This window comes from Antricoccus suffuscus (assembly GCF_003003235.1).
GTDB classification, from domain to species: domain Bacteria; phylum Actinomycetota; class Actinomycetes; order Mycobacteriales; family Antricoccaceae; genus Antricoccus; species Antricoccus suffuscus.
The window spans coordinates 57,672-235,207 of sequence record NZ_PVUE01000006.1; the positions used below are offsets into that span (position 1 = coordinate 57,672).

Below are 177,536 nucleotides of genomic sequence, written 5' to 3' on the forward strand. Positions count from 1 at the left end.
GCAGCTCTTCTGAGGAGGTCGGAGCTTCGACGAAGACCAGATCGGCGCCGGCCGCCGCGTAATCGTTTGCGCGAAGTATCGCGGACGAGATGCCTTCCACTGCAATCGCATCGGTGCGAGCCACGATCACCAGGTCAGGATCGCGGCGGGCCTCGACAGCGGCGAAGACACGTTCCAGCATCTCCTGACGCGAGACGATCGCCTTATCGTCGAAATGTCCACACCGCTTGGGATTGACCTGGTCTTCGATTTGTACGCCGGCGACGCCGTGATTCTCGAACTCGCGGACGGTGCGAGTCACGTTGAGCGCATTGCCGTATCCAGTGTCGATATCAGCGAGCACCGGCAACGGCGTGGCTTCGGCAATCCGGCCGCTCACAGCGGCGAGCTCGCTCATACCCATGAGCCCCAGATCCGGTAGCCCGAGAGTCATATTGCTGATTCCGGCGCCGGTCGCGTACAACGCCTCGAAGCCCGCGTCGTAAGCGAGCCGCGCAAAGAGCGGGCTTACGACGCCGGGAAGCAGTAATGGTTCTGCCCTGCCGAGAAATTCGCGCAGCAATCGTCCGGGACTTCGGTCCATCGCTCTCGCCTCCCTATCGAATAGGTCCTGCCATTAGTCGATACCGAACCGCGAGTGCACCTTCCGCTCCGCCCACGTGATCAACAGCGTCGGGATCAGCGCGATAACAGCAATCAGGATGACTTCCCCCATGATGTTTGCCATCCGCACCTGGGTGACATTGCGTAGAAGCTCGAAGCCGAGACCAGATGCGCCCGAGAACATCTCGGCCAACAGCAGCCCGAGAAACGCGAGTCCGAAGGAGATCCGCATTCCGGTGACGATCGTCGGCACGAGCGTCGGTAGCAAAATCCGCCGAAACAGGTTTGGGAAGGTCATACGCAGGCTCGCACCTAGTTTCAGGTGCAATACCGATACAGAGATCGTCCCCTCTACCATCAGCAGAAACATCGGCAAGAAGCCTGACATGAAGGCAAATGCGAATCGGCTCAGGTCCCCGATCCCCAGAAGAAGGAGGAAGATCGGGTACAGCACAATCTTCGGGACACTATTCGCGGCGTAACACACGGGCAACAGCGCTTGTGTCCAAAACTGGCTCAGGCCAAGCCCGATGCCGAGGACGGTGCCTACTACGACACAGGTAACGAAGCTCAGTGCCAGCATCTGAACGGTGGCACCAATACTGCCGATGAAGCTCGACCTCGACAAGTCCTCGCCGAGCTTCTGAATCGATTCCAGCGGATTGGGAAATACCCGCGACTGAAGTATTGTCGCCGTGATCCACCAGATAGCAATCAGCCCAATTGCAAGCGCCACTGGCTCGACAATCCCGCGCCTGCGCGCCGACGCACTCATCGGCGCCGCCAATCGAGCTTGGACAGCAATCGGGTGAGTCCGATGTTGGCCACAAGCGCGAGCATCGCGACGATCAGGACGGCGCCGTACATATCCTTGGTCGCGAAGCTGTCATACGAATATGAGATGAAGTGCCCTAAACCTTGCGTCGAAAGGATGAACTCCATCGCAAGTGCTGCAATCACCGAGTAGGCCATACATAGCTTCAATCCGGCCGCGATATCTGGCATCGCCGCTGGAAGCAGGATCTTCTTGAAGTACTGAGTTCGACCCATTCCGAGGGTGCTCGCCAACTTGCGTACGACTTCGGGTACGGCGTTGAAACCGTTGAGCGAGTTGAGGATCACCACCACCACGCCGAACGCCGTCGTCAGCGCGATGATCGGCAGGCTCCCGGTCCCAAACAGCACGACCATGATCGGGTACATCGCGAACGTCGGCACCGCATAAAACACGTTGAGGTACGGCGACAGTGATCGCCTGCAGGCGCCCCAGCGCCACATCGCGTACGCGACAAGGACTCCTAGAACCGATGCGGCCACAAAACTCACCACAATGATGATCACCGAGCGCAGTAGGTCGTTGACCAGAAACGCTGAATCGCCGAGCAGATCGAACGCAGTTGTTGCCATCGTGCTGACGGGTACGAGTTTGAACGAGCTCACAGCTCCGGACTGAACGATCAACTCGACGATGACGAAGAAACCGACGACCACGACCACAGACCACATAGGGGGCGATAGCAGCGCGATGCGCCGCGGCTTTGGACGTAAGTATCGAGGTACCACCGAGCGCCGACTCGTCATTGCGTCGCCTTCATCGCTTCAACGGCCTCAGACTTCAGCATCGACCAAATCCGGTCGATCGCGTACGCCGCCTCGGGAGTCCCGAGCACATGCTCGCCTCTTGGACGCGGCAGCTCGATGACGACCTCATCCAGAATGCGGCCCGGCCGCGCACTCATCACCAGAACGCGGTCTGACAACAGCACCGCCTCTTGGATGCTGTGCGTAATGAATAGCACCCCGCAGGTCAAGTCGTCGACTACCTTCAGCAACTCGAAAGCCATCAGCAGTCTGGTTTGCTCGTCCAGAGCGCCAAACGGCTCGTCTGCGAGGATTAGATCCGGGTCCATCGACAGGCAGCGCGCGATCGCCACTCGTTGCCGCATCCCACCGGACAACTGGGTCGGGAAGTGCTTCTCAAATCCGGTCAGACCAACCTTGGTGATCAGACTCTCGGCAGTCTCGCGCCGCTCGATCTTCGGCACGCCACGCACTTCGAGTGCAAACGCGACATTGTCGATCACCGTGCGCCACGGTAGCGTCGCCGACTCCTGGAAAATGATCGCCGTCTCGTTACGCGGTCCGGTGAGCGGCCGCTCGGCCACCGAGATGGTGCCGCCATCTGGATCCTGCAGACCCGCAATCAGTTCAAGCAGGGTCGACTTGCCGCAACCGCTGGGACCGACCACCGAGACGAACTCGCCACGGTCGATGCACAGATCGAGCGGACCGAGCGCGTGTAACTCGCCGAACTGTCGTGTAACCGCCTCGATATCCACAATCCGGCTTCGAGCAGGCATGGGGCTCCCTTCAGCATCCGCGGCTACTTGCACTTGTCAGCGGCCTGTTTGGACTCGCCCTTCGGCAAGTACTGGCTGTCGAAGAGATCGCACAGGTTCGTCTTGCTCGGGTCCTTGCCGGAGAACTTCATGCCCTCGAGAGCCCCAGCGATAGCGTCCTTGTTGAATCCGACCCCCCAGTAGTCACTGGCGACCGTGAGCTTGACGATCTCTTTTGCGATTTGCGTATCGACGTTGGCGTACTTCGCATATACGGCGGCCGCCTTATCGGGGTGCTCGTGCGTGTATTTCACGGCCTTGGCATAGCCGGCAGTAATCGCCTTGAGGACTTTCGGATGCTCGGCGGCGTACTCTTTAGTCGTCGTGATCACGGTCTGCTGGAAATGTGGAATGAGCTTCGATGAGTTCGCGACGAGCTTGTAGGTGTCCTTGTGCCCTAAATATTCGCTGAGGGGTAGTACGGCGGCGTCGACGTCGCCAGACTCCATCAGCGCGATTCCTTCTCCGAGACCGCCGGCGGCAGTCCGCTCGGACGACGCCGGATCCAGACCCTCCGCCTTGGGAAGCATGAATGTCAGCGCCTGGGTCACTGAGCCTTCGTTGGTATACGCCCATTTCTTGACATCGACGACTTTATTGATATCGGTGTTCTTGGCGAGCGTGTAGAACTCGGTGCCCGTCAATGCTTGCACCGCGCCCCCGATGATCGTCAACGGCGCGCCACTCTGACTCGCCTCCACCACCGCCGGGAACGCCGTGTCAGCAATGGGCAGGTCGCCGTTCAACTGGTTAGTAAGTGTCGTCGCGCCGCCTTTGCCGGGCACGATCTTGTCAACCTTGACACCGCCATCCTCAAAAAATCCTTGGTCCATGCCTACGAGCCACGGAATCGAGTACGGATCGGTGTCGTGCGTGACGGTAATGCTGATTGCCACTGGCTTATCGGGATTCGCGTCGCTCGATGAGCCTGAACAGGCGACGAGCGTGACTGCCATCGAGAGCGCCGCACCAGAGGCGGCGATTGACCGTGCGGTTGTGGTGAGCATTGTGGAGTCTCCTAGTCTGGGGTGCTCGCTGAAAGAAAGCCGTCCTCCTCCAACTGTTTCAATAGCCCCCCACGCTGCAAGATCTCTAAGATGAAGTCGGGATACACGGCACCCTTGAGCATCCGACCTGACTCGAGATCCGTGATGGTCGCGCCAGCCACGTCGACGTCGACCTGTCCGCCCTCCTTGACCAGGTCAAGGATGCCGGGCACCGCTAGCGCCGGTAGCCCGTAGTTGATGCAATTACGCAGAAATAACGAGTTGAACCGCTCGGCGACCAGCCCAGCTATCCCCAGTTCCCGCAGCAACAGTGGCACCGGACGGCTCGAGCCGAGTCCGAAGTTTGTATCGCCGACGAGAATGTCACCGGTACGCACACTCTGTGCCCAACCCGGACGCAGATCCGACATCACATGCGCGGCAGCCTCCGGGATAGGCAATTTCATTGCGAATCCGGGAAACATGTCGTCGGTGGTGACCTGCCCTCGAAAGACCCACGCACGCCCCGTGGCGTGAAGTGGCAGTGTCTCCGGCGTACTCATACCACCACCTCATCGACCTCGCGCTGGTCCACAATCGTCCCCGCGATCGCGGATGCGACAACCGTCGCGGGCGACGCCATGTAGATCTGCGCCTCAGCGCTTCCCATACGGCCCTTGAAGTTTCTGGTACTCGCCGTTATGCATACCTCGCCGGGGCCCACAACGCCCATGTGATAGCCAAAACACGCGCCACAGGTCGAGTTCGTGACGACGGCGCCCGCCTCGATCAGCGTGGCGACGTAGCCTGCCTTGACCGCTTCGAGGTAGACCCGTTGCGACGCAGGCGTCACGATCATCCGCACACCGGGAGCAACCCGATGACCTCGAATCATCCGCGCCGCGGTCTCCAGATCAGCAAGTTGCCCATTCGCACACGAGCCCACAAATGCCTGGTCGATGCGCGTGCCCGCGAGCTCCGACACCGGCACGGCGTTGTCAATGACGGTCCCCGGGCGGCCCACCATCGGTTCGATCGCTCCGAGGTCGATCTGGTGGATTTGCTCATAACTCGCGTCATCGTCGGCAAGACAAGGCTCATACTCGGCGCCAGGTGCCACCGCGTCGATCATCTCGATGCACAACCCATCCGCAGGAAATAGTGAGAAGTCGGCACCGATCTCGGCGCCTTGCGTTGCGATCGTCCGGCGATCGGACATTGGCAGCGATGCCAGCCCCGGACCGCCGTACTCGACGGCGTGGTCGGTCGCTTCGCCATAGGTGCCGGCAATGTGCAGGAAGATGTCTTTGCCATTGATGACCGGATCCTTGCTGCCGACGAGCTCGTACTTGATGGTGGGGGGAACCAGATGCCAAGTTTTCCCGCTGCAGACGATTTGCAGCACCTCCGCGGGGCCGAGTCCCCGGGCGGCCACATTAAGCGCACCTGCCGCGCACGTGTGCGAGTCGGTGCACGCGAGGTTTTGGCCCGGTAGCGCGAGTCCTTGCTCGGCCACAACCTGATGCACGATTCCATGATCGCCGACGTCGAACAGCCGCGATACGTGGTGCCGTTTCGCGAACGCACGGGCCATCCCTCCGGACTGCGCATCACGGATTGTCGGAGCTGGGACCGCGTGGTCGAGGATGACCGCGAGCCTGTCCGGGTCATCGACTTTGATCACATCGTGGAGTCGATCGTGACCGAATTGCAAGTCGATCAGCACCGTCATGTCGACTTCGACGACAGTAATATCGCCTGGTTTGACCGCTTCGGCGCGTGCGCCCCGCGCGAGCAACTTTTCGATAATCGTCGAGCCCATGACTACGCCCCTGATTCTTCGAGTGCATACCTCGCGCCGATACCATCCCAGTACTCGAGTCCCACGGCGTTGAATAGCGCCGTCGGTGACCACTGCGTGCCGGTGTCGGCATTCCCTGAGGCCAGAACTTTCAGCGCTTCGTTGATCGCCTCGGCGGCCGCACCAAAAGCAAGCCCGGGAGCGATGACGAGACCGTAACCAGCCGCCTTGAGGTCATCGAGGTCCATGTCAGGTGTCTTGCCCCGAGGCACCAGGTTGAACAGCGCCGGCACGCCCACTCTGGTTGGCACATCTAGAACCTCATCGACGGTTTGCGCGGCCTCGAGGAAAATCATGTCTGCACCCGCATCGGCGTAGGCGTTGACTCGGTCCACTGCTTCCTCGTATCCCAACGATGCGCGCGAGTCAGTCCGCGCGATAATCACCAGGTCCGAGTCCGATCGGGCTTCGACCGCCGCTTCGATTTTCTTGCAGAAGGCCGCGGTCGAGATGACCCGCTTCGAGTCCAGATGCCCACATTTCTTGGGCATCTCTTGGTCCTCGATCTGAATTGCGCTGACACCGGCACGCTCGTAGAGTTGGACGGTGCGCACGACGTTGATGATGTCGCCGAACCCGGTGTCGGCATCTGCGATGAGCGGGATATCGCCAAGAACTCCGGTCAGCAGTTGCACTCGTGAGGCCAGTTCAGTCTGCGTCGCGAGACCGAGATCGGGCAACCCCAGCGATGAGGCAACCGCAGCGCCAGACATATATGCCGCGGGAAAGCCGTTACTCGCAGTCAACGCTGCAGTCAAACCGTCATAGACGCCGGGTGCGACTGGCATTTCCTTCTCGGCAAAGGCTTCTCGTAGTCTCTTGCGGGCAATCATTCTCGGTACTCCATTTCCAATAGTTCGGTAGCTCTAAGGTGCGGCGGCCCGGGAACGACCAAGCAGTTCAGATAGCTCATCGGCACTCTCCCGAACCATCGCGCCAAACACTTGCGCTTTCTGTTTCGGCATCCGGAATGACGGGCCCCCTATTGTGACAACGGCGAGCAGGTCGCCGCGTGCGTCGAAAACCGGCGCTGATGCCGAGTTGAGACCTTCCTCCCGCTCTTGTACAGCGAAGGCCCAACCCCGCTCACGTATACGATCGAGCTCAGCGATGAATGCCTTGCGGTCGGTGATAGTTGCCGCGGTCAGTTTTACAAGTTCGACGACTTCCAGATCGGCACGATCGAACGCAAGAAGTGTTTTACCCCCTGAACCGGCGTGCAGCGGGAGCACCTGCCCAATGTGCGGGCGGTAGATCAACGATTTGTCGGACTGACAGTCCGCAATGACCGTGCGCTTCGAGCCGATTCGAACACCTACCGTGATCGTCTCGCCGGACTTGTCTTTCAACCGCTCGATCACGGGGCCGGCAATGGCCAGCAAACTGGACGCGGCCTTCGCGGATTCGGACCAGCCCAGGATCCTTAGGCCCAACTTGAAATTCTCGCCGTCGCGTTGCACAAGCCCGTGAGCCACCAAATTCCGCAGCAGCCTATTCGCGGTCGTCACGGGCAAAGCCGTCAATTCTCGGACCCGTGCGGCAGAAACAACGGGCTCGCGAACCGAGAAGCAGTCCAGGACGCTAATTACCCGGCCCAACAACTGCGCCGAATCAGGAGGGGGTTGCGATCGAGCAGGAGACAAAGGTTGACCATTCTATGGTTTCTGAAACCGTCTAGTGGTTTGCACTCAATCACGCGACTCAAAGCGTGTCAACCAGGAATTCCTTGGCCGGGGTACGCGAATTGATTGATCGGCGGCAGAGCATGATGAATTCATGAGATATGTGAAGCTTGGTAATACCGGTCTGGATGTTTCGGAAATCGCGCTCGGCTGCATGACCTACGGCGCACCCGATCGCGGAACGCACCCCTGGTCGCTTCCTGAGGAACAGAGTCGACCGCTGCTCAAACAAGCAGTCGAGGCGGGAATCAACTTCTTCGATACCGCCAATGTCTATTCGTTGGGTTCGTCCGAAGAAATCGTTGGTCGCGCACTTAAGGACTTCACGAACCGCGACGAGGTGGTCATCGCGACGAAGGTCTTCAACAAGATGCACGACGGGCCGAATGGATTCGGGCTCTCGCGCAAAGCAATCTTCGCCCAGGCCGACGCATCCCTACGACGCCTCGGCACCGACTTCATCGATCTGTACCAAATCCATCGGTGGGACCGACGTACTCCGATCGAAGAGACGATGGAGGCCCTGCACGACCTCGTCAAGTCCGGCAAGGTCCGCTACCTCGGCGCCAGCTCGATGTACACCTGGCAGTTCGCAAAAGCTCAGCACGTCGCCGTCGTGGGCGGCTGGACCCCATTCATCAGTATGCAAAATCACTACAATCTGCTCGCCCGCGAAGAGGAACGCGAGATGCTTCCCTACTGCCAGGACCAAGGCATCGGCGTCATCCCGTGGAGCCCGCTTGCCCGCGGTCGTCTCACCAGGCCGTGGGACGCCACATCCAACCGCCTTGAGACCGATACGTTCGGCAAGACGCTTTACAAGGATGAAGACTCGCAGATCGTGTCTGCCGTGGGCAAGGTCGCCGAGACCCGCGGGGTGTCAATGGCACAGGTAGCGCTCGCGTGGGTCCGCAGCAGGCAGGCGGTTACGGCCCCGATCATCGGTGCGTCCAAGCAATCCCAACTTGCCGAAGCAGTTGCCGCACTGGAGGTCGAACTGTCTGAGGACGAGGTGCAGAGTCTAGAGGCGGCATATACGCCACGCGAGAATGCTGGATTCCGGTAACCTCCACATTCAGCCCAGCACAACGTCGAAGGGGTAGCAGACGCCATGGCAAGTAAAGCGACAGATGCATTCAGAGCAGCGCGAGATCAGCTCATTTCGCTCCGAGAGGATTACGACACCGCCGTTCGGGAGTTCACCTGGCCGGACGTAGGCGACCGATTCAACTGGGCAATCGACTGGTTTGATGCGATAGCTCGCGGCAATGACCAACCTGCGTTGATCATCATTGAAGAGGACGGGGCCAGGACCTCGATCAGCTTCGACGACATGGCGACCAGATCCGATCAGGTCGCCGCCTGGCTCATGCATAACGGCGTGGCCAAAGGCGACTCGGTCGTCGTCATGCTCGGCAACCAGGTCGAGCTCTGGGAGACGATGCTCGCCATCATCAAGATCGGCGCGGTCATCATGCCGACGACGACCGCAATCGGCGCCAGCGACTTGACCGACCGAATCGCCCGCGGCGGCGCCAAAGCGGTCGTGTGCAATATCGCCGACACTGACAAGTTCGACGACGTGCCAGGCGACTACATTCGGATCGCGGCGGGCGAACACGAGGGTTGGCTCGACCTGCACCGCGCCTTGGACATCGATGGCGTGACAATCGATCATCCAGGCACCGCGCCAGGCGATCGTGTCCTGCTCTACTTCACGTCTGGTACGACGAGTCGCCCCAAACTAGTCGAGCACACACAGATCTCTTACCCGGTGGGGCATCTGTCGACGATGTACTGGATAGGGCTCAAACCCGGCGATGTCCATCTCAATATTTCCTCCCCCGGATGGGGCAAGCATGCGTGGTCGTCGTTCTTCGCACCATGGATCGCGGAGGCGACAATTCTGCTCTACAACTACGTCCGTTTCGACGCGGCGGCGCTACTGGGACAGCTGCGCGAGGAGCACGTCACCTCGTTCTGTGCGCCGCCGACCGTCTGGCGCATGCTGATCAACGCCGATTTGTCCGGTGGTCCCGGCACACTGCGCGAGGTAATCGGTGCAGGTGAACCGCTCAACCCCGAAGTGATCAATCAGGTCCAGAAGCACTGGGGTCTGACGATCCGCGATGGATACGGACAAACAGAGACCACCGCGATGATCGGCAATACGCCTGGCACCAAGGTGATCCCGGGCTCGATGGGCCGGCCACTCCCTGGCGTGCCGGTCATTTTGACCGACCCCATCACATCAGCGCCGATCGAGTCGGGTGAAGGTGAGATCTCCCTAGACCTGACGCAGTCTCCGCTGGCGCTGATGACGTGCTACGTCGGTGACGAGGCCAAGACCGCGCAGGCTATGGCCGACGGTGTGTACCACACCGGCGATGTCGCGACGATCGACGCAGACGGCTACATCACCTACGTCGGCCGTACCGACGATGTCTTCAAGGCATCGGACTACAAGATCAGCCCGTTTGAGCTCGAGTCCGTGCTTATCGAACATCCGGCTGTAGCCGAGGCCGCCGTCGTTCCAGCACCCGACGAAGTGCGGCTAGCCGTGCCTAAGGCCTACATTGCCCTGGCGCCAGGCCACGAAGCCAGCGAGGAGACGGCGCACAGCATCCTCCAGTACGCCCGTGAGCACCTTGCTCCATATCAACGAGTACGCCGGGTCGAATTCTACGAACTACCGAAGACCATATCCGGCAAGATTCGCCGCATCGAACTCCGAAATCGGGAGGTGGAAAATCCACCGACCTCAGGCGAGTGGCGAGATGACCAGTTCCCCGATTTACGCGGAAGCAAGTAACCCGCTACGCGTCGGCCCGGGTGGCCAGGTCGTCGATCGCATCGACGATCTGAGGCCACGCGCCTTGCGGCAAGTCGTGGCTCATTCCATCGATGAGCAATAGCTTTGATCCCTGGATAGCCTCGGCTGTCGCCTTCCCGCCACTGACATCGACGAGCGCATCGGCCGCACCGTGCACAACCAGCGTCGGTATCTTCACCGACCTGAGCTTCTCGGTACGATCTCCACTGGCCTGAATCGCAACTAACTGCCGCGCGCCGCCGACAGGGTCGAAAGCCCGGTCGAATGCGAGCGCTGCCCGCTCCTTAATGACGTCGTCGTCGCGGTCGAATCCTGGTGACCCAATGACCTTCGCCGACTCGACGGCTCGCGCGATGGCGCCTTCACGATCGGTGGCCGGCGGAGCGAGAAGCACGGTCATGGCCGCCTGGCTCGGGCGGCCCACGGATCGATCGCCCGTCGTCGACATGATCGAGGTCATGCTTCGCAGTCGGTTGGGGTACTCGATAGCCATGCACTGCACGATCATTCCGCCCATCGATGCACCGACCACATGGGCAGTGCGAATATCGAGGGCGTTGAGTAGACCCACGGCGTCCCCGGCCATGTCGGACAACGTGTAAGCCGCACTCGAGTAATCACCACCCATTGCCTTCGCGACGTTCGGCGCCGTACCGCCCACCAAATGGGTCGACAGGCCTACGTCACGGTTGTCGAATCGGATGACACGGTATCCCCGTGCCGCGAGTTGCACGCAGAACTGGTCGGGCCAGGCAATCATCTGAGCGCCGAGCCCCATTACCAGCAACAAGGGCGGATCTGCTTCGTCTCCAATCGACTCGTAGGCGATCTCGATTGACTCACTGACCATGACGCGCTGGACCTCGTTGCTCATGCGGCGTGACCTTTCACGTTAACTGCCCCAACGGTTAAGACGCCGGCGTCGAGACCGGCACGATGTGCGATCGCCCCACCATAACGGCTATGCCGCTGGGATCGGTACCGATGACGTAGGACTTGGCGTCCCTGCAGACGCGCTCGATGGGGTCGCAGTGGATGGCTCAGTGGTACTCGCGCTAGTAGTCGGACTTGGCGGGCTCGCGGAAGAAGCGCTCGGTAGCGGCGGATCGGAGCCGGTCGGTGACGCAGTCGGACTAGTTGTTGGCGCCGGCGTAGATGTGGACGTCGCAGGTGTGGGTGGCGTTGTCGCCGAGGTAGTGAACGGCGATCCCGGCGACGCGCCGCTCCCCTGCGGTGTCGCCACCGGGGCCGCAGGGACCGGACTCGCGCCCTGTCCGATCGTTGCGTTTGCCGCGGGATCGGCGCCAGGTGGCGGCGTCTCGGGCCGCGAGAGGCCCGGCTTTTCTGCGACGTAGTCGGCGTAGATTGCCAGGACATTTGCGGCGTACCAGTCGGCGTGGTTGTAAGAAAGCGCCGCCGCATAGCGTCCTGCTTCGGTCCCGAGGTCGCGCCCATCGGCGCACTCGTAGTTGGCAGCGGCCAACGCCGCATCATCGATATCCTGCGGGTTGCTTCCATTGCCGTACACGGCCCAGGTGCTTGGAATGAACTGCATCGGACCCATCGCTCGGGCAGGTTGTCCACCCGAGTCCGCGATAGAGCCGACGACACCGGCCACGCTTCCGTCGAGCGCCGGCCCGTAGATGGAAGGTGACACGACCCCGTCGGCGCCGACACTACTTCCATGTACGCGTCCATGGTGCGATTCGATCTCGCCCAGTGCGGCCAGAAATTGCCATTGCAGATGGCATCCGGGATGGGTTGAGTTCACCGCGTCTGCGGCGTTCATGTAGGCGGTCAGCACTCGAATCGGGATATCGATGTTGGAGGCAACCGCCGCGGAAGGCGCATCATCGCTCCGCTGCACTGGGCTCGGGACCGGGGTCGGCGGGACCTGCGTAGCGGCAGGGACCACTGGTGCGGCGACGGTGATCGGCGTCTTCGAGGCCGCCGTCGGATCTGTCGAGGAGCGCGCGGCTGTCGTCATGATTGACGCCGCACTGGCCGGTGCAGCCCGTGTTGCGACAGCTTGGGGCTCGGCGGTTTGCTGCCACCAATCGGCCGCCGCGCCGACCATCGGAATTACCAGCACGACCAGGGACACCGCGCACACCGTTGGTGCGCGGAATGGATGGTGGGTTTCTTCAGCGTGCTGAGGACAGTAGAAGTAGCCCACGGGAACAACCTTCTACAGCAAAGCGGTTATCCACGTTTCCCCAATCTGGACGTCGTACGCCACAGGATGAGCCCCCCGGCCTGTGGCCAGTGTAGATCGGGACGGGCCGACTATCTAGGTGGTAGGAACGGGTTAAGGGTTCGGCACTAAGTTGAGACGAAAAGGAGTTGATCTAGCGTGTCCGAGCAAGCACAGCATCACCGCCCACTCACCGACCGCACCGTTGCCACGGTCCTGCAGGAGGTCACCGCACATACTCCAGACAAACTCGCGGTTCGCGATGAGAGCGAGACCTACACGTACGCCGAACTGGTCGCCGCCGCCACGCGGGCTGGCGGTGGATTTCGGCGGCTCGGGGTCGGCCGTCAAGACCGCGTGCTGCTCATGCTCGACAACCACTGCGACTACGTCGTCTCCTGGCTCGGCCTCAGCCTCATGGCGGCAGTCGAGGTACCAATCAATACCGCCTATAAGGAGAGTTTGCTCAGCTACTTGATCAACGACTCTGGGGCCTCGACGATCGTGATTGAGGACGTCTACCTAGAGCGGCTCAGGTCCGTCGTCGCCGATCTGGATAACGTGACCACCGTCGTCGTACGCGGCGACCGCACCAAAGCCGATCTTCCCGGCCTCACGGTCGTTGGCTTCGAACAGCTGCGCACCGCCGAGCCTATCGAAATCGAGCAAACCGATCCGTGGGATCTCATCGCGGTCATGTACACCTCCGGCACGACCGGGCCTTCGAAGGGCGTCCTGGTCACGCACGGACACGCCTACAGCTATTGCACGCCCCATTTCTGGAACGCCGCCGCACCAGACGACGTCGCTCTCGTCGCTCTCCCGCTGTTCCACGTCGGCGGCCAGTGGGCCGGCGTCTACAACGCCTTGATAGCGGGTGCCTCCGCGGCCATCGTGCCGCGGTTCAGTGCGACGACGTACTGGGACGATGTGCGTCGATTCGGCTGCACTTTCACCTTGATCCTGGGCGCGATGGCGACGTTCCTTTACGGTCAACCACCCGATCCGTCGGACAAGGACAATCCGATGACGCGGGCCATCGTCGTACCGGTGCTGCCGGAAGTTCGCGAGTTCGAAGAGCGGTTCGGCATGCTCGTCGGTACGGCGTACGGCATGACTGAGACCGCCAGCGTGATCCTCGCGCCGTACGGCGAGGCCATCCCGGCCGGCTGCGGCTGGGTCCGTGAGGACTATGAGGCACGGATCGTCGACGAAAACGACATGGAGGTCGAGCGCGGCACGGTCGGCGAGCTGGTGCTGCGGCCGCGCGAACAGTGGTCGATTATGGCCGGCTACCTCAACAAGCCGGAGGCGACCACGCACACTTGGCGCAACCTGTGGTTCCACACCGGTGATGCGTTCCGTCAGGACGAAAATGACCAATACTACTTCGTCGATCGCACCAAAGACGCGATCCGGCGACGCGGCGAAAACGTGTCGTCGTTCGAAGTTGAGTCCCAGATCGTTGCTATGGATGAAGTTTTCGAGTGTGCAGTCATCGGCGTGGCCAGCGAACACACTGAGCAAGAAATCAAGGTCGTCATCGTCCCCCAGCCAGGCGCGACGATCGACCCGAAGCAACTAGTCACCGACCTTGCCGCGAAGCTACCGTACTTCATGGTTCCGAGGTACGTAGAGATCGTCGACGAGCTACCCAAAACACCCACCCAGAAGATCCGCAAACAAGTGCTCCGGGACGAGGGCGTCACGCAGACGACCTGGGACCGGGTCACTGCGGGAATCGAGATCACACGTGACAGTTAGCGACAACAACGAAGCGCCGGGCCGATCGATGTACGAGACCGTTGAACAAGCCCGAGCGCGTGTCATGGATACTCATCGCGTCGGTGCCGTCGAGCGTCAGCATGCGTTGGGGAAATTGACTGCGCGCGAGCGGATCGCCGCGCTAGCCGATCCGGGCACATTCCGTGAGATCGGCGCACTGGTGCGGCCCGACCGTCGCCTCCCCGACGCCCGATCCGACGATGCGCACGCCGATGGAGTCGTGGTCGGCACGGCGGCCGTCAACGGACGCACGATTGGGATACTTTCCTTTGACTTCACGGTTCTTGGTGGCAGCAATGGCACAGTGGGCGGCGCGAAGGTCGACCGTCAGGCGCGGCTGTGCCTCGAGCACGGCTATCCCCTGGTCATGATGCTCGATGGCGGCGGTCACCGCATCCAGGAGGGGTTGGACAGTCGACACTTCGCGCACGGTTTTCAGTTCTTCCAGTTGCAATCGCAGTTGTCCGGCTGGGTGCCCACGATCGCGCTGATGATGGGACCGGGGTTTGCCGGGCCGTCCAACTTCGCGGCCATGGCGGACCTCGTCGTGATGGTCGACAAGACTTCCACGATGGGTATCGCTGGACCGGCACTCGTGAAGGCCGGCACCGGAGAGGACGCGACGAAGGACGAGTTGGGCGGGCCGGCGATCCAGGCCGACCGCGAAGGAATCGCCGATATCGTGGCCGAAGACGACGAATCGGCATTGCAGATCACGCGGGATTTTCTCGGCTACTTCCCCAACAACTCCTCGGAGCCGGTCCCGGTCACGGACTGCACCGATCCCGCGGATCGGCGCGCCGAACAGCTCACACGACTCGTGCCACCCAACCCGCGGCGCGCGTACGACGTCCGCAAGATTATCGGCGCGGTCGCGGACGCAGGCAGCGTAATGACACTCAAGCCTCGGTTCGCCCGCAACGTGTTCACGGGACTTGCGCGGCTCGACGGACGTCCCGTCGGGCTCATCGCCAACCAACCGAATCACATGGGCGGCACACTCGACTCCGACGCGTGCGACAAGATGGCGCACTTGATCTCGTTATGCGACGCATTCGGTCTGCCGTTGATCTACTTCATCGACGTACCAGGGTTTCTGGTAGGTCCGAGCGCAGAGCGCACCGGGCTCGCGCGCCGCAGTGGCAAACTCCTGTTTGAGCTCGGCCGGGCTACCGTGCCGCGGTTCTCCGTCGTACTGCGCAAGGGCTACGGACTGGCTTACATTGCGATGAACGGCGGCCGCAGCTTCGAGGCAGACCTGTGCGTTGCCTGGCCGACCGCCGAGATCTGCGCCATGTCGATCGAGGGCGCGGTTGATGTAGCTTACGCCAAGAAGGTCGCCGCGGCCGACGATCCCGAACTCGCGCGCAAGACAATGATCGCGCAGTTTCGCACACAACTCGGCCCGGTTTACGCCGCAGAGGGATTCGGCATCGACGACGTGATCGACCCGCCGGATACTCGCGGTGTGCTCATTGACGCGCTACGCCGCTCACCGCGGCGGCATCGCGATGTCTCGCCGCCGCGGGTCCACCCGGTCACGCCAATCTGACGCGCCGTCGTTAGGGGGTGAAACCGTCCAGCTTGGATAGAACTTGAAGCATCACTTCGTCGGCGCCGCCGCCGATGGAGGTGAGCCGGCCGTCGCGGAAGAAGCGGGAGGTCCAGTTCTCTTCCATGTAACCCATGCCGCCGTGGTACTGCAGGCACAAGTCGGCGACTTCGCGCGACAGCCGTCCGACTTGGAGCTTGCCGATCGTCGCCTGTCGCGTGGTGTCCTTGCCGGCCATGTAGTCCTCGGCCATCTTCAAGTTGTAGACCCGGAGCATGTCAACCTGAGCGCTCAGCTCGGTCAGTTTGAATGCGATGTACTGGTTGGCGATGAGCGGCTTACCGTTGACGACCCGGATCCGGAGGTAATCGCGGGTGCGGTCGAGGGCGTCCTGCATCGATCCGACCTTGCCGTAGCACGCGAACATCCGCTCGACGATGAACTGGCCCATCTGCTGCTGAAACCCGCGGCCCTCTTCGCCGATCGTGTTGCTGATCGGCACCCGCATATCGTCGAACCGAAGCTCGGCGGTGTCGGACGAACGCATGCCGAGCTTGTCGAGCTTGCGCGCCACTGAGAATCCCTCCGCCTTCGTGTCAATCACAATCTGTGACATGCCGCGGTAGCCGCCCTCATCGGATGTGCGTGCCAGCAGGCACATCCAGTCGGCCTGTGTTCCATTGGTGATAAAGATCTTGCTGCCGTTGATGACCCAGTCGTCGCCGTCTTTGACGGCCTTGGTCTTCAACGATGCGACGTCCGAGCCGGCTCCTGGCTCGGTGACCGCGATGGACGTGACTACGTCGCCGCGGAGCGCCGGCTCAAGGTATTTCTTCTTCAACTCGTGTGTGCCGTACTTCTGCAGTGAGGGCGTCGCCATCATCATTTGTACGCCGATGGCCATCGATACGCCGCCAGAGGCGCACCGGCCAAGCTCCTCGGCCGCGATCATCATGTAAAGGTGGTCGGCGCCCTGTCCGCCGTACGCCGGGTCGAACTCCACGCCGAGCACCCCGAGATCTCCGAGCTTCTTGAACAACTCGTGCAGGGGTATGTCGCCGTCGGCTTCCCACTTGTCGACGTGTGGATTGATCTCGTGCGCCACGAACTCCCGCAACATCGCGCGGAAGGCGTCGTGTTCCTTGCTGAATTGCATGGAGTCTCATTTCGATCGGCGGGTTGTTATCAGGTGGTGCTCTGTCAACATATCCCGCCGCTGACGACGCCGGACACTGCCCCGACGCGCGCCCGTTAGTCGAAGGTGATGACCACCTTGACGTCGTCCGGTTGGGCGGTGAATGCGTCCTGGAACTTCTCCACTGGCACCCGCCGAGAAACCAGTCTGGCGAGCCATTCTGGGTCGGCCTTGGCCAGGTCGCGAGCGGCGTCGGCGTAATGCTTGAGGTTGGCGTTGACCGAGCCGACGATGACGTCGTTCTCCAGAACGATCGACCTGTTGACCGAACCAGCGTCGATCTTGAGCGACCGGCCAGTGGAAGAAACGCCGGTAAGGCAGACGATCCCGTACGACGCCGTACCGGACATCGCGCCGAAGACGAGTTCACCGACACCGGTCGCCTCGATCACCACATCGGGTTTGACCTTTGAGGTGACATCGTCGATCGAGCCGTGGTGGTACGTCGCACCGAGGTCGCGTACGAGCTGCGGTTTGGGTCCGTCGGTAACCCTGTCCAGCACGTGTACGTCCAGGCCACGCTGCGCCCCGAGCATGGCCGCGAGCAGACCGATCGGGCCGGCGCCGGTGACCAGCACGGACTTCGGCTCGAACCAGGCCCGCGCGCCGATCTGTTCGACTTGGTCCCAGGCCTTGGCCACGACGGTCGTCGGCTCCATCAGCATGCCTACATCGGAAAGCTTAGGGTCGAGCCGCACGGCGTAATCGACCTCGACTGGCCACACTTCCCTGGCATAGCCGTCAATTTGTTTGATTCCGCGTTCGGTGTACTCGCCATTTCGACACATGTCGAACTGACCGTGCGCGCAGGCGCCGCAGGGCACGGGGTCCGGGCGTCGTACGACCCCCACCACGAGATCGCCCTTGCTAAATTCACTGCCCTCGGGCGCGGTGCGCACGCGGCCCAGCGACTCGTGACCGATGACCAGTCGCTCGTGGCCTGACGGTGCCCAGCCGTACTCACCGGAAGCGATTTCTTTGTCGGTGCCACACACGCCAACCGCAATTGCGTCGACGAGGAGCTCTCCCTCGCCCGCTTCTGGTTCGTCGACGTCGATGAGCTTCATCGAGTCCGCTTTACCCGGTACGACGGTGAGAGCGCGCATTATTTGCTCCTCGGAGAGTTGGTAGGTCGTTTACTGAGGTTCTGAGCGCAGTTGACGAGCCCGACGTGGCTGTACGCCTGGGGTGTGTTTCCTAGTTGTCGATGCGCCGTCGCGTCGTACTCCTCGCTGATCAGCCCGACATCGTTGCGCAGACTGAGGAGCCGCTTGAACCGCGTCTCGGCCTCGTCCCACTCGCCGATACCGCACAGCGCGTTGACCATCCAGAAGCTGCAGGCGACGAACGATCCCTCCTCGCCTGGAAGCCCATCCGCACCGCCATCCGCACGGGGGTCATAACGTAGCGTGAACCCGTCCTGCGACAAGTCGCGGTCGATCGCCTTTACGGTGCCTATTACACGCTCATCGGTGTAAGGCAAGAAGCCCACTTCCGGAATCAGCAGCAGGGCGGCGTCCAGACCATGCGAACCGTAGAACTGGGTAAAGGTACCTCGGTCGGCGTCGAAACCCTTCGTCGTGACCTCGTCATGAATCACCTGCCGAGTGCGCCGCCACTGGTCGACCGGACCGTCGAGGCCGAACCGCTCGACCGCCTGCACGGCACGGTCCATACCGACCCACGCCATGACCTTGGAGTGCACGTACGGACGCTCTGGCCCGCGACTTTCCCACAGCCCGCTGTCATTGTCGGACCAGTTGGACTCGAGATAATCCAGTAGGGCCCGCTGCAGATCCCACGCGTGATCGTCGGCGTCGAGTCCTCGCATGCGTGAGAGGTGCAGGCTGTCGAGCACCTCGCCCCAGACGTCCAGTTGCAACTGTTCAGAGGCCGCGTTGCCGATCCGCACCGGTTTGGATCCCTCGTAGCCGCTAAGCCACGGCACTTCGTATTCGGTGAGTCGTCGAGTGCCATCGATCGCATACATGATCTGTAGATCGGCAGGGTCGCCCGCAATCGCCCGAAGAAGCCAGTCGCGCCAGGCTCCGGCCTCACTGCGATAGCCCGTGTCCAGCAACGCGCGCAAGGTGAAGGTCGCATCACGTAGCCAGCAGTAGCGATAGTCCCAGTTTCGCGGGCCACCTATTTGTTCGGGGAGCGACGTGGTAGCCGCGGCCACCAAACCGCCGGTGGGTGCGTACGTCATCGCCTTTAGCAACACCAGCGAATGGCGAATCTCATCCGCCCACGGTCCGTCGACGTCGGCGCGCGCGATCCACTCGTTCCAATACGACTCGGTGTCGATCAACGCCCGTTCTGCATCGATCACCCGGGGAGTCGCCCCGTTCGAGGGGGCATAGGTGAGCACGAATGGCACCCGGTCGCCCGCAGAGACTGTAAACGTCGCTGTCGTCTGCATGTCTTCGCCCGCGAGATCGACCGGCGTTCGTAGCCATACGGCGTCCGGACCGGCAATCGCCTCGAGCATTCCGTCGCGATTGCGAACCCACGGCACGATGCTGCCGTAGTCGAAGCGCAACGCCAGGTCCATCCGCATAGTGACAGTTCCGCTGATGCCTTCGACAATCCGCACTATGTCGGCGACGTCATCGCGCGGCGGCATGAGATCGATAACCCGAACGGAGCCATCCGTTGTATCCCAGACCGTCTCCAGGATTAGCGAGTGCCCGCGGTATTGCCGGCTGGTGCACTTGTCCCCGGTCGCGGGCGCCAGTCTCCAGCGCCCCGCGCTATCGTCACCGAGCATCGCGGCAAAGCACGCCGCCGAGTCAAAACGCGGCAGGCACAACCAGTCGATCGAGCCGTCCTTGCCGACCATCGCCGCGGTGTGCAGATCCCCGATCAGTGCGTAATCCTCGATCCGCTGTGGCAATTCGTGCCTCCGATGGCGCTCAATTGGTCGTTAAGCTGTCATCCGGAGGATATCGCTACTGGGGAGATTTTGCGTGCAAAGTCAACCGGCATGCGCCGGGCTCCGAAAACGCGACCAGCTGCGTCTCCTCGCCATCCGCGCCGTATTCTTCGATGGCACCACGAATGATTCCCAGGTGCACACCGCAAACGATGTCCGGGTACTTGTTCGCGGCATCGAGCAGGGGGCACGTCGTCAGCCGCACACTGCGCCCGCGCGGCGCCGATTCCGGGGCAAACCTGAGCGAATTCAGCATCTCGAGCGTTGCACGACGGATTCGCGGCAGCGTTGGCCGGCCCTCTATCGGCCTCGCTCGCGCTAGCTCCTTGCCCCAGTCCCGTCCAGCACGAATCGCGTCGTCGGTCGGCCTACGGCTGTTGCGTGCGATCTGCGCGGCAAGCGCTGACGCCAGACCGGCGTACTCCGAACCCTCCCCCGTGCCCGCATCGGAACTGGCGTAGAGCCACGCCGGACGACCCCGGCCGACGGCCGCGGCGCGGGTACGTTCTACGTAGCCGAGTTCGACCAGCGCGTCGGCATGCTCACGAACGGTATTGGGATGTTGGCCCAGATCCGCGGACAACTCCGCGATCGTGGCTGGTCGGTCCCGCGCGTCTAGCAACTTCATCAACGCGGCACGGGGCGCGGAAAGCGTGGCGAGAAACGGTCTCTCCGGCGCTACGCGGTCCGGACCCATGTCCGCGGTCCGGGACGTTTTGCCAGCCTGGTTATTTTTCACGGATTTGAGTGTAATAAAGTATCGGCAGTAGCGCCACCTAACTACACCGGAAGTCCAATCATCTTTCTGCCCATAAGCCGGAGGTTCGTCATGAGCAACGTCAACATCACCACAACCGAGTCCGATTCCACTGCGCTGACGGCCATCGAGCAGCAGCATGCCGAGATGACTGGCTCGTTGACGGCGCACGTGTCCGCTTTGTTGAGCGCCGTGGCCTCGGGCGATCAGAGCGCCGCACAAGCAGCCCGAACCGCAGCCGTGTCATGGAGCCAACAAAACGTCCTCGCCTACCTCGACGCCGAGGAGAAGGTCCTCTATCCCGTCGCTGCCGCCAAGTCCGAGGGACGACTACTGGTCGAAGCGCTGCACGCCGACCACGAAACCATCGCTGGGCTGGTCAATGAGCTTGCGCAGGCTCCGGACGGCGTACGCGCGGTAGCCGCGGCCACGGCGCTACGAGTCGCGATGGTCGGGCATCTTGCCAAGCAGGACCAGCAGCTGCTCCCACTGCTTGCCGCGGCGCCCGATGTGTCACTCAGCGATCTGCATTCGCAGCTCGACACGGCGGCAGGCCTGGCGGCTGAAACAACTCCCGCCGCGGACGCCCATGCCGATGGTCACGACTGCACCTGCGGCGAGACCGACGAAAAGGGCTATCCCGAACTGGACGCACGCGTCGTACCGCACGCGATCCGGCACGCGACCGTATTCGGCGCCCTCGACGCGGTCCGTCCCGGCAAGGGTCTCATCCTCGTAGCGCCACACGACCCGCTGCCGCTTCTGGCCCAGCTCGAACGACGCTCCCCTGGCGCATTCGAGGTCAGCTATGTCGAGCGTGGACCGGAGGCGTGGCGGCTCGCCATCGTCCGCAACTAGTCACCCTGCGGGTCGCGTTGAATGTCGACGGGGCCCGCTCGATCCTCGAATACGCCTGCAGCGACACGGGTCTTGCGGTTTGCGTGCACAGACCAACGGCCGACCCATCTGCCCAGCGCTAGACACGTACCCACGCTGAGTACACCGATGCTGATAATTCCGCCGGCGAGCGAACCAAGAGAAGCGCCGGCCGAAAGGATCAGCGGCCCGCCCGCGTTGCCGATGTCGATCTCGAGTCGCCATACGCCGAGGAACTGGGACCGTTCGCCGGGTGGTGCGACGTCGGCGCCGAGGGTCATCAGGATTCCGGAACCCATGCCGTTTCCGACGCCGAGCAATGCGGCAACCAAACTGACGGTAGTGACGCTGTATGTCAGCGGCAGCAATAACATGCTGAGCCCCATGATCGCCATCGACGGAATTGCCACCCACAACCGACCGGCGTGATCCATGACCTTGCCAGCCGGATAGAACAGCAGCATGTCAACGGCGCCACACAACCCGTATACCAGGCTGGTGGTCGCGGGCGAGAGTCCAAGGTGTTCGGTCCATAGCGGTAGGACGGTCTGTCGGGCGCCGCGAACGGCGCCGACGAGCAGTACGGCGAAACCAAGCGTCGTGAGGACCGGTATGTGTTCGCGGACGACCGTCGCCATTGACCGGCGCGAGGCGGCCTCCCGAGCGCGCAGCTGCTCAGCTCCGGCCAGATCCGGTACGGCGAGCACGATAGTGCCGGCGATGATGGAGGTAGCAACACCGACCCAGATGGCATGCGAGCCGGCGCCACCGTGAATGACCAGTGCGCCGATGAACGGGCCAAGAAACTGTCCGATCCGAGCCACGCCGCCGAGCGTCGACAACGCCCGCGCCCGCAGACGCGCCGGCGTGACCTCCGCGAGGTACGACTGCCGCGCCAGTCCAAACGTGGCGTTGGCAGCGCCGACGGTGACGACGCCAATCCCGAGAAGCCACAGGCTCGGCGCGAGTGCGGCAGACAGCATCCCCACGAGGGCGACGCCGGTGGCGACGACCATCGCGCGGCGATCACCGATCCGGCCGGCCAACGCGCCGGCCGGTACGTCGGCAAGGATCTGCCCAATCGGCAGCATCGCGGCCATCAGCCCGGCGATCGCCAGATTAGCGCCGAGGTCGGTGGCGCTGGTAGCGATGACCGGGATCAGAGCCCCGACGCCGATCTCGGCGATCATCGAGGGAAGGTACGCGCCCGGGATCAGCGATTTGAGTGAGAACCCGTCCCGCTGATCCGACGGCTCGCGGCTAATCTTCGAGCACTTACTGGGCGATCAGCTTGGCGCGCAGCTCATGCTTGACGATCTTGCCGGACGGGTTGCGCGGGACCTCGCCAATCACCAGTTCGTGCGGTGCCTTGTAGTCCGCGAGAAGTGTCCGCACGTGCGCCTTGACGGTCTCCAGGTCGAGCGTCGCGCCTTCGCGCGGAGTCACAACCGCGACGATGCTCTCGCCATAGGTCTCGTGCGGTACGCCGAGGACGGCGCAGTCGAGTACGTCGGGATGCGCGGCCAACGCATTTTCCACTTCGACCGAGTAGACATTCATCCCGCCGGTGATGATCATGTCCTTCATCCTGTCGACGAGCGTGATGTAGCCGTCCTCGTCAATGCGCGCGATGTCGCCGGTATGCACCCAGCCACCGCGCATCGTCTCCGCCGTCGCCTCAGGCTTGTTCCAGTATTCCTTCATCGTCGTCTCGCCCCGCAGGATGACCTCACCGGTTTCGCCCGCCGGCACGTCATTGTCATCCGCATCGACGACCCGCATTTCGGTGTTCAGGAATGCGACCCCGTTCGAGCCGGGCTTGCGCAGCAGGTCCTCCGGACCCAGCGCGACGCCCCCAGGCCCGGCTTCGGTCGGCCCGCACAGGTTGTACAGCAGGACGCCGGGCAATGCCTTGACGAGCCGCTCGATGAGGCTCGGTGCCATCGGCGCGGCACCAAACATGCCGATGCTCCACTCCGACAGGTCGCGGGTGCCGAACGTCGGTTCGGCCAGCAGCATCTGGTACATCGTCGGCACACCGAAGAATACCGCCGCCCGTTCGGTTTCCATCGCGTCGAGTACGGCGGTCGGGTCGAACGCCGGCAGGATTATGTGTGTCGCTCCAACCATCACCCCGCCTAGCAAAAACAGGTTGAGCTCGGCCGAATGATAGAACGGTGCGACGTGCAGCATGCGATGCCCGTCGCGGATCCCGCACCCCAGATCCACGTTAACGCCATCCCAGAGCACTCGGTGATGGTCGAGCAACACACCTTTTGGTTTGCCCGTCGTACCTGAGGTGTAGAGGATCTCGGCGTCGTCCGACTCCAGCACCTCCACATCGGGGTGGTCGGTCGTCTCTTCGGCGGCCAGAGTTGTGATGTCCGCCGGTACGTCGCCCGGCGCCGTCGCCAGAAACACCGCCGGTGGTCGGGTCGCAGCAGCATGACCGCGAGACGCAACCTCATGCAATGACGGGTGGTAGATAAATGCGCTCGCCCCACTGTCATCGAGCAGGTAGGTCACCTCGGGCGCGGCCATCCGCGGGTTGACCGGCACGAAGACGGCGCCGATCCGGAACGCCGCGTACACGACGAAGGCGAAGTCGTCGGTGTTGGTGCTCATCAAGGCAAGCCGATCGCCCTTCTTGATTCCGGCCCGGATCAGAGCGTTCGCGCGCCTGTTTACCTCAGCGTCGAACTCGGCGTACGTACGCCGACGTTCTCCGAAAATGAGCGCTTCACGCGCCGGGACACGAAGCGCCTGACGCCTAAGTACCTCACCAAGAGTGGTCATCTAATTTCCGTTCTAGTCTGCTAGATCTTTAGTCCGTACTTCTCTAATCCGCGATGTCAGGAATCGTCGCAAGATCGAGCCGTTTGAGCAATCTGCCACGCACCTCCGGCCACTCCGGCTGCAATACCGAGAAGTATGCCGTGTCTGAGATCTCGCCATGCGGATCGATCCGATGCCCGCGCAAGATGCCCTCGGGCGTCGCACCGAGCCGCTCGATCGCCGCAGCACTCCGGGTATTTCGCACATCGCAACGCAACGCGACCCGGTAGATGTCCAACTTGGCAAATGCATAGTCGAACAACAGCCACTTGCACGCCGGATTGAGGTGGCTTCCCCACCATTCACGCGAGTAGAAGGTCGTGCCGATCTCAAGTCGACGCTGCGCGGGGACGTGGTCGTAGTATCGGGTGCAGCCGACGACCATGCCCGATCTCTCCTCAACGGCGGCGAACACCATGACTCCAGGTGTGTCGACCGCAGCCAGCAACTGCGCGCTCAATGCCGCGGCATCGACAGGGAACTCGGTCACCATGCCGGCCCACATCTGCTCGTCAAGAAGCCGCCATAACGGCTCGATATGCGTGCTGTTAAGCGGTTCAAGCCGAAACCCGAAACCATGAAGTCGAATGTCGTGGCGCATCAGTATCCCCCTATCTGCCTCGGACTCTATCGGCTCACACTTTCCTCGCGGCCGGTATAGATCCGGCGCAGCTCACGCTTGAGAATCTTGCCGGTCGCGTTGCGGGGCAGTTCTTCGATCATCTCGACACGGGTCGGCGCCTTGTAGCGAGCAATGCGCTCGCGCGCGTAGCCAATGACCTCCTCGGCGGCAAGAGTCGCGCCGGGTTCGGGCACGACGACCGCGACGACCGTTTCGCCCCATTTTTCGTCGGGTACGCCGATGACCGCCACGTCGGCGATCGCCGGATGGTGATGCAGCACTTGCTCAGTTTCGATGGGATAAACGTTCTCACCGCCGGTAATGATCATGTCTTTCTTTCGGTCGACGATCCAAAAGAACCCTTCATCGTCGATGCGCGCCAGGTCGCCCGTATGAAACCAGCCGTCCCGAATCGCGTCCGCGGTAGCGTCGGGCATCTTCCAGTAGCCGATAAAGATGTTCGGGCCACGCATAACCAACTCCCCGACGGTTCCCTGCGGTACGTCGGCACCGGCCTCGTCCACCACACGCGCGTCGTCGTGCATCACCGGCTTTCCTACAGCACCGAGCTTCCGAGTCGCATTGTCCGCATCGAGCACCATCGCCCCGGCGCAGGTCTCGGTCATCCCAAAGCCCTCCAGGAAGTCCCAGCCCTTCGACTGTAGGAACTCGATGACTGTGATGGGGCACGGTGCCCCACCCGACTGGGTGTATCGCAACGCAGAGAGGTCGTACGAGTCGAAGTCCGGCACCCGCACGACGGCCGACCACATAGCAGGCACCAGGAATTCCACCGTGGCCTTCTCCTGCTCCATCATCTTGAGCAGCCCGGCAGGGTCGAACTCGCGCATGATGACCGTGCAGCCGCCCGTATAAAACAGTGGGACGGTGTGCACGCACAGGCCACCAACGTGGAACAGCGGACAAGGGGTGATCGTCTTGTCGTATCGGGATAGGCCCTGGCCGGCAAGGATGAGGTGGATCGCGTTCGCATACATATTGTGGTGCGTCAGCATGGCCCCTTTGGGCCGTCCCGTCGTACCGGATGTGTAAAGGATCAGCAGCGGGTCGTCCGCGTCGACAGCGTGATGAGCGTCCTGCGGACGACCGGACTCAAGAAGGGCTTCGTAGCCCAACAGAGTGACACCGTCCGGGACGTCTACCGCGTTGTCCGCCTCATCAACCGGGATGCATACGACGTGCTGCAGATCGACAACCTCCGGAACGCTCAGCGCTGCCTGGGTCGAGCCATGCAGGTCGGCACTGTAGAACAACGCTCGCGACTCGGAATTGACTATCGCGTAGGCAAGCTCGGGACCGGCGAGCCGGAAGTTCAACGGGACGCAGATCGCGCCGAGCTTGGCGACCGCGAACAATACCTCCATGAACTCGATGCTGTTTGTCGACAGCAATGCGACGCGGTCGCCCTTACCGACGCCGATGCCCTCCAGGGCGCTCGCAAGCTTGTTCGTCCGCACGTTGAACAGCGCGTACGTGACCCTCGATTCCCCCTGCACAAACGCCTCGCGGTCCGCATTGAGGTCCGCATGCTTATAGCTCCAGTAGCCCAGGCCGTTGTCCACGACAAGTCCTCCCGATAGGTACGCAAAAGACGCCCCGGCCCCCAGCGCTAACCAAAGTTACACCGATCACACTGCCATAGTGCGCGGTCGCCGTTTGAAATTGGCGTGGGGAAGGCCGACACTGACTGTCGTGGGCCCTCGCACGTCGACCCACCGGCATCTACCACACCCCAGGAGATGTAAGTGCAATGGCAACCGTCAGCTACACGTCCTCGACCATCGACCCGGAACTCAGCAAGCAGTTCGAATCCGCGCTAGCCCGCGCACGCGCAGGCCGGCAAGCACCGATACTGCACCACATCGGTAACACCGAATCCGACGCAGGTGAATCGTTCGCCAGCCGTGACCCGGCTAATCCGGCGACCGTTCTCGCTTCCGCTCACACCGCTGGACGCGATGTCGTCGACGCCGCCGTGGCGGCAGCCCGCGGATCCGCGGCCGGCTGGCGCAACACTCACCATGAAGAACGAATCGAGGTAATGCGGGCAGCGGCCGACGGCTTCGCCACCCGCGAAATGGAGTTGGCCGGCGCCCTGTCCGCCGAGACCGGCAAGAGCCGGCTTGAATCTCTTGCAGAGGTGCAGGAATCGCACGACCTGATCGAGCAGTACTGCGACGTACTCGAGGCGGGCAACGGCTTCATCACCCCGATGAAGGGCCGAAATGGCGAGCACAACGTCGACGTACTTCGGCCGTACGGCGTATTCGGCGTGATCGCACCGTTCAACTTCCCCATCGCATTGGCGATCGGGATGACCGCGGCCGCTCTCGTGACTGGGAACGCGGTCGTTCTCAAGCCTTCCGACAAGACCCCGCTCTCGACCGAGCTAGCTGCCGAGATCGTGCGTAACGCCTTACCAGACGGTGTACTCAACGTCGTACAGGGCGGTCCGGCCACCGGCACCGCACTTGCCGAGTCGGCCATTGACGGCCTGGCATTTACCGGATCGGCGAAGGTTGGCTGGGGTCTGATCCAGCAGTTGTCACGCGGTCCTCGCCCGCGTCCGGTCCTCGCCGAGATGGGCGGCCAAAACCCCGTCATCGTGACGGACAGCGCGGACCTCGATGCTGCGGCCTCCGGAATAGTGCGATCGGCGTACGGGTTTTCCGGGCAGAAATGTAGCTCCACGCGCCGGGTGATCGTTGCGCGTGCCGTGTACGATGGACTGCTCGAGCGCCTCGTTGCGCGCACCGGCGAGTTGGTGGTCGGCGACGCGGCGCTCCAGGAGATGAATGTCGGCCCGCTAATCGACGAAGTTATCGCGGACCGGGTCGAGAGGGCTCTTAAGAGCGCCGACACCGACGGGCACGTCGTGACGGGCGGTCGCGAACGCTCGCTACCCGGTCACTTCTTCCGGCCGATCATTGTGACCGGTCTGCCGCGTGGCCACCGGCTGACCAGAGAAGAGCTGTTCGCGCCGTTCGTCACCATTACGGCAGTCGATGACTTCGAGGAAGCGATCGGCGAGGCCAACGCCGTGGACTTCGGCCTTACCGCAGGGATCTTCACGACTGACGACCGGCAAATCGACCAATTCTTCAGCGAGGCCGAAGCCGGCGTTTTGTACGCCAATCGTGCCGCGGGCGCTACGACGGGTGCGTGGCCGGGCGAACAGTCCTTCTGTGGATGGAAACAAAGCGGGTCTACAGGTAAGGGCGGCCTCGGGCCTTGGTACCCGCAGGGATTTTGTCGTGAACAGAACCGCACGTTCGTGAAGTAGGAAAGGACACCATGATTCCCGATTGGAACGGCGAGCAGGGCCACTTCTGGGTACAGCAGCAGAGACATCAGGACGCGGTACTCGAAACTTTCATCCAGCCCGTGCTGGACGGCGCGGCGATCGAACCCGGCCAGAACGTGCTCGACATCGGCTGTGGCTGTGGCGCGACGACGCGGGCCGCCGGTCACATAGCCATCCAAGGAGGCGTGCTTGGCGTCGATATCTCCGGGCCGATGCTCGGTCTTGCGCAAGAGCTCGCTGCCGATGAGGGACTGAGCAATGTCGACTTCATGCAGGCAGACGCACAAACCTATTCATTTGAGCCGGCGGCGTACGACGCAATGATCAGTCGGTTCGGCGTGATGTTCTTCGAAGACCCGCATGTGGCATTTACGAACATCGCCACCGCGTTGCGCCCGGGGGCTCGGCTGGCTTACGTGTGTTGGCAGCCAGCGAAAGCTAACCCACACATCTCCCTGCCGATGAGGGCGATCGTTCAAGCGTTTCCAGACGCGCTACCGCGGAACGCCCCGCAGCCGCCGTTCAGCATGGCCGACCCCGAGACCGTTCGCGATCTGCTAAGCGGCAGCGGTTTCACCGAGATCGACCTCGCGCCGATCGTCGGCGACGTGCGGGTCGGTAACGACGTCGATGACGTGATGCACCATTTCCAGTCCCAGCCAATGGCAAAGAACATCCTGAACGCACAGGTTCCCGCCGAGGTCGACAAGGTGATCGCGCAGATCCGCGGGCAACTCGAGAGTCATGCCGGTCCAGACGGAGTGTTCCTCGGCTCTGCAGCCTGGCTCGTGACGGCGCAACGAGCATGACCGCGCAAACGCGCTTCACCGCGCGCTTTGGTCTGCAGCACCCCGTGATGCTCGCGCCGATGGCCGGGGTGGCCGACGCAACGCTCGCCGCGGCAGTCAGCGCAGCGGGCGGGCTCGGCATGATCGGTGGCGGCTATGGTGATCGCGACTGGCTCACCCGTCAGATCGCTGGCGCACAGGGCAACCGTGTCGGCTGCGGATTCATCACATGGTCACTCGCCAAACAGCCGGAACTGCTTGATCTGGCCCTCGAGAGCGAGCCTGCGGGCATCATGTTGTCCTTCGGCGATCCGACGCCGTTTGCCGCGAAAATCAAGGGGGCCGATGTACCGCTGATCTGTCAGGTCCAGACGATTGCGCAGGCGCGACAAGCGCTCGATGCCGAGGCGGACATCATCGTGGCACAAGGAAGCGAAGCCGGCGGCCACGGAGCCAGTCGCGGCACATTCGCCCTCACCCCGGCAGTTGCCGATCTCGTCAGCGAGCAGTCACCGCAGACGCTAGTGCTCGCCGCAGGCGGGGTCGCCGACGGCCGCGGTCTCGCCGCGGCGCTCATGCTTGGCGCCGACGGCGTACTAGTGGGCACCCGGTTTTATGCCACACCAGAGTCACCGGTCGCCCCGGCGCTGAAGAATCGGGTCATCGACTCGGCCGGAGACGAGACAATACGTACCGGCGTATTCGACCTTGCCCGCGGTTATCGATGGCCGCAGGAGTTCACTGCGCGCGCCGTACGCAACACATTCACCGGCGAATGGCACGGCAACGAAGACGCCCTCGACGCGGCAAGAACCACCCAGGGGGAACGCTACAAGCACGCCGTGGCCGAAGCGGATTCGTCCATCGTGGCCGTCTTCGCCGGCGAAGATATTGACTTGATCCACGAGATAACTCCAGTGGCCGAGATCCTCACCCAGATGTCGGACGATGCCGCCGCCCTACTCACCAGTCATCGGTGACCCAATACCCCGCCGTCCGTGAGCGTTGGTTGTCGCGCGTTTCTTACCCCGCCGCGCCAGATGAGGCGCGCCAAGGAAGAGTTAGCCGTGACAGGGAAACGCTCGCGGCGGCACCCTCCTGCTCGCCACCCACGATCCGCGACAAACTACCTGACCATCCGCGGCAAATACCCTTGATACACAAGGAAAGAAGACTCGCTCGAGGTCTTGCGCAAACCGACTGTAACGCGTAAACTATCGAACATGAGTACGAGGAATAAGGTTCAGGCGGAACGGACACAACCGCGCCTCGACCTGCCCTCGACACCCGCCGCAACCGGCGAGACGGCCCCGCCCACGATGCAAGGTCCGGTCACGAAAGCCGAGACGTTCGCGGCGACCCTCACCCAACTGGTCGACATCGAACACGCCGAAGCACTCCTGTACCGGGAGAAACTCGCCCTGCGCAGCATCCTGCTCAGTACCGCCGACTACCAACTCATCGACCCCTCCGCCGTGCCGGGTGGTCCCCGCCGGCATGCGCGGGCCGACTGCCCCGACATCGGGTCCGATACGTGGCTGCAGAACATTGACCTCGCCGCCGCCGAACTCGCCGCCGCGACGTGCGTGAGCACCGGTACCGCGAAAAACCAGCTCGCCACCGCCAGCTACTACACCCACCACTACGCCGTAGCGGTCGCCAGTCTCGACCCCGACGGAGACCCCTACCGCGGAATGACCGCGCACAAACTGGACCTGTTCACCGAACACACCACCGACCTCACCGACACCGAACTGGAGAAGGTCACGGCACGAGTCCTGCCACACGCGCACACCGACACGCCCCGCCAGTTCGCGCGGCGTATCGAGAAAGCGGTCATCGCGGTCACCGGCACCAGTAAGCAGAAACAACGCCGCGCCCGCGCCGCTCAGGACCGGTACGTCGCGTTCGATAGTGACTCGATCACCGCACGGATCTTCGGGCGGCTACCGATCGCGTGCGCCCGCGCCCTGGACACAGCGTTAGATGACCTCGCGCGCAGCGGCGCACTACCGGGTGACGTGCGCACGCATGAGCAGCGGCGTATCGACGCCCTCGCGGCGTGTGTGCTGGGGCCGGCGGCGATGATCCGCCCCGCCGGGCACCCCGCCTACGGCGGGGCGATACCCGGCGCGGCGGCGTGGGACGCCGACGGGCAGTACCTGATCACCGACCCGAGCGAGTCCGCGGAAGCCGCCGCAGTGTTCGAGAAGATCCGGGGACTAGCAGCGACGATCAACTTCACCGTCCCGCGCGTGCCCGAGGTGACGATCAAGGTCACGATCCCCGCGCACCTGTTGGCCGGGTCCGACCTCGCAGGCACCGAAACCGGCACTCGCCATACCGGAGACGTGAACGGTGCCGACGCCGACTGTGACGATTCCGACGGCGCGATGGAAGCCGAAACGGTCGCGGACCCGCACCGCCGGGCGGTCGCCGCGATCGAGGGGCTCGGGCCCATCGATGCCGACCTCGCCCGCCACCTCGCGAAGGACGCCCGATGGCAACGCGTCATCACCGACCCCTACACCGGCGCCGTCCTCGACGTCGGCACCAAAATCTACCGCCCACCGGCACAGATGCGCCGCCGGATCATCCAACGCGACCACACATGCCGGTTCCCCGGCTGCACCCGCCCCGCCGAACGTTGCGACGTCGACCACATCGACCCGCACCGCCCCGACGGGACCGGCGGCACCACCGGCGACTGCAACCTCATCGCCCTGTGCCGACGCCACCACCGACTGAAACACCAAACCAACTGGCGAGTAACACTCCACGACGACGCGTCGTGCGAATGGACCAGCCCCGCCGGCCGCAGATACCTCACCTATCCCGCCGACACCGACCCACCACCACCACCACCACCACACGACTAAATAGCAAGCCTCCAGATTTGTGCCCGACGCGGCACTTGGTCATCCACGCGATCGGGTGGACGATCCGAATCGACAACACCCCTTTACCGTCGCTCTTACGCGACCGTAAAGGGGTGTTTTGCATTGGCAGAAATTTGGCCCTGAATTCGCGCGTACTCCAGGGCTGAGTTCGACATCGCGCACCAAATACCGAAGTTCCACCACGTCGACAAGCAGGCGCAGCCGCTAACGATCTGTTGAAGCAGAGGCCAGGACTACAGTCAGGCACACGCGCCAGCAACGCGAAGATTAGTCGTACTTCTTGGTGAGAATGACCTTGAGCTCCTCGGTCGCCTCAAACAGATCGGCCGACTTACCCGCTTCAAGCGCATCCTCGGCGTCCGCGTCGTCGTTCTGCTGCGCCTTAGCCAGTTGCGCCTCGGCGTCGAGATTATGCGCCTCAAGCTCTTCGCTCGCGTTCCTGATCGACTGCTGCGCTTCGTCGTACAGGTGCCGCGCCACGCGATAGGACTCTTGTGCGTCGTCCAGGTGCGATGACCGCACGACGACGTCGGACTCCTTTTGACGCTCATGCGACTCCGAATCCAGGTCATGCGGTTCGGGCGCCGCCTCGTCCGGAGTCGCACCGAGCGAAACCGCACGCTGCATTACCTCTTCGGCCTTCTCCCGTTCGATGACCGCCTCGCGTAGCTGTTTGATTAGAGGCCAGGCACCTGGGGTCTCTAGCCGCGCCGCGTCGTACGCCAGCCGCGCGGTCTGGTCGTCATCGGTCGGAAGCAGCACCAGATCGCCGTCGGCACTGGCACGCTGAAACTTGGAGTCGAACCATTTCGTGTCGAGCCGGTTGACAATCAGAAACGTCCCGACAACAGAGATACCGAACCCACCGACGATCGCAATCAGAGCGTTGAGCAAGTTGCTGTCGGAATGCACTACCGCAGACAGCCCAAGAGCACAGAGTACGAAAATGACCGCAAGCAGTGCCGCTATCGCCGCGACCGGTGTGCGTGCGTGGACGGCAGACACCGACTCCGGCTGTACGACGACATGCTTACGCCGCTCACGACCGAGCCGTTCGCCCGACCGGATCGTGATGCTGTCCGGTGGCGGTGCGTCGTCAGGCTCCTTCTTAACCAAGGCGTGCGTCACCTCTCATCGCGTGCAGACCTACCGTCAAGGATGCCCCAGATTGAGGCGTGATGCACCGAGGTCGGTGATCGGCTATCGCTCGGCAGCGGAGCGGCGGCGTACGGCGCGACCGACCGGGACCGCACAGAGCGCGCCAACCGCGACCACCATCGCTCCCACTTCCAGCGCCCTCGCGTACGTGTCCGGCCCGGTGGACAGCAACGGCGTCACGACGATCGGCCCCAGGACCTGGCCCACGCCGTACAACGCGGTCAGGATTGCCGCGGCCCGCGCACCGATCAGTGCGGCGCCTTCAGCCAGCGACATAGAAGCGATTCCGACGAACGTTCCGCCGAACAGGACCGCCGCGAGGAGGGCGGCTGCCGGTGCCGCGGACAGCGCCGGCAGCGCCACACCGACAGTCTGGATCGATAGCGCCGTGACCAGCAGCCATGGCCGGGCGACCTTCTTCGACATCCAGTTCCAGAAGACGCACGATGGGAAAATTGCTAGTCCTACGAGGATCCACGCTCCACTCCCCAGCCAGGAAGGTAACGCCGGGGTGGACAAAGCCGCAACGATAAAAGTGCCGGCGACGATATAGCCGACTCCTTCGAGGAAGTAGGACAGACATAGCCACACGAACCTGCGACGTCGATCGACGGGGAATGAGTCGTCCTGCACTACCGCGACGGTCTTCTTCCCCGCGCGCGCCTCGTCTACGTCGCTGACGTCCGTCGCGTCCGCGAGCGCCGCCTTCGGGGTCCGCCCGCCCGGGAGCCACCAGGCGATTACCGTGCCGACAGCGGCGAGCACCGCCATCATCAGCCACGCGGTGATCCAGCTTCCGGTCGATCCCAGCGACAGCACACAGATCCCGGACAAGGCGATGCCGACGCCGACGCCGCCGAACACCCAACCGGGACCGTTACGGGTCCCGCTGAGTTCCTGATGCGCAACACGTACGGCGTACACAAAGATAATCGCGCTCATGACGCCCGCGACAAACCTCAGAATCCACCACAGTGGCACCGACTCCGAGACTGGCATCAGCGCGAGCGAGGCGACAAGGAGCAGCGCGGTAGTGCGCAGTACGACGGTTCGGGTGGCGAGTGTCGTCACGAAGATCGCGGCAACCGCCCCGACGAGGTACCCCAGATAGTTGGCCGTCGCAAGCGCCGCGGCCCCTTGCGCATCAAGGTCCGTCTGACCATGCATCAGCGGCAGGATGGGCGTGTAGGCGAACCGGCCGACGCCCATCGCGATCACCATCGCCGTGGTCGCCGCGAGCACGATGTATCCAGTTCGGTGCCGGATACCGCGGGTCGTTACGTCATTTGCCACGGGATAACCGTACGACGTGTGCAGCGCACAACCGTAGACGGATGGTGTTCGTGCGCTCGCGTCCTAGACTGGCCCGGTCAGCCATCCTTCGCGAAAGAGGTAACGACGTGGACGCCGAAGTATTTGACGAGTTTCCGTCCCCCGCCGACGAGCTCGCCGGCCGGACGATTGCAGTTATCGGGTACGGCAACCAGGGCCACGCACAGGCCCAGAATCTCCGGGACAGCGGCTGCGAAGTGCTTGTCGGCAACCGGGACGATGAGTTCCGGGCCGCCGCCCAGGACGCTGGATTTGAGGTCGTGACGATCGAGGACGCGGCGCGGCGCGCACAGATCATGCTGCTCCTGATCCCGGACGAGGTCCAGCCCGAAGTATTCCGCGATCAAATCGCGCCTGGGCTACAGGACGGCGACACGATCGTCGTCGCGTCCGGTTACAACGTGCACTTCGGTTTGCTGGACATTGCCGACACGGTCGACATCGTGATGGTGGCGCCACGGATGATTGGCGAAGGGGTCCGCGATCATTACGAACGCCGCGAGAGCGTGCCCTGTCTCGTTTCGGTCGAGCACGATGCGAGCGGCCGAGCCCGTGGCACCGCACTCGCCGTCGCCAGCGGAATCGGCGTACTTCGGGGCGCCGTCTCGTCCAGCGTCCGCGAAGAGGTGGCGCTGGACCTGTTCTCTGAGCAGGCGATCTGGCCGAGCATTATGGCTATTTTCCAAGCCGGGTATGACGTGCTGGCCAATGCCGGGTTCAGCGACGACGCCATCCTCGACGAGCTCTATCTGTCCGGCGAACCGGCCGAAATACTCGGACGAGTCTCACGAGTCGGGATGATCGGCCAGCTCGGACTGCACTCGAAGACAAGCCAGTATGGGCAACTGACCAACCTACTGCGCTCCGGAGCGTTTACCGACCAGATGCGTGAGCGCTTCGCCGGCGTACTCAACGACCAGATCCTGTCCGGTGCGTTCAGTCAGGACTGGTCCGGCAGCGATACCGAGCCGGACGCGGACGCGCGGATTGCGGCGCTGCGCAAGAAGGCGGAGGCGACCTCGTTGAGTGTCGCCGAGCGCGCCGTACTCGACCGCTGGTCATAGCCGCTTTTGCTGCGCGACTTGCAGTCGCTCGGCCAGCCGGTCCAGGCCGCTCCCGATCAGCTGTCCGTATCCGTCGTCGGGCAGGGTCGACGCACACTCGTATCCAAGCTTGAGGTGACGGCGCGCCTGCTCGGGGTCGCCGAGCCTGCGGTGTACATCGGCGAGGTTGAGGTGCAGCGACGGGTAGAACTGCGCTACCGACTGCGCGTGGCTTGCCTCGCGTACTCGTGCGTCGCTGATCAGGTCGGCCGCGTTCAGGGCCCGCAGGTCCCACACGAGCTCGTCTTTCGGATCATCCTGGAGATCGGCCATTGAGTGTGCGATCGCGCACCGATGAAGTGCGTCCCCGTCCTCACCGACCTCGGTCCACAGCTCGGCGAGCCGTTGCCTCGCGGCACCTCTGTCGCCCTGGTGGGCGAGATCGACTCCCTCGGCGAGGCGCGCCATGATCAATTCGGGTTCGTCCATCGCACACCTCTCCGTTATCGGCCGGTTGCGGGCAAACGTAGCGGACCGCGCCGACAAGTAGCATTCTGTCGAGATCGCGTTGTGCCGAGAGGGATTGAAGCCGAGCACTTGCACACATCGATGACGACTGGGCGCCTGCGGTCCGCACGGATCGCAGTCACCGCCACCTTCGGCGTACACGCGCTCCTGTTTGCCTCCTGGACAGCCCATATCCCCCAGCTCAAGGGCAGGCTCGGGCTGTCCGACGGCACCCTCGGTACGGCGCTGCTGGGCGCTCCGATCGGCTCAATCCTCGCGATACTGGTCACCGGCTGGGTACTGCCTAAATTCGGTAGCCGGCCCGTCGTACTCGTGTCCCTGATCGGCTACTGCCTCTCCGGTGCGCTTATCGGAACATCGGGATCGATGTTCGCACTGTTCGGCACCCTGACCCTATGGGGCGCCTTTCAGGGTTCGCTAGATGTCGCCATGAACACCCAAGGCGTCACGATCGAGCAATCGCTGAAGAGACCGATCATGTCCGGACTGCATGGCGCGTGGAGCCTCGGCGCACTTCTCGGGGCCGCGGTCGGCGCTTTCTGCGTCTCGCGCGGGATCACCCTGAACGCACAGTTGCTGGTCGCTGGCATCGTCTGCGCGGTGGTCGTCGGCGTGCTGACGGTATCGATGTTGCCGGACGGACATCAAAAACTGACCCATCGACCAGGCCGCCGACACAAGCTGTTCCCGGCGCCCGTGCTCATCCTGGGGGCCGTCGCGGCGGCATGCATGATCTGTGAGGGCGCGGCCGCCGACTGGTCGGCGGTCTATCTGCGTGACTCGCTCTGCACGAGCGCGACGTACGCCGCATACGGATTCGCCGCGTTCTCGGTCGGCATGGTCCTGATCCGGCTCACGGGCAACTGGCTGCTTCAGCGGATCTCGCCACGCGCGCTGCTTCCAGCCCTGGGATTAGTGGCGACGGCCGGGCTTACGACTGCGCTGCTGGCGGGCGATCCGGCCATATCGCTTGGCGGTTTCTTCCTGCTGGGACTTGGCCTGGCTTCCGTCGTACCGACCGCCTTCAGCGCGGCCGGAGACCTCGCCACTCAAGGTGGCAACGCCGGTACGTCGATCGCTACGGTGTCCGCGCTCGGGTGGGCGGGATTTGTGTGCGGGCCACCGCTGATCGGCCACCTCGCCAACTTGACCAGCCTCCCGCACGCACTGCTGCTGATCCCGATCCTCACCCTCGCAATGGCGGCGGCTATTCGATTTACCGGCGTGTTTGCGATCCGACCACACGCCAACCCCGACGTTTAGCACCTAGGGTTAGCGCGTGGGCAACAGCGCTATCAACATCGACTGGCGTTTCGGCGTACTCATCGTCGTACTGCTGGGTGGGGCGATAGCGATCAATCGCGCCATGCAGCTTGGCAGCGCGCGAGCGGTCCTGACCGGCGGCGCCCGAGCAGTCATCCAGCTCGGCATCGTCTCACTGATCATCGTGTGGGTCCTGCACCAATGGTGGAGCACGATCACCTTCTTGATCGTCATGATGCTCGTAGGCGCTGCCACCAGCTCCGGGCGCATCGAGAACACCTGGAAACGCTGGTATCTCACGCTTATCCCAATCACTTGCGGCACTCTTCCGACGGTCGCGTTGATCCTGCTGAGCGGCGCCGTACCGATGCGACCGATTTCGGTGCTGCCGGTCTGCGGAATCCTCATCGGCGCCGCGATGACCTCGACGACACTCGCCGGCAAACGAATGCGCGAAGAACTCCACACCCGCCGCGGCGAGGTCGATGCGGGCCTATCTATCGGCTTGTCCGATCGCGATGCGATCCAGCTAGTCGCGAAACCCGCCAGCGCACTCGCACTCATTCCCGCGCTCGACCAAATGCGCACCGTCGGCTTGGTGACATTGCCGGGCGCCTTTATCGGGCTTCTGCTGGGCGGCGCGCCACCGTTGCAGGCCGGTGCGGGCCAGTTGCTCGTCCTTGCCGGAATTCAGCTAGTGCAAGCGATCACAGTTAGCATGACAGTCGAGCTCGTATCAGCGATGCGACTGACCACCAGGGAGTGAAGATGCCATTCTTCGACGGCGCCCGCGGGCGCGTGTTCTACCGCAACTGGCTGGCCGACGAGCCGGCAGCGACGATCGTTTTCCTGCACGGGTTCGGCGAACACTCCGGGCTGTACGAGAGGTACGCCGCGGCGCTCAATGCTCGCGGTATTTCACTGTGGGCGCTCGATCAGATCGGACACGGTCAGAGCGACGGACCGCGCGGCCACGTCGACTCTATGGACGATCTTGTTGCCAACGCCGCGCAACTCGTAGCCCTCGCTTCCCAGGACCACCGACCGATCACTCTCCAAGGCCATTCTCTCGGCGCGGCAGCCGCCACGGTGTTCGCACTTCGCGAACCGGCGCTCTTCGATCGGCTTGTCATCTCCGGCGCGCCACTGAGCGGATCGGACTGGATGATCGAGGCCTTCGACGCGCCGGCCGACGCCACCCTCGATCTCGATCCAGCAGACCTGTCCAGCGACCCCGATTACCTGCACGCGTTGGAAAACGACCCGCTGGCGTTCACAGAGGCCGACGTACTCGGCACCCTCAGCCGGACACTGCCCACAGCGTGGACCGAGGTCGCAGAGCGAATCGCGAGCCTTACGATCCCGGTCCTCGTCGTACACGGTGAGGAGGACCCAGTCGCGCCGTACGCCGCAACGCTCGTCGCAACTGAACCACTGCCCGACCGTCACATCGCGTTGTTCCCCGGCGCGAAACATGACGTCCTCAACGAGACCATGCACGCAGAGGTCGCGACCGCCATTGCCGACTTCGTCCTCGATCATCAGCCGCACGGAGCAACCGATGCATGAGAATGGCCTTCCTCCCGTCCGTATCGGCACCGCCGAGACCGACGCGCTACGCCGGCTTACGGAGTTCAGCCTTCTCGATGCCCTACACGGCAGGCGATCGCGACGATTTCCCGTCGGCGGTCACATTCCCGCGGGACCACTCGCCTACCAGAGCGAGCACGACATCCAGCCCCTCAGCGACCTTGAGCGTGCGATTGTGCTGGCATCGGTCGCGGGTGTGACCGGCTGGCACACGGCGATCAGTCACCATCCGCGCTACGCACCGGCGCTGCCGGACTATTCCGGTGGCGCGGCCGGACGGACATTCCCGTCCGCCGCCGGATTCGAGATCGTGGAGTTCTTCTTCACCGACGAGTCGGGCACCTACTTCCTTCCGACTCGCGACGCGACCCCTGACGTCCCTTTTACCGAAGGAGAAGGGTTTACCGAGGCACGGCTTAATGGCGTGCTGGCTCGCGCGCAGCGGCTCAGTTCCGAACGCATCTGGATCCCACGCGAGGAGCCGTTCCTCGAAGGCCACAACACCTGGATCGCCAATCACCCTGGATCGCTACTTGTCATACCCGTGGCGGATCTGGCGCAGCACACGATTGCCAACCTCGCGTTCTTCGTGCGCAATGGATTCGTCATCTACGACGACATCAACAACCGTCAGATACCTGGGATTGAGAAGTACGCCGATATCGCCAAGGTCGGCGAGCCGCTCCCGTTGACCTTCCTCGAACAATATTCACTGACCGAGGCGACCGCCGAGCTGATGACCGCGTCGTACAACGGGCACTTGGTGCTGGGCGCGCTCGGGCTCGGCGGGTGGAGCTTCGACGGTATCGACCGGCTCACGATGCTCGGCGCTTCCGGCCGTGCCGATGTGCCTGGCCTCGGCTTCCGGTACGACGAGGACGAACGCTGGCCACTTCCCAACCCCACAGGCCTTCCCGGCGTATTCGAAGGTTTCTGCCGCCCGCACTTCGATTCGGTTGGCGATGCGATAGACAGCTACTTCGAGCGAAAATACGGCGTCGGCGGGCCATTCCATCCGGACACTCCCGGACCGTGGACCGAGAGCAGCGCCGTACGTGCCGCGGCCGCACGGCCGGACGCTCGATTCACCGAGTTGATGAAACTGCAGGCGACCTACATCGACGACACCTTCGGAAAGTTTCCAGGAACGGTGCCGACAATGTGGATCATGAACTACCTGCAGGCCCAGCACCTCGACACCGATTACTACGACAAGCTCTTCAACCCCGGCGCCTACCTATCGACGCATCGCGATCATCAAGATCTCTGGCACCGCGACTCGTAAGAACTAGTGGCTGGATTCGAGCGTGAGCAGCGTTTGCTTGGCCTGCGGCCCGCCGACGTAGCCACCAGCCGAACCGTCCGAACGAACCACCCGGTGGCACGGTACGACGACCGGCAGCGGATTGGTCGCACACGCCGTACCGACGGCGCGCACGGCCTTGGGGTTGCCCGCGGCAGCGGCTATCGCACCGTAGCTCGCGGTGTCGCCGTACCGAATCTCGCGAAGCTGATCAAGAACCTGTCGCCGGAAACCCCTTGACAGACGGAAATCGAGCGGTACGTCGAACCCGTCGCGTCGATGCCCGAAGTAGTCGTCGATCTCACGTGCGACCAGATCCAGTCGGCCTGGCGCTTCGAGCACCCGTGGGCTGATCCGCTCGGCGAGCAGCGTGAGCACCTTGTCGTGGTCTTCAATCGCATAGGCGACTCGCACCAATCCTTCGACCGTTGCGGCGAGCAGCAGCGTGCCGACCGGCGTATCAATAGTGCGGTAGGCGACGTCGAGAATCCCGTCGTCCTGCGCTCGCGCGGACAGGTCTGCGTGCAACCTCTCGAGGGTCCGCGTCTCATCGGTCGCGGTAACGGCGCCGAGCAGTTCGCTGTCGCTCAGATTCGTGTTCATGTTGCTCCTGTCTGGTACGCCGTCCGCAAATCGCGGTCCGCGCGTAGTGCCTTCATGCCGTCGGCGGCAGCGCGCCGGGCGGCAGATTCGTTGTTGCCGAGGATGAGCGCGACCTCCTTGTAGGGCAAGCCCGCGATGTGGTGGTAGGCGATCGCCTCACGTTGTTTGACTGGCAGGCTCTTCAGCGCGCTCCACAGCGCGTCCTCGTCCTCCCACGACCGCGAGGCCGCTTCCACTTCCCGTTCTGGTAAGACCTCCACCGGCGTCGGGTTGCGTGCCGCTGCTCGGTGCTGGTCGATCGCTTTGCGCTTGGCGATGGTGACCAGCCAGGCTTCGATGTTGCTGCCGGCCGGCAGCGCTGGGTAGGCCCGCATCGCTGAAAGGAACGTCTCGGACCACGCATCATCCGCCGCTGCCGGCCCGAGCACCGCCCGGCACACTCGCAGCACCGTCGGTCCATGGACGCGCACCACGTCCTCGAACGGCCGCACAGTCACAGTCATACTTAGCAGACGCGCGCGGACTGCAAGACGTGAGATCGGGGCATCAGAACAGCGTCGCTTCGGCCGGTATCGGATTTTCCAGGTCCAGCAGGAACCGCTTACGCTCCAGCCCCCCGGCGTACCCGGTCAGCGAACCGTCGCTGCCAATGACCCGGTGGCAAGGCACGATGATGCCGATCGGGTTTTTACCATTCGCTGACGCGACCGCGCGGATGGCAAGCGGATCGCCGTAACGATCGGACAGCTGCGCGTAGCTGATCGTCTCGCCGTACGGAATCTCGCGGAGCAGCAACCACACCTTGCGCTGGAAATCGGTGCCGGCTGGGTCCAAGTCCAGGTCGAACTGAGTGCGAACACCGGCGAAGTATTCGGCGAGTTGGCTCTCGACCTGATCGAACCCGACCGTCGAGGACTCACCGAAACGATCGGCCGAGGGCAGATGTCGCTGGTTGCGCATATAGAGCCCGCACAGCACGCCGTCGCCCGTGAGGACAAGCGTCAGGTCCCCAACGGGAGAGTCAATTGTCTTGTGACTCGTCATCTGCGACCCTCTCTCGTAAACCGTCTCTCACTGTCCACCACCGGTACGACAACTTCCAGGCGCCGCTGTCGGCTGACGACACCCAAACTAGTGAACGCCGCCCATCAGCTCGCGGATCGATTTGCTGAACGCAGCGAGCAGCAAGCCGATAACGATAGCGATCGCGCCGAGGACTCCGAAGTAGACGGCCTCGTTCTTCTCACTGTAGAACTTCGCGAGCTCGCCGGAGGCGGCCGTGCCGAGCGCGACGGACAAGAACAGAAGCGCCACCATTTGGGTCCGGAACGACGCCGGAGCAAGTTTCGTGGCCAGCGACAGACTCACTGGGGACAGGAACAGCTCACCTACGGTAAACACGAACAGAATCCCGACCAGGCCAAGCAGCGGCGCACTATTGGGGCCGCCACCTGCCATGAACAGAAACAGCAGGAACCCGACGCCGATCAATACTGTGCCCACGGCAAACTTGATGGGCGTGGACGGTTGACGTGGACCAAGTTTTGTCCAGAGTGTCGCGAACACCCCGGCCAGGATGATGATGAAGACGGGGTTGATCGACTGCACCCACGACACCGGCATCTCCCAGCCGAAGATATTACGGTCCAGACGCTTGTCGGAGAAGATGGTGACGACCGTGAACTGCTGCTGATACAGCGACCAGAAAGCCGCACTCGCGATAAACATCGGGATGAACGCGTAGACCCGCTTGCGTTCGACATCGGTAATCTTGCTGCGCAAGATCACTACGAAATAGCCGATCGCGGCGACAAGACTGACGAGAATAACGATATTCGCGAGGTTCGTCGCCTTGATGACGCCAGTGAGCGCGAGAACCACGATCAGTACGAGGACAACGACCGCCGCACCAATAACCTTCGATCGGGCGGCCGGCGGCAACGGGTTGGGAACCTCCCGCGCCGCGCCAATCAGATGCCTGCGCCCGATTGAGTACTGGATGAGCCCGAGCGCCATACCAACTGCGGCGGCGCCGAAGCCATAGTGAAAGCCGAAGTCTTGCTGGAGCACGCCTGTGATCAGCGGACCGATAAGGCCGCCGATGTTGATTCCCATGTAGAACAGTGAAAAGCCGGCGTCGCGGCGTTCATCCTGCTCGCTGTACAGGGTCCCCACCAGCGCCGTCGCATTAGCCTTGACCCCACCACTGCCCACCGCGACGAGCACTAGTCCGACCCCAACTCCGGCGATGCCAGGAATCAGCGCGAGCCCGATGTGGCCGAGCATCACAAGTATGGCGCTATAGAACAACGTGCGCTCGGATCCGATGAGACGGTCAGCTACCCACGCGCCAATGATGGTGGACAAGTAGACGAGCCCGCCGTACGCCCCGACGATTCCGGCAGCGGTCGTCTGGTCTATACCAAGACCGCCTTCGGCAGCGGAATAGTAGAGGTAGATCAGCATGATCCCTTGCATGCCGTAGAACGAGAATCGCTCCCACATTTCCACGCCGAAGATGTGGACCAGCACTCGCGGCTGGCCGAAGAACCCGGTGTCCCGGTCGGTCGCCGTCATTTCGGTAGATGCCATGTCAGTCAGACTCTCACGGCCGACCCCGCACGCCAATCAGCGACATGAGCGGATAAGTGCTCACCTCGGCTTACCTGGCCCTGTCGTAAAGTCGTCAGCGGTCACCGACATGTACAACCTGAGGAGCGCACACATGAGGCAACTACCCCCGATCGATCAGCGGACGTTGCCGCACGCGATGCGACGAGCACTTGATCGGCATCCGGACAAGATCGCGCAACGCGGACCGGAGGGCGAATACACCTTCGCCGAATGCGCCGAACGCTCGCTACGGATCGCCGGTGGCCTTGCAAAACTCGGCGCTCAATTTCAAGACACGGTCGCGATCATGCTCGACAACTCACTCGATTTTGTCCATCTTTGGTTGGGTCTGGGGCTGACTGGCGTGGTCGAGGTGCCGGTCAATACGGCGTATAAGGGCCGCTTCCTCATCCATATGCTCACCGACTCCGCGGCCCGGATCCTGGTCATCGATGAGAAGTACGTGCCTCGCCTCGAGGAGGTACTCGAGGACGTACCGACACTCGAGACCGTTGTCGTGCGCCGTACCGACCGCGACTCCGTCGCCTACACCCTGCCCGGCCGTGACGTGGTGTCGTTTGACGATCTGCTGCACGCCGAACCTGCCGCGATCTGCGACGTCAAACCCTCGGACCTTATTGCCTACATGTACACGTCGGGTACGACGGGGCTATCCAAAGGAGTGGAGACCAGCCACGCGCACTCCTACACCTATAGCTCTCGCGAAGACTCCACACGGCCCGTGGCCGAGGACGTCGTACTCGTGACGCTTCCGCTGTTTCACTTGGCCGGTCAGTGGTACGGCGTCTATCAGGCGCTCATCGCCGGGGCGACGTGCATCCTCGAACCGGGCTTCTCGGTGTCACGGTTCTGGGACACCGTGCGTGCCAATGGCGTCACGGTCACGATCCTCCTCGGCGCGATGGCCCAGATGCTGCAGCAGCAGGCACCACGTCCCGACGATGCCCAAAACCCGCTCCAGCTAGCCGTCATGGCGCCACTCGCCAGCGACGTGGCGGGGTTCCGCGCCCGCTTCGATGTCGAGATAGGCGGCGTGTACGGAATGAGCGAGATAGGTGCCGTGCTCGGCTCCGACGGCGACAAACTCGTGCCAGGCGAGGCCGGGATGCAGCGGGACGGCTACGAACTGCGCGTCGTGGACGACGAAGGCAACGAGGCTCCCGTCGGCACCGCCGGCGAACTGTGGGTGCGACCTGTTGAGCCGTTGACCGTCATGAGCGGCTACCACAACTTGCCGGAGAAGACCGCCGACACCATCATCGACGGTTGGGTGCACACCGGGGACGCCTTTCGCCGCGACGAGCACGGCCACTTCTTCTTCGTCGACCGGATTAAGGACGCGCTACGTCGACGCGGTGAGAACGTCTCCAGCTTCGAAGTCGAGGCGGTCATCAACGACTATCCCGCCGTACTCGAATCGGCCGTCGTCGGTGTGACCTCAGAGCTGACCGAAGACGAGATCAAAGCAGTCGTCGTGACCCGTGAGGGCGAGACTATCGACCCACGCGAACTGACCGAATTCCTGATCAAGCGCCTGCCATACTTCATGGTGCCGCGCTACCTGGAATTCCTCGACGAACTTCCTAAGACGCTGACGCAGAAGATCCAGAAGCACATCCTGCGCACCGAGGGCGTCGGCGCGAACGTCTGGGACCGTGAAGCCGCGGGCATCGTCGTACGCCGCGACAGTTGACCAAACCAGCCCGGCCGGGTGCTGTCAGTCCAGCCGGGTCACGGAGGCGCTGTGCCGGCGCGCCAGTTCCTGGTATGCCAATGGGTTGCGCTCCACCCAGACCCGCGCGCCAGGGGTAAGCGGGCCGGTCGGCTTGGCCGGCGAGCCGATCGCGAGGGTCTCGTCCGGGATCTGCGTATTGGGTGCGACGAGGGATCCGGCGGCGACGAGCGCACGAGCCCCGATTACAGACCCGTCCTGCACGGTCGAACCGTTGCCGATCAACGCCTCCTCGCCGATCACCGATCCGTGGATGACGCATTGGTGGCCGACGGTCGCGCCCTCCCCGATGCGCGTGCTGTCCGGTCCGCCGTGAATCACGGTGTTGTCCTGCACGTTGGCGCCGGCGGCGACAATGATCGGTCCGAAGTCGGCGCGGAGTACGCAGCCGTACCACACGGATGCATTCTCCTCGACCCTGACATCGCCGATGAGGACCGCGGTTGGGGCGATCCAGGCCGTCGGGGCGACCTCCGGTTTGGCGTCCTCGAACGAGTAAAGCGGCATACGGCACTCCTTGAACTGTCGATAAATACCTATCCGGCTCCGACAGTATCTCAGCGATGTTTTGCCGCTGCCACGAGCGATCAATCCCAGCTTTGCAGTGCCGTCCCCTTCATCTCAGGCAGCAACAGCACTATGCGGTGAAGTCGTACAGCCTCGCCGGGTTGTCGACGAGGACGAGATGGCGTACTTCTGGATCCGGGATCCAGTCGCCGATCAGGTTGCGCATCCAACCGGTGTCGGGCATCGCGTACGGCGGAGCGACGTGCGGCCAGTCGCTGCCGTAGACACACCGCGTCGGTGCCGCTGCTACGAGGGCGGCGGCGAATGCGCTCGCCGCGGGGTAGGTCGGCGCCTGGGGGTCTATTCGGTAAGCACCGGAGAGCTTGACCCACCCGCCGTGATCACGCACCAGAGTGAGCAACGATACGAACGCGGGATGATCGACACCCAGATCGGCTGGCATGTGGCCCATGTGGTCGATGACGACGGGAACGGGCAGCTTCGTGAGCCTGGGCATGAGCTCCGGAAGCTGGCGGGCATCAACCAACAGCTGCAGATGCCAGCCGAGTGGGGCGACCTTGGCCGCGAGCGTCTCCATCCCGTCAAACCCAACGCCGCCGCCGAACAGCACGTTCAACCGCGTGCCCCGCACTCCCGCTGCGTGCAGGTCGGCGAGTTCGCTGGCGCCGATGCTCGGATCAACTACTGCGACGCCACGCAGCCGGTCTGAATTGTGCCGGAGCGCGGTGAGCATGTAACTGTTGTCGGTGCCGTTGACGCTGATCTGGACGAGGACGCCGCGTCCCATCCCTGTGGCGTCGAGCATGGCCAGATAGTCCGCCTCGGTCGCGGGCGGTGGCGTATAGCTGCGATCGGCGACCATCGGATAGCGCGGGTCGTCGCTGACAACGTGTGCGTGTGTATCGCACGATTGGTCCGGAAGATCGAAAGATGCTGGCTGTACCTGGGAACTTGGGGCTTCACACCGAGGTGCAGCCTGCGTCGGGGGTGATGTCGAATTCGTCATCAATAGCTAGTCCGCCGGTAGTGGGTCTGGGCTGATTGCACACCAACATACGGCGGTACGCCGAAATCCGAAACACCTGCGCCTCGTGTCGTCACTCCCCCGGAGCCTTTGCGGATCACGTCGTATTTCCGTGCCACCCCGGCCATGGCGCGCAGAATGCGGCAGCCACAGCCGGGGCGAACACGTCACTCCCCCCGGAGTCTCTTGCGGATCACGTCGTATTTCCGTGCCACCCCGGCCATGGCGCGCAGAATGCGGCAGCCACAGCCGGGGCGAACACGTCACTCCCCCCGGAGTCATTTCCAATCAAGTCCAAAGACCACGTTGCCTCGGCCGCGACTGTGCTCGAGGCGGCAGTCGTGGCCGAGGCAACCACGTCACTCCCCCCGGAGTCCTCGACGCCTACAGCGGAAATCCGCGCCGCCCCGACCGTGGCCGCGCTAATAGCGGCAGCCGCGGTCGGGGCGGACACATCACTCTCCCCCGAGCTCTTCCATGGTGTGCTGCAGGTCGTTTTGAATGCGGCGTGTACGGCCGCGAGATCCTGGACCAGGACAGCCGTCAGCGGCGCCATGAGGCGCGAGCGGACGGCGTGCAAGGAGGTCGACAGGTGCGCAGCATTTGCGCAATTCAGAGTGAAGATTCGATCGCTGGCAAAGGCGAAATCCGCCTGCGCGGCGAGGACGTTGATCTGCTCGGAGGAACCCTCGATCAATGATGAGGGGCGTCTCGACGAGCCGACCGGGGCTGTGCTGTACAGAAGCGCTGTGCTGTTCAGAAGCAGTGAGGACGTGCCGGAGGTTGTGGTAGGCGCGCTCGTTGCTGGAGGCCCCCGCGCGCTGGCAGAACATAGTTCGGAGCCAACACCTGAAGTGGTCGTCTCCGAGATGGCGGCGCGACCCGGAGCGGTTAGCACGATCGAGTCGGACAGGTCCGCTTGCCCGGACGAGGCGTCGCCGCCGGTCCAGTGCGCAGCGGCGGTCGTCACGATTGCCTCGGATGTCAGCGGCTGCTGCGGAGCGGGCTGGCTCGGCGTACCTGGTGCGGCCGGACCATCGGTTGTCAGAGGTGCAGCGGCCGAGGTGCCACCGCTGCCTGCTGCGCCGGAACGGGCACTCTGCGCGACAACGCTTGCTTTGGACGACTTGCCTCCGACAGCCTCAGACTCATTGGCCGAGCCGAACGCCGTGAATTTGACGCTGCTGCCGATGATGGTCGAACCATCCACGCGGATGGAGTCATCCGTGGCCATGGCACCACTGAGCGTTCCGAGTGCTCGGAACGAAACGGCGCCGCCATGATCGTCTGACCCACATTTCGGGAAACCGTTGCCTGCCACCAAGTCGATCGTGCTGCCGGGGTTGACCACAATTGTTGTGCCGACTACCTCAAGGTCCATACCTGGCGCGTCAAGTACGCCGCTGAATACGATCGCCCCGCCAGTATTGATGAGCTTGATACCGCCGGCGGTGATCGGGATCAGCATGTCCGGCATCGATCCGCTGGCGCTGCGAATAACCAGGAATCCCGGGTGGTTCGGGTCGGCGGTGACTTCCCACGTGTCACCGCTGGAACCGGTCACGACAATGCGGTCGGTACCGGTGACCGTCGGCGGGCTGACTACCGGCGGCGGAGCAGCGACCGTTGCGGCGGGTTGGTCGACGGGGATCGGTGTCGGCGTCGAGACCAAGTTGGGCTTGGATGCGCTGGTGGACGACGACGACGTCGTGGCCGTCGGTGGAGCGGTGGCCGTCGGTGGCGCAGTGTCCGCCGGTGGCGCAGTGTCCGCCGGTGGCGCAGTCTCCGCCGGTGGCGCAGTCTCCGCCGGTGGCGCAGTCTCCGCCGGTGGCGCAGTCTCTACCGGTGGCGCGGTCTCTACCGGTGGCGCGGTCTCTACCGGTGGCGCGGTCTCTACCGGTGGCGCGGTCTCTACCGGTGGCGCGGTGGCCGCCGGTGGTGCGGTGTCCGTGGGCTTAGCCTGGTCGGTCGATGGCACTGTCGCCGTTTGGGTATCCGCGGTGGTTTGCGGGGCAGCGCGGGTTTGCGGAGCGACCTTGGCGCCGCCCTTCTTACTACCTTGACTCTCCTGGTCGGACTTGTCTTGACCATTGGCGCCAGGTCCGCCTTGTGATTGAGCCTTGTCGGGATCTTCCTGCTTCGCAGGTGCTGGCGCGGATGGATCGACTTCAGACTTGGCGTTGCTGGACTGTTCGTCCGAGGCGAGCGTGATCCCGCTCAGGCCTGCGCGGTTCGTCGGCGTCCATGTGGCCGGCTGCGCCAAGGAGTCACCAGATGTCGTGTGCTGCCACATTGTTGGCTGCGTCGACGTCGCCTCCGACGCAAGGTGTACGGCGCCGGCCGCACTGAATCCAGACCCTGACGACCCAGACTTGGACGCCACGGCGACGGCGGTGGACAACACGGCGCCGCGGGCACGTTGCCACCCGATATCGTCGGGCGAACTCCATGGCGTTCCCGCAGAGACTGTCCCGCCGGCGGCAGGAGCTGGCGCAACGGGGTTTGCCGCGGCGGGCGCAAGGTCTGGCGTCAGTGGCATCGAGATGGCGGGCCGATCCACTGTGACGTCGGGCTGCGCCACCACCGTTGCGCTGCCGTGTGACCCACGGGGGCTATAGAGATCACCGACGTTTTTACTAGGCAACTGAGAGGCGTTTGCCGATGATGCCCGCGCCGAAGTAGGTCCCGCACAGAGCGCGATCGCGAGCCCAAAGCAGAGGACCACTATCACGAAGTTCCGGTATCTGCGAGGCAGGCTTTGCACAGCACGGGACGCGGCAGGCCAGACAGATTGTCTGGAGTTGCCGGATCCCCCCATGGTCGGCCTCCGTTCGGCAGCAAACGACTAACCGTGGAAGGCCCCACGCACCGAATCCGCCATACATCTAGACAGTGCAGAATAACCCGGCTTTCACTCCGTCCGCAACCGAAACGCCGGACGGCAGCGGTCGCGCGCTGACTGTCAGTCGAGTAACTCGCGCAACTTTACGACCTCCTCGTCCCGCATTGTGTATTCATGCTCGGGCTGCGGGTATCGCCCGTTGCGTACGTCATCGGTATAGGCCGTCACGCCAGCAATCATCTGGCCGCGAATTTCGGCATAGCGCTTCACGAACTTGGCCGCGTGTCCGGCGTACATGCCCAGCAGATCGTGGAAGACGAGTACCTGCCCGTCAGTGGAGGGCCCGGCGCCGATGCCGATGACCGGCAGGCTCAGACGCTTCATGATCACGTCGGTCAACTGCGATGGAATGGCCTCGAACACGATCGAAAAACAACCCGCGGCCTCCAGACCTTCGGCGTCCGCGACGAGTTCGCGCGCACGGACGGCGTCACGCCCCTGTGACTTGTAGCCACCTAAGGCCGTCGCAGTCTGCGGTGTCAGGCCGATGTGTCCCATGACCGGGATCCCGGACTCTACGATTGCCTTGGCACGCTGGATCGACGTACCGCCGCGCTCGAGTTTCACCGCGTCACAGCCGGCTTCCTTGACGAAGCGTTGCGCGGTACGCACGGCTTGCTCGTCGCTGACCTCATATGACCCGAACGGTAGGTCCCCGACCAAGAGCGGACTCGACAGCCCTCGGCGTACGGCGGAGCACAGCATCAGCATCTCCTCGACGGTGGCCGGAACTGTGCTCGGGTATCCCAGAACCGTCATCGCGCCGGAATCCCCTACCAGTACGACGTCGACGCCGGCTTCTTCGGCGACCTGCGCGCTCGGAAAATCGTAGGCGGTGACCATCACGATCGGCTCGCCACTTGCTTTCTTCTCGGCCATGCTTGCTAGGCCGAATGGTGTACGTGCTGCCCGCGGCACCGTATCGGTGCTTGGTCGGACGCTCATAGTTGTTACCTCCTGTGACCGCGGTTCCGGTCGCCTTATCTGCGTGCTCGCTCAGTCATTCGGACGGGGCCGGTTGCTCTGAGAGAGCCTGGGTGCGTTCGACGAATACGTCGAACAGGGTGAGCAGCTCGGGAGCCACTCGCCCAATGGCGGCGCGTTGACGTGCGACCGTCGCATGGTCACCCCTGGAAACGGGTCCAGTGAGTGCCGCACGCGGCCCGCGCGCCGCCCAGTTCTGTACTGCCGCCCGCACCAGCGGCACGAGCATCTCGTGCGCGGTCGGTGCGTCGATTGCCGCGCCGCGCGCGATCCGTTCGGCGGCGTCCTGCAGGGTAATGAGAAAGTTCGATGCTACGCAGGCCGCCGCGTGGTACGCCGGACGATCTTCATCGTTAATCTCGAATGGATGCATGTGCAGCATGCCAGCAAGTCTGCGTGCAAAATCGAGCGCCGTCGGCGTCGTACCCCCAATCGCGCAACTGACCCCGTAGAACCGCTCCGGTCCATCGTCACCGATAAATGTTTGCAGCGGATGGATGCCAAACACGGCGCAGCCCGGCGCATCGATGACACTCAATGGCGTGGCGCCGCTGGTATGCCCGATCAGGGGGACTATTCCGGCGTACGCCGGCGCGACGACCGCAATCTGGTCGTCTGGGACGCACAGCACGACGGCGTCCGGCGTACCGATGACGGCGTCGCGCCCGAACGGCCCGGCCACCCGTACGCCGCCGTCCCGAAGCGCCCGCGTCAGCACAGTGCCCAGCCGCCCGCCGCCGACGACGGCAATGCTTTGCGGCACGGCAATGTCTACGCTTTCGCGCGATGGCATCTCAACTCCGATCCACGGACCCGTAGCAGCAGTAGTCTCCTCGGGTGGGTCTATCCAAGACTATCGCGTCTGGAGATAGGTTGAGCAGCATGACTCCGCCAGCAGCACAGTCAGAGGCAATAGAGCTCGCGGTCGGTGAGCGCACGGTACGGATCTCCAACCCCGGGCGGATCTACTTTCCCGCGCGCGGTGAGACCAAACTCGACCTCGCGAACTACTACCTCGGTGTCGGCGACGGCATCGTCCGGGCGTTACGCGAGCGGCCATGCATGATGCACCGGTTCCCTTCGGGTATCAGTGGCGACAAGGTCCATCAGAAGCGGCTGCCGCGCGGCGCGCCGGACTGGGTGCAGACTGTCCGGGTCTATTTCCCCCGCTATAGCCGGCACGCCGACGAACTGTGCGTGACCGAGTTGGCGAGCGTGATCTGGTCGGTGCAGATGTCGACGGTCGAGTTTCATCCGTGGAACTCACGGCGTACCGATGTCGAGGTTCCGGACGAGTGGCGGATCGATCTCGACCCGATGCCGGACTGTGGATTTGACCGAGTACGCCGAGTGGCCCATGTCGCGCACGAGGTGCTCGACGAGCTGGGCGCGGTCGGCTGGCCGAAGACCTCCGGTGGATCGGGCCTGCACATATATGTGCGAATCGAGCCCGAGTACGGGTTCTCCGACGTACGCCGAGCGGCCCTAGCTTTCGCCCGCGAGGTCGAACGCCGTGCGCCCGACGACGTCACGACGACCTGGTGGCGCAAGGATCGCGCGCCGGACAAGCTCTTCGTCGACTACAACCAAAACACCCGGGATCACACCATCGCCAGTGCGTACTCGGTGCGCGGCAACCCGGAGGGGACCGTCTCGACGCCGATCCGCTGGGGTGAGATCGACGACGTAGAGCCTCGGGACTGCACGATCGCGACGGTGCCTGGTCGCTATGCCGAACTAGGTGACCTGCATGCCGGCATCGACGACGCGGTGTTTTCGCTGCGGCCGCTGTTGGAATGGGCCGACCGCGACGAACGCGACGGCGCGGATGACCCCGGCGACCCGAACGAGGCTTAGGTGACCTCAGCCAGTGAGGATGACCAGTTGCTGTGTCGCGCGGGTCATCGCGACATAGCGGTCGACCGCCCCTTCGATACCTCCGCCGAACGACTCGGGGTCGATCAGAACGACGAGGTCGAACTCGAGTCCCTTGGACAGCTCCGGGGTCAATGACTGGACGCGGGAGGTCGCTTCGAACGTCGGATCGCCAATCACGCAGGCGATCCCCTCGACGTGCTCTGCGAGCCAGATCTCAAGGATCGAGTCCAGATCCGACGTCGGCCCGTGTACGACGGGAATACCGCTGCTGCGGATCGAGGTCGGCACGTTGGCATCTGGGAGGGCTGCTCGGATGACCGGCTCGGCTTCTGCCATGACTTCCTCCGGCGTCCGGTAGTTGACGCTCAGAGACGCCAAGCTGACGCGGTCGAGGCCGATCCGTTCGAGCCGTTCTTGCCACGACTCAGTGAAGCCGTGTCGGGCTTGCGCGCGATCTCCTACGACGGTGAAGCTACGCGACGGACAGCGCAGTAGCAGCATCTGCCACTCGGCGTCGGTCAGTTCCTGCGCCTCATCTACGACAATGTGCGCAAAGGGTCCGGCGAGCAGGTCCGGATCGGCGGTCGGATGCGCCGCGTTGTCGACGAGCGCCGCCCGCAAGTCCTGGCCACGCAGCATCGACATCACGTGCATATCGGAGTCGTCGGTGGCGATGAGGTGGTCTACGACCTCGGACATGCGCTCGCGCTCCGCGGCAAACGCCGCTTCCCGCCGCTGACGGCGACGGGAGATCTCGGGGTCGCCGAGCCGTTGCCGCGCCGCGTCCAGGAGGGGTAGGTCCGAGATCGTCCACGCGTGCGCGTCGGCTCGCCGCAGCGCGGCCACCTCCTCGGGCGCCAGCCACGGGGCGCACATACGCAGGTAGTCGGGCACCGACCATAGGTCCCCCACTATGTCGGTCGCTTCCAACAGTGGCCACGCCCGTCCAAAGGCACGCACCAGCTCGCGGTTCGCCGTGAGCGACCTGCGGAGCTTGTCGTCGGGATCTGCGCCGCCGCGCCCGTACGCGTCGAACTGGTCATCGTCGTCATCGTCGTCCCAGCCGGTCTCCACAGCGTCGTCGAGACCGACCCTGAGCTTGTCCACCAGAATCGCGAGTAGTGCGTCCCAGATCTGGTCGCGCGCTTCGTTGTGCGGCGTACCCGCCTCGGCCGACTCGAACGCCTCGGCCCAGTCTCGGGTGCTGATCCAGACGTCGGCCCACGGGGTCTCGACACTCACCCCGTCTGTCGGCAACTTCTCGTACATACCGACCGCGGGCTCAATCGCGCGCACCATGTCCGCCGTTGACTTGAGGCGTGCCACCGCGCGATCGGTTTCGGCGGTCGCCGTCGTCCCTTCGGGCACGAGGTCCCGGATTGTGGTCGTCTGCACGCCCTCTTCTCCCAGGCTGGGCAGTACGTCGGAGACATACGCCAGGTAGGGCTGATGTGGACCGACGAAAAGAACGCCGCCCCGGTGGTGCCCGACACGCGGATCCGAGTAGAGGAGATAGGCGGCGCGGTGCAGAGCGACAACGGTCTTTCCCGTTCCGGGACCGCCGTCGACGACGAGCGCGCCGCCCGATCCGGCGCGGATGATGGCGTCCTGGTCGGCTTGGATGGTGCTGAGGACGTCGCGCATGCGGGGCGATCGATCGCTGCCAAGGCTGGCGATGAAGGCGGACTGGTCATCTAGCGCCGCGCGTCCTTCCAGGCCGTCCGCGGTAAACACTTCGTCCCAGTAGTCGCTGATTCGGCCGCCGGTCCAGCGATACCGGCGGCGACTTGTCAGACCCATCGGGTCGGCATGCGTCGCGCCGAAGAACGGTTCGGCCGCGGGCGATCGCCAGTCGACCAGCAGGCGGCGGCTGGCGCCGTCGGTGAGTCCAAGTCGTCCGACGTACACCGGCTCGGTGCCGTCGGCGCCGACCATCCGTCCAAGGCATAGGTCCAGGCCGTAGCGGCGCAGCGTACGCAATCGGGACGACAGCCGGTGGACCTCGAGGTCACGATCCATCGCCTCCTGACCTTCGCCGGCTGGCGCCTTGAGCTCGACTTCGAGGCGGTCGGACAGGTCGCAGATCGATTGCTCAAGACTCCGCGCGATCGCCGCGAAGTGCCGCTCGTCGCCGGCGATCAACGCCGGGTCGGCTTTGGGCGCGAGGTGGTCGGGAAGGTCAAACGCGCTCGCCGTCGTTGCACTCACGCGCTCACGACCTTGCGCAGCCGTCCTGCCGCCATCGATAACAACACCCGCATTACACAACTCCCGTTTCCGAAGGATTGGCTCCGGTCGGCAATTGTGCGGCACTGCTGGGGGCTTGCCGCAAGCCCCGGGGTGCGCTATAGATTGAAAGTGGAAGAGAGTTCAAGCCTTCCCGCGCTGTTGAGCACACTCCAGCGGTTTACAAAACCTCGAATGAGCGCCGTATCAAATGAGCGGCGTGTCGCGCTACGCCGGCTACTTCAGCCCAAGCCACTCCAGAGCCGCGACGATAAGTGCGGCGATCCCGGTGTCAAGCGTCGGGCGGATCTGTGGGGCGAAGTACGCCGAATGGTTGGACGGTATATCGCGCTCGATCGTCCCGGCCGCGACCGCGGCCCGATACTTGTCGGGGTCCGTACCGCCAAATAGCCAGAACACGATGGGCGCCTCCACCGCCGTGGCGAGTTGACCGACGTCCTCGCTACCGGACACCGTGCCCGGGTCAACGACCATGCTGTCGCCGAAGGTCTGCCGGAACGCCACATTCACCCGCGCCGTGGCTGCCGCATCGTTGCGGAGCACCGGGAACGACTCCTTCAGGGTGATCTCGGGCTCGCGGTCCGTGCCCGAGGCCTGAGCCTCCGCTCGCACCACTCGGTGGACCGCATCCTTCAACCGGGTCCGGACCGACTCATCCGCCGATCGCAAACTCAGGCCGAGCATCGCCTCGTCGGAAATGATGTTGTTCGCCGTACCCGAATGGATCTGGCCTACTGTCAGCACGGCCATCTGGCTCGGCGTAATCTCCCGGGCCACCACTGTCTGCAGGCGCATGACCGTCGCCGCGGCCATCACGATCGGGTCGGTCGTCGTCTCCGGTCGCGACCCATGCCCACCCTGACCGAACAGTCGCACATCGAACGAGTCCGCTGCTGCGAAAGCGGCGCCGGCGTGAACTCCGACCAGCCCGGCCGCGACCGGCGCAACATGCTGCCCAAGTACGACGTCAGGCTTCGGCACGCGATCGTATAACCCATCTGCGACCATGGCGAGCGCTCCGGCCCCTTGCTCCTCGGCTGGCTGAAAGAGCACGACCAGAGTGCCCGACCACGCATCGGCACGGCGTACGAGCGCGTCGGCGGCGCCGAGCAGACAGGCGACGTGCATGTCGTGCCCGCATGCGTGCATCACCGGCACGTCCCGGCCGTCGCGATCGGTACTGCGCGCCGTACTCGCATAATCCAGGCCGGTCGCCTCGAGCACCGGCAGCCCGTCCATGTCGGCACGCAGCAGCACCGTGCGACCCTCGCCCCGCCGCAGGACTCCGACGACACCGGTGCCGCCGATGCCTGTCTGGACTTCATATCCGAGCGCCGTCAGCCGGGTCGCGACGATGCCTGCGGTCCGGTGCTCGGCGAAGGACAGTTCTGGATGTGAGTGGAGGTCTTTGTAGAGTTCGGTGAGCCCCGCAGCGATGCCGGGTACGTCGGCCAATTCCGTGTTCATCGCGCCAGCTTCCCGTCCAGACCAATGATCATTGATCAATCGCAGCCTAGCGGAGGCGGAACCGGCACGAAAGGCGTGCGCGCCAGTGCCTGCTACTGTGCGCCCGGGGCATTGACATCGCGCCATCCAAATAGAGGAGACACGCATGAAGCTGGGTCTAGCACTGGGCTACTGGGGATCGCGCCCACCGGACAACCTGCTTGAGACGGTCACCGCTGCCGAGGATCTCGGCTTCGACTCAGTTTGGACGGCCGAGGCGTACGGCTCGGACGCTCTGACACCGTTGGCGTGGATCGGCAGCCACACCTCAAAGATCAAGCTCGGCACGTCGGTTATCCAGCTGTCTGCGCGCACGCCCGCCGCGGCGGCCATGGCGGCGATGACGCTGGACCATCTCAGTGGCGGCCGGGTGGTGCTCGGCATCGGCGCATCCGGGCCGCAGGTTGTCGAGGGGTGGTACGGCGAGCCGTATCCGAAGCCGCTGGCACGTACCCGCGAGTACGTCGAAATCTTGCGCAGCGCTATCGCTCGCGAGGTGCTCACCTACGACGGCAAGCACTACCAGCTCCCGTTGCAAGGCGGCGCCGGACTCGGGAAGGCATTGCGCTCGACGCTGCACCCGATCCGCACGGACATGCCGATCATGCTCGCCGCGGAAGGCCCGAAAAACGTAGCCATGTCAGCGGAAATCGCGGATGGCTGGATCCCGCTGTTCTACTCCCCGACCGATGACCAGCACTACCGCGACTCGCTCGCGGAAGGATTCGCCAGGCCGGGTGCACGGCGTACGGCGGCGGACTTCGAGGTGCCCTGCATGGTCTCGGTCCATATTCAGGACGACGTCGAGGCCGCCGCCGACAACATCCGGCCGCACCTTGCGCTGTATGTCGGCGGCATGGGCGCGCGCGGCGTGAACTTCCATTACGACGTGATCGCTCGGATGGGCTTCGAAGCCGAATGCGCCAAGATCCAGGATCTCTACCTTGCCGGGCACAAGAAGGAAGCGATTGCCGCCGTGCCGCTCGCGATGGTCGAGAAGATTGCCCTCGTCGGTCCGCGCGCCAAGATCAAGGACGAGCTGCCGCGGTGGCAGGACTCCTTGATCACCACGATGATGGTTCGCGGCGATAGTCCCGACACCTTGCGCACCATGGCCGAACTCCTCGGCTAACGCGCGATCAGCGGGAACCTACCGGCTAGAGCGCTTTCACGGCGTTCAGCAGTTTGCCCAGTGAGTCTTTCGCGTCCCCGAACAGCAGCGTGGTCTTTGGATCGAAGAGCAGTTCGTTCTCGATCCCGGCGAACCCGGGGCGCATCGACCGCTTCAGGAAGACGATCTGGTTAGCCTCGTCGGCGTTGAGGATCGGCATTCCGTAGATCGGCGCTCCCGGGGTGGTTTTCGCCGCCGGGTTGACCACGTCGTTGGCGCCGACGACAAGTACGACGTCGGTCTGCTTGAACTGACTGTTGATGTCGTCCATTTCCTTGAGCTGCTCGTAGGGCACCTGCGCCTCGGCAAGCAGCACGTTCATGTGCCCGGGCATCCGGCCGGCGACGGGATGGATCGCGTAGTCGACGGCCACGCCGCGTGCGGTCAGTACGTCGACGAGCTCACGCAGCGTGTGCTGTGCCTGCGCGACGGCGAGTCCATATCCCGGTACGACGATGACCTTGCTCGCGTACTCGAGTAGAATCGCGATGTCCTCGGGCCCAGCCGAGCGGACCGGACGATCCGAGACGGTGCCCGCCCCGAGCGTCGAGCCGCCTTTCAGCGCGCCGAACATGATGTTGACGACCGACCGGCCCATGGCGGCGGCCATCAGTTTGGTCAGGATCGTTCCGGAGGCGCCGACGAGTGTGCCGCCGACCAGCAGGACCGTGTTGCCGAGGACGTAACCACCTGCCGCGACGGTAAGGCCGGTGAACGCGTTGAGTAGTGAGATGACGATGGGTACGTCGGCACCGCCGACGGGAAGCACGAGGAGTACGCCGAGGGCGAGCCCGACGATCCCGAGTGCGATGCCGATCCAAACCATCGGGTCGGTGACGACGAAGACCGCGAGGGCGAGGGCGCCGATGATGGCCAGCCCGAACAACACCGGCAGACCGGGAAAGAGCACCGGCCGCGATGTCATCAGCTCTTGTAGCTTGGCGAAGGTGAGCATGCTGCCGGCGAATGACACTGTGCCGACGAGGATTGTGAACGCCGTCATCGCGAGGTCGAACTTCGGCTCACCACCGTGGCCGACTCGGTCCGACAGCTCCAGCAACGCGACGACCGCGGCAGCCAGACCGCCTACACCGTTGAACAGCGCCACCAACTGCGGCATCTGGGTCATCAGGACCTTGCGAGCGCCGATGACGCCGATGACAGTGCCGACCGCGATCGCGATCAGGATCGGTACCAGGTGGTTGATATCGGCCGCGAAGAAAACCGTGACAACCGCGACGATCGCGCCGACGGCGCCAAGTAGGTTGCCCGCTCGCGCGTGTTTCGGCGACGAGAGTCCTTTGAGGGCAAGGATGAAACAGACAGCGCAGGCGAGATAGATCAACTGGACCCAGGTCGGCGTACTACTCATGGGTCAGTTCCTTAGCCCGCGGCTTGCGGCGGGTGAACATCTGCAGCATCCGGTCGGTGACGACAAACCCGCCGACCATGTTGATAGATGCGAGTACGACGGCGATCAGGCCGAAGATCAACTGTCCGGTGTTATGTGCGAATCCGGTGACGAGGATGGCGCCGACCAGGATGATGCCGTGGATCGCGTTGGCGCCGGACATCAGCGGAGTGTGCAGAGTCGTGGATACTTTTGAGATCACCTCGATGCCGACGAAGATGCTCAGCACGAAGATCGTCAGCCAGACCATCGGTTCGCTCATTGCGACTCCCCCTCCAGCAGTGCACGAGTGGGCTCATGCCGTACGTCGCCGCCGTGGGTCACGCAGGATGTCGCGACGATCTCGTCCTCGAAGTCCGGCGCGAATGCGCCGTCCGCGGTCATCAGCGTGACGAGGTTGACAATGTTTTGCGCATATAGGCGGGATGCGGGACCGGGCATCTGAGCCGGCACGTTGGACCCGCCCCAGACCTGCGCATGCCCGATCTGGACGGTCTCACCGGGCCGCGACCCTTCAACGTTGCCGCCGGAGTCCGCCGCCAGGTCGACGACAACCGAGCCTGGCGCCATCTGCTCGACCATCTGCCTGGTCACCAGGCGCGGCGCCTCGCGACCGGGCACGGCGGCCGTCGTAATAAGTGCATCGGCGGCGGCCACGTACGGAGTGAGCAGCTCGCGCTGACGGGCGGCGCGGTCCTCGCTCATCTCGCGCGCGTAGCCGCCGGCGCCTTCGAGAGTCTCGAGTTCGAGGTCGATCGGGTGCGCGCCCATTGACGCGATCTCCTCCGCGGACGACGGACGTACGTCGTAGGCACGCACAACGGCGCCGAGTCGCTTGGCGGTCGCGATCGCCTGCAGGCCAGCCACTCCCGCGCCGAGTACGACAACCTCGGCCGGCGGCACCGTGCCTGCGGCGGTCATGTTGAGCGGGAAGAACCGCCGTAACGCCTCGACCGCGACAATGGCGCAGCGGTATCCGGCGACCAATGACTGCGACGTCAGCGCGTCGATCGACTGGGCGCGAGAAATCCGCGGGATGAGTTCCATGGCGAACGAGGTGACGTGACGTTCGCGTAGTAGCGAGATCAGCGGCAAGCACGACTGCGCCGGTAAGAAGGAAATTGTGGCGGCACCGGGCCTCAGACGGCGGATTACGGATTCATCGGGAGGCTGGACGGAAATGACAACATCCGCGTCGTCAACGGCGTCGGCGGAGACCACTGCCCCGGCGGCCGTGTAGAGGTCGTCTGACAGCAACGCGTTTTCCCCGGCGCCCGGCTCGATCCCGACCTCGTAACCGAGCGTGACGAACTTGCCCACGAGGTCGGGCACCATCGCCACCCTGGTCTCGCCGGGGTGGCTCTCCTTTAGCGCAACGATCCTCACAATCCGCAACCTATGCCACCCGCGAGGTTCCGGCCACTATTTACGACTTCAACGCGCCGTCCGCAAGCTTTTCCACCACCGCGGTGAGCATCGTCAGCCCGGCGACCAGGTCTTCGTCGTGCGTGAGTTCCTGTTCGTTGTGGCTGATCCCGTCGACGCTCGGCACAAACAACATCACCGTGGGCACGATGTCCTTCATGTTGGTCGAGTCGTGGCCGGCCAACGTCATCACCTCTTGGTGCCGCAGGCCAAGATCGGCGGCCACCGATGCTGCAAGCTGCACGCCTTCGGGTTGGTACGGCGTGACCGGCCAGCAATGCGCGCTGCCACGCTCGATTTGAACGTTGGCGCTCACTTGGATCTTCGCTATCCGCTCATGCAGCATACGGTCGGCCTCGGCGAGCACATCCTCGTCTGCCGAACGCAGATCGAGCAGCAGGTTGACTCGACTCGGTACGACGACCGGCGAGTTGGGGTAGACGGTCAGCTCGCCTACGGATGTGTGCAGCACACCGTCGTCGAAATGGTCCGCGATCTCGCGCGCCGCGACCACCAGCATCGAGGCCCCGAGCAGCGCGTCTTTGCGGTCGGCGATGACGGTCGAGCCGGTGTGGGCCTGCTCCCCGTGGACAAGGAACTCGTACTTGTTGGCCGCCCAGTTGGAGTGCACGAGGCCGATAGTGACCCCTTCCTTCTCCATGCCGCGACCCTGCTCGATGTGGATTTCGGCGTACGCCGCAATGTTTGGCGCGTCGTACTCGCCGCGGCACCCGATCGCGTCCAGCGCATCACGCACCGTCGTACCCCTGGGGTCGGTCGTGTCGAGAGCGGCTGTCAGATCGATCTTTCCGGTGAATACGCCGCTGCCCATCATCGACGGCTTGAACCTACTTCCCTCCTCGTTGAACCAGTTGACCACGCCTATGTTGTACGTCGGAGCAACGTGGGAATCGCGCCACTTCTCGGCCAGTCGCAGCACGGCGTACGCCGCGGCAATCACGCCGTAGGCGCCGTCGTACCGGCCCGCGGTGGGCTGCGAGTCGAGGTGCGATCCCACCAGCACGTACGGCGCTCCTGGTGTCAGCTCGAGAAGTCCGAACTCGTTACCGATCGGGTCATAGTTGACGGCAAATCCGCTGGCGCTCAACAGATCGGCGAGCCAACGACGTTGCTCACCGTCCGCGGCCGAACCCGCTTGCCGCTCCACGCCGCCGTGTCCGGTCGCCCCGATCTTGCCAACTTGGTGAAATGCGTCAAGAAACGCGCGGTCATCAGTGTTCATACGGACCTCAAATGTGTATCGAAGAACTCGTCAATTCGGTGCCACGCATCGGTCGCGGCCGACGGTTCGGGTCCCATTCCGGCGACTCGCAGCAGTGGTCGCAGCGGGCGCGGACCCGATGCGGCGTCGTTGAGGAAGGCGTGCCCGGCGTCCGGATACTCCTTGACGTCGTGTACGACGCCGGCCCGGGTCAGCGCCGCGTCCAACTTCGCGGCGGCACCCTTGAGGGTGAAGTCGCGTCCGCCGTAACTGCCGACGATCGGACACGCGCCGGAAAGCACAGCGTCGACATCCTTGGGGAGCTGACCGTAGTTTGCCGATGCAGCGTCGAAACCGGTGCCCGCCGTGAGCAGCGCGAACCCGCCGCCCAGACAGAATCCTATGACGCCGACTTTGCCGGTGCAGTCGGCCGAGTCCAGTAACCACGACCGGCCGGCCTCGATGTCCGCGAACGCGCGACCCTTGCCGCTCATCATTGCGCGCATCGTCGACACCAAGCACCGCCGTGCGCCGCCTGCGCTGTACAGATCGACGGCAAGTGTCAGGAACCCGGCTCGGGCCAGTCGGTCTGCCTGCCTTCGCATGACATCGTCAAGCCCGAAGACCTCGTGAATCATGACGACGCCGGGCCAAGGTCCAGCGCCACTTGGCGTCGCGAGATAACCACGTAGTGGGTTTGATCCCGAATTTGGTGCGGATTTCTCTGTCAGGTCCACATTAGTGTGCTGAATGTGAGGCATGACGGCTCCTCGAGCTCGGCGTTGCACAGATCTGCGCGCGGTCAGTTCATTAGACCAGTCGTCGCGCCACTGGCCTAGCCCACGAGCCGGCTCAGCCGCTCCCTGGTGTCAGCCTCAGCCGTGGGCGTGTAGACCACAAGATGCAGTTCGGGATGGTCCACCGGCGCCAGTCGATGCTCCTCGAGCAAGAGGTCGCCTACCTTCGGGTGGTGAAACAACCGCTCACGTGAGCTGAACCCCTGCACATCGCGGCTTGCCCAGCCGATTCGAAACGGCTCGCTTGCCTCCTGCAACCGGGCAATCAGCGTCGCAAACTCGGGGCTGCCGAGTCGCGGTCCCGCCTCGGCGCGAAACTCGGTCAGGAAACGACGGCTGTCCCGGTCCCAGTTGGGCAGCATCTCGCGAACATAGGGATCAGTGAAGACCAGCCACAGCAAGTTTCTGTCCTCATCGGGAACCGACGAGACGTGGGGATAGAGAGCGGCGTACGCCGGGTTCCACCCGACGATCGACCAGTCGGTCGTGATCGCAAACGCCGGATAGCCGACCAGTGCGTCGAGGAGTCGCTGCACTTCCGGTGGCGCGCCGATCACCATCGGCGCCTCGGTCGGCGCCGGCGCCGCAAACCCCGCGAGCGACAACACGTAGGAGTGCTCGGCGGGAGTCAGCCGCAAGGCGCCGGCCAGCGCGTCGAGGACCTGCCTAGACGGGTTGGTGTCTCTGCCCTGTTCGAGCCACGTGTACCACGTGACGCTCACGCCCGACAGGTAGGAGACTTCCTCCCGCCGTAGTCCGGTACGCCGGGACCGGGCCACCGGTGGGAGCCCGAATTCGTCACGATCGAGCTGTCCACGACGCGCGCGTAAGAAGTCGCCGAGCTCCTTGCGTCGTTGTTCACCACCGGTCATTCCGTTAATGCTAGTGCTGGCACTACTAGTGTTGACGGCGTCTTCCCCAATACCCACCGGTATCGCACGATGTAGTCATGCCACCCTTCAAATCTCGCACCGTCACCCATGGCCGCAACATGGCCGGCGCCCGCGCTCTCATGCGCGCATCCGGCGTCGCCCGCGAAGACTTCGGCAAGCCGATCATCGCGGTCGCCAACAGCTTCACCGAGTTCGTGCCTGGCCACACGCACCTGCAGCCGGTCGGTCGGGTGGTCTCCGAAGCCATCAAGGAGGCGGGCGGCATCCCGCGCGAGTTCAATACGATTGCCGTCGACGACGGGATCGCCATGGGCCATGGCGGCATGCTCTACTCCCTGCCGTCGCGTGACCTGATCGCCGACTCCGTTGAGTACATGGTCAACGCGCACTGTGCCGACGCGCTCGTGTGCATCTCCAACTGCGACAAGATCACGCCCGGCATGCTGATGGCCGCGCTGCGGCTCAACATCCCGACGGTCTTCGTCTCCGGCGGGCCGATGGAGGGCGGCAAGACGGTCCTCGTCGATGGCACGGTACGCACGCGTCTCAACCTGATCACCGCGATGTCGGACTCGGTCTCGGAGTCGGTCTCCGATGAGGACATGGGCCTGATCGAGGAAGCGGCCTGTCCCACATGCGGGTCGTGCTCGGGCATGTTTACAGCCAACTCGATGAACTGCCTGACCGAAGCGTTGGGCCTTGCGCTGCCGGGCAACGGTACGACGCTGGCCACCCACACCGCACGCAAGGAGCTTTACCAGGCGGCCGGCCGGACCGTTGTCGACATCACGCACCGCTACTACGACCAGGACGACGAGTCGATGCTGCCGCGCAACATCGCCACGATGGCGGCGTTCGAGAACGCGATGGCCATGGACATCGCGATGGGCGGCTCGACCAACACGATCTTGCATCTGCTTGCGGCCGCTATCGAGGGCGGTGTCGACTTCACGCTGCAGGACATCGAGTCGCTGTCGCGGCGGGTGCCGTGCATCTGCAAGGTGGCGCCGAGCGGTGACTACCTCGTCGAGGACGTCCATCGTGCCGGCGGAATCCCCGCCATACTTGGAGAGTTGTACCGGGCGAACATGCTGAACGCCGACGTCCACTCCGTGCACGCACCGTCGCTCGAGGAGTGGCTCAAGACGTGGGATGTGCGGTCCGGTTCGCCGGCACCCAACGCGGTCGAGCTCTTCCACGCGGCACCCGGCTGTGTGCGTTCCGCTGAGGCCTTCTCACAGTCCGAACGCTGGCACGAGCTCGACCTCGATGCTGAGACCGGCTGCGTGCGCGATCTCGACCACGCCTACTCCGCGGACGGCGGACTGGCCGTGCTGCGCGGCAACCTCGCACCCGATGGCTGCGTGGTGAAGACGGCCGGCGTCGACGACTCGATCTTGACCTTTACCGGGCCGGCCGTTGTCACCGAATCGCAGGAAGCAGCGACCGAGGCGATCTTGAGCAAGCGCGTCAAGGCGGGCGACGTCGTTATCGTCCGCTACGAAGGCCCGCGCGGCGGTCCGGGCATGCAAGAGATGCTCTACCCGACGACGTACCTCAAGGGGCTTGGGCTCGGCGCCTCCTGCGCGCTGATCACGGACGGCCGATTTTCTGGTGGCACGTCGGGATTGTCCATCGGCCACGTCTCACCTGAGGCCGCCGCCGGCGGGGATATCGCGCTCGTCGAGGACGGCGACCCTATCGTCATCGACATCCCCAACCGGTCCATCCGCATCGACGTAGCGGACGAGGTGTTGGCCGAACGGCGCGCACACCTCGAGGCGTCCGGCGGCTATGTCCCGAAGGATCGCGACCGAACCGTGTCGACCGCGCTGCGCGCGTATGCATCGATGGCGTTGTCCGCCGACAAGGGCGCTGTCCGCTACGTCCCGTAGCGGCGTCTTCGCTTAAGGTCATGCGGTTCGGCGGGGGTCTCTCCGAATCGCATGACCGCGCGACCGCTAGCGAATGCCGTCCCAGAACTGCCGCTCAGCCGAGTTGGGGTCGGACTCGACCCGCGGCTCATCACCGAAGATCTGCGTCGCGCGGGTCTGCACGTCGTACGCCGACCAGCCGGGGTCACCGTCGGTGATGAACTTGACCCACGCGTCGTGCATCGTGTTCGCCACCTCCTGCGGGGGTGTCGCGCCCAGCATCGGCTCCAGGCCGCCGGAGTCGAGAGTGTCGAACGCAAACGGGATCTCAACCGCGTGTGCCGAACCTAGCCGGCCGTCGTACGCCGGCGAACGCCAGTCAAACCGGTACATCCACGTCTTGTCACCGCCGCGTGCTTCGGCGACCCGGATGGCCGGGACCCGGAAGAACCAGTCAGTGACGACCGCGGCAAGGATGTCGCCCGGGCCGGCGCCGGCACGGTCCTTGCCGTACAGCGCGTACGCGTCCTTCGCCGGTGCGCCGTACGCCGAGATCCCCATCAGGGCTGCCTGTTCGTCGATCATCCCGATGACTCCGGGCGCGACCAGGAACAGCCGGGACTCCTCGAGGTTGGTACCGATCAGCACCGATACGTCGGCGCCCTGGCCACCTGCGATCGACTCGATCGGTGATGCCGGGAGTACCTCGCCATCGACGGTTGGCATGAACGGCAACAGGCTCAGCACGATCTCGCCCCACTTCGCCGGGTCCGGCGTGGTCTGAACCTCGTTGGTCAGCGCCGCTGCCGCTTCAAAGACCTGTCGGCGCGGTAGTGCCGCGATCGCCGCTCGCGTCGGCTCGACCCCGAGCAGTTCGGCCAGGTAACCGGTCACCTTGTCACCTGTCTGCGGCGACATCGTGTGGGCGGCCGCGCCGCTTTCGATGATGGCCGAGCGGAACAGCCCGTTGGCCCGCGGCATCGACAGCAGCGTCGTCACACTCATCGCGCCGGCCGATTCTCCACCTACGGTGACCTTGGCCGGATCTCCGCCGAACGCGGCGATGTTGTCGCGCACCCATTCGAGCGCGGCAACCTGGTCGAGAAGTCCGAGGTTGCTGGTTTCCCCTGGCGTGTAAAGGAACCCCTCGGCGCCGAGTCGGTAGTTGATCGTCACGCAGACGACCCCGTCCCGCGCGAACGACGTGCCGGCGTACTGCGCGATCGAACCGGACCCGTTCATGAACGACCCACCGTGGATCCAGACGTAGACCGGTAGTCCGCTCGCGGTCGGGTCAGGCGTCCACACATTGAGGTTGAGACACTCGTCGCCCTCGATCGTGACCTCAGGCAATAGTGCCTGGTACTGAGGCGGGTAGTCGCCTTTCGGCACGGTCGGACCATACTGGCTCGCATCGCGTACGCCGTCCCACGACACGGGCGGGGCCGGCGGCTTCATCCGCAGGTCATCGAACGGCGCCGCGGCGTACGGGATCCCGAGAAACGCCTGCATTCCACGATCGGTCGTTCCTTGGATGGCTCCCTGCTGCACGTGCACGATCGGCTGGTCGGCCATGGAGTACCCCCGTTCCCCGCGACGAGCGGGATTGACTCATTCGGGACCGGTGTGGCCCAGATTCTCAATCTACCGAGCGATCGCTACCGGGGACAGTGCCCGACCACGCGGCATCATCAGGTCGCCGCGCCGCGCGAATCGTCATTCTCAGGCAGTTCCGTGCTTGTTCTCAGCAAACCGCAAACTACACCGCGCCTACTCAAAGGAGAGTCATAGATCGCATCGCAGCAGCACACGAAGTCATCGGAGATAAAGATGGACGAAAACTGGCCGGACGCACTTGGCACGCACGCGCCGAGCCCGCAACCCGATCCGACGCCTCATCCCCGGCAACACCATCGGGCCGCGTGGTTGACCGGCGGTGCGCTGGCCGTCGCCGCGTCGATGTGCGTGGGAGTCGCGATCGGCGCCGGTGGATCGTCACAGCAGGCCGCGGCGTCGACATCGCTGGTCCGGCCGAACACGAGTAGCCAGGGCAGCTCGGCCGGCGACTTCAGTGTCGGCGGCAGTATCGCTGGCGGATATCGCAATGGGCAGCCCGGTGCCAATGCGGGCAATGGCACTGCCGGGAGCACGAACTCGGCTACCGCTGCTCAACAGATCGGCGTGGTCGACATCGTTTCGGCGCTGGGTTACCAGAGTGCCGAGGCGGCGGGCACCGGCATGATCCTCACGCGTAACGGTGAGGTGCTGACCAACAATCACGTCGTCGATGGCGCCACGAGCATCCAGGCGACGGTCGTGTCCACCGGCGCGACCTACACCGCCACGGTGGTCGGTACCGACCCGACGGGTGATATCGCGGTCCTGCAGTTGCAGGGCGCGTCGAACCTTCAGACGGCGCAAATGGACTCTGCCGCGGCGACCGTAGGGCAGAGCGTCACCGGTGTCGGAAATGCCGGCGGGGCAGGCGGCACGCCCAGCGCCGCCAGCGGGACGGTCACCGCGACGGACCAAACCATCACCGCCTCGGACAGCAATGGCGCTAACCCGGAAACTCTTAACGGCCTGATCGAGGACAACGCCGCTATCCAGGCCGGTGACTCGGGCGGCCCGCTGTATAACAGTTCCGATCGCATAGTTGGCATGGACACCGCAGCCGAGTCCGCGACGACAACAGCGACATCGACCTCACCGACGGCAACCAGTTACGCCATCCCGATTGGGACCGCACTTGCGGTCGCCAACCAGATCGAGTCGAATCAGGCTTCGGACACCGTCCACATCGGTTATCCGGCGTTTCTCGGCGTTGCGCTGCAACCGGGTAGCGCGGCTGGCTCTGGTAGCACGGTGGTGGACGTGGTGTCAGGTGCCCCCGCCGCGCAAGCCGGTGTTGTCGCGGGCGACGTAATCACCTCGCTGGGCGGTCGACCGGCCACGACCAGCAGCGGACTTCAGTCAAACCTGGATAGCTACCGACCCGGGCAACAGACCACCATTACCTGGACGGACACGGCCGGACAGTCACACACCGCGACGCTCACCCTTGCCCAGGGCCCGGCCGACTGAGCCGGCCGGCGGCCTCGTCCGGTCCATCGACGCGCCGAGACCGATAATGACCAACGCTAGCGCCGCTTACGGCCCGTCGTCGGGCGTTCGCTCGGCCGCCGCTAAGTAGCGCTCCACCCGCCGGTCCGGCACCAGCCAGATCAGCGCAACCAGTGTGTACAAACCCAGGCCTATCGCGGGATGCACAAACGTCAGCGCAAGGCCGGTGATGTAAATAAGGGGCGAGGTCCTGCCCTTCCAGTCCCCTCCGGTCGCTTGCGCCAGAGGACCGTCCTTGCCCTGTCGACGGATTAACGTCGAACTGAGTATGTAGTAGGCAATCCCGGCCAACAGAAGGTTGGCTCCGTAGACCAGGACCGGGATCTCGACGAAGCCGGTCTCGTCCAGCCATCGGGTGGTAAACGGAAACAGCGACAGCCAGAACAGCAGATGCAGGTTAGCCCAGAGGATCGCGCCGTTGACGCCATCCACCAACTGCATCATGTGGTGGTGGTTATTCCAGTAGATGCCGACGTACACAAAGCTGAGCAGGTAACTGAGGAATGTAGGGGCAACTTCGGCCAGGCCATGCCACGTTGCCGTGGCGGGTACTCGCAGTTCGAGCACCATGATCGTGATGATGATGGCCAGTACGCCGTCGCTGAACGCCTCGAGTCGGTTTTTGTTAATCGGCACGGCCCTTCTACAATGACGTCCCCGATTCGAGTCGGTCAGGTACGAGGTCACCACAAAACTACGGATCCGAAAACAGACTACGCAACGAATCCCACTCACATCCTCGGGATCACGTACGACCCGCTCAGTCTCGGCGGACTGGGCTAGAACGATTAACGGCCCATATAGTTCGACGAACGAACTAGTTTGGAGTTACCCTCGAAACGTGACCTCATCTCGCCGCGCTGCGGACCCCGACGCGCAGAGGCAGGCCGTACGGGCACTTGCCCGCATGTCCCGCGTGTTGGAGCGTTCATCCGCGGAGCTAAATCTCGCTCACTATCGGGTGCTGTCGGCGATCGCCTCGGGTGACCAGCGGGCCTCCCGGGTAGCTGCTCGACTCGCCCTTGGCCGACCAACTGTCAGCTCGGCGGTCGACGCTCTGTGCAAACGCGGGCTGATCGAACGCACTGGCGTCGAGGGCGACCAACGCGCCGCGTCGCTATCACTGACCCGCGACGGCGAGGCGATGCTCGAACGAGTCGAGGCCGAGATGGTCCGGCGGCTCGATCTGCTGTGTGCCCGCACGCCCGACGGCGCGCAAGTCATTCAGTCCCTGGCCTGGCTCGGGCCGGCGATCGACGCGGCAGTAGCCGAACGCCGGCCCGACAGTATCGCGACTGGCCGATGACGGGACGATGACGACCCGCACCGAGACGGCGCAGCGGACTCCAGCACAGGGCGCGTCCGAGCAATCTCCGAGCGGATGGATACGCCGCCTGGGCAGTTATGTCCTGCGCCATCGTCGTGATGTCACGATCGCGTTGTCGGCGGCGGTCCTGGGCAGTGGTTGTCAAACCGTCGTACCGCTCCTTGAGCGACAAATCGTCGACAACGTAATAGTCGCGCAGACCTCAAGCCTGTGGCCGTGGCTCGTGCTGCTCTTAGTCCTTGCCGCGGCGAGCTTCGGATTCGCCTACCTGCGACGCTATCGAGGTGGCCGCGTCGCGCTGTCCGTGCAGTACGACTTGCGCAACGATATGCAGGCACACCTGCAGCGGATGGACTTTGCGAACCTGGACCGGATGCCGACCGGGCAACTCGTCGCTCGAGCCAACTCCGACTCGGCGCTTGTCCAAGGCTTACTCAGCTTCTTGCCGATCATGGGCGGCAACCTGCTGCTGATGCTGCTGTCGCTGATCGTGATGCTGTTCCTCTCACCGCTGCTCGCCATCGTCAGCCTCGTCATCGCGCCCGCGCTACTCGTCGTGTCCTACCGAATGCGGCGGCGAATATTCCCCGCGACCTGGGACGCGCAGCAACGCGAGGGAGACGTAGTACAGATCGTCGACGAGGATGTCAACGGCGTACGCGTAGTCAAGGCATTCGGCCGCGAGGCGCGGGAGATCAAGCGGGTGGCCGATTCGGCGCACACCCTGTACGGCGCACAGCTGCGCGTCACCCGCCTGCAGGCGCGCTATCAGCCTCTACTGCAGACGATCCCGTCCATTGCACAAGTCGCGATCCTCGCCCTCGGCGGCTGGCTGGCGCTGCGGCACAATCTGACCCTCGGTACGTTTCTAGCGTTCTCGACGTACGTCGCACAGCTGATGGCACCTGCCCGCCAACTTGCTGGCCTTCTTACGGTCGGCCAGCAGGCCAGGGCCGGCATAGAACGCATCTTCCAACTGCTCGACCTGCGACCGTCGATCGTCGATCCCCCAGACGCAATTGACCTCCGCGACATCCAGGGCGCCGTCACGTTCTCCGACGTGCGGTTCGGGTACAACGCGGACACCGAGGTGTTGCGCGGGCTGAACTTACATATTGCGGCCGGTGAACGGGTGGCGATCGTCGGGCCCAGCGGCAGCGGCAAAACCTCCGCGACGTTGCTGATCTCGCGCTTCTACGATCCGGACTCAGGGTCGGTGGCGGTCGATGGGCACGACGTACGGACCGTGTCATTACATTCACTACGGTCCGAGATCGGTGTCGTGTTTGAAGACAGTTTCTTGTTTTCGGACACGATTCGATCCAACATCACTTATGGCAGACCGAGTGCGACCGATGAGCAGGTAGGGGCGGCGGCGCGGGCAGCAATGGCCGAAGAGTTCATCGCGGCCCTGCCCAAGGGATACGATACCGTCGTTGGCGAACGCGGACTGACCCTGTCAGGCGGCCAGCGCCAACGAATCGCGCTGGCCAGGGCCATCCTCTCCGATCCGCGGATCCTGATCCTCGACGACGCAACGAGCGCCGTCGACGCCAACACCGAAGAGGCGATCAACGCGGCATTGCGTAGCGTGATGGCCGGCCGCACGACGTTGCTGGTCGCTCACCGCCGATCGACACTCCATCTCGCGGACCGGATCGTCGTACTCGATCAGGGCCGCATTGTCGAACAAGGAAACCACGAACAACTGTTACACCGCAGCGCTTTCTACCGCACACTATTGACCGGTCTCGAGGATGACTCGGCCGAGCAGGTAGGCGACCGGATCGAGGCATTGAGCACGATCGCCACAGCTCGCCAGCGGACCGGCGCGGCGTGGGACGACACCGCGACGCAAGCAGTACGCCGATCCGTCAGGACTGCCAGCGGCCCGCCCAGCCTCGGTTCTGGGCTCGGTCGCGGCGGCGGCGGGAGCTGGAAGGCCAACCTCGCGCCAACACCGGAACTGCTCAAGCAAGTAGCCGCGCTGAACCCAATCCGAGATCGTGCGCAGATCGATCTCGACCAAGAAACCCGACACCAACCGGGCTTCACACTGCCCAAGTTGTTGGGCGAGTTTCGGCGGCCACTGCTCATCGCGCTCGTCCTTGTCGTGTTGGATGCAGTGGCGTCCCTCGCGGGACCGGTCTTGGTCAAGACAGGTATCGATGATGGCGTAATCGCGGGTGCCGGTGGCGTACTCGCTGCCGCCTCAGGTCTATTTCTCATCGTCACCCTCGTCGACCTGGTGATCCAAGTAGGCCAGACATTTGTCAGCGGACGTGTCGCGCAGCGAGTCATGCTGTCGCTGCGGATCCGGATCTGGGCCCAACTGCAACGATTGTCGTTGAACTACTACGAACGCGAGATGGCTGGCCGGATCATGACCCGGATGACCACGGACGTGGATCAGTTCGAGTCTCTGATCGAAAATGGTCTGCTAGCCGCATTGGTCTCGTTCGTGACCTTCGTTGGGGTCGGGGTCGCTCTTGTCCTGTTCAACGTGCAGCTCGGTCTCCTCACGCTGAGCGTCGTGCTACCACTGGCGATAGCGACCGTGCTCTTCCGGCGCCGCGCTTCCCGCTTATACGATCTGGCCCGGGAGCGGATCGCTGTCGTCAATGCCGACTTCCAAGAGAGCCTCTCGGGAGTCCGCGAGTCGCAGGCGTTTGTGCACGAATCTGTTGCGACCCACCGGTTCCGCAGGCTTGGTGCGAATTACCTCGACGCCCGGCTCGCCGCACAGCGCCTGGTCGCGACGTACTTCCCGTTCGTGCAATTTCTGTCTGCAGCGGCGGATGCGATCGTGCTCAGCCTTGGCGCCGTACTCATTCATGACGGCGACCTGACTGCGGGCGCGCTCATCGCGTTCATCCTTTACGTCGACCTGTTCTTCTCCCCCATCCAACAGCTGTCCCAAGTCTTCGACTCATGGCAGCAGACTCGGATCTCAATCGGCCGAATCGCGGAGCTGATGAGGCTGAGCACCGGTACGCCACCAGCTAATGACGCGGCCGATCCCGGTCGGCTCACCGGCGCGATCACACTTGACGACCTGCACTTTTCCTATTCGGTGATGTCCGAACCCCACGACGACGAGCAACGCGGTCCCGCCGACAGCCTTCACCCGACGCCGTCCCGAAGCACGGCGAAACCCCCGGAAGCGATCCGCGGCCTGGATCTATCGATCGCGGCAGGTGAGACCGTCGCACTGGTCGGTGAAACCGGTGCGGGGAAGACGACCGTGATCAAGATGCTGGCCCGGTTCTACGATCCGGACCAGGGCGGCGTACTGGTCGACGGTCATGACTTGCGGTCGTTGGACCTGACGACGTACCGCCGACAGCTTGGTTATGTGCCCCAGGAAGCGTTCCTATTTACCGGGACGGTTCGCGACAATATCGCCTACGGGCGACCCGAAGCGTCGGATGTCGACGTGGAGGCGGCGGCGCGGGCGGTAGGTGCGCATGAGTTCATCGCACAAATGCCTGGCGGATACCTTCATGAGATCTCCGAGCGCGGGCGGTCGTTGTCCGGAGGGCAGCGGCAACTGATAGCGCTCGCTCGTGCCGAGCTGGTCGATCCGGTGATCCTGCTGCTGGACGAGGCAACCTCCAACCTCGATCTTGCGACCGAGGCCCGGGTTGCCGCGGCGATGCAGCGGTTGTCGCATAATCGCACGACGATCGTGATCGCGCACCGGCTTCAGACGGCGCGATCGGCGGACCGCATCGTCGTACTCGACCACGGAAGGATCGCGGAGGTCGGCAGCCACGACGAACTACTCGCCGGCGAGGGCCGGTACGCCGCAATGTGGCAGGCATTTGCCTCACTCGGTTCCGGCTAGAACTGCGCCGTACCGGTGACGAGCGTTAGGGAAATCGACGCAGGTCAGCGTACGACGACGGACCCGCCGTCCACCGACAGCACCTGCCCGGTCATGTAGCTCGTGTCCTCCGAGGCGAGGAACACGAACGTCGGCGCGATCTCCTCCGGTTCGGCCCATCGTTTGATCATCATGCGTTCGAGGTAGGTCTCCACGAAGCGTTCGTCGGTGCGGATCTTCTCGGTCATCGGGGTCGCCGCGGCGGGCGCGATCGCGTTGACGATGATGCCGAAGCCGGCGAGCTCGCGGGCGGCCGAACGGGTCAGCGCGAGGATCCCGCCCTTGGCCGAGGCGTAGTTGGCTTGGCCGATCGTGCCGTTGATTCCGGCGCTCGAGGTGACGTTGATGATCCGGCCCCAACCGGCCTCGCGCATCTGCGGAATGACCGTCTGAGTGCACAGCCACGTGCCCTTGAGGTGCACGTTGATGACCGAGTCCCACTGCTCGTCGGTCATCTTCCACAGCATGGCCGGTCGCGTGATCCCGGCATTGTTGACCAGCACGCCGATCGGCCCAAGGTCGAGCTGCACGTCGTGCGCGAGTGACTCCACGTCCGCGCGCTGGCTGACGTCGCAGACGTAGCCGCGGAAGCCCTCACCGAGTTCTGCCGCTATGTCTACGATCTCCGGCCGTTTGTCGACCATTGCGACCTTCGCGCCTTCTGCGACGTACGCCTTCGCTACGGCGAGGCCGATTCCCTGACCGGCGCCTGTGACGACGGCGACCCTACCTTCAAGCTTGCCCACTGGTCTTCCTCTCGCTACTGATCGGTTGTCTGCACCCGACAGTAGTTCCATGCGATGGCGCGTTCCGCTGCGCCGGGTCCCCAATCGGGTCGGGGCTACCCGCCGCCGAATGCTCGGCCGTGCCCGCCTAACCCGCGGGTGGTCGTGCTGGTAGTCGTTGGCAGTGTCTCGTCCAGGTTGGCAAGGACGACGACCGCGGTCGACTTGAGCCCGGAGACGATCTGGGTCCGGTTCGGTCCTACCAGGCCGACGACGACCGGCACCGTGGTGGTTTTTCCGCCGTTGTCGACCGTCACGGTGTGCAGGGCCGCGAAGTTGTGCACCGCCGAGGTCGGCACCGTCAGCACGTGTTTGACGCTGCCGAGGACGATCGTGTCCTGGACCGACCCGCCGGCGTACAGGTGTGGCGCGTCGCCCGAGATCGCGATCGTAACTGGATAGCTGGCCGGTGACGAGGTCGACAGCATCCCGATCGCCGCCACGCTGCCGGCGATCGGCGACGACTGCCCATCCGGAAGCACCTGCACCGAGTCGCCTACCTTGATCCGGCCGACCGTGGTGTCGTTGACATGAGCGGTGACCTCGTCTGCGCCGCTGCCGACAACGACGAACTGCGGGTCTGCCGCCGTGCTCGCCTGGACCGATTGCCCGACGGTCACCGAGACCGTGGCTACGGTGCCCGCGATCGGGCTGACCACCGATGCCTGGTCGACGTTTTGCTGCGCCTGCGTCAGCTCTGCGTTGGCGAGGTCGATCTGCGCCTGGTCCGCGGCCAACTGTTGCGGGGTTGCCGGTCGTACGGCGCTTCCGCTCCTTCCTGAGCTGCCCGAATTGCCCGAGTCTCCCGAACCTCCGTTCGCCGTACCGGAGCCACCCGTGCCTGAGCCCTTGGACGTCGACGCGCCGGACCCGGCGCCGCTGGAGCGTTTGGAGTTCGCCGATGCGGACGGTCCGCTCGCGGTCGGACCGGCCGGGCGTGACGCAGGCGCCGGGGCGGTCGTCGCGGGAGGTGCCTTGCTCGGCGGTGAGGTCGTGACCGGCGCGGGGGTCGTCGTAGGCGCGGACTGCTCGGACGCGATCAGCGTGCTCAACGCGCCGGCAAGGCCCGACTCGTCGGTCCCGACGGCCGCTTGGTCGGCGTTCAGCGCTGTCTGGTCGGCTTGCACCGCCTGAACCGCCGTGGTGCAGGCCTGGCTCTGGGCCGGCGTACCGGTTGGCGATGCGGTCACGAATGCCTGACAAGCCGTTTCTTCGGCGGCCAGGTCGGTCTTTGTCTGTATAAGAGCGGCGTCGGCCGCATGCTGCGCGTCCACGAGAGCGGCTTGCTGCGTAATGATTGCCTGAAGCTGGCTGCTAGCGGAGGTCCCAGAATCGTCGACCTGCTCGACCTGCAAAGTGCCGTTCTTGATGTATATGGCCGGTGCGGCGCCCGTGCCGAGTTCCCCAGACTGATCCGCCGCGAGTTTCGCCTGCGCTGCGGCGACGGCTGCCTGTGCCGCGGTCAGCGCGTTCTGCAGGTTCGCCGCGTCCAACGACGCTAGTGTCTCGCCGGCAGAGACCTGCTGGCCGACCGCTACCGCGATGCTCGAGACCTGCCCGGACGTGACAAATCCGATGTTCGCCGTGTTGACCTGTTCGATGGTCCCGCTCGCCGTGACGACAGCCTGCACATCATCCTTGGTCGCGCTTGCGACCCGGTACGACGGTTGCGGCGTACGGGTTGTGTACGCGAGAACGCCGCCGATCACCACCACGGCCGCGACTGCCACCCCGGCTCCCCGGATCAGCAGTCGCCGTCGGCCGCCGGACATTCTGTGTCGGGTTGTCTTGCGTGAGCCCAGACTCACCAACCTCGACATGAGGTCAGCCATTGCCGCCGGCCCCAGGGGATCCGAACCGGCCGCGACCGCTCGCCGTACTGCAGCCGGATGCTCCGGCGCTCGACACGCGAAGGAGGTTGGCGGCCACAGTGCCTGTGTCGTCGGCCGTCCCGGTGGCGATCAGGCATTTCCCGACCACCAAAGCGGACGCGTCCGCGGACACAGTATCGGTGTACGTCGTACTGCCCGTCGTCGTGACCAAAACGTTGCTGGTCGTGGGCGACGCCGCCCTACTCGACGGTGCAGTGCTCTTGCTGGACGATGCGGTCGCGGCGCTGGACTTACGTTGGACGGCCTTGACCGTGAACCCTTGACCGTTGATCGCGGTGACCTCGCCGATGGTCGGTCGCACGAATTTGTGCGAGGTGCTGGCTTTGGAGTCGGCCGCAGATTTGTGCGCCGTACCAGTCGATCCTTCGCCGTTCGCCGGTCGCTGTCCGTTCGCCGACCTCTGGCCACGCTGCCCACCGAAGCCGCCTTGACCGGTGCACCCGTTCGCAGTCGCCGCGCTGACCGCCACCGTGGCGGCGGTGACCGGCACACCCGACTTCGCCGTCGAGGACGATGTGACGATTACGCAGCTGCCGACCACGACATCGGCCAAGGTGCCGGAGGCCTCGGAGAGGACTGGCGTGTCCGCGGTATACGTCACGGTTGTCTGGCCGTTCTGCGGGTCCTGCACCTCGAGCGACCCGGTCGTCACACTCGCGATGGTCCCAGAGACTCCCGGGTTAAACGGCGTCTGGCCCGACCCGCCGGCGCGGGTGCTCGGCGGGCTTGCCGCCGACGAGCTACCACCACATGCGGTCGCGCCCAGCAGCATCACTCCGCAGACTGCCACTATCGGGATCAAGCTATGAGCGGAACGCAGACCTCTGACCATCAGTTAGTCCTCCGTGTGGGTGTAGTGGTTCATGTCGCTACTCGCTCCGCAGCGCGTCGATGGGGCTGAGCCGCGCTGCACGGCTCGCTGGATAGACACCAAACACGAGCGCGATTCCGATTGCGACGACAATCGCCAACACGATCGCCGTCCCGGAGACGTCAATCGGCTGGGAAATTAGCCCCGGCAGCACGAGCGCGCCGATCAGCCCGATCATGACCCCGCACACGCCGCCGAGCAGTCCGAGCACCGAGGCTTCGACGAGGAACTGGCGCCGGATCACCCGCGGTGTGGCGCCAAGTGCCTTGCGCAGGCCAATCTCGCGAATGCGTTCGGTGACCGACACCAGCATGATGTTCATGACGCCGATACCACCGACGAGCAGAGAGATCGCGGCGATCCCCGCCAGCAGTGAAGTGAGTGTCTGGGTCACCGAGGTCGCGGTCGACAGCAACGACTGCTGGCTGGCGATGGTGAAGTCGGCGGCCGCCGGTGACAGCGCGTGGTGCAAGCTCAGCAGCTCACCGTCGATCTCCTGGTACGCCGCGGACAGTGCATCGGACGACTTCGCCTCGACGTAGATCGCCTGCACGGACGATGCAGCCGTACCGCCGATCAGTCGGTTGGCCGCGGTGGTGATAGGGACGATCGCCTGATCGTCCTCGTTTGCCACCGCGGTAGACCCCTCCGGGTTGAGTACGCCGATGACGGTCAGGTTGATTCCACTGACCTGCACGGTCTGGCCGACCGCGTCACGACGACCGAACAGCTCCTGCGCCGTGTCGGCACCCAACACGGTCACCGCGGCGTCGGACTTGACATCGGACGCGCTGATGAAGCGTCCTTCCGGTACCGACCGGGCACGCACTGAGAGCCAGCTCGGCATCGTGCCGACCATCGTGGTGGTCCAGTTCGTCGACCCGGACGTCAGTGACTCCGAGCCCTGGACCGTCGGCGCGACAGCTGATACATCGGGCGCAACCGTCTTGGAGGTCAGCGCTGCGGCGTCGGACTGGGTGAGCGTCGAGGCCGTCCCACCTCCTCCCCGGACGCCGCCGGTCGTGCTGCTGCCGGGCGATACGACGAGCAAGTTGCTCCCGAGGGAGTTGATCTGAGCCGATACCTTGGCCGCCGCCCCTTCGCCGAGGCCGACAGTCAGCACGACAGCGGCGATGCCGATCATGATGCCGAGCATGGTGAGGATGGAGCGCAGCCGGTGGACCCGCACTGCCTCGAGCCCGGTCCGGATCGTCTCGGCCCACTTCACGTCGGCTGTCCGTCCTGCGCGGCGAGACGAGGCCCGCCTTCGGTCATCTGACCGTCGCGGATATGTAGCTCGCGCCCGGCCCGCGCGGCGACGTCGCGCTCATGCGTGATGAGCACGATCGTGCGACCGACATCGTGCAGGTCGTCGAGCAGCCCGAGTACCTCTGCGGTCGACTCCGAGTCCAGGTTGCCGGTCGGCTCATCGGCGAGCACCAGCGCCGGGCTCGTGACGAGCGCGCGGGCAACAGCGACTCGTTGCTGCTGGCCACCGGACAGCTCACCGGGACGGTGCATGATGCGATCGCCGAGACCGACGCTCTCGAGCGCGGCTACCGCGCGTTCCTTCCGCTCGGCTTTTGCTAGTCCCGCGTAGCAGAGGGGAAGTTCGACGTTGCGCCATGCTGGCGCCCCAGCAAGGAGGTTGAACTGCTGGAATACGAACCCGATTTGCCTGTTGCGGATCTCGGCAAGACGCTCCTCGCTCAGTTGCGCGACGTCGTCTCCGGCCAGCAGGTACTGACCAGAGGTAGGTACGTCGAGGCAGCCGAGCACGTGCATCAACGTGCTCTTGCCCGAGCCGGACGGCCCCACGACCGCGACGTACTCGCCCTCCAGGATCGCGGCCGAGATTCCGCGCAGCGCTTCAACGGTGACCTCGCCAGTGCCGTAACGCTTGTAGACCTCGCGCAGCTCGATGACTGCAGGAGATATGGGTGCGGTAGTCATCATCAGCCGCCCGCGCCGTTGCCGCCACGACCACCGAAGTTGCCGCCACCGCCGAAGTTCCCCCCGCCGCCGAAGTTCCCTCCGCCGAGACCGCTACGGCCGGACTTGGTGGTTGCGGTGGACGAGGAGCCGCTGCGCACCGTTGCCGGCAGGACGACCTTGTCGCCGGACTTCACGCCGGACAGGATCTGTATCCGGTTGCCCGAGCTCAGACCGGTGGTGACGGGCTTCGTGACCTGACCACCGTTCGTACTCTGCACGTACACGACCGACTTGCCGTTCGCCCTGTGAACGGCGGTTCCCGGCACGGTCAGGACATTCTGCAGCTTCTTAGTGATGATCTGGACACTCGCGCTGGCGCCGTCATAGAGTCCGCTCGGCGTGCCCGTGACGGTGATACTGACCGGGAAGTTCGCGATCCCCGAGCTCGAGCTCGACATGATCCCGACGGACGAGACGAGCCCATACACCGGCGTGGTGGCGCCGTCCGGCGTTATAACAGCTTGCTGACCGGTGACCACCTGTGCGATCTCCGTGTCGTCGACCGTCGCGGCGACGGTGAAGGATCCGGTGCTGATGACGATGATCTGTGCCGATGAGCTGCTCGACGATGCTCCGGAGGAGCTCGACCCCGATGAACCGCCGCCGGACGAGCCACCGCCGGCTGACCGACTGCTTGCTGAACCGCCGCCGGACGAGCCGGTTCCCGACGTGCCGTTGCCGCTCGAACCGCTACCGGATGAGCTTGTGCCCGACACCGACTGCCCGACGACCACGTTGACCGCCGCGACTGTCCCGTCGATCGGCGAGGTCATGGTCGACTCGGACTGCGCGTTTTGCGCGGCAGTGAGCTGCCCTTGCGCGGCAGCCAACGCAGCTTCGTCGGATATCAACTGTGCGCTCGAGCCAGACGACTCGTCAGAGGCGACCTTGGCCTCGTCGCTGGCAGCCGTCGCCTGTGCCTGCGCTACCTGCACCGGCAGGGACGGCGCGTCTATCGTGGCCAGCGACTCGCCAGAGGTCACCTGCTGCCCCACCGTGGCCGTGACCGATGCAACCTGCCCGGCGACGGCGAAGCTCAGGTTCGCCTGTTGGGTCGGCTGCAGGGTGCCACTTGCCGAGATCGACTGTTCAATGGTCGACAGTTGGGCCGTTGCGGTCTGTGTAGTGGCGGCGGGCGCACTGCCGGACAGGAGGGTGATGAGCACGGCCGCGATGGCAACCACTGCGACGGCACCGCCGACTACCACACCGAGCCGGTACTCACGCACCTTGAAACGCACCATCGATGCCTCTCCCACCCCCCGGACCGCATGCCGCGGATTCGAGCCTGGACGGACATTATCGACGGAGATTATGGAAATCCTATGAATTGGTCCTTCGCGGGCTATGCAGCGCGCGTGAAAATGGCGTCAGGTTTAAGTCCCGCGGTGGTCGGAATACCAAGGTGCCTGCTGCTTCAGGCTTTCGGGATGGCTTCAGGCCTTTGGGATGATCAGCGCATCGACGGCGACCGCACGGTCCGGCAGCGCCAGGACCGGGTTAAGGTCGATGCTCGCGATCCGGTCTGCATTGGCCGCAGCGAAGTGCGAAACTTGCGAAAGCATCTTGGCCAGCGCGGCAAGGTCACAGGATGGTCCGCCCCGGGCGCCTTGCAGCAACGCGGATCCTTTCACCCCCATGATCAACTCCAGCGCCACGCGCTCGTCGAACGGCGCGAGTCGGTATGTGACATCGCCGAGTACTTCGACGAAGACGCCACCGAGTCCGAACATCACGACCGGACCGAATACGGGGTCGTTCTGCACTCCGATGATCGTCTCGACACCGCCGGTCACCATCGGCGCGACGATGACGCCGTCGACGCGGGCATCGGGTGCGGCCAAGGCGACCCGGCCAAGGATCTTCGTATACCCGTCGCGGGCGACCGCAGCCGTACCGACATCGAGCAGGACACCGCCGACTTCGGACTTGTGTTGGATGTCCGTCGAGGCGACCTTCAGCACGACCGGGAATCCCACCTTCACCGCAGCTGCCGCAGCGTCGTCGGGCGATCGGACAATCGCTTCGGCGCCGACCTCGACACCGGCTTGTGCGAGCAGCCGTTTGGCGTCGTACTCGTTAAGGGTCGTGCCGTCATAGGCTGGCACGACAGATGGCGCTACCGGCTCAATGGCCGGTTGCCCGGCGAACCCGGAAGACAGCTGGCCGAGTCGATGGACCGCGGCCACGGCGGCCGTCGGGTCGTCGAATACCAGGATGTTTTCGTCTGCCAACCGCCGCACCGCCTCCGGTGCCGCGAGCATTGAGACCACGATATGACTGCCCGGAGAGCGCCGCTTGGCTTCGATGAGAGCATCGGTCATCGTGACTGTCCACGGCTGCAAAAGCCCAAGATAGGTCAGGAATACCACGACCGTGTCGTAGTTTCCCTCGTTCAGCACCACGTCGAGGAACTGCTCGAATAGTTTCGGGTCGTTACTCGTCTGCGCGGTCGTGTCGACCGGGTTCATGACCCCCGCCGGCGGCCACAGATCGTGCAGCTTGCGCTGCGCAGTCTCTGGCAGTGGCGCCACGTCGAGACCCAAACCGGCGGCCTGATCGGCCATCAGAATTCCGGCGCCCCCGGACCCGGTCAGGATGCCGATTTTGTTGCCATGCGGGTACTCGCCGGCGGAGCAGGCGTACGCCGTGTCAATCAGCTCCTCGATCGAGTCGACACGGCAGACGTTGTACTGCTCGAACAGCGCGTCGTACACGTTGTCCGCCCCGACCAGTGCGGCCGTGTGCGACGCGACCGCTTGTGCGCCTATTGTCGAGCGGCCTGTCTTCAGGACGATGACGGGCTTACCTCGGTCGCGTGCAAGCTGCAGCGCCGCCTTGAGCTTGGCGCCGTTCCGGCACCCTTCGATGTACGCCGCGATGACCTTTACCGAATCGTCCATTGCCATGTATGCCAGGCAGTCCGCGAACTCGATGTCCGCCTCGTTGCCGGTCGTTACCCAGGTCTGGAAGTCGAGGCCGCGGGTGCGGGCGACCGTCAGGCAATGCGGCCCGACCGCGCCGCTTTGGCTCACGAACGCGACACCGCTGCGGTAGCTGCGATCGGCCATATAGTCGGCAACCGCCGAGAATGACGCGTAGACGCCCTGCTTGCTGTTGACCACACCAATACAGTTAGGCCCGAGCACGCGCATCCCGCTCCTGCGCGCCAACTCGCGTATCTGACGCTGCAGGTCCGCGCCGTCCGCGCCCATCTCGGCGAACCCGGCGCTGAACACGACAGCCGCGCGGACATTGTGCTGTACGCACGACTTCAAGGCCGGCAGGACGCCGGGGGTCGGCAGCGCCACGATCGCCAGGTCTACCGGCCCCTCAACCGCGTCCAGTGATGCGAATGCGCGGAGACCCTGTACTTCGGCGTGGTTGGGGTTCACCGGGTAGACTCCGCCGGCGTACCCGCGTTCCTTCAAAAACCGGATCGGCCGGCCGCCGATCTTCGACGGGTCCGAGGATGCACCGAGGATCGCGATCGACTTCGCCTCGAACAAGGCGTCGAGTCCGTCGAGCGCGAAATGCTGGTCAGGTTCCCCAGGACGGTTCATCGATGGACGCATGATCAGCTCCTTGGTGACATCAGGAATGCAGATTAGGTAGCACGTGCCCAGCGAAGACGTCCACAATCTGCTGGCGGCGACGGCCGTCGGCCACAGGCGCGAAGACAAGCGTCTCGGCCCCGGCATCGCGGTATTCGGCAACCCGAGCGGCAACTTGGTCGGGTGACCCAAACAGCAGGTAACGGTCCGCAAGCTTGCTGAAGTCCTGCTGGTAGATCGTGCTGACCGCGTCGACCACCCACTGCTTCGATTGCGTGCCGTCCTCGTCGACCGCGCTCCAGCAGTAGATCGCGCCGCGCACCGACTGCGGATCGCGGCCAGCTCTTTCGGCTTCGTCGCGCACCTTGCCGAGCGACTCGGCGAGCTGTTCCGGCGTGTACATATATGGCATCCAGAAGTCCGCATACCGACCCGCGCGGCAAATCGCGGCGTCCTTGCGACCGCCCATCCACAGCGGTGGGCCGCCCGACTGGACCGCGCCAGGTTTAATCGCCAGCCCCGGCACGTGGGCGAACTTTCCCTTGTGCTGCACCCGTTCGCCCGACCAGAACGCTTTGAGAATCTCGAGCGCCTCGTTAGTGCGCGCGCCGCGCTCCTTCACCTCAACGCCAGCGGCAGTGAACTCGTCAGGAAATTCGCCGCCGACGCCGACCCCGAGGTCGAAACGGCCGCCGGACACCTGATCGAGACTCGTCGCGAGTTTCGCCGCCAACGCCGGTGGGTACAGGGGCAGTACCGTCAGCGAACTGAGCAACCGAATCTTCGTGGTCGCACCTGCCGCGGCCGCCAGCGAGACGAACGCGTTAGGGACGGGTCCGTGAAAGAACAGATGCTCTCCGGTGGCGACCATGTCAAAGCCCGCTGCCTCGGCTTGCCGTGCTTCCTCGGCGACTTTGGACTGGTCACCACCCAGTGTCAGCGCAACCCGCATGTCAGAGCGTCATCTCGGCGGGTGCGGACGCGAGGGCGCCTTCGATGGCAGCGACGAGCCTGCGGGCCGAGTCCGCTGTCAGTTCGACCGCGACCCGCTGGGACGGGCCCGCGGCAGGGTCGGCCAGGTCGATATTCAGCGTGTGCTCGGCCATCGCATGCACGGGATGGTCGAAGTAGACCGTCGCATTGGTGGCGTGGAACCACTTGCCACCCGGCCCTTTGGCGCTGCCGTCGATGTCCGTCTGCAATGTTGCGTAGGTGCACATTGGTGTCGTCTCTCCCGTCCTACGGCGATTGTTCTAAAATTCTCAGGTGAGGTGCTGACCATAAAAGGCAGTGATCTTTTCCCAACCGTCGTTTGCGGCGGCCACGCGATAGGACGGTCGGTCGGGGGCGAAGAATGCATGACCCGCATCGTCGTACCGGTGGAAATCGAAATCCTTGTCATTGCTGGAGAGGATCTGCTCAAGCTCGTCGACGTTCTCGGGCGACGGATACTTGTCCTCGACACCGAATAGCCCCAACAGCGGACATTTCAGCGACGGCAGGTCCTCTACGAGGTTGCCTACCTGTAGCGGGAATCCCTCCGGTGGGGTACCGGTGACAAACGCGCCATAGCAGTCGACGGCGGCATTCACATCGACGTGACACGCGGTCAACACCGACTGTCTGCCGCCGGAGCAGAACCCGATCACACCCACCTTGCCGTTGGAGGAGTCCAGAGCACGCAGGTACGCCACCGCGCCCGCGGCATCACCGAGGAAACGTTCATCCGGTACGCCGCCCGCGGCACGCGCGGTCGCCGCGGCGTCGTCAGGCGCTGCGCCGGGTGCTTCGCGCCAGTAGAGGTTAGGGCAAATCGCGTCGTACCCGATCTCGGCGAATCGCCGCACGATCTCCTTGGTGGCTCGGTCATAGCCGGGCATGTGATGAATCACCAGAACCCCGCCGCGATTGGACTGTTCCGCGGGACGCGCGAGATAGGCCTCGATGTCGTCGCCATTGTGGCCGGAGATATGAATTGTCTGCGCGGTTAGTGCGTCACTCATGAACCCATGCAACCACTGATCGTCATCCAGATCCAGGGTGGGGTCGCTGCGCCTTGCGCGCCCGACTTCGCTGACCCATCGCGATCGCCGGAAACAGCAGCACCGACAGCATTCCCGCACCTACGAGCGCGGATGCGGTCCCCGGTGCCAGGTATTTCTCGTCGACGCCGATTGCCGTGACGGCCACGATGATTGGCAGCCCGGTGGCGGTGAACAGCACTAGCGCAAGCCTGTCGGCAAATCTCGATCCCGGCGGCGCAGCGAAGCCACCAGGAACGCCGCGCACGACCAACAGAAAAAGCACGAAGATGGGCAACAGGATGAGCGCCCTTCCGTTGGAAAGGAGCGCGTGTAGGTCGAAGGTGATACCGACGTTGATGAAGAAGATCGGCACGAGAAAGCCGAACGACACGGCCTCGAGTTTGGTCTCGATCAGTTCCTTATGTTCGGGTCGCGCCCCGGAAAGTAGCACTCGACAGATCACACCTGCGGTGAATGCGCCCAGCAGCATGTCCAGACCGAGGGCGATGCTGAGCGCGGCGAGCGCGGCGACGATCATTACGACGATGCGTACGGCTAGTTGGGTGCTGGTGTGCAGGGTCGACGCGATCAGCTTGTAGAAACTTGCGGTCCGTCCGCGCGAGGCAGCGAATACCGCGATCGCCGAAATAACAACGAATGCGACCAGGACCACGCTGGCGCCGGCGGTCGTACGGCCGCTGAGGAAAAGCGAAATCGCCACCAGCGGCCCGAACTCCCCCACTGCGCCGACAGCTATCACGGCTCGACCGAACGGTGTGCTCATCTCATGTGCGTCGCGCAGCATCGGCATGATCGTGCCAAGCGCGGTCGATGTAAGAGCGATACCGATAATAATGCCTCCGACCGCGGAGAGGCCGACCGCGATCCCAATGGACACGCCGATGATCAACGAGAGTAGCCATCCGGCCAAGGCCGTCGCTGCCAATCGCCCCTTAATGGCGGAGAAGTCCGTTTCGCTGCCGGCCATGAAAAAGAGGAACGCGAGCCCAAAGTCGGCGATCTGCGTCGTGAACCCGTTCGAAGGGACCCACCCGAGCACGCTAGGCCCGACCAGTAGCCCAAGCAGGATCTCGAAGACAACCACGTGAACCCTGGCGATGCGGCCGACGAGGCCGGCAAGCAGCGGGGCCACGACGGCGAGCGTCGGAACGATGATGAGTGCGCTGAGCGAAAACTCCATGCGTCCCCCCGCTATGTAGACCGCTCCAAAACTATGCATCGCGGTTTACTTCGAATGCTAACGCGTGTCCCGCAGGATCAAGACGCAGCGCAGTGGATTCGACCTTTGCTGCAATAATTCGCGACAACGTGACGTTGTGCTATTGGCGCGCGATGGTAGTTGAGCCATGATTCATTCATTACGACAAAGGCGGACCAATGGTCGATGACGCGGAAACGTCAGGAACAATTCAGCTTCCCGATGTGCTGCTGTCTTATTCGGCGCGCGGGCGCGGGCCAGTCGTCGTCAACGCGCACGGGCTGACCCGTAGCCGTCGATCGGTGGCCCGCTTTGAGCTCGCGGACTTTTCTCCTGTCGCATCGGCCGGACACCGGCTCGTGTCGTACGACGCGCGCGGACACGGTGAGTCCAGCGGTACGCCGTCGCGTGAGGACTACACCTGGTCCGCGCTGAGTGGCGACATGCTCGCACTCATCGATCATTTCTCGCCGGACGCCCCGGTCGATGGCATTGGACTGTCCATGGGCACCGGGACTCTGCTGCATGCGGTGACCCAATCTCCTGAACGGTTCAACCGCGTCGTCCTCACCGCTCCCCCGACCGCGTGGGAGACGCGCACGGCACAGGCCGATATCTATCGTCAAATGGCCGAGCTCGTGGAGAAGGCACCACCCGACGAGGCAGCCGATATCCTCGCGCAGTCCCGTCGACCGGCACCGATATTCGACGACGTACCAGGCTATCCACCGGCTCCCGACATCTCCTACGAACTGCTTCCCACCGTGTTTCGCGGCGCGGGAATCGCGGACTTCCCCACTCGCGAGGCCATCGGCGCGATCAGTAAGCCGACCCTGATCCTGGCGTGGGCTACCGACCCCGGACACCCGATCTCGACCGCAGAAGAGCTGGCCTCGCTCATCCCCCGCTCCGTGCTGCACGTGTCGGAGACCAGCGCGGACCTGCGCACATGGGGCGACCGCGCAGCCGAGTTCCTCAGCTAACAGACTCAGTCACAACTCAAACAACCAAGTGCACTCCAACGAAAGGCAACACGTGTCGATCTACGACTACGACGTCACCACTCTGGCCGGCGAACCGGCGAATCTGCACGACTACGAGGGCAAGGCGCTGCTGATGGTCAACGTCGCCTCCCGCTGCGGTTTGACCCCGCAGTACGAAACTCTTGAGCAACTGCACGCGCAGTACGCCGACCGTGGTTTCGCCGTACTCGGCTTCCCGTGCAACCAGTTCGGCGGCCAGGAGCCCGGCACCGCCGATGACATCGCGGAGTTCTGCTCGGCGACGTACGGCGTCACGTTCCCGATGTTCGCAAAGACCGAGGTGAACGGCGACAATCGCGATCCGTTGTACACCGAGCTCGTCCAAGTGCCTGATGCAGAAGGAAAGACCGGGGACATCCAATGGAACTTCGAGAAGTTCCTCATCTCCCCGGCGGGCGAGCCGGTGGCCCGATTCCGTCCGCGCACTACCCCAGATGCACCCGAGGTCGTCTCGGCGATCGAGGCTCAGCTCCCGCGCTGACGTCTTCGTAAGGTCATGCGAAGTGGCTGCGATTCCGGCCGTTTCGCATGACCTCCCACAGCTCCCCGGAGGCATAGATGGCCGAACGCAACAGGGTCACCCCGCACGGAGACATTGTCGCCGTGCCGTTACGAGGTGCGTGGACCGGCAATCGCGGCCAACTCCACGACGGACACAAGATCGTGAGATTTCACGGCGGCGATCTGTGGATCACCTGCGCGCTGGACTTTCGGGGTCGCTTCAACGAACAGTGGCAGCCGGGTCACTACACCTTTCTGTTCTTTCACGATGAGGCAGTCTCGTTCGCCGCCGGGCACCGGCCCTGCGCAGAATGCCGGCGGGACAGTTATCGCGCATACCAAGCCGCGTGGGCCGCGGAGCTCGGCGTCGACGTACCGTCGGCGCAGCAGATCAACCGGCAACTACACGGCGAAAGGATCGTGAGAGGCACCCATCGTCGGCGGCTGCATCCGATGCCGTGGCGCGGACTGCCAACGGGCGTGTTTGTGTCCATTGACACCACGCCGTACCTGGTCCTCGGCGGCAAGATCGTCGAGTGGACCGAACATGGCTACGCCGCGCGCCGCACTCGCCCAACCGAGGGCGACGTAGAGGTCATCACGCCACCCTCGAGCGTCGCGGTACTTCGGGCCGGCTACCCGGTCCAGATCGATACGTCCGCCAGCCATCCGCCAAGCACCGGCGCCGCACCGAACGACGGGGACTAACCGGTTCGTTGAAACGCTGGTACGCGTCTCACAAACGCAGGTAGAGGAAGGATCGGCTCATGCCCAACAAAAAACCAGGCCCCAGCGTCAAAGACGACAAACTCTACGAAGAACTCCGAAACGACGGCGAGAGCAAAGAAAAGGCGGCCAGAATCGCTAACGAGTCAGCGTCGAGTTCACGCTCTGACGTCAGTCGTCGCGGTGGAAAGTCCGGATCGTATGAGGACTGGAAAGTCGAGGACCTACGCCGACGTGCGGCAGAGATAGGTATCGACGGGCGGTCATCGATGAAGAAGGACGAGCTCGTCAAGGCTCTTCGCAACCATTGAGCGACATCGGCCTTGCCGTTGCGGCCGCAATGCGGATTCACGCACGCCACCCTCGGAGGCAGTAGAAATCCCCTTTCCGCCAGGGTTTAGAACTTCCCGACTTTGGGCACAACCAACGTAGTTCGCTCCTATTGCGTCGCCGTAGGAGTCGTTTGGGCGGTCATACGCCGGACACACTAAGAGATGCCGATTGTGGAAGGCGACATGACAATTTCCAAAATTGTGGTGGTGATCCCGGCGCATAACGAGGAAGACCTGCTTGAGTCGTGCCTTGTGAGCGTTCGGACCGCGGCGCTGCACTCATCCGTGCCCGTCGACACAATCGTCGTAGCCGACTCCTGCACCGACCGCACTGCCGAGATCGCGGCACGATTCGGCCAGGTGTTGCAGGTGGCTCATCGGAATGTAGGTGCGGCACGACGAGCCGGGTTTCGCGCCGTGAAAGGACCGCATAGCATCTGGATGGCGACCACCGACGCCGATTCCGTAGTACCCAACGACTGGCTTTCCAGCCACATGATGCACGCAGAGGCAGGCGTTGAGTTGTTGGCCGGGACTGTGCAGGTAACAAACTGGGGCGCTTTCCCAGCGGAAGTGCAACGCGATTATGAGCGTCGGTATCGGATGGCGCTTCCCTCCACCCGCATCCATGGGTGCAACCTAGGCTTTGACGGACGTCGTTACGTCTCCATAGGGGAATTCGCGCCGTTGGCGCTCCACGAGGACGTAGATCTGGTTCATCGTTTCGTCGAGGCCGGCGCACGCGTGGTGTGGAGCGACGAGTCTCCGGTTGTGACATCGTCGCGGCGAACTAGTCGCGCGCCTGGGGGCTTCGCCACGCACCTCACGAGTTTAGAAGTGGTGCGATGACGCCCGATCTCAAAGCAAAACTCCTGGATCTCACAAGGGTCCCGCTCCCGCTCCCGGGTGGCGGAGCGACGGTAGAGCGCTGGCTGCGGTTGGCGCAGAACTGCGACTACGACATCGCGATCGGACGTTTGGTCGAAGCGCACGCAGACGCGGACGCCATTCTGCATGAGATCGTCGGCCAGCGGGTGGAAGCTCGTCAGCTGTGGGGCGTGTGGGCGGCCGAACCGCCACACCCGTTGCTGACCGCTACCCGGCAGTCGGGACGTTGGCGGCTGGACGGGACCAAGCTCTGGTGCTCGGGCGCGTCGATCTGTACCCACGCTCTCGTCACGGCCTCGGACGGTGGTGAATCACGGCTCTATGCGGTTGATCTGAACCAAACTGGCGTTCGCCCCAGGAAAGGAACCTGGGTGAACGCAGGCATGCGCGTGTCGGACACCGAACCGGTCGACTTCACCAATGTCCAAGCTGAGCCAGTGGGAGACACGACGTCGTACTTGGATCGTCCCGGCTTCTGGTACGGCGCGGCGGGTGTGGCGGCATGCTGGTACGGCGGAGCCGTGGCAGTTGCGGAACCGCTAAAAGCACGGCTGCATAAAGCAAATTCACACCAGTTGGCGCATATGGGGGCAATCGATGCGGCTTTGGCTGGCGCGCGCTGGGCACTCGTCGGTGCAGCAGGTGAGGTCGATAACGACCCGCATGATCACGCTCGACAGGCGCGGATCCGTGCACTCCGGGTGCGCACGATTGTCGAGAACGCTGCCACGCAGGTGATCGACGGCGTTGGACGCGCGCTTGGGGCGGGTCCACTCTGCCAGGACGAGCGGCACGCGCAGCGAGTGGCAGACCTCAGCATCTACGTTCGGCAAAGTCACGCGGAGAGCGACCTGGCCGCGCTAGGGGGCCTTTTAGCGTGAGCGTGGACAGATTTCTGAACGCACCAACGAGTGGAAAAGGTACGCCGGAGAGCCAATGGGCTGCAGCGGATCTACGCTTCCCGGAATTCTCGCTCGACGGCTGCGAGCGGTTGGTCATTATTGCGCCCCACCCTGACGATGAGGTGCTCGGAGTCGGTGGCATCGCTACATCGGCCGCCGAACGCGGCATCGAGACCCACGCCGTCATCGTGACCGACGGCCAGTCGTCACACCCTGGCTCACCGACGTACACGCCAAATCAACTGGCCGCGCTGCGCCGCATCGAGTCGGCGCGGGCCAATGCGACACTCGGGCTGCGCAAACCGGTACATCTGGGTTTCACCGACGGCCAGGTCGAAACGTCCGAGAAGACACTCGCTCGGGCACTGAAGCAGTACGTCGATAACTCCTGGGTCTTGGTCACCTGGGCCGGTGACGGACACCCAGACCATGAAGCCTGCGCGCGAGCGACCCGACTCGCGTGCGCAGACACCGGGTCTCGCGTTCTGGAGTATCCGATCTGGATGTGGCATTGGGCGCTGCCACAGGACACAGATGTGCCGTGGGGCCGAGCCCGTCGGTTCGACCTGTCGACGACTTCCGCGGCGCGCAAGGCCGATGCAGTCAACGCATTCACCACTCAGATTCGGCCGCTGTCAGAGCACCCCGCCGACGCGGCAGTCCTTCCCTCACACGTTCTCGAGCGACTGTTACGCCCATACGAAGTCGTGTTGATATCTGAAGATGACGGTAAATAACCAATGGATCCCGAGTACTTCGACCGTATATATTCCACCTCGAGTGACCCGTGGGGATTCACCACCCGCTGGTACGAGCGGCGCAAGGTCGCACTTACCATGGCGATTCTGCCTCAGGAACGCTTCGGCAGCTGTTTCGAACCTGGTTGCTCGATAGGCGTACTGACCGCGGAACTCGCCCAACGGTGCGACCGCGTTGTTGCCACAGACATCGCGGACGCGGCGCTGGCCCGTGCCCAGTCCCGATTGAGCGCCACCGGTATCGGCAACGTAGAAATGCGCCACTGGGCGCTGGGCGCCTCTTGGCCCGATGAAATGTACGACCTCGTCGTACTCAGCGAAGTTGGTTACTATCTCGAGCCGGGGAGCGCCCGACGCGCGATCGACTGCGCGGCCCAGCATCTCCACCCGGACGGCGCCCTACTTGCTGCTCATTGGCGCCATCCTGTCGCAGAGTATCCCTCAACCGGCGATGATTTCCACGCCCTTCTGAACAGCACCCGCGGAATGGAGCGGGCAAGCCGATATATCGACGAGGACGTCGTCATCGACCTGCTCCGCCCCAGTGGTACGCGGTCCGTTGCGGAACAAGAAGGGCTGGTGACGCCTGCCGATCAAGTCCTGTGACGCGCTAGGAAGGCTTCTTTGCCGCAGATTTCGCCGCTGCCGCGGACTCCGTAGCCGCGCCGCGGGTGGCGAGGCGGCCGGACGCGTTTTCTAGATGGGCGCGCACGAACCATTGAAACAGTTCGAGCTGTTTAGTGTGACCGATCAGCATGTCCTCGGTGATCGGGTCGATCTTCCCGATCGTATCGATCGCTTCACGCTCACTGGAGATGACGCCGTCGTAGACGATGTCAAGAGCACCCAGATGCTCGCTCGTGTCCGCGAGGCCGATGTCGTAGTCGTCCCAGGTGCGCGTCGAGACCAAGGCACCCGGCGTACCCACCGGAGAGACTCCAAGGGTCGCCATCCGCTCGGCAGTCTCGTCAACCATCGCCCGCACCGCGTCGATCTGCGGGTCGAGCATCTCGTGTACGCCGATGAAGTCCGGGCCCACCACATTCCAATGCGCGTGCTTCAGTGTGAGCTGGAGGTCATTCAGCGCGTGTAGGCGCATTTGAAGGGTCTTGCCCACCCTTGTGCCCTTCGGCGACCTTCAGCCCGGGGACGGTGTATTCACTCTTGCGACCGGAGCCGACTTTGTCTGCCATCGTTGATCCTCGTTTCCATGTAGGCGAGAAGGCTGATTCTTTGCCTTCACGAGGTTTGTTACCCACACGCCGCATCGATAAACGGTGAAACGCTGAAGACATCGGGGCCGAGCATGCTGCGACTACGCGCTCGACTTGGTCGCGTGTATCGCGCGGTGTATGGCTTCGACGATGAGCGCGTCGTCGGCCGGCGCCACCGCTATCAGGTCGAGAAGTAGTCGTCCGCGTTCGACTCTGCCAACCACTGGTGGGTCGCCGACCCTCAGGGCATGTGCCAAGGACGCCGGCACTGCTAGAGCGGCACTTGGCAGCTCGACACCGGGCGCGCCTCCCCCACCTACAGCGGCCGCCGAATCGACGACCGCAGCACCGATCCCGTCCAGCGCGGCGCAGATTCGCGTTGCCCGCGCATGCAACTGCGCAGCCGTGACCGTTAGGGAGGTCGATACGGGCGGCGGCGGGCCGATCAACGTTGCCTCGAGCGCAGCCAGGGTCAGCTTGTCCACGCGTACGGCGCGCGCGAAGGGATGACGTCGAAGCCGATCGACCAGACTGGCCTCCCCCAGCATCAGGCCACATTGCGGGCCGCCCAACAGCTTGTCGCCGGACGCGGTGACCAGGTCCGCGCCCGCATCAAGCCAGGCGGACGCGCTCGGCTCGTCAGGCAGCCGCGGATGCGGGCCGAGCAGCCCGGAGCCGATGTCGGCCACGACGGGCACGGGGAGCGTCGCGAGCTCGGAAACCGCCACTGACGACGTGAATCCGGAGACCAGGAAGTTGGAAGGGTGCACCTTGAGCACGTACGCCGTGTCGTCGTCGATCGCCGACTCGTAGTCGGCGAGCCGGACACGGTTGGTGGTGCCCACCTCGCGCAAAGTGGCACCAATCGACTCGATCAGCTCCGGCAACCGGAACCCATCGCCGATCTCAACCATCTCTCCCCGGGCCACGATGATGTTGCGGCCCATCGCGAGCGCGCACGTGACTAACGCGAGCGCCGCCGCTCCATTGTTGACCACGTGCACACCACCCGCGGATGGAACGGCAGCGGCAAGCGCCGCCAATGCGGCTTCGCCGCGCCTGCTGCGCCTACCGGACTCGAGATCCATCTCGACATCAGTGGCTCCGGCGGCTATCTGTATCGCGTCAACGGCGGCCTGCGACAGCGGTGCCCGGCCGAGGTTGGTGTGCACGACTACGCCGGTCGCGTTGATGACGCGTCGCATCGACGTGGCGGCCGCAGGCAGGGATTCCCAAGCCCAGTCCGCTACCGCTCCTGGGTCGAGTTCATCCGCCCGGCACCGTTGCAGCGCCAGCGTCACCGCTCGCTTCACGATGCCAATACCTAGTACGCCGACGGCCTCGGCCAGCCGCGGGTCGGCAAGGACATGGTCGGTCCGCGGCGTAGCGCGACGCGAATCTTGCAAGGTGACTCCTTCTGGCCGGCAGATCTTCGGCCTTCACTGTAGTGTCCGCGGTTGTGGCTCCTTCTCTAATCGCGGCGGGGTCGCTAGATTGGAGCGGCAAGCCAAATAAGTGGCGGGAGGACCGATGGGTGATCACGCGTTCGTGAGTTTGTGGCCGCTGCTTCGCCAACTGCGCGGCGATCGGCTGGGGCGCGGCACCGCAGCGATGTCGTCCCGCAGCGAGACGCTTCGTCCGCGCACCGCCGAAGCCGACAAGGTCGTCGACTCAATCTGTCCATACTGCGCAGTGGGCTGCGCCCAGAAAGTCTTCGTCAAAGACGGCACGGTCACCCAGATCGAGGGAGACCCGGCCAGTCCGATTTCGCGTGGCAGGCTCTGCCCCAAGGGCAGCGCGAGCAAGCAGCTGGTGACCTCCCCGGGCCGGGTGACCAAGGTTCGTTATCGACGCCCGTTCGGCACCGAATGGGAAGACCTCGATCTGGACACCGCGATGGACATGATCGCCGACCGCGTGATCAAGACACGCAAACAGTTCTGGGAGTGGGAGTCCAAGGACGGCAAACGGCTGCGGCGGACGATGGGCATCGCCAGTCTCGGAGGAGCGACCCTCGACAACGAGGAAAACTACCTCATGAAGAAGCTGTATACGGCGATGGGCGCGATCCAGATCGAGAACCAGGCTCGTATTTGACACTCCTCCACCGTTCCCGGTCTGGGGACTTCGTTTGGTCGCGGTGGTGCGACGAGTTTCCAGCAGGATCTGGCTAACGCTGACTGCATCCTGATCGAGGGATCCAACATGGCCGAGTGCCACCCGGTCGGTTTCCAGTGGGTAATGGAGGCAAAACAGCGCGGCGCGACAATTATTCACGTCGACCCGCGGTTCACCCGTACATCGGCAGTCGCCGACCTACACGTGCCGATCCGCGCCGGCTCGGACATCGCGTTTCTTGGCGCCCTAGTGAACTTTGTGCTGACCAACGGGCTCGACTTCCGTGAGTACGTCGTGAACTACACCAACGCGGCGGCAATCGTGAGCGAGGATTTCCGGGACACCGAAGATCTCGACGGGCTGTTTTCCGGTTTCGATCCCGAGACCGACACCTACGACCCAACGAGCTGGCAGTACGAAAACGTCACAGAGGCGCCAGCCGCCGGCCAGCGTGATTCCGCGCAGCCGGGCGGGCCAAAAAACGGGCCCGATCAGGAAGCCAGCCGAACCGACGCCGAGACGCGGCACGAGAGTGCTCAGTCCGAGACGGCCGGCTCCGGCGGTCCATCGATCGCCGAGAAGCCGAGGCGGGACGAGACTCTGCAGCACCCACGGTGCGTTTACCAGATCCTCAAGCGGCACTTTGCCCGCTACACCGCGGATGTCGTGCAGGCGGTTTGTGGTATCTCCCCTGAGCAGTTCCAGCAGGTCGCCGAGGCACTGACGCGCAACAGCGGACGCGACCGCACCTCGGCGTTCTGCTATGCGGTCGGCTGGACCCAGCACAGCACCGGCGTACAGAACATCCGGACCGCGTCGATCTTGCAGCTGCTGCTGGGCAACATCGGACGGCCCGGCGGTGGCATCATGGCGCTGCGTGGGCACGCCAGCATCCAAGGCTCGACGGATATCCCGACGCTGTTCAACATCCTGCCCGGCTATATCCCCATGCCGCACGCTGCTCAGCATGAAAACCTGGATCAGTTCGTAGCCGCCGACGCGGGCAAGACCGGGTTCTGGGGCAACATGCGCTCGTACACAGTGAGTCTGCTGAAATCCTACTGGGGCGATGCGGCCACCGCGGCCAACGACTACTGCTTCGACTACCTACCCCGGCTGACCGGTCACCACGGGACTTACGACACCGTAGTCGGACAGATCGAAGGCCGTGTCAAGGGCTATTTCCTTGTCGGCGAGAACCCTGCCGTCGGCTCGGCGAACGGCAAGATGCAGCGGTTGGGCATGGCCAACCTCGACTGGCTGGTCGTCCGCGACCTGGCCATGATCGAGTCGGCCACCTTCTGGAAAGACGGTCCCGAGATCGCGACCGGTGAGCTCGCGACCGAGCAGATTGGCACCGAGGTGTTCTTCTTGCCGGCCGCCTCGCACGTGGAGAAGGCCGGCTCGTTCACCAATACCCAACGGATGCTGCAGTGGCGCACCAAGGCCGTCGAACCACCCGGTGATGCGCGCAGCGAGCTGCAGTTCTATTACGAGCTCGGGCAGCGTATCCGGTATAAGCTCGCCGACTCGGCCGACGAGATGGACCGGCCGGTCTTAGACCTCACCTGGGATTACCCGACCGAGGGACCGTTGAACGAGCCGAGCGGCGAGGCGGTGCTGCGCGAGATCAACGGCACCGGGCCAGACGGTGGCCCGTTGTCGTCGTACACCGAGCTCAAGGACGACGGGTCGACCGCGTGCGGCTGCTGGATCTACTGCGGCGTCTACTCAGACGGAGTCAACCAGGCGGCCCGCCGCAAGCCGCGGTGGGAACAGTCGTACGTCGCACCAGAGTGGGGATGGGCCTGGCCGGCAAACCGGCGGATCCTGTACAACCGCGCGTCGGCCGATCCCGACGGAAAGCCGTGGAGCGAGCGGAAGAAGTACGTGTGGTGGGACGCCGACGAGGGGCGGTGGACCGGCGTCGACGTACCGGACTTCATCGCCGACCGGCCGCCGGACCACGTGCCCGCCGACGGTGCGCAAGGGCCGGATGCCATTGGCGGACGAGATCCGTTCATCATGCAGACCGACGGTAAGGCGTGGTTGTATGCGCCGTCAGGGCTCGCGGACGGTCCGATGCCGGCCCACTACGAACCACCGGAGTCACCGGTGCACAACCCGCTCTACGGCCAGCAGAACAACCCGGCCCGCCAAACGGTCGAGCAGGGCGACAACCCGCTCAACCCGTCATACAGCGAGGTCTTTCCGTATGTGTTCACTAGCTACCGGTTGACCGAACACCACACGGCCGGCGGCATGAGCAGAACGCTCCCCTACCTATCCGAACTGCAGCCGGAGATGTTCTGCGAGGTCTCACCGCGCCTGGCCGCGCAGCGGTCGCTCGAGAACGGCGGCTGGGCGACGATTGTGACGGCCCGGGCCGCGATTGAGGCTCGGGTGCTGGTGACCGGGCGAATGCGTTCGCTGCGGGTCGGCGACCAATACGTCGAGCAGGTCGGGCTGCCCTATCACTGGGGGCAGGGTGGTCTGAGCACAGGCGACTCCGCCAACGACCTGGTCAACCTGACCTTGGATCCCAACGTTTTCATCCAGGGCAAGGTAGGCACGTGTGACATCCAAGCCGGGCGCCGACCACGCGGACCGGCATTGGTCGAATACGTCGAGGACTACCGGCGCCGCGCAGCTGCCGATCCGACCGACGAAGGGAGCGACGCATGAGCAACAGGTTCTCCGGCCCATTGGACGACGTGAGCGGTGATGCGGGACATCAGGAACATCCGCCACGGATGGGGTTCTTCACTGATACGTCGGTCTGCATCGGCTGCAAGGCATGCGAAGTGGCCTGCAAGGAATGGAACCTCGTGCCTGAGGACGGCATCTCGTTGTCCGGCATGTCCTACGACAACACTCAGGCACTCGGCGCGGACACCTGGCGGCACGTCGCGTTTATCGAAAAGCCGGTATCGACCGCTACCGACCTCGGAATGCCCGGCATGGGCCCGCCCGGTCTGCCAACGGCCTTCGACGAGTCTGGCCTCGACGTACTGGCCCTCGCCGCGGGTGACAGCTCGGCCGAGTCCGACGAGTCAGGCGTCCGTTGGCTGATGTCCTCCGACGTGTGCAAACACTGCACCCATGCCGCCTGCCTGGACGTGTGCCCCACCGGGTCGCTGTTTCGTACCGAGTTCGGCACCGTCGTCGTCCAGCCGGACATCTGCAATGGTTGCGGATATTGCGTGCCCGCCTGCCCGTACGGCGTTATCGACATCCGGCCCGAGGATGGCCGGGCGTTCAAGTGCACGCTGTGTTACGACCGGCTCAAGGACGGGGGGATGCCGGCATGCGCGCAAGCCTGCCCCACCGAGTCCATCCAGTACGGCGAGCTCGACGAGCTGCGTGAGCGCGCGCAGCAGCGCGTCACCGCGCTTCAAGAGCAGGGCGTGCAGGAGGCCCGGCTGTACGGCGCCGACCCGACGGACGGAGTCGGCGGCGACGGCGCCTTCTTCCTGCTGCTGGACGAACCGGAGGTCTACGGTTTGCCGCCGGACCCGATAGTGACGACCCGCGATATCGGCTCGATCTGGAAGCATGTCGGCGCCGCCGCGGGCACGTTGCTGGCGATGGCCGCCGCGTCATTCCTCGGGAGGCGCAAATGAGAGAACGGGCCGTCGTACCCGAGCCCGAGTTCGAGTCCTACTACGGCAAGGCCATCATCAAGACCCCGACCTGGAAGACGCCGGACGTGCCGCTGTACCTGTTCCTCGGCGGTCTGGCCGGCGCTTCTTCGGTCTTGGCAGAGGGAGCAGCGCTGTCCGGAAACCCTGCTCTGCAACGGATCGCCCGCTCGGCTGCGGCAGGAGGTGCCGCGGCCGGCACCGTTGCACTGATCCATGACCTCGGGCGGCCCGAGCGATTCTTAAATATGCTGCGGGTGTTCAAAGTGACCTCTCCGTTGTCGGTCGGATCGTTCATCCTGGCGCCATTCGCAGGACTCGCGTCCGCCGCGCTCGCCTCGGACGTAACCGGCCTGCTGCCGCGGCTCGGCCGCCTGGCCGGCGTCGGCGCGGCTGTGCTCGGGCCTCCCCTGGCCACCTATACCGCCGCGCTGATCTGCAACACTGCCGTACCGGCCTGGCACGAGGCGCATCGCGAAATGCCGTTCGTGTTCGCGGGGTCGGGCGCCGCCGCGGCGGGCGGGCTGGCGATGATCGCGGCACCTACGGCCCAGGCCGCACCGGCCCGACGGCTCGCGATCGCCGGAGCCGCGTTGGAGATGGGCAGCATGAAGGTGATGCACGAGCGGCTCGGCATGGTCGGTGAGCCTTACGAACAAGGCCGCCCAGGCCGGCTGCTGCGGCTGGCGCGGGGACTGACCGCCGGCGGAGCGGCCCTGTCGCTCATGGGCCGCCGCTCACGTGTGGCGTCGGCGCTCAGCGGCGCGGCGTACGTCGCCGGTTCGGTGTTGACACGCTTCGGTGTCTTCGAGGCCGGCATCGCATCGGCAAAAGACCCGAAGTACACCGTCGTACCGCAGAAGGACCGCCTCGCACACGCCGCTCGGTAGTCGCGCGCCCGAGGGGTAGTTGTACGGTGACGGTATGAGTATTGCCACGCCCGCGCTTCGATTGACTCAATTCGCTTCGGGAGGCGGCTGTGCCTGCAAAGTGCCTCCCGGCGAGCTAGAGCGAGTACTCGGCGGTCTGCCTGTCAGTCTGGAAGGCGGAGACCTGCTCGTCGGGCTGGACCACGGAGACGACGGTGCGGTGGTGCGCATCGACGGGGACCGCGCGGTGGTGGCAACGGCGGACTTCTTCACCCCCGTCGTCGACGACGCGTTCGACTGGGGCCGCATCGCGGCAGCCAATGCTCTTTCGGACGTGTACGCCATGGGCGGGACACCCGTGGTCGCAATCAATCTGCTGGCCTGGCCGCGAGAGAAGATTCCCTTCGAGCTCGCCGCAGAAGTGCTCCGGGGCGGCGCCGAAGTCTGTTCCGCCGCAGGTTGCTACCTCGCCGGCGGACACAGCATCGACGACCTGGAGCCGAAGTATGGCTTAGCAGTCACCGGTCTTGCGGCGCCGGATCGGTTGCTGCGCAACGATTCTGGCGTTGCCGGCGTACCGCTAACGCTCACCAAACCTCTCGGACTCGGCGTACTCAACAACCGCCACAAGGCGACCGGTGAACGTTTTGACGAGGCCGTCGCCGTGATGACGAGCCTCAATGACAAGGCATCTGCGGCGGCACTGGCCGGCGGCGCCGTCTGCGCGACCGATGTCACTGGCTTCGGGCTGCTCGGTCATCTCTACAAGATGACCCGCGCAAGTGGTGTCGCTGCGGTGATCGACTCCGCCGCGGTGCCCTACATCGCTGGCGCGCGTGAAGCACTGTCGGCCGGCTATATTCCGGGTGGCAGCCAACGCAACCTGGATTGGGTGCGACCCCATCTCGAGGCGTCCGTCGACGAAGACGAGTTGATCCTTCTCGCCGACGCCCAGACCTCTGGTGGGCTGCTGGTCGCGGGCGAAATACCCGGCTCTCCTATCATCGGTGAGCTTGTCGCAGGCACGCCGGGACACATCACCGTGCTCTAGGTCTGCGGCATGTTGGCATCGCCCTCATTCGATGTCGGCAGCGGCCAACCGGAGGCTGCCTTATTGCCACGGTACGGCCGGAGCCAGCCTTGCCAGTCTCGAGGGACGAGATCGATCGGGTCCTGTCCGCCCAATTCTCTTGCAGCCCACACCGGCCAGTGCGGGTTCGAGAGTGCGGGCCGGCCGAGATAGACGAGGTCGCTCCTCTCCTGCCTAATCACCTGATCGGCCACCGACGGCTTCCCCAGGTTCCAACTTGTCGCAACGGGGATCCCGACCTCCGCACGCACGCGTGCGGCCCGATCGACCATAAAGCCCATGTCGCTGAACGGGACCTGGTTGATCTCGGGGCTGTTCATCCCGAGGCTCAGGTCGACCAGGTCGAGCCCGTGTTCCTTCATCCACCTGATCGCGGCGATCGACTCGTCAAACTGAAGCCCGTCGGCGTGCAGGTCGTCACAACCCACACGCGCGGTGAGCGGGAACCGCTCAGGCCACGCCTTCCGTACTGCATCGAGGGTCTCAAGGTGGAATCGGGCACGGTTCTCGGAACTGCCCCCATATTCATCGCCGCGCTGGTTTGCCAACGGCGACAGGAAACTAGCACCGAGGTACCCATGCGCAAAGTGCAACTCCAGCCACTCGAACCCGGCTTCGGCAGCCCGGTATGCCGCGGCCGCGAACTGGGTGTGGATCTCGGCAATCTCCATTTTCGACAACTCACGTGGGGCATAAGGCATTCGTCCGCCGTACGCAATCGCGGACGGGCCAACTGTCTGCCAACCATCGGGATGCTCAGGCGGAAGCATCCGACCACCGGCCCAATCCGGCTCGGCACTGCCTTTGCGACCGGTGTGCGCTAGTTGGATAGCCGGTACGGCTCCCATGTCCTTGATCATCGCGGTGACTCGCTTCAGCCCATCGATCTGATCGTCGTCATAAATGCCAGCGCACTTGACGCTCGTCCGGCCGTCTGGCGCGATCGCGATCTGCTCGGGAAACACCAGCCCAAAGCCGCCCGCCGCGCGTGCGCCGAGGTACATCAGGTGAAAGTCGTTCATCTTCCCGTCGACCGAGCGGTGCATGGTCATGGGTGACATCGCGATCCGATTCCGCAGTGTCACTCCCTTAAGCGTAAAGGGAGTAAAGAGATTTGACATGAGTTCCTTTCCGCCCTTGCCTGCCGCAGACTCGCGCGTCAACCTCACGCTAACAAGGTGCGGATTGCTCGTTGTTGGTCGTATGCGATGTCGATCACGATCACAAAGGGCCGCCGTGGTCGCGGCGCTGGCCGGCTCCGTGGCGCGTCGACCGATAGGCTTCAGACATCCGCCACAGTGAGGAGCTCATCATGGCCTGGGAGCCGATGCTTACCCGTGTCGATAACTACGACGACCTTTGGAAACAGATCGACTACTCGTCACTGCAGATCCCGAAGACGTTCAACATCGGCTCAGCGATCATTGACGGCCGCGATCCGGCCGCCCGCGCGATCACCGAGGTATACGGCGACCGGACCTCGAAAGACTTCAGTTGGGCGGACCTGACCGAACTGAGCAATCGCATCGCCAATGCGCTCCTTGCACGCGGCATCAAGCCCGGCGATATCGTCATGGTCATTAATCCGCAGTCGCTGCAGACAGCCGCCGCATTTACCGCTATCTGGCGGATGGGCGCCGTCGTACTACCCGTTTCGCACCTATTCGGGCCCGAGGCCTTGGACTACCGTTTCGATAATTCTGGCGCCCGCGCGGTCATTACGTTCGCGTCGCATCGCGACCGCGTCGTCGAAGGCATCGGGGATCGCGACGTCGAGCTTCTGGTCATCGGCGCCGATGCCGACGACCAGAATTCGTTCGAGACCGCGATCGCCGACGCCGCACCGGGCTTCACCGCGGTAGAGACCGGCGCCGATGACGGCGCCTTCTTGATCTACACCTCCGGCACCACCGGCAATCCGAAGGGCGCACTGCATCTGCATCGGCAGGTGTTCGGACAGATGCCGCCCATCGAGATGTGCTACGACTTCCTGCCGCAGCCAGGCGACGTGTTCTGGTCGGTCGCGGACTGGGCATGGATGGCCGGAATCATGTGCATCATGGTGCCGGCGCTGTTGTACGGCGTGCCGCTCGTCGTCGATCGCGAGGACGGATTCGACCCTGAGCGTTCGGCCTGGCTGATGCGCGAACACAAGGTCACCTTGACCCTGCTCCCAGCGACCGCCCTACGCGGATTCCGCGCGTCAAGCGTCGAAGGCGGCGGATTCTCGCTGCGCGCCACCATGTCCGGCGGCGAACCGCTTGGCGCCGAGCTGCGCGGCTGGGCGCAAGAGTACTTCGGCGGCGATATCAACGACGCCTACGGGCAGACCGAGATGAACGCCTTCTTCCTCCACAGTTCGCAAGTGTTTCCGACGAAGCCGGGTGCCGCGGGACGGCCAGCACCCGGCAGCAAGGGAATGGTCGTCGACGACGATTTCAACCCGGTCATCAATCAGACTGGGCGCGTCGTCGTATGGCGACACAATCCCCTGGTCATGGCCGAATACTGGCGTAACCCAGAGGGAACCAGAGAAAAGTTCCACGGTGATTGGCTGATATCGGGCGATCTGGGTCGCATGGACGAGGACGGCTACGTCTGGTTCGAGATGCGTGATGACGACGTCATCAACGCCTCGGGATACCGCATCGGTCCTACCGAGATCGAAAACTGCTTGTGCGCCAACGAGTCCGTCGCGCTCGCGGCTGTCATCGGCGTACCGGACGAGAGGCGTGGCGAGGCACCGAAAGCGTTCGTCGTCCTGCGCTCCGAGGTCGAGGCACGTCCCGAGCTCGAGCAAGAACTCCGCAACCACGTCCGTACCCGCCTTGCCGCACACGAGGTGCCGCGGGAGATTGTCTTCGTCGACGATCTTCCGCGCACCGCCACCGGCAAAATCATGCGGCGGGCGCTGCGCGGCACATAAGTGTCACCGGCACCCGGGAGACTGGCACCTGGGGCGCTGGCCCAGTGACACTGGCACCAGTGACATTGGCACCACCACGGTCAAACCGTCGCGCCGGCGGCGTACGGTCATGCAGTGGTGGAGTGTCCCAACCCGGCTCGGCATGCCACCATTTCGACAACGCTCACGCACGACAGGACTCTATTTCCCGATGACCTCGCCCACTACCCCGGAACCGGCATCCCACACGCTCGATGACGACCTAGCCCGCCATATGTCGGGCTGGTCGAAGCGATTCGACAAGGACCACGACGACCAGTCGCCGCTCCCATCGCATCACCCGATGTGTCTCGGCTGCGGTCAGGACAATCCACACGGGCACCAGCTGGAAGTCCTCCGCGACGGCGACGGCGTACTCGCGCGCCACGTGTTCGATGCGCGCCACACCGGCGCACCGGGGATCGCGCACGGAGGGGCTGTGGCGACGGTCATCGACGATCTTTTCGGTTTCGTGCTGTACTCCGTCGGCGAACCGGGAGTGACCCGCCACCTCGGGGTCGACTACCTAGCCCCAGTTCTGCTCGGTACGCCGTACGTGTTTCGCGCCCGCCTGGACCGCCGCGACGGACGCAAACTCTTCGTCAGCGCCGAGGGTACCGACGAGACCGGCCGGGTCGTGATGAAGGCCGAGGCGCTGTTCATCGTCGTCGGGCTGACTCACTTCAAGGACGTCAACGCACAGTCCAACCCACCGGTAGCGCCGTAGCTCATCCGCCCTCTATCGCTAATGGGAGGATCGGTACCGGACTACCGGTACCGATCCTCCCATCTATCCGCGAAATAGCCGTAGCGTGGCTACGGAGTAGTCAGACTCGCATATCGGGCTCGGTGAAAGTCCGCGGACCCGAACTCGCTCTCGATCGCCGTCAGCCGCCTGAAGTAGTGCCCGATCGCGAGCTCTTGGGTCATCCCCATGCCGCCGTGCAGCTGGACGGCGTTCTGACCTATAAACCGCGCCGCCTGACTGACGGTGGCCTTCGCAGCGGACACCGCACGCCCGCGGACCGCACGGTCATCGCCAAGATGCAGGATCGCAAGATAGGCAGCGGACACCGCGCGTTCCAACTCGATGTGCATGTCGACCATGCGGTGTTGCAGCACTTGGAACGTGCCGATCGGCTGACCGAACTGCCGCCGCTCCTTGGCGTACTGGACCGTGTCGGCGACGACCTTGCGCATGAGACCGACGGCTTCCGCGCAGACAGCCGCAGTCCCCTCGTCGAGCATCGGCTCGATAACCGACCACGCCTCATCGACCTCACCGATCAACGCGTCGGCCGGGAGCCGGACGTCGCTCAAGTCGATGTCTGCGGCATGCCGATCGTCGATGGTCCGGTAGCTGTGCACGCTCATTCCCGCGGGCGCGTTGGCGGCGTCGAACTCCAGCAGGAATAGGGAAAGTCCGCCGGTCGCGCGCCGGTCACCGGACGTGCGCGCGCAGATGACCAGATGGGTCGCCAACGGCGCATCAAGCACCAGCGTCTTTGCGCCACTGAGCACCCAGCCGTCTCCATCCCGGACAGCCGTCGTCGTCACATCGTGACCAGACGGATAGGAATCCGGCTCCGCAGCGGCATAAGCGACCCGGACCCGTCCGGACGCGATTCCCTCTAGCACGGCGTCTGCCGCCGATCCCCCGGCCCGCCGCAACAGCCCCGCCCCAACCACAACCGTCCCAACGAACGGCTCTACAACGAGCGCCCGGCCGAGCTCTTCGGCGATCACCATCAGTTCTTCGGCGCCACCGTCGAGACCTCCGGCGTACGCCGGCAACGTCGCGCCCAGGATACCGATCTCATCGGCGAACGCCTGCCATATCTCCGGCTGCCAGCCGACCCCCGATCGAGCCGCTCGCCGACTGGCGTCGAGGTCGTATCGCTTCGACAGAAACGACGAGACCGTTTTGCGCAGCGATTCCTGTTCGGAAGTAAGAGAGAAGTCCATCTATAGCCCCAATGCAGCTTTGGCGAGAATGTTTCGCTGGATCTCGTTGCTGCCGGCATAGATCGAACCGGCGCGGTCGTTGAAGTAATGCAGCGCGGCAACGGCCTGCCACGGATCCCCACTGACATAACCGTCGCTGGGCGCGGCAAACTCGTCGACCGGACCGCCGGGCATCGTGGCATGCGGCTGATACGCATGTCCCTGCGGTCCGGCCGCCTCAAGCGTGAGTGTGGTGATGTCCTGGCTGAGCTCGGTCGCGAGGATCTTGAGCATCGAGGATGCGGGACCGGGATTCTTCCCCTCAGACAGCACGGCCAGGGTCCGATATTCCACGACTTCGAGTACGTCACAGCGGATCCGCAGATCCGCGAGCTTGACTGCGAACATCGGATCATCGATGAGCCGTCCGGTCGGACCTGGCTGGGTGCTCGCGACGTCTGCGAGCCGGTCGAGCATCACCTGCAAGCGCGGTGATGACGCCCCACCGCCACGCTCGAACTCGAGCAGGTATTTCGCGACGGTCCACCCGTCGTCGATCTCGCCGATTACATTCTTCTTCGGCACTCGTACGTTGTCGAAGAAGACCTGGTTTTGGACCTCCTCACCCGACGTCATGACAAGCGGGCGCACCTCAATTCCCGGCGCGGTCATGTCAAGCAGGAGAAACGTAATCCCCTGCTGCTTCTTGTCATGTTTCGAGGTGCGGACCAGCGCGAACATCCAGTTGGCCTCGCCCGCATGCGTGGTCCAGATCTTGCTGCCTGTGCACAGCAAATCGTCGCCATCGTCGACGGCAGCCATGGTCAGCGAGGCGAGATCTGAACCCGACTCCGGTTCGGAGTATCCCTGGCAGAAGAACACCTCGCCAGTCAGAATCCTCGGCAAGAAAAAGTCTTTCTGCGCGGCGGTGCCGAACTTCATGATGGCGTGCGAGACCATCCGGATACCCATCGGCGACAGAGTCGGCGCACCCGCGAGCGTGGCCTCACGGCTAAAGATGTAGTGCTGAGACGCGCTCCAATCGCACCCGCCGTGCTCTACCGCCCAGGCGGGAGCGGCCCAACCGCGCTGACGGAGGATCTCCTGCCACTGCATGCTGGCGTGGTGGTCGGGATAGACGCTCGTCGCGAGCCTCCCCGCGCGCCGCAGATCGTCAGTGAGGTTGGCGTCGAGAAAAGCACGCACCTCGTCGCGGAATGCCTCGTCGGCTGGCGAATACTGTAGATCCATACCCTCACTCACCCTTGAGTCGTCTGCCCTGACCTGAAACTAACCCACCGACTCAAGCCCTCGTGACACCGGGCGGTGGTGACTAGCCAAGCCGGCCGCGGACGTCGGCGGCGCGGACGTAGTCGACGAGCTGGTCCCAGCCGACGATGCCGGCGTCCGAGCCAAGCCCCGTCGCGGTCAGGCTGCCGGCGGCGGTCGCGAGCTGCAGACGCTCCGGGACGTCCACACCGCGGAGCGCGCCCATGAGGTACGCCGCGCAGAAGGCATCGCCGCAGCCGGTGGTGTCCAATACCTCGACCGGATATACCGGCGTACGACGTCGCTCCACGCCGCTGCCGTAGAGCGATCCGTCCGGACCAAGCGTGAGGATGACCGACGCGGCCCCATGATTGAGCAGAGCTAAAAGCACTGCCTCAGGATCGACGGCATTTACCAGAGACTGGGCTTGCTCGAGATTCGGCATGAACACATCGACGTATGGCAGCAGGTCCAGGATGTCGGAGCGATTGTCGGCGGGCCGGCCGGACTGAACGTCCATCGACACGAACACGCCTGCCGACTTCGCCGCTTTCAGCACGCCAACTAGTTCGGTGGTCTCGAGATTCCGCATGGCATCGACGCCACCGAGGTGTAGTCCGTCGATCCCCTCCCAGGCAGGGAACGTGAGGTCGCTGACCCGCACAAGACCGTTGATCCCAGGTACATGTAGCGCGGGGCGGTCCCCGTTCGGCCGGATCGGCAGCATTGACGCGGAGGTCTGCGCACCGTCCAACACCTTGAGGAGCGAGGAGTCGATCCCCTCGTCGGCGAGCAATCCAGCCAACACGGTGCCGATCACATCGGTGCTACGTGCCCCGACGCCGTATACCTTGGCCCCGAGTCGCGCCAGATCGACCGCCGTACCGGCACCGGAGCCAGCGGCGGTGATCCGGATCTGCTCGATCCGCACGCTTGCCTGACCCTGCGGGATGTCGCCGACCGGGCGACCAAGGATATCTACGAGAAACGTCCCAATAACGGCGACTGTTGGCTGAGCGCTCATGCTTCGTACGCCAGCCGTGCGCCCTGGTCTCGCACGGCCTGCAATTCTGCCGCACTCAGAATGCGCGGCGTGCCGGCGACACTGGCATGCCAGTAGATCTCGGCCAGCCACTCCAATTTTACCGTCCGGTCCAATGCCTGCGCGAGGACCGATCCGTAGGTAACCGCGCCATGGTTGCGAAGGAGGATCCCCTGCCGATCAACGAAAGCCGCCGCGGCGGCCGCGGCGAGCTCGCGCGAGCCAAAGACTTCAAACGGCACTACGCGGACCGGACCACCGAGGACGTTGATCGTGTAGTGGATTGCGGGAAGTTCGTCGGCGATTGTCCCCACCGCAACGGCGTACTTCGAATGGGTATGGATGATCGCCTGCGCATCCGAGCACCGGTAGGTCGTCAGATGCAAAGGCACCTATGAGGTCGGTCGGCGGCGGCCGCTCAGCACGTTACCTTCTAGGTCGATGACTACGAGGTCGTCGGGGGTGATGCTTCGGTAATCCAGTCCGCTCGGCGTCACGATAACCTCGTCACCGATCCGGACACTGAGGTTGCCGGACGTGCCGACGTTAAGGCCAGACTCGTGCAGGCTGATACCGGTCCGGATGATCGCGTCGCGCGCGCGTTCCATTTCGAGGGTCATGCGTTGCCTCCTAATCGCACCGCGCGAAGCCCGCAGCTCACTTCTCGACGTTGCGGTGCAGAAAGTCTCGAAGGACGTTCTCAGTCATCCGCGCCACGTTGTTGTCAAAATTGTTGTAGGCGAGACTGCCGGCCCAGGTGATGGATCCAACCGAGAAGACGGCGCCACCGGCCGGCGTCTGAAGGAAGGTGATATCCGAGCGCACCTTTGGGTTGTTCTCGCCGGTGATCATCGGTGTCGGCAGTCGCATCTCTTCTGTAGCCAGCAAGTAGTACTTCGAGTGAGGCTCAGACGTGGCTACGGTGAGCGCATGTCGCGGCGTACCGAGGGCCGGATCTGCACGGTCAAGCTCGTCACCGGAGGCACCGCCCATAACAAGACCGAAATCGCCGATCAGCTCGTCATCGATCCCGTTGAAGATGAACTTCGCGCGGGGATCCATCGCATGCTCTGTGCGCGCAAAACCCGGCGCCTTGGTGTCCCAGCCCTGACTGGTCATCCCGATACCGACGAGCTTGTTGGGGCTGCGCCCGCGGTAGCGCCACAGGCTGCCCATTTCACCGCTCTGGCTGTGGTACAGCTCGCCGGGGTCACTTTCCCAGCTGCGGATCGCGGACGTGCCGCGGCGAATCTCGATCAGGTGCGGCCGGTCCTTCGATGCGCTGGTGACCCAGTAGAACCCGTTTGCACCGAGATACATAATGCTTCCGCCGGCGGCCTTGTACTCCTCCGCCGCGTCGAGCATCCGTGAGCTCCAATACTCCGGATGGCTGCCGGTGATAAGTACCGTGTAGTCCTTAATCTCGTCGTATCCGCGCGCGTGCAGGCCGTGATCGGTGAGGACGTCGTAACCAGCCCCAAGCGAATCGAGCCAGGTCGTCAACGCCAGATCTGCGGCGAAATGCCGTGGGGCGTCTTGGATCGCGCTGCGATGATCATTGCGCATGGTCAAGACGGGCCGCAGGTGGGAGGAATAGCAGACGCCGGAACCGTCTGTGTGCAGGTCATATGTTGATGATCCGTACTCCAGATGCTGGCGGACCTGCCTTTCCCTCTCGCAAAGGACAACCGTTCGGTTGGTGAGCCCGGACCCTTCGTAATCGACCTCGTCGGCGAGCCGGCCGTTCGCGTAGGCCAAATAGGTAAATGTCGGGGTCAAAAACGCGACCTTGGCGCGCGGCGCACCCACGGCCGGTACGACGAAAACCGGTATGTGGTCTTCGGCGCCGTCACAGGACAGCGTGACCGCATACATGCCGGATGACAGGTCCGCAGGCAGCGACACAACTGCGCTGCATTCCCACGAAGCATCCTCCAGATCATCATCGTGGAAGTAGACCGCACGATAGTTGACCGCATCGAAGTTGAAGTCCAGGCAGTCGCCCTTCCACCGGTATCCCGTCACCGCGCGCATCGGAGCATTGACGAACTCGCCGTGATATCCGTGGCCCGATGCGTCGGCGAAGGTCACGCCCGCAGGATCGGCCCCGAGATTCCAGCGCGCGATCACCGATCCCTCGTCGTCGATGTCGGTATGCGGCAGCCGTTGTGCGGCGAGTGACGGCTCGACGCTTCCCACGCGCAGGAGCGGTGTGTCGATTTTTCCGTTGTAGAAACCGTCGGCGTTGACTCGTCGAAGGCCGTCGGCCGACCGACGCCCTGCCAGGGTCATAGCCAGCTCGGTAGGCAGCATGACCGCATGGTCTAACGGCACCGTTGCGTCGACTTGCGCATCACCGGGCACCGGCGAGTCGATCGGCAGTGTGGTCGCTCGGAGCGTACCGGTCTTCGCATCAAGGGTCGCCTCGACGAGGTACCAATAGCGGCTGTGCAGCTGACCGGCAGTGACGATCGTCCGGTCGTCGCCTGAGGCGCCGGCGACGGCGCGCAGCCATCCCTCCGGCGACAACTCGAGTGCGAACATAAGCCCCTCGGCCGTAAGTTCGATGACGGTCTGGCTGCGGCCCAGATCCGCCAAGGTCGGCCAGATTACGGCGCTGATCGTCAACGTGTCGGTGCCCGCCGGGGTCACTATCGCGTCTACCCAACCGTAGGACCCGGCTCGACAATGTTGCACCTTGCCTGCCAGGATCTGTTCATCGACTCCACCGACGGGCTCGAGCGCGTGACTAAGCTCGTCGGTCCCGCCACTCGCACTTGCCTTAGCCAGTCCCAATCGAAACTGGTTGGCCGTAGTCGAGACCATGACTCGCACGTCCGTCCCGGGCGGGGCCTCGAGTACCGAGCAATAGCCGCTTATTTCAGCTGTCACGGAGTTTCCGCTGGTGGACATACTGATCATTCCTCTATCTCTCAATTATGGTTGGCAAGTTTTTTATTTCGGACGTCTGATCACTGCCTTCGACGTACTTTAGGGCGCCCTTGACGATCGGTCAATGATCTTTCATGGCGATGCGCGCCAACCGCTACCGTCGTGTACCCGCCGAGGAGACCTGCACTGAGAAGCGTTCCGGACTGACCGAGTCCGACCTCAGTCCGCGAGCCTCAAGATCGGCGGGTACACCCTCGCCATCTATCAATGACGCCACGAGCGAGGCAGCGGCGGGGGCGGTTTGGATGCCGTAGCCGCCCTGTCCTGCAAACCAGAAGAATCCCTCGACCTCGCGGTCATAGCCGATGACCGGCACCCGGTCCGGCGCAAAGTTGCGCAGGCCCGCCCAGGTACTGCGGACATGTCGCACGTCCAGGCCGGTCGCGTCATTGATGACGTCGATAGCGCGGGCGATCTCGAGTTCATCGGGGCGCGGGTCGCTGGGCTGTTGGAGCACTTCGTCCGCGGGCGAGCACAAATACTGCTCGCCGTCAGGTTTGACGTAGAACTCGTCGTTGACATCAGCAGCCATCGGCAGTCCCGCCGTACGCGAGCCGCCCGGCGACGGCACCATGAAGATCGTTCTGCGCAGCGGCCGGATTCCGATCCCCCGCGCGCCGTGAATCGCCGCCACCACGTCAACCCAGGCTCCCGCCGCATTGACCACCAGTGGCGCTCGATAACGCTGACCTCCGGAGTCGGCGAGGGTCCACATGCCATTCTCGCGATGCGCGGCGACGACCCGCGCGGCCGCGTGAACGACACCGATTCCCTTGAAGCCGCGCGCGTATCCCTGGTGCAGCGCGTGAACATCGATCTCCCTGGCCTCGGGCTCATAGAGCGCGGCCGAGACGTAGTCGACGTTGAGGATCGGATTGATTTCGGTCGCCTGCTCGGGCGAGACAATCTGCACGCTCGGCACGAGGCCACGCATCTCGGCGTACATCCGGTCGACCTTCGCCTCATCGCCCTCGGTTGCCACCCAGACCAGTCCCAGTGGCGAGAGCGGCGATCTGTCGAACGTCTCTGATGGGTTTTCGAGGAACGCCCGGCTGCCGGTCGTCAGAGCGCGGATCTCGGGTCCACCATAGGTTTCCAAGAAGGTAGCTGCCGACCGTCCCGTCGTGTGAAACGCGAGCGTGGACTCCATTTCAAGTATGGCGACCGAGCGCGTCTTCCCCAGTTCGTAGGCCGCCGCGACACCGGCGATGCCACCGCCGATCACAATTACGTCATAAGAGTTCATGATCAACAGCGTATCTTTTTCGAGCGCCTGAGCGATATAGGTTCGAGCCACAAAACGTGCAAGCATCCCGGTCTACAGTCGGATTTGGGCGGATCCCTTGCCTAGGATCCTCGATGTCGGCTATCTTTATTTCGGACGATCGCTATATTTCCGTCAAGTTGACCTCAACACTAAGCAAGGAGCTGCCACGTGGAAACTACCGCGCTAGCCGCGCGCCGTGCCTCGATAGCCGATCTAGAGGAGCGGGCGAAATTCATTCGCCTGGAAACTGTGCGCCTCACCCGGATCGCCGGCGCCGGTCACTATTCCGCCGTCTTCTCGTGCGCGGAGCTTCTGTCGGCCCTCTACTATCACCAGCTCAGGCTCAATCCCGACGAGCCAAGGCATCCCGACCGGGACCGCCTAGTCTTAAGCAAAGGGCACGTGGCAATCGGTCTCTACCCTGTGCTGGCTGATCTCGGGTACTACGACTCCGCATTGCTGGACTCCTTCACTCGGCTCGGCAGCCCATTCGGCGATCACCCAGACATGAAGAAGATCCCCGGCGTCGATTTCAGCGCCGGGTCACTCGGCCACGGACTGTCTGTCGGAGTTGGCATGGCACTGGCCGGCCGCATGTCGCAGCGTTCTTACAACACCTGGGTGCTACTTGGCGACGGCGAGCTCGGCGAGGGCCAGATCTGGGAGGCGGCAATGTCCGCGGGCCACTACAAGCTGGGCCGCCTGCGCGCGATCGTCGATGCCAACCAGCTGTGCATTGATGGGTTTACGAAGGACGTAATGACGGTGGAGCCGATCGAGGATCGGTTTGCGTCGTTCGGCTGGAACACCGTGCGGATCGACGGTCACGACCTGCCGACCATCCTTGAAACCTTCGCGGCGATCGAGGACGAGGACCATACGCGGCCAACATGCATCATTGCCGACACCATCAAAGGCAAGGGCGTCGCTCGCATGGAGCTGAGCCCCGACTGGCACGTTGGCAATCTCGTCGGGCAGGACTACGACGACGTGGTCGCCGAGCTCACCGTCGGCGTACCGAACGGAGATGTCCGATAATGGCTGACTGGCAGGACCAATCCGAAATCTTCAACGGCACAGCGAACACCGGCCTGCGTGACACACGCTCCTTCGACGGAAAAGACACTCGCGCGATCCCGGCGTTCGTCTTCGGCGAGGAACTCGCGGACATCGCCGACAACGACCCACGCGTCGCCGTACTCACCGCAGACCTAGGGCGCTCCAACCGTGCAATCGACTTCGCCGCCCGGCATCCTGAACGGTTCGTCAACGTCGGGATCGCCGAAAAGAACATGATCACCATGGCGGCCGGGATGGCCAGCTGCGGATATGTCACCTTCGCTGCGACTTTCGCGTCCTTCTCGGCGCTGCTGGGCACCGAGCAGATCCGCACCGACTGCGCCTACCCGAAGATGCCGGTGCGCGTCGTCGGGCACCATTCGGGCATTTCGATGGGCTTCTACGGCACCAGTCATCACAGCCTGGAGGACCTGGGACTGATGCGTACGATCGCCGACCTGACAGTCGTCTGCGCAACCGACGCCAACCATCTTCGCGCCGTACTGCGCGCATCGATGGATCACCCGGGCGCGATGTACATCCGGCTCGGCCGCGGCCGCGATCCCGAGGTGTACGCCGACGTACCGCAGATTGAGTTCGGCAAGGCGATACGCGTCCGCGAAGGTAAGGACCTCACGATCTTCGCGACCGGGTCGACGGTGCACCCCTCGCTAGTTGCCGCGGAAACGTTAACTGCGCAGGGGATCCAGACCCGGGTGGTCGATATGTTCACCGTCAGCCCGCTCGATGTCACAGAGGTCTTGGCCGCCGCGAGAGACACCGGCGCCGTACTCACCGTCGAAGAAGCTAACCGCACCAACGGACTCGGCACTGCGATCGCCGAGACCCTTTTCGAGGCCGGCGTCTCGGGACTGCGGTTCAAGCGGCACGGCGTACCAGACGAGCACGTGCCGGTGGGGCCGCCGGCCGCGCTTTATGACCTCTACAAACTCGATGCCCCGGGCATCACACACACCGCATTGGAGCTCTTGAAATGACCGCACCTACGGTCTCCCATGACCAGGATCACGCCCTCCGGGAACGTGCCAAGACCGTCCTACCCGGCGGGATGTACGGGCACATGAGCATGCGCCGGATGCCCGATGGGTTCCCACAGTTCATGGCCCGCGGCAAGGGGTCTCGGCTGTGGGACACCGATGGGAACGAGTACATCGACTTCATGTGCGGCTGGGGGCCGATCGTGCTGGGCCGCCAAGACCCGATCGTCGAGGCCGCCGCCGCGAAACAGATGGCCGAGGGTGATTGCCTCAACGGGCCCGGACCGATCATGGTCGAGCTCGCCGAGCTGCTGTGCGACACGATCCCGCACGCCGACTGGGCAATGATGGCCAAGAACGGCACCGATGCCACTACCGCCTGCGTCACGACCGCGCGCGCCGCGACCGGCCGCCGCAAAATCCTCATCGCCGGCGGCGCCTATCACGGAGCGATTCCGTGGTGCACGCCCTTGACCGGTGGTGTCATCGCAGAAGACCGTGCCCACCTGGACTACTTCGAGTACAACGATATCGAGTCGCTGCGCAAGGCCGTCGACGCGGCCGGCGACGACCTGGCTGGCATCATCATCAGCCCGGTGCGCCAAGAACTCGCCCGCACGCAGGAGCCGGCGACGAGAGAGTTTGCGCAGGAATGCCGCACACTGTGCACCAAAACCGGAGCCGTACTGATCCTCGACGACGTGCGCTGCGGATTCCGCATCGACCTCGCCGGCAGCTGGAACTCCCTCGGCGTACAGCCGGACCTCGCCGCGTGGTCGAAGGCGATCGCCAACGGTTACGCGCTGTCGGCGGTCACCGGTCGCGAGTCGCTGCGGGAGGCGACCCAGACGATGTATGTCACCGGTTCGTTTTGGTACTCGACGGTGGCCATGGCCGCGGCGGTCGCCACCATTACCCAGCTGCGCGAGACCGACGCACTCGGCCGGATGCGCGCCGCGGGCGAGCAGTGGCGTGCCGGGTTGCTGACCTTGGCCGCGTCGCACGGACTGACAGTCGAGCACAGCGGTCCAGTCCAGATGCCGCTCCTGCAGTTCCAGGGCGACGTCGACAGCAAGCTCGCCTTCACGTGGGCGAACGAAGCCGTCAAGCGCGGAGTGTATGTACATCCCATACATAACGGGTTTGTCTCCGCCGCGCACACCCCGGCCGACGTCGATGAAGCACTAGACCGGATCGATGGTGCGTTCGCCACTGTCGCAGCGAGTATCTAGCGGTAACGCGGGTTTCTCCAAAATAGAGGCACTTGCGCTAACGTCCGGCAAAGTGGTCGTTATAGCGACCACTTTGCCGGACGTTTAACAAAAATACTCATACCGGCTGTCGATCGCGAGCGATTACTTCTTGCTCACAATCCGGGCAAGTACCTCGTCGAGCATCCGAACCTGCTCCTCACGGGAGGCACTTCCCTTATATAGTGCGGCTTGCACACTCAACCCGTCCATCAACACGTGTAGCTCGCGGATGGTCCGGTCGATATTGACACCGGGCTGGAGCTCACCGGCCGCCTCAGCCTCGACAAGGCGCCGACGTACCCGCCCTTGGTAGGTATCCAACTCGTCACCGTTAATCGCGATGAGTTGTTTGTTGCCAACGGCCTGGCCCCAAAAACTTACCTCTATCGAGGCCAGCAGGCGACGGCGCTTGTCCAACGGAAGGCACTCAAGCATGTACTCGCGCAGCGCAGCGATTCCGGTGAGCTTTGTCCCTGCGACTCGCTCGACCACCTCGTTGTGTGCGGCGCGCATCGCGGAGGCCATGATGTCTGCCTTGTCTTTGAAGTAGTGCGCGAGCACGCCACTCGAACAGTTCGCTTCCTTGGCGATCTCACGTGTGGTGGCATTGGCGATACCTTGACGCGCGATTACCCGCCAGGTCGCCTTGATGATGGCGCGACGTCGTTCCTCATGGTCGACAATCTTTGGCACTAAAGGACCTCGACTCAGCAAGCGCGAATAGGGACCGAGAACTCTGCCTCGGAATTCCACCCTAGATGGGACGCTCGCCCGTGCGTGCCGATGTCCGCCCGTGTCGGAAAAACGGTAAGCGGCAACCGAAATATTCTGGGCTAGCGCGGCAGCCAAGAGGTTAAAACAATGCAGCGAAAGCCTCCCGTCGTGCAGACTGTCCTAGCCATGGTTCATATAGATATCGCGCAAGTTAGCCACCACCTGCCAGACGGGCGAGTGCTGCTCGATGACGTGTCGTTTCGCGTCGGCGATGGCACCAAGATGGCGCTCATTGGGGCGAACGGTGCGGGAAAGACCACCCTGATGCGGATCGTGAGCGGTGAGACTGCCGCTCAGTCGGGCAGCATTTCGCGGGCAGGTTCGGTGGGTGTTATGCGGCAGATGGTCGGGGCCGGCAACGAGAACATTCGGGAGCTGTTGCTTTCGGTGGCTCCTCCCCGCGTGCGTGCTACAGCCGCCGCAGTCGACGACTGCGAGCTAGCTCTCATGGACACAGACGATGAATCGACCCAAATGACGTACGCCCACGCGTTGTCCGATTACGCCGACGCCGGTGGCTACGACGCCGAAGTCTTGTGGGACACCTGCTGCATTGCAGCCCTCGATGTTCCCTTCGAACGGGCGAAGTACCGCGAACTCACGGCGCTGTCTGGTGGTGAGCAGAAGCGCCTTGTTTTGGAAGCGTTGCTGCGCGGGCCGGACAACATACTGCTACTTGATGAGCCGGACAACTTCCTGGACGTACCCGGCAAAACCTGGCTCGAAGAACAGCTCACGTCCTCAAGCAAGACCATCTTGTACATCAGCCACGACCGCGAGCTACTCGCGAACACCGCGACACAGATCGCGACCATAGAGCTCGGCGGCGCAGGCAACACGGTCTGGATTCATCCGGGCGGTTACCGCACCTACAATGACGCGCGCACGGCCCGGTTCGCGCGTTTCGAGGAGCTACGTCGGCGCTGGGATGAAGAACACGCCAAGCTGCGCGAACTAATGCTGATGTACAAGAACAAGGCGGCGTTCAACTCCGACATGGCGAGCCGCTATCAGGCCGCGCAGACCCGCCTTCGCAAATTCGAGGACGCGGGCCCGCCCCAAGGAGTACCTCGAGAGCAGCACGTCTCGATGAGACTGTCTGGCGGGCGGACGGCCAAACGTGCCGTCGTGTGCGATGCCCTGGAATTGACCGGTCTTATGAAGTCCTTCAGCACCGAGATTTGGTACGGCGAGCGCCTCGCCGTACTGGGATCGAACGGTTCGGGCAAGTCCCACTTCTTACGTCTCCTCGCCCGCGGCGGCAGCGATCCGGACGCGGAGCACCAGCCGATCGGCGATGTCGATATCTCTGAAGTCGCACACACCGGCATCGCGAGGCTCGGTTCGCGGGTGCGGCCTGGTTGGTTCATCCAGACTCATGAGCACCCCGAACTGATGCGCCGCACCTTGCTGCAGATACTGCACCACGGCGATACGTTCCGAAAAGGATTACCCAGAGAGCAGGCGTCCCGGGTCCTCGACAGATACGAGCTGGCGCGCAACGCCGAGCAGAAGTTCAGTTCGCTGTCCGGCGGTCAGCAGGCCAGATTCCAGATTCTGTTGCTTGAGCTGTCGGGCGCGACGCTGCTGCTACTCGACGAACCGACCGACAACCTTGACCTGCAGTCGGCTGAGGCGTTGGAAGATGGCCTCAACGGGTTCGACGGCACCGTGGTCGCGGTAACCCACGATCGATGGTTTGCCCGAGGTTTCGATCGATTCCTCGTCTTCGGTACGGACGGCAGCGTGTACGAGTCACCCGAACCGGTGTGGACGGAGACCCGCGTACACCGTGCACGTTGAATCACCGCACGGGCAACCCGGATCGGTCGGCAACCGATGTTGCCCGTCCTCACGTAATACGAACGTCGCCGGACAGAATGTGGAACGCAGGCTAACCGGCTTGATTGCCGCATGTCGGTTGAGGGCTATGTGTGGCGTCCCCGGCTTCGTGTCATGAGCAGCACGAGTCCGCCTGCCAGGATAAGGCCGACTCCACCAAGCGCCGCGGGCAACAGCGGCGCGCCAGTCTTTGCCAACTGCGCGTCGTACGCCGTCGGTGTGGCTGCCACCGAATCGACCGAGCCAGCGGTTGCCGGCGTAGTTGCTGTTGAGGTAGCTGGCGTCGTCGCCGTTGTGGTCGTAGGTGTTGACGGGGGAACGATCTGCGCGGTGACCGTAAGTTGCGTCGTCTGGGTCGTCGCGCCCAGTTGTGCGGTGATCGTCGTCGTGATCGCGTCAGCAACCTCCGTGGTGTTGATCGAGAACGTCGCGCTGGTCGCGCCGGCCGGGATCGTCACGGTCGCCGGCAACGTGATCGCGGGTGAAGACGCGGACAACGCTATGACCGTGTCGCTACCGCTCGCCGGATTCACCGTAACGGTACCGGTCGTCTCACCGCCGCCGACGAGGCTAGAGTCCGCGACTGTGACACTGGTCAACGAGGTCAACGTATAACTGATGACGACCTGCGGCGCGGCGTCGAGCGCCGCGGTGCCGGTGGTGCCGCCGGGCGCATAGCTCGACCCGCCGCCACCTGAAGCGAAGTAGCCTCCGCCACCACCGCCGTAGAGACCGCCGCCACCACCGCATCCACCGCTGTCGCCATTCAAGTCAAAGGTGGGAGTCGCTCCGGCACCGCCTTGACCGATCGCGCCGGGCGATCCCCCGGTTAGTCCTGCGGCACCGCCGCCGTTAACGCTCGCACCCCCACCCCCGGACCACCCATTGAAACTATCGGCGCCGTCAGCGCCGGGTCCACCACCACCGTCGGCCGAGTAGCACCCCCCGCCACCGCCAGGAGCAACGACCAGCCGAGAATCCAGCGAACTGCCACCGCCGCTGGATACGGTGCGCACGTCCGACGCACCACCGCCACCAGCGCCGTTATCGTGCGGGTCGCCATCCCCAGTGGGAACACCGACACCACCGTCTCCGCCGCCGTTAAACCCACCTGCCACCGACCCGTCGGGACCGCCGTTCGCCCCCGGTCCGCCGACCTCCACAAAAAGCGTCTGCCCGGCCGTGACCGAATAGCCGGTAATCGACGCTGTTCCACCCGGCCCGCCGGTCGAAAACGGATTGGCGCCGCCGGGCGCACCGACGGCGGACACATCAACCATCGCCACCCCGTCCGGCACGGTGAATGTCTGTTCGCCCCCGGTGTAGCCGTAGGTGCACGTGACCACCTGGCCCGACTGCACGCAGCCGTTCGGCAGGCCCGGAGCCGCGTAGGACGGCGTACTGAAACCTGGAAGCGTCACCGCCACCAACGGAGCCAGCAGTAGCGCTCCGACGGCCATGCGCCGCGATGAGCGCCCTTTCCTTGTACGACGGACCCCTGCTGGCATACACAACCCCTCGTCAAGGGATCAAGCATTAGCGCAGGCCAGACCCCAAATTGCGTCAGTTTCGCCGACGTTACGGGATGCACTTGCACATAAGAAGACCCAGAAGCGACATCGCAACAGCACCGATACCTACGCGCCGTACGCGCTGGCCGTGCCGCGATACGTCGTTCGCCCTGATTGTTTCAGGGTGTAATCGCCGCTGGCGCGACCGCCTCAGCAACGACTTCTTCTTTGAATTCGGTGGCCTTGCCGGCGAGCGACATGACCGCAGCGCCACACACCGACAGGGCACCGGCGACGAGGTAGGGCACCTTATAGTTGCCAGTCAAGTCGTATAGCCAGCCGAGCAGGAACGGTCCCCCTGCCGTACCAACGACGACAATCAGCTGCGACACGCTGAAGATTCGCCCGTAGTCGCGTACGCCGAACCGGTGGCCGATCAGCACCGACTGCAATAGCAGGACGTTGCCGACGGTCGCGCCGAAGACCACGATCGTGCCGAACAGCGCCCAGGCACCGTAGGCAAATGCCATCACCACCAACGACGCGCCCTGCAGGATCCCGAGGACGATCGTGAAGCCGGTCATCGGCACGCGATGCACAATTCGTCCGGCCGCAAGACGTGCGATCACAGACATTCCCGCTAATACCAGCGTCGCGAACGACGCTGCGACAGCGCCGGTTCGCTCTTCCGCGAGCTTGACTATTTGCTGTAGTCCGCCGACCTGCGCGGCCATCATCAGCACATACGCAATTGCCATTGCGATGAAGAAGCGGGATCGGACCGCGGTAGCGTATGCCTCTCCGGTCGGCGGCGGGGGCGTGATGTCACGCTCGACGCGCGCGCCGTCAGGCAGCCAGCCCATCGGCTGTGGCGCCGGCTTGATCATGAAGATGATGACCGGGACAGTTCCGAGCAGCCAAATGACCGCCAGGATCGGTGAGGCCGTCCCGAGGCCGACTGAGTCGGACAGCCACTTCGCGATCGGGGTGAACACCATGCCACCAACGGACAACCCGGTCGAAGCGACGGAAAGCGCGACCGCACGACCGGTCTGATACCAGCGGGTGACGACCGTGGTCGTGGGGATCAGGCCCGACGCGGCGAAACCGAACGCGAAGATGATGTAAATGGCGTACAGCTGCCATATCTCGTGCGCCTGCCCGAGTAAGGCAAGCGCAACCGCACCGACGATAGCGCCGACCACCATGACCTTGCGGGCATCGATGCGGTCGATTAGCTTCGCCACGAGCAGCCCGAGGATGCCCGACGTCACGAAGAACACCGTCGTCGCGAGCGAGATCGACGACAACGACCAACCGCGTTCGTTGCTGAACGCGTTGAGGTACACCGCGAGCCCGTAGAAACACAGTCCGGACGTCGTCGTCAGTGAAATAAAACAGCCGGCAACAACCATCCGCCCCGGAAACCGCTCATTAGCCACGATTCGGGACTCTATCGGCAAAGCGAAGGACGTCGTACCGTGGGCATACAACTTTGTACGGGGGGTCCTTTGTGAACGCTTCTGTGGGCAGACTCCGGTTCGAGCATGAACACGTGGTGACGTACGACGAACTCATCGAGCAGGGTATCGCCGCGCGCACCAGGGTTCCGCGCAGTGCGCACCGGGTCTATACGCCGGATCCAAAGCGCGACCCGCTGGGCATCCTGGCCCGGCAGCACGAGAGCCGGCTCCCCGACTTAGTCCCGCTGCGCATTGAGCGGATGCTTCAGGACCCATTTTCCTTCTATCGAGGCACCGCGGCCCTCCAGGCCGCCGACCTGGCCACCGAAACGGTCACCGGCGTCAACCTGTGTATTTGCGGTGACGCGCATATAGCCAACTTCGGCCTGTTTGCCTCACCACAACGCACGATGGTGTTTGACCTTAACGACTTCGACGAGGCCGCTTTCGGCCCGTGGGAATGGGACGTAAAGCGCTTCGTCACCAGCGTCATCATCGCCGCCCAGCACAAGGGCAGAAGCGTCAAACAGACCTACGCGACCGCGATGCACGCGGCCGCCGCATACCGCGTCGACTTGCGCCAGATGTTTGACCTCAGCGCGGTTGAGCGTTACTACGTGCGCGCCGACGTCAAGGCAAGTGACCCGCGATTCCACCCGTCGTGGCAAAAAGTTATCAATCAAGCGCTGAAGGGTGCAAAACGACGTACCTCTGAGCGGGCGATCAGGAAGATCACTCGCCGTGCCGCGGACGGAACGCTCACCATCGTCGAAGACCCACCCACCCTCATGCACGCCGACGTCGGCGACGAGCGCGAAGTAGCGCAGATTGTTGACCAGTACCGCGCGACCTTGCCACCCGATGTCTCGGTCCTGCTGTCCCAGTACACCGCCACCGATGTCGTACGACGCGTTGTCGGCGTCGGCAGTGTCGGCACGCGTTGCTACATCGTCGTCATGACCGGCGCGCGCGGTGAACCACTTGTGTTACAGGTTAAAGAGGCCACCGACTCCGCGCTCACTACGTTTGGCGTCGCGCCGGCATCGCTTCCACCCGGGACGCATGGGCCGACCGATCACAACGGGTACCGCGTGGTGGCGAATCAACGCATTTTGCAGGCGGTGTCTGATCCGTTTCTCGGCTACATCGAGGTTCATGAGCACACCTATTACGTGCGGCAGTTCCGCGACGGCAACGTCTCCATCGACGCGGCCGACCTCGAACCAAGGGTATTCAACGAGTATGTGGAGGCCTGTGGCACTGCGCTCGCACGTGCCCACTCTCAAAGCCCGAATGCCGCGTTTATCGCCGGCTACCTCGGCGATAAACCTAAGTTCGACGAGGCCGTCGTGCGGTGGGGTTTGGCCTACGCGCGCCAGTCGAACGAGGATTATCACGCGCTGCGTAAGGCATCACCGACGCTGCACGAACGTGACAGCTAACCGCCTTCGTTACCGGCGACGGGGAGTTCGGATGCCATCGCGTCGTCGCGATATTCGGTGGCCCGGCCAGCCAGCGACATGACTACGGCGCCGGATACCGACAGCGCGCCCGCGATGATGTACGGCACCTCGTAACTACCGGTCACGTCGTACAGCCAGCCCAGCAGGAACGGACCGCCCGCCGTACCGACGACTACGAACAACCTGGACACGCTGAACAGGCGCCCGTAGTCGCGTACGCCGAAATGGTGCCCGATCAGCACCGACTGCATCAGCACGATATTGCCGATAGTCGCGCCGAATACCAGGATCGTTCCGAACAGTGCCCAGGTCCAATAGGAAAATGCCATGAGGACCAGCGAGGCGCCTTGGGTGAGTCCAAGCCCAACGGCGAATGCAGTCATCGGCAGTCGATTGACCATCCGGCCGCCTGCGAGCCGGGCCACCACGGACATCGCGGCGACGGCGAACGTCGCGAACGCGGCCGCAACCGGACCAGCGCGTTCTTGGGTCAGCTTCACGATCTGCTGAAGGCCGCCGACCTGCGCCGCCATGATCAGCACGTAGGCGACGGTCATCGAGCGGAAGAACCGCGACCGCCAAGCAGTCGCGAATAGTTCACCGGTGGGCGCCGGCGGCACGACGTTGCGTTCGACGTGCGCACCGTCCGGTAACCACCCCATCGCCTGCGGTGCAGGTTTGATCATGAATACGATGACCGGCACCGTGCCGACCAACCAGACAATGGCCAGGATCGGCGAGGCCTTGGCGAGACCGACGGCGTCGGACAGCCATTTCGCGATCGGCGTGAGCACCATGCCCCCGACCGACAGGCCGGTGGACGTGACGGCGAGCGCGACCGCCCGACCGCTTTGATACCAGCGAGTGACGACCGTCGTAGTCGGTATCAGGCCAGCGGCCCCGAACCCAAACGCGAAGACCGCGTAGATGAGATAGAGCTGCCACCGCTCGTGCGCCTGGCCGAGTAACGCAAGCGCGACCGCTCCGACGATCGCGCCGGCCACCATGACTCGCCGCGCATCGAAGCGTGCGATCAGTTTCGCGACGAAATAGCCGAGGACGCCCGAGGACACGAAGAACACCGTGCTCGCAAGCGAGATCGACGACAGCGACCAGCCGCGCTCGTTGCTGAACGCGTTCAGGTACACGGCGAGCCCATAGAAGGACAGACCCGACGTCGTCATCAAGGTAATGAAGCAGCCAGCAACCACCATCCGACCGGGAAATCGCGCAGCAGCCATGTTTCGGACTCTATGCCCACGCGCCGCTGACAAAGGTCACATATATCGTCGAACCGCTGCGTGCTAACGTGTTTAACAAGGTTACGAGCCCCAGTGACAAGGTCCGGCTGGCTGGGCAGCAACCCTCGTACTTGCGGCGGGGTGCTCCGGATAACGACCAGGCAGGTCTCATCCGAGTCCCTGCAAGTGCAAGCCCATTGGGCTTCGGTATGTAGGAGTTCCACCATGTCGCGCTGTTGTTGCTGACTGAGCTAATCACCATTTAGCGCCTGACCCGCACCGCGGTACAGGCTATTTCGAGCGCGCCTGCGGCCGCTCGCCACCCCTCGCTCCCCTTCGCGGGTCTCTGCACGCTTGCCATTACGTCGGCGGCGCTACAGGCCTGCCCTGAAAGGAAACTTGTGTCCGCACCTGTCTCGACTGCGGCTCCTGTCCGAGTCCGCAATTCCACCCGAAAGGTCGCCGCGGCATCGTTCGTCGGCACCGCAATCGAGTGGTACGACTTCTACATCTACGGCACCGCCTCGGCGCTTATCCTCGGCCCGCTGTTCTTCCCGGGCGCCAGCGCGTCGGGCGGCGTGCTCGCCTCCTTCGCGACGTACGCCGTCGGATTCTTGGCCCGCCCGCTCGGCGGTGCGATCGCCGGACACCTCGGTGACCGGATCGGTCGCAAACGTGTGCTCGTGGCATCCCTGCTCCTGATGGGAACCGCTACCTTCCTCGTTGGTTTCCTTCCGACCTACGCCACGATCGGCATTGCCGCCCCTCTCCTGCTAATCCTGCTGCGTCTTCTCCAAGGGCTCTCGGCAGGCAGCGAATGGGGTGGCGCGGTATTGCTTGCGGTCGAACACGCCCCGGCCAAACGACGAGGCTTGTATGGCGCAATCCCGCAGACCGGCTCGGCCGCGGGCATGATCCTCGCGACCTCGACGTACGCCGGAGTTCAGGCATTGGTCGGTCACGAGGCCTTCCTGTCCTGGGGTTGGCGGATTCCCTTCATCGCCAGCGCCGTACTCGTCGTCGTCGGATTGATTGTGCGGTTGTCCATCACCGAATCGGCCGAGTTCCTCGCCCTGCGCGACGAGGACCGCTTGGAGAAGGCGCCCGTCGTCGAGGTGTTCCGGAGCAACTCCCGCGAAGTGCTGCTGGCCGTCGCGATGCGCCTCGGCCAAATCGGCTCATTCACCCTCTACACCGTGTTTGCACTGACCTACCTCGCCAACCACGTCCGCGCGGACGGCGCCGACATCGGCCTCGTCGCGACCATTATCGCGTCGGTGATCGGCCTGGCCAGTACGCCGCTATGGGGCGCCCTATCCGACCGATTAGGACGCCGGCCGGTCTACCTGTTCGGCGCAATCTTCACTGCCGTGTTCGTCGCTCCGGCCTTCCTGCTGCTCGACACCGGTTCTAGCGTGCTGATCATCGTGACGTTCATCCTCGGCATCAACATCGGACACGACAGCCAGTACGGCGCGCAGGGAGCGATGTTCTCCGAGCTGTTCCCCACCCAAGTGCGCTACAGCGGCGCCTCACTTGGCTACGCGATTGGCGCCGTACTCGGCGGTGGCTTGACTCCTCTTGCCGCGGCGTGGCTGCTCGGTGTTGGCGCTAACGCACCGTGGCTTGTGGCGGCGTACATCGCATTCCTGGCAGTACTTTCAGCGACCGGGGCCTACTTCGCCAAAGAGACCCGACATGTGACCCCTACTCCAACTACGCCCGAATCCCCCAACGAACTGGTAGGTGCCCGATGAACCGCAAGCTATCCCTCAACGCATTCGCCATGGCCTGTGTCGGACACCAGTCGCCCGGCCTATGGGCACGCGACGATGATCAAAGCGCCGACTACACGAGCCTCGAACATTGGATCGACCTGGCGCGCCTCCTTGAGGATGGCGGATTCGACTCGCTGTTCCTCGCCGACGTACTGGGCACGTACGACGTCTACGGCGGGTCCCGTGACGAGGCCGTCCGGGTGGGCGCTCAGGTGCCGGTCAGCGATCCGATCCCCGCTATATCGGCGATGGCGGCCGCCACCAAGAATCTCGGATTCGGCGTGACGGTGACGACGACGTACGAACAGCCCTATGCGCTCGCGCGACGCTTCACCACGCTCGATCACCTCACCAAGGGCCGAATCGGCTGGAACGTCGTCACCGGTTACCTCGACTCGGCAGCCAAGAACCTCGGCTTTACCGCGCAGATCCCCCACGACGAACGCTACGAGATCGCCGACGAATACCTTGAGGTCTGCTACAAGCTCTGGGAACACTCGTGGGAGGACGACGCGGTCGTCCGTGACCGTGAGCGCGGCATCTACGCCGACCCGGCGAAGGTGCATGACATAGGCCATCACGGCCAGTACTACGACGTACCCGGCGCGTTCCTGTGTGAGCCCTCGCCGCAGCGGACCCCGGTGATTTTCCAGGCCGGCGCGTCACCTAGAGGCCGTCAGTTCGCCGCCAAGCATGCTGAGGCAATCTTTGTCATCGGCCCGACTCCGGCTGCTGTGCGGCGTACCACTTCGGCCCTGCGCGAAGAGGCCGAGAAGGCCGGCCGAGATCCATACTCCATCAAGATCATCGCGGGGCTGACCGCGATCGTGCGTGAATCCGACGAGGAGGCGGCCGACCTTCTGGAAAGCTACCGCCAATCGGCAAGCCTCAGCGGGGCACTCGCGTTGTTCGGCGGCTGGACAGGGGTCGACCTCGCCGAGTACCCGTACGACGCGCCGCTCGTGCACATCACCACGGACGCGAATCGATCGGCCCTGGATGCCTTCACGCGCGACGCCGATCATGAGTGGACCGTAGAAGAGTTGGCGCGCTGGGTCAGCATCGGCGGCCGGGGACCCGTCATGGCCGGCTCCCCCACCACGGTGGCGGACACGCTCGAGGAATGGCAGCAGGAAGCCGACGTCGACGGGTTCAACTTCATGTATGTGACCCGGCCGGGGACCTTCACCGACATCGTCACGCACCTGGTGCCGGAGTTACGTCGCCGCGGACTCGTCGCACCAGCGCCGGCTACACCCGCGAGCCTGCGCGAGCGTCTCGGCACCGGCGATGGCGCGCGGTTATCCGCAGCGCACTACGCGCGCTCGCTGCAGATCGCCGCGCCCACGCCTCGCTGATCCGAGCACGGGAATGGCACCTCGGACAGGAACCCGACGCTTCGGGTAGGGCATTATCCGCCCGAAGCGCCACCTTCCTTTCCCGAAGCACCAGATCTACGATCGCCCCTCGGCTACCGCCTTGATGCGTGACAACCGACGGTCCCAGCCGGAAGCGATGCGCTCGAGGTCGGCCGCGACAGTGACCAGGCGCGCCCCGAGGGCGACGTACTGCAGCTCTCGTCCGCGTCGCTCTGCGGACACGAGTCCGACTTCCTCGAGTACGCCGAGGTGTCGCGCAATCGCCTGACGACTGACCGGAAGCTCCGCGGCAAGCGCGGACGCCGAGGCCGGCGCCCGGCCGAGACGGGTAAGGATTCCCCATCGAGTGTCGTCGGCGAGCGCCGCAAACACGGCCACCTGGCCGGCGGCTGGCTCACCGGTCGGCATCGGCACCGACCTGGGCAAGATGCTTTGCAGCCAAAGCAATCTCTTTGGTCCAGCCGTCGGCATGGTCATCGAACCGCGCGCGGCGTTGCTCGGCACTCTCGGACAGCGACTCGAAACCACTCTCGGCGACTCGTAGAAGCACCGCGTCGGGCGCGGTTTCCTCGATCCAGAACTCGACCAGAGTCGACGTGCTGTCCGTGTCGTCCTTGTCGATGAGCCAGCGGAATGCCGCATACTTCGGCTCATCTAACTCGACCGTGCGAAACGCGAATTCGCCGTATTCGGCGTGGTGCACTACCTGCAGGTCTCCGCGTTGCTCGATCCGCTGTTCGGTGATCTCACCGTTGTTGATGTACCAACCGGGCTGGCTGATCAGGCCCCATACTCGAGACGCCGATGCGTCGATTGCAATCTCCCGCTCGATGCGGTCCATGTTGTCCATGTCCTGTACCTTTCCCTTATGCGTTAAGTGCAACATCAGTGTTGCACTACAACTTCGATAGCGCAACACTTCAGTTGCAGATAAGTTGTGGACCGGAGCGCGTCACGAGCCTGGCGAGACCCCGCACCAAGTAGGAAAGACGCCGGTCGAGGCATCGATTCCTGGCCGAAGCAAGCCGTGGCGGGCCGTTCCGGCTAATGTGCGACATAGCGAAAAACCCTACGCATCACTAACGAAGGAGCACTCCATGGCTGGACCACTCACCGGTCTGAAGGTCGTCGAACTGGGCGGCATCGGGCCCGGACCCCATGCGGCAATGTTGCTGTCCGATCTCGGCGCCGACGCCGTACGGGTGGAGCGACCCGCGGGCGGGCTGAGTCTGCGCAACGGCGCGAAAACCGACTGGTCACAGCGCGGACGCCGCTCGGTTGCCGCCGACATGAAGACCGACGAAGGCGTGGCCCTCGTTCGCGCGTTAATCACTAAGGCCGACGTCGTCATCGACGGATTTCGCCCCGGCGTGGCCGAACGCCTCGGAATCGGACCGGACGAGTTCACCGAGTCCAACCCCGGGCTCGTGTTCGCGCGGATGACCGGCTGGGGTCAAGCCGGTCCGCTGTCCTCGGCGGTCGGACACGACATCAACTACATCGGGCTGACCGGCATGCTGCACGCGATGGGGACGACCAATGCCCCACCGTCACCACCGCTCAACCTGGTCGGCGACTTCGGCGGCGGCTCGCTCTATCTCGTGCTCGGCGTACTCGCGGCACTGCACGAACGCGGCCAGTCCGGACGCGGCCAGGTGGTCGACGCCGCGATTGTCGACGGCGTCAGTTCCCTCGGCCAGCCCATCTGGTCGCTGCTCAACGGCGGGGTCTGGCAGAACCGCCGGCAGGCCAACATCCTCGATGGTGCCGCACCGTTTTACCGCACGTACCCTTGCTCCGACGGCAAGTACGTCGCTGTGGGCGCGATCGAGCCGCAGTTCTACGCGGCCCTGCTGACCGGTCTCGAGCTAGACCCGAAAGACCTGCCGACGCAGATGGACCAAAGCACCTGGGCCGACGTCAATAAGCAGTTTGCCGAGATTTTCGCGTCCCGCACCCGCGCCGACTGGGAACAGGTCTTCGGCGGCACCGATGCCTGCGTAACGCCCGTGCTGGACTTCGATGAGGCCGCGGCCAACACGCATCTGCGTGAGCGTGGCGCGCTCATCGAGATCGACGGCGTGGTGCAGTCCGGTGTCGCTCCACGCTTCTCGCGGAGCGCGACCGACGTACCTAAGGCCCCGACCACACCCGGATCGAGCACGGACGAGGTCTGCGCGGACTGGGGTATCAAGTAACCGTCGTTCGGTCGCCCGGGTTGCGCGCTTCGCGCACCCGGCGGCCGCGTGCGGTTATCCGCGTCCACGCATAGCATGACCAAATGCGGATCCTTGCCCGAATCATCGCCACCGCCCTGGCGACGGCACTCGCTGCATGGTTGGTCAGCGGCATCACGCTCGGCGGAGGCACCGATCAGCGCAAGATCCTGACCCTTGTCTGCGTCGCGGTCATCATCGGCATTGTCAACGCCGTCGTACGCCCGATTGTCACCGTCCTGTCCGGCTGCATCGTGGTGCTGACCCTCGGCCTGTTCCTGCTTGTCATCAACGCGCTGATGCTGCTACTCAGCTCCTGGGTCGCCGGCAAACTCGGCCTCGGCTTCCACGTCGACGGGTTCTGGCCGGCGTTGTGGGGTTCCATCATCATCAGCATCGTCAGTGGCGCCATTTACGCGGTGCTGCGCCCGCACCGAGACGATCGATCCGCGAACCACCACTGAACCAGACCCCGTCCACAGCGCTAGTGTGCGCCGTACGCCGAACCGCCGTCGACCTTGATAATCGTGCCGGTCGTGTACGACGACGCGTCACTGGCGAGATAGAGCGCGGCGCCGACGATCTCGCCCGGCTGTCCCCCGCGCTGCAATGGGATGTCGTTTTGTGCCCGCCGCTCGAAGGCCTCCATGTCCCATGCCTCGGAGATATCGGTCAGGAACGGTCCCGGCATGATGCCGTTGACTCGGACCGTCGGCGAGAAGCCGCGGGCCAGGCCGAGAGTCATCGCGTTGAGACCCGATTTGGCCATGGCGTAAGGAATTATGTCGCCGCGGGGAGCAACTGATCCGGTGCTCGAGACGTTGATGATCACGCCACCACCGGCAGACACCATCTGTTCACCGACGAGTGCAGACAGCCGGAATGGACCTTTCAGATTTACGTCGAGGACCTTGTTGAACAGTTCCTCCGATACGTCGGTGAGCTTGTCGTAGAGCGGCGACATGCCGGCGTTGTTGACGAGTACGTCGATCTTGCCGAACCGCTCAAGCACGGTCGAGGCGAGTCGGTCGCAGTCGGCCCACTTACCAACGTGACATCCGATCCCGAGGGCGGTCGCGCCGGTTGCAGCGGTGATCTCCTTCGCGGTCTCGATGCAGCTGTCTTCCTTGCGACTGGCCACGACGACGGTCGCGCCTTGTTCGGCGAAGGCGAAGGCCATCTCCCGGCCAAGTCCGCGACTACCACCGGTAATTACGGCGATTTTGTCATCGAGACGGAATGGGGGCGTTGCAGGCATAAGCGTCCTTCCGGTTGAAACCGACGTTGTCTTGCTATCACATTCTGCACAAATGTCCGATAGCCGGGCACTGGCGGCGGGCGCTAGGCTAATGCGACGTAACATAATGGAGCATCGACACAATCGTCGTGTTTTCTTCAGATGACTCTTCACGATCGGCCACGGTGCCGCCTCGCTGAGGATGTCCAGGTTCTCATTTAGGCAGGGAGCATCACCATGGCAGACGCTTACATCATCGACGCGGCGCGCACGCCTCGCGGTATCGGCAAGGTCGGGAAGGGGTCGCTCGCGCATCTGCACCCGCAGCACCTGGCCGCGACCGTCCTGAAGGCAATCAAGGAACGCAACAACCTCGACACCAAGGACGTGCAGGACGTCATCTGGTCGACCTCGACGCAGGAAGGCAAGCAGGGCGGCGACATGGGCCGGATGGCTGCCCTCGACGCCGGCTTCGACCAGACCGTCAGTGGTGTGTCGCTGGACCGCTTCTGCGGCGGCGGCATTTCGTCGGTCGCGTTTGCGACGGCTCAGGTCATGAGTGGCATGGAAGACCTGGTCATCGCCGGTGGCACCGAGATGATGAGCCTGACCGGCACCATGGCGGCACAGAAGCGTGAAGCTGGTCTGCCGCCGGCCCTGATGGGTTCGCACAACGAGCACCTGGACGAGATCCACCCCCAGTCGCATCAGGGCATCTGCGGCGACGCGATCGCGGCGATGGAAGGCATCTCCCGCGAGGCGCTGGATGCACTGGGCCTGGAGAGCCAGAAGCGCGCCAAGATCGCTCAGGACGAAGGACGATTCGACAAGTCGATCATCCCGGTCTACAACGAGGACGGCTCGCTCGCGCTGGACAAGGACGAGTACCCGCGCCCGGGCACGACCGCCGAGTCCCTGGCAAACCTCAAGCCGGCGTTCACCGCGCTTGCCGACGCGCCGTACGACGAGGAGGGTCACACCTTCCGCAATCAGATCAACCGCAAGTTCCCGGACCTGAAGATCGAGCCGGTGCACCATGCCGGTAACTCCTCGGGCGTTGTCGATGGTGCGGCCGCGGTCCTGGTCGCCTCGAAGGAGTACGCCGACAAGCACGGCCTGAAGCCGCGCGCCCGCGTCGTCGCCACCGTCAACATGGGTGACGATCCGACGCTGATGCTCAACGCTCCGGTCCCGGCTGCGAAGAAGGTCCTTGAGCGGGCCGGCTTGACCAAGGACGACATCGATCTGTGGGAGGTCAACGAGGCCTTCGCGGTCGTGACCGAGAAGTTCATCCGCGACATGGACATCGACCGCGCGAAGATCAACGTCAACGGCGGCGCCATCGCGCTCGGCCACCCGATCGGGGCGACCGGCTCGATGCTGATCGGTACCGTCTTGGACGAGCTCGAGCGCACCGGCGGCCGCTACGGCCTGGTCACCATGTGCGCCGCAGGCGGCATGGCTCCGGCGATCATCATCGAACGCGTCGACAGCTAACAGCACTCAACAAAGCGGGCGGGCACACACTGTGCCCGCCCGCTTTTGTGTTACCGAGAATTCTCGCGGGATGCTGACCACCCATATTTGGTTCCTTGTCTCCCCGTTGTACCGGCTAAAGACGCGTGACAAGCAGGAGGTCGCAGTCACGAGGGACCGAAGCGACGTCCGGCGCCGGCTTCGACAGGACGATTGCCGAACGTACGCCGCGGGTGGTACAGACTTAACTTATGACTGATGTGATTGCACAATCCCTGCAACGCGCGGTGAGTTCAGGTGCCGTCCCGATGGCTATCGGGATAGTCGCGGACCGCGATGGAGTCTTGTACGACGGCTCCGCGGGGGTGCGTAGTCCCGGATCCGACGATCGGGTCGATAGCAACTCGCTTCTGCGGATGGCGTCGATGACCAAGATCGTCACGACCGTCGCGGCCCTGCACGCGGTCGAGGAAGGACTGCTCAACCTCGCTGCGCCAGTCGCGTCGTACTGTCCGGAGTTCGCCGACCTGAAGGTCCTGGAGGGCTTCGATGGGGACACCCCGCGACTGCGCGCGCCGGCCACGCAGGCGACGGTGCATCAACTGATCACCCACACCTCGGGGCTCGGGTACGACGTGTGGGACGGTGACTTGTTCCGGTGGGCTCAGATCACCGGCACGCCAAGCATCCTAGAACGCAAACGCGCGGTCTTCGCCACGCCGTTGACGTCAGATCCTGGCACCCGGTGGGAGTACTCGCTCAGTACGGACTGGCTCGGCCTCGTACTGGAGGCCGTGTGCGGCAAACCTCTCGACCAGGTGGTCCGCGACCGCGTCACTGGTCCGCTCGGCATGGACGACACGGGCTTCTCACCGGAAGAGCTCGATATGGCGCGCGCCGTACCAACACACACCCTGGCCGGTGGGAAGTGGGTTGCGGCTCCGCTGACGACAAACCCGGACGCGGAGTTCATCAGTGGCGGCGGCGGCCTGTGGTCCACCCCTGCGGACTACGCCAAGTTTCAGCGCATGCTTCTGCGCGGCGGCGAACTGGACGGCGCTCGGATCCTCCCGGAAACCGTAGTCGAGCAAGCATTCTCCAATCAGATCGGCGACCTGTCGGTGCCCGGCACGATCCCCAGCTACAACCTGGCGGCGTCGGCACCGTTCGACTTCGGTGACGGACACAAGTGGGGCTACGGGCTCCTGCTCAACACAGCGACCAAGCCCGGGCATCGTCGCGCCTGGAGTGGTTGTTGGTGGGGCCTGATCAACACGCATTACTGGATCGATCGCGACAGTGGCATCACGGCGTCGTTCTACTCGCAGTTGCTGCCGTTCTATACCCCCGAATATGTCAGCGCGCTGGACGACTTCGAGCAGGCGGTCTACGAGACGTATCCCTGACCCTCCACAACGGTCAGCGCGTCGCGAACGGATGACCTTATTCGGTCGCTTCCATGAGATTGCGCCGCGGCCGCGGCCGAGTGAGAAGGTGGTCGAAGAGCACCGGCGTAATCTCCGGACACGCCGCCAGCACGGTAGCCACGTCGCCGAACTGCTCTAACTCTTCCAAGATCACCCGAGTCGGGGTCATCACCTTTAGTTCGGCCGTAGCGCCTCGTCGCAGCACCTCGCTCACCGGCAGCCATTCGGACTTAAATGCCTCTGTGGTGGTGTTCTGGGGCGACCGCTCATCGTCGGACGGCAGGTGCGCCACCATGAAATGCACTTGGAACCGCTTCGGGACGCCAGGCGGGGTCGTCCAGTCATCCCACGGAATCAATTCGTCCGGCCTCAGCTGGACGCCGGTTTCCTCGGCTACCTCGCGAATTCCGGTCGCAAGGATGACGCGTACGGCGAACCGAGGATCCTCGGCCTGCCGAACGTACGCCGAGTCGCGCCAAACGTCGACCAGCTCATCGAGCTGCTCATCGGGAACCTGCGCCGCGTGCTCGGCGTCAACCGGGTCGACACGCCCGCCAGGAAAAACGACCACCCCAGGGGCAAAGTCCATGGTCTGCACGCGGTGCTGCACGAAGACCTCAAGCCCCGCATCACCATCGCGGACGGGGATCACGCTCACCGCCGGCCGCGGCACGACGCCGGGCGCAATCGGCCTCATCATGACGATCCGCTTATCAGCAGGTGTCGGGTTCTCTGACATCGTGACCGGCTCCCGGCCGGCGGGCTGTTCGACGGGTGCGAAGCCGAGGGCCCGGAAGAACGGTTCGTTGCCGGGTACGTCGGTAAACGCGGCAAGACTCAGCGCGTCACCACCGCGAGTCGCGACCAGCTGGACGGCGGCGTACACCAATTCCGTGCCGCGCCCCTGGCGTGTCTGGTCTGGTCGAACGACGATCCGCTCAAGGTTGAACCTGCCGTCGACCTCACTTATGTGTGCAAACCCGACTGCAGGCTCACCAACCACCAGCAGCGTTCCGTCGCGGTCCGGCGTACCCAAACCGTCCGGCAAGTCCGGGATCATCCGAGCTGTCGCTGCCTCAATCTCTTGTATAAGGGGAAAGTCTCGCTCTTGCGCGACCCGTGTGTGCCCAACCCGTTCCGCCATGTCTCTCCCTGTCACCGACTGCGTCTCTCCTGAACCTACAACCAATACAACGAATCCACGCAAAAGTACCGGTGCCGGACTGGTCTCCGGCGCCACGCGCCGATACCGCCGACGACCGGCCGACTCGCGGGACAGAACGGTCCACCTGCACGCAAATGGCCCTCGATCCGCCCTTGGCAAACCATTCCGTTAGTGGTAACTTACCGTTCGTGCCCACTTACGAAGCAAGCGATGAATGGTCCATCCTCGGCGACCGGACCAGGCGTGCCATCGTCGAATGCCTGGCTACCCGGCCTCGTGCGGTCGGCGAGATTGCGGACGAGCTGCCGGTGACCCGGCCCGCGGTGTCACAGCACCTGAAGGTCCTCAAGGACGCGGGACTGGTCACCGAACAGGCCGCCGGCACTCGCCGCATCTACCGGCTCAACCCCGCCGGCGTCGCCGCTTTGCGTGATCAGCTGGACACGTTCTGGAACCGGGCGCTGTCCGGATATTCGGACATCGCGGACGAACCAACCAAGGAGAAACCATGACCACTACTGCCGATGAAGTAGTACTCAAGCAGGTCCTCATCGAGGCGCCGATCGAGCGCGCATTCGCCGTGTTCACGGAGCGATTCGGCGACTTCAAACCACCCGAGCACAACTTGCTCCAGTCCCCTATCACCGAGACCGTGTTTGAAAATCATGTCGGTGGGCACATCTACGACCGCGCCGCCGATGGCAGCGAATGCCGATGGGCACGTGTCCTCGCCTTCGAACCACCGCACCGGGTCGTGTTCAGCTGGGACATCGATCCACAGTGGCGCGTCGAGACCAACCCGGACAATACGAGCGAGGTAGAGGTCCGGTTCATCTCAGAGTCTCCACAACGCACGCGGGTCGAGCTCGAGCATCGCCACATCGACAGGCACGGTCCCGGGTGGGAATCTGTGCGCGATGGCGTGGCGGGCGACGCGGGATGGCCGCTGTACCTTTCGCGGTACGTCGCATTGTTCCCCGAGAGCAGCTAAACCACTCGTACAACGTCATGCGTTTCGGTCGTGGCGACAACCGAAACGCATGACGTCATCTGGGCCGCAGGTGTACGCCGACCGCTCCGCTACCTGCCGTTCACGTGCGGCGTCTCAGCCGCAGCGTGTGCGCCGGCGACCCGACCGAAGACGATCCCTTCGGCGAGATTTCCGCCGCCCTGATAGGCGAACTGAAACACCGAGCAGATCTCGCCTGCCGCATACAGACGCGGGATGGGCTCGTCGTTCCAGTCCAGTACGCGGCGCCTCGCGTCGGCGCGTATCCCGCCTTTGGTGTTTGGTCCGCCCGGGTAGAGCGGTATGGCGTAGAACGGCGGTGTGATGACCGGACCCATGGTGGCCGGATCCCGCTCGAAGTCGGCGTCGTACCCGCGAGCGCACGAATCGTTCCAGCTGTCCACTGTCGCGGCGAGCGTCTTGGCATCCATCGACTTGCGACTGTCGGAATGACGGTTGATCTCCTCGCCCAATAGTTCCAGCGTCGGTGCCGTCAAGATCCAGCCTTGCTCGAGGGCTTTGCGGTTGTCCTCGCCCCATTCCAGGCCGTGATAGGCAAGAGTCGGCAGGCTGATCACGGGGCCGCGGTCCATCATCGTGGCGTCAAAGATCATCCACGACGGTATTCGTGGGTACTCCAACTTTTGCGTGTCGAAGTGCAACGCGTCTTTGTAGAAGAAGTAGCGACTCGGGTCCTTGGTAATGGTCCGTTCGGATGCGTAGCGCCGCCCGCCGTTGTCGACCACGATCTCGTTGGGTTTGCCTACACCAGAGGTGTTCAGGCCGATTCGCAGGCCGTTGCGTCGTTCCGGGATCGCGCAGATGACCCTGCCCGCGACCATTCCCACGGCGGAGAGTGCGGCACCGGCACGCAGCGCCATCTGGATGCCGTCACCGGTATTGGCCTCGGATCCATAGAACGCCCAGCCGTCGATGCCGGGGCCCGGGAGAAACGCCTTGCGCATCTTCGGGTTGTACTCAAAACCGCCCGACGCGATGATGACCGCCCGGTTCGCGTGGAACTCGCGGTCGCCATCGTCGTGCTTTGCCCGCACACCAGTGATTTCGCCGGTCGCATCGATAATCAGGTCCGCCGCCGCGGTGGCGAAGTGGACCGGTATCGAACGTGATTCGATCCCCATCATCAGGCACGCATAGAACGCCTCGCCCGATTCCTTGAGCTCCTTCGGAGTATCCGACGTACGCCCGCGAAGCGCGGTCTCGTCTGCTTGTCCGGTATATGTGGAAACCGCGACACCGTACTTGGACTCGGCGGCACCCGGAAAGTCGGGAAAGGCCGCACCCACTCTGATCGGAGTCTGGAAGGAAGAGTCGAGCCCGCGCATAAACTCGGCGTTCTGCGGCGCATTGTCTGCCCAGATCCGCGCGAGCTCGTCGACGAACTCCTCCTGCTCACCCTCAAGCTGGTTGGGCAGGTTGCGGCCACTGAACATCGCGGTCGCATACTCCATAAGCGCTTCGCGATCCCCGTCGGGATCTGGGCTGTGGAAACCACCCTGGCTCCTGCGCGTGTTGGGTAGGTGCGCATCATGCGGCTGCTTCTCGATCACGATCACGGACGCACCGGCATCATGCGCCGCGATCGCCGCACACGAGCCGGCGGCACCTAGACCAACGATGATTACATCGGCTGAGTAGGACACGGTCATACGGTCTGCCTCATTCACAATTCCACCGCGGCGGCGTCTCATCGCCGATCGGTCGGTGTTGCTGAGAGACACTAGTTAGTGAAAGTGTAGGTAGTCAACAACGAATGATTTGACAATCGGGCTTCAGGTCAAGTCGAGACGGAGATATACATGGCGACAGAAATTCCGATTGAGACGTCACTTTTAGGTCGTGAGGTCATGCTCAATCTCATGATCTCGGCGCAGTATCCGGTGCAAGACGATCCGGTCGCGCGGTTCTCCGAGCAGCTAGAACAGACGCGTTTCGCCCGCGACCACGGCTTCGACGGAGTGATCGCCACGCAGCACTACCTGGCCTATCCGTTCCAGTACTTGCATCCGCTGGCCATCCTGGCACGGCTGGTCCCCGAGACCGGCGACATGCGCATCGCTACCGGAATCAGTCTGTCGGCGCTGGCTCATCCGGTCGACCTCGCCGAGCAACTCGCGACCGTCGATATCATGTCGAATGGGCGCCTGTCGGTGGGCGTCGGACTCGGTTACCGCGACCTCGAGTTCGCCGCCTTCGGGCTCGGCAAGAAGGGGCGGCTCAAACGCTATCTCGACAACATCGACCTTATGCGGCAGTTGTGGACCTCCGACCGGGTCACCGCAGACTTGGACCACGCGCGACTCGACGACGTACCGATCGCGCTGCGCCCGGTCCAGCGTCCGCACCCACCGCTCTCGATGGCCGCGCATTCGAAGACGGCGATCGAACGAACCGCGAAAATGGGGATCCCCTGGGCCGCAGCGGCTGCGCATGTCGATGGCGACTACTTCCGGCAACAGGTCGACATCTTCCGCCGGGCCTGTACGACGTACGGCAACGAGGGACTGCCCATGATCGTCGGGCACGAACTCTATGTCGCCAGTACCGAGGAGGCGGCGCTCGACGTCGTACGCCGGTCCCTGGCCGTCAAGTACGCCGCCTACCAACAGTGGGGGCAGGACACCGTGCTGCCCGAGAGCCAGAGTTTCGACAAGGAATTCGAGGAGCTGCGCAAAGGACGCTTCATCATCGGTGATCCCGCGACGTGCGCCCGCCAGCTTCAGACGCTCATTGACGACGTACAACCAGCACAACTCACCCTCCGGATGAACTGGCCGGGCATGACCCGCGACGAGCTGATGAGCGGGCTCGAGTTGTTCGTCAACGAGGTCATGCCTCAGGTGCCGGCCCTACGCCCCACCGCTTGACCCGGGCGACACGACCCTGAATCTCGTCGAACTTCCTGAACGCAGTTCGTCAATCGCGGTGGCGTCTTTCGGCAGCATCCATCGCGGGGAGCAGAGGTGCGAGCGCAGTTCGTAGCAGATCAGGCAACGAACCAGATGGGACGACGATCCCACTGCTCGACGAGGGCTGCACCCACGCGTCAAGCGCGACCCGGACGGCGGCGCCCACGCTGGCCGCGAGCACGCGTGCTGTCAGCGGGTCGATAAGGGCGCAGCGCTCCACAAGGACATCAGCGAGCGGGCTCTCGATCATCGCGGCGGCGTCGATGTACGACGCACGCAGCGTCGGATTGGTCGTGATCAGCAGCAATACATCGCGAGCGTGTTTATCTGGCTCAACGTACTGGCCCACGACGGCGTCGACGACAGCAGCGGAGAGGCTGACGTCCACAGGGCGAGCGATCACGGCCGCCGCCACTCGCGACTCCCTGTCCGCGGTGATGGCGGCGATAATCGCCTGCTCTCGGCTCGAGAAGTAGTTGTTGTAGGTTCTCGGCGCCACGCCGGCAGCCTCGGCGATGTCATTGACGCGCAGACTGTCGAGCCCCCGCTCCAGGGCCAGTTGGAGCGCGGCCGCAGACAGAGCTTCTCTTGTGGCGTGCTTCTTCTGTTCGCGCAGGCCGGTTCGACGTGTCGTCACGAGTTCAGTGTCGCATTATTATTGCGTGTGCGCAATTTTGCGCGCACGCACTTTCTCAGATACTGTCGACGCGAACTTCCACTCTCAATACGTAAGGACTACCCATGCGAGCCAAGGGCATGACGTACGACACCGGATTTCTGCGTTCGGGCACCAACTCACGGCCGTGGTTCGACCCCGAGATCGTCAAGCGGGAACTGACCATCATCCGCGACGATCTACATTGCAATGCCGTCCACGTCACCGGCGGCGACGCCGACCGACTGGAGCTGGCCGCGCGGTACGCCGCCGAGCTCGGGTTGGAGGTCTGGTTCTCGCCGTACCCTTTGGAGCAGACCGCCAGCGAGAGCCTGGAGCTGTTCGTCGATTGCGCGGAGCGGGCCGAGCGGCTACGCGCCGAGGGGGCCGACGTCGTGTTCGTGGCTGGTGTCGAACTGACGATCATGAACAGGGGGTTCGTCGCCGGTGATGACGTCGAAGCGCGACTAGGCGTGCTACTTGCCGACCCTGACGGACTACCCGAACGAATTGCCGCACTCAGCAAACGGCTCAACGACTTCCTCGGCGAGGCAGTGCCCGCGATTCGCGAGCGCTTTCGGGGCATGGTTACCTACGCCGCCATACCGTTCGAGCATGTGGATTGGGAGCTATTCGACTTCGTCACGGTCGAACTAATCCGATCCGCCGAGGTCGCCGACCAGTTCCGAGAAGGCGTACGCAAGCTGGTCGCGCAAGGGAAGCCGGTCGCGATCACCGGCTTCGGCACCGCAACCTGGAGCGGCGCTAGTGACGTCGCCCCGCGCAGCATGGAGGTCATCGAGTACGACAACGCCGGTGTCCCTGTACGGCTGAAAGAGGAGTTGATCCGTGATGAGACCGGCCAGGCTTCGTACCTGACCGATCTGCTCGAGATCTTCGACTCCGAAGGTGTGGACAGCGCCTTCGTGTTCCTTTTCGCTCTATACAATCTGCCGCACCGACCGAACGGTGATCCGCGAGATGACTTGGATCTGGCCAGCCTCGGCATCGTGAAGGTCCTCGAAGAGGGTCACGGAGTCACCTACCCTGACATGCCCTGGGAACCCAAGGCCGCTTTCGCCACTCTCGCTGAGCGCTATTCCGAGTGATCCGCGCAGCAGGCCGAGGGCTGGCTGTCGTGATCCGCTCATGACTGGACCACCACCCCGATCACTGCGAGCCTCGTACGAGGCGCTATCGAGCTCGAACTGGCCGGGCACGGTTATCGACGGTCACACCGTCGCTCAGTCGGCGACGTCCGGCGGGAACACCCGCACCATCGATTTCCTGCGCCGGGCGCTCAAGCGCGCCGCCGATTAGGCGCACCCCGGTAATCATGCAGATCGCTGTCGAGTCGCCAGATCCAGCCGCCAAGCAGGCGATTGTCGCGATCCGCACTGCGGACTGCGGACTGCTCGCCGACATCCTGACCACTCGCCCAGACCTGGCGAGTGCCCGCGTGTCGGGTATCGGGGACGAACGATGCTGCACATCGCGACCGATGATCCCATGCCGTAAGCCCTTTCAAATCTCGAAAGGCAGGAACCACCGCGCTGCCAGTTGCCACGTTTACCAGTCGCGTCGTGGCCCGCGGCGAGTGCCCGTGACCAGCAGCACTCCCCCAAGCAGGATTGCGGCGATCGCGGCGATCCCAAGGCTACTAAGCGGTGACCCGGTACTGGCCAGAGCGCGCGCCGTTGTCGAGGCGGTCGCTCCCGAGGGCGTCGGATTCGTTGCAGACGAGTCGGTCGCTCCTGGCGGTGTTCCATTGGTGGGCGGTGCTACCGGTTGCGCTTGGACGGTAACCGTGAAGGTACCGGTAGCGAGATTTCCTGGGTCGCTCTGCACTGCGGCCCGCGCACTCATAACTCCCACGGTCGCCGTGCGGTCCGAGGCTGTACAGGTCACCGTTGTGGTCCCGATCGCGAACACCGAGCCGGACGGCGGCATGCAGCTCACAGGTACGTCACCGCTCACGAGGTCAGTGGCCGTGGCATCAAACGTGACCACGGCACCATTGGCGTCGCTCGCCGTCACGGTGATGTCATTCGGAAGGTGCAACGCCGGAGCCGTCGAATCTGCCACCGTCACCGAGAACGTACCGGTCGCGGTATTCCCGGCCGCATCCGTCGCTATACACGACACCGTCGTCGTCCCCAGAGCGAACGTCGACCCTGAAGTCGGCGTACAGACCACCACCGGACTCGGATCCACATCATCAGTCGCCGTGACAGCAAACGTGACCGGCGCACCATCAGCGCCCGTCGCCTCAGCGACCATGTCAGTCGGCAACTGCAGGACCGGCGCCGTCGAATCGGTCACCGTCACCGAAAACGTACCGGTCCCGGTATTCCCGGCCGCATCCGTCGCTGTACACGACACTGTCGTCGTCCCCAGAGCGAACGTCGACCCTGAAGTCGGCGTACAGACCACCACCGGATTGGGATCCACATCATCAGTCGCCGTGACAGCAAACGTGACCGGCGCACCATCAGCGCCCGTCGCCTCAGCGACCATGTCAGTCGGCAACTGCAGGACCGGCGCCGTCATATCAGCCACCGTCACCAAGAAAGCACCGGTCGCCACATTCCCAGCATTGTCGGTCGCCGTACAGGACACCACTGTCGTCCCGACCGCGAAGACCGACCCTGACGGCGGCGCGCAATCCACCACCGGACTCGGATCCACATCATCAGTCGCGGTGGCGGTAAAGGTGACCGGAGCACCATCGGCGCCCGTCGCCGCCGCAGTCATGTCAATCGGAAGCTGCAACACCGGCGCCGTCGAATCGGTCACCGTCACCGAGAAAGCACCGGTCGCCGCATTCCCAGCATTGTCGGTCGCCGTGCACGACACCGTCGTCGTTCCGATTGGGAAGGCCGATCCCGACGGCGGCGCGCAACTCGGCACCACGACACCATCAACGGCATCATTCGCCGTGGCACCGAACGTGACCCCAGCGCCGTTCGCATCAGTCGCCATTACCGTCATGTCACTCGGCAAGCTCAGCATCGGCGCCGTCATATCAGCCACCGTCACCGAAAACGTACCGGTCCCGGTATTCCCGGCGGTGTCAGTCGCCGTACAGGACACCACTGTCGTCCCGACCGCGAAGACCGACCCTGACGGCGGCGCGCAATCCACCACCGGACTCGGATCCACATCATCAGTCGCGGTGGCGGTAAAGGTAACCGGAGCACCATCGGCGCCCATCGCCGCCACAGTCATGTCAATCGGAAGCTGCAACACCGGCGCCGTCGAATCGGTCACCGTCACCGAAAACGTACCGGTCCCGACATTCCCGGCGGCATCCGTCGCCGTGCACGACACCGGCGTGGTACCGATCGGTAATGTCGACCCCGACGCGGGCGAACAAGTGACCGGCACGTCACCACTCACTAGGTCGGTGGCGGTGGCATTAAAAGTCACCACAGCACCCGACGCGGACGTCGCTGACATACTTATATCCGCCGGTAGAGCAAGACTCGGCGGCGTTGAATCGACCACGGTCACCGAGAAACTATCGTTCGCCGAATTTCCTGCCGCATCCCTCGCCGTACATGACACCGTCGTCGTCCCCAGAGCGAACGTCGACCCTGAAGTCGGCGCGCAGGCCACCACCGGATTGGGATCCACATCATCAGTCGCGGTGGCGGTAAAGGTGACCGGAGCACCATCGGCGCCCGTCGCCTCAACGACGACATCAGCAGGCAACTGCAACACCGGCGGGGTCGTATCGACCATCGTCACGGTCACCGCGAAGGTACCGGACGCGAAATTCCCGGCCGCATCCGTCGCCGTGCACGACACCGGCGTGGTACCGATCGGGAACGTCGACCCCGACGCGGGCGAACAACTCGGCACCACGACACCATCAACGGCATCGTTCGCGGTCGCATTAAACGACACCACGGCACCCGACACGGACGTCGCCGGCACGCTGATATTCGCCGGCAAACTAAGAATCGGAGCCGTCGTATCGGCGACCGTCACCAAGAAACTCCCGGTCTGCGTATTGCTCGCCGCGTCCGTCGCCGTACACGACACCGTCGTTGTCCCGACTGGAAACGTCGACCCCGACGCGGGCGAACAAGTCGGCACCACGACACCATCAACGGCATCGTTCGCGGTCGCATTAAACGACACCACGGCACCCGACACGGACGTCGCCGGAACCGTCATATTCGCCGGCAGACTAAGAGTCGGAGGCGTGGTGTCGGATTGGCCGCCAGGAGTTTGGTCGCCGACGAAGGTAACCCCGGTAGTCGAGGAGTCGAAGGTTAGTGAGTACGTGCCAGTTTGGCCAGCAGTCGCCGAGGAGACGACGACGTACCAATATGTGTCATAGGCGGGAGCTGCGGTGGTTCCGAACGGTTGGCTGACACTCGATCCGACTACCGAGTCATAGCAATTTGCAATCGGGCTGTTCTCTAAAAACGCACCCTGGTAGAGGCCAATCGCGGGCGTGAACCCCGACGCGTTCACCGTCACGGTCATAGTGCTTCCGACTGTTCCCGCGGCAGTGTGAAACATGAGGGCCGAGTAGGGCACGGTAGTACTGCCGCTGGCCGGGGTGCAGTCACCCGGCCGGGCATAGGTGGGACTGCCCGACGTGAGAGACCCCGAAGCGGATGTTGAAGCAGCGTTGGCGACTGCGGGCCATACGGAGATGAGTAAGGCGAGACAGGCGCCGAAAACGATGACGGCACGGCGGAGCAACGACACGATATGACCCCCGGGTCAGCCAGATTCTCACAATATAATCACAGGTTGCCGGTCATAACCACAGGTAGACGTCGCATCGCACCCTGGAAGATCATGGATGTTTGGCCTGGTCTGGCCCGACTGGCAGCCTCCGGTCACGGTCGATTGCCCGTCGGAGGGATAATTCCAACCGTCTATTGGTGATCGCCGGTCGGCCGGAAGTAGAACCCTTAGGTCGTCTCATAACGGCATACGAAACGGCTGCCACGGCAGCGACCACGCGTGACCCTATTTAGCGATGTCGGTATCCAACGAGTGAAGTCGACCCCGGCCATGTCGATCGACTAATCCTGACTCGTAGGCCAGGATTAACGCCTGCACGTGATCGCGCACCTCGAGCTTCGCCAACGTTAGGTACACGCGCGGCACGTGGGCGAGCATGTCCCTCACCACGGTTACCGACCGTGTCGTCGGGATTCGCCAGCCCACGTAAATCGGGTACGCGGTTACTTCTTAGTGACCGCAACACCGCGCAGATTGGGCGCTCCACTGGCGTTCTGGGCGACACCCGACACGTTTTTGGCGTACGCCGATGCGAGGTGGATCGTGCACACCGGGATCAGATGGGGCGGGTTCTCGACCCAGGCATCCATGAACTTTTCGTACGCCGGCTTACGTTTGGCCGGATCTAGCGAGGCCGCGCCTTCCGCGCCGTACTTCTCGAGTTCGGGGTATTCCGTGCCGCCAGTGTTGTAGAGCGCGCCGAGGTTAAGGTAGCGGCTCATGACCGTGTCCGGATCGTTCATCCCGGTGTAGATAGAAGTGAAGGTCTCGGTCACCTTGTCGATCGCGAACTCCTGCACCTGCGCATTCGGCGGCAGCGAGTGGATCTCGAGGTTAATGCCGATATCGGCGAGTTGGTCCTGAAGAATCTCGGCGAACTTGGTGTAGATCGTGACGGTCGGCGCGGCGGTCGCGACGTCAAGCTTCGTTACGCCGGCCTTCTCCATGATCTTCTTGGCGGCCTTGGGATCGTAGGGGAAGACGTCAAGTCCGTCACCGAGCTTCTCGCTATATCCGGGGCCACCCTTCGGGAATGGTTGGATCTGCGGTGTGCAGTACCCGTCGTACAGACCCTCCGAGATCGCCTTCCGGTCGATCGCCATGTTCAGCGCCTTGCGCACCTCAGGATCTGCAAACGGGCCCTTGGCCGTGTTGACCATGAAGTAGATAAACGGCGCGGCCGGCCGGACGATGGGCACCATACCGGCCCCGTCGGCGGTGTCGAGCTCGTCGGGATTGACGCTTGCCCCATCTACCGTCCCGGACATCAACGCGCTGATCCGCGTCTGATCGTCGGGCATGTATTGGTACGTCATCGTGGCGACTCGCTGAGCGTCAGGATCCCAGTATCCCGGCGTCTTCTCGTATTCCACTTTGCTGCCGGCTTCCACCTTCGTCGCCAGGTACGGCCCGATACCAACCGGCTTTGCGTCAATGGTCCCGGCCTGCACCGCCGCCGGGGAGACCATGGTGCCGCCGAAATTGGCGAGCCCCACCGTTATCGGAGCGATGCCACCGCTGAGGTGCAAGTTGACTGTGGACGGATCGACGACCTCGACGGACTCGATCTGGTGAAGCTCCCCTGCGATACGGCTACCCTCGCCGCGATTCCGATCGAGGTTGAACTTGACCGCCTGGGCGTCGAACGGCGTACCGTCGGAGAACTTTAGGCCCGCGCGTAGCTTGAGGGTCAGCGTCTTGTTGTCCGCCGAGGCCGTGAACTCCTCGGCAAGCATCGGATGGATCTTCCCGGCCGCATCCTCGAGCAGCAGTCGGTCATACACCGGCCCGTACATGGTCCTGTCGCCGCCATTGATGCTCTTGGTCGGATCCCAGCTCGCCGGATAGCTTGTGTAGGCGAATTCGAAGTGGCCGTTGGGGTCGTAGTCCTTGGCGAGTTTGATGGCGTTGCCGTAGTTCTCGGTCTCTGCCGCCGTCTTCCGGTCTGGCGCGGCGCCACAACCGGACATCACTAACCCTGCGCAGATCAATCCGGCCAGTATCTTTGGTGCTCGCTTCATCCGTGCTCCTTCTGTCTGACAACGGAAAAACGCGTTGCGACACTCCGGCTCGGCCGGCCAACAACAATCAAGATGACCCGCAAACAGTGTGAGGTCCGCGCTAATATTCTCGTCTGCAATATGTCAGATCGACAGTAAAAAGCAAGCACGCCGCGCCGGCCTCGCCATGGAGGCGGCGGCGTGCTTGGGCCAGGGTTCGTGCAAACTACTGAGAACTATTGCGCTGGAGCGCATCCCCATCACGGAAGGCGACCGCATGTCCTCGCAGGACTGGATCACGACCCCGATCACCGCAAGCCTCGTACGAGGTGCCGCCGAACTGGAGCAGACAACGAACGGTGTCCTGCCGCATCGGCTCCCGGCGTGGGCGCGCAAGCAATGCTCTGATCCGCAACTTGCGATGGTGGAGGCGCAGCCGTCTGGTGTGCGCATAGTCTTCCGGACGCGTGCGACCGTGATCGAAATCGACACTTTGCGCACTAGGACGACGTACGCCGGCATCCCGCCTCGACCGGACGGGGTCGTCGACCTCGTCATCGACGGCCACGTCGTCGCTCACTCGGCGACCTCTGGCGGGACTACCCGCACGATTGACATGTCGACCGGTGGCGTTGACCAAGAAGTCGGCACGGCGTGTACGACGCAGTTCGCCGATCTATCTGACGCGATGAAAACCGTGGAAATATGGCTGCCGCACAACGAGATTACCGAGATCGTCGAGTTGCGGACCAATGCCTCCGTCGAACTTGCATCGGCATCCGGGTTGCCGATATGGCTTCACCACGGCAGTTCGATAAGCCACGGCTCGAACGCCGCACACCCGAGCGCCACCTGGCCGGCAGTCGCCGCTCGCCTCGGCGGTACCGAGTTGGTTAATCTCGGGCTCGGAGGTAGTTGCCTGCTCGACCCGTTCATCGCCCGCACCATCCGCGACAGCGCCGCCGATGTAATCAGCCTGAAAATCGGCATCAACCTCGTCAACGCCGACCTCATGCGACTGCGCGCCTTCGGGTCGGCCGTGCATGGCTACCTCGACACGATCCGCGACGGCCACCCCAACATCCCCCTCCTGATCGTTTCGCCGATCTACTGCGGCATCCACGAAGAAACCCCGGGACCGGGCGCATTCGATTTCGATGCACTCGCCGAGGGCGTGCTCCGGTTCCGCGCTACCGGCGACCCCGCAGAACGCGCCGCCGGGAAGCTGAGCCTGACTGTTATCCGGGAGGAGCTAGACCGGATCGTCCGGGAACGCCAGACCACCGATCCCAATCTGTTCTATCTCGACGGGCGCAACTTGTACGACGAGAACGACGCGATCACCCGTCCGCTACCGGATGCGTTACATCCCGATGCCGCCACACACCAGTTGATGGGTGAACGGTTCGCGCGACTCGCCTTCGCCGAAGACGGCCCTCTGGCGTTGCCCGCGGGCTAGTCCCTCTTCGGCGAATCCGTCAATTCCCGACGCAGTCAAATAAGCATTACGAGGACGGACACATGACCGAGAGCTTCGCTACTGCGCCTCCATCGCCTGCGAGATAACCCGTCTGACCTTTGGTAACGTCACGCTTTGTGAAAATAGGATTAGTTGCGACCGTTCTGGCCCTTGCGATTGTCGGTCTCGGAGGCTGCACGACGCACGAGGAAACTCGGACCGACAACGGCAGGAGTGTCACAGCGGCGCCTGCGCCGGCCTCCGATGTCGATGCTTGTAAAGCACTGACCTCGCAGACCCTCAAGACTATTGGTCTCGCCGACATCACGCCGGTCCCGATCACCGACGAGACGAAACCAGGATGCGACTGGTCGGGAACCAACGACTACATCACGCCGTCGGTGACGCTGTGGATCAGAGGCGCGTCCGTCGGCGATCCATCCAATGACACCGTCACCATATCGGGCAAGAAGGTCGAGGTGTGGGCGATGAATAGCGACGTCGGGCGGTACATCGCGATCTGCGGCAAGCGCAGCGTCACGATCAACTACACGCAGGGCAAGGGTCCGCTGGCGCCTCCCGACGCGCTGGAACTGACGATGAAAGACGCCCTCGCGGCGTACGACTGCGCTTAGCAGGAACGACGCGGCTTAGCGAGTCGCAAACTGCGCGGACGGGCCCACAACGTGTGCGGCGCAGGCGATCTTGCCAGTGCCGCGGTCTCGAAGGCTCATGCTCAGTGCCGTCGAGGGGTGGGAACGGAACACATCGTCCACGATCACGTCCGCGGGCCCTTCCACGGTCGGCCGAAGGTATCGGACCGTAATGGAATCGACCTGCGCGAGGCCCGCCCGGCGGGCGCCGGACAGCAACAGGTGGGCGCCTACGGCGCCGTGCAGGAATCCGAACGGGTTCGCCGTACGCGGTGTCAACTCGATCGACGCCACGGGTACCGGTCCGCTGCCAGCTACCTCGACCGGCGTGGTGTCGTACTGCTGCTCGATCGGCACACTCGCCCACTCCGGCAGATCCAGGACACGAGTGTCCCCTGGCTGGATCCTGCCGGCGAAACCGCGCGGGATCTCTTTGACAGGAGCACAACTCACCGTGGCGAACGCGACGGGGGATCCCGTGCTGTCGGTGACAACGGCCTCGGTCATGATAATCCGCTTCCCCGGCTTGACGACGCGGCCGACGGTGCGCAGGTCACCGGGTGCGGGCCGCGCGAGCAGATTGACGGCCATGTCGGCGGTGAGAGTCACCATCGGCGGATCCGTGGCCGCCACGCTTCCCATGCCTGTCGCAATGTCGATGGCACACAAGATGGCGAGCTCACTCAGATGTCCGTCGGCATCCGACAGCCGGTCGGCGCCGGGAATGACGACCTCGGTCGATCCGTCGTGCTGCAGCGTCACCCGCGACCCGAGATAAGCGGACAGGCTGTCGAACGACTGTGAGGTCATGGCTGGCGCTGGGGATCCAGGCACGGACACGCGGGGCTCCTGACGAAAATTGGCGGCATCGACGGCCGGGTGCCGGACTGCCACCAGTCACATTAGATCGCACGTGATGTGGCCCCATGGATGGGGTTGCCCACCCGAATCAACCTCACGTGCTAGCGCTTCATCGGGCGGGTAAGTGACCAAACGTCGGCGTTCGACCGAGCGGCGTACGTTTCAATCATGGATCAGACACCCCAACACCCCATCCCCTCCGGATTTGGGGGGCAGACGACCGCCCGTGAAGTCCTGACCAACATCGATCTAACGGGCAAGCTCGCGGTCGTGACAGGCGGGTACTCGGGTCTCGGGATCGAGACGGTTGCCGCTCTCCATGGCGCGGGTGCCACCGTCATAGTGCCGGCGCGGCGGGTGGAGGCCGCGCGCGCGGCGCTGGACACCCGAGGTCTCGGTGACGTCGAGGTCGGCGAGCTCGACCTGGCCGATCTGCGGAGCGTTCGCGCGTTCGCGGAGCGGTTTATCGCGAGCGGGCGCGGCATCGACATCCTGATTAATAACGCGGCGATCATGGCGGCGCCGGAAGCTCGAGTCGGCGACGGCTGGGAGTCGCAGTTCGCGACGAACCACCTGGGCCATTTCGCACTCACCAACCTTCTCTGGCCGGCGCTGACAGCACAGGATGCTGCTCGGGTCGTGGCGCTCACCTCGACCGGTCACAAGCTCTCTGGTATCCGATTCGACGATCCCCAGTTCACCAGCGGATATGACAAGTGGCTCGCATACGGCCAGGCCAAGACCGCCGACAGTCTTTTCGCCGTTCAGCTCGATGCGCTCGGAGCATCCCACGGCGTACGCGCCTTCGCCGTACATCCAGGCGGAATCATGACCGAGCTGCAACGACATCTACCTAAAGCCGAGATGATCGCGGCCGGCTGGATAACCGAAGACGGCACGGTCAACGAGCGCTTCAAGTCCCCGGAGCAAGGGGCCGCGACCTCCGTTTGGGCGGCCACCTCGCCGCTGCTGGAGGGAATGGGCGGAGTGTATTGCGAGGATTGCGACATCGCGGAGCGGACGGCAGTCGGTAGCCCGACGGCGCGCGTCCGGGGCGTCGACGCACATGCGGTCGATCGCGATGATGCCTCACGGCTTTGGTCGTATTCGGTCGCGCTGACCGGCATCGACGCCTTCGCTGCGGGATAAACCGCGACGTACCGGCGCCGTCATCTGCCGGCGGCTGCTCAGCCGTTCCGGCGGGTCAGCCCTTGTCTTCGAAACCCATTACGATCGCCCGCAGCCGGTCGGTCTTGGCTGGTGTCCAGCCAGGCGGTTGGATGACGGCCGCCCAGCCCGCGACGTACTCCTGGGTGTAGCGGTGGCCGTGTCCCGGCGGTACGTCGACCGGCTCCAGCATGTCCATGGTGACCTGCCAGAACGTGATGACCGGCAGCCAGGTCATGTTGGGGTTGACGTCGGCGCCGCGAGGTTCGGACAACCAGTCCGGGCGCGACCAGATCAGGTCGGTGCTCAGCCACGTGACCGGATCGGACGCGTGTTGTAGGTACAGGACCCGCGTGGTCCCCCATGGCTGCGAGACCGGCGGGATACCTGTAGCCGGGTCACTGGCGAATCGGACGACCCGCCCGTCGCGAAACACCGGCTGGATTTCTGGGCTACCGGCATCCCGCTGGTCGGTGAATTCCTTGTGCAACGGGTTAAACCAGGGCGGCCCGGCGAAGATCGCTCCGGAGATACGATTGCGCAAATCCGCCTCACCGCTGAAAGCGGCGTCCAGCGCGAACGAACCAAGGCTCTCGCCGAACAGCAGCAGCTTGGGACGGCTCCCCTCGGGCAACTGCGACCAACGTTCGTAGACCGCGTCGAACAAGGCCCGACCCGCCTCCCGAGCGCGCTGCTGGTCCACCGCTATCGACGCCCACGATGGGAGATACGAATACTGGATGGCGATACTGGCGATGTCTCCGCCGGTTTCGTATTCCACGCTGGACAGCGCACCTGGATCCACCCAGCCGGTGCCGGTGGTGCCGGCGACCAACACGTATTTCCGATCGAATCCGCCCGCCCTGACCAGGTCGTCAACGGCAAGCTTGGCCCTAGACTCCACGTCCTCCGGCGCGGACTCGATGCCGGCGTAGGCGCGGATCGGCGCCAGCGCGGGTGAATCGTTGAAGTCGCTGATCTGCTGTTCGGTGGGCCCGCGACCGACGAAGTTGCGGCCCTGGAATCCCAAGGTGTCCCAGGGGATCAGCGATCCCGGACCGCCGGAGCGCAACGCGGTCGTGGGTTCGCGGGCGTCACTGCTTGTCCCGGTGTCCTGCAGCGCGAAACTGCGGTCCGCTACCGCGATGACCCCGTCCACCAGGACGCCGCTGACCAGTAACACCACGCTGAGAGCCACCGCAAGCCATCCGGTCGCGCGGGCCGCCCTGGCTCCCATCCAGCGGGTCAGCGAGTCGGCCAACCGCCGGAACAGCCAGCGCAGACCGCGCGCGATCGCCATCAGCAGTGCGAATACCAGCAGTCCAGCGACCGGCATCAATGCGATGGAGCCAAGGCTCTCAGACCCGATGCCGATCAGCGTCCTACTCTGCCGTTGCCAGTATTGGCCGAGCACGAAGAACACCACTAACAGCGCTCCCCCTGCGACGAAGAAGATCTGCCAGGAACGGCGGCGACCGCGGCGTACTTGCCGGCGACCGGCGAACTCCCGCCACAGCCACGCGCCGATAAGACCCAGCCCGTAGCCGATCGCGCCGGTAATCCCGGCCACCGTGCCCTGTACGAGTCCGGGCCGAGGCAGCAGTGACGGAGTCATGGACAGGCAGGCAAGCACCAGCGCAACCCAGGCTCCGGACAACGACGGCAGCCGATACCAACGCGATAGCGTCGAATCCACCGGCTCCGGGCTGGCGATCGGCTCGACCGAGTTGCCCTCGGACGACAACGGCTCGACTGGCTCGTCCTCGGGCGGCGACGACTCGACTGCGGACGACTCGACCGGCTCAGCATCGCTGGCCGATGCCGTAGACCCGCTAGAAGGTGTCATCACAGTCGCCTCCGATCGGGGGCGAGTGCCCGCGATCAGTATCGCCTAACAAACCTGGATTCGGCGTGCAGGTCCTAGCACGGCTGAATTCTCATCCCAGCACAATGACTACGAAGGCCACGCCCAGACCGTTGACCGCCCAATGTAGTGCCATGGAGGGAATCAAACTGCCACTGCGATAGCGGAGTTCGGCGAACAGCACGCCAGCCGCACCGGTGAACAGCACGGTCCCGGCAATCCGGATCACCGACCCGACTAGGCCCCCGCCGCTGACGGTGTCGACCGCGGCGTTAGCCGAGCCCCCGCCGAGTGCCGACAGCACATGCCACAGCCCGAAGAGCACCGCGGAGCCCAGCGTCGCGGCACGCGGCGTGTAACGGCGTCGCAGCAGTGCCCACAGCACGCCTCGGAAGGCGAACTCTTCCACCAGGACGGTGCCCAGCGGGATCGTCAGCAGCACACGCACCCAGGGATCGCCCGGCACCGGACCGCTCGCGAGATTTCGAGTCCATGGCAGGAGCAACGCCACCACGAATACTGCGAGGGCCCCAATCAATATCCACAGCGCCCAACGCATTCCACGGGCCCAAGTGGCCCGGCCCAGGCCCAGCTCGCCCATGCTTAACCCTGCCCATAAGGCGATCCCTATCAAGACTGCGAACAGGCATGCCGCAACGATCAGCCCATGTCCAGGAAAGAGCAGGTGCGCCGACACATTTGCCGTCACCATCGCGACGATGGTGACGATCAACGCTCTCCCGGTGCTGCCCATCGCGCCATCTCCCGGCTACCTGCGGCGGCGCATTGCCAGACGCGTCAGAACTTCGACCGTACGCGGCCTATACCCATCCGATTCGCGGATCAAGGTCGAAGAAAGCCGAGAGCTTGCTGCGTATGGAAATTTGGTCCTGGTGGCCGGAACGCTACGTCTTCGTTGCGGAGCTTCCCGTTGGGGCGTCGGGAAAATTGGACAGTAAGTCGATATGCGCCAAATATGCTCACTGGAGTCCCCCATGTATTGCTCCTGCCATCCCTGATGATTAGAAGACGGTGGATCTGCGCTGAATGGACACGGCACCGAGCGGTAGCCATTTGTGACCGGCGGCCCGGGCGGGATTGGGAGCCAGGCATAGCATTTCAGGAAGACATCGTGATGGCCGCGGAAAGACACGAGCGATGCTGCGCACTACGCGGTTCCACGAGCAAACCGCCAACCGAGATATCGTCGCTGGCTGGCAGAAGGCGGCCCTCGGTGGCTGGTGCCAGACCTCGCCGGCCCGCGCGAAGAGCACAAGCAAGACATGGTGCGAAAGTATGCTCGGGCCGTAGGCAAGCGCAATCTGCTGTGGCATCTCCCAAGGCCCGGTGCCGCAGGAAAAGCCAAGGGCAATGGAGGTCTACTACCAGCTCCCGACCGTCGCTATTCGATCCGGACCCTTGACGGCTTGCTCACACAATGACAGAAAGCACCCGGTCCTGATACACATTTTCCTTGCCGGCGGCGGGGCGTACTGGGCCGCAGACTCGTTCCACTCCAATAGGACGGACATGGCGAGCAATTTTGTTTGCGCTCTTAGCCGTCTTCTGACGTCAGTCTGGCAAGCGCATTGACCACACCCCCGAACAGCGCCTTGAAGTTCGTGAGACCTTGACATCTGCGCTTGAGCATAACTAGCGTTCATCATCATGTGATGGTCGCATTCGCCATTTGAAAGAAAGGTGGATTTACGAACCAAAGCAACTTCGTGTTAGGTCGAGGTGTGGGCAGGCTATGCAACAGCTGATTCAAACCCTCATGAGCGGGATCCTCGTTGGTGGACTCTACGGGGTGTTCAGTAGCGGTCTCACGCTCATATTCGGGATCACTCGCGTCATCAACTTCGCACACGGCGACTTCGTAACCCTAGGGATGTTCGGCGCAGTACTACTGTTTACCAGCCTCGGTATCAACCCACTGATCAGCATCATTCCCGTAGCGATCGGCACCTTCATAATAGGAGCCTTGATTTACAGCGTGATAATTCGACGCACACTCGTAGTCAAAGGCATCACCGCCATAGATGCCCAACACGGGCAGCTGGTTTTGACACTGGCAGTCTCCATCTTGATATCCAATTCGCTCCTAATGCTGTTTGGCCCTTCCTCGCGGTCCGTCTCGGGCTTCCTGGGACACAGTTACAACATCGCGGGGATCTACCTGAGTGAGGCGCGCCTTGTTTCATTCATAGTCGCGGTTGTGCTTTTCCTGCTGCTATACCTGGCGCTCCAAAGGACCCTCTACGGCAAGGCAATTCGCGCAACCGTCGATGATCGCGACATGGCATCGATGGTCGGCATCAACCCGAACAGAGTGTTCCTCCTGAGCTTTAGCGTCGGGACGATGTTGACCGGGATCGCCGGATGTGTGCTCGCCATGTACTACCCCGTCACGCCAACAACTGGGCAACAGTTCCTGGTCATTGCGTTCGTCACTGTCGTCATGGGTGGCCTTGGCGACATCGTCGGGGCCTTCGTCGCGGGCATCGTCGTAGGCATCATCCAGCAACTGACCGCCGTTTACGTAGCCATCGACCTACAGAACGCGGGGCTCTTCGTGGCCTTCGTTCTGATCCTCGTATTCAGGCCCCAAGGTATCCTGAGCCGGAAGCGAGTCGGCATATGACCCGTCTGAGAAAGGTCCTTACGTCAACAGGTTGGCTCGGCCTGATCGTCGCAGTTCTGGTCGCGAGCTTGCCGTACTGGTTTATCCAGACACAGTTCCTACTCAGCGTCTGCACCGTTGCGCTCATCTTTATGACGGCGTCAATCGGGTGGAACATCATCAGTGGGTTCGGCGGGCAGATCTCCTTCGGGCATAGCATCTTCTTCGGACTCGGCGCCTACACTGCAGCACTGTTCCAAAACCGCCTCAACGGCAACGCCTGGGTTGGCGTGCTACTTGGCATGGTCGTCGCGGCAGTCGTCGCCGTGCTTCTCGGCTTGTTGACCCTGCGTCTTCGTGGCATCTTCTTCGCGTTGGCAACCTTCGCCCTGACCCTAACGTTTGCCATTCTCGCTACACATTTTCAGAGCTTCACAGGCGGCGCCGTGGGTGTCACCCTGCCGATCCTTGGTAATGACCCCGCTCAGTTCTCGTTCGACAACAAGCTTGGTTACTACTACATCGCGCTAATATTCGCCGCGGCAAGTTTCATCGTCGCGTGGCTAATTCTGCGTTCCCGGTTCGGGCTTCAACTACGCGCCATTCGAGCGGATCAGGACGCGGCTAAGGCGTGCGGCGTACTAGCGACCAGAGTCAAGCTCATCGCGCTCGCCTTAAGCGCCGTAGTGACGGGACTTGCCGGTGGGATATATCTGGAATATATCCGCTTCATCGACCCCAATAGCGCGTTTGGCGCAAACCTTGCGACGCAGATCGCGGTGATCGCGTTCGTCGGAGGTTCCGGCTATTTGTGGGGTCCCGTCATTGGCGCGGCGATATTGGTCCCACTCCAGCAGATTCTTAACTCTGGGCTCTCCACATTCCCCGCGGGCTTCAACCTCGTTGTGTACGCAGTAGTTGTTCTCGCGATTCTCTGGTTCGAACCGCGCGGCCTGCTAGCGCTGCGCCGGCGATTCTCCTCGCGGAAGCGGCGAGCCAAGGGCGACTCCCCCGACGCCGAGAGTTCCGCTACTGATGACACTTCGCCCGGTAGCGATAACGGCCTCACTACCTCGGGGGTGGATCGATGACAGCACCGAACCCACTTCTGAAGGTTAGTTCACTCACGATTCGATTCGGGGGGCTGCTGGCGGTCAACAACGTGAGCTTTATGGTGAATAACCGCGAGATACTTGGGATCATTGGGCCCAATGGCGCAGGCAAGACAACGACTTTCAACGCCATCGCAGGTGCCCAGCGAGTGACGTCAGGGCAAATCAAAATCGACGACGTCTCGATCGTCGGTCGAAGTCCCGAACGAGTCGCACGGGCAGGTATCGCCCGAACGTTCCAGACAGTTCGGCTGTTTGGTGAGTTGTCGGTTGAGGAAAACATCACTATTGCGGCGTCTACGGTCGAGCCGTCTATGACCGCCGCACGAAACAAGGCACGAGCGGTCGCGGACAAGCTCAGTATCACGGAATTGCTTGATGCCAACGTCAGCGAGCTACCGCTTGCGCTGCAAAAAAAGGTCGAGATCGCCCGGGGCTTAGCACTGAGCCCGCGCGTGTTGCTACTTGACGAGATGATGAGCGGGCTCACCGCGACAGAGACTTCGGAGATCATCTCGGTCATCAAAGGTCTTAACGCCGACGGACTAACGATCGTCGTCATTGAGCACGTCATCCGAGTCATCATTGAACTCGCCGACCGCGTGCTTGTCCTTGACCACGGCGAACTGATCGCGGAAGGCGAGCCACGGCAAGTAATGCGTGACAAGAACGTCGTTAGGGCCTATCTAGGCGTGAGCGCCGCCCGCCAATTCGAGGAGCCGGACTGATGACCGCACAACACCCGGACACTACCGCCGACGGTCGAGCCTCGGCCGCCCATCCGCCAATACTGAGGGTCGACAGTCTCACGGTCGGATACGGTGCCATTCGCGCGCTGATTGATGTCTCGTTCGAGCTTCAACAAGGCGAGTTCCTGGGCGTGCTGGGCTCTAATGGCGCGGGTAAGTCGACGCTGCTCAAGACGATCTCCGGACTGCTGAAACCAGAGCGCGGCTCGATCTCTTTCGGGGGCAGATCCCTCCACGGACTTTCCGCGTACCAGATTCCTGCAGTGGGTATCGCCCACGTCCCAGAACGTCGCCGCGTATTTCCATCTTTGTCAGTGCTGGACAACTTGCGGCTCGGCGGGTACAAAGTCTCTCGCGCGGACCGCGATGCTGGACTCGAAGAGATTTTCGGGGTGTTCCCACGGCTTGCTGAGCGGCGCGCTCAGTTAGCTGGCTCCCTCAGTGGCGGTGAGCAGCAGATGCTCGCTGTTGGGCGCGCGCTCATGTTGCATCCGCGCCTGCTCATGCTCGACGAGCCGTCGCTCGGTCTCGCACCGGTAATCGTGGAGGAGATGTTCGCCAAACTTGCCCAGATACATCGTGATACGAACGTGTCAATCCTGCTCATCGAGCAGAACGCTACCCAAGCTTTAGAAGTCATCGAACGTGGGGTTGTGCTCAGCACGGGCAGAGTTACCTTCGAAGGTTCACGCAGCGAACTGTCGGGCAGCGACTTCCTGCGCGAGGCGTATCTCGGCATCTGAGCTCTGCGTCTGACTGTTACGCGTCGACTAGGAGTGTCCCAGCGGATACTCCCTGAGGTACGGCTGGTAGCCGTCCTCGATATCGATCTGCAGTCCACCGAGTACGCGTACAACGGAGTTGTAGTAAGAAATGACGATCACCAGGTCTACCAACCGCGCATCCGATAGAAATGTTTTGAGCGCGGCAGCAGTATCGTCCGTCAGTGCGCGTGAACTCGTGAGTTCACGCGCGCTAGCTAGGATCGCATGATCCTCGCTAGAGAAATGTCCGCCAGTATCTTTACCTTCGGTCACCGCAATCAGGGATCGAATATCTTGTTCGGTTACACCGAAATCCTGTCCGATCTTGACGTGATGGCTCCACTCGTACGCCGTCGCGGTGAGGTACCCAACTTGCAGGATCGCCAATTCCCGATGGCGCGGATCTAACTCACAGCCGAACCGTATCCACCCCCCAACACCCTGCAGCCGGCGTAAGCCTTCTGGCGAGTTCGCGAGTGCGCGAAACAGGTTGATAGGCCTTGCCAGCAACTCCTTGTCATCAGCAGCGAGATCATCATCGTTCAGGTATGGGACGCGGGCCATGGTTGAAAGCTCCTTCTTAGTCTTACCTATCGAGCTCTATCTGTCGTGTTGACGAGCCTTATAAGCCGTGTTTACTCTTAGTCAAATGGTTAATCAAGCATTCATAAAGTGAAAGAAGTCAAGATGCCTAACGAAGATGGCAAGCTCTCAGGAAAAGTCGCGCTGATAATGGGCGCTGGCCAGACGCCAGGGCAGTCGGTCGGGAACGGCCGGGCGACAGCATTGCTGTTTGCGCGCGAAGGCGCGCAAGTCGTCGCCGCAGACCGCGACCTAGACGCTGCCCAAGCGACCGTAGACCGGATATTAAAGAACGGTGGCGACGCCGTCGCCGTCCGAGCCGACGTCACGGTTGAGGCCGATATCAAAGCGGCAGTTGAAGGATGCGTGAGCGCGTTTGGGGGCAGAATCGACGTACTGCACAACAATGTGGGTGTCAGTCTGGCAGGCGGAGATGCGACGATCACCGAGACCGATGAAGCGGCGTTCAGTCGGTGCATCGACATCAACCTCAGAGGAATGGTTGTCACCTGTAAGCACGTTCTTCCCATCATGCGCGCTCAGGGATCGGGGGCAATCGTGAGCATCTCGTCGCTTGCCGCGATCACCGACTACCCGTACATCGCATACCGGACGTCCAAGGCCGGGGTAAACGCGATGACGGAGAATATCGCTATCACTGAGGCCAAGTTCGGCATCCGGGCCAATGCGATCATGCCGGGCCTCATGAACACTCCGATGGCGATTGAGAATCGCGTGGGACGAGACGGAGCGACGAGAGCGGACGTGATCGCTTCGCGAGACTCCCGTATCCCCCTCGGCGGGAAGATGGGATCTGGCTGGGACGTCGCTAAAGCGGCCCTGTTCCTCGCATCTGATGACGCCGCATTTATTACCGGCGTGTTGTTGCCGGTCGATGGTGGACAGCAATTAGTCCGCGGATAACCTCAGTCGACGTATTGGGTCAACATGAATCGAACAGTCGATGAAGATAACACACGGTGAGGACCCGGTTAACCCGGGAAAGAGTCGCACCCGCATCCAGTCGGTCACACGCGCCGCACGGATTCTCATGTCGATAGCTCAGTCGATCGACGGGCACTCGGCCAGCGAGATTGCAGCACAGTTCGACTTAAGTCAACCGACGGCGTACCACTTACTCACCACCCTCGCCGACGAAGGACTGATTGCCAAAGACGCGAGACGACGTTACGTGCTCGGTCCGAGTGCATCGATCATCGCCAACGCGGTATCTCAGCAAGATATCCTTCCGGACCGCTACCTGGCGTTGACCCGCAAGGTAGCGGCCCTTACGGGCGAGACCGTCTACTTCACTGCGTGGCGAGGGTTGCAGATCTGCGTGCTAGAGACGATCGAGGCCTCACACGCACTGCGCGTCGCGGCGGAAACCGCGGGTTTCTCGAAAATGACGCACACCCGCGCGAGTGCGAAGGTACTGCTCGCGTTTGCCTCGGACGAAGTCCGGGATCGGGCAATCGCGGACATGACCTTCGAGAAGGTGTGCCCGAATACCATTACGTCAGAGAAGGCCTACCGACGAGAACTGGCAGAGGTCGCGCAAAACGATCTGAGCTACGACCGGGAGGAGTTCTCCCCAGGTGTGCAATGCGTGAGCGCTCCGGTGCGGGAGGGCGGCATCGTCATCGCAGCTGTCACGGTGTCTATGCCCGCGTCCCGTTACGAGACCGAGCACGTCGCCATCGAAAGAGTGCTACGAGAGGTAGCTGGTGGCGCTGACCGCTTTGCGAGGTAGCCGCAAGAAGCTCGCGAGCCGATAGGACGACACGCCGCCAAAATGTCTGATAATCCGCAAAACGGCCCAAACCGCTGAGATTCCGGACGTCTGTTACTTGACTTCAGATTGCGCGATCATTAACTTTATTCATAGAACTGAACACCTTTTCACTATGTGAATTGACAGCCCGTCGCCACACAGCCTCTCCGATGGCGTCTAGCTAAGACTTTTGGTTTCGTTCGCCATAACGAAGTGAGTGGCAAACGTCGCCGTCGGACGAGCTGTTTCTCCAAGTAGTGATGGGTCATGTTGGTTCCAGGAAAGCCCGTGCAACCGGCGGCAGTCGTGGCCAGAGCCGAATCGCTATGGCTGATCGGTATTGCTGCCGCAGCATCTACGAAGCGAAATCAACGGGTTTGGCGCCCAGTCGAGGAGAAGCCAAATGAGATCGCGATTGTTTGTCGGCGCCGTCGCATGCGTGCTGTGCGCAAGTGCGTGCGGTGGAGTCGCAACCGGCTCAAAGACCAGCAGTTCCAGCACGGACTGCGGCAACCAGGTCAAGATAGGTGCGCCCTATCCGCTCAGTGGTGACTGGGCCGAGAATGGCCAGAATTCATTGCAGGGTATGGAAATCGCGGCCGCAGCTATCAATGCGGATGGCGGTATCAAGAACCTCAAAGGCGCGAAGATCGACATCGTCAGTGCTGACACGAGTTCTGACAATCCCGCGCAAGCCAAGACGGTAACGACGAACATGCTGCAGGGCGGGGACATTGCAGCAATCGTCGGGTCTTACCTCAGCTCGCTAACTCTGACGACGGTGGTAGCTACCGAAAGCGCGCACGTTCCCTTAATCACCCAGTCGTACGTCGACGAGTTGACGCAGAAGGGCTACAAGTACGTATTTCAGATTGCGCCCAAAGCATCGGCATTCGGCGCCACGACGATCAAGGCGCTGCAAGGTCTTTATAAGAACGCCGGCAAGCCTTTGAAGTCGATCGTAATCGTGGGCGGCGACGACGCATCGAACAAGGCCCAGGCAGATGCAGTGGGGACCTCGGCGAAAACTGCCGGCCTCACGGTTGCTGACACCGTAGTCTTCCCGGACGGCCTGACGGACGCGCAGCCGATAGTCGGCAAGATCGTCGCGGCAAAGGCAGATGCCATCGTTCTCGGTGGCAACCTCCCCGATATGTCGTTGATCATCAAGGGCGTCAGAGCGCAAGGGGTCAACACGCCAATCGCCGCTCCCGGCGGCGGCGGCGGGCTGACCCCACAGTTCGCTCCGACGCTCGGAGCACTATCCGACGGAGTTATGGACTTAGCTGCCTGGAACGAAGACCTTCAGTTGCCAGGTGTGAAAGAGGCAAGCGCGGCGTACAACAAGCAGTACAAACAATTCATGCCGCAGGAGGCCGGCGAGTCATGGGCAGCAGTCTACGAGATCGCGCAAGTGATGAATGACAAGAAGACCTGCGATCCTCAGAAGATTGCCGACGGTCTGCGAACGACCGAGTTCACCAGTGGCCCAGCGTCAGCCATACCTCCTGGCAAGGTCGCATATGACAAGAGCGGCGCAAATAAGTACATCACGCCCGTGATGGTTCAGTGGCAAAGCGGGGACCTCAAGACCATCTATCCAGAGAAGTTGGCGACCGCGAAACCGATCCTGGACTAGCGGCTATGCCACACACCGCATTGAGCTGAGATGAACCTCGGTCTAGAGGGTGTTCGAGCCCTCGTCGTCGCCGCGAGCCAAGGACTCGGTCGCGCGTGTGCCGAGTCCTTAGTGGTCGAAGGCTCACGAGTAATCATCTCGTCACGTGATCAGGAGCGACTCGCCGTCGCGGTCACCCAGGTGGGGGCGGTCGGCGGCGTCGTCGCAGACCTGACCTCGGCGAAGGACATTGACCACCTTGTCGATGCGACCGTGAGCTCTCTCGGTGGGCTGGACGTACTCGTAGTTAACTGCGGGCCACCTCCGACGGGGAAGTTCGAGGACACCACGGATGCTGAGTGGGAATTCTCGTACAGCGCAGTGGTTATGAGCGCGGTGCGGTTGATGCGTGCGGCGCTGCCGCACTTGCGCAACTCGAAGCGCGGGCGGATCGTAGTGATCACCGGTTACGGTATTCGCGAACCGCAGAGTGAGCTGGTCGTCTCTGAAGCAACCCGTGCAGCAGTCGCGCTCACCGCCAAGACCATTGCGAACGACGCCGCCACGGATGGCGTCACCGTTAACAACATCGCACCCGGTCCGATCCTGACCGACCGCTTGCGACATCTACAACTTGATCAGGCCAAGTCGGCGGGTATTTCCCTTGATCGGCAGCTTTCGCTCTACGCAGACAACGTCCCTGTGGGCAGAATCGGAGACCCGCATGAGATCGGCGCGTTGTGCGCCTACCTCTGCTCCGAGCAAGCCGGTTTCATTACCGGCCAGACGATCGTCGTGGATGGCGGGATCAACCGTGCGGTGTGACATGCCCGCACCGGTCCGAGAATCGATGACATGTTGGAGACGCGGGTGATGCGAGTAGCACTAGTTGGTGTCTCCCACTGGCATCTGTCTCTTTATCTGCCGGAGTTGGTACGCGTACCGGGAGCCGAGATCGTCGGTGTCTCGGACGACCGATTGTCGAGCGCCGAGTCCATAGCCGGCCAGATCGGCTGCGCGGCATACGCCTCGTACGAGCAGATGTGCGGCGACCTTCACCCGGACTTTGTCCTCGCCTTGGGAGAGCACTACCGCATGGCCGCATTGGGCAACTACCTTGCGGACCAACGGATCGCCTTTGCGATGGAGAAGCCGTGCGGCGTTTCAAGCATCGAAGTGGAGGAACTCGCGCGCAACTGCTCCGAGCACGATGTGTTCGCCGCTGTTCCTTTTGTGTGGCGGCAGAGTGAACTGTTAGCCGAGATGCGCAAGCGATTTGCGGACGAGGAAGTCAGCTATATGTCACTTCGATGGATCGCGGGTCCACCGTCGCGATACGTCGATTCCGACTGCGCCTGGATGCTCGATCCACAACGCTCCGGTGGCGGCTGCACTATTAATCTTGGCGTGCATCTCCTCGATTTCGCGAGATTCATCTTCGGCGCGGGCACGTCGGTCGCGTCCGCTGCGATGTCCAATGCCGCGTACGGCCTGGGTATCGAAGACTACTCACTCGTCGCGCTGCGATGCGGATCGCGGCGCGCGGTCGCCGAGACCGGCTATCTCTTCCCAGGGCCACACAGCAGTTTCGACATGCACTTCACGATCAAGACCGAGCACAGTTATCTGGTTGCGACCGGCCCGAACCGGTTACTGGTGTACGACGACAGCGGATCGCGGACAGACCTTGCTGTGATGACGACCAATGTTTCGCACTATCCATTGTTCGTCAGGGACGTACTCGACAGAGTCAGAACTGGCCGAGCTCCGGTCGCCACGATGGACGACATGGCAGCCGCGATGCGGCTTGTGGAGGACGCATATTCCGCTGCCGGCGCCATCACATAAGAGAGACATCCGGCCAGGACGTCGTCCGCGCCGCCTGAAGAGAGGGAGACGAACCGATGAGCGAAGTCACGAAGGGTTCGGGTCTGTTACTTGTGATGATCGACATTGAGTTGGAGTACGAGGACGAATTCAACCGCTGGTACAACGAAGAGCACTTCCCGGAGCGACTCGAGTGCCCGGGCTTCATCTCTGCGCGCCGCTACGTCGCTACAGAAGGCGCACCGAAGTACCTCGCTATCTATGAACTGGAAAATATCGACGTCCTGTCGGCAGAGGACTACTTACGGATCTCGCCGCCGAGCGAGTGGTCTAAGAATCTGCGCCCCCATTTCCTGACGCTGACGCGCAACATCTACCAAGACATCACGCCGACGATTCCCGACGGATACAGGGTCAAGGCGGTTCGGGCGTGAGCAGCGAACGCGTCACGGGGGAAGGCAAAGTCATGACCGAGTCGAACATACTTTTCCTTCATCCGGTCGGGCTCGACCATCAATCGTCGTCCTGGACGACGATTCCGAAACACCGGGCGGTCACATTCCCCGGTCACGGGGACCGGACCCGGTCGCGACCCGGGCTCACGCTCGACGACATGGCGGACGAGATCGTGGGATGGGTGCACGAGCCCGTCCATGTTGTCGGCGCTTCCATGGGCGGCATGGTCGCGCTACATCTAGCGCTGAAACACCCCGACGCAGTACTCTCGCTGGTCCTCGCGTGCACCAGCGCGGGCGGCAAGCAAGACGTAATGGAAGCGCGCGCTGCTACTACCGAGGAGCGCGGCGCCGAAGGAATGCTGCAGGACACACTGACCCGCTGGTTCACCACGAATGCCCTCGCCCAGACTGACTGGCCCGATCCGATGGTGTACGCGCGTGAAAGACTTCTCGCGATGGACACGGGTGCACTTGCCGATACCTGGAGGGCTCTCGGCGGTCACGACGTGTGGGCGCGCCTTGGTGAGATCGCGGCACCTGCGACCTGCCTTGCGGGTACTCATGACGTGTCAAGTCCGCCGGCGATCGTGCGAAAGATGGCAGCCGGGCTGGCGCAGTCACGTTATTGCGAGATCGATGCTCCACACATGGCACACCTGGAAAATCCGGTCGCATTCTCGGACGCCGTCAACGCACACTTCGAATGGGTTGGCGCGAAGAATCAATGAACGCACTGGCGCTATTGAAGAAGCCAAGAGGAGGCGTGTTCGGATGAGTGAGGATTCGACTACAGAAGGGAACTTCGATGCTGGACTGGAGGTACGCAAGGAGGTGCTGGGCGCCGCTCACGTCGAACGATCGATGGCGAACGTCAGCGAGTTCAGCCGACCGATACAGGAATGGGTAACCGCGTGCGGATGGGGTACGGCGTGGGCCAGACCGGGGCTGGACCGACGAACCCGCAGCTTGCTCAACCTCGGAATGCTCACGGCGTTAAACCGGATGCACGAGTTCTCCGTTCACGTGCGTGGCGCAGTACGGAACGGATGTACCGAGTCTGAGATCCAGGAAGCTCTTCTGCAGGCGGCTCTCTACTGCGGCGCACCAGCGGCGCTTGAGTCGTTTCGGACTGCGGAGGCCGTGCTGAAGGAGATCCAGGCCGAGGGCTCGTGACGGTCAGGCCAGGTTCCGCTGACTGCGTAGTCCATCCGAGATTCGGAATATCGCTATGAGAGAGGGAGTTTCACGTGATCATCGATATGCACCGCCACCTTTGGTCGGTCTTTGAACGCTACGCGAGCGTACGTGACATCGCGGCACACGATGCAAAGAGCATGGGGCATGGGGAGCCCACGAGCCAAGATCCTTCCGAACGGTCAGCGCAAATCATCAAAGAGATGGATGGTGCAGGCGTCGATCGATCGATTGTGATGCTGGGCGATTACGGACTGCGTCTCGGCGAACCCTCCCTGTCGATCGAGGAGGAGAATCGGCTAGCGACCGACCTCGCGGCGAAGTACCCGGAACGGTTCACCGCGTTCTTTGGCATCGACCCGCGACGGGAAGGCTCGGCCGAAATGTTCAAAAAGGCAGTCGAACAGGACGGTGCGCGAGGGCTGAAACTCCATCCCTGCGCCGGATTCTTCCCTAACGACCGAGCGTGCTACCCGCTTTATGAGATCGCCGGCGCCGCTGGCATCCCGGTAGCAATCCACACCGGCCCTCTTGCCGCGCCGTTGATCAGTAGATTTGCCGATCCGATCTACATCGACGAACCGGCCGCGGATTTTCCCGATACGACGTTCATCGTCCTGCACTCGGGTATGCGATGCTGGTTCCCGATCGCGCTGGACATCGCACGATGGAGCCCGAACATGTATCTGGAGTTGGCACTCTGGCAACGGGACTACGTAGAGAAAGAGGAGCTGTTCATCGATCGACTTGACCAGATCAAGAAGGCAATCGGCCTCGACCGCGTGCTATTTGGCAGTGACTGTCCAGGGTCCAGCAGCGTTATGTCGCTGTCCGATTGGGTCCAGGTATTCAAAGATCTTCCGGAGATCGCAGATCGACACAATGTCGTGATTACTGACCACGAGGTCGCGGCGATGCTCGGCGGCACCGCGCAGCGCGTCCTCGGGCTCGATCGCTAGGAGGCGGCTGACGATATGGAACCGATTCGGGGTCCAAGGCTCGAAGGGAAAGTCGCCGTGGTTACCGGCGGCGGCTCAAGAGGTGACGGTATCGGCACGGGACGTGCTGCGTCCATTGTCTTTGCCAGAGAAGGCGCACGGGTCGCAGTTGTCGATCGTGATCGCGCGGCCGCACAGACGACCGTCGACATGATCAAGGCCGAAGGGGGTGTCGCGGCTGCGGTCGAAGCCGATCTCTCGTCGTACGACGCATGCGTCGCGATGGCCGACGAGGCGTCCGGCCTATGGGGTCGGATCGACATATTGGATAACAATGTGGGTCGCGAAGGCCGCGGCACAATTCTCGAAGTGGACGAAGCCGAGTGGGATGCCGTGCTCGGCGTCAACGTGAAGTCGACCGTGTTCGTCAGCAAGGCGATTATTCCCAAGATCATCGCGTCCGGCGGAGGCGCAATCGTCAACATATCTTCGATCTCGGCCTGGTGCGCACGAGGCCTCACGCCGTACACCACGGCTAAGGGCGCCGTCATATCACTCACCCGCGCCATGGCCGTCGACCACGCGGCCCAAGGGATCCGAGTGAACTGCATAGCTCCTGGGCCGCTGTACACTCCTATGGTCTCGTCTGCTGGCATGGACGAGGAACTGCGCGAACGACGTAAGAAGGCCTCCCTGCTGCAGATCGAAGGCACCGCGTGGGACGTCGGACATGCCGCGCTGTATTTGGTGTCCGATGAGGCGCGCTACGTGACCGGCGTGCTTCTTCCGGTAGACGGCGGGGTCTCGATCAGAAGTCCCGATCGCTAGTCCTCGGCGAGAGTGGTAATGGAAAGCGGCGACCATCCTGATCCATACCTCGTGCCTCAAGCTGAGTCATGACGGTTGCGGCAGGTTTGTCACCGGCCGGGGTCAGCGGTAGGTCGTACAGCTGGGCGAGCCGCGTCAGGTCATCGACGCCCATCCGCGAAACACTCTCGACGAGTCGCTCCTGGATCTGCGGTGCCGCCGCGATCCGGTCCGCGTAATGTGCGAACTCCCGGTTGCCAGCCCAGTCGTCCCAACCTAAGGCGACACATAAGCGTTGCCAAATGTGGTCTTCTAGGATCGCGATCGCGACCTCGTAGCCGTCGGCTGTCGGGAAAATCCCATAGGTCGGCTGGGGCTGCCCGTGTGCGCTCGCCTTCACCCGATTCCACGTTACGGCGGTGTCCAGCATTGCCGCGTCCAAATACATTCCGGCGCCGGTGACACCCGCCTCATGCCACGCGGCCACGATCGAGAGCGCGGCGGTAGTTGCCGTGCCCAGGTCGACCCAGGGGACGCCGATCCCTGGGCCAGGATCGATCCCGGCCATCGCTTGGAGATTCAGATCGTGGACCGGAGTCTGCGCGTACGGCCCCGACTGTCCGGTCCCGCTGACCGAGCAGTACACCAGTCGTGGGCGCAGACGCGCGAGCTCTGGCCAGCCGGCTCCTAGCCGAGCCGCCACGCCAGGGCGGAACCCTTCGATAAGGACGTCTGCTGAGCGCACAAACTCATGGAGCCGAACGACTCCAGCCGGCGCTTTCAGATCGATGTTATGGATGTCCTTGCCCGCGTTGACCAGGTCGTACATGTCACGGTCGAGTGTCCGAGAGGGATCGCCCCTCAGTGGCTCTATTTTAATCACGTGCGCGCCAAGCTGCATCAACAACGCACTCGCGTACGGACCTGGTAGTTGCTGGCTGATGTCGACTACCGTCATGTCGGAAAGCATGTGAGTCATCCCGTCTCTACTCCATGAGGTTCCACCCCGGCCGGCCGGTCATACAGGCCTCATATGCGACCGGGTCGATCGTCTGGTAGATGCCGATAGCCGTCGTGCCCTCACAGGTCACGCGGCACAGATGCTCGTCGAGTCCTCGTAGACCGATGCGCGTGCGCAACTCCGAGAGATCATAGGTCTCGCCTTCAGTCATGTCCGGTCCGTCATAACTGCCTTGATGGATGCCGCCGCCCGGCGTACCGCCGTACATTCCGCAGCGCAGATAGGCGGTCTGCTGGTCGATCCGCGCATAATGGAGGCGCTTGGTCTCCCCCGTAGCCAACGGGTATTCGACAACGCCTTCAACGAACATCTGGCTTTCGTCCTCGAACCGCAGCCATCTGGTTGGTTTCCCGACGCGAGTGACACCTCGTTGGACGTGCCCAAATGGGTAGTAGACGCGATCACCCCACAGGGTCCAGGTCTTAAATGGGACGAATGCGTTGCCGGAGACTCCGACATGCAACCGGCCGCCGAGCGACAGCGACGGCCCACCGACGCCTCTGCCGGTGCCCCAGTGACGGTCCCGTGTCCCCATTGATCCCTCAGGCAGTTCCACTCTGGTACCCCTGATATCCACCCATCCGACGACAGCGCCGAATCCTTCAAAACCCGCTGTTACGTCGTTACGTCGGCCAGGCGGCGTTCCGTGGGTCGAGTCGGACAACGGCTCGCGAAATATCTGCCGGGTTGTGTCTAGGAATGAGAGGTCGTAGCTTATACCCCATTCGTTGGGTTCGAGGACATAGCGCCATTCACGCAACCCGCGCACGATGACCGGAGCGATCGGACCGACCCGCATGTCGGTACGGTCGGCGCCCAGACGCCGAAAGCTGCGGACCGTCGTGTGCTGTCCGCGATGGTTCACGATCGCGTACGCCTCGGCACGGTCCAGATTCGGGTAGATGCTCCCCCCGGTCGCGATCATGACCTCGCCGGTCGGGTCATGGCAGATCATCCAGTACCGCTCGTAGGCTCGCGGATCGCCGGTCCACATGATCCTGACCGGATCGGGCGTTTGGTGCACCATGAAGTCGTCAAGCGGCGACAGCGGGAACTGCTCGTCGAGATGAGAGTCATTCGCCGAAGATCGGATCAGGTTCGTCATATCCGCGTCCTTACTTGTTGGTAGGTGGCGATGCCAGATCGGATCAGGCCGGGTCAGTCTCGATACGACGCAGAAGGTAGGCCCCGATCAGCGTCCGAGCCTCGCCGCCTGCCGGGGTCGATGGAAGAATTCTGATTACTCGGGAGAGCAGCTCACGCAATTGCTCATTGCGTTTGGTCAAGGTGATGACATCAGTGGCGGAACACGCCGAGGTCACACGGTCGACCTCGGACTGCAGGTCCGGCACCACTGGTGAGACTTCGCCGAACAATCCGATCATGGCGCGGTTGTCGCTTTCGTAGAATGGCACCAACGCATGCCACGACTTCGCGACACGAACGAGAAGTCGTCGCGCGTTCGTCAGTAGTTCCGCTGCCTCTTCTGTAAGCGGCACGCTGGTTTCGACCTTCTCGATCAGCCGGTCCGCTCCGCGCAACTGGGCGTCAATCGTCGGATGCATGTTAATCCTCGGTGTCGGTAGTGGCGGTGAGCAGAGTGCTCAGCACCCGGCGGGTTGGCCTGAATGGTTCGTCGCTTCGGCCGTCGAGGAAGGACCGAAGGCCGCTCACTTGCATCACAGCGGTCTTAAAGCTCGAGAAGGCAGTCCACCAACGCAGGGCGATGGGGTCCACGTCAAGCCCGGTGGAGTTGGAATATCTGCCCAACAGGTCGTTGAGCTCCCAGCTGCCAGGAATGAGGTGCTCTCGTGCTCGCAGTGGCTGAGTCACCCAGCCGATGTCCTCGAGCGGATCGCCGAGGTGTGCGAGTTCCCAGTCGAGTAGCGCCACAATCTTGTCGCCCTGTAGCAGGATGTTTCCGGGTTTAAAGTCTGCGTGCACCAGCACCGTGCGGATCGATCTCGGCGCATGTCTCTCGAACCAATCGATCGCGAGATCCAACTCCGGATGGGACTCGAGCTGGTCGTGTCGCAGGACCGCGACCCAGTTGCTCAACTCGCGCCGCGCCGCGTCCGGGCCCGGGTCGTCGAGGAATTCGTTGAGTCGCAGGCATTCCCAGTCGATGTTGTGAACCTGAGCAAGCAGGTCGCAGAATTCGTGGGCGAGTTGAACCCGTACCACGGCAGGTCGCTCACCGTTGAGCACGAGGTAGTCACATTCACCGGGCTCTCGACACATGATCAACGAAGGCTTTCCCAGCCACGCGCCATGTGCGTCGAGCCAGCGGGCCTTTGGTGTCGGAACGTCGCTGGCCTCCAATGCACGGAGCACCTTAAATTCGATCGTCCGGTCTGTCTCGACGAGGCCGCCCTCGGGATCACGACGCAATATCAGTGGCTCTCGGTATTCCTCGCCTGCCCGAGATACGACGAGGTCGAAAATCCAGTTCTGCCTCGACCTGCCAACGCCGATCCTCTGCAAGTCGAGGATCCGCAGCCCTGCCCCGACCCGTTGAGCGGACAAGAAGTCTGCGAGCAATTGGCGGATATTCTCAGCCATGTTCACCTCCCATTCCCATGACCGCTCCAACGGTGTGAGTGCGCCCAAATACGCTGTCGAAGGGCGTCGTATGTCGCACGCTCAGCACTCCAGTCAGATCCCCGGTGGGGCGACGCCCACTGGTTCACTCGGCGCAAGCCCACCGATGTCGGTCATCAGCCCAGTCGCCACCTCACGCATGGCAGAAACAACCGCGGCCATTCGCTTATCGTCGACGGAGGCCTCCGAAGTGGAGACATGGATCGCGGCGACAAGTGTCCCGTCGGAACCCCAGACCGGGACCGCTAAGCCGAGGATCCCTAGGAAACTCTCGCCCCTCGTGATGCTGAGCCTCGCGCGTGCGATGCCTGCCAGTTCCGCGCTGAGTTTGTCGTCGTCGACGATAGTCTGCCCAGTAAGCCTGGGCCGACGTACTTGGAACAGCTTCCGTCGAAAGCCGGGATCGAGTGCAGCGAACAACTTCCCGGCCGAGGTGCTGTGCAGGTAAAGCGGTTCGCCAAGCCTAATGTGAATGCTGACCCGCCTGGCACCGAGGTAGCGATCCACGTAGATCAACTGCTGGCCACTCGGCACTGCCAGGTAGACCGCTTCACCGGTCCGTTCGGTCAATGCGATGAGGTGACGGCGGGCCGCGACATGGACCGAGACACCGTCGAGGACCTGCGCGCTCAGGGCGATGGCTTCGGGGCCAATTCCGTACTGACCGTCCACGCTGTCGATTTGGCGCAACTCGACAAGGGTCCGCAGCAGATCATGCGTACTGCTAATGGGCATCTTCAGCGCACGGCTCACCTCAGACACCGACATGGTCTGAGGCGAGGATGCGATCAACCGGATTACAGCGAAGATGCGACTCAGTCGGTCGGCCTTCATCGTGCCTCCTCGGCCAGCACGCTTTCGACGAGCGACGCCGCATCGTCATGAAGCCCACGCCTTAGTAATTTTCCGGTGCCGGTGCGCGGCAGTTCGGTAACCACCGCGACGGCCCACGGGACCTTGTACCCGGCGATCCGCCCCTTGCAATACGCGATTACCTCGTCGGCAACCAGCTCGCCAGAACGGGACACGACGAATGCGACAACTACCTGTTCCCGTGAGGGGTGCGGCGCTCCCAGGACGACGACTTCGGCGATATCGGGGTGGGTACTGAGATAACTCTCCACTTCGGCCGGCGAGACGTTGATCCCCGATGTCTTGATCATGTCGGTGATCCGCCCGACGAACGCGACCGCGCCGTCCGGAGTGACGATCATCCGGTCACCTGTGCGGTACCACCCATCGGCGGTGAACGCTGTGAGGTTCGATTCCTGGTTGTTGAGATATCCAGACATCACCCTGCCCCGCACATGGAGCTCTCCTGGGGTACCGGCGGGGACTGGTAGTCCAGTCTCCTGGTCGATTACCCGCACCTCGACGCCCGGTAGTGGGGCGCCCTGCGTGTGGAGCCGCACCGCGAGCGGCTCACGATGGTCGGTCACGCAGCAGTTTCCGTACGTCTCCGTCGATCCGTAGACATTGCAGATCTGCTCGACGCCCAGTGTGACGGCGGCGCGCCGCACCTCATCCGGCCTGCCGATCGTCAAGCCTGTCCGCAGCGAGTCCAAGCCTGAGATGTGTCGCGCAACCTCACCGTTGTGTGCCTCGGCCAAGGCGTCGATGATTGCCGGGAGCAGGTATGCCGCCGTTACTCTTTCACGGTCCATGAGCGTTGCGGTCGAGTCCGGCTCGAATTGTTCTTGCAGAACTAGACAAGCGCCGTGAGCCATTGTCGCCATCAACGCGTTAGCGCAGCCGTAGCTCCAAAATAGCGGCGAGCCAAGCCAAACTCGGTCTCGCCCGCTAAGTCCCATGCGCTCACCAATGTGGAACCCGTTGACAATAAGGTCGCGATGACGCAGTGGTACCGCTTTTGGAGCGGTCGTCGAACCCGATGTGTACAGCACGAATGCCGGCCCGTCGCCGCGTTCGGCAACGGCCGGTGCCGGACTATCGGAATCATCGCCGAGGAGGTCGCCCCACCGCAGCGTGCCGCGCCGCGAATCGGATCCGAGAACGACGACCGCACGCAACTTCGGGAACCGGGCGCTGCTCCATTGTCCCGGCTCCGCTTCGCCCATCTCGGGTACCAACGACTCCAGTTCGGCAAGGAGATCGATGCTGCGGACCCGGTCGGCCAGGATCAGAGTCGATGCACCAGAACTGCTTAGGAGTTGCTCGAGGTCGTAGGCCCGCACCCAGGTGTTGAACGCGTCGACTCGGGCTCCAGCGCCAAGCGCACCAAAAGAAGCCATCAGCCATTCGGGAGTATTCGGGGCCAGAAGTGCCACGACATCACCGTCTTCAACACCGATCCTGGCCAGTCCGCGCGCTATCCGACGCGCACCGGAATCGAGGTCTGCATAACTGAACCGCCTGTCGCCGGCGACTAATGCCTCCCGGTCAGGACGACCCGACGCGCACTCACTCAGCAGCGCCGGAAGTGTACGGGCCGCTGGAATCGTGGTCGGCATCATGGCAGGACGGAACACTTCGTCGTGATCTGCTCGGATAACGACACCCGCCACCCCTTATCAGCTGTCCACCGAACGCGCCGAGGACATATTCGAAAACTCGAAGTTCGATTCGCAATCTTGTAACAACGGTAGGCGTGTACAAGGATGTGAGTCAAGAGAGTTCAAGTCGCGTTGAACCAGAAGAGTCGACGTACAGCGGAACAAAACGAGAGAGGCAATATGAGCACATACCTGAAATCCCGACTTCTCAGGACCCGGCCAACGCTCTCGTCAACCGCATCGTTACGGACGGGTGCGCACTCCCAATGACACACAGCAACTGGGGGCGCTGGGGCCCCGACGACGAGGCCGGTGCGCTGAACTTGTTAACGGCGGCCACCGTCAAACGTGGCGTCGAGCAGGTTACGGAAGGCACCGTCATATCGCTGGCGCAACCGTGTGGGCCGGTGGCGATGACGTCACCGCATCGCCATTCACCGGCCAGATTCATGGACCGCGACGCTGGCGACTACGCCGTCGGCACACGACGAACCAGCAATTTCAAGTTTGCCGAGGACACCGTCCTAATGCCGACCCACAGCGGCACTCACCTCGACGCGCTCGCGCACGGCTGGGAAGGAGATCGCCTATACAACAACCATCCATCCGCGGACACTCGCTCCATCCGCGGGGCGGCGCGGTGTGGCGCGGACAAGTTACGACCAATCGTCACGCGAGGGGTGCTGCTCGATATCGTCGCGCTGTCTGGTTCAGCGCTCGCCGCAAGCACGGGGGTAACCGACACCGATCTCGAACGCGCCTACGAGATGGGCGGCGTTCAGCCACGGAGCGGAGACGCGGCCCTTGTCCGGACCGGATGGTGGGAAAGGGGCCTGTCGACGACGGACTACCACCGCGATGAGCCTGGACTGACGTTGGATGCGGCGGAGTGGCTTGCCGAACGCGATGTCGCCGTCGTGGGCGTTGACAATTACGCCGTCGAAGTACAACCCAGCGAACCGGGCAGCATGTTCCCTGTGCACCTCTGCCTACTCCACCGCAATGGCGTGCCACTTCTCGAGAACCTCGACCTGTCCATTCTCGCCGACACAGGCCGTTCGGAGTTTCTGTTCATGCTTGCCCCCTTGCCCTTGGAAGGATCGACGGCCAGTCCGGTAGCGCCGATAGCCGTGCTCTGACGTCGGTCATCCTTCAAGTTCCTTGACATCCTTTGCTTGCGAACCGGCTTCGTATTCGGGAGAGACCGAACCGCAGAGAAAGGGATATCAGCCGCCCAGCCGAATCGGCAGGTTCCAATGACACTGATGTGGGCGCCTGGTACGAGAAAGCTCCAGCAGATTGGAACGGTCCGACACTGAATGCTCACCTCTTTGCTGGATACGCGCACCGCCGAGAAGCCCTCCGTGAGTCCATACGAATGGCGCAGCGTCGCGCTCTGCGCCTTCCAAGTCCCAGCAGTTCACGCGAGATTAGGTTTCCAATAGGCACGCCCTTGGCTTTCCGGTCGGCCCGGAGGTGAACACGATCAACGCGGTATCTCGCGATCGGTGTTCACGATCGCGACCGACGATCCCGCAGATGGCAATTGGTCAACGATTACCGCGGCCACACGCCGACAGGGTCCGACGCGCGAAGTGCGTTCTCGAAAGTTTCGTGACGTACGCCCGTGCAACTGCGGCCGATCGACCTCCAGGATTGACGGAATATCCCACCGACCTCATCATGCTGCCCGAGGCAGGAATCTCACGCCACAACATCGACGTACCGCATGAGAGCTCGACAGTCGGTACGCCGTAGCACATCCGCGCCACTACGAAATGCGCCGCGGCTGACGTGACATAGGTGTCCCGGGTGGCAATCCAATGGCAGACTAGCGCTGTGGCCCAGGACCAAGACTTACCCCACCAAGGACAGCTTGCGATACGCCTATATGGACAAGTTCTGGCAGAGCTTCTGTCACGCGGTGGGCCGCGCGGTGCGCCACTCGATGCTCGAGGCGTGCAATAAGAGGTCGAATCGGGTCCAGAGTCTCTGATTGAATTAATCTGCCCCGCACCTCACATTCGGCGTACCTATCGGGTCATATCTCGCAGAGGCACACGGCCTCATTCGAAGGGAGACTCCTATGCTCGGTCCCACAACTGGCCTCGAGGTGCTGGATCATGTCCAGCCCGGCTTCGACTTTGGCCAGCCAAACGTCATGACGGTCACCGTCGAGCTCGAGCCTGGCTCCGCCGGGGCCCCGCCGCACCGGCACTCCGGCCCCGTCTTTGGCTATGTCATTGAAGGCGAGATCATTTTCGAGCTTGAGGGCGAGCCCGAGCGAGTCATCCGCGCTGGAGAGGCGTTCTGGGAACCGGGTGGCGATGTCATCCACTATCAGGCCGCTAACAATCTCGCCGACGCCAACAGCAAGTTCCTCGCGGTCATGCTCTGCGCGCCCGGCCAAGAGATGCTTATCTACGTCAGCGCCGAGGAACTCGAGCAACGAGCTCACCTACGGCACCCGCGCCAGGTCTAAGGGGTATTAGCCGGAGGAGAATTCTCATGCCGCAAGATGAGCTCGACCAGGAGGTCATGGGCGAACGGCGACACCTGATGTCCCTGGCTTACCGGATGCTCGGCACCATCCCCGAGGCCGAGGACGCCGTGCAAGAGACCTACATCCGCTGGTATCGGATGAGCGAGGCAGAACGCGGTGCCATCGAAGTGCCGCGTGCCTGGCTGACCCGTGTCGCAGGTCGTGTCTGCCTCAACGTGCTCAACTCCGCACGCAAGCGTCGCGAGCGTTACGTTGGTCCATGGTTGCCAGAACCTGTTCCGACTTTCGCGTTCACGGAGCCGACCGACTCTGCCACCGATCCGTTGGAGCGCATCACGCTCGACGATTCGATCAGCACGGCTCTGCTCGTCGTACTCGAATCCATGACACCGGCGGAGCGGGTCGCTTTCGTCCTGCATGACGTCTTTGCTCTTCCCTTCAGCGAGATCGCGACAATAGTTGGCCGTACGCCGGCCGCGTGTCGCCAGCTTGCGACCGCGGCGCGACGACGTGTGGAGCACAGCCGTCGCCATCGGGCCTCGCGCACCGAGCATGACAGTGTCGTGAGCGGCTTCGCCCAGGCCGCTCGCACCGGCGATCTTGCGGGTCTGATTTCCGCCCTTGATCCGGCTGTCATCCTGCGCTCGGACGGGGGTGGCGTCGTGACGGCGGCGCGCAATCCCGTGTACGGCGCCGAGAACGTCGCCCGGTTCCTGCTCGGCGCACTGACGAAGAACCCGAGTGCGGAGGTCCTGGAGCAGCAGACTCCCGACGGTCTCGGGTTCGCTCTGTGGAACCAGGGGCGCATCGTCGGTGTGGTCACCCTAGAGGTGGTCGAGCAGCTTGTGAGCGATGTGCGGATGGTCTTGAACCCGGACAAATTATCGTTGTGGAACTAGACCTCACAAGTGCGGCCGCCACATTGTCTATATGGATATGAACAACTCGTATCGCCGTACCGTCCTCGCCTTGACCGTTGCGGTCGGGCTCTACGTAGGACTGTGGGCGCAATTCTTCCCTCATGGCTTTTACACGTCCTTTCCGGGATTCGGGCTGAGCTGGATCAACTTGGACGGAGCGAACAATGAACACCTCATTAGGGATGTCGGAAGCCTCTACCTCGCACTGACGGCGATCAGCATTGCCGGGATCGCCTCCCGAACCGTTGCCATCGGTCGGGTCGCCGGCCTGGGCTGGACAGTGTTCGGCGTACTTCATTTCGGTTACCACATCAGTCACATGGTCGGGACCTCGACGGACGCCGCCGGCACGGTACTCAGTCTCGGGATCAGCGCAATACTTGGCATCCTGCTTCTGTTCCCCGCCAGCAAGTCCACATCTATCAGGGAGCATCAACAGTGAAGTTCGCGATCGCCGGCGGCACCGGCGCGGTTGGGCGCCACGTCGCCGCCGCAGCACAGCGGGCCGGTCACACGCCCCTCGTTCTCAGCCGCGGCAGCGGTTTCGACCTGATGAACGTCGACGGGTTGGCCGATCACCTCACCGGAGTCGATGCCGTCATCGACGTATCGTCTCCGTCGACGCTATCGACGAAAAAGATCCTTGCATTCTTCGGGACCGTGACCGGAAACCTGCTCACCGCCGAACGCGATGCCGGGGTACCCCACCATGTAGCGCTATCGATCATCGGCGCGGCCGCTCACCGGTCGGGCTACTACGCGGGCAAAGCCCTCCAGGAAGACCTGGTGACCGCATCGGGGAGCACCTGGTCGATGCTGCGCACGACTCAGTTCCACGAGTTCTCCCAACAGACCGTAAACCGGGGCACGCTCGCCGGACTCCTGATCTCACCCAAGATGCGCACCCAACCGATCGCAGCGGCGGACGTCGCTGCAGAACTTGTGCGTATCGCTGAAGGGCTCCCGCGCGACCTCGAGCCGGATCTCGCGGGACCGCGTGAGGAATACATTCCCGACATGGTGCGCAAGTACGCGCGGGCCGTCGGTAAGAACAATCCGCTGCTGGCGGTCCCGATGCCCGGAGCGGCCGGTAAAGCCATGCGCAACGGGGGTCTTCTACCCGACCCCGGCAGTCGCACGTCGTCGCAGACCTTCGACGAATGGCTCACGACAACAACAGAAGGGATCAAGTCCTAATGCGCATATTTCTCGCCGGTGGCGCCGGTGCGCTCGGTCGCAGAATCATTCCCCGTCTCACCGCCCTTGGGCACCACGTCACCGCAACGACGAGACACTCCGAACGGGTCGACATACTCTCACGGCTCGGCGCGACTCCCACGATCGTGGACGTCTACGACGCCGACCGGCTCGCCGCCGCGGTAATCGCTGCCGCACCAGACCTGATCCTGCACGAGTTAACCGATCTGAGCAGGTTCGACAGGGACGCCAACGCCCGACTCCGTCGCGAGGGCACCGCGAACCTCGTCGCCGCGGCCAAGAATGCCGGCGTCACGCGCATCATCGTGCAGTCCATCGCGTGGGTATTCCCAGACGGTACGACGCTCGCCACCGAGGAGGACGCGGCGGTCTCCGGCACCGCGGTTGATGACATGGAACAACTCGCGTGGACGGTTCCACACGCCACGGTGCTCCGATACGGCATGCTCTACGGGCCAGACACCTGGTACGCGCCGGAGGGCCAGATCGCCCGCGTCGTTGGGAAACGGGGCCTGCCTGCCACAGCCGCGTATACCTGCTTCGTCCACATCGACGACGCCGCCGCGGCAACGGTTGAGGCACTCGCCTGGCCCGACGGCCTCTATCAGGTCGTCGACGACGAGCCGGCGCCGGCAACCTCGTGGCTGCCCGTCTATGCCCGCGCAATCGGCGCCCCCGAACCCGAGATCACAGCAGCGGTTCCTGGTACGCCGCTTGGGCGTCCTGTGTCCAATGCCAAGGCGCGCGCCGCCGGCTGGGAGCCGATCTATCCCACGTGGCGAGAAGGCTTTCATCACCTGACTGATACGTGAGCGTCCGACCTAGAGGGCCGGGTGCTCCTTGGCCGTAGGAGCTTTATGGCCGCGCGCACACGGCTCGGGCTTGGTGATGCACACTCGGAACGGGCAACCATAGGCCCTACCCGGGATAGATCAGGCGCGCCGACACATTCGCTGTCACAATCGAAACGATCAACGTCCCGGGCGCTGCCCATTGCGCCAACTCCGGTCGGTGGCCACCCAATTCGCCTATTCAGGTCAGCGACGGGTCCAAAAGCTGTCTGGTGCTAGTGCTGTGCGAGTTCGTGCCGTCCGACGACCATGTGGTGCACCTCGTCCGGTCCATCGGCGAAACGAAGCGTGCGGGTGCTCGCATACATCTCGGACAGCGGCGACCACTGGGAGATGCCGGTCGCGCCGTGGATCTGGATCGCCTGATCAATGATCTGGCAGGCCTTCTCCGGCACCATGGCCTTCACCATCGACACCCACACGCGTGCTTCCTTGTTACCAAGCACGTCCATCGCCTTCGCCGC

The 177,536-nt window shown here is 63.4% G+C and carries 159 protein-coding genes, 2 pseudogenes and 1 riboswitch (1 of these 162 only partly in view); of the genes and pseudogenes, 76 read left to right on the top strand and 85 right to left on the bottom strand.

The features are described 5' to 3' along the window. The 9 genes from CLV47_RS08915 to CLV47_RS08955 form a co-directional block, all read right to left on the bottom strand. Positions 1-583, bottom strand: partial view of an isocitrate lyase/PEP mutase family protein gene (locus tag CLV47_RS08915; RefSeq protein ID WP_106348686.1) — the 5' portion only. Its footprint begins 320 nt before the window's first position; only the first 583 of its 903 coding nucleotides appear in the window; it begins with the start codon at positions 581-583; the stop codon falls past the left edge of the window. A gap of 33 nt (positions 584-616) precedes the next feature. After that, positions 617-1,378, bottom strand: coding sequence for an ABC transporter permease (locus tag CLV47_RS08920; protein WP_106348687.1), 762 nt, complete (start codon positions 1,376-1,378; stop codon positions 617-619). Further along, on the bottom strand, positions 1,375-2,109 hold the full coding sequence (locus CLV47_RS08925; RefSeq protein ID WP_202862475.1) for an ABC transporter permease: 735 nt from the start codon (positions 2,107-2,109) through the stop codon (positions 1,375-1,377). Before CLV47_RS08925 ends, CLV47_RS08920 begins: the two co-directional genes overlap by 4 nt. 71 nt (positions 2,110-2,180) lie before the next feature. Further along, positions 2,181-2,963 (bottom strand): ABC transporter ATP-binding protein, encoded by a 783-nt coding sequence (locus CLV47_RS08930; RefSeq protein WP_106348689.1) that lies wholly within the window; start codon positions 2,961-2,963, stop codon positions 2,181-2,183. Positions 2,964-2,986: 23 nt separating this feature from the next. After that, a complete protein-coding gene (locus tag CLV47_RS08935; RefSeq protein ID WP_202862476.1) occupies positions 2,987-4,009 on the bottom strand; it encodes an ABC transporter substrate-binding protein in 1,023 nt (340 codons plus the stop codon). An 11-nt stretch (positions 4,010-4,020) separates the two neighbouring features. Continuing rightward, the gene (locus tag CLV47_RS08940; RefSeq protein WP_106348690.1) at positions 4,021-4,551 is read right to left on the bottom strand and encodes a LeuD/DmdB family oxidoreductase small subunit; all 531 of its coding nucleotides are present in this window, start codon (positions 4,549-4,551) and stop codon (positions 4,021-4,023) included. After that, positions 4,548-5,810 (bottom strand): 3-isopropylmalate dehydratase large subunit, encoded by a 1,263-nt coding sequence (locus CLV47_RS08945; protein WP_106348691.1) that lies wholly within the window; start codon positions 5,808-5,810, stop codon positions 4,548-4,550. The genes CLV47_RS08940 and CLV47_RS08945 overlap by 4 nt, the downstream gene beginning before the upstream one ends. A gap of 2 nt (positions 5,811-5,812) precedes the next feature. Further along, positions 5,813-6,682: an isocitrate lyase/PEP mutase family protein gene (locus CLV47_RS08950; protein WP_106348692.1), complete on the bottom strand. Its 870-nt coding sequence runs from the start codon at positions 6,680-6,682 to the stop codon at positions 5,813-5,815. A gap of 33 nt (positions 6,683-6,715) precedes the next feature. Next, complete coding sequence (locus CLV47_RS08955) at positions 6,716-7,492, bottom strand: IclR family transcriptional regulator domain-containing protein (RefSeq protein WP_106348693.1); 777 nt, start codon at positions 7,490-7,492, stop codon at positions 6,716-6,718. Positions 7,493-7,625: 133 nt separating this feature from the next. Between CLV47_RS08955 and CLV47_RS08960 the strand changes: the two genes are divergently transcribed. Next, positions 7,626-8,597 carry an aldo/keto reductase gene (locus CLV47_RS08960; protein WP_106348694.1) on the top strand — a complete coding sequence of 324 codons (972 nt, stop codon included), beginning with the start codon at positions 7,626-7,628 and terminating at the stop codon, positions 8,595-8,597. 45 nt (positions 8,598-8,642) lie between these two features. Further along, on the top strand, positions 8,643-10,343 hold the full coding sequence (locus CLV47_RS08965; protein WP_106348695.1) for an AMP-binding protein: 1,701 nt from the start codon (positions 8,643-8,645) through the stop codon (positions 10,341-10,343). Positions 10,344-10,347: 4 nt separating this feature from the next. Here CLV47_RS08965 and CLV47_RS08970 read toward each other — a convergent pair whose 3' ends face one another. Together CLV47_RS08970 and CLV47_RS08975 are read right to left on the bottom strand one after the other, a co-directional pair. Then, entirely contained in the window at positions 10,348-11,238 is an 891-nt protein-coding gene (locus CLV47_RS08970) for an alpha/beta fold hydrolase (protein WP_170111011.1), read from the bottom strand. Positions 11,239-11,325: 87 nt separating this feature from the next. Beyond that, positions 11,326-12,351 (bottom strand): hypothetical protein, encoded by a 1,026-nt coding sequence (locus tag CLV47_RS08975; RefSeq protein WP_146135332.1) that lies wholly within the window; start codon positions 12,349-12,351, stop codon positions 11,326-11,328. 366 nt (positions 12,352-12,717) lie between these two features. Here CLV47_RS08975 and CLV47_RS08980 point away from each other — a divergent pair, with 366 nt between their 5' ends. Beyond that, positions 12,718-14,322: an AMP-binding protein gene (locus CLV47_RS08980; RefSeq protein ID WP_106348697.1), complete on the top strand. Its 1,605-nt coding sequence runs from the start codon at positions 12,718-12,720 to the stop codon at positions 14,320-14,322. Beyond that, positions 14,312-15,895, top strand: a complete 1,584-nt coding sequence (locus CLV47_RS08985; protein ID WP_106348698.1) for an acyl-CoA carboxylase subunit beta — start codon at positions 14,312-14,314, stop codon at positions 15,893-15,895. Before CLV47_RS08980 ends, CLV47_RS08985 begins: the two co-directional genes overlap by 11 nt. 10 nt (positions 15,896-15,905) lie before the next feature. Here CLV47_RS08985 and CLV47_RS08990 read toward each other — a convergent pair whose 3' ends face one another. The 4 genes from CLV47_RS08990 to CLV47_RS09005 form a co-directional block, all read right to left on the bottom strand. Further along, positions 15,906-17,051, bottom strand: a complete 1,146-nt coding sequence (locus CLV47_RS08990; RefSeq protein WP_106348699.1) for an acyl-CoA dehydrogenase family protein — start codon at positions 17,049-17,051, stop codon at positions 15,906-15,908. A 95-nt stretch (positions 17,052-17,146) separates the two neighbouring features. Further along, positions 17,147-18,196, bottom strand: coding sequence for a glucose 1-dehydrogenase (locus tag CLV47_RS08995; protein ID WP_106348700.1), 1,050 nt, complete (start codon positions 18,194-18,196; stop codon positions 17,147-17,149). After that, positions 18,196-19,986, bottom strand: coding sequence for a glycoside hydrolase family 15 protein (locus CLV47_RS09000; protein WP_106348701.1), 1,791 nt, complete (start codon positions 19,984-19,986; stop codon positions 18,196-18,198). Before CLV47_RS09000 ends, CLV47_RS08995 begins: the two co-directional genes overlap by 1 nt. A gap of 55 nt (positions 19,987-20,041) precedes the next feature. Continuing rightward, complete coding sequence (locus CLV47_RS09005) at positions 20,042-20,764, bottom strand: helix-turn-helix transcriptional regulator (protein WP_202862477.1); 723 nt, start codon at positions 20,762-20,764, stop codon at positions 20,042-20,044. Between the two features lie 90 nt (positions 20,765-20,854). On the opposite strand from CLV47_RS09005, the gene CLV47_RS09010 reads away from it, so the two are divergent. Beyond that, positions 20,855-21,640 carry a DUF2249 domain-containing protein gene (locus CLV47_RS09010; RefSeq protein WP_106348703.1) on the top strand — a complete coding sequence of 262 codons (786 nt, stop codon included), beginning with the start codon at positions 20,855-20,857 and terminating at the stop codon, positions 21,638-21,640. On the opposite strand, the gene CLV47_RS09015 is transcribed toward CLV47_RS09010, so the two are convergent. The 4 genes from CLV47_RS09015 to CLV47_RS09030 form a co-directional block, all read right to left on the bottom strand. Beyond that, complete coding sequence (locus CLV47_RS09015; protein WP_106348704.1) at positions 21,637-22,848, bottom strand: MFS transporter; 1,212 nt, start codon at positions 22,846-22,848, stop codon at positions 21,637-21,639. The genes CLV47_RS09010 and CLV47_RS09015 overlap by 4 nt on opposite strands. 85 nt (positions 22,849-22,933) lie before the next feature. After that, positions 22,934-24,454: a class I adenylate-forming enzyme family protein gene (locus CLV47_RS09020; protein WP_106348705.1), complete on the bottom strand. Its 1,521-nt coding sequence runs from the start codon at positions 24,452-24,454 to the stop codon at positions 22,934-22,936. A 43-nt stretch (positions 24,455-24,497) separates the two neighbouring features. Next, a complete protein-coding gene (locus tag CLV47_RS09025; protein ID WP_106348706.1) occupies positions 24,498-25,094 on the bottom strand; it encodes a GNAT family N-acetyltransferase in 597 nt (198 codons plus the stop codon). Between the two features lie 26 nt (positions 25,095-25,120). Then, the gene (locus tag CLV47_RS09030) at positions 25,121-26,698 is read right to left on the bottom strand and encodes an acyl-CoA synthetase (protein WP_106348707.1); all 1,578 of its coding nucleotides are present in this window, start codon (positions 26,696-26,698) and stop codon (positions 25,121-25,123) included. Between the two features lie 188 nt (positions 26,699-26,886). Between CLV47_RS09030 and CLV47_RS09035 the strand changes: the two genes are divergently transcribed. The 4 genes from CLV47_RS09035 (at position 26,887) to CLV47_RS09050 (ending at position 32,107) form a co-directional block, all read left to right on the top strand. Continuing rightward, positions 26,887-28,419 (top strand): aldehyde dehydrogenase family protein, encoded by a 1,533-nt coding sequence (locus CLV47_RS09035; RefSeq protein WP_106348708.1) that lies wholly within the window; start codon positions 26,887-26,889, stop codon positions 28,417-28,419. An 11-nt stretch (positions 28,420-28,430) separates the two neighbouring features. Continuing rightward, positions 28,431-29,249, top strand: coding sequence for a class I SAM-dependent methyltransferase (locus CLV47_RS09040; RefSeq protein WP_106348709.1), 819 nt, complete (start codon positions 28,431-28,433; stop codon positions 29,247-29,249). Next, entirely contained in the window at positions 29,246-30,208 is a 963-nt protein-coding gene (locus tag CLV47_RS09045) for an NAD(P)H-dependent flavin oxidoreductase (protein WP_106348710.1), read from the top strand. Before CLV47_RS09040 ends, CLV47_RS09045 begins: the two co-directional genes overlap by 4 nt. A gap of 243 nt (positions 30,209-30,451) precedes the next feature. Beyond that, positions 30,452-32,107, top strand: coding sequence for an HNH endonuclease signature motif containing protein (locus tag CLV47_RS09050; protein ID WP_106348711.1), 1,656 nt, complete (start codon positions 30,452-30,454; stop codon positions 32,105-32,107). 288 nt (positions 32,108-32,395) lie between these two features. On the opposite strand, the gene CLV47_RS09055 is transcribed toward CLV47_RS09050, so the two are convergent. Beyond that, positions 32,396-33,244 (bottom strand): hypothetical protein, encoded by an 849-nt coding sequence (locus tag CLV47_RS09055; protein ID WP_146135333.1) that lies wholly within the window; start codon positions 33,242-33,244, stop codon positions 32,396-32,398. Positions 33,245-33,328: 84 nt separating this feature from the next. Next, entirely contained in the window at positions 33,329-34,579 is a 1,251-nt protein-coding gene (locus CLV47_RS09060) for a YbfB/YjiJ family MFS transporter (RefSeq protein WP_146135334.1), read from the bottom strand. Positions 34,580-34,686: 107 nt separating this feature from the next. Here CLV47_RS09060 and CLV47_RS09065 point away from each other — a divergent pair, with 107 nt between their 5' ends. Beyond that, a complete protein-coding gene (locus CLV47_RS09065; protein ID WP_170111012.1) occupies positions 34,687-35,682 on the top strand; it encodes an NAD(P)-binding domain-containing protein in 996 nt (331 codons plus the stop codon). Here the strand turns inward: CLV47_RS09065 and CLV47_RS09070 are convergent. Then, positions 35,677-36,150: a tetratricopeptide repeat protein gene (locus CLV47_RS09070; protein ID WP_106348835.1), complete on the bottom strand. Its 474-nt coding sequence runs from the start codon at positions 36,148-36,150 to the stop codon at positions 35,677-35,679. The genes CLV47_RS09065 and CLV47_RS09070 overlap by 6 nt on opposite strands. 120 nt (positions 36,151-36,270) lie before the next feature. On the opposite strand from CLV47_RS09070, the gene CLV47_RS09075 reads away from it, so the two are divergent. From CLV47_RS09075 to CLV47_RS09090, 4 genes are read left to right on the top strand one after another with little or no spacing between them, the layout of a single operon-like run. Further along, positions 36,271-37,452 (top strand): MFS transporter, encoded by a 1,182-nt coding sequence (locus CLV47_RS09075; RefSeq protein ID WP_106348715.1) that lies wholly within the window; start codon positions 36,271-36,273, stop codon positions 37,450-37,452. Between the two features lie 16 nt (positions 37,453-37,468). Then, positions 37,469-38,218 carry an ABC transporter permease gene (locus CLV47_RS09080; RefSeq protein WP_202862478.1) on the top strand — a complete coding sequence of 250 codons (750 nt, stop codon included), beginning with the start codon at positions 37,469-37,471 and terminating at the stop codon, positions 38,216-38,218. A gap of 2 nt (positions 38,219-38,220) precedes the next feature. Then, positions 38,221-39,021: an alpha/beta fold hydrolase gene (locus CLV47_RS09085; RefSeq protein WP_146135335.1), complete on the top strand. Its 801-nt coding sequence runs from the start codon at positions 38,221-38,223 to the stop codon at positions 39,019-39,021. Then, positions 39,014-40,327, top strand: coding sequence for a hypothetical protein (locus tag CLV47_RS09090; protein ID WP_177557515.1), 1,314 nt, complete (start codon positions 39,014-39,016; stop codon positions 40,325-40,327). The genes CLV47_RS09085 and CLV47_RS09090 overlap by 8 nt, the downstream gene beginning before the upstream one ends. Before the next feature lie 3 nt (positions 40,328-40,330). Here the strand turns inward: CLV47_RS09090 and CLV47_RS09095 are convergent, their stop codons facing one another. The 4 genes from CLV47_RS09095 to CLV47_RS09110 all read right to left on the bottom strand — a co-directional run bounded on the left by CLV47_RS09095 (position 40,331) and on the right by CLV47_RS09110 (position 43,540). After that, positions 40,331-40,948, bottom strand: coding sequence for a methylated-DNA--[protein]-cysteine S-methyltransferase (locus CLV47_RS09095; protein ID WP_106348717.1), 618 nt, complete (start codon positions 40,946-40,948; stop codon positions 40,331-40,333). Continuing rightward, entirely contained in the window at positions 40,945-41,451 is a 507-nt protein-coding gene (locus tag CLV47_RS09100; protein WP_106348718.1) for an RNA polymerase sigma factor, read from the bottom strand. Before CLV47_RS09100 ends, CLV47_RS09095 begins: the two co-directional genes overlap by 4 nt. A gap of 43 nt (positions 41,452-41,494) precedes the next feature. Further along, complete coding sequence (locus CLV47_RS09105) at positions 41,495-41,992, bottom strand: methylated-DNA--[protein]-cysteine S-methyltransferase (protein ID WP_106348719.1); 498 nt, start codon at positions 41,990-41,992, stop codon at positions 41,495-41,497. 87 nt (positions 41,993-42,079) lie between these two features. Next, entirely contained in the window at positions 42,080-43,540 is a 1,461-nt protein-coding gene (locus CLV47_RS09110; RefSeq protein ID WP_106348720.1) for a peptide MFS transporter, read from the bottom strand. Positions 43,541-43,673: 133 nt separating this feature from the next. On the opposite strand from CLV47_RS09110, the gene CLV47_RS09115 reads away from it, so the two are divergent. After that, the gene (locus CLV47_RS09115; protein WP_106348721.1) at positions 43,674-45,275 is read left to right on the top strand and encodes an AMP-binding protein; all 1,602 of its coding nucleotides are present in this window, start codon (positions 43,674-43,676) and stop codon (positions 45,273-45,275) included. Between the two features lie 24 nt (positions 45,276-45,299). On the opposite strand, the gene CLV47_RS09120 is transcribed toward CLV47_RS09115, so the two are convergent. The 5 genes from CLV47_RS09120 to CLV47_RS09140 all read right to left on the bottom strand — a co-directional run bounded on the left by CLV47_RS09120 (position 45,300) and on the right by CLV47_RS09140 (position 51,545). After that, on the bottom strand, positions 45,300-45,821 hold the full coding sequence (locus CLV47_RS09120) for a gamma carbonic anhydrase family protein (protein ID WP_106348722.1): 522 nt from the start codon (positions 45,819-45,821) through the stop codon (positions 45,300-45,302). 130 nt (positions 45,822-45,951) lie between these two features. Next, the gene (locus CLV47_RS09125) at positions 45,952-46,848 is read right to left on the bottom strand and encodes an amidohydrolase family protein (RefSeq protein WP_106348723.1); all 897 of its coding nucleotides are present in this window, start codon (positions 46,846-46,848) and stop codon (positions 45,952-45,954) included. A 211-nt stretch (positions 46,849-47,059) separates the two neighbouring features. Further along, a complete protein-coding gene (locus CLV47_RS09130) occupies positions 47,060-49,510 on the bottom strand; it encodes a hypothetical protein (RefSeq protein WP_146135336.1) in 2,451 nt (816 codons plus the stop codon). 318 nt (positions 49,511-49,828) lie between these two features. Then, positions 49,829-50,713 (bottom strand): 3-methyl-2-oxobutanoate hydroxymethyltransferase, encoded by an 885-nt coding sequence (gene panB / locus CLV47_RS09135; protein ID WP_106348725.1) that lies wholly within the window; start codon positions 50,711-50,713, stop codon positions 49,829-49,831. A 55-nt stretch (positions 50,714-50,768) separates the two neighbouring features. Beyond that, entirely contained in the window at positions 50,769-51,545 is a 777-nt protein-coding gene (locus CLV47_RS09140; RefSeq protein WP_106348726.1) for a Rossmann-like and DUF2520 domain-containing protein, read from the bottom strand. A gap of 89 nt (positions 51,546-51,634) precedes the next feature. Between CLV47_RS09140 and ligD the strand changes: the two genes are divergently transcribed. Next, entirely contained in the window at positions 51,635-52,609 is a 975-nt protein-coding gene (gene ligD, locus CLV47_RS09145) for a non-homologous end-joining DNA ligase (RefSeq protein WP_106348727.1), read from the top strand. Between the two features lie 6 nt (positions 52,610-52,615). Here ligD and helR read toward each other — a convergent pair whose 3' ends face one another. Continuing rightward, on the bottom strand, positions 52,616-54,838 hold the full coding sequence (gene helR / locus CLV47_RS09150; protein WP_106348728.1) for an RNA polymerase recycling motor ATPase HelR: 2,223 nt from the start codon (positions 54,836-54,838) through the stop codon (positions 52,616-52,618). A gap of 255 nt (positions 54,839-55,093) precedes the next feature. After that, positions 55,094-56,344 carry an amidohydrolase gene (locus tag CLV47_RS09155; protein ID WP_106348729.1) on the bottom strand — a complete coding sequence of 417 codons (1,251 nt, stop codon included), beginning with the start codon at positions 56,342-56,344 and terminating at the stop codon, positions 55,094-55,096. 145 nt (positions 56,345-56,489) lie between these two features. Here CLV47_RS09155 and CLV47_RS09160 point away from each other — a divergent pair, with 145 nt between their 5' ends. After that, positions 56,490-57,515 (top strand): LLM class F420-dependent oxidoreductase, encoded by a 1,026-nt coding sequence (locus CLV47_RS09160; protein WP_106348730.1) that lies wholly within the window; start codon positions 56,490-56,492, stop codon positions 57,513-57,515. A 25-nt stretch (positions 57,516-57,540) separates the two neighbouring features. Here CLV47_RS09160 and CLV47_RS09165 read toward each other — a convergent pair whose 3' ends face one another. The 6 genes from CLV47_RS09165 to CLV47_RS09190 all read right to left on the bottom strand — a co-directional run bounded on the left by CLV47_RS09165 (position 57,541) and on the right by CLV47_RS09190 (position 63,281). Continuing rightward, the gene (locus CLV47_RS09165) at positions 57,541-58,926 is read right to left on the bottom strand and encodes an NAD(P)(+) transhydrogenase (Re/Si-specific) subunit beta (RefSeq protein ID WP_106348731.1); all 1,386 of its coding nucleotides are present in this window, start codon (positions 58,924-58,926) and stop codon (positions 57,541-57,543) included. Further along, on the bottom strand, positions 58,919-59,227 hold the full coding sequence (locus tag CLV47_RS09170; RefSeq protein ID WP_106348732.1) for an NAD(P) transhydrogenase subunit alpha part 2: 309 nt from the start codon (positions 59,225-59,227) through the stop codon (positions 58,919-58,921). Before CLV47_RS09170 ends, CLV47_RS09165 begins: the two co-directional genes overlap by 8 nt. Further along, positions 59,224-60,351 carry an NAD(P) transhydrogenase subunit alpha gene (locus CLV47_RS09175; protein ID WP_106348838.1) on the bottom strand — a complete coding sequence of 376 codons (1,128 nt, stop codon included), beginning with the start codon at positions 60,349-60,351 and terminating at the stop codon, positions 59,224-59,226. The genes CLV47_RS09170 and CLV47_RS09175 overlap by 4 nt, the downstream gene beginning before the upstream one ends. A gap of 40 nt (positions 60,352-60,391) precedes the next feature. Continuing rightward, the gene (locus tag CLV47_RS09180) at positions 60,392-61,633 is read right to left on the bottom strand and encodes a M20 family metallo-hydrolase (RefSeq protein WP_106348733.1); all 1,242 of its coding nucleotides are present in this window, start codon (positions 61,631-61,633) and stop codon (positions 60,392-60,394) included. Continuing rightward, positions 61,630-62,373 carry a dienelactone hydrolase family protein gene (locus CLV47_RS09185; protein WP_106348734.1) on the bottom strand — a complete coding sequence of 248 codons (744 nt, stop codon included), beginning with the start codon at positions 62,371-62,373 and terminating at the stop codon, positions 61,630-61,632. The genes CLV47_RS09180 and CLV47_RS09185 overlap by 4 nt, the downstream gene beginning before the upstream one ends. 74 nt (positions 62,374-62,447) lie before the next feature. Continuing rightward, a complete protein-coding gene (locus tag CLV47_RS09190; RefSeq protein WP_106348735.1) occupies positions 62,448-63,281 on the bottom strand; it encodes a helix-turn-helix transcriptional regulator in 834 nt (277 codons plus the stop codon). A gap of 77 nt (positions 63,282-63,358) precedes the next feature. On the opposite strand from CLV47_RS09190, the gene ilvD reads away from it, so the two are divergent. Then, positions 63,359-65,197, top strand: coding sequence for a dihydroxy-acid dehydratase (gene ilvD / locus CLV47_RS09195; RefSeq protein ID WP_106348736.1), 1,839 nt, complete (start codon positions 63,359-63,361; stop codon positions 65,195-65,197). Positions 65,198-65,263: 66 nt separating this feature from the next. Here ilvD and CLV47_RS09200 read toward each other — a convergent pair whose 3' ends face one another. Next, positions 65,264-66,751 carry a carboxylesterase/lipase family protein gene (locus CLV47_RS09200; RefSeq protein WP_106348737.1) on the bottom strand — a complete coding sequence of 496 codons (1,488 nt, stop codon included), beginning with the start codon at positions 66,749-66,751 and terminating at the stop codon, positions 65,264-65,266. Positions 66,752-67,006: 255 nt separating this feature from the next. Here CLV47_RS09200 and CLV47_RS09205 point away from each other — a divergent pair, with 255 nt between their 5' ends. After that, positions 67,007-68,260 carry a S1C family serine protease gene (locus CLV47_RS09205; RefSeq protein ID WP_106348738.1) on the top strand — a complete coding sequence of 418 codons (1,254 nt, stop codon included), beginning with the start codon at positions 67,007-67,009 and terminating at the stop codon, positions 68,258-68,260. A gap of 66 nt (positions 68,261-68,326) precedes the next feature. Here the strand turns inward: CLV47_RS09205 and CLV47_RS09210 are convergent, their stop codons facing one another. Then, positions 68,327-68,935: a TMEM175 family protein gene (locus CLV47_RS09210; protein WP_202862479.1), complete on the bottom strand. Its 609-nt coding sequence runs from the start codon at positions 68,933-68,935 to the stop codon at positions 68,327-68,329. 205 nt (positions 68,936-69,140) lie between these two features. Here CLV47_RS09210 and CLV47_RS09215 point away from each other — a divergent pair, with 205 nt between their 5' ends. Together CLV47_RS09215 and CLV47_RS09220 are read left to right on the top strand one after the other, a co-directional pair. After that, a complete protein-coding gene (locus CLV47_RS09215; RefSeq protein ID WP_202862480.1) occupies positions 69,141-69,605 on the top strand; it encodes a MarR family winged helix-turn-helix transcriptional regulator in 465 nt (154 codons plus the stop codon). Positions 69,606-69,612: 7 nt separating this feature from the next. After that, entirely contained in the window at positions 69,613-73,473 is a 3,861-nt protein-coding gene (locus CLV47_RS09220) for an ABC transporter ATP-binding protein (RefSeq protein WP_106348740.1), read from the top strand. Between the two features lie 44 nt (positions 73,474-73,517). On the opposite strand, the gene CLV47_RS09225 is transcribed toward CLV47_RS09220, so the two are convergent. The 3 genes from CLV47_RS09225 to CLV47_RS09235 all read right to left on the bottom strand — a co-directional run bounded on the left by CLV47_RS09225 (position 73,518) and on the right by CLV47_RS09235 (position 76,679). Next, positions 73,518-74,258: an SDR family NAD(P)-dependent oxidoreductase gene (locus tag CLV47_RS09225; protein WP_202862481.1), complete on the bottom strand. Its 741-nt coding sequence runs from the start codon at positions 74,256-74,258 to the stop codon at positions 73,518-73,520. A gap of 95 nt (positions 74,259-74,353) precedes the next feature. Next, complete coding sequence (locus tag CLV47_RS09230) at positions 74,354-76,027, bottom strand: efflux RND transporter periplasmic adaptor subunit (protein WP_170111013.1); 1,674 nt, start codon at positions 76,025-76,027, stop codon at positions 74,354-74,356. Between the two features lie 94 nt (positions 76,028-76,121). After that, positions 76,122-76,679, bottom strand: a complete 558-nt coding sequence (locus tag CLV47_RS09235; protein ID WP_146135337.1) for a hypothetical protein — start codon at positions 76,677-76,679, stop codon at positions 76,122-76,124. Here CLV47_RS09235 and CLV47_RS09240 point away from each other — a divergent pair. Beyond that, positions 76,669-76,998, top strand: a complete 330-nt coding sequence (locus tag CLV47_RS09240; RefSeq protein WP_146135338.1) for a hypothetical protein — start codon at positions 76,669-76,671, stop codon at positions 76,996-76,998. The genes CLV47_RS09235 and CLV47_RS09240 overlap by 11 nt on opposite strands. A 60-nt stretch (positions 76,999-77,058) precedes the next feature. Here CLV47_RS09240 and CLV47_RS09245 read toward each other — a convergent pair whose 3' ends face one another. The 8 genes from CLV47_RS09245 to CLV47_RS09280 form a co-directional block, all read right to left on the bottom strand. After that, positions 77,059-78,288, bottom strand: a complete 1,230-nt coding sequence (locus CLV47_RS09245; protein ID WP_106348745.1) for an ABC transporter permease — start codon at positions 78,286-78,288, stop codon at positions 77,059-77,061. Beyond that, positions 78,285-79,016 (bottom strand): ABC transporter ATP-binding protein, encoded by a 732-nt coding sequence (locus CLV47_RS09250; RefSeq protein WP_106348746.1) that lies wholly within the window; start codon positions 79,014-79,016, stop codon positions 78,285-78,287. Before CLV47_RS09250 ends, CLV47_RS09245 begins: the two co-directional genes overlap by 4 nt. Further along, the gene (locus CLV47_RS09255; RefSeq protein ID WP_146135339.1) at positions 79,016-80,299 is read right to left on the bottom strand and encodes an efflux RND transporter periplasmic adaptor subunit; all 1,284 of its coding nucleotides are present in this window, start codon (positions 80,297-80,299) and stop codon (positions 79,016-79,018) included. Before CLV47_RS09255 ends, CLV47_RS09250 begins: the two co-directional genes overlap by 1 nt. A 192-nt stretch (positions 80,300-80,491) precedes the next feature. After that, positions 80,492-82,630, bottom strand: coding sequence for an acetate--CoA ligase family protein (locus tag CLV47_RS09260; protein WP_202862482.1), 2,139 nt, complete (start codon positions 82,628-82,630; stop codon positions 80,492-80,494). Positions 82,631-82,649: 19 nt separating this feature from the next. Further along, positions 82,650-83,561 (bottom strand): LLM class flavin-dependent oxidoreductase, encoded by a 912-nt coding sequence (locus CLV47_RS09265; RefSeq protein ID WP_106348749.1) that lies wholly within the window; start codon positions 83,559-83,561, stop codon positions 82,650-82,652. A 1-nt stretch (position 83,562) separates the two neighbouring features. Continuing rightward, positions 83,563-83,829: a DUF6295 family protein gene (locus tag CLV47_RS09270; RefSeq protein ID WP_106348750.1), complete on the bottom strand. Its 267-nt coding sequence runs from the start codon at positions 83,827-83,829 to the stop codon at positions 83,563-83,565. A gap of 42 nt (positions 83,830-83,871) precedes the next feature. Next, positions 83,872-84,612 carry a dienelactone hydrolase family protein gene (locus tag CLV47_RS09275; RefSeq protein WP_106348751.1) on the bottom strand — a complete coding sequence of 247 codons (741 nt, stop codon included), beginning with the start codon at positions 84,610-84,612 and terminating at the stop codon, positions 83,872-83,874. A 22-nt stretch (positions 84,613-84,634) separates the two neighbouring features. Beyond that, the gene (locus tag CLV47_RS09280; RefSeq protein ID WP_106348752.1) at positions 84,635-85,834 is read right to left on the bottom strand and encodes a cation:proton antiporter; all 1,200 of its coding nucleotides are present in this window, start codon (positions 85,832-85,834) and stop codon (positions 84,635-84,637) included. Between the two features lie 197 nt (positions 85,835-86,031). Here CLV47_RS09280 and CLV47_RS09285 point away from each other — a divergent pair, with 197 nt between their 5' ends. From CLV47_RS09285 to CLV47_RS09320, 8 genes are all read left to right on the top strand, one after another. Further along, the gene (locus tag CLV47_RS09285; RefSeq protein ID WP_106348753.1) at positions 86,032-86,835 is read left to right on the top strand and encodes an alpha/beta fold hydrolase; all 804 of its coding nucleotides are present in this window, start codon (positions 86,032-86,034) and stop codon (positions 86,833-86,835) included. A 52-nt stretch (positions 86,836-86,887) separates the two neighbouring features. Beyond that, a complete protein-coding gene (locus CLV47_RS09290) occupies positions 86,888-87,376 on the top strand; it encodes a glutathione peroxidase (RefSeq protein ID WP_106348754.1) in 489 nt (162 codons plus the stop codon). Positions 87,377-87,453: 77 nt separating this feature from the next. After that, the gene (locus tag CLV47_RS09295) at positions 87,454-88,104 is read left to right on the top strand and encodes a hypothetical protein (protein WP_202862483.1); all 651 of its coding nucleotides are present in this window, start codon (positions 87,454-87,456) and stop codon (positions 88,102-88,104) included. A 59-nt stretch (positions 88,105-88,163) separates the two neighbouring features. Then, positions 88,164-88,433, top strand: coding sequence for a DUF7218 family protein (locus tag CLV47_RS09300; protein ID WP_106348755.1), 270 nt, complete (start codon positions 88,164-88,166; stop codon positions 88,431-88,433). A gap of 183 nt (positions 88,434-88,616) precedes the next feature. Further along, a complete protein-coding gene (locus tag CLV47_RS09305) occupies positions 88,617-89,303 on the top strand; it encodes a glycosyltransferase family 2 protein (RefSeq protein WP_202862484.1) in 687 nt (228 codons plus the stop codon). After that, a complete protein-coding gene (locus CLV47_RS09310; RefSeq protein WP_106348756.1) occupies positions 89,300-90,223 on the top strand; it encodes an acyl-CoA dehydrogenase family protein in 924 nt (307 codons plus the stop codon). The genes CLV47_RS09305 and CLV47_RS09310 overlap by 4 nt, the downstream gene beginning before the upstream one ends. Continuing rightward, positions 90,220-90,981 (top strand): PIG-L deacetylase family protein, encoded by a 762-nt coding sequence (locus tag CLV47_RS09315; protein ID WP_106348757.1) that lies wholly within the window; start codon positions 90,220-90,222, stop codon positions 90,979-90,981. Before CLV47_RS09310 ends, CLV47_RS09315 begins: the two co-directional genes overlap by 4 nt. Positions 90,982-90,984: 3 nt before the next feature. After that, positions 90,985-91,608, top strand: coding sequence for a class I SAM-dependent methyltransferase (locus CLV47_RS09320; RefSeq protein ID WP_106348758.1), 624 nt, complete (start codon positions 90,985-90,987; stop codon positions 91,606-91,608). Between the two features lie 4 nt (positions 91,609-91,612). Here the strand turns inward: CLV47_RS09320 and CLV47_RS09325 are convergent, their stop codons facing one another. Beyond that, positions 91,613-92,119 (bottom strand): Dps family protein, encoded by a 507-nt coding sequence (locus CLV47_RS09325; RefSeq protein ID WP_238145298.1) that lies wholly within the window; start codon positions 92,117-92,119, stop codon positions 91,613-91,615. 198 nt (positions 92,120-92,317) lie between these two features. Further along, the gene (gene selA, locus CLV47_RS09330) at positions 92,318-93,622 is read right to left on the bottom strand and encodes an L-seryl-tRNA(Sec) selenium transferase (protein WP_106348759.1); all 1,305 of its coding nucleotides are present in this window, start codon (positions 93,620-93,622) and stop codon (positions 92,318-92,320) included. Between the two features lie 124 nt (positions 93,623-93,746). Here selA and CLV47_RS22850 point away from each other — a divergent pair, with 124 nt between their 5' ends. From CLV47_RS22850 to selD, 5 genes are read left to right on the top strand one after another with little or no spacing between them, the layout of a single operon-like run. Then, the gene (locus tag CLV47_RS22850; RefSeq protein ID WP_106348760.1) at positions 93,747-94,313 is read left to right on the top strand and encodes a dehydrogenase; all 567 of its coding nucleotides are present in this window, start codon (positions 93,747-93,749) and stop codon (positions 94,311-94,313) included. 21 nt (positions 94,314-94,334) lie between these two features. Beyond that, entirely contained in the window at positions 94,335-97,019 is a 2,685-nt protein-coding gene (gene fdh, locus CLV47_RS09340; RefSeq protein ID WP_106348761.1) for a formate dehydrogenase, read from the top strand. Then, positions 97,016-97,957, top strand: a complete 942-nt coding sequence (locus CLV47_RS09345; RefSeq protein ID WP_106348762.1) for a 4Fe-4S dicluster domain-containing protein — start codon at positions 97,016-97,018, stop codon at positions 97,955-97,957. The genes fdh and CLV47_RS09345 overlap by 4 nt, the downstream gene beginning before the upstream one ends. Next, positions 97,954-98,865: an NrfD/PsrC family molybdoenzyme membrane anchor subunit gene (gene nrfD, locus CLV47_RS09350; RefSeq protein WP_106348763.1), complete on the top strand. Its 912-nt coding sequence runs from the start codon at positions 97,954-97,956 to the stop codon at positions 98,863-98,865. The genes CLV47_RS09345 and nrfD overlap by 4 nt, the downstream gene beginning before the upstream one ends. Positions 98,866-98,899: 34 nt before the next feature. Next, complete coding sequence (gene selD, locus CLV47_RS09355) at positions 98,900-99,895, top strand: selenide, water dikinase SelD (RefSeq protein WP_106348764.1); 996 nt, start codon at positions 98,900-98,902, stop codon at positions 99,893-99,895. On the opposite strand, the gene CLV47_RS09360 is transcribed toward selD, so the two are convergent. Next, positions 99,892-101,055, bottom strand: a complete 1,164-nt coding sequence (locus CLV47_RS09360; RefSeq protein ID WP_106348841.1) for an NADH:flavin oxidoreductase/NADH oxidase — start codon at positions 101,053-101,055, stop codon at positions 99,892-99,894. The genes selD and CLV47_RS09360 overlap by 4 nt on opposite strands. Before the next feature lie 191 nt (positions 101,056-101,246). Between CLV47_RS09360 and CLV47_RS09365 the strand changes: the two genes are divergently transcribed. Continuing rightward, positions 101,247-102,860, top strand: a complete 1,614-nt coding sequence (locus CLV47_RS09365; RefSeq protein ID WP_106348765.1) for an AMP-binding protein — start codon at positions 101,247-101,249, stop codon at positions 102,858-102,860. 190 nt (positions 102,861-103,050) lie between these two features. Further along, the gene (locus CLV47_RS09370) at positions 103,051-103,605 is read left to right on the top strand and encodes a PaaI family thioesterase (protein WP_106348766.1); all 555 of its coding nucleotides are present in this window, start codon (positions 103,051-103,053) and stop codon (positions 103,603-103,605) included. Between the two features lie 89 nt (positions 103,606-103,694). On the opposite strand, the gene CLV47_RS09375 is transcribed toward CLV47_RS09370, so the two are convergent. From CLV47_RS09375 to CLV47_RS09405, 6 genes and pseudogenes are all read right to left on the bottom strand, one after another. After that, positions 103,695-104,843, bottom strand: coding sequence for an acyl-CoA dehydrogenase family protein (locus tag CLV47_RS09375; RefSeq protein WP_106348767.1), 1,149 nt, complete (start codon positions 104,841-104,843; stop codon positions 103,695-103,697). Next, positions 104,844-106,073 (bottom strand): acyl-CoA dehydrogenase family protein, encoded by a 1,230-nt coding sequence (locus CLV47_RS09380; protein ID WP_106348768.1) that lies wholly within the window; start codon positions 106,071-106,073, stop codon positions 104,844-104,846. It abuts the gene before it with no gap. A gap of 82 nt (positions 106,074-106,155) precedes the next feature. Then, entirely contained in the window at positions 106,156-107,115 is a 960-nt protein-coding gene (locus tag CLV47_RS09385; RefSeq protein WP_106348769.1) for a carbohydrate kinase family protein, read from the bottom strand. Further along, a pseudogene (locus CLV47_RS09390) lies at positions 107,112-107,753 on the bottom strand (class II aldolase/adducin family protein). The gene CLV47_RS09385 and the pseudogene CLV47_RS09390 overlap by 4 nt, the downstream one beginning before the upstream one ends. A 37-nt stretch (positions 107,754-107,790) precedes the next feature. Next, positions 107,791-110,025 (bottom strand): N,N-dimethylformamidase beta subunit family domain-containing protein, encoded by a 2,235-nt coding sequence (locus CLV47_RS09400; RefSeq protein WP_146135340.1) that lies wholly within the window; start codon positions 110,023-110,025, stop codon positions 107,791-107,793. A 154-nt stretch (positions 110,026-110,179) separates the two neighbouring features. Further along, entirely contained in the window at positions 110,180-111,331 is a 1,152-nt protein-coding gene (locus CLV47_RS09405) for an NAD(P)/FAD-dependent oxidoreductase (protein WP_106348842.1), read from the bottom strand. 189 nt (positions 111,332-111,520) lie between these two features. Here CLV47_RS09405 and CLV47_RS09410 point away from each other — a divergent pair, with 189 nt between their 5' ends. Genes CLV47_RS09410 through CLV47_RS09420 form a run of 3 tightly spaced genes read left to right on the top strand, consistent with a single transcriptional unit; the run spans position 111,521 to position 114,641 of the window. Continuing rightward, entirely contained in the window at positions 111,521-112,390 is an 870-nt protein-coding gene (locus CLV47_RS09410) for a transketolase (RefSeq protein WP_106348773.1), read from the top strand. After that, a complete protein-coding gene (locus tag CLV47_RS09415) occupies positions 112,390-113,409 on the top strand; it encodes a transketolase family protein (protein ID WP_106348774.1) in 1,020 nt (339 codons plus the stop codon). The genes CLV47_RS09410 and CLV47_RS09415 overlap by 1 nt, the downstream gene beginning before the upstream one ends. Continuing rightward, on the top strand, positions 113,406-114,641 hold the full coding sequence (locus tag CLV47_RS09420; RefSeq protein WP_106348775.1) for an aminotransferase class III-fold pyridoxal phosphate-dependent enzyme: 1,236 nt from the start codon (positions 113,406-113,408) through the stop codon (positions 114,639-114,641). Before CLV47_RS09415 ends, CLV47_RS09420 begins: the two co-directional genes overlap by 4 nt. 123 nt (positions 114,642-114,764) lie before the next feature. Here CLV47_RS09420 and CLV47_RS09425 read toward each other — a convergent pair whose 3' ends face one another. Continuing rightward, positions 114,765-115,355 (bottom strand): TetR/AcrR family transcriptional regulator, encoded by a 591-nt coding sequence (locus CLV47_RS09425; protein ID WP_146135341.1) that lies wholly within the window; start codon positions 115,353-115,355, stop codon positions 114,765-114,767. Positions 115,356-115,544: 189 nt separating this feature from the next. On the opposite strand from CLV47_RS09425, the gene CLV47_RS09430 reads away from it, so the two are divergent. Further along, positions 115,545-117,239 (top strand): ABC-F family ATP-binding cassette domain-containing protein, encoded by a 1,695-nt coding sequence (locus CLV47_RS09430; protein ID WP_238145301.1) that lies wholly within the window; start codon positions 115,545-115,547, stop codon positions 117,237-117,239. Between the two features lie 125 nt (positions 117,240-117,364). On the opposite strand, the gene CLV47_RS09435 is transcribed toward CLV47_RS09430, so the two are convergent. After that, complete coding sequence (locus CLV47_RS09435) at positions 117,365-118,738, bottom strand: glycine-rich protein (protein WP_106348778.1); 1,374 nt, start codon at positions 118,736-118,738, stop codon at positions 117,365-117,367. 230 nt (positions 118,739-118,968) lie between these two features. Next, entirely contained in the window at positions 118,969-120,231 is a 1,263-nt protein-coding gene (locus CLV47_RS09440) for an MFS transporter (RefSeq protein ID WP_146135342.1), read from the bottom strand. A 113-nt stretch (positions 120,232-120,344) separates the two neighbouring features. Here CLV47_RS09440 and CLV47_RS09445 point away from each other — a divergent pair, with 113 nt between their 5' ends. Next, entirely contained in the window at positions 120,345-121,694 is a 1,350-nt protein-coding gene (locus CLV47_RS09445) for a DUF2252 domain-containing protein (protein ID WP_106348780.1), read from the top strand. On the opposite strand, the gene CLV47_RS09450 is transcribed toward CLV47_RS09445, so the two are convergent. Continuing rightward, the gene (locus CLV47_RS09450; RefSeq protein ID WP_106348781.1) at positions 121,691-122,956 is read right to left on the bottom strand and encodes an MFS transporter; all 1,266 of its coding nucleotides are present in this window, start codon (positions 122,954-122,956) and stop codon (positions 121,691-121,693) included. The two genes, CLV47_RS09445 and CLV47_RS09450, sit on opposite strands and share 4 nt — an antisense overlap. A gap of 79 nt (positions 122,957-123,035) precedes the next feature. Further along, a riboswitch (SAM riboswitch) is annotated at positions 123,036-123,151 on the top strand. 206 nt (positions 123,152-123,357) lie between these two features. On the opposite strand from CLV47_RS09450, the gene CLV47_RS09455 reads away from it, so the two are divergent. Further along, complete coding sequence (locus CLV47_RS09455) at positions 123,358-124,713, top strand: MFS transporter (RefSeq protein ID WP_106348782.1); 1,356 nt, start codon at positions 123,358-123,360, stop codon at positions 124,711-124,713. Next, complete coding sequence (locus CLV47_RS09460; RefSeq protein WP_106348783.1) at positions 124,710-126,092, top strand: LLM class flavin-dependent oxidoreductase; 1,383 nt, start codon at positions 124,710-124,712, stop codon at positions 126,090-126,092. Before CLV47_RS09455 ends, CLV47_RS09460 begins: the two co-directional genes overlap by 4 nt. A 96-nt stretch (positions 126,093-126,188) precedes the next feature. On the opposite strand, the gene CLV47_RS09465 is transcribed toward CLV47_RS09460, so the two are convergent. Beyond that, complete coding sequence (locus CLV47_RS09465; protein WP_106348843.1) at positions 126,189-126,521, bottom strand: ArsR/SmtB family transcription factor; 333 nt, start codon at positions 126,519-126,521, stop codon at positions 126,189-126,191. After that, the gene (locus CLV47_RS09470; protein ID WP_177557517.1) at positions 126,508-126,963 is read right to left on the bottom strand and encodes an SRPBCC family protein; all 456 of its coding nucleotides are present in this window, start codon (positions 126,961-126,963) and stop codon (positions 126,508-126,510) included. The genes CLV47_RS09465 and CLV47_RS09470 overlap by 14 nt, the downstream gene beginning before the upstream one ends. A gap of 247 nt (positions 126,964-127,210) precedes the next feature. On the opposite strand from CLV47_RS09470, the gene CLV47_RS09475 reads away from it, so the two are divergent. Both CLV47_RS09475 and CLV47_RS09480 read left to right on the top strand, forming a co-directional pair. Next, positions 127,211-128,311, top strand: coding sequence for a CaiB/BaiF CoA transferase family protein (locus tag CLV47_RS09475; RefSeq protein ID WP_106348785.1), 1,101 nt, complete (start codon positions 127,211-127,213; stop codon positions 128,309-128,311). Positions 128,312-128,394: 83 nt separating this feature from the next. Next, a complete protein-coding gene (locus tag CLV47_RS09480) occupies positions 128,395-128,793 on the top strand; it encodes a phage holin family protein (RefSeq protein ID WP_106348786.1) in 399 nt (132 codons plus the stop codon). A 20-nt stretch (positions 128,794-128,813) separates the two neighbouring features. On the opposite strand, the gene CLV47_RS09485 is transcribed toward CLV47_RS09480, so the two are convergent. Continuing rightward, positions 128,814-129,587 (bottom strand): SDR family NAD(P)-dependent oxidoreductase, encoded by a 774-nt coding sequence (locus tag CLV47_RS09485; RefSeq protein WP_106348787.1) that lies wholly within the window; start codon positions 129,585-129,587, stop codon positions 128,814-128,816. A gap of 216 nt (positions 129,588-129,803) precedes the next feature. Between CLV47_RS09485 and CLV47_RS09490 the strand changes: the two genes are divergently transcribed. Both CLV47_RS09490 and CLV47_RS09495 read left to right on the top strand, forming a co-directional pair. After that, on the top strand, positions 129,804-131,063 hold the full coding sequence (locus CLV47_RS09490; protein WP_106348788.1) for an acetyl-CoA C-acetyltransferase: 1,260 nt from the start codon (positions 129,804-129,806) through the stop codon (positions 131,061-131,063). Positions 131,064-131,293: 230 nt separating this feature from the next. Then, positions 131,294-132,448 carry a serine hydrolase domain-containing protein gene (locus CLV47_RS09495; RefSeq protein ID WP_106348789.1) on the top strand — a complete coding sequence of 385 codons (1,155 nt, stop codon included), beginning with the start codon at positions 131,294-131,296 and terminating at the stop codon, positions 132,446-132,448. A gap of 37 nt (positions 132,449-132,485) precedes the next feature. Here CLV47_RS09495 and CLV47_RS09500 read toward each other — a convergent pair whose 3' ends face one another. After that, the gene (locus tag CLV47_RS09500; RefSeq protein ID WP_106348790.1) at positions 132,486-133,613 is read right to left on the bottom strand and encodes a GNAT family N-acetyltransferase; all 1,128 of its coding nucleotides are present in this window, start codon (positions 133,611-133,613) and stop codon (positions 132,486-132,488) included. A 209-nt stretch (positions 133,614-133,822) separates the two neighbouring features. On the opposite strand from CLV47_RS09500, the gene CLV47_RS09505 reads away from it, so the two are divergent. Then, positions 133,823-134,146, top strand: coding sequence for an ArsR/SmtB family transcription factor (locus tag CLV47_RS09505; protein ID WP_238145302.1), 324 nt, complete (start codon positions 133,823-133,825; stop codon positions 134,144-134,146). Continuing rightward, entirely contained in the window at positions 134,143-134,625 is a 483-nt protein-coding gene (locus CLV47_RS09510) for an SRPBCC family protein (protein WP_106348791.1), read from the top strand. Before CLV47_RS09505 ends, CLV47_RS09510 begins: the two co-directional genes overlap by 4 nt. Positions 134,626-134,714: 89 nt before the next feature. On the opposite strand, the gene CLV47_RS09515 is transcribed toward CLV47_RS09510, so the two are convergent. Next, the gene (locus CLV47_RS09515) at positions 134,715-136,307 is read right to left on the bottom strand and encodes an FAD-dependent oxidoreductase (protein ID WP_170111014.1); all 1,593 of its coding nucleotides are present in this window, start codon (positions 136,305-136,307) and stop codon (positions 134,715-134,717) included. 156 nt (positions 136,308-136,463) lie between these two features. Between CLV47_RS09515 and CLV47_RS09520 the strand changes: the two genes are divergently transcribed. Beyond that, a complete protein-coding gene (locus CLV47_RS09520; protein WP_106348793.1) occupies positions 136,464-137,531 on the top strand; it encodes an LLM class flavin-dependent oxidoreductase in 1,068 nt (355 codons plus the stop codon). 49 nt (positions 137,532-137,580) lie between these two features. Here CLV47_RS09520 and CLV47_RS09525 read toward each other — a convergent pair whose 3' ends face one another. Next, complete coding sequence (locus tag CLV47_RS09525) at positions 137,581-138,210, bottom strand: TetR/AcrR family transcriptional regulator (protein WP_106348794.1); 630 nt, start codon at positions 138,208-138,210, stop codon at positions 137,581-137,583. 104 nt (positions 138,211-138,314) lie between these two features. Between CLV47_RS09525 and CLV47_RS09530 the strand changes: the two genes are divergently transcribed. Further along, entirely contained in the window at positions 138,315-139,337 is a 1,023-nt protein-coding gene (locus CLV47_RS09530; protein ID WP_106348795.1) for a hypothetical protein, read from the top strand. A gap of 40 nt (positions 139,338-139,377) precedes the next feature. After that, a complete protein-coding gene (locus tag CLV47_RS22020; protein ID WP_170111015.1) occupies positions 139,378-139,548 on the top strand; it encodes a hypothetical protein in 171 nt (56 codons plus the stop codon). Positions 139,549-139,797: 249 nt separating this feature from the next. On the opposite strand, the gene CLV47_RS22480 is transcribed toward CLV47_RS22020, so the two are convergent. The 3 genes and pseudogenes from CLV47_RS22480 to CLV47_RS09540 form a co-directional block, all read right to left on the bottom strand. Then, complete coding sequence (locus tag CLV47_RS22480) at positions 139,798-140,265, bottom strand: HYR domain-containing protein (protein WP_238145303.1); 468 nt, start codon at positions 140,263-140,265, stop codon at positions 139,798-139,800. Between the two features lie 105 nt (positions 140,266-140,370). Beyond that, positions 140,371-142,761: pseudogene (locus CLV47_RS22770) on the bottom strand (HYR domain-containing protein); the annotation flags it as partial. Between the two features lie 677 nt (positions 142,762-143,438). Beyond that, positions 143,439-145,016 carry an ABC transporter substrate-binding protein gene (locus tag CLV47_RS09540; RefSeq protein ID WP_106348797.1) on the bottom strand — a complete coding sequence of 526 codons (1,578 nt, stop codon included), beginning with the start codon at positions 145,014-145,016 and terminating at the stop codon, positions 143,439-143,441. Between the two features lie 256 nt (positions 145,017-145,272). On the opposite strand from CLV47_RS09540, the gene CLV47_RS09545 reads away from it, so the two are divergent. Continuing rightward, complete coding sequence (locus CLV47_RS09545; protein WP_106348845.1) at positions 145,273-146,454, top strand: SGNH/GDSL hydrolase family protein; 1,182 nt, start codon at positions 145,273-145,275, stop codon at positions 146,452-146,454. Positions 146,455-146,591: 137 nt separating this feature from the next. Continuing rightward, entirely contained in the window at positions 146,592-147,089 is a 498-nt protein-coding gene (locus tag CLV47_RS09550; protein WP_170111017.1) for a DUF3558 family protein, read from the top strand. Positions 147,090-147,104: 15 nt separating this feature from the next. On the opposite strand, the gene CLV47_RS09555 is transcribed toward CLV47_RS09550, so the two are convergent. After that, on the bottom strand, positions 147,105-147,941 hold the full coding sequence (locus tag CLV47_RS09555; protein ID WP_146135344.1) for a PaaI family thioesterase: 837 nt from the start codon (positions 147,939-147,941) through the stop codon (positions 147,105-147,107). 195 nt (positions 147,942-148,136) lie between these two features. On the opposite strand from CLV47_RS09555, the gene CLV47_RS09560 reads away from it, so the two are divergent. After that, entirely contained in the window at positions 148,137-149,117 is a 981-nt protein-coding gene (locus CLV47_RS09560; protein ID WP_106348800.1) for an SDR family NAD(P)-dependent oxidoreductase, read from the top strand. Positions 149,118-149,172: 55 nt separating this feature from the next. Here the strand turns inward: CLV47_RS09560 and CLV47_RS09565 are convergent, their stop codons facing one another. Then, positions 149,173-150,981 (bottom strand): alpha/beta hydrolase, encoded by a 1,809-nt coding sequence (locus CLV47_RS09565; RefSeq protein ID WP_177557519.1) that lies wholly within the window; start codon positions 150,979-150,981, stop codon positions 149,173-149,175. 91 nt (positions 150,982-151,072) lie between these two features. Continuing rightward, a complete protein-coding gene (locus CLV47_RS09570) occupies positions 151,073-151,753 on the bottom strand; it encodes a CPBP family intramembrane glutamic endopeptidase (RefSeq protein ID WP_106348801.1) in 681 nt (226 codons plus the stop codon). Between the two features lie 999 nt (positions 151,754-152,752). On the opposite strand from CLV47_RS09570, the gene CLV47_RS09575 reads away from it, so the two are divergent. Genes CLV47_RS09575 through CLV47_RS09590 form a run of 4 tightly spaced genes read left to right on the top strand, consistent with a single transcriptional unit; the run spans position 152,753 to position 156,226 of the window. Beyond that, the gene (locus CLV47_RS09575) at positions 152,753-153,643 is read left to right on the top strand and encodes a branched-chain amino acid ABC transporter permease (protein ID WP_106348802.1); all 891 of its coding nucleotides are present in this window, start codon (positions 152,753-152,755) and stop codon (positions 153,641-153,643) included. Continuing rightward, positions 153,640-154,713 carry a branched-chain amino acid ABC transporter permease gene (locus CLV47_RS09580; RefSeq protein WP_106348803.1) on the top strand — a complete coding sequence of 358 codons (1,074 nt, stop codon included), beginning with the start codon at positions 153,640-153,642 and terminating at the stop codon, positions 154,711-154,713. The genes CLV47_RS09575 and CLV47_RS09580 overlap by 4 nt, the downstream gene beginning before the upstream one ends. Further along, positions 154,710-155,462 carry an ABC transporter ATP-binding protein gene (locus tag CLV47_RS09585; protein WP_106348804.1) on the top strand — a complete coding sequence of 251 codons (753 nt, stop codon included), beginning with the start codon at positions 154,710-154,712 and terminating at the stop codon, positions 155,460-155,462. Before CLV47_RS09580 ends, CLV47_RS09585 begins: the two co-directional genes overlap by 4 nt. Beyond that, on the top strand, positions 155,462-156,226 hold the full coding sequence (locus CLV47_RS09590) for an ABC transporter ATP-binding protein (protein ID WP_106348805.1): 765 nt from the start codon (positions 155,462-155,464) through the stop codon (positions 156,224-156,226). The genes CLV47_RS09585 and CLV47_RS09590 overlap by 1 nt, the downstream gene beginning before the upstream one ends. A 27-nt stretch (positions 156,227-156,253) precedes the next feature. Here CLV47_RS09590 and CLV47_RS09595 read toward each other — a convergent pair whose 3' ends face one another. After that, positions 156,254-156,811, bottom strand: coding sequence for a carboxymuconolactone decarboxylase family protein (locus CLV47_RS09595; protein ID WP_106348806.1), 558 nt, complete (start codon positions 156,809-156,811; stop codon positions 156,254-156,256). A 123-nt stretch (positions 156,812-156,934) separates the two neighbouring features. On the opposite strand from CLV47_RS09595, the gene CLV47_RS09600 reads away from it, so the two are divergent. From CLV47_RS09600 to CLV47_RS09645, 10 genes are all read left to right on the top strand, one after another. After that, positions 156,935-157,753, top strand: coding sequence for an SDR family NAD(P)-dependent oxidoreductase (locus tag CLV47_RS09600; protein WP_106348847.1), 819 nt, complete (start codon positions 156,935-156,937; stop codon positions 157,751-157,753). A 40-nt stretch (positions 157,754-157,793) separates the two neighbouring features. Beyond that, positions 157,794-158,582 (top strand): IclR family transcriptional regulator, encoded by a 789-nt coding sequence (locus tag CLV47_RS09605; RefSeq protein ID WP_106348807.1) that lies wholly within the window; start codon positions 157,794-157,796, stop codon positions 158,580-158,582. Positions 158,583-159,006: 424 nt separating this feature from the next. Continuing rightward, positions 159,007-160,242, top strand: coding sequence for an ABC transporter substrate-binding protein (locus CLV47_RS09610; RefSeq protein ID WP_106348808.1), 1,236 nt, complete (start codon positions 159,007-159,009; stop codon positions 160,240-160,242). Positions 160,243-160,272: 30 nt separating this feature from the next. Then, positions 160,273-161,046 carry an SDR family oxidoreductase gene (locus tag CLV47_RS09615; protein ID WP_106348809.1) on the top strand — a complete coding sequence of 258 codons (774 nt, stop codon included), beginning with the start codon at positions 160,273-160,275 and terminating at the stop codon, positions 161,044-161,046. 30 nt (positions 161,047-161,076) lie between these two features. Continuing rightward, positions 161,077-162,069: a Gfo/Idh/MocA family protein gene (locus CLV47_RS09620; protein WP_106348810.1), complete on the top strand. Its 993-nt coding sequence runs from the start codon at positions 161,077-161,079 to the stop codon at positions 162,067-162,069. Positions 162,070-162,125: 56 nt separating this feature from the next. Next, a complete protein-coding gene (locus CLV47_RS09625) occupies positions 162,126-162,482 on the top strand; it encodes a DUF4286 family protein (protein ID WP_106348811.1) in 357 nt (118 codons plus the stop codon). After that, positions 162,479-163,234 carry an alpha/beta fold hydrolase gene (locus CLV47_RS09630; RefSeq protein ID WP_106348812.1) on the top strand — a complete coding sequence of 252 codons (756 nt, stop codon included), beginning with the start codon at positions 162,479-162,481 and terminating at the stop codon, positions 163,232-163,234. The genes CLV47_RS09625 and CLV47_RS09630 overlap by 4 nt, the downstream gene beginning before the upstream one ends. Positions 163,235-163,277: 43 nt before the next feature. After that, complete coding sequence (locus CLV47_RS09635; RefSeq protein WP_106348813.1) at positions 163,278-163,679, top strand: carboxymuconolactone decarboxylase family protein; 402 nt, start codon at positions 163,278-163,280, stop codon at positions 163,677-163,679. A 74-nt stretch (positions 163,680-163,753) separates the two neighbouring features. Continuing rightward, a complete protein-coding gene (locus CLV47_RS09640) occupies positions 163,754-164,659 on the top strand; it encodes an amidohydrolase family protein (protein WP_106348814.1) in 906 nt (301 codons plus the stop codon). A gap of 15 nt (positions 164,660-164,674) precedes the next feature. After that, positions 164,675-165,466: an SDR family NAD(P)-dependent oxidoreductase gene (locus CLV47_RS09645; RefSeq protein ID WP_106348815.1), complete on the top strand. Its 792-nt coding sequence runs from the start codon at positions 164,675-164,677 to the stop codon at positions 165,464-165,466. Here the strand turns inward: CLV47_RS09645 and CLV47_RS09650 are convergent. From CLV47_RS09650 to CLV47_RS09675, 6 genes are all read right to left on the bottom strand, one after another. After that, positions 165,447-166,403 (bottom strand): CaiB/BaiF CoA transferase family protein, encoded by a 957-nt coding sequence (locus tag CLV47_RS09650; RefSeq protein ID WP_170111018.1) that lies wholly within the window; start codon positions 166,401-166,403, stop codon positions 165,447-165,449. The two genes, CLV47_RS09645 and CLV47_RS09650, sit on opposite strands and share 20 nt — an antisense overlap. Positions 166,404-166,431: 28 nt before the next feature. Continuing rightward, positions 166,432-167,571, bottom strand: coding sequence for an Rv3169 family protein (locus tag CLV47_RS09655; RefSeq protein WP_106348817.1), 1,140 nt, complete (start codon positions 167,569-167,571; stop codon positions 166,432-166,434). 43 nt (positions 167,572-167,614) lie between these two features. Beyond that, complete coding sequence (locus CLV47_RS09660; protein ID WP_106348818.1) at positions 167,615-168,031, bottom strand: hypothetical protein; 417 nt, start codon at positions 168,029-168,031, stop codon at positions 167,615-167,617. 1 nt (position 168,032) lies between these two features. Beyond that, entirely contained in the window at positions 168,033-169,028 is a 996-nt protein-coding gene (locus CLV47_RS09665) for a phosphotransferase family protein (protein ID WP_106348819.1), read from the bottom strand. Between the two features lie 93 nt (positions 169,029-169,121). Next, a complete protein-coding gene (locus tag CLV47_RS09670; protein ID WP_106348820.1) occupies positions 169,122-169,901 on the bottom strand; it encodes an IclR family transcriptional regulator in 780 nt (259 codons plus the stop codon). Further along, entirely contained in the window at positions 169,898-171,541 is a 1,644-nt protein-coding gene (locus CLV47_RS09675) for an AMP-binding protein (RefSeq protein ID WP_106348821.1), read from the bottom strand. The genes CLV47_RS09670 and CLV47_RS09675 overlap by 4 nt, the downstream gene beginning before the upstream one ends. Before the next feature lie 305 nt (positions 171,542-171,846). Here CLV47_RS09675 and CLV47_RS09680 point away from each other — a divergent pair, with 305 nt between their 5' ends. The 6 genes from CLV47_RS09680 (at position 171,847) to CLV47_RS09705 (ending at position 177,033) form a co-directional block, all read left to right on the top strand. Then, the gene (locus tag CLV47_RS09680; RefSeq protein WP_106348822.1) at positions 171,847-172,719 is read left to right on the top strand and encodes a cyclase family protein; all 873 of its coding nucleotides are present in this window, start codon (positions 171,847-171,849) and stop codon (positions 172,717-172,719) included. Positions 172,720-173,666: 947 nt separating this feature from the next. Beyond that, the gene (locus tag CLV47_RS09685; protein ID WP_106348823.1) at positions 173,667-174,062 is read left to right on the top strand and encodes a cupin domain-containing protein; all 396 of its coding nucleotides are present in this window, start codon (positions 173,667-173,669) and stop codon (positions 174,060-174,062) included. Positions 174,063-174,088: 26 nt separating this feature from the next. Next, a complete protein-coding gene (sigJ, locus tag CLV47_RS09690; RefSeq protein WP_106348824.1) occupies positions 174,089-174,982 on the top strand; it encodes an RNA polymerase sigma factor SigJ in 894 nt (297 codons plus the stop codon). A gap of 37 nt (positions 174,983-175,019) precedes the next feature. Next, entirely contained in the window at positions 175,020-175,445 is a 426-nt protein-coding gene (locus tag CLV47_RS09695) for a hypothetical protein (RefSeq protein WP_106348825.1), read from the top strand. After that, positions 175,442-176,200: an SDR family oxidoreductase gene (locus tag CLV47_RS09700; protein ID WP_106348826.1), complete on the top strand. Its 759-nt coding sequence runs from the start codon at positions 175,442-175,444 to the stop codon at positions 176,198-176,200. The genes CLV47_RS09695 and CLV47_RS09700 overlap by 4 nt, the downstream gene beginning before the upstream one ends. Continuing rightward, the gene (locus tag CLV47_RS09705; RefSeq protein WP_106348827.1) at positions 176,200-177,033 is read left to right on the top strand and encodes an NAD-dependent epimerase/dehydratase family protein; all 834 of its coding nucleotides are present in this window, start codon (positions 176,200-176,202) and stop codon (positions 177,031-177,033) included. The genes CLV47_RS09700 and CLV47_RS09705 overlap by 1 nt, the downstream gene beginning before the upstream one ends. 254 nt (positions 177,034-177,287) lie before the next feature. Here the strand turns inward: CLV47_RS09705 and CLV47_RS09710 are convergent. Then, positions 177,288-177,536, bottom strand: a 249-nt coding sequence (locus CLV47_RS09710) for an acyl-CoA dehydrogenase family protein (protein ID WP_272946792.1), incomplete at its 5' end; no start/stop codon positions are given.

What these genes read in the sequence shown, in the direction of transcription:
- CLV47_RS09570 (WP_106348801.1), bottom strand. Translation starts at nt 151,753, where the DNA reads ATGGGCAGCACCGGGAGAGCGTTGATCGTCACCATCGTCGCGATGGTG.
- CLV47_RS09285 (WP_106348753.1), top strand. Translation starts at nt 86,032, where the DNA reads ATGGTCGATGACGCGGAAACGTCAGGAACAATTCAGCTTCCCGATGTG.
- CLV47_RS09140 (WP_106348726.1), bottom strand. Translation starts at nt 51,545, where the DNA reads ATGCCATCGCGCGAAAGCGTAGACATTGCCGTGCCGCAAAGCATTGCC.
- CLV47_RS09160 (WP_106348730.1), top strand. Translation starts at nt 56,490, where the DNA reads ATGAAGCTGGGTCTAGCACTGGGCTACTGGGGATCGCGCCCACCGGAC.
- CLV47_RS09090 (WP_177557515.1), top strand. Translation starts at nt 39,014, where the DNA reads ATGCATGAGAATGGCCTTCCTCCCGTCCGTATCGGCACCGCCGAGACC.
- CLV47_RS09475 (WP_106348785.1), top strand. Translation starts at nt 127,211, where the DNA reads ATGGCTGGACCACTCACCGGTCTGAAGGTCGTCGAACTGGGCGGCATC.
- CLV47_RS09580 (WP_106348803.1), top strand. Translation starts at nt 153,640, where the DNA reads ATGACCCGTCTGAGAAAGGTCCTTACGTCAACAGGTTGGCTCGGCCTG.
- CLV47_RS09705 (WP_106348827.1), top strand. Translation starts at nt 176,200, where the DNA reads ATGCGCATATTTCTCGCCGGTGGCGCCGGTGCGCTCGGTCGCAGAATC.
- CLV47_RS09590 (WP_106348805.1), top strand. Translation starts at nt 155,462, where the DNA reads ATGACCGCACAACACCCGGACACTACCGCCGACGGTCGAGCCTCGGCC.
- CLV47_RS09595 (WP_106348806.1), bottom strand. Translation starts at nt 156,811, where the DNA reads ATGGCCCGCGTCCCATACCTGAACGATGATGATCTCGCTGCTGATGAC.
- CLV47_RS09450 (WP_106348781.1), bottom strand. Translation starts at nt 122,956, where the DNA reads ATGGCTGCTGCGCGATTTCCCGGTCGGATGGTGGTTGCTGGCTGCTTC.
- CLV47_RS09010 (WP_106348703.1), top strand. Translation starts at nt 20,855, where the DNA reads ATGAGCAACGTCAACATCACCACAACCGAGTCCGATTCCACTGCGCTG.
- selD (WP_106348764.1), top strand. Translation starts at nt 98,900, where the DNA reads ATGAGTATTGCCACGCCCGCGCTTCGATTGACTCAATTCGCTTCGGGA.
- CLV47_RS09295 (WP_202862483.1), top strand. Translation starts at nt 87,454, where the DNA reads ATGGCCGAACGCAACAGGGTCACCCCGCACGGAGACATTGTCGCCGTG.
- CLV47_RS09655 (WP_106348817.1), bottom strand. Translation starts at nt 167,571, where the DNA reads ATGACGAACCTGATCCGATCTTCGGCGAATGACTCTCATCTCGACGAG.
- CLV47_RS09015 (WP_106348704.1), bottom strand. Translation starts at nt 22,848, where the DNA reads ATGATCGCCGAGATCGGCGTCGGGGCTCTGATCCCGGTCATCGCTACC.
- CLV47_RS09270 (WP_106348750.1), bottom strand. Translation starts at nt 83,829, where the DNA reads ATGTGCACCTACGCAACATTGCAGACGGACATCGACGGCAGCGCCAAA.
- CLV47_RS08990 (WP_106348699.1), bottom strand. Translation starts at nt 17,051, where the DNA reads ATGCAATTCAGCAAGGAACACGACGCCTTCCGCGCGATGTTGCGGGAG.
- CLV47_RS09120 (WP_106348722.1), bottom strand. Translation starts at nt 45,821, where the DNA reads ATGCCGCTTTACTCGTTCGAGGACGCCAAACCGGAGGTCGCCCCGACG.
- CLV47_RS09035 (WP_106348708.1), top strand. Translation starts at nt 26,887, where the DNA reads ATGGCAACCGTCAGCTACACGTCCTCGACCATCGACCCGGAACTCAGC.
- CLV47_RS09675 (WP_106348821.1), bottom strand. Translation starts at nt 171,541, where the DNA reads ATGATGCCGACCACGATTCCAGCGGCCCGTACACTTCCGGCGCTGCTG.
- CLV47_RS09560 (WP_106348800.1), top strand. Translation starts at nt 148,137, where the DNA reads ATGGATCAGACACCCCAACACCCCATCCCCTCCGGATTTGGGGGGCAG.
- CLV47_RS08920 (WP_106348687.1), bottom strand. Translation starts at nt 1,378, where the DNA reads ATGAGTGCGTCGGCGCGCAGGCGCGGGATTGTCGAGCCAGTGGCGCTT.
- CLV47_RS09615 (WP_106348809.1), top strand. Translation starts at nt 160,273, where the DNA reads ATGAACCTCGGTCTAGAGGGTGTTCGAGCCCTCGTCGTCGCCGCGAGC.
- CLV47_RS09510 (WP_106348791.1), top strand. Translation starts at nt 134,143, where the DNA reads ATGACCACTACTGCCGATGAAGTAGTACTCAAGCAGGTCCTCATCGAG.
- CLV47_RS09110 (WP_106348720.1), bottom strand. Translation starts at nt 43,540, where the DNA reads ATGGCATCTACCGAAATGACGGCGACCGACCGGGACACCGGGTTCTTC.
- CLV47_RS09420 (WP_106348775.1), top strand. Translation starts at nt 113,406, where the DNA reads ATGACCGCACCTACGGTCTCCCATGACCAGGATCACGCCCTCCGGGAA.
- CLV47_RS09575 (WP_106348802.1), top strand. Translation starts at nt 152,753, where the DNA reads ATGCAACAGCTGATTCAAACCCTCATGAGCGGGATCCTCGTTGGTGGA.
- CLV47_RS09665 (WP_106348819.1), bottom strand. Translation starts at nt 169,028, where the DNA reads ATGGCTGAGAATATCCGCCAATTGCTCGCAGACTTCTTGTCCGCTCAA.
- CLV47_RS08925 (WP_202862475.1), bottom strand. Translation starts at nt 2,109, where the DNA reads ATGTGGTCTGTGGTCGTGGTCGTCGGTTTCTTCGTCATCGTCGAGTTG.
- CLV47_RS09320 (WP_106348758.1), top strand. Translation starts at nt 90,985, where the DNA reads ATGGATCCCGAGTACTTCGACCGTATATATTCCACCTCGAGTGACCCG.
- CLV47_RS09220 (WP_106348740.1), top strand. Translation starts at nt 69,613, where the DNA reads ATGACGACCCGCACCGAGACGGCGCAGCGGACTCCAGCACAGGGCGCG.
- CLV47_RS09405 (WP_106348842.1), bottom strand. Translation starts at nt 111,331, where the DNA reads ATGAACTCTTATGACGTAATTGTGATCGGCGGTGGCATCGCCGGTGTC.
- CLV47_RS09645 (WP_106348815.1), top strand. Translation starts at nt 164,675, where the DNA reads ATGGAACCGATTCGGGGTCCAAGGCTCGAAGGGAAAGTCGCCGTGGTT.
- CLV47_RS09185 (WP_106348734.1), bottom strand. Translation starts at nt 62,373, where the DNA reads ATGCCTCACATTCAGCACACTAATGTGGACCTGACAGAGAAATCCGCA.
- CLV47_RS09495 (WP_106348789.1), top strand. Translation starts at nt 131,294, where the DNA reads ATGACTGATGTGATTGCACAATCCCTGCAACGCGCGGTGAGTTCAGGT.
- CLV47_RS09360 (WP_106348841.1), bottom strand. Translation starts at nt 101,055, where the DNA reads ATGTCAAATCTCTTTACTCCCTTTACGCTTAAGGGAGTGACACTGCGG.
- CLV47_RS09305 (WP_202862484.1), top strand. Translation starts at nt 88,617, where the DNA reads ATGCCGATTGTGGAAGGCGACATGACAATTTCCAAAATTGTGGTGGTG.
- CLV47_RS08945 (WP_106348691.1), bottom strand. Translation starts at nt 5,810, where the DNA reads ATGGGCTCGACGATTATCGAAAAGTTGCTCGCGCGGGGCGCACGCGCC.
- CLV47_RS09170 (WP_106348732.1), bottom strand. Translation starts at nt 59,227, where the DNA reads ATGAGCGAACCGATGGTCTGGCTGACGATCTTCGTGCTGAGCATCTTC.
- CLV47_RS09155 (WP_106348729.1), bottom strand. Translation starts at nt 56,344, where the DNA reads ATGAACACGGAATTGGCCGACGTACCCGGCATCGCTGCGGGGCTCACC.
- CLV47_RS09635 (WP_106348813.1), top strand. Translation starts at nt 163,278, where the DNA reads ATGAGTGAGGATTCGACTACAGAAGGGAACTTCGATGCTGGACTGGAG.
- CLV47_RS22850 (WP_106348760.1), top strand. Translation starts at nt 93,747, where the DNA reads ATGGGTGATCACGCGTTCGTGAGTTTGTGGCCGCTGCTTCGCCAACTG.
- CLV47_RS09435 (WP_106348778.1), bottom strand. Translation starts at nt 118,738, where the DNA reads ATGGCCGTCGGAGCGCTACTGCTGGCTCCGTTGGTGGCGGTGACGCTT.
- CLV47_RS09545 (WP_106348845.1), top strand. Translation starts at nt 145,273, where the DNA reads ATGTCCTCGCAGGACTGGATCACGACCCCGATCACCGCAAGCCTCGTA.
- CLV47_RS09255 (WP_146135339.1), bottom strand. Translation starts at nt 80,299, where the DNA reads ATGGTGCGTTTCAAGGTGCGTGAGTACCGGCTCGGTGTGGTAGTCGGC.
- CLV47_RS08950 (WP_106348692.1), bottom strand. Translation starts at nt 6,682, where the DNA reads ATGATTGCCCGCAAGAGACTACGAGAAGCCTTTGCCGAGAAGGAAATG.
- CLV47_RS09680 (WP_106348822.1), top strand. Translation starts at nt 171,847, where the DNA reads ATGACACACAGCAACTGGGGGCGCTGGGGCCCCGACGACGAGGCCGGT.
- CLV47_RS09485 (WP_106348787.1), bottom strand. Translation starts at nt 129,587, where the DNA reads ATGCCTGCAACGCCCCCATTCCGTCTCGATGACAAAATCGCCGTAATT.
- CLV47_RS09105 (WP_106348719.1), bottom strand. Translation starts at nt 41,992, where the DNA reads ATGACGAGTCACAAGACAATTGACTCTCCCGTTGGGGACCTGACGCTT.
- CLV47_RS09480 (WP_106348786.1), top strand. Translation starts at nt 128,395, where the DNA reads ATGCGGATCCTTGCCCGAATCATCGCCACCGCCCTGGCGACGGCACTC.
- CLV47_RS09460 (WP_106348783.1), top strand. Translation starts at nt 124,710, where the DNA reads ATGAACCGCAAGCTATCCCTCAACGCATTCGCCATGGCCTGTGTCGGA.
- CLV47_RS09585 (WP_106348804.1), top strand. Translation starts at nt 154,710, where the DNA reads ATGACAGCACCGAACCCACTTCTGAAGGTTAGTTCACTCACGATTCGA.
- CLV47_RS09200 (WP_106348737.1), bottom strand. Translation starts at nt 66,751, where the DNA reads ATGGCCGACCAGCCGATCGTGCACGTGCAGCAGGGAGCCATCCAAGGA.
- CLV47_RS09385 (WP_106348769.1), bottom strand. Translation starts at nt 107,115, where the DNA reads ATGAGCGCTCAGCCAACAGTCGCCGTTATTGGGACGTTTCTCGTAGAT.
- CLV47_RS09470 (WP_177557517.1), bottom strand. Translation starts at nt 126,963, where the DNA reads ATGGACAACATGGACCGCATCGAGCGGGAGATTGCAATCGACGCATCG.
- CLV47_RS09540 (WP_106348797.1), bottom strand. Translation starts at nt 145,016, where the DNA reads ATGAAGCGAGCACCAAAGATACTGGCCGGATTGATCTGCGCAGGGTTA.
- CLV47_RS09075 (WP_106348715.1), top strand. Translation starts at nt 36,271, where the DNA reads ATGACGACTGGGCGCCTGCGGTCCGCACGGATCGCAGTCACCGCCACC.
- CLV47_RS09695 (WP_106348825.1), top strand. Translation starts at nt 175,020, where the DNA reads ATGAACAACTCGTATCGCCGTACCGTCCTCGCCTTGACCGTTGCGGTC.
- CLV47_RS09070 (WP_106348835.1), bottom strand. Translation starts at nt 36,150, where the DNA reads ATGGACGAACCCGAATTGATCATGGCGCGCCTCGCCGAGGGAGTCGAT.
- CLV47_RS09490 (WP_106348788.1), top strand. Translation starts at nt 129,804, where the DNA reads ATGGCAGACGCTTACATCATCGACGCGGCGCGCACGCCTCGCGGTATC.
- CLV47_RS09530 (WP_106348795.1), top strand. Translation starts at nt 138,315, where the DNA reads ATGCGAGCCAAGGGCATGACGTACGACACCGGATTTCTGCGTTCGGGC.
- panB (WP_106348725.1), bottom strand. Translation starts at nt 50,713, where the DNA reads ATGAGCGTCCGACCAAGCACCGATACGGTGCCGCGGGCAGCACGTACA.
- CLV47_RS09625 (WP_106348811.1), top strand. Translation starts at nt 162,126, where the DNA reads ATGAGCGAAGTCACGAAGGGTTCGGGTCTGTTACTTGTGATGATCGAC.
- CLV47_RS08935 (WP_202862476.1), bottom strand. Translation starts at nt 4,009, where the DNA reads ATGCTCACCACAACCGCACGGTCAATCGCCGCCTCTGGTGCGGCGCTC.
- CLV47_RS09375 (WP_106348767.1), bottom strand. Translation starts at nt 104,843, where the DNA reads ATGGACTTCTCTCTTACTTCCGAACAGGAATCGCTGCGCAAAACGGTC.
- CLV47_RS09260 (WP_202862482.1), bottom strand. Translation starts at nt 82,630, where the DNA reads ATGCGTCCATCGATGAACCGTCCTGGGGAACCTGACCAGCATTTCGCG.
- CLV47_RS08965 (WP_106348695.1), top strand. Translation starts at nt 8,643, where the DNA reads ATGGCAAGTAAAGCGACAGATGCATTCAGAGCAGCGCGAGATCAGCTC.
- nrfD (WP_106348763.1), top strand. Translation starts at nt 97,954, where the DNA reads ATGAGAGAACGGGCCGTCGTACCCGAGCCCGAGTTCGAGTCCTACTAC.
- CLV47_RS09205 (WP_106348738.1), top strand. Translation starts at nt 67,007, where the DNA reads ATGGACGAAAACTGGCCGGACGCACTTGGCACGCACGCGCCGAGCCCG.
- CLV47_RS09380 (WP_106348768.1), bottom strand. Translation starts at nt 106,073, where the DNA reads ATGGATCTACAGTATTCGCCAGCCGACGAGGCATTCCGCGACGAGGTG.
- CLV47_RS09310 (WP_106348756.1), top strand. Translation starts at nt 89,300, where the DNA reads ATGACGCCCGATCTCAAAGCAAAACTCCTGGATCTCACAAGGGTCCCG.
- CLV47_RS09500 (WP_106348790.1), bottom strand. Translation starts at nt 133,613, where the DNA reads ATGGCGGAACGGGTTGGGCACACACGGGTCGCGCAAGAGCGAGACTTT.
- CLV47_RS09300 (WP_106348755.1), top strand. Translation starts at nt 88,164, where the DNA reads ATGCCCAACAAAAAACCAGGCCCCAGCGTCAAAGACGACAAACTCTAC.
- CLV47_RS09365 (WP_106348765.1), top strand. Translation starts at nt 101,247, where the DNA reads ATGGCCTGGGAGCCGATGCTTACCCGTGTCGATAACTACGACGACCTT.
- CLV47_RS09565 (WP_177557519.1), bottom strand. Translation starts at nt 150,981, where the DNA reads ATGACACCTTCTAGCGGGTCTACGGCATCGGCCAGCGATGCTGAGCCG.
- CLV47_RS09610 (WP_106348808.1), top strand. Translation starts at nt 159,007, where the DNA reads ATGAGATCGCGATTGTTTGTCGGCGCCGTCGCATGCGTGCTGTGCGCA.
- CLV47_RS09275 (WP_106348751.1), bottom strand. Translation starts at nt 84,612, where the DNA reads ATGAGTGACGCACTAACCGCGCAGACAATTCATATCTCCGGCCACAAT.
- CLV47_RS09190 (WP_106348735.1), bottom strand. Translation starts at nt 63,281, where the DNA reads ATGACCGGTGGTGAACAACGACGCAAGGAGCTCGGCGACTTCTTACGC.
- CLV47_RS09165 (WP_106348731.1), bottom strand. Translation starts at nt 58,926, where the DNA reads ATGAGTAGTACGCCGACCTGGGTCCAGTTGATCTATCTCGCCTGCGCT.
- CLV47_RS09660 (WP_106348818.1), bottom strand. Translation starts at nt 168,031, where the DNA reads ATGCATCCGACGATTGACGCCCAGTTGCGCGGAGCGGACCGGCTGATC.
- CLV47_RS08995 (WP_106348700.1), bottom strand. Translation starts at nt 18,196, where the DNA reads ATGCGCGCTCTCACCGTCGTACCGGGTAAAGCGGACTCGATGAAGCTC.
- CLV47_RS09520 (WP_106348793.1), top strand. Translation starts at nt 136,464, where the DNA reads ATGGCGACAGAAATTCCGATTGAGACGTCACTTTTAGGTCGTGAGGTC.
- CLV47_RS22020 (WP_170111015.1), top strand. Translation starts at nt 139,378, where the DNA reads ATGACTGGACCACCACCCCGATCACTGCGAGCCTCGTACGAGGCGCTA.
- CLV47_RS09100 (WP_106348718.1), bottom strand. Translation starts at nt 41,451, where the DNA reads ATGACTGTGACTGTGCGGCCGTTCGAGGACGTGGTGCGCGTCCATGGA.
- CLV47_RS09095 (WP_106348717.1), bottom strand. Translation starts at nt 40,948, where the DNA reads ATGAACACGAATCTGAGCGACAGCGAACTGCTCGGCGCCGTTACCGCG.
- CLV47_RS09280 (WP_106348752.1), bottom strand. Translation starts at nt 85,834, where the DNA reads ATGGAGTTTTCGCTCAGCGCACTCATCATCGTTCCGACGCTCGCCGTC.
- ligD (WP_106348727.1), top strand. Translation starts at nt 51,635, where the DNA reads ATGACTCCGCCAGCAGCACAGTCAGAGGCAATAGAGCTCGCGGTCGGT.
- CLV47_RS09265 (WP_106348749.1), bottom strand. Translation starts at nt 83,561, where the DNA reads ATGCGGGTTGCGCTGACACTGGGTGGTGACCAGTCCAAAGTCGCCGAG.
- CLV47_RS09020 (WP_106348705.1), bottom strand. Translation starts at nt 24,454, where the DNA reads ATGACCACTCTTGGTGAGGTACTTAGGCGTCAGGCGCTTCGTGTCCCG.
- CLV47_RS08930 (WP_106348689.1), bottom strand. Translation starts at nt 2,963, where the DNA reads ATGCCTGCTCGAAGCCGGATTGTGGATATCGAGGCGGTTACACGACAG.
- CLV47_RS08970 (WP_170111011.1), bottom strand. Translation starts at nt 11,238, where the DNA reads ATGAGCAACGAGGTCCAGCGCGTCATGGTCAGTGAGTCAATCGAGATC.
- CLV47_RS09125 (WP_106348723.1), bottom strand. Translation starts at nt 46,848, where the DNA reads ATGACGAATTCGACATCACCCCCGACGCAGGCTGCACCTCGGTGTGAA.
- CLV47_RS09040 (WP_106348709.1), top strand. Translation starts at nt 28,431, where the DNA reads ATGATTCCCGATTGGAACGGCGAGCAGGGCCACTTCTGGGTACAGCAG.
- CLV47_RS09115 (WP_106348721.1), top strand. Translation starts at nt 43,674, where the DNA reads ATGAGGCAACTACCCCCGATCGATCAGCGGACGTTGCCGCACGCGATG.
- CLV47_RS09050 (WP_106348711.1), top strand. Translation starts at nt 30,452, where the DNA reads ATGAGTACGAGGAATAAGGTTCAGGCGGAACGGACACAACCGCGCCTC.
- CLV47_RS09345 (WP_106348762.1), top strand. Translation starts at nt 97,016, where the DNA reads ATGAGCAACAGGTTCTCCGGCCCATTGGACGACGTGAGCGGTGATGCG.
- CLV47_RS08960 (WP_106348694.1), top strand. Translation starts at nt 7,626, where the DNA reads ATGAGATATGTGAAGCTTGGTAATACCGGTCTGGATGTTTCGGAAATC.
- CLV47_RS09605 (WP_106348807.1), top strand. Translation starts at nt 157,794, where the DNA reads ATGAAGATAACACACGGTGAGGACCCGGTTAACCCGGGAAAGAGTCGC.
- CLV47_RS09045 (WP_106348710.1), top strand. Translation starts at nt 29,246, where the DNA reads ATGACCGCGCAAACGCGCTTCACCGCGCGCTTTGGTCTGCAGCACCCC.
- ilvD (WP_106348736.1), top strand. Translation starts at nt 63,359, where the DNA reads ATGCCACCCTTCAAATCTCGCACCGTCACCCATGGCCGCAACATGGCC.
- CLV47_RS09250 (WP_106348746.1), bottom strand. Translation starts at nt 79,016, where the DNA reads ATGATGACTACCGCACCCATATCTCCTGCAGTCATCGAGCTGCGCGAG.
- CLV47_RS09180 (WP_106348733.1), bottom strand. Translation starts at nt 61,633, where the DNA reads ATGAACACTGATGACCGCGCGTTTCTTGACGCATTTCACCAAGTTGGC.
- CLV47_RS08940 (WP_106348690.1), bottom strand. Translation starts at nt 4,551, where the DNA reads ATGAGTACGCCGGAGACACTGCCACTTCACGCCACGGGGCGTGCGTGG.
- CLV47_RS09670 (WP_106348820.1), bottom strand. Translation starts at nt 169,901, where the DNA reads ATGAAGGCCGACCGACTGAGTCGCATCTTCGCTGTAATCCGGTTGATC.
- CLV47_RS09370 (WP_106348766.1), top strand. Translation starts at nt 103,051, where the DNA reads ATGACCTCGCCCACTACCCCGGAACCGGCATCCCACACGCTCGATGAC.
- sigJ (WP_106348824.1), top strand. Translation starts at nt 174,089, where the DNA reads ATGCCGCAAGATGAGCTCGACCAGGAGGTCATGGGCGAACGGCGACAC.
- CLV47_RS09650 (WP_170111018.1), bottom strand. Translation starts at nt 166,403, where the DNA reads ATGACGGTAGTCGACATCAGCCAGCAACTACCAGGTCCGTACGCGAGT.
- CLV47_RS09025 (WP_106348706.1), bottom strand. Translation starts at nt 25,094, where the DNA reads ATGCGCCACGACATTCGACTTCATGGTTTCGGGTTTCGGCTTGAACCG.
- CLV47_RS09465 (WP_106348843.1), bottom strand. Translation starts at nt 126,521, where the DNA reads ATGCCGACCGGTGAGCCAGCCGCCGGCCAGGTGGCCGTGTTTGCGGCG.
- CLV47_RS08975 (WP_146135332.1), bottom strand. Translation starts at nt 12,351, where the DNA reads ATGACGACAGCCGCGCGCTCCTCGACAGATCCGACGGCGGCCTCGAAG.
- CLV47_RS09600 (WP_106348847.1), top strand. Translation starts at nt 156,935, where the DNA reads ATGCCTAACGAAGATGGCAAGCTCTCAGGAAAAGTCGCGCTGATAATG.
- CLV47_RS09415 (WP_106348774.1), top strand. Translation starts at nt 112,390, where the DNA reads ATGGCTGACTGGCAGGACCAATCCGAAATCTTCAACGGCACAGCGAAC.
- CLV47_RS09085 (WP_146135335.1), top strand. Translation starts at nt 38,221, where the DNA reads ATGCCATTCTTCGACGGCGCCCGCGGGCGCGTGTTCTACCGCAACTGG.
- CLV47_RS09685 (WP_106348823.1), top strand. Translation starts at nt 173,667, where the DNA reads ATGCTCGGTCCCACAACTGGCCTCGAGGTGCTGGATCATGTCCAGCCC.
- CLV47_RS09620 (WP_106348810.1), top strand. Translation starts at nt 161,077, where the DNA reads ATGTTGGAGACGCGGGTGATGCGAGTAGCACTAGTTGGTGTCTCCCAC.